This is a genomic window from Novosphingobium sp. NFX11 (assembly GCF_057376415.1).
On the sequence record NZ_CP080384.1, the window covers coordinates 2,775,718 to 3,006,403 of the forward strand.

Sequence of the window (230,686 nt, forward strand, 5' to 3'; positions counted from 1 at the left end):
CGTGGTGCCGAAATACCGGCTGAACCGGCGACTGAACGCCGCTTCCGAGCCGTAGCCCGCCAGTTCGGCGATCTCGGCGATCTTCATCCGCCCCTGCCGCAGCAGCGCGGCGGCGTGTTCCATGCGATGTTCCGCCACGACCTCCATAGGTGCCTTGCCCACCGTCGAGGAGAACTGCGCCGCGAAGTTTGAGCGTCCCATCCCCACCGCCCGCGCCAGCGATCCGACTGTCCAGGGATGTGCCGGGCTCGCGGCGATGCGCTGGATGGCCGCTTCGACCGTATCCCGCTTCTCGCCCGAGAGGATGCGCCGGCAGGCCGGGTCCGCGCGCAGCCCGGCGACAAGCAGCATCTCGGCCAGCCGTGTGAGCAGTGCCGTAGCGCCCGCTCCCAGGCCAACCCGCGCCAGTGCATCGGCACGCAAAAGGTCATCTCCACCATAAAGCAGCGCCGGAAGCCCCGCCCGCTCGACTCCGTCGGGCCAGGCCGCCCGCAACCGTGCGCTCAGCACCCGCGCGGCCGTACGCCCCTTCCCAAAGCTTCGGGCCAGCGGCAAGTCGGCGCCCTCATCACGTCGCAAGGCGCCGTGCGCGACCGTCATGGCTCCCGCATCGGTGCGCAGCGCATGCGCCTCGCCGGAAAGCACCATGATGACTTCGCCCGCGCCCACTCGGGCCATCGCCCCGCCGGCGCAGGCGATCTCGCACCGTGCCATGGATCACCGCATGCACGAATACAGCATCACCACCCGCCACCGCGCAGCCCGCGTGCTCGGCGAAGTCCCCATAGCTCCAAGTGCGCCCGGAAAGGCGCACTTCCCCCAGAAGTTCGGACAAGTTCGCGACGCGGGCACGCCCCTCTCCGGTTGCAGGCATCGCATCCTCCCGCCGATCCCGTGGACGATCGGTCATGCGCCGAAAGGATATGGGATTGCGCCCGCCCGTCAATCGAGGCGAGAACGGGGCTGAACGAGAGGGCGAGAGGCGTGCGGCAGGTCGAAGTCACCATTGATGTCAGCGATGCGGCAGGTCTTGGCATCCCCGCGTCGATCCCGGCCACCGTGGTGCTGCCCGATCCCGCCGAACTGCCCGATCGTCCCGTGATCTGCTTCGCGCTGCCGAGCAGCAGCTACGCGCGCGGCTATTATACCTGCGAACTGCCCGGACCGTCGCACGAGGCCGGATCACAAGCCGCATTCCACGCCGCGCGCGGATGGATCGTGATTGCGCTCGATTGGCTGGGCTGTGATGACGAGAGCCGCATCGACCCGGAGGATCTCGGCTACGCGGCCCTTACCGCCGCCGCCGACGCCGCACAGAGAGAGATCGTGACACGCCTGGCCAATGGCGTGCTTTCACCCGACTATCCGCCGGTAAGCGCCGCCTGCACGATCGGCATCGGCCAGTCTCTGGGTGCCGCGCTGCTGATCTATCAGCAGGCCCGTCATCGCAGCTTCGACGGCATCGCCGTGCTCGGCTTCAGCGCCATCCACGCGCACCCGGCCACCCCGCCCGGCGGTATCCCGGTCGCCGTGGCCTGGTATCCGCGCGACGCCCGGCTCGAGGAATGCCTTGAGCCACTCAACACCGCCCTGCTGGCCCAGGCCGGAGGGGCCGCCGCGCAGGCTGCGTGGGAGGCGCTTGCCTGGGGCTTCCATTACGACGATGTCCCCCTCGGCGTGGTAGAGCAGGACCTCGCCCATTACGAAGGCATCGCGCGCGGCGAGGATGCCGGGGCTCCGTACCCGCCATGGTATGCTCACCGCACACCGCAGCGCGCCGCGCGCTCGACGCTGACCCCGGGCATCGTCGCCTCCGAAGCTGCCGCGATCACCGTTCCCGTTCTCGCCGCGATGGGCGAGCGCGACCTCGTTCCCGATCCCCGCGCCGAACCACGCGCTTATCCCTGCGCCCGCAGCATCGACCTGTTCGTCTGTCCGCGCATGGGCCACGTTCACAACATGGCCGGAACCCGCACCCTGTTTTGGGAACGCATCCATCTGTTCGGGACGTGGTGTGTTTCGACGAACGACATGAGAAGTAACACCTAAGCAATCGACATATAGTCGCTGTCCTGGCTATTGTCTTTGCGTTCACCACAACACATTTCCATCAGCCTCCAGGGCAAGGACAACGATGACTTACGAAACGTTGATCGCCGTCGACGCGCTCAAGAACATGATCGCGTCAGGCGCGGACGTACTGATCTTCGACTGCGAATTCGAACTCGGCGCACCCGACAAGGGGCAGGAGAGTTACGCGAAGGGCCACATCCCCGGCGCCCGCTACGCCCATCTCGACGAAGACCTGGCCTCCCCGTCCGACGGCAGCAACGGGCGTCACCCCTGCCCGCGCCGGTGGCGATGGCCGCCTGGCTGCGTGCGCAGGGGCTGCGCAAGGACCAGCAGGTCGTCGCCTACGACAGCAACGGCGGCGCCTGGGCCGCGCGGCTGTGGTGGCTGCTGCGCTGGCTCGGCCACGCCCCTGTCGCCGTCCTCGACGGTGGTAAGCCCGCATGGGTCGATGCCGGACTGCCGCTGGAGACCGGCACTCCGCCGGCCGCCGCATCGGGGATTTCGAGCCCGGCGCCCAACTCGTGCCCGCCCCGGTGACCGCCGCGCAAGTGCTCACCAATATTCAAACCGGCGCCGCGCAAGTGCTGGATGCGCGCGATCCCTCCGCTTCGCGGGCACGCCCAACCCGCTCGACCCGGTCGCCGGACATATCCCGGGCGCCCGCAACCGCTTCTTTCGCGACAATCTCGGCGCCGATGGCCGTTTCCGCCCGGCCGAAGACCTTGCCGCCGATTTCTCCGCCTTGCTGGGCGAGGCCGCGGCGATCCTCCAGTGCGGCTCGGGCGTCACTGCCTGCCATAACGCCCTGGCCATGGCCGTGGCGGGAATGCCGGCCGGACGGCTCTATCCCGGATCGTGGAGCGAGTGGATCGCCGATCCGGCGCGCCCGGTGGCGACGGGGTCCGATTGAACGTCTCGGGCAGCGACGCGCCACCCTCACTCCGCGCGCTAGTCAAGGGGGTGGAAACACGCGACGCGCCCGGCGGTGCACATCGCGCGACCTGAGCGCCGATCGTCGGGCCGGTGAGAGATGAGGGCGGGCGTTTGGCCCGCCCCGTTCGGCTAATTCGCTTCGCTCGCAAGCCTTCCGGCCCCTCCCGCTTGCGGGAGGGCGAACCTGCCTCTCCTCCCGCTTGCGGGAGGGGCCGGGGTGGGCTTCCTTCCGCTTACTTCGCCAGTTCAGCCTCGATCGCGCCGATCAGCAGCGGGTCCTGCGGCGCGGTGCCCGGTGCGAAGCGACCGGCGACCGAACCGTCGCGCGCGATCAGGAACTTCTCGAAGTTCCACAGCACTTCGGGGTCGTCGTTCGGGGTCATGCCGTAGCCCTTGAACTTCTCCTTCATGCCCTCGACGTCGCCTTGCTTGGTGGGCACCGCCTCGGTCAGCGCGGCGTAAAGCGGCTGCTTGGCTTCGCCGGTAACATCGGCCTTGGCGAAGAGCGGGAACGAGACCCCGTAGTTGATCGAGCAGAACTCGGCGATTTCCTCATGCGTGCCGGGCTCCTGCGCGCCGAAGTCGTTGGCCGGAAAGCCCAGCACCTCGAAGCCCTTGTCCTTGTATTCGCCGTAGATCGCCTCAAGGCCCTCGTATTGCGGGGTGAGGCCGCACTTGGAGGCTACGTTGACCACCAGCAGCACCTTGCCGGCGTGATCGCCGAGGGTGTCGGGCTTGCCGTCGATGCGGGTGAGCGGGATGGAGGCGAGGTCGGCCATTGGATGTTCTCCCATTAGAGTTCGAGCGGGTTATGCGCACGACTGGATGACCGCCGCAAGACTATGCAGGCAAACCGCCGAGGACCGGAGAAATCCACCCCGGATCATGCGCGAAGGGCATCTGCGCGCCGCCGCGCAAGGCAGTGAGGATCGCGGCGAAATCGGTTTCGGCACGCCAGCCGAGCAGGCGAGCGGCCTTGGCGGGATCGTAGACGCGCTCGATCCGCTCGGGCAGAACCCAGCCCGCGCGGGCGTAGAGGTCCGCGGCATCGGGATGGTAACGGGCGATCACGGCGCGCGCATCGCGGGCCAGTTCCGCTGCATCCTCGCGCGCAAAAGACGGCGGGGCGGAGAGCACGAAAGTCTCGCACCCTCGATCCGCTCCAGCGCGGCAAGGTGAGCGAGCGCGGCGTCGCCAACGGTCAGGCGGCGGTTCAGGAATTCGTTCGCCTTGAGGTTGGGGCCGGAGGGGACCACGTGCGTATCGTCGTCCTCCGGGAAGAAGCGCCCGGTGCGCAGGATCGCCGCCGCTATGCCGGTTTCGCGCGCGACAAGGCGGCAAAGGTCCTCGGCCGTGCGCTTGGTCACGCCGTAAACGTTGCGCGGGGCTAGCGGGCCGAACGCCTCGTCCATCCACCACGCGCCGTGCTCTCCCGCCCCGGCGCGGACGTCATCGCGAACCATCAACGAGGTGGTCGAAGTGAACACGAAGCGTGCGTGTCCCGCATCCACCGCCGCTTCCAGCAGGTTGAGCGTGCCCGTCACATTGACGTCGACGAAGGCCTGCCGCCCGAAGCGCGCGATGTCCGGCTTGTGCAGCGCGCCCGAGTGGATCACCGCCTCGATCCCATGCTCGGCGACGGTGCGGAACACCAGCGAGCGGTCCGCCACCGAACCCAGCACCGTCGTCGCCGCGCCCGTCGCCACGTCGAGGCCGATCACCTCGTGCCCGCGCGAGACCAGCAGCGGTGCCAGATGCCGACCCAGCCAGCCGGACGAGCCCGTCAGCAGGAGGCGCATGGCATCAGGCGGGGGCGCGGTAGTCGGCGATGATCGCGCCGGCTTCGGCAAGTTCGGCCTCGTGGCTCTCCTCGCGCCAGGTCTCGGCGAGGGCTTCCTCCTCCCACTGGCGCATGGCGGGGTGGGCGAGCATCGCATCGACCCAGGCCTGCCCGCCGCCGACGTCGAGGCCATACGTGCGGATGCGGAAGGCAACCGGCGCGTAGAAGGCATCAATGGCGGTGAACTCCGCGCCTGCCAGCCAGGGTCCGCCGAAGCGACCCAGCCCTTCCTCGAACATCTCACGCAGGCGGTGGATCTCGCGGACCAGCGCGCCGCTCATCGGCCGCAGCTTCACGCGCACGCCCACGTTCATCGTGCACACATTGCGCAAGGCGGAGAAGCCCGCGTGCATCTCGCATACCGCGCTCTGGGCGAAGGCGCGGGCGTCCGAGGCCTTGGGCCAGACGGCGGGATGGCGGTCGGCGAGATAGAGCGTGATGCCGAGCGAATCCCAGACGGTACGCTCCTCGTCGATCAGCGCAGGCACCTGGCCGGTGGGGGAAAAGCTGCGGAACGCGTCGTAGTTCACCGGCATGGTGAAGGGCTCAAGCTCATCCTCGAACGGGATGGCGAGCGCCTCCATCAGCACCCACGGGCGCAGCGACCAGCTCGAATAGTTCCGGTTCGCGGTGATGAGGGTGTAAGTCATGGATGGTCCCTTGCGAAGAGTGCGCGAGGGATAGCGTGAAGTTGGCAGCGTGGCGAGAGGGGTGAAATTCCTCCCCAAGACAAGCTCGGGGAGGAACTGGCCAGGTCAGCTCACGTAATGCGCGGTCGTCTTCGCGGCGACTTCCTCGGCCGTCACGCCGGGCGCGAGTTCGATCAACTTGAACGGACTGTCGTGGTCCGGGCGCTGGAACACCGCGAGGTCGGTGATCACCATGTCCACCACGCCCACGCCCGTCAGCGGCAGGGTGCAGGCGGGGATGAGCTTGGGATCGCCGTTCTTGGAGGTGTGCTCCATGACGACGATGATCTTCTTCACACCCGCGACGAGGTCCATGGCGCCGCCCATGCCCTTGATCATCTTGCCGGGGATCATCCAGTTGGCGATGTCGCCGTTCTCGGCCACTTCCATCGCGCCCAGCACGGTCAGGTCGATGTGCCCACCACGGATCATGCCGAAGCTGGTGGCGCTGTCGAAATAGGCCGAGTGCGGCAGTTCGCTGATGGTCTGCTTGCCCGCATTGATGAGATCGGGATCGACCTCGTCCGGGTAGGGGAACGGCCCGATGCCGAGCATCCCGTTCTCACTCTGCAGGGTGACGGTGATGTCCTCGGGCACGTAGTTCGCCACTAGCGTCGGAATGCCGATGCCGAGGTTCACGTAGAACCCGTCCTGCAGTTCCTTCGCCGCGCGCGCGGCCATTTCGTTACGATTCCAGGGCATCAGACGGCCTCCTCTCGCGCGTCGTCGTGAACTCGATCTTCTTGTCGTAAGGTGCGCCCACGACGATGCGCTGGACGAAGACGCCCGGCAGGTGAATCGCGTCCGGATCGAGCGAGCCGGTGGGGACGATCTCCTCAACCTCGACCACGCAGACCTTGCCGCACGTGGCGGCAGGCACGTTGAAGTTGCGCGCGGTCTTGCGGAACACGACGTTGCCGGTTGCGTCCGCCTTCCAAGCCTTGACGATCGACAGGTCGGCGAAGATGCCTTCCTCGAGGATATAGTCCTCGCCGCGGAACTGCTTCACTTCCTTGCCCTCGGCGACCTGGGTGCCCACACCGGTCTTGGTGTAGAAGCCCGGAATGCCTGCACCACCGGCGCGCATGCGCTCGGCCAGGGTGCCTTGCGGGCAGAACTCGACCTCGAGTTCACCGGCGAGGAACTGGCGTTCGAACTCCTTGTTCTCGCCCACGTAGGACGAGATCATCTTCTTCACCTGCTTGGTGCGCAGCAGCTTGCCGATGCCTTCGTTGTCAATGCCGGCATTGTTCGAGGCGAACGTCAGGTCCTTCACGCCCGCATCGCGGATCGCATCGAGCAGCCTTTCAGGGATGCCGCAAAGCCCGAAACCGCCACTGGCGATCAGCAGGCCGTCCTTGAGCACGCCTTCCAGCGCGGCCTCCGCACTGGGGTAGATCTTGTTCATTGAGGCAGATCCTCTTCTCCGTTTCAGGCGGGAGGCTAGACACCTTCTCCCATCACGAATAGCGATTGTTTTTTATCAATTCTGATATGTAACTATTATGAAACGCATTGCCCTGTTCCATCTCGAAACACTGATGTGGATCGATCGCCTCGGCACATTCGCGGCGGCCGCGCAGCGGCTGAACACCACGCAGCCCGCGATTTCCGCGCGTGTGCGCGAGATCGAGGAGCAACTCGGAGTGCCGCTATTCCAACGCGAGGGACGGCGCATGGTGCTCTCCGCGCGCGGACGGCGGCTGGTGCAGGCGAGCGAGCCGCTGTACCACGGCCTCGAACAGGTGCTGCTGGAGGCGAGCGACTTCGCGGGCGCCACCGCCGCCGTGCGCATCGGCTCGGGCGAGATCGCCGCAGCCAGTTGCTTGCCCGCCTTTATCCAGGCCATCGAGCGCGACCGTCCCGGCGTCGCCATGGAGATCGAGATCGACCTCACCGCGCCGCTGCTCCAGCAATTGCTGGCGGGAACCCGCGACATCGTGTTCCTCGCCGGGCCGGTCGCAAGCCCGGGGATGCGCACGGCCTCGATTGGCTCGGTGGAACTGGTATGGTGCGCAGGCGCCGAAGTGGCGCAAGTCGGTGGCTTCGCTAAGGCGCTGCCGGTCTGGTCGCTGCCCGATCACTCGCCGCTCCACGCAGTGACGCACGAGACGCTGGAGGCCCGCGGCATCGTCCCGCGCGCGCTGCACACCTGCAACAATGTGCGCACCCTCATCGAGATCGTTGCCAGCGGCCAGGGCGCCGCCGTGCTGCCCGAGACCATGGTGCGCGATCGCCTCACCGCCGGACACTTGCATGAAATTCTCCCGCGCCCCCGCCATCATGTGCACTTCGAGGCCGCGATCCGCACCCGCGAGCGCGACCCGGTGATCCTCGACCTCTTCGCGCGGGCGAGCGAACTGCAGATCGAGCCCGGCGCCTGACACACCTTCGTTTCAAACCATTTCCCTCGCGCCTTTCCCGCAACTCCGCGCCCCGCCATTCGTTTTACCAAAACCCCATGTTTGATCCCGGTCATGGAAATCCCACCGCCACGGGTTAGCCTGAGGATGCCTAAGAGGGAGAACGACCATGCGCTCGATACTCGTCAACGCCGACCGCAAGCCCGGCAGCGATGCCCGCCTCCAGACCGCCGTGGACATTGCCCGACGCGAGAACGGCCACGTCACCGTGCTCGTCGACACCCCCGTTTCGCGCTACATCGCGATGGACCCGATGGGCGGCAGCTACGTGATCTCCGAAGCGCTCGACAAGGCGCTGGAGGCAGACGACGAAGTTGCCGCCGCCGCCGAGGCCCGCCTCGCGGACGCGGGGGTGCCCTTCGAGGTGATCCGCTGCGAGGACGACCCCGTGACCGCCTTCGCCTATGCCGCGCGCCTCGCTGACCTCATCATCGTCTCGCGCTCGGGCGGGCTTGCCGGAGACCTTGCCCTGCGTGCCCGCGCGCCGGTGCTGGCGCTTGCCGAGACGCCGCTCAAGGTGCCGGTCGGAACCGCCTGCATCGGCTGGGACGGCGGGGAACAGGCCGCCGCAGCGCTGCGCGCCGCCGCGCCGCTGCTGGCGCAGTGCTCCAGCGTGAAGCTGATTTGCGTGGTCGAGAAGGAAGGCGGCTTCCCCGCCACAGACGCCCTGCGCTACCTCTCGCGCCATGGCGTCAACGCCGAACTGGAAGAGCATGAGCGCGTCCACTCGACTCAGGAGACGCTGGCGACCGCTGCGCAAGGGGCGGACCTCCTCGTTATGGGCGCCTACGGCAAGAATCGCGTGCGCGAGTTCCTGTTCGGCGGTGTGACCGAATTCTTCCTCAAGGAGGAAACCGCGCCTGCCCTGCTCCTCGCGCACTGATCAGCGCCCGACATAATACCGTACGGCGCCGCCCCGCAAGGGTGCGGCGCCGCAGTTTTATGGCGGTGCCGAGTGATATGCTGACCTTGGCAAGCACTTGACGCATTGCAGCAGGCAAAGGATTGCACCGCATCGCCCCAGCGTTGCACGCTCACCTAAGCGTAAAGGTGAATCTGAAAGTAGGTTCATTATCATACATTGCGAAAACCCTGACATTTCGTTCAGGAAAGAGCCCGTTGTGCAGCAATACGCAACCTTGGTTCACATTTTTGCAACGCAACCTATCCTTTTCGCACTTGCACAAAAGCCGATTCGGCGACATACAGACAGTGCCTTTCAGGCATCCTCTCCCAAAACTTCTACGGCCTGGTCGGAAACGATCAGGCCTTTTTTCTTGTCCAGGTAATGGGCGAATCCCGCCACTCGCAAAGGGAACACGCGCGCATCGTGTTGGTTCGAATTGCATTCCCCGGTGGCGATACCCAGCTATCCTCCACCGACCGGTCGATCAGCAGATGACCGGGATCGGGATCGAGGAAGGAACACCCCGCACATGGCGGATACCGAAACCAAGACCGAAGACCGCACCATAAAGCTGCAGGTCGCCGCCGCTCGTCAGGAAGAGAGCGGCCAGGGCATCGCCCGCCTGTCTCGCGCCGCATTGGGCGAGATCGGCGCCATGGAAGGCGACGTGCTCGAAATCACCGGCAAGACCGTGACCGTGGCCCGCGCCGTGCTCGCCTACGACGAGGACGAGGGGCTCAGCGTCATCCGTCTCGACGGCCTCCAGCGCGGCAATGCCGAAGTCGGCTCCGGCGACCACGTCACCATCCGCAAGGCCGAATCGCGCTCGGCCCAGCGCGTCGTCTTCGCGCCCGCGCAGAAAGACATGCGCCTGCAGGGCCCGTCCGCCGCGCTCAAGCGCAACTTCTTCCAGCGCCCCATGGTGCAGGGAGACCTCGTCGCCACCACCGGCCAGCAGCAAGTCGCGGACATCCCGCCCCAGCTGCGCCGCATGTTCAACGCGCCCGCCTATGCGCTGACGCAGATCCGCCTCAACGTCGTCTCCACGACCCCGCGCGGCATCGTCCACATCGACCAGAACACCGAAGTCGAACTGCGCGAGGTCTTCGAGGAAGCCCACGACGCGCGCGGCGACGTCAACTACGACGACGTCGGCGGCATGAGCGACACCATCCGCCAGCTGCGCGAGATGGTGGAACTGCCCCTGCGCTACCCCGAACTGTTCACCCGCCTGGGCGTCGCACCGCCCAAGGGCGTGCTGCTCCACGGCCCGCCGGGGACCGGCAAGACGCGCCTGGCACAGGCCGTCGCCAACGAGAGCGAGGCCAGCTTCTTCTCGATCAACGGCCCAGAGATCATGGGCTCCGGCTACGGCGAAAGCGAGAAGCACCTTCGCGAGATCTTCGAGGAGGCGACCAAGTCCGCCCCCGCGATCGTCTTCATCGACGAGATCGACTCGATCGCCCCCAAGCGCGACCAAGTTCACGGCGAAGCGGAAAAGCGCCTCGTCGCCCAGCTGCTCACGCTGATGGACGGCCTCAACAGCCGCGCCCACGTGGTCGTCATCGCCGCCACCAACCGCCCCGACGCCATCGATGAGGCCCTGCGCCGCCCAGGCCGCTTCGACCGCGAGATCGTCATCGGCGTGCCCGACGAGAAGGGCCGCCGCGAGATCCTCGGCATCCACACGCGCGGCATGCCGCTGAGCGAGCGCGTGGATCTGAACGAGCTGGCCCGCACCACCCACGGCTTCGTCGGTGCCGACCTTGCCGCCCTCGCCCGCGAAGCCGCGATCGAGGCGGTGCGCCGCATCATGCCCAAGCTCGACCTCGAAGCGCGCACCATCCCCGCCGAAGTGCTCGACAACCTGCAGGTCTACCGCGAGGACTTCCTCGCCGCCCTCAAGCGCGTCCAGCCCTCCGCCATGCGCGAAGTCATGGTGCAGGTGCCGAACATCGGGTGGGCCGACATCGGCGGCCTGGACGAGGCGCAGATCAAGCTGAAGGAAGGCATCGAACTGCCGCTGAAGAACCCGGAGGCGTTCCACAAGCTGGGCATCCGCCCGGCGAAGGGCTTCCTCCTCTACGGCCCGCCCGGCACCGGCAAGACCCTTCTGGCCAAGGCCGTGGCGAGAGAGGCCGAGGCGAACTTCATCTCGATCAAGTCCTCCGACCTGCTCAGCAAGTGGTACGGCGAAAGCGAACAGCAGATCGCCAAGCTGTTCGCCCGCGCCCGTCAGGTGGCCCCCTGCGTGATCTTCATCGACGAGATCGACAGCCTCGTCCCCGCCCGCGGCATGGGCGGCGGCGGCAGCGAACCGCAAGTCACCGCCCGCGTGGTCAACACCATCCTCGCCGAGATGGACGGGATGGAGGAACTGCAATCGGTCGTCCTCGTCGGCGCCACCAACCGCCCGGCACTGGTCGATCCCGCCCTCCTTCGCCCCGGCCGATTCGATGAACTGGTCTACGTCGGCACCCCCGACGCCCCGGGCCGCGAACACATCCTCGGCATCCACACCGGCAAGATGCCGCTGGCCGAAGACGTACGCCTGGGCGAGATCGCCGAGCGCACCGAACGCTTCACCGGCGCGGACCTGGAGGACGTCGTCCGCCGCGCCGGCCTCATCGCCATCCGCAAACGCGGCGCGAGCGTGGAAGAGGTGACGATGCAGGACTTCGAGGAAGCCCTCGAAGACAGCCGCGCCACAGTGACCGAAGCCATGGAAGACGAATACCAGCGCATGAAAAGCGAACTGAAAAAGCGCGCCATGGAAGTGACGCCGATCGGCTTCATCGCCCCGGGTATGCTGGAAAGCACGCGAGAACGGAAGCACTGAGGGTCGGGGGCATCGGTGGCGCGCCACCGCCCGATCGCGGATGCCCCCGACCCCCCACCCTCATCCCCGCGAAGGCGGGGACCCATCTGATGCCCTTCCAACAGGCACTAGGTGGGATCGCGGAGAGCATCGCTTTCCGGCCCGGCCTAAGCGCCGATAGGAAAAGCCCGGTCGATTGCGCCCGGGCTTTTCTGTTTCAGGCAGGGGAGAAGGACGAAGAGAAAATGCGAGGGCCATCGCCTCCGCGCTCCCGGGACTCGGCGACGTTGCGCCCGCAGACAACTTTGGCCGATTTCGGAATGACGGCTAACCGGGCGAGAGGATCAGATAGCTGCCTGTCAACTTGCGCCGCATGCTGAACGTCTCGAAACAACCGTCCGGACCCAAAAGCGATAAATGCCACACTTTGCGCCCCCTCGATGCCACTCAATGAGCTAGCAAAGCGACCATCAACCGTTTAGAGGTAAATTCTTTACGGATCGGCGGTCGATACATCGTGGGCGAACATCAGGACAAGCAATCGCAAGTCGAAGATAAGCTTGATGATCTGATTGATAATCCAAACCTAGCTGATGCGCTGGAAAGCGATCAATTCAAGCAGTTTCTCGATCAGGTGCCGATCGCGATAGCAGTGGCGGAGCTGGAGCCGGAAGAACGGCTGGTCTACGCAAATCTCGAGTTCGAGCGTATAGCTGGCGTGAGCGCTGAGCGTATCACAGGCAATCGCTGGGACGTCTTAAATGACGTCGGATCAGCGGTAGAAGATGGCGTTCCTCTGGGTATCGCAGTGATCGCAGGTCATGACCATCTCGGAACCTTTGTGTTTAGCAATGGCGAGTGCGCGCGCGTAAACATCTGGTCAAATGTGATCGAGGGTGATGCGGGACCGGCATTCCGCCTAGTGGCTCTCGCTCCCGCGTCCACGGGGGACGCCTACGCGGATACCACCCTTCAGGAGCAGCTGGCCGAGAAGGATGTATTGCTTCAAGAGTTGCAGCACCGGATCAAAAATAACCTGCAGATGGTCACAGCGCTAATCCGGCTCGAAGCGCGCAATGTTCCCAAAGATGCAACCACCGAGCGGTTTGAGACGCTGGCGGGCAGGGTTGAAACCCTTGCTTTGCTGTATCGCACCCTGTCGGGACAAGACGTTGGCGACGAGGTCGACCTCGGCATCTTTCTTTCGCAGATTACCAGCTCAGTGGTTGCAGCGCACGCGAACGAAGGGGTTAGGTTAGACCTGAAGGTGGACACCTGGCCCGTGTCTATCGACGTCGCGATGCCCACGGGCCTAGTAGTCAACGAACTGCTCACGAATGCGCTCAAGCACGCGTTCGTAGGTCGAGATTCCGGGACGATCACGGTACACAGCCTGATTGATGATACAGGCTGCCATGTGATTGTTGCGGATGATGGCGTTGGTTTGCAGTCTCCTGAGGACTGGCCTCCACGCGGGAAGCTTAGCTCCCTGATTGTTCAGTCTCTTCGCCAGAATGCGAAGGCGGATCTGAACGTTCAATCGGCGCCGGGCGAGGGCATGCGCGTTACAATCAGCTTCAAGCGCGCGAATGCTCACTGACACCCCAACCAGGGTTGCCGCCCAAACTGGTCGCGGCTGCGAAGCGAGCGTCGATAAAGCTCATTCGCTATTAGCGGGACGTGGGGAGAGTCCACGGAGCGTAGCCATCACGGGTACGCCAAGGTTCGCTGTTCCCGGCGCCCACCAAATCCCCTGGCTCCCCGACCTCGTCAAAGCAGCTCCAGCCTGAACGCCCGGAAATTTGCCCCGGTTACGATCCTACAGCGCAACTGGCTGGCAAACGGGCGAGGATACTGCTCGGTTCCGGTAGCGAGTATCTGGTCGATCTGCGCGGCATCGTCGATGAGAGCGCCTATGCGAGTTGAGAGCAATCCCATTCCGGATTCCTGCACATGAGATCGCCGATGTTAAACTGCCACGCGTATCCGTACCCGGCAATTCGGCATCATTGAGAACAAAGGGGCTTTCTGCTATCGACCTTCACCTCGACGTAAAGCGCTGCACTTCGATTGGCGGCGCCCTATCTAAATTCAACGTCCAAGGATAAACATTGTCTTCCTACAAAGCGCCCTCTTTTCAAGACCGTATTGCCGCAGCCGGATCGGCCAGACAAAAGGCTCTGGATGCACTCAGAGCTAAGCCGCCAGTTGACGCGGCACTGATAGCGGAGCGACGCCGGGCGCAGGAAGTTCGGGATGAGGCAGATGCAAAGAAGCGAGCCGCCAAAGCTGAGGCGCTGGCTTTAGCCAAGGCGGAAAAAGCAGAACGCAAAGCCGCTGAGGAAGCCGCCGCAGCGCTCAAAGCCGCCAGGCTGACACCCGCCGGCGCCGCCGAAATGAAAGCAGCACGGGACGCACGATACGCTGCGCGCAAAGCTCGAAAGAAGTAAGGGATATCGGGAGCTGACCAAGCTGGTCGAGGTCGCGTCCGTCAATGTGGTGTAAAATCGGGTGTGGCCACTGGGCTGCATTTTCAGGCGGCCTTGGGTGTAATCTGTAGCGGCTGTGCCTCCTCGATCATTGGTGTGGCAAGGGCGGCCATGCCCTCGATCTGCATGTAGCGGTGCTGGAGCTGGTATTCGTCATTCTGCTCGAGCAGGACGGCGCCGACGAGGCGGATGATGCTGTCCTCGTTCGGGAAGATGCCGACCACATCGGCGCGGCGCTTCACTTCCTTGTTCAGGCGTTCCAGCGGATTGGTGCTGTGGAGCTTGACCCGGTGCTGCTCGGGGAAGGTCATGTAGGCGAGCACGTCGTGCTCGGCATCGTCCATGCAAGCGCCGAGCTTTGGCCAGCGGGCGCGCAACTGATCAGCGACCTGCCGCCAGACCTGCGTCGCAGCGGCATGGTCGGGCTGAAGGAAGACCTGACGGATTGCAGCGGCAACGACGGTATTCTGGCCCTTGGGCACATAGGCCAGGGCGTTGCGCATGAAGTGGACGCGGCAGCGCTGCCAGGTCGCGCCCATGACGCGGGTAATCGCCGCCTTGAGCCCCTCGTGGGCATCGGAGATGACCAGCTTCACGCCGGTCAGGCCGCGCCGGACGAGGTCCTTGAGGAAGCTCGACCAGAACGGCTCGGCTTCGGAAGGACCGATGTGCAGGCCGACGATCTCGCGCTTGCCCTCGGTGTTGACGGCCACAGCGATTATCGCGGCGACACTGACGATCCGCCCGCCCTCGCGCACCTTGAGATAGGTAGCATCGAGCCAGAGGTAGGGCCAGTCGCCGGCGAGCGGCCGCTTGAGGAAGGCGTGGACCCGCTCGTCGATGTCCTTGCACAGCTTGGATACCGAGGACTTGGAGATGCCAGTCATGCCCATCGCCTGCACCAGTTCATCGACGCGCCGGGTGCTGACGCCGGCGATCCATGCTTCCTGGATCACCGCGACCAGCGCCTTCTCGACGGTCTTCCTTGGCTCCAGAAAGCCGGGAAAGTAGGCGCCGGTCCGCAGTTTGGGGATCTTGAGATTGAGCGTGCCGAGCCGGGTGTCGAGACTGCGGTCGCGGTAGCCATTGCGCCAGGTCGTGCGATCGCCGGAACGCTCGTGCCGGCCGGCGCCGACCAAGCCATCGACGTCGGCCTCCATGATGATCTGTAATACGTTCTCGGCGATCGTGCGCAGGAAATCTCCATCTCCGGTCTTCGCCATCAGCTCGGCAAGCGGTAATCTATCGTCGGTCATCGGGATCAACTCCTCGGTGGGCGTGTGAAGTGTGGTAACTCCACCTTACCGATGAGCCCGGTGGCCACCGAGATCGAATTCGCATGGGTGGGGCATGCCCCACCCATGCGATCGCCTCAATCTACACCGGAAATTACACCACGAGCGCGGACGCTAACGCTGGTCGATGCCTGATCTCGCCAGACGTCTCGCGGACGATCTGGTGTTATCGGATCCAGAGTGTGTTCTCTGAGCGGGTAGGGAAAGCGAAGTCCTCCGAGGAGCCACCTCGAAGTTCGAGCGATTTGAGTAGGCTGGCGCGAGCATCGGTCATCAGTTCAAACTGAATCGGTTTACCGGTCTTTTGCTGTGCGACCGTAGCCCGTGTCCGAATTTTCCGATCGCAAACGATACCACTGACCCTGACCTTTGCCAGATCGCATCCGCGAAGCTTGCTGTCGATAGCGAGGTCAAAGAGGGCCCGGCTGCGGCCCCTCCCATGCTGATCGAGAAAGAAACGGATCGCTCAAATCTGGCGGGGTTTGAGCGCCCGCTTCGCTCCAACCTTGCGTCCGATGTTCCACGATACCCGATCGTATGGCGCGAGCAGCGGGATCAAACTCTGATAATCCCACGACACATCTCCTGTGGCCCACACGGCCATAGATAGAACGCTTCAGACAAGGCGCCGACCCATTACACTCCGTTTGGCTTCCGCGCCGTGCTTGAGGTCGTTCACGATCAGTGTCGGCTGTAAGGCGCCATCGACATGTAACCGGGCGGAAGCGCCCGCTATCACAATCCGCACGTGCATCCACCGACCGGCTTCGAGATCTACATATGTCTCGTACTTACCGGGTGTCTCGGCGCGCAATCTCTCCCATGGATGTTCGGGGGAGAAATGTACTGGACAGCGTGGTTGCGGCGCACCTGATCGTCAGCCCGTCCGTTTGTCGGACGTAGATAAATTGCCTCCAGCTTTTCTTCATCCTGTGCCCGCAATGCCATGCCCACAAAGCCTCGCGCCGTGGCGCTAGCCGTGGAGTTTGGAGAGCCGCTGATCCAGGCTTCGAACACTCCTTCGCCGAAGTCGCGCGTATCCAGCATCACCAGACGATCAAGACCCGAGACAGGCATTAGCTTGCAGCGCGGGGCACCGCCTTGTCACCTTGCGCCTCCACCGGATTACGCTTCTGGTCCCCACCGCGATCAGATATGTTCACACCACCAGTGAGGGGAGTTCGCCGAATGGCCGGGTTTGCTCCGCAGCAGCAGGGTATCTTCTACCTGACCGAAGGCGGACAGGAGACCGAGATCCAGTACCGTCACGGGCACGACCTGCCCGAGTTCGCCATGTACCCGCTGCTCGACGATCCGGCGGCAATGGCGGACCTGAAGGCGATGTACGAAGCCGTGCTCGAGGTCGCGGCGCGCCATGGCTTCGTGGCGATGCTCTCCGGCCTCGACTATCGCGGCAGCCCCGACTGGGGCGAGAAACTGGGATACTCGCGCGATGGCCTCGCCAATGCGCTCGAACGGTCCATCGCCTTCCTGCGCGATGTTGCCGAACCTTACCGGGACCGGCTTCCCGGCCTGCTCATCGGCGGCCAGGTCGGCCCGCGCGGCGATGCCTATGCCCTCAACCGCACGATCACGGCCGAGGAAGCCGAGGACTACCACGCCTTCCAGCTGGAGGTCCTGAAGCGCGCCGGGGTAAATTTCGTCTGGGCCGCGACCTTCAACGGCGTGCCCGAGGCCATCGGCGTCGCCCGCGCCGCCGCCCGCATCGGCTTGCCGCTGGGCATCTCGTTCATGCTGGACGGCGATCACCGACTCAAGTCGGGCGTCAGCCTGAAGGACGCGATCGAGACGGTAGATGCCGAGGCCGGGAGTGCGCGGCCGGACTATTACGGCATCAACTGCTCGCACCCGATCGAGTTCGAGCCTGCCTTCGAGGCCGGCAACTGGGCTTCTCGTGTGCGCAGCCTGCGGCCCAACGCCAGCGCCCGGGACAAGATCGAACTGTGCTCGATCGGCCATCTGGAGGAAGGCGATCCCGTCGATCTCGGCGACCGCATCGCGGCTTTCGCCGGGCGCCATCCTCAGGTGGACATCTTCGGCGGCTGCTGCGGAACCTGGGACAAGCACCTCGACCAGATCGCCGGCCGCGTCCGCGAAGTCCGGCGCGAAGTCCGGGCACAGCCATGAAAAAGGGCGCCCCGGCCGAAACCGGGACGCCCCTCTCCACCGATCCGCGCCAATGAGAGCGGGTATCAGAACTGCATGTTGATCGAGCCCGAGATTGTGCGCGGTGCGCCGATATAGGCGTAGATGGTCGAAGTCGGATTGATGCCCGCATCATCGAAACCGCCGACGTAGAACTTGTCGAACAGGTTGGTGACGTTGAACTGCAGGTAGGTCTTCTCGCCCAGCCCCAGAAACCCGGCGTTGAGGCGCGCATCGAGGTTGACGGTGGTGTAGGCCGGAACCTTGGCGCCGTACACTTCGACCCCGGCGGTGGTGTAGACCGCCGAATTGGAGTCGTTGTAGTACCGCGCGCCGGTGCGCTTGGCCTCGAGCCCGACCGACAGCGGGCCGAACTCGCCCTGCACGCGGCCGCCCAGGGTGTACTGGGGGACGGCGCCCTCCATGTTGCCCTTGGTGGCGTAGTAGTAGGTGTCGCCCGCCGCCGAGCAGCCGTAGGCGCCGATCGGGTTGAGCGTTCCGGTCACCGCATTGGTGGTACTGCCGCAGGTGCCGCCGGCGACGTCCTCCTTGATCTTCGACCACAGGTACGAATAGAACACCGAGGCCGAGAAGTGGCTGTCCGGCCGCACCGCAAGGCTGGCGTCGATGCCGTAGCGCTCGACCTTGCCGAGATTGGTGTAGATCGAGGTCTGCGAGTCCGGGTCATAGGCCGAGGACAGGCGGTTGCTGAAGATCGTGTACCAGCCGCCCAACGATCCCTGCAACATGCCGCTCTGGTAGCGCACGCCGACGTCGAAGTTGTCGGTGGTCTCGGGCTTCGCCGCCGATGCCCCGCCCGAGTAGAACGCGTTATAGAGGTTATCGGTGCCCGGCACCTGGATGCCCTTCGAATAGTTGGCGAAGGCGGTGACGGCCGGGGCGATATCGAAGGTAGCGCCGATGTTCGGCAGGGCGCGGGTATACGAGAAGGTCTTCTGCATGGCGCCAACGTAATTGGTGCCGAGCGAGGTCAGGTAGGCCTCGTAAGTCGCCTGATCCTCGGTATTGGTGCTGAAGCACGAGACGCTGCCGCTGCCGCTGGCGCTGGTGGTCAGGCAGTTCTGCGTGAGGTTGCGGCGCAGGTTCTTGAGCGCAAGGCCCGCGTTGATATGCAGCGCACCGAACTCGCCCGAGTACTCGCCCGAGATCTGGTGCAGGATCGCATAGGACAGGCGATCACGCTTCTGCAGGACGTTGCCGCTGGCATCGACGAGCGGGTTGTCGTCATTGAAGTAGGAAGAGGCGAAGCCGTTGCTGTTCACGTAGCCCAGTTCGCCGGTCTGGTGGTGGCGGCCGCGATCCCAGGCGTAGGAGACGCGGAAGCGCTGCGTGTCGCTGAGGTCGTAGATCAGCGAGGCGAGGACGCCGAGGCGCCAGGTCTCGGTCTGGCTGGGGGCAGAGAGGAGCACGGTGTCGAGCGTGTCGCCGTCGCCGTTGAGGTCGACGCCGCCGAAGTACGGGGTGCCGCCGATGTAGCCGCTGATGGCAGTGCCGCCCGCATTGAACGAACCTTCCTTGGCCGAGGCGGTGCCGCCGCCGTTGGCCGAGGTGTACTGGAGGTAGGGATCGACGGTCAGGGTCAGGCGGTCGCTCAGCGTGAACTTGGAGTTCATACGGATGTTCCAGGTGCGCGACGGGTTGTAGCGCCACTCCCACGAAGCGCCGCAGGTGGTCGCCGCATCGGCCACGCCGGTTACGCCGTCGGCCGCCGAGCAGGAGTCGAGCGAGTAGTCGTCACGCTCGGCCTTGCTGGTCGGGAAGCGGCCCGAGCTGCTGGAATTGACGCCGGTGTTGTTCGGGTAATCGTCGGTGACGAGGCGGACCGAAGGATAGTAGTTGTTGTGGTTGACGTTGTAATGCCCGGCGATCGAGATGAAGTCGCCATTGTCGCCCAGCGGCTGGTAGATCTTGGCGTTGAGCTGGGTCTTGTCGATCTTGCCGATGCCGCCGTAGGCGACGTCATAGGTGTCCTTCGAGGCCGCGAACCAGGCGCGGGTACCGGACGAGTTGAGGTCGCCGGTGTTGATCATCCCGAATATGCGCATCTTGTTGTAATCGCCCAGCGTGCCGACCATGCGCGCGCCGAATTCGTGTTCGGGCACGATCGAGCGATAGTTCACCGTCGATCCCGAGGCCGAAGCGGTGGGCGAGATCGACGTCGGTGGTGCCAAGGTTGACGTTGACCTGCTCGATCAGCTCGGGGTCGAGCATCTGGTTCGAGTAGATCGCGTAGTTGCCGGTGTCGTTGAGCGGGATGCCGTCGAAGGTCTGCGAGATGCGGCTGTCGTCGAAGCCGCGGATCATCAGCGTGCCGCCCGAGGAGCCGTAGCCGTCGTTGTTCTGGAAGCTGACGCCGGGCATCATGTTGATGATGTCGTCCACCGACTGCCCGGGAGTCTGGCGGGCGATCAGCTCCTGCGTCATGACCTGCTTGGCCTTGGGGGTGTCGGGAATCTTGAGGCCCGCGATGGAGTTGTCGACCTTGCCGGTGACGACGATCTCGGAATTCTCGAAGTCGAGCGAGCCGGTCGACTGTGCACGCGCGGGGGCGGAGCCGAGCGCGCAAGCGACGGCGGCGCTCGCCGCGGTGGCGGCGAGCAGGCGATACTTCTGCATGTGAAACACGACCTCAAGCTGGCCCCTCGCGGGGCGTCAATGGCGCGGGATCATCCCGGTTGAGGAAGCACAATCGTCCGCCAACGGCTGTCTTCGATGGCAGCCCGTAATCCGCTGCCGGGACCGGCATAATCAAAGCTATGTGACGGTTTCAAGACACACTGGTGCGCGAAAGCATCGCGCGGGCACCGCTGTGGCGCGCTCGCCACATTTGTTGCAGGCGTGCTGATGTACAGCTGAAATATATCGATAAGGCCTACACAGCGCGACAAACGAAGCAGCACCGTGCCGCCCAGCGCCTCGGTTCGAATCGCTTTGGTGTGGTCAATGGGGCGATCGTGACTCGCTACCGTTGCCGTTCGCCATGCTGCCGGTCAGCGCCTCGACCATGGCGGGCGCCGGGCTGAGTTCCATTGGCGCGACGTGCAATTGGCGGCGGCGGGCGATGGCCTCGGGCTGCTCACGGCGGATCCAGTCCATCATGCCCTCGCGGATCTCGCAGCGCAGGTCAAACAGGGTGGGGCCGTCACGCGCGCTCATCAGCAGGCGTACCTCGAGGGTGGCATCGCGGCAGTCTGTGACCTGCAGGATCTGTGCGCGCTGGTCCCACAGGCGGTGGGCCTTGATCTGGCGGGTGTATTCCTCACGGATCGGGCCGATGTCCACGCCCTGGTCCAGGTACAGGAACACGGTGCCGAGCAACTGCGAGGTGGTCTTGGTCCAGTTCTGGAAGGTATCCTCGAGGAAGCGATTGGAGGGGACGACAAGGCGGCGGTCGTCCCAAAGGCGCACGACGACGTAAGTCGTGCGGATGTCCTCGATACGGCCCCATTCGCCGTCGAGGATGATGACGTCGTCGATCGAGATCGGCTCGGTCATCGCCATCTGGATGCCCGCGATGAGGGCCTTCAGCGCAGGCTGCGCAGCGGCGCCGACGGCCAGCGCGGCAAGACCGGCCGAGGCCATCAGGGTAACGCCGATCTCCTTCACCCCGGGGATCGAGGCGAGCATGCCCGAGATCGTCAGGAACACGATCAGGAACGTGCCGAGGCGGCTCATGATACCAAGACGCGTGCGGCGGCGGCGGGCGTTGCGGTTGTTCTCGACGGTGATGTCGGCCCGCAGGATCATCGCCTCGATGAAGGCGCGGAAGATCGCGATGGCCACCCAGCCGGTGAGGAGCGGCATGACGAAGGGGGCGAAGCGCTCCCACACCGCATCGAGCGCCGGGGCCTCACGCGCGGCGAAGACCACGCCGATGGAGACGAAGGCCCAGCGGGTAGGCCGTTCGAGCCGGTTGACGACGAGGCCGTCCGCATCGCTGGTGCTCCCCGAGCCACCCGGACGAGGACGCGGAACAGCACGGCGTGGATCACCAGTGCAAGCACCACGCCGATCAGCCCGGCGAGGATGGCGACCACGGGTCTTTCGGCCCAGTTCGGAAGGCCCGCGATGTGGCTCTCGATGAAGTCGATCATGGGGAGCAAACGATGCTGCAGTGCAGCAGTTTCGCAGGCGGTCGCATCAGTCGGGCGTTGCGCCGAGAACCCGCCCTTCGAGAAGCTCAGGGTGAGCGGGGTTTAAGGGCTATCCCCGAGTGAGCGAGACACGGGACGTCCCCTGAACCCGCTCAGCCTGAGCCTATCGAAGGTCCCGAGGCGGGGCGCAAGGCTCAGTGCGCCGCGCCCCAGCTCTCGCCGTGACCGATCTCGATCCCCAGCGGCACGTCGAGCGTCACGGCGGGCAGCGCCGCATCCGCCATCACCCGCTCGATCACCGGCGAGGCCGCCGCGACGTCGCCCTCGGGCAGTTCGAAGACGAGTTCGTCGTGCACCTGCAGCAGCATGCGCACGTTCGGCAGGCCCGCCTCGACCAGCGCCGGGGTCATGCGCGCCATCGCCCGCTTGATGATGTCGGCGCTGGTGCCCTGGATCGGCGCGTTGATCGCCGCGCGCTCGGAACCCTGGCGCTCGGCCTGGTTCTTGGAATTGACGCGCGGGAACCACGTCTTGCGACCGAACAGCGTCTCGGAATAGCCCTTGGCGCGCACGCTCTCCAGCGTCTCGTGAATGTAGCGCTGGATGCCCGGGAAGCGCTCAAAATAACGGTCGATCATCGCCTGCGCCTCGTCCGATGACGTGCCCAGACGCCCCGCGAGGCCCCAGCGCGAGATACCGTAGAGGATCGCAAAGTTGATTGTCTTGGCCCGCCCGCGCGTGTCGCGATCGACCGTTCCGAACATCTCCATCGCCGTGCGCGAGTGAATGTCCTCGTTCGCCGCGAACGCTTCCTTGAGGCTGGGCACGTCGGCCATGTGCGCGGCGAGGCGCAGCTCGATCTGCGAATAGTCGGCGGCGAGCAGGACATTGCCCGGCTCGGCGACGAAGCAGTGACGGATCTGGCGGCCGATCTCGGTGCGGATCGGGATGTTCTGCAAGTTCGGGTCGGTCGAGGACAGGCGCCCGGTCTGCGCGCCGACGAGGCTGTAGCTGGTGTGGACGCGGCCCGTCTCCGGGTTGATCGCGGCCTGCAGCGCCTCGGTGTAAGTCGAGCGCAGCTTGGAAAGTTGGCGCCATTCCAGCACCTTGGTGGCGACGATCTCGCCCTCGGCGGCCAGCTTTTCGAGCACCGACTGGTCGGTGGAATACTGGCCGCTCTTGCCCTTCTTGCCGCCCCTGTAGCCGAGCTTGTCGAACAGGATGTCGTCGAGCTGCTTGGGGCTGCCGATGGTGAATTCCTGGCCGACCTTCTCGAAGATCTCCTTTTCCAGCGCGCCGATCGCCTCGGCGAACTGGCTGGAAAGACCGGACAGTTTCTCACGGTCGACCTTGACCCCGTGGCGCTCCATTTGCGCCACGACCGGGATCAGCGGGCGGTCGACGCGCTCGTAGATGCGGGTTCCGCCTTCATAGGACAGGCGCGGTTTCAGCGCAGAGTGCAGCCGCCAGGTGACGTCGGCGTCCTCGGCGGCGTACTGCGTGGCGCGGTCGAGCGGAACTTCGCCGAAGGGGATCGCCTTCTTGCCGGTACCGCAGATTTCCTTGAAAGTCATCGTGGTGTGGCCAAGGTGGCGCTGCGAAAGCTCGTCCATGCCGTGGCCGCCGCCGATACCCTCGATCTGACGGCCGGCATCGAGGCAGAAGCTGACGATCATCGTATCGTCGATCGGCGCCACCGCTATGCCGTGGCGCGCCAAGACGTTGAGGTCGTACTTGATGTTCTGGCCGACCTTGAGCACCGCATCGCTCTCCAGCAGCGGCTTCAGGCGGGACACAGCGGCACCTAGCGATACCTGAACGGGCTTCTCCGCGAACATATCGCTGCCACCGTGGCCAAGCGGGATGTAACACGCCTCGTTCGGCCCGACCGCGAGGCTGATGCCCGCCAGGTCAGCCCGCATCGAGTCCAGCATCGAGGTCTCGGTGTCCACCGCGACAAGCCGCGCGGCGAAGGCCTTGGCGATCCACTCGTCGAGCTGCGCCTCCGTCGTCACGCACGCGTAGGCATCGCGATCGATCGCGGGCCACTGGGGCAGCGATTGGCGCGCAGCGCCTTCGGTCGGGCGGGCGGCGGCTATGATCGTCGCCTTCGCCGGGTTCAGCTGCGTCGCGCGCTCGGGGCTGCCGTGGCCGGTGTCGAGGCGCTTCAGGAGGCTGGTGAAGCCGTGGGTGGAGAGGAATGCCGCCAGCGGCTCGGGCGGGATCGCATCGAGCTTGAAGTCGTCAAGCGCCATCGGGAGGGTGCAGTCTTCCTTCAGCGTCACCAGCACCTTGGACAGGCGCGCCTGCTCGGCCTGCTCGATCAGGCGTTCCTGAAGCTTGGACTTCTTCATCTCCGGCGCGGCGGCGAGCGCGCTTTCGAGATCGCCGTAGTCTTGGATCAGCTTGGTCGCGGTCTTGGGGCCGACGCCGTAGACGCCGGGGACATTGTCAACCGCGTCACCCATCAGCGCGAGGACGTCGCCCACCTTCTCGGGGGAACGCCGAACTTCTCGATCACTTCGGGAATGTCGATGCGCTGGTTCTTCATCGTGTCGAGCATGTCGACGCAGCCGCCGCCGATGCCGCATTTGCCGACCAGCTGCATGAGATCCTTGTCCGAGGACACGATCGTCACGTCCCAGCCCTTCGCCGTGGCGGCGCGTGCGTAGGAGGCGATGAGGTCGTCTGCCTCAAGGCCCGGCTCCTCGATGCAAGGCAGCGAGAAGGCGCGCGTCGCGTCGCGGATCAGCGGAAACTGCGGGACCAGATCTTCGGGTGGCGGCGGGCGGTTGGCCTTGTAATCCACGTAGATGTCGTTGCGGAACGAATGGCTGCCCGCGTCGAGAATCACCGCCAGATGCGTCGGGCCATCGGCCTTGTTAAGATCCTCGGCCAGCTTCCACAGCATCGTCGTGTAGCCGTAGACCGCGCCCACAGGCGTGCCCACCGGGTTAGTGAGCGGCGGCAGGCGGTGATAGGCGCGGAAGATGTACGCCGAGCCATCGACGAGATAGAGGTGCTGCTTGGAATCCATGCCGCAACCCCTAGAGCATTCTGAAGTCGGCTGGAACAGCCGACGGCTCGCAGAATGCGGCAAACAAGAGCATATGGACCATCAGCTGAGTCAACCTGATCGGATGATGATCCGGCAACGCTCATTTCTTCTCCGCACAGGAACCGTTCATGTCCGCAGGTGTTTTCGCCGAGCGCTTGAAACGCCGCAGTGTGCCTCGTAACCACGGGTCTGAGCCCGTCGAAGAGGCTCACGCGGCGTTTTCGCCGACGGGGTAACTCGCAGAAAGAGGGATTGAATATGCGCAAGATCGTTTTCGTTGCTGTAGCAGCAGTGGCCGCCATGTCGCTGGCCGCCTGCTCGGAAAAGACCCAGGACGCCGCCAGCGAAGCCGCTTCGTCGGCCGGTGACGACCTCTCCGACACCGCCTCGGACGTGGGTGATGCGCTGGGTAATGCCGGCGCCACCGCATCGCAGGCCGCCAACGACACCGCCGATGCCGCCAAGGATGCTGCCAAGAGCGCCGAGAAGACCACCGATGACATCGCCGCCGACGCCGAGAAGGCCGCGAACGACGTCGCCAAGGAACTCGACGATCACACCGACGGCAACCCGCACACCAACTGATCTGTCGGATCGAAGAAACGGAAAAGGGCCTTCACGGCCCCTTTTTGTGTCCTTCGCCGTAGCCCGGAGGCTCAGCGCGCCGAGGCGCTGCGCGGGTAGTTCGGCCCTTCGGCCTGATAGCCGTTGTAGATCGTGCGCGCGATGTTGGCGATGCGCGTCTCGCGCCCGGGGCGACCGCCCTGCCCGGTCACGTAGATCGCAACCGCGAAGACCCGGCCATCGGGCGTCTGGATGATGCCGACGTCACTGGAGGTGTTGTTGAGCGAGCCGGTCTTGTGGGACACCTCCACCCCCGCAGGCAGTCCGGCCGGAATGCGGCGCTTGCCGGTCAGGCAGCGGCTCATCGCGCCGAGCAGGACATTGCGGCTCGACGGGCTCAGCCACTTGCCCTGGTAAATGCCCGAGAGCAGGTTCACCATGGCCTTGGGCGTGGCGCTGTCGCGCTTGTCGACGACGCGGGCGGGATCGATGGCGCCATCGTCGCGCACCAGCGTCGCGATGTCGCGGTCGATGTGCCAGTCGTCGATCCCGGCGCGCTGAATCCAGGCGTTGACTGCCTTGGGACCGCCGATGACCTTCAGCAGTGCGTCGGTCGCGTAGTTATTGGAGCGCGTGATCATCAGCTCGATCAGGCGCGTGGCAGACATGTACTCACCCGGCCGCACCGGTGCGATCGCGCTGGAGAACGGCGCCGAGCCGACCGGAACCATAAGCGGAAACTCGCTCGACAGGCTCCACTTGCCCTTGTCCACGCCTTCCAGGAAAGTCGCGGCGATGGCGATCTTGCTGGTGCTGGCCATCGGGAAGCGCTGGTCGCCCAGCACGTCGACCATGCGGCCGCTGGCGAGGTCCATCGCGGCGACGCCGATGCGGCCCTGCGAGGCATTGGCGACGGCTGCAAGCTGCTGGCCGAACGGCGAATTGTAGGTACGCGGCCCGCGCTGGTCCGTGCCGAAAATATCGTCGAAGCTGTTCTGGACCTGCACCACCTGCTCGGTCGGGCGGGAGAGCGGATCGATCTGCTCTGCCTGCGCGCCATGCGGTGATGTGACGGCCGCGAGCATCGTCGCAGCAGCGAAAAAGCGTCCGGCGCCCTTACGGCACCGCGCGAAAAGTCGGTCTGCCCCGGTCATGCAGCCCACACCCTACCTTCGTCCATATTCCCAAACGGTTAACGTTCCAGCGACGAAACGCCAGAGTCCAGCGATGAGTTGCATTGGACGTGCGGCGATTTCCCAAATGCGCACTTTCCTTTCACGCAGATGAACGAAGTTTACGCAGCCCGGGCCTTTGGGGGCTTCGACAAGTCAGCCTGAGCGGGGTGGATGTCTGCACTACCTCCGCTCACCCTCCGCTTGTCAAAGGGTCGGGCGCAGCGAAACCTCGCCAGAGCAAACAAAAGGGCCGGGAGATCGCTCTCCCGGCCCCTTCGATGTGCTGACGCTGGGTCAGGGCTTCATCAGAAGCCCATGTCACCCATGCCGCCCATGCCGCCGGGCATGGCGGGCATTGCGGGCTTGTCGTCGGCGCGCTCGACGATACCGGCTTCGGTCGTGATGAGCAGACCGGCAACCGACGAGGCGTCCTGCAGCGCGGTGCGCACGACCTTGGTCGGGTCGATGACGCCGGCGGCCTTCAGGTTCTCGTAGACGTCGGTGGCGGCGTTGAAGCCGATGCCTTCGTCCGCCTGGTCGAGCAGCTTGCCTGCGACGACGGCGCCATCGCTGCCGGCGTTCTCGGCGATCTGCTTGACCGGTGCGGTGATCGCCTTGCGGACGATGTCGACGCCGCGGGTCTGGTCTTCGTTGGCGCCCTTGAGGCCTTCGAGAGCGCGGGTCGCGTAGAGCAGCGCGGTGCCGCCGCCGGGGACGATGCCTTCTTCAACGGCAGCGCGGGTCGCGTGGAGAGCGTCGTCGACGCGGTCCTTGCGCTCCTTCACCTCGACTTCGGTCGCGCCGCCGACCTTGATGACGGCAACGCCGCCGGCCAGCTTCGCAAGGCGCTCCTGCAACTTCTCGCGGTCGTAGTCCGAAGTGGTGACTTCGATCTGCGCGCGGATCTGCTCGACGCGGCCCTTGATCTCGTCGGCCGAACCGGCGCCGTCGACGATCGTGGTGTTGTCCTTGTCGATGGTGACCTTCTTGGCCTGGCCCAGCATGCCCAGGGTGACGGTCTCGAGCTTGATGCCGAGGTCTTCCGAGATCATCTCGCCGGCGGTCAGCGTGGCAATGTCGCCCAGCATGGCCTTGCGGCGATCGCCGAAGCCCGGAGCCTTGACGGCAGCGATCTTCAGGCCGCCACGCAGCTTGTTGACGACGAGCGTGGCCAGAGCCTCACCCTCGATGTCTTCGGCGATGATGAGAAGCGGACGGCCCGACTGCACCACGGCTTCCAGGATCGGAAGCAGCGCCTGCAGCGACGACAGCTTCTTCTCGTGGATGAGGATGTACGGGTTCTCGAGTTCGACCGTCATCTTCTCGGGGTTGGTGACAAAGTAGGGCGAGAGGTAGCCACGGTCGAACTGCATGCCTTCGACGACGTCGAGTTCGAATTCGAGACCCTTGGCCTCCTCGACGGTGATCACGCCTTCCTTGCCGACGCGCTCCATGGCTTCGGCGATCTTCTCGCCGACTTCCACGTCACCGTTGGCGGAGATGATGCCGACCTGGGCGATTTCCGACGAACCGGCAACCGGGGTCGAACGCGCCTTGAGGTTTTCGACGACCTTGAGGACGGCGAGGTCGATGCCGCGCTTCAGGTCCATCGGGTTGGTGCCGGCGGCAACCGACTTCATGCCTTCGCGCACGATCGCCTGGGCGAGAACGGTCGCGGTGGTGGTGCCGTCACCGGCCTTGTCGTTCGCCTTCGAGGCCACTTCGCGCAGCATCTGCGCGCCCATGTTCTCGTACTTGTCCTTGAGTTCGATCTCCTTGGCGACCGACACACCGTCCTTGGTGATGCGGGGCGCGCCGAAGCTCTTCTCGATGACGACGTTGCGGCCCTTGGGGCCGAGGGTCACCTTGACGGCGTTGGCGAGGGTGTCGACACCGGCGAGAATGCGCTCGCGGGCGTCACGGCCGAACTTTACGTCCTTGGCTGCCATTTTAGAATTCCTTCAAAAAACAGATGGTAGGTCGGATGCTCAGGCGATGACGCCGAGGATGTCCGATTCCTTCATGATGAGCAGGTCTTCACCAGCGACCTTGACCTCGGTGCCCGACCACTTGCCGAACAGGACGCGGTCGCCGACCTTGACGTCGAGCGGGGTGATCGTGCCGTTCTCGGCGCGGGCGCCCGAACCGACCGAGACGATTTCGCCTTCAGCGGGCTTTTCCTTGGCGCTGTCGGGGATGATGATGCCGCCGGCGGTCTTTTCCTCGGCTTCAACGCGGCGCACGAGAACACGGTCGTGCAGCGGGCGGAAAGTCATTGGGGTGTCTCCCTAGATCCAACGAAGTATAAAACTGGACTTGGCACTCAGTGAAGGAGAGTGCCAACGGCGGAGATATGGTCCGGTGCCATGGGGCCGTCAATGGGGACTTCGCAGAAAAAATTTATCTGCCGTTCAACTTCGCGGCGAACTGGTGCGCCCGGTAGATGATCGCTCTATGACACTGCGACAGTCGGCGCAGAGATAGGCATCGACCGTTCGGGCACAAGGCCGAATCGATCGCGCCAGTGCCAGCGACCGAGCAGCAGGATCGCCGCGACCGTCAGGCCGACCGCGAGGCCGATCCACACGCCCACGCCCTTGAGCGGCGTGAAGAGGCCCAGCACAACCGAGGTCGCGAAGCCTGCCAGCCAGTAGCCGACGATGGCGATCAGCGCGGGAATCCGTGTGTCCTGCACACCGCGCAGCACGCCAGCGGCGATCGCCTGCACGCCGTCGGTCAACTGGAATATCGCGGCGATAAAGAGATACTGCACCGCCAGCGCGACCAGTGCCGCATTGGCAGGCGCGGACACGTCGACATAGGCGGAGATGATCGTGCGCGGAATCAGCAGCATCGCCAGCGCGGACAGCCCGACGAAGCCGAGGCCGATCGCGATCGCCACCCATCCCGCGCGCGCAATCGCGTCACGGTCGCCGGCGCCGTAGTGATAGCCGACGCGGATCGTCGCGGCCTGGCCGATGCCGAAGGGCACCTGGAAGGCGAAGGCGGCGATCTGCAGCGCGACGGTGTGCGCGGCCAGTTCGACCTCGCCGACCAGTCCCATCAGGAAGGCGGCGCCGGAAAACAGCCCGCCCTCCGCGATCAGGGTCGCCGAGATCGGCAGGCCCAGCCGCAGCATCTGGCGCAGGCGCTGCCATTCCGGCCGCCAGAAACGCCCGAACACATGGAAGCGGCGCAAATTACGGTCACTCCGGATGGCGACCACGTACGCCAGTACGGTGACGCAGGCCGTGATCGTGCTGGCCAGCGCCGAGCCGGTGAGGCCGAGCGCAGGCATGCCGAGGTTGCCGAACACCAGTGCATAGTTGCCCAGAGCGTTCACCCCTATCGACAGCGCGGTGATCACCGTCGCGAAGACCGGCCTCCCCAAGGCGGATACGAACGTACGCAAGACGTTGGCCACCGCCATCGGGACCAATGCCAGCGAGATCACGCGGATGAAGTGCCCGGAAATCGCCGAGACACGAACATTCTGGCCGGTCAGCATCATAATCTGCTCACCGAAGAAGCAGATGCCCACCGCCACCAGCCCGAGCCCGAGCGCCAGCCACAATGCCATGCGGGCGGAGCGCCGCACCTCGCGCACCGAGTTGCGGCGACGTCCGATCTCGGCGGCGATCAGCGGGGCTACCGCGCCGGTCACGCCGTTAAGACCCATCATCACCACTGCGACAATGGCGACTGCGAGGCTCGATGCCGCCAGCGCCTCCTGCCCCAGCCGCGCCACGAAGATCACGTCGACGGCGAAGACCGCCATTTGCAGCATATTGGCAAGCGCCAGCGGCCCGGCCAGCCGCAAGGTCGCGCGCAATTCCTCGCGCAAGGGGTGGTTGTCGCTTCTCTCCCGCATCGCGGCGGGCGATAGATGCTGGTCGGGATAAGGGGAAGCGATTTCCTCGGTAGCCTTACGGGCTGGCGCCGATGTATGACCCAGGCCCATGAAGCAGATCGTAATCCTCGGCGCCTTCGCGCTGGTCGGCGCACTCGCGGGGTGCGGCGACAAGGCCCCGGACCAGTCCTCCGCCAGCCCCGCCCCGGCCGCTACGGCATCATCGACCATTGCGTCAGCGGCCGTGACCGACCCCGCGCCGATGGCTTTCGCCACCTGCCGTTCGTGCCATTCGACTGAGCCGGGCCAAAACGGGATCGGACCGACGCTGCATGGCATCGTCGGATCGAAGGCAGGCGCGGTGGAGGGCTATGCCTTCAGCCCGGCGCTGAAGAACGCGGGGATCACCTGGGATCGCCAGAGCCTTGATACCTGGCTGCAGGGGCCGATGAAGATGGTCCCCGGCACGAAGATGGTGCTGCCCGTCGCCGATGCGCAGAAGCGCAAGGCAATCATCGACTATCTCGAAACGCTGAAGTGACGCCCGACGAAGCTCTTGCCCTTGCAAAAATCCAGCACCATCTGGCTCGCTGCACGCAGGCCGGAGATGCGGGCAAAGCGGACGCTTACGCGGATTGCTTCACGACGGACGGCGTTCTGGAACTGGCGCATGAGACGATCTGCGGGCGCGAGGCGATTCGCGCGTGGATGAGCGGACCATTAGTGATCCCCGCTCCGGCAGACGGCACGCCGGGTTTCGTCAGCCACCATCTGACGACCTGCCACGTGGAGTTCACCACCTCCAAAGAAGCGGCTGCGCGGACCTACTGGCTGGTGACGAGCGCCGCCGGGCTCGATCACAACGGCTTCTACCGCGATGACCTGCGCCGCGAGGACGGATGCTGGCGCATCGCCCGTCGCCGCCCGCGCACGCTGTGGATCAGCCCGGCGAGCGTACTCCACCGGCGCTGACCGACCGATTGCCAACGAAAGAGCCCTTGCGCGTATAGTTGCGCAAGGGCCTGTCGATCGACGTCCAGGGACCGGAACGTCGCGGGGGTACGAGATCAGGTCAGACCTTGCGTCCGGGCGGCGGGGCCTGCTCGGCCGGAGCCTCCGCCTTGGCCGTAATGGCCTGTGAGGGTGCCTTCGCCGCATCGCAGCCATCGGACGCGGCCTGCGTCATCTTCGGCTGTGCGCCCGATCCGTCCGAGCTGTAGGAAACCGAGCGCGTGCAGCCGCTGGCATCGGTGCTCGACGAATAATACGTCACATGCGCGCCCTTGGGCATGTCACCGACCATCGTGAGACCCGGCATCCCAGCACCGTCAGCGCTCGCCGCCGTCACTTGCTGCTGCAACCGGGCCGCCTTCTGCTGCATGAGTGCCGCGCGCTGCATTATGGCGTTCATTTGCGCGTCCATCATCACGGAGATCCGGTCCATATGCGCGAAGGGGTCGGCCATGACCGGCATGTCCGCCTGCTGCATGACATCGGCGGGCACGAACTGCACCTTGGGCGCAACGTCGCCGGTGTACTGGACGTGGACGACGGTGCCGTCGGGCGCATCGACCTTCATCGTATGCAACTGCGCGCTGGCGGCCTCCGCCACTCCGGCGCCAAGCAGGGCGAGCACGGCAGCGCCGACGAGATATTTCCTGGGGGCATTCGCATTGGGGATGTTCTCCTTCGTGACTCGACCCTTTGCGGATGCGAAGCTGCCTTCCCGAAGCTGAACGCAGGATTACGGAACCGGAACGCAAAAGGGCGGCGCCTTGCGGCACCGCCCTTTCCGTTATCTGCCCGGAAGAACCGGGAAGAAGATTACTTGAGCTCGACGGTGCCGCCGGCTTCTTCGATCTTCTTCTTGATTTCTTCGGCTTCAGCCTTGGTCGCGCCTTCCTTGACGGCCTTGGGAGCGCCTTCGACGAGAGCCTTGGCTTCAGCCAGGCCCAGACCGGTGATCGCGCGGACTTCCTTGATGACGTTGATCTTCTTGCCACCGTCGCCGGTGAGGATCACGTCGAATTCGGTCTTCTCTTCAACGGCTTCGGCAGCGGCGCCACCAGCAGCCGGGGCAACTGCGACAGCAGCAGCGGCGCTGACGCCCCATGCTTCTTCGAGAGCCTTGGCGAGGTCGGCGGCTTCCAGAACGGTGAGCTGCGACAGTTCTTCAACAAGCTTGGCGATATCGGCCATGATTATAACTCCTGATCTGTGGTCCACCGTGGGCCTCATGCCCGGCGGCGGAATAAATCGTAAGAAACGTTCTGCTTAAGCTTGGCCTTACGCGATTTCCGAGTCGCCGGGCGGGCCCGGCTGGAAATCGCTTGGGGCGAGCGCTCAGGCAGCCTTGTCGGCGTAGGCAGCGAAAACGCGAGCCAGCTTGGCCGCCGGAGCGGTCTGCAGCTGGGCGATCTTCGTCGCCGGAGCCTGAACGAGGCCGATGAGCTTGGCGCGCAGTTCGTCGAGCGAGGGCATCGAGGCGAGAGCCTTGACACCTTCGGGGGTCAGAACCTGCGAACCCATCGCGCCGCCGACGATCTCGATCTTGTCGGTCGTCTTGGCGAATTCAACGACGGCCTTGGCGGCTGCAACGGGGTCCACCGAAGAGGAGATACCCGTGGGGCCGGTCAGGAAGTCGCCGATACCGACGTAGTCGGTGTCCGCGATGGCAAGCTTGGCAAGACGGTTCTTCGCAACCTTGTAGGTCGCGCCCGCATCACGCATCTTTCCGCGCAGGGCAGTGGACTGGGCCACCGACATGCCGAGGTTGCGGGTGACTACCACCGCGCCGGCCTCTGCGAAAACCGCGTTGAGCGAGGCGACCGATTCGGCTTTCTGCGAACGATCCATGCCATACTCCTTCACAATGGCCACGAAAGGCGAACCCCTCGTAGCCGGCTACGTATTGTCCGGGGCGCTTGCAGCACCTCGGGCGAGTCCGTCGAAGGGGAAGGAGTTCTCGTGCATGACCTTTGGTCGAAACACGATATTGACACCACGCTTGAAGGAGTGGGGCCGGGTGATTTCCTTGTCCCCGTCTAGGCTGCGAATTAAGAGGGGAACCCTCAGCAGCGGTCTCGGACGGATGACAGACGGGAATCACCCCATCAGTCGGAGCGGGCCAATGGCGGATTGGCGGTTCTGAGTCAAGGCCGGACGGTCAGGATTGGCGGCATTGTACCTGGCTGCGGGCGACGACGGCGAGGATGGTGATGAGCGCCATCGCGGGCAGCGCCCCGTGCCCGAGGTGCCCCGCCGCGATCGCCGCAGCCGCGAAGGCGAGCAAGCCGTGACGCCAAGGTCCCGTCAACACCAGCCGGTCGCGCACGAACCACAGCGCCACCATGTAGACCGCCAACGGTACTGCGACGGCAAGGTTGCTCGCCAGCATGGGGGCGTGGTGGCCCTGCCCTGCGGCATTGTCGATGGCGACCGCAAAGCCCGCCCCAGTTGCGGCGCCGCCTGCGTATATCAGCGCATGAGCGTAGCTCCAGTTGAACGAACTGGAAAAGCGCTCCTGATCGAGCGGGCCTTCCTGCGAGAAATAGAGCCACCACATCGCGAACGTGATCGCCAAGGCCGACAGGGCGAGGACGATGAGTTCGGCGGGATGCCCTCCCGGAGCATCCGCGTATGTGAAGGCCGCCGCGCTGGAAAGGAGCACCTCGCCCAGCACGATGATGACGAACAGCCCATGCCGCTCGGCAACGTGGTGGTGGTGCCAGGGCGTCTTGCCGCGCGCTTCGGCGATGACGGGAACGGCCATCTCCATCAGCGCCCCTAGCGCGAACAGCCCCGCCACCGCGCCGAACTCGCCCGGGCGCAGCACCAGCAGCGCGAGCGTCCAGTACAGCTGCGTCACCGCGATCCCGAACGCATAGCTCACCGCCGTTGCCCGGTGACGCGGGTCGGAGCGCGCGGCGATCAGCCAGAATGCCACCATCGCCGCGCGCATGACGATGTAGCCGACGATCACCAGCGTCAGGCTGCCGCCCGCGAAGACGCGTGGAACCCCGGCCGCCACGGCCAGTGCCCCCGCCATGATGACGCAAGTAATGAGGCGATAGACCGGCCCGTCGCTGTCGTAGGCCGAGGCGAACCAAGTGAAATTCATCCAGGCCCACCACGTCGCGAAGAAGGTCATCGCAAACGTCGTCAAGCCCATCGCCGCGTGGCCTGCAGCCACCGCATGGTGCAGCCCCTCGGCGGCGCTGGCCACGGCGATGACAATGACGAGGTCGAACAGCAGTTCGAGCGGCGTGGAGACGCGGTGCGCCTCGTGCGGGTCGCGGGCGCCGAAAGGGCGCCAGCTACGGGTCTTGGTCATCTGTGCGGCGGGGCCCCTGCTGTTTGGTCGATGACCTTAGAGGCGAGACCACCGGGGCGGCAAGGCCCGCCGTGGCCCCGGGTTCAGGGCGCATCGTAGCCCAGCAGATCGCCCGGCTGGCAGCCGAGTTCGCGGCAGATCGCCTCCAGCGTGGAGAAGCGGATCGCCTTGGCTTTGCCGGTCTTGAGGATCGAGAGGTTGGCGAGGGTGATGCCGATCCGCTCGGCCAGTTCGGTCAGCGTCATCCGGCGGGCGTGGAGCAGGTCGTCGAGCTTGACCACGATGTTCGTGCCTTCCGTTTCGTCGCCCATCACACCATCCCTTCGAGGTCGGCACGCATCTGGGCGCCCTTGCGGAAGACGCGGGCGAGAATGAACAGGATCAGCATGAGCAGCAGGCCGTTGCCGTCGACGCCGCCGATCACTTCCAGGTCGGTATGGCCCTGGCCCTTGGTGAGCGCGTTGATCCACGCGCCGATGCCGGACATCGGCAGGCCGACCAACTGCACCGCGAGCGTCAGCCAGGCCATCTGCGTGAGGCGCGAGGCGTTGTCGGGCACGAAGGGATCGCCTTCGCCAACCGTATCGACGATGCGCTTGAGGAGCTGGAACAGGCGCAGCAGCAAGGCGCAGAGCAGTGCCGCCAGCAGCAGGATGCCCGCGATTGCCCAGAGGAACGGTCCAGTCGGCACGCCCTCCAGATGCTCTGCCAGCGCGGTGCTTGCGGGTCCGTGGAAGATCGCCAGCAGAGGCGCCGCCAGCAGGCTCGCGCCCATGCCGAGCGCCAAGACCGCCATGAGGAACCATAGAACGCCCTTGGCGATGGCGAGGAGCGGGTCACGGGTGATCGTGTTCATCGTCTGGTTTCCTTCCCGTCCGGATCACATGAGCGCGGGGACGACCCGCGCTCCGATGACGATCACTTGCCCGTGGGCCGATGCTTCCGCGGGGGCCGTGACGGTGGGGAGCCAGAAGCCTGCCAGGAAGAGCGTGGCAAGGAGCAGCGAGAGCAGAGGCGGTGCCATCCGGGGCGTGTCAGGACGGATCATTGTTCGTTCTCCGATATGCTTGATATCGAAATTCAATAAATCCAATTCTGCATATCGTCAATCAATAATATCGAAAAACGATATGTTGCCGTTGGCGCGCAAAAAGGGGCGGCTCCGGTCTGGAGCCGCCCCCGTTGGGGCTCGACCATGTCGCCGGGCGTGACAACCGGCGGGCCGGGCCGGTCAGGCGTCGGTAAGCTCCCGGTTGGTTGCAGGGGTGGAGGCCCCGGGAGTCTTGATCGACGGCCTGTAGGTGCGGAAGTCGAAGCGGTTTCCAGCCTTGCCCTCGGCTTCCAGGCTCTCGCGATGCTGCAACTGAAGACGCGCGCGGCGCAGGCGGCCCTTGCGCGAGGTGAACGGGTTCCCCTCGTCAGGCTCGGCGGCGGCCATGGCGTCGAGCAGTTCGTAGCGCTCCTCTGCCGTCTGCGGCAGCGGCGAGGCTGCAAGGATCGCCGTGGCCGAATTGCCCGCGATCACGCGATCACGCTGCACCGGAGCGGGTTCGGCAACGATGGGCTCGGCGACTGCAGGCTTCACCGCTTCGACCGCCGGCGCGGGGGCGGGAACCGGTTCGAGCGCGCCCACCGGCTCAAGCGGCTCGGGCACATTCTCAACCTCCTCGTAGATAGGATCGGAGCGACGGCGGCGCATCGCGGCGATGCCCACGCCCGCCACGCCAAGCGCGGCAAGAATGCCGGCGACTTCGGCCACCGGGAAGCCATCGCCGTCGGTAGTCGGCGACGCTGGCTGGGCGGCAGGCGGCGGAACTTCAGCGCGCGCGGGAGCCGGAGATGCAGGCGGAACGGAACCTTGAGCCAGCGTGCCATCGCCTGCAGTGCCGTTATCCTGAGCGGTCGGGACAGTTGGCTGCACCGGCGCGGCACGTTCGGCGCGCGGGGCGGCGGAAGCGCGGTTCGTGCTGCGCGTCTGCGCCGCCGCGCTCGACGGTTCGGCTGCCGCCTCATCGGGAGCGGCGGGCGGCGGCACGTCCGGCAAGACGACAGTCTGCTGCTGGGGCGGCGTCACCGAGGTCGGTGCCGTACCCGCCGTGGTCGCCGTGTCGGTGGGCACATTGAGCGGCGCGGACGCTTCGGGCGGCAGCGCGACGGTGGGCGCCGTCGCCGGTGCGCTGGCTGGCGGCGTGGCAGTAGCCTCCTGCGGCAGCGACAGAGAAGGCGTCGTCACGGGGGCCTGCACTTCCTGCGCAGCGGCGGGGATTGCGGAAAGCGCGAGGACAGCGGCGATCGCGGTCAGTGCGCTGGGCGAGCGGGGGACGGCAAAGTGTATCATACCAGAAACAATGCGCGCCCTGTGCAAAAGTCCTTTCGCAAGTGCGGAATACGGGACGGGCCGACCCGTACCCTGCGATGAGTTGAAGCTATCGGCGAGAACACGGTTTTTTGCGGATTTACGCCAGATTAATGGCATTCGTCCTCTCACGCCGTTTGACACCCCGCACCCCGGCTCCTATAGGACGGCCTCGCTCGATCGCTTCGAGCAAGGCATGTCCATGCGCGGGGACATGCCCGGGAAGGAGGCGATCGGGATTTCATCCGACGTGGAAGGCTGCAGGCCGCATGGAGACCCGAACCCCGGGAATCCGCGTGCCAAGCGGCCTTTCTTGCGTTCCGGATGGTCTGCTTGCGGGCAGGCGACGTCACTCGCGACGACGATTTTTTACGAAGGCCGTGTCCCTTGCGACTCGGTCCTCACACGAAGAGGCAAAGACCAGCTCATGGCCACCAAGCCCATCGACACCACGCCGCTGGTGCGCACTGCGAAGAAGCGCATCCGCAAGATCTTCGGCGACATCCACGAAGTCGTCCAGATGCCCAACCTGATCGAAGTCCAGCGCGAGAGCTACGAGCAGTTCCTGCGCTCCGACCCGTCGGTCGGGTATGTCTCGGGCCTCGAGAAGACCCTGCGCTCGGTGTTCCCGATCCGCGACTTCGCGGGCACCAGCGAGCTGGACTTCGTCCACTACGAGCTGGAAGATCCCAAGTACGACGTGACCGAGTGCCGCCAGCGCGGCATCACCTACGCCGCGCCGATGAAGGTCACGCTGCGCCTCATCGTGTTCGAGGTCGACGCCGAGACCGAGACCCGCTCGGTCCTCGATATCAAGGAGCAGGACGTCTACATGGGCGACATGCCCCTGATGACGGAGAACGGCACCTTCTTCATCAACGGCACCGAGCGCGTCATCGTCTCGCAGATGCACCGTTCGCCGGGCGTCCTGTTCGACCATGACCGCGGCAAGACCCACGCTTCGGGCAAGTTCCTCTTCGCCGCCCGCGTGATCCCGTACCGCGGTTCGTGGCTCGACTTCGAGTTCGACGCCAAGGACATCGTCAACGTCCGCATCGACCGCAAGCGCAAGCTGCCCGTCACCTCGCTGCTCTACGCACTGGGTCTCGACGGCGAGCAAGTGCTGAACCACTTCTACGCCACCATGTCGTGGAAGCGCGGCTCGGGCGGGTGGCAGCTGCCCTACACTCCCGAGGCATGGCGCGGCGCGAAGCCGACCTTCGACATCGTCGATGCGAAGTCGGGCGAAGTCGTGTTCGCCGCCGGCACCAAGATCTCCCCGCGCGCCGCCAACAAGGCGCAGAAGGACGGTCTGGAAGAGCTGCTGCTGCCGACCGAGGAAATCTTTGGCCGCTATTCCGCCAAGGACCTGATCGACGAGTCGACCGGCCGCATCTACATCGAAGCCGGTGACGAAGTGACGCCGGAAAACCTCGACGCGCTCGACGCGGCGGGCTTCGACCAGATCGACCTGCTCGACATCGACGAAGTCAATACCGGTCCCTGGATCCGCAACACGATGAAGGCCGACAAGGCCGAGAATCGCGATATGGGTCTGGAAGCGATCTACAAGGTCATGCGTCCGGGCGAGCCGCCGACGAAGGAAACCGCCGAAGCCCTCTTCGACGGCCTGTTCTTCGACGCCGACCGCTACGACCTCTCGGCCGTTGGCCGCGTGAAGATGAACATGCGCCTCGGCCTCGATGCCGAGGACACCGTCACCACCCTGCGCGTCGAGGACATCCTCGCCGTGGTGAAGGAGCTTGTCGGCCTGAAGGACGGCAAGGGCGAGATCGACGACATCGACAACCTCGGCAACCGCCGCGTGCGTTCGGTGGGCGAGCTGCTGGAAAACCAGTACCGCGTCGGCCTGCTGCGCATGGAGCGCGCCGTCAAGGAGCGCATGTCGTCGGTGGACGTGTCGACGGTCATGCCGAACGACCTCATCAACGCCAAGCCCGCCGTGGCCGCCGTACGCGAGTTCTTCGGTTCCTCGCAGCTCTCGCAGTTCATGGACCAGACCAACCCGCTTTCGGAAGTCACCCACAAGCGCCGTGTTTCGGCCTTGGGCCCGGGCGGTCTGACCCGTGAGCGCGCCGGCTTCGAAGTCCGCGACGTTCACCCGACCCACTACGGCCGCATCTGCCCGATCGAAACGCCGGAAGGCCCGAACATCGGTCTGATCAACTCGCTGTCGACCTTCGCGCGCGTCAACAAGTACGGCTTCATCGAGACGCCGTACCGCAAGGTGCTCGACGGCAAGGTGACCAAGGACGTCGTCTACCTCTCGGCGATGGAAGAGCAGAAGCACACCGTCGCGCAGGCTTCGGCCGAACTGACCGGTGACGGCTCGTTCGTCGAGGAACTCGTCTCGGCTCGCCAGAACGGCGAATTCGTGATGAGCCCGCGCGACCAGATCACGCTGATGGACGTTTCGCCCAAGCAGCTTGTTTCGGTCGCCGCCTCGCTCATTCCGTTCCTGGAAAACGACGACGCCAACCGCGCTCTCATGGGCTCGAACATGCAGCGTCAGGCCGTGCCGCTCGTGAAGGCCGATGCGCCTTACGTCGGCACCGGCATGGAAGAGACCGTCGCCCGTGACTCGGGCGCCGCGATCTCGGCCCTACGTGCGGGCATCGTTGACCAGGTCGATGCGACCCGTATCGTCATCCGCGTCTCGGGCGACATCGAAGCCGGCAAGTCGGGCGTCGACATCTACCGCCTGCAGAAGTTCGAGCGTTCCAACCAGTCGACCTGCATCAACCAGCGCCCGCTGGTGAAGGTGGGCGAGCTGGTCGAGACCGGCACGATCATCGCCGACGGCCCGTCGACCGAGTTCGGCGAGCTGGCGCTGGGCCGCAACGTGCTCGTTGCGTTCATGCCCTGGAACGGCTACAACTACGAGGACTCCATCCTCATCTCCGAGCGTATCGTGAAGGACGACGTGTTCACGTCGATCCACATCGACGAGTTCGAAGTGATGGCCCGCGACACCAAGCTGGGTCCGGAAGACATCACCCGCGATATCCCGAACGTCGGCGAGGAAGCCCTGCGCAACCTCGACGAAGCGGGCATCGTCTACGTGGGCGCCGAAGTGCATCCCGGTGACATCCTCGTCGGCAAGATCACCCCGAAGGGCGAAAGCCCGATGACGCCGGAAGAAAAGCTCCTGCGCGCCATCTTCGGTGAAAAGGCTTCGGACGTGCGTGACACCTCGCTGCGTCTGCCGCCCGGCATTTCGGGCACCATCGTCGACGTGCGCGTCTTTAACCGCCACGGCATCGAGGTCGACGACCGTACCCGCGCGATCCAAAACGAGGAAATCGAACGCCTCGCGAAGGACCGCGAGGACGAGCGTGCGATCCTCAACCGCGCCACCTACAACCGTCTGAAGGACATGCTCCTCGGCCAGGTCGCCACTTCGGCGCCCAAGGGCCTCAAGAAGGGCGTGGACATCACCGACGAGGTGCTGGCCGAAGTCGAGCGTCACGAGTGGTGGAAGTTCGGCGTTGCCGACGACCACGTCCAGTCGCAGCTCGAAGCGGTCAAGACCCAGTACGACCTCACCGTCAAGGCGATCCAGGAGAAGTTCGAGGACCGCAAGGAAAAGCTGGAGCGCGGCGACGAGCTGGCTCCGGGCGTCCTGAAGATGGTCAAGGTCTTCGTCGCGGTGAAGCGCAAGCTGCAGCCGGGCGACAAGATGGCCGGCCGTCACGGCAACAAGGGTATCATCAGCCGCATCCTGCCGCTGGAAGACATGCCCTTCCTCGAAGACGGCACCCCCGTCGACTTCGTCATGAACCCGCTGGGTGTGCCTTCGCGCATGAACGTGGGCCAGATCTTCGAGACGCACCTTGGCTGGGCCGCACGCGGTCTGGGCAAGCGCATCGGCGATGCTCTGGACGCATGGCGCGTGGCTAACCCCAACCCGGTCGCAGGGCAGCCGCCCGAGGCCGTCCGTGAACTGCTGACCGAAATCTACGGCGACAACTACGCAGAAGACATCGCGACGCGCACGGACGACCAGATCGTCGAGTTCGCCGACTCCGTCCGCAAGGGCGTGCCGATGGGCTCGCCGGTGTTCGACGGTGCGGTCGAGAAGGACGTCACCGACATGCTCCGTCTCGCCGGGCTGGACGAGTCCGGCCAGGTGGACCTGTTCGACGGCCGCACCGGCGACCGCTTCGACCGCAAGGTCACCGTGGGCATGAAGTACGTGCTCAAGCTGCACCACCTTGTCGACGACAAGATCCACGCCCGTTCGATCGGTCCCTACTCGCTCGTCACCCAGCAGCCGCTGGGCGGTAAGGCGCAGTTCGGCGGCCAGCGCTTCGGTGAGATGGAGGTCTGGGCTCTCCAGGCCTACGGCGCCGCATATACCCTGCAGGAAATGCTGACGGTGAAGTCCGACGACGTTGTCGGCCGCACCAAGGTTTACGAAGCGATCGTCAAGGGCGACGACACCTTCGAGGCCGGCATTCCCGAGAGCTTCAACGTTCTCGTCAAGGAAATGCGCTCGCTGGGTCTCAACGTCGAGCTGACCAGCCACGACGATGCCGAAGACGACGACGGCGTCGCCCTGGCGGCGGAGTAAGGATTTCGGGCGGGGCTTCGGCCTCGCCCCTACCCTCTCCCGCCCAGACAAGATTTCACCCTCTAGAGGGATAAAACTATGAACGACCTGACCAAGTTCACGAACCAGATGGCGAAGCCCGAGACGTTCGACCAGATCCAGATCGGACTGGCGAGCCCCGAGCGCATCCGCTCCTGGTCTTTCGGCGAGATCAAGAAGCCGGAAACCATCAACTACCGCACGTTCAAGCCCGAGCGTGACGGCCTGTTCTGCGCCCGCATCTTCGGTCCCGTGAAGGACTACGAGTGCCTGTGCGGCAAGTACAAGCGCATGAAGTACAAGGGCGTCGTCTGCGAAAAGTGCGGCGTCGAAGTCACCGTAACCAAGGTGCGCCGCGAGCGCATGGGCCACATCGAGCTGGCCGCCCCGGTCGCGCACATCTGGTTCCTCAAGTCGCTGCCTTCGCGCATCGGCCTGCTGCTCGACATGCAGCTCAAGCTGCTTGAGCGCGTCCTGTACTTCGAAAGCTACATCGTCATCGAGCCGGGCCTGACCCCGCTCGAGAAGTACCAGCTCCTGACCGAAGACGAGATGCTCGATGCCCAGGACGAGTATGGCGAAGACGCCTTCTCGGCCGGCATCGGCGCCGAGGCCGTTAAGCACATGCTGATGAACCTCGACCTCGAGCAGGAGCGCGCGGATCTGCTGCAGGAGCTTGAGACGACCAAGTCGGAACTCAAGCCCAAGAAGATCATCAAGCGCCTCAAGGTCGTGGAATCGTTCATCGATTCGGGCAACCGTCCAGAGTGGATGATCCTCGACGTCGTGCCGGTCATCCCGCCCGAACTGCGCCCGCTGGTGCCGCTGGACGGTGGCCGCTTCGCGACCTCGGACCTCAACGATCTGTATCGCCGCGTCATCAACCGCAACAACCGTCTGAAGCGCCTGATCGAACTGCGCGCACCGGACATCATCGTGCGCAACGAAAAGCGCATGCTGCAGGAAGCGGTCGACGCCCTGTTCGACAACGGCCGCCGCGGCCGCGTGATCACCGGCGCCAACAAGCGTCCGCTGAAGTCGCTGTCCGACATGCTCAAGGGCAAGCAGGGCCGCTTCCGTCAGAACCTGCTCGGCAAGCGCGTCGACTACTCGGGCCGTTCGGTCATCGTGACCGGGCCGGAACTCAAGCTGCACCAGTGCGGCCTGCCCAAGAAGATGGCGCTCGAGCTGTTCAAGCCGTTCATCTACGCCCGTCTGGACGCCAAGGGTCTGTCGATGACCCTGAAGCAGGCCAAGAAGTGGGTCGAGAAGGAGCGCAAGGAAGTCTGGGACATCCTCGACGAAGTCATTCGCGAGCACCCGGTCATGCTGAACCGCGCGCCGACGCTCCACCGTCTGGGCATCCAGGCGTTCGAGCCGGTCCTCATCGAAGGCAAGGCGATCCAGCTGCACCCGCTCGTCTGCTCGGCCTTCAACGCCGACTTCGACGGTGACCAGATGGCCGTCCACGTGCCGCTCTCGCTGGAAGCCCAGCTCGAAGCGCGCGTGCTGATGATGTCGACCAACAACATCCTCTCGCCCGCCAACGGCAAGCCGATCATCGTGCCTTCGCAGGACATGATTCTCGGCCTGTACTACCTGTCGCTCGACCGCGACGGCGAGCCGGGCGAAGGCATGAAGTTTGCCGATATGGCTGAAGTGCACCAAGCGCTGCACATCGGTGCCGTGACCCTGCACTCGAAGATCGAGGCCCGCGTGCCGCAGACCGACGAGAACGGTCAGCAGTACATGAAGCGCTTCCAGACCACGCCGGGCCGCATGCTCCTGGGTGAATGCCTGCCGAAGTCGCACACGGTGCCCTTCGACGTCGTCAACCGCCTTCTCACCAAGAAGGAAATCGGGGACGTCATCGATCAGGTCTACCGTCACACCGGCCAGAAGGACACGGTTCTGTTCGCCGACGCGATCATGTCGCTCGGCTTCCGCAACGCGTTCAAGGCGGGCATCTCCTTCGGCAAGGATGACATGATCATCCCGGACTCGAAGGTGGCGCTGGTGGCCGAGACCAAGGAACTGGTTGCCGACTACGAGCAGCAGTACCAGGACGGTCTCATCACCCAGCAGGAGAAGTACAACAAGGTGATCGACGCCTGGAGCCGCTGCGGCGACCAGGTGGCGAACGCCATGATGGACGAGATCAAGGCCCAGCCGATCGACCCGGAAACCGGCCGCATGGCACAGATCAACTCGATCTACATGATGAGCCACTCGGGTGCGCGTGGTAGCCCGGCGCAGATGAAGCAGCTTGCCGGTATGCGCGGCCTCATGGCCAAGCCGTCGGGCGAGATCATCGAAACGCCGATCATCTCGAACTTCAAGGAAGGTCTGACCGTTCTTGAATACTTCAACTCGACCCACGGTGCTCGTAAGGGCCTCGCGGACACGGCGCTCAAGACGGCGAACTCGGGTTACCTGACCCGCCGTCTGGTCGACGTTTCGCAGGACTGCGTTGTCGTCGTCGATGACTGCGGCACCGAGCGCGCGCTGGAAATGCGTTCGATCGTGCAGGGCGGTTCGGTGATCGCCTCGCTTGCCGAGCGTATCCTGGGCCGTACCCTGGCCGAGGACATCGTCGACAAGGAAGGCAACGTCATCGCGACCAAGGGCCAGCTCCTCGACGAAGCCGCCGTGGCTGCCATCGAAGTGACCGGCCTGCAGTCGGCGCGCATCCGCTCGCCGCTGATCTGCGAAGCGACGCAGGGTGTCTGCGGCACCTGCTACGGGCGCGACCTCGCTCGCGGTACGCCGGTGAACATCGGTGAAGCCGTCGGCGTCATCGCGGCGCAGTCGATCGGTGAGCCGGGCACGCAGCTGACCATGCGTACCTTCCACATCGGCGGTGCGGCGCAGCTGAACGAAACCTCGCACCTCGAAGCGATCAGCGCGGGCCATGTCGAATATCGCGACATCCCGACGATCGTGGACAAGCGCGGCCGCATGCTGTCGCTGGCCCGTAACGGCGAGATCGTGCTGTTCGACACCGAAGGCCGTGAACGCGCACTGCACCGCGTGCCTTACGGTACGGTGCTGCTGCACAAGAACGGCGCCAAGGTCGAGCAGGGCGAACGCCTGGCCGAGTGGGATCCGTTCACCCTGCCGATCATCACCGAGACGTCGGGTATCATCAAGTATCAGGACCTGATCGACACCCGCACGCTGACCGAGCACGTCGATGACGCCACCGGCATGACCAGCCGCGTCGTCACCGAGGACCGTTCGACCGCCCGCGCCAAGAAGAAGGAAGATCTGCGTCCGCGCATCACCCTTCTCGACGATGCGAGCGGCGAGATCGGCCCGCTACATGATGGCGCCGGGCACCACGCTCTCGGTCGAGGACGGCCAGACGGTCGAAGCGGGCGACATCATCGCCCGTGCCAGCCGCGAAGCCGCCAAGACCCGCGACATCACCGGTGGTCTGCCGCGCGTCGCCGAACTGTTCGAGGCCCGCAAGCCGAAGGACAACGCGGTCATCGCCAAGGTCTCCGGCCGCATCGAGTTCGTCCGCGACTACAAGGCCAAGCGCAAGATCGCGATCATCCCGGAAGAGGGTGAACCGGTGGAGTACCTGATCCCGAAGTCGAAGGTCGTCGACGTTCAGGAAGGTGACTGGGTCAAGAAGGGCGACAACCTGGTTTCGGGCTCGCCCGATCCGCACGACATCCTGGAAGTCCTCGGCGTGGAAGCGCTGGCGGAATACCTGGTTGCGGAAATCCAGGAAGTCTACCGACTGCAGGGCGTGAAGATCAACGACAAGCACATCGAGGTGATCGTTCGCCAGATGCTGCAGAAGGTCGAGATCACCGACGGGGGCGACACCACGCTGCTGGCGGCCGAGCAGGTCGACTACGAAGAAATGGCCGAGATCAACAGCAAGCTTCCCGAGGGCAAGCGCCCTGCAGTGGGCAAGCCGGTGCTGCTGGGCATCACCAAGGCCTCGTTGCAGACCCGCTCGTTCATCTCGGCGGCGTCGTTCCAGGAAACTACCCGCGTGCTGACGCAGGCGGCGGTCGAGGGTAAGAAGGACTCGCTGATCGGTCTCAAGGAGAACGTCATCGTCGGCCGTCTGATCCCGGCCGGTACGGGTGCGGGCATGAACCGCGTTCGCGTGGCGGCCTCCAGCCGTGACGCAGCGCTCCGCGCGGCCACCCGCCGCGTGCAGGAAGCCATGATCCTCGCCAACACCGCCGAGGAAGAGCACAAGGCCGAACTGCTGCGCAACGCGGCGGACGACCTGGGCGACAGCCCGCTCGCGGCAGTCGAGGGCGAAACCCACGGCACCGACGCCGATGCCGGCGATTACCTGATCAAGGGCGACGAGGCCGAATAAGCCTCTCCCCTAAGGGCAAATTGAAGAGCCCCGCTGGAGCGATCCGGCGGGGCTTTTTGCATTCGGGATAGGACGGGACGGGAGAATTTCGCCTCCGCCCCTAGTCATCCCCGCGAAGGCGGGGACCCATCCGATGACCGTGCAACGGGCGCCGTCAGGAAATGGGTTCCCGCCGTCGACGGTATGACGACGATACAATTGAAGTCGATCACGCTCCAGTCGATCGCCCAAATACTCGTTGCATGAATGTCACACATCTGTCGCCATCGACGAGTTGAGCGGAACCCCCGTGCACCCTCGAGTTTCCCCTCCTGAGATGATCGAAGGTAGCTAAGACACACGAACTGTTGTTGATCAGGTACATGGACCTTACCCGCCACGGCGGTGGCGCAGCGCAATAGCTGCCGGTCCATCCCGTCACCCTCACGCGAACAGACCTCGTTACCCCCGCACGGCGGTGTCGTTTGCCGTGTTCCTGCACGGACATGGCAGCGATGCCGCGCCCCTCGATCCCTCGCAAAACTGGCGGCGCCTACCCCCGGCTGCCATGATGGAGTTTGAGTTATGAAGAAGATTGCACTCTGCGCGGCCGCCCTGATCGCCGTCGCCCCCGCCGCCGCCTTCGCGCAGGATGCCGACACGGCGCCGACCACCGAGGCCACCGCGCCTGATGGCACGCCCGCCTTCGGCATCGAGCCCTATTTCGGCATCATGGGCGGCTACGACAGCTACGATAAGCGCAGCGAGTTCGGCTCTCCGCGCGGGGGCAAGATGAACGGCGCGCTGATCCAGGGCGTCGCAGGTGTGAACGTGCCGCTCGGCCCGGTCTTCGTCGGTGCTGAGGGCAACGTCGCCAAGGGCTTCGGCGACATCGACTGGGAATACGGCGTGAAGGGCCGCGTCGGTGCCCGCGCCGGTGACAGCGGCATGATCTACGCCTCGGCCGGACACGAGTGGGTCAACGGAAAGCGCGCCTATTCGGACCAGAAGGACTGGATCTACGGCGTCGGCGTCGAAGTCGGCCCCAAGGACATCGGCCTGGGCGGCGTGACCGGCAACAGCGGTTTGCGCCTGCGCTTCGAAGTCGACACGTATGACTTCGACAGCATCCGCCCGATGGCCGGTGTCGTCGCGCACTTCTGATCCATCGGGACAGGACATCGTCCTTACCGTGAAGAAGGCCCCGCCGGAGCGATCCGGCGGGGCCTTTGCCATCTGTCAGAAGTTGGCGAATACGCCCGTTCCCGCGACGAGCACGTTCTTCGCGCCCTGACGACCGTCCGGATTAATGTACCACTGCAGGTTCGGGCGCAGGCTGAGCCCCGGCATCAGGGCGATCGAATAGTTCGCCTCGATCGCGTATTCGTCGCTCTGTGGCTCGATGTCCTCGCCCAGCGCGGCGTTGCGGGCGGCCTGCAGGTCTCGCAAGTTGCGGTTCACGCGCGAGCGGCCGACGGCGAGGCCGATCTGGTCCTTCGGGCGTCCCGGGATCAGGCCCGAATACGTGACGCCCGCCGTGATGACATTGACCAGCTTGTTGGTCCGGTGGTCGGCGCTCACGAAGTTGAAGAAGGCTTCCAGAGCGCCCGCGCCGTCGGCATCGGCGGGAGTAACTTGCTGGCGCGCAACGGCGTAGATGCTGGCGCGTCCCCTTTCCCGGGCGAGCGGATCACCGGTCAGCTGCGCGAAGCCGCCGTTGTCGTCATAGACCAGGTTGTCACTCTTGGAGGTGTCGAAGAACGCGCCGACCTTGTAGGCGCCCGCCAGCTTCGGGTTGCCGCCCAGCTTCACGTCGAACCCGCGCTCCACGGCAACGAAGGCGCCCTGGCCCTTGAAACCCATGTAGAAGCCCTTGTTCTGCGGGAAGTTATTGTCGTTACGCTGGTAGACGCCGACCATCGTGTAGCCCAGCTTGTCCTTCACCTTCACCCGGCCGCCCCATGTGGTGACGGGGAAGTTGTACCAGTAGTTGAAGCTGGTGTGCCCCGGCACGACGCCGCAGAAATACAGGCTCTGGAAGTGGCAGGTGGTGGAGCCGAAGTCCTCGCCCATCGACATCTTGCCCAGCTTGATTTCGGCCGGGCCGATCTTCTGCTGATACCACAGCCCCGCCAGACGCCAGATCTGCCCGGCGCCGAACACGCCCTGCGGGTACTGCAGCAGGTCGAGGTGGTTGGTGTCGTTGATATTGTTGCCGTGGCGGTTGGTGACGGCGGCGCGGAAGGTGCCGCCCTCGATCCCGGCGATCTTGCCCATGTCGAAATCGAGGCTGGCGCCCAGCTGCCCGGCGTACTGCGCCTGCTTGCTGGTGCCCGAATTGAGATTGCCCGCGACGAAGCCGATGTAGCTGACGGTCGGCTTGATGCCGATGTCCTCCAGCGAAGTGCGGATGCCCGCCCAGTCGCCCAGCAGGTGCGACTGTTCTGCCGGGGCGGAAGCGGCGGTGGTCTTCGGGCCAGAGCGCTCCAGCGGCTCCGACTGCTTGGGCGTGGTCTCCGTGGACCAGGTCTGGTCCTTGGTATCGCGTGCGGCGACCTGCACGACCTCGATCGAGGGCGGCGGCGGGGAAGCGTGGCTGCGGGCATTTCGGTGTCCTCTCGGATGGACGCAGCGGGCCGCTCGCCGGGACGCATGCGCGCGCCCGGCGGCGTGCCGGTGGGTCCGGCAGCCCGTCTCAGCGTGGGTTGGTCGTCAGCGAGTGCTTGTGTTCACTCGCCTCGCCATCGCGAGGACCGAAGGTCCGCGGCGATCCAGGGCAGCACCACGCCGCCCTGGATTGCTTCGCTTCGCTCGCAATGACGAATGGGCATATGCGTCAGGCCCCGTTGAGCAGGTCGTAGGCGCGGATCACCTGGCTGTCGTCGACGGTGCCGTCGCCGCGTCCCGAGGTGCTCAGGAAGAACTGGTGCGCCAGCGCCGCCAGCGGGGTCGCCGCCCTGGCGCCGCGCCCGGCCTCCAGCACGAGGCCGAGGTCCTTGACGAAGATGTCGATCGCGCTCGTCACCTCGGGTTCGGCCTCCAGCATGCGCGGGCCGCGATCGTTGAGCATCCAGCTCGCCGCCGCCGATCCGCCGAGGATCTCCAGCGCCATCGCGGGTTCGACGCCCACCTGCTTCGCCAGTGCCAGCGCTTCGGCGGCGGCGGCGATGTGGACGCCGCACAGCAACTGGTTGACGACCTTCACCGCCGAACCCTGCCCGGCGTTCTGGCCGACATGGAACAGCTTGCCGCCGACGCCCGACAGCACCGGATTGAGTTCGGCGAACAGCGCATCCGAACAGGCCACCATCATCGACAGCGAGCCTGCCTTGGCGCCTGCCGTGCCGCCCGAAACCGGCGCATCGACGAAGCGGCGGCCTGCGGCCTCGACCTCGGATGCGATCGCGGCGACTTCCATCGGCGGGCAGGTCGCGGTCAGCAGCACCACGGCGCCCTCGGGCAACGCCGCCAGCGCGCCGCCGTCGAACAGGACCGAGCGGGCCTGCACGGCGTTGACCACCATCAGCATCAGCACGTCGGCTTCCTCGGCCGCGCCGGCGGCGCTGGTGGCGGAGGAGCCGCCTGCCTTGACCAGAGCCTCTATCGGCTCGGTGCGAAGGTCGAAACCGGTGACGGCGTGGCCCGCCTTCAGGAGATTGAGGGCCATCGGCATGCCCATGGCACCCAGGCCGACGAATGCTACCTTGCTCATTTCAGAAATTCCCATGGATCAGCGATTGACCTGGCGGGCGGGGATCAGCAGCACGAGGGCCACGCCGATCAGTTCGACCGCGGTGATGGTGTAGAGCCCGGCCGACAGCGACTTGGTGGCGTCCACCACCCAGCCGATGACGAAGGGCGAGACGAAGCCCGCGACATTGCCGATCGCGTTGATCGCGCCGATGCCTGCCGCCGCCCACACGCCGCCGAGGAAGGCGGGCGGGATCGACCAGAACTGCGCGGTCTGGGTCAGCAGGCCCGCCGTCGCGAACGAGAGGATCAGCACCGAGAGTGGCAGGTTGCCGATCGCCAGCGGCGAGAGCGCAAGGGCGATCGCACCCATCGCCATCGGCAGCATCAGGTGGAAGCGGCGCTCGCGGCGAAGGTCGGCGCTGCGGGCAAGGACGAGGATGACGACGACCGCGAACAGGAAGGGGATCGCGCTGATCAGGCCGTTCTCCAGCGGATCGGTGACGCCCGCCGCCTTCACCATCGTCGGCAGCCAGAACGAGATCGCGTACTGACCCATGACGATGCAGAAATAGAGCAGGCTGAGCAGCCACAGGCGCTTGTCGGCCAGGAACTGGCGGAGCGACATGTGCGCGGTCTTCTCGCGGTTGTCCTCGGCGAGATCGGCCTCGATCATCTTTTTGTCGTCAGCCGACAGCCAGTCGACGTCGGCCGGGCGGTTGGGCAGCATCCAGAAGGTGGCGATGCCGGCGATCAGCGCGGGGATCGCTTCGAGCAGGAACAGCCAGCGCCAGCCGCCCCAGCCCGACGAGCCGTGGAAGGTGTCCATGATCCAGCCCGACAGCGGCGAGCCGAGCACGCCCGAGATCGGAATGGCGATGAAGAAGATCGACATCGCGCGCGACCGGCGGGCCGAGGGGAACCAGTAGGTGATGTAGAGCAGCACGCCCGGCGCGAACCCGGCTTCGGCAAGGCCCAGCAGGAAGCGCAGGATGTAGAAGTGCATCGGCGTCTGCGCGAAGGCGAAAAGCCCTGAGATGATGCCCCAGGTAATCATGATCCGCGCGATCCACAGCCGCGCGCCGACCTTGTGCATGATGAGGTTGCTGGGCACCTCGAACAGCGCGTAGCCGATGAAGAAGATGCCCGCGCCAAGGCCGTAGACATATTCGCTGAGGCCCAGCTCGCTCGCCATCTGCAGCTTGGCGAAGCCGACGTTCACGCGGTCGAGGTAGGCCGCGAAGAAGCAGAAGAACAGGAACGGCATCAGCCGCCAGGTCACCTTGGCGTACAGGCGTTCGCGGTGTTCGTCCTTGGGCGCGGCGACGTCGCGCGGCATCTCGGTTGCGAGACTCAACGCCTCTCTCCTTTTATGTTCTTTGATACGGTTTTCGAAGGAGCGCTTCACGGGCCCGTTGAGAACGGCCGGGAAGCGCTCCCGTTGCGACCCGGAAGGGTTAACCCAGCCAGGAAAGCGTGCGGGCAACGACCTGGTCGGTTGAGATGCCGTAGCGGTCGTGCAGCGTGGGCAGAGCGCCCGCGTCGAGGAACTTGTCGGGCAGGCCGATCTGGCGGAAGCCCGAAGGCACCGTGCCGCTGCCCAGCAAGCAGGCCGCGACCGCTTCGCCCAGGCCGCCGATCACCGAATGGTTCTCGGCCACCACGACGAGGCGCCCGGGCTTTGCGGCGACGGCCTCGATGATGGTCTTCTCGTCGAGCGGCTTGATCGTCGGGCAGTGGAGCACGGCGGCCTCGACCTTGTCGGCGCGCAGGCGGTCGGCGGCTTCGAGGGTGCGCATGGTCATCAGGCCCGAGGAGATGAACAGCACGTCGGCGCCGTCACGCAGCATCTTCGCCTTGCCGAGTTCGAATTTGTAGTCGTATTCGTCGAGGACGGCGGGCACCTTGCCGCGCAGCAGGCGCATGTAGACCGCGCCCTTGTGGTCGGAAATCTGCGGCACGGCCTGCTCGATGTCGATCGCGTCGCACGGATCGACGATGGTGAGGTCGGGCATGCCGCGGAAGATCGCGAGATCCTCGGTCGCCTGATGCGAGGGGCCGTAGCCGGTGGTGAGGCCGGGCAGCGCGCAGCACACCTTCACGTCCAGCCCTTCCTCGGCGATGGCGAGGCACAGGAAGTCGTAGGCGCGGCGGGCGGCGAAGACGGCATAAGTCGTCAGCCAGGGCTGGAAGCCTTCGCGCGCCATGCCTGCGCCCGACATCATGAGGAGCTGTTCGGCCATGCCCATCTGGTAGAACCGATCGGGGTGATTCTGCTGGAAGATGTGCAGGTCGGTGTACTTGGCAAGGTCGGCGGACATGCCGACGATGTTCTGTTTCGTCTCGGCCAGCTTCGAGAGCGCGTGGCCGAACGGGGCAGCGACGGTGCGCTGGCCCTCGGCGGCGATCGAGGCGATCATCGCGGACGTCTTCAGGCGCGGTTTAGCGGGTGCTTCAACGGACATGGAAATCTCTTTCGAATATCGGGAAGGTCAGGCGGCTGCGGCGGCGTAGCCGGCGTCGAGCACTTCGATGGCCTTGTCCCACTCGTCCTCGTCGACGCGGATGAAGTGCGTCTTCTCGCGCTCTTCCAGGAACGGCACGCCCCTGCCCATCAGGGTGTCGGCGACGATCACGCGGGGGCGCGGATCGTCGAGTTCGCGGGCCTTGTCGAAGGCTTCGACGAGCGCTTCCATGTCGTTGCCGTCCACGAACTGCGCATGCCAGCCGAAGGCGGCGAACTTGGCGGCGATGTCGCCCATGCCCAGTACCTGCGTGGAGGGACCGTCGGCCTGCTGGTTGTTGAAATCGACGATCGTGATGAGGTTGTCGAGCTTCCAGTGCGCGGCCGAAGCGGCGGCTTCCCAGGTCGAACCTTCGCCCAGTTCTCCGTCCGACATAAGGTTGTAGACGAACTGCCCGGTGCCCTTGCGCTTGAGGCCAAGCCCCATGCCCACGGCGATGCCGAGGCCCTGCCCCAGCGAACCGCCCGAAATCTCCATGCCCGGCGTGTACGACGCCATGCCCGACATCGGCAGTCGGCTGTCGTCCGAACCGTACGTTTCCAGTTCCTCGAGCGGGATCACGCCCGCCTCAATCAGCGCGGCGTAAAGCCCGATGGCGTAGTGGCCGATGGAAAGCAGGAACCGGTCGCGGCCTTCCCATTCTGGCTCACCGGGACGGTAGGTCAGTGCGCGGAAGTACGAGACGGCGAGCACATCGGCCACGCCGAGAGCCTGTCCGACATAGCCCTGACCCTGAACCTGACCCATCTTCAGCGCATGGCGACGGATATTGTAGGCGCGGCGCGAAAGCTCGGCGACCGGCATGTTGGTTGCGGAAACGGTCATCAATTCTCCTCACGACGCGAGGAGATGGCCTTCTGCCCGGTCTGCGGGCGTTTGGTGCGATCCTCTCGGCGTCAGTTTTTCTGATCTGTTGCCGCTTTATCAATTGCACATGCATCTATGACAAATGGACGTTTCTCACTATATGGTGACTGATATTCACCCATGCCGATCGCGTTACAGCCTCTCAGCGTCTTCGAAGCCGCCGCCCGTCAGGGCTCGTTCCGTCAGGCCGCCGACGAACTCGGCCTGACGCCGAGCGCGGTGAGCCACGCGGTCACCAAGCTGGAGAACAGCCTCGGCACCCGCCTGTTCGACCGATCCCTCCGGCAGATAAAACTGAGCGCGGACGGCGAGGCCCTGTACCGCCACGTCGCCGCCGGGTTCGTGGAGATCCGGCGCGGGCTGGAGGAAGTCTCGGCCCGCCGCGCCCGGTTCCTGCGCCTGCACGCCGCGCCCAGCTTCGCGGCCCTGTGGCTGACCCCGCGCCTGCCCGCGTTCCTCGAAAGCCACCCCGGCATGGACATCCGCATCACCGCCAGCACCGACTATTCGCGCTTCGCCGCCGACGAGGTCGATGCCGACATCGTCAACGGCCCGCCGCTGCCCGGCCCGGTCAAGGCAATCCCGCTGGGGGAGGAGGAGGTGACGGTGCTCTGCACACCGCAGATGGCCGCCTCGATCACCTGCGCGGCGGACGTCATGGCGCTGCCGCTGATCAACGGCGACCGCAACCGCGTGACCTGGGCGCGCTGGGCGGAACTTGCCGGCGTCCCGGCGCCGAAGGCTTACGCGATGCGCTTCGACCGCAGTTTCATGGTGATCGCCACTGCTGCCAACGGGCTGGGCGTAGCGCTCGAATCGACCCGCCTCGCCCAGCGCGAACTGGCGGAAGGGCGGCTGGTCACGCCGCTACCGGGATGCACGATTCGCGAGACGCTGCATTCGCTGGTCTATCCGCTAATCCACGCGGACCGTCCGATCATCCGGGCGTTCGAGACGTGGCTGTTGGCGGAACTGGCGTCCACCTGATCGTCATTGCGAGCGCAGCGAAGCAATCCAGCGCCGCGTAAACCGCTCTGGCTTGCTTCGCTGCGCTCGCAATGACGAAATGGAGGATCACTCCGCCGCGACGGCTTCCTGTGCGGCGTTGGCGGCCTCGATCTCCGCTGCCTTGGCTTCCACCAGGCTGACGATGTGGTCGAGCATGGATCTCGCTCTGCACGGTGTGGTCGGTCACGCCCGAAAGGTAGACCATGTGCTTGCCGTTGCCGCCGCCGGTCAGGCCGATGTCGGTCTCTCGCGCTTCGCCGGGGCCGTTGACGACGCAGCCCAGCACCGAGAGCGAGAGCGGCGTCTTGATGTGCTGCAGGCGTTCTTCCAGCGCCTCGACGGTGCGGATCACGTCGAAGCCCTGCCGGGCGCAGCTGGGGCACGAAACCACGCGAACGCCGCGCGTGCGCAGGCCGAGCGCCTTCAGCATTTCGAAACCGACGCGCACTTCCTCTTCCGGCTCGGCCGAGAGCGAGACGCGCAGAGTGTCGCCGATGCCCGACCACAGCAGCATGCCCATGCCGATCGAGGACTTGACGGTGCCGCCGATCAGCCCGCCCGCCTCGGTGATGCCGAGGTGCAGCGGGCAGTCCACCGCGTCCGCCAGCCCCTGATAGGCGGCGACGGCGAGGAACACGTCGCTGGCCTTCACCGCCACCTTGTACTCGTGGAAGTCGTGGTCCTGCAGCAGCTTGATGTGGTCCATCGCCGATTCTGACGAGGGCATCGGGGCAAGGCTCGCCGTACTTTTCGAGGAGGTGCTTCTCGAGGCTGCCCGCGTTCACGCCGATGCGGATCGCGCAGCCGTTGGCCTTGGCGGCGCGCACCACTTCCGCGACGCGGTCGGACGAGCCGATGTTGCCGGGGTTGATGCGCAGGCACGCCGCGCCCGCGTCGGCGGCTTCCAGAGCGCGCTTGTAGTGGAAATGGATGTCCGCGATCAGCGGCACGCGCGCGCCGCGCACGATCTCCCGGAACGCCGCCGTCGATCTCGACATCGGGGCAGGAGACGCGGATGAGGTCGGCCCCGGCATCCTCGCAGCGGCGGATCTGCTCGATCGTCGCCTTCGCGTCGGATGTCAGGGTGTTGGTCATGGTCTGGACCGTGATCGGCGCATCGCCGCCTACGGGGACGCTGCCGACCATGATCTGGCGGCTCTTGCGGCGCTCGATATCGCGCCAGGGTCGGATGGAGGACATGAAGCCTCTATAGGCGCTCTGCCTTGCGGATTGAAGACGCATTCCGGTGTGCTGGCGACTTCGCGCGATTTCGGGCATTCACGCGTCCATGACTGTGCATGCTTCCGACAAACCCCTCACCGACGACGAGGCCTCCGAACTCCCGCTGCTGTTCGGGCGCGTGCTCGACGGCCGGGGCGGTGCGCGCGTGGTCGGATGGAAAGAGGCACAGCGCTGGAAGCCCGGCGTCGAGGGCGAAGTGCTGTGGATCCATCTCCTGCGCACCCATCCCGGCATGCAGGAGTGGCTGGAGGCGCACTGCGCGATCCCCGAGCCGACCGCCGAACTGCTCACCAGCGACGCCAACCGCCCCCGCGCCTTCCGCGAAGGACAGACGCTGGTGGCCACGCTGCGCGGGATCAACTTCAACCCCGGCGCCGCGCCCGAGGACATGCTCTCGCTGCAGTTGTGGAGCGACGGCAGCCGCGTCGTCACCCTGCGCCGCGCGCCGCTGCAGACACCCCGCCTCGTCGCCGACGATCTCGACGCGGGCAGCGGGCCGCATGACGCGGGCGCGCTCGTCACCGCGCTCACCGAGCACCTGATCGACCGCATGAGCCACGCCATCGTCGACATGAACGCCATGATCGACGACCTCGAGGACGAGACGGCCGATACTTATACCGACCAGACCCTCGACAAGATCGCCATGATCCGCCGCCAGAGCCTTGCCCTCAAGCGCCACATGTCGCCGCAGCACGAGGCGCTGACCGCCATCGCCAACGGCGCGCCCGGCTGGTTCGAGGACCACGACCGGCGCGAGATCGCCGAATCGATCGCCCGCCTGCGCCGCTATCTCGACGACCTCGACATCAGCAAGGAATCGGCGGTCGTGCTGCAGGACGACATCCGCGCCCGAGCCGCCGCGAACAGCCAGCGCACGCAGTATGTGCTGGCGGTGGTGGCTGGGGTGTTCCTGCCGCTGACCTTCATCACCGGCTTGCTGGGGATCAACGTCGGCGACATTCCGCTGGCGGAGCAGGGATCGCACGGCTTCTGGATCATCGTCGGCATCTGCGCGGCGATCCTGGGCGTGGAGATCGCGCTGCTCAGGCGGTTGAAGTGGTTTTGATCCTCCCTGTTCCGCAGGAATGGGGAGGTGGCAGCGCGAAGCGCTGACGGAGGGGTTCGCCCCTCCACCACCCGCTACGCGGGCGGTCCCCCTCCCCATCGCTTCGCGACAGGGAGGAGCCTTAAAGAACCTTCGCGAACAGGAACTCCTCGTCCCGCTGCTCGCCGACCATGAAATGAATGTCGGCGACTTTCTCGAACCCGTAGCGCGCGTAGAATTTCTGCGCCCCGGGGTTGTCGGAATAGACCGAGAGCTGGACCTCGCCCGCCCCGAAGGCCGCCGCTTCCGTCAGCGCCCAGTCCATCAGCGCCGCGCCGATGCCCTGCCCGGTCGCCTCGGGCGCGGTGTAGAGTTGCTTGAGTTCGATCACGTTCCCTGACCGCGCATGTTCGGGCCAGCCGCAGGCCATCACCAGCTTGCAGTAGCCGAGCAGGTGCGCGTCCCGCTCCGCCAGCATCACCCGCATCGCGGGGTCGGCGATCTCCTTCGCCACCTTGGCCTCGCTGTGCGAGCCGGCAAGGAAGTTCGCCAGGTCGTCCGGCACGTAGAGGTGGCCGAACTTGGCGACGAAGCTGTCGGTGCCCAGACGCGCCAGCGCGGCGGCATCGGCGGGGGTGGCGGTACGAAGCTCCATTACAGTTCCTTGGTCATGCAGATCGAAAAATCATCGGAGACGTAGTCCCCGAAAGGCGCGCACTCGACGAAGCCGTGCGCGCGGTAGAGGCCGTGGGCCGGATGGAACGGCTCGGGCCGCCCGGTCTCGAGGCTGACACGGGCGTAGCCGCGCGCTCTCGCCTCTTCCAGCAGCCTCAGCAGCAGCGCCTTGCCCACGCCCCGGCCGCGATACTCGGGCGCGGCGCGCATCGACTTGAGTTCGCCGTGGCTTTCGGAAAGGTGCTTGATCGCGCCGCAGCCCGCCAGCACATCGCCGTCCCATGCGGAGAAGAACGTGACGTCCGGCTGGCGCAGGCGCGCTGCGGGCATGGCGTGGACGCTCTCGGGCGGGGACCAGCGGTGCATCTCGTCGAGGTGGAACTGGAGCAGCGCCAGCACCGCCTCTGAGCTGAGGTCGTCGGGGACGATGCGCAGGTCGATTGTCACGGGTTCCATCTTCTCATTCGTCATTGCGAGCGTAGCGAAGCAATCCAGGGCAGTTCAAGTCCGCCTTGGATTTCTTCGCTACGCTCGCAATGACGGCGTATGGGGGCGAAGGAAGAGAGACAAGAACCCTATCCGCCAGAATGCTTGTCGGCTTTGCGGCGTCCCATGCGCATGCCTGCTTCCAGCCGCGCCCGCAACTGGGTGTAGTAGTCCGAGAGGAAGCGCCGCTCCGCGCCCCAGCCGTCGTTGCGGCCGATCTTCTCGGCGATGGTCTGGTAGACCGTCTCGACCGCGTCGGTCCGGTCCTCGCGCAGCACGCGCTCCAGCGCCTGCAGCTCGAATTCGCCGTAGACCGCCAGTTCGTGATCCTCGAAGCGGAACTGAAAGCGCTCGGCCACCGGCGCTTCGGAGGTCGTCATCGCCGCCTCCAGCTTCTGCTTCGGGCGTTCGAGCACCCAGCTTCCCGCAATCACGTCGCCCGCGCGCAGGGCGTCGCGGTTGAACAGCGGGAACAGCAGGAAGATCGCCAGCCACCCCGCCGCCGCCAGCCAGGCCATGCCGTTGTCTGGCCCCGCCATGGCGATGAGCGGGATCGGCAGGAACATCTCGATGTCGCGCAGGAGGTTGCGGGCGATCACCATCTCGGCGGTGAGGCGGCCGCCGTCGCGCGCGGCGATGCGGATGCCGGTCATGCGCTTGCCCGGCGTCGCGCCCCTTGGCCCTAGTTCGAAGTAGAGGAAGTAGGCGTTGCGGAACAGGAACATCGCCACGATCCACACGACGATAAGGAACTGCAGCGCCTGCGCGCCCGCGCCCTTGCCGTCGACCGCCTGCGCGATCTGCGCCGCCCCGCCCGCGATCTGCATCAGCGCGATCGAGGTGCCGATTATCAGCATGACGATGATGAGCAGGTCGAGGATCAGCGCCCCCACGCGCGCGCCGCGCCCCGCCACGGTGACCGGCAACGCGATGCCCTCCGGCGTCACGAGCACGCGCTGCTTGCTGGTGCGCGCACGGTTGACCCGGCGCTTCATCGCCCGGCCCTCCCGCGATAGGCGAAGAAGTAGGCGCTCCACGCCAGCAGCATGAACCCGCCGACCGCAAGGCGCGCGGGCGTCTGGTCGACCAGCTGGCGCGCGAAGCCTTCCAGCAGCGCGGCGACGACGAGCATCAGCACCACCCCGACCATCACCACCGCCGCGCGGCGCCCAGCCTCGGCGGTCGCGGTCAGCACCGGGCGGTTCCCGGGAAAGGCGATCGCGCGCCCGACATGCAGCCCCGCCGCGCCCGAGAGCAGGATCGCGAACAGCTCGGTCGTGCCGTGGATGCTGATCCACCCCGCGAAGTCGAGCAGCAGCCCCGCCTTCCAGTAGACCCACCCCATCGCCCCCAGCCCGGCCAGATTGTGAACCAGCAGCAACAGCGACGGAATTCCGAGCGCGAAACCGAGCGCAAAGGCGAGGATCGAGACTTGCGCATTATTGCTGAACAGTTGGGCAGCGAAAATGCTCATGCCCGTCTTCTCGGTATTGCCGAAGATCGTGCCGCGCAGCGCTTCGGCGCTGGCGCCGGGGACGCGCTCGCCCGCCATCTCGCGGCCCATCAGGGCGAAGTACCATTCGGGATCGTGCGAAACGAGCAGCCAGCCGACCACCGCGCCCGCCACCATGACGAGCAGGGCGATCCCGATCTCGAAGCCGATGCCGCGCACCGCCCGGCTCCAGCCGCCGCCGAGGAACCCGCGCAACCACTCCCACAACGACGAGCGCGGGCCGTAGACCACGAACCACGCCCGCTGCACCAGCGATTCCAGATAGCCCAGCGTCGCCGCGTCGAGCGAAGTCTCGCGCGCGATGGAGAGGCTGGAGGCGACGGTGCGATAGAGGCCGGGCAGCGCCAGCAGGTCCTCGTCCGAGATGCCGCGCAGGCGCCCCTTCTCCATGCGCACGACGATGTTTTCAAGGCGCTGCCAGTCCGCCTCGCGCTCCAGCCGGAAGCGGTCGGAGCGCAGCGCGGCGCTTTCGATGGCGGCATTCGATATCGCGTTCATCCGATCGCTCCCGAACGCTTGATGGCCAGGTAGGCATCGATCAGCCGGGTGCCGACCTGCCGCCACGGCGCCTCGATCACATCGACGCCGATCTGCCGCAGCCGCCGGGTGACGAGCGCGCGCTGGCGCAGCAGGCCATCGGCGGCGACCGCCATCGACAGCACTTCCATGTCGTCGGGCTCGGCGGTGGACAGCGTCTCCAGTTCCTCGTCCGCCATCGTCACGAACAGGACGACATGGCGCGACACCAGCCGCCCGATGCTTTCGATCATCAGTTCGGCGCTGGTGGGGTCGGAGAAGTCGGAGAAGATCACGATCAGCGAGCGGCGCTGCAGCCTTCCCGCGAGCGTCGCCAGCGCAAGGGTGAAGTTGGGCTCTTCCATGCGGTACTCCAGCCCCGCCGCCGCGCGCTGTAGGCGGTGGAACTCGCTGCTGGCGGTGACGAAGGGCGTCGCCACCTCGGGCCGCGAAGCGAAGCCGAACAGCGAGACCCGGTCGCCGCCCTTGAGCGCCACGAAAGCGGTCGCCAGGGCCGCCGAGACCGCGCGATCGAGGCGGGGCATCCCGGCGATCGGCTCGCACATCGCCTGCCCGCAGTCGAAGGCGAAGACGATCTGGTTGTTGCGCTCGACCTCGTATTCCTTGGCATAGAGGTGCACGTGGCGGGCCGACGATTTCCAGTCGATCCGGCGGCGATCCATGCCGGGCTGGTACTCGGCGAGCGATTCGAACTGCGTACCCTCACCCCGGATGCGGCGGGCGAGCAGGCCGTACTGAGCATCTTTGAGGAACGTCTGCAGCGTGGGGGAGCGCACGGCGGCGACGTTGGGCCAGACCCGCACCGTCTCATCCAGAGTCCCCGCCAACTGCCGCGCGCCGAGGCCCAGCGGCCCGGTCCAGCGCAGCCATGCGCGGGTGACCTTGCCGGTGCCGCGACGCGAGGGCGTGAAAGTGCCGGAGCCGCGACAGCCGCCATCACCGGCGATCAGCGGAAACACCAGCCGCCCGCCCGGTGCGAGGCGCGGGTCGCACTCCAGCGCCAGTTCCGCGCGCGAGGGGCTGCCGGAGCGCAGCGCGACATCGGCCTCCATCCGGCCCTCGGCGCCGACTTCGACGTCGCCGGGCACCGTAACCCGAAGGTCCGCGACCCGGCCGCCAAGCAGTGCATCGATCACCACCAGCACCAGCACGGCGAGCCCCGCGACCGGCGCGATCACCCACAAGTCCGGGCTCGCCGCCGCGATCACCAGCGCGACCGGGGCGATCGCCGCCAGCGTCACCGCCGCGCGGGCCGTCGGGACTATCGGGGCGAAGGCAAACTTCACCGGATCAGCGCGGCGCGTCGGTCTGCTCGACCAGGTGGGCGACCAGCGCCTCGACCTGCTTGCCCTCGATCTCGGCCGCCGGGCTGAGCAGCAGGCGATGGCGCAGCACCGAAGTCGCCAGTGCCTTCACATCATCGGGCACCACGTAGTCGCGCCCATCGAGCGCGGCGCGGGCGCGGGCGGCACCGGCCAGCAGCACGGCGGCGCGGGGGAGGCACCGCTCGACAGGTCCGCAGACTCGCGCGTCGCGCGAACGAGGCGCACGATGTAGTCGGTGACACTGTCCGCCAGCTTCACCGAGGCCACCGCCCGCGTCACCGCTTCCAGCTGCGCAGGGGTCGTGACCGTGACGATGCCCACCTCCGCCGGTGTCGGCGCACCGCGATTCTCGCCATAGCGCGCGACGATGCGGCGCTCCTCCTCGGCGCTGGGATAATCGACCAGAACCTTGAACAGGAAGCGATCGAGCTGCGCCTCGGGCAGCGGGTAGACGCCCTGGCTCTCGATCGGGTTCTGCGTCGCGACCACGGTGAAGTGCGGCGGCAGCGGATGCGCGGTGCCGTCCAGCGTCACGCGGCGCTCCTGCATCGCTTCGAGCAGCGCCGCCTGCGTCTTGGGCGGGGTGCGGTTGATCTCGTCCGCCAGCAACAGGTCGCAGAAGATCGGGCCGTGCGTCAGTGTGAACTGGCTGGTCTGGAAGTTGAACAGGTTGGAGCCGAGAATGTCGCCCGGCATCAGGTCCGGCGTGAACTGGATGCGCCCGAAATCAAGGCCGAGGGTGGCGGCGAAGCACTGCGCGAGGAATGTCTTGGCGGTCCCCGGAGGTCCCTCCAGCAGCACATGGCCGCGCGCCATCAGCGCGATCAGCAAGTGCTCGATCGTCTCGGCCTGCCCGATCACGCCCTTGCCCACTTCGGCGCGGATCGCCTGCGCGAGCGCGCCTACTTGTGCGATATCGGGTGCAGTCTCGGTCATCGGGTCAGCGTCCTTTCGAGCGCGTGGAGATCGCGCGCGGCCTTGAGGAGATCGTGCGAACGCCCGGCCGCATGGAGGCGGGCGGCGATCACGGAGAAGGGCTCACCATCAGCCCCGCGCGTGGCAAGCGCCCGGTCGATGGCGGCGTCGGTGTGCTCGGCATCCACGCCGCGCGGCAGGGCCAGCGCCGCGACCAGCCGTTCCCGCGCGCGGTCGGCGTAAGGCGGGCCGAGCAGGTGGAAACGGCGCGTACGGCGCACCAGCCCGGCGGCATTGCTCACCAGCGCGCGCTTGCCGAAGGCGATGGCCCGCTCGGGCACCAGCGGCGGCCCGAAGCGCAGGAACGCGCGCCAGCCCACCGCCACCGCCGCCAGCAACAGGCACAGCGTCGCGGCAAGGAACGGCGGCGTGAAGGCGAGCGTCAGCAGGTTCTGCGCATGGCCGTAGCCGGGCAGGGTCATGTCGAACACGACAGCGCCGCCCGGCCTGACCCCGGTGGCGCGCACCAGAGCCTCGGCCAGCTGCGCGCTCTCGATCCGGGCCATCCCGTAGTTGTCGAGGAGGTCCGGCTCGAACACCATGACCACCGGATAGCGGCCCTCGTCGTAGTCCTCGCCCTCGATATAGTGCTGGCCGTCCTGCGCCATCGCGTCGAGGCCGTCGTAGCGGCCACCGTCGTCCATGAAGCCCGCCAGCACCAGCTTGCCGTCGCGGCTGACGGCAAGCGGCACCAGCCCTCGCCCTTGCCCGTCTGCACGGTGCCGGTCGGCAGCGTCCCGGAAATCCCGTTGGCCCGCCAGCCCGCCTGCGCTTTCGGCAAGGTCTCGTCGCTCAGCGTCAGTTCGTCGAGGAAGCCCGGCCAGTCCAGCGTGCTTTCGCCGCCGAGGCGCACCCAGCCTTTCTTCGCCTTGTCGCGCTGCTCGCGGATCGGCGGCATCGGCTGCCACTTGGGCGCGATCACCAGCGTCGGCCCGATCGAGCGCCGGGCGCTGACGATCTTATCGATCTCCTTGCCCTTGATGATCGCGGGCGGGGTGAGCACCAGAAGTCCCGGCCTTTTGAGTGCCGCAGGATTGCGCGTCGCCTCGACCGCGAAGCCGCGCCGTTCGAGGTAGTCGGCCATCGCCGCATAGCCGTTGAGGCCCTTGCCCTCCGCATGCGCCTTGCCGTCGTTGGCGGTGCCCATGCCGATGCCGGTGCCGATCATCCACAGCAGCGCCACGAACAGCAGCGCGCCGAGCACCACGATCGCCAGCACCGCCCAGAGCGAGAACGGATTGGCGCCCACGGCAACGCCTTTCGTCTTCACGTTCATGCCCGAAGCTCGACTTGCGCGAACTGCGCATAAGCGGTGCGGGCGGCGGTCCAGTCCTGCGCGTCGAGGTCGCGGAGCGCGAAGAGGGCACGCTCGACCCGCCCGGCGATCACGGCGAAGGCGCTGCGGCCGCTCTCGGGCAGCATCGGCAGCACGGCGATCTCGCGCGCGGTGCTGGCGGGATGGAGCCAGTCGGGCCGCGCGTCGGAAATCTGGCGCACGCTGCGCCGGAGCAGCAGATGCGCGGCCTCTCCATAGCGGCCCTGCGCGGCGAGGGTGTCGGCGTCTTCCAAAAGCGCCACCGCCTCGGCCTGCGTCGGAGTCCAGTGGACCTCCTCCAGCTTCGGACGGCGGCTACGCCAGGCATCGAGGCTCGGTTCGATCAGCAGGCGCCAGAGGATGAACAGCGCCAGCGCTGCCGCTCCGGCGATGAGAATCCACTGGAACACCGGCCACGACATGCCGAGCAGCTTGCCGACCGGCGTGAAGATCGCCTCCAGCAACCGGCCGAGCGCTTTCAGCCATTCGGGAATGTCGGTGGGGGGAACGGGCTTGGGGTCCGGGAGCGGCGTGAACTGGATGTCCGCCGCGTCGCGCGCGGCCTTCCAGTCCCGCGCCGCGTCTGCGGCCGAACCCGCTTCAGTGCCCCCGCCAATCGTCACGCCTGGCACGATTGCATGGCGGGAAGTGCGGCGCAAGCGGTTGAAAGCGTTCGTCGTGTCGGGGAAAGGCCCCCTCCGTCAGTCGCTGCGCGACTGCCACCTCCCCATCGCTGCGCGACAGGGAGGATCAGGCAAATCCTCCCCGTTCCGCAGGAATGGGGAGGGGGACCGCACGCGTAGCGGGTGGTGGAGGGGTCAGCCCCGCTTGCGCGCCTGCTCGTACGTCCCCAGCGGTCGCACGTACTTGCAGTGGAACGCCAGCTCCTGCAGCGCCGAGATCGATGCGCGCCTCGCCGGGGGCGCCTTCGATATCGGCGTAGAAGGTCGTCGCCGCGAAGCTGGCGCCGATCTGGTAGCTCTCCAGCTTGGTCATGTTGACGCCGTTGGTCGCGAAACCGCCCAGCGCCTTGTAGAGCGCCGCCGCGATGTTCTTCACCTCGAAGATGAAGGTCGTCATCGCCTGCGTGCCCTTGAGGTCGAACGGGTCGAGCGGCTCGCGCGCCAGCACCACGAAGCGGGTGGTGTTGTCCGAGGCGTCCTCCACCCGGTCCTCGACGATGTCGAGCCCGTAGAGTTCGGCCGCCAGCCGGGGTGCGATGGCGCAGGCGTCGGGGTCGCCCTGCTCGCGCACCAGTGCCGCAGCGCCCGCGGTGTCGGCATAGGCCATCGGCACGATGCCCCGCTCACGCAGGTAATGGCGCGACTGGCCGAGCGCCTGCGGGTGGCTGTAGGCCGCCGAAAACGGGCCTTTCGCGCCGGGCAGCGCCATCAGTGCGTGGCTGATCGGGGTGAAATGCTCGCCCACGATCGACAAGCCGCTTTCGGGCAGCAGGAAGTGGATGTCGGCGACGCGGCCGTGCTGCGAATTCTCGATCGGGATGATCGCGCGGTCGGCCCGCCCCTCCTTCACCGCGTCCAGCGCATCCTCGAACGAAAAGCACGGCAGCGGCAGGCAACCGGCATCGTATTCGAGCGCGGCGCGGTGGCCGTTGCAGCCCGGCGCGCCCTGAAACGCGACGGCGCGCGCCGGCTGTGCCTGGGCGGCGGCTTCCATCTCGGCGACGAGGGCGATGGCGGGCTGGGGATAAGCATGCATGACGTGCGCGCGATTAGGCGGCGCGGCGAACAAGCGCAATGGCCGAATTCCGTATCGGCACTTGCGCTGGATCAAGGCGGACATTAATGCCCGAAGCCAACAGGATGAGTGAATAATCACCGCGGGGCATGCTGAATGGACGATCGTTTCAATACTATCGCCGGTTGGACTCTTTTTCGGGCATCGTCGGCCTGGGACTGACGATCGCCAGTTCGATGTATTTTCAGGCTGACAAGCATCACGCGCCGGAGACTGCGGGCTATGCCGTCGAAGGCGTGGCCGAGGAAGGCGCGGGCGGCGGCGATCCGCCGATCGCGACGCTCCTCGCCGCCGCCGACGTGGCCAAGGGCGAGGCGACTTTCGCCAAGTGCACCTCGTGCCACACGATCAATGCAGGCGGCGCCAACGGCATCGGCCCGAACCTCCACGGCGTGGTGGGCGAGGCGATCGGCCAGGGCGTCGGCGGCTTCGCGTTCTCCGATGCGCTCAAGAGCAAGGGCGGCAATTGGAGCTTCGACAGCCTGAACGACTGGCTCAAGAGCCCCAAGGCCTTCGCGCCCGGCACGAAGATGACCTTCGCCGGTCTGTCCAAGCCGGAAGACCGCGCCAACGTCATCGCCTATCTGAATTCGCAGGGCTCGAACCTGCCGCTGCCTGCCGCAGACGTGGCTCCGGCAGCCGACGCCGCGGCAGCGCCTGCGGCGGGTGAAGCCGCACCGGAAGCCTCCGAAGCGGCGGCGCAATAAGCCGATCCGGCCCCTTCGAGGGATCGCCGGTTGAAAACGGTCCGCTAGCGCCGCCGAGTCGCTAGCGGGCCGTTTTCGTCTTCGGCCCATTCTTCCCCGTTCCGGGGAGGAACTGGCATCCACCGTTCGTCATTGCGAGCGTAGCGAAGCAATCCAGGGCGGCATCAACCGCCCTGGATTGCTTCGCTAGGCTCGCAATGACGAGGATGTGCGGAAGTACCCGCTGGCAAGTGCGGGCCATTACGCCGGGGAAGTCAACGCGAAGACCGGTAACATCTGGTCGGCGTCGGGAGCGTCCAAGCTGGGACGCAGGGTTTTGTTTTCCGTGAAGCTCTGGCGAGCGGCCGGGTAACTCACGGTGCAGCCCGGCTCGACCTGTATTCCATCGGACTTGTCCCATGTGGCCATCGTTAGGATCTCGCATCGTTATCGGCCGAAGGCTATCCGGGATCGCCCTCCCATGCCCTGCCGTGTGTCGCAGGATCGTATGGACGGCGTTTCCGGTAGCGCAGAGACAGTCCGGGTCTTCGATGGGCGCGTGGTTTGCACAGCTGCGGCTTGAAACCGCATCCCGGCCCACGACGCCGACCCGATACACCTCTCCGGCGTGATCATCGCCGGATCGGATGTCGGGCCATATAACCTATTTGGCGAAAAATATCAATCCTCAACCGCCTCGCCGCGCCCCTTGAAGCCCTTGGCAATGACATACCACTCGGACGAATCCTTGCGGCTGGCGGGCGGCTTGGCGTGCTTGACACTGGTAAAGTGCTTCTTGAGCAGCGCGAGAAGCTGCGTGTCCGTCCCCCCGGCCAGCACCTTGGCCAGGAACGTCCCGCCGGGTGCCAGGTACTGGATGGCGAAGTCCGCCGCCGTTTCAACCAGGCCCATGGTGCGCAGATGGTCGGTCTGCTTGTGCCCCACGGTGTTCGCCGCCATGTCCGACAACACGAGGTCCGGCGCTCCCTCCAGCGCCGCGTCGAGCGCCGCCGGGGCCGCGTCCGCCATGAAATCCATCTCGAAGATGGTGACCCCCTCGATGGGGTCGGTGGGCAGGAGATCGATGCCGACGATCTTCGCCTTGGGCCGCTTCAGGCGCAGCACCTGGCTCCACCCGCCCGGTGCGATACCGAGATCGACGGCGCGCTCCACGCCCTTGAACAGCTCGAATTTCTCATCGAGTTCCAGCAGCTTGTAGGCAGCGCGGCTGCGATAGCCGTCGGCCTTGGCCTTCTTCACGTAAGGATCGTTCAGCTGGCGCGTCAGCCAGCGCGCCGAACTGGTCGAGCGCTTCTTGGCGGTCTTGAGCCGCTCGCCGGGATCGCGGCCGGAGCGGCTCATCGGGCGTGGACTGCGTTACGGATGGTGTCGGTCATGTTTCTAATTCCAGATGCCGGACCCGGCGAGTGCGAGGCGATGAGGCTGCGCAGGATGCCTTCGCGGATGCCGCGGTCGGCAACCCCGAGCCGCGCGGCGGGCCAGAGGTCGAGGATGGCTTCGAGGATGGCGCAGCCGGCGACCACGAGGTCCGCCCGCTCACGCCCGATGCAGTTGAGCTCGCGCCGCTCCTCGATCGCCATGGAGGACAGGCGCGTGCTGATCCCGCGCATCGATTCGGCGGGCACGATCAGCCCATCGACCATGCGCCGGTCGTATTGCGGCAGTTCCAGATGCAGGCTGGCGAGGGTGGTGACGGTGCCGCTGGTGCCGAGCAGGCGCAGCGGTCCGTCATGGCTGGCGCTCTCGCGCGCCGGACCGACGCGCTTGGAGAAGGCGGAGAAGCTCTCCGCCACCAGGCTGTGCATGTGGCGATACCGTTCGAGGCGTTCGGCCTGCGTCGTGCCTTCCGGCCCGCAGCTTTCGGTGAGCGAGACGACGCCCCACGGCACGCTCTGCCAGTCGAGGATGCGCGGGACGGTGCCGGTGCTCTCGATCAGCACCAGTTCGGTCGAGCCGCCGCCGATGTCGAAGATCATCGCCGGGCCGAAGCCGTCCTCCAGCAGGACGTGGCAGCCCAGCACGGCCAGACGTGCCTCTTCCCGGGCGGAAATGATGTCGAGCTGGATGCCGGTTTCCTGCCGCACGCGCTCAATGAATTCCGGCCCGTTGGTGGCGCGGCGGCAGGCCTCGGTCGCGACCGAGCGGGCAAGGTAGACGTTACGGCGCACCAGCTTGTCCGCGCAGACCCGCAGCGCCGCAAGCGTGCGCTCCATCGCCGCGTCGGACAGGCGCCCGGACTGCGCGATGCCCTCCCCAGCCGGACGACGCGACTGAAGGCGTCGATCACCGTGAAGTTCTCGCCCGAGGGCCGCGCGATGAGCAGGCGGCAGTTGTTGGTGCCGAGGTCGATCGCGGCATAAGCCTGTCGCCCGCCCGCCGACAGCAGCGACGGGACAGTCCCCACCCGCGCCGCGCCAATCTGCCGATCGGGACTGCCCGGTTGCGCAGGCGCCCTGGCGGGCGATGCAGCTGTGTCTTCTACGCGCGGCGCCTTGCCTGCCTCGGACTTGGCGGCGCTGCCCGACGGGCGCGCCTTCCCCTTGGCTTTCGTGCCGGAGGGCTGAGGGCTGGCAGAGGCTTTTGGAGGCGCCTTCGCTCCCGCCTTCGCCTTGCCCCGTCTGCCCTTGCGCCGCCGCGACGGACGACCCGTCGCCTCGGCTGTTCCCGACACTTCGACTTTGGCAACCGGCGGATCGTGGTCCGCCATAAATTCGATACTCGTTCTAATGTCTTCCCGCCGATCGGGCGGGCACCTGACGCCGATGCTAACGCCCCGCGCGCCAACCGGCAAGGGCAGCGCTTTTTTGCTGCATCTAGGCGCTTGACCCGAATCACGACCGCCGCTAGTGGGGCGCCTCCGATGCCCCGTCGTCTAATGGTAAGACTACGGATTCTGATTCCGTCTATCGAGGTTCGAATCCTCGCGGGGCATCCAAATACACACCCCTAAAGCGTTGATATTGCTTGACTTTCCTTGCTCACGCAGGGGTGCGTTCCCTCACCAGATACCACACTTGAAACCGGATCGCCGTCGACAAGGTGGGCCGGTAGTGGACGTTCGTCCGCTATTCGGACGAAGCCCCTGTACTTGGCTCCCCCTCAGATTGAGGATGGACCGCAGGGGATTCGTGTCACACGGACACCTCGCCCAGCCCCGGGGGTATATGGTCAACATAGACCGTCGCTCGATCGCTGCGTGAGGCTACTCCATTGGAGGAAACCTACCAGGTGTCCAAGGGGTGCGTGCTCAATACACACCCCTTGGAGGCGGCTGGGGTGTCATCAGTGGTGATACCCCTCGGTCGGTCGTAGCGGTATCGCTCCAACTGGAGGGCAGCGCGAAACGCACTCCCGTCTCACTTCCCCCAACGGTGGGCGTCAGGCCCTCGCGCACAATGCGTCCGGCGGATCATGAGCGGAAAAGTCGGCCGATGATCCCAGGTGCTTTTCCTCAACCTGAGGGAAGGTCAGTCGTCACGATATGGTGACAGCCGGGGGGTGTCCTGAAACTCAGGAGGCATAGCCATGCCAGCGACACCTTTCCGCCAGATCGGGCGACAACCCTCGTCGGTTGGTGTGTAGCGGTATCGCTATGCAGGCCGGGGTCCGCGCCACGGTGGCGCACGTCCCTGAGCCGTTGTCATATGAACACGGTTGGCCGGGATGGATCACACTTGAGCCATCGCCCTCGGGTGCTTTGTCGCGGGCCGGGACATAGCAGCGACTGCCTACGCAATTCCCCGGCACTGCCCATGACGCAAATCTGCGTGATCCGGGGATGATCCAAATCTGGACCATCCTCCATCCGCCCTTCGGGTGGGCGTTTCACCCACCCTATCGAACGAAAAACGTACGAAGGGGTATTCCCCAGATCTGGGGGATAGGACTTTCCCTGAAAAGGAAGGGAAAGGGTGTCGTGATTACCGACGCCCCCATGGCCAAGGAAGGGTGTCCAGCACCATCGGACGCCCTCGGCCTCATGGCAGGTGGATATAGCGGAGAGAGATAGAGGGTCGGGGACAAAAGGGACAATAAGGACAGAACCCCCTCCAGAGGGCAAAATCAGGGGCGCGAGAGAGAAAGGCCCCTCGGGACAAAAGGGACGAAAGGGACAAAACTCGATCTGGGAGGCAGCGCGGCGCCGCACCGCATTGCCTGAAAGAACCGATCGGCGGCTGGTGGTGTCCGTCCACCATTGGGGGTTGGACCGCCTTTCCGATCCGTCATGCGTCGGTCAAGCAAGAGGCACGGCGGCGGCAGGGGCCAGGCGCCTGACAGCCAGCCGATTGAGCACGGCGAATTTCGTCGGCAGTGGCCTTTTTACGGCTACCGAAAATTCCCCGCCGCACCTCAACATTCCTCAACAGGCTGGGGCTGCGCGCGTATGTGTGACACGGCCCAGCGCCCTCGCGTGCTGACCAGAATTAAATCGGCTGGCCTCGCGCGTGTACGGCTGCCAAAAACTCGACCGGGCGCAATATCCGCCCTTTGTTTATTCCCGCGCCCCCCTCAAAATTCGTCATCCGTCCAGCCGCCACGAATGCAAATGAAAGCGCCGGACCAACCATTTCGAGCAAGCGGGCAGCCTCGCGCGCGCGCGCGATGTATCCGGCTGGCGCTGGCATCGCCGCACAACACGGCGCCGTTACTTCGTGTTTCTTTAACGGAAACACCCAGCGGGCCAACGAACCAGACCTGGTCCGTTAGCTCGTCTGGGTTCTGCTTCAGTCCTGCTTGCCGTTCTCCAGTTCCTCGATCCGCGCGAGCAACTGGGGCGCAAGCTTATAGATGTCTGTGAGATCGGAGATCAGGGTCTTGGTTTCCGCCTTCTCCACGAAAGTCCCGAGGTATTTGCTCGTCAGGCCGTTGAAGTGCATCCGAGCGATCGACTTGCGGTTGTTGTCGTCCAGCAGAATGGCGCAGTACGACTTTGCATCGCGCATGATGACGCGCTTGGGGTCGACCGCCTGCGCGACGATGGCCTGGACGATGCGGAAGCCTGACACCTCTTCCTCGGTGGTAATGACCTCTTCCGGCTCGCCCGCTGGCGTCGGCTCGTTATCCTCCGGCAATGCAGATGCATTTAGGGCATTGGTGAGCCTGTCATTCACATGGTCACGCACGATAGCCCCAAAAGATGCCCCGATCAGCCGCTGGAACTGATCCTTGACCTGCGCAGTCACCTTGCCGGGCTGAACGCGGCCGGCGATGATGCGGGCGAAGTCTTCGGAGGGCTCCGACATTTCGCGCTCGAGTTCCTTGCGGACCAGCGATTCCAGTTTCAGGTTGCCGGCTTCGCGGACGATCGTCTCAATGTCGAAAGCGCCCTTGGTGAAGTGCTCAAGCGTCCGCACATCCGCCTTGCGAACAGCGTCAAGGTTCAGCGTGAAGAAGGGGTTCGCATCCATCTTGTTCGGCTGGTCGATGTCGGAATAGAAATTGTAGACCACGCCGTTCGTCAGGACAGCCAGCCGCGCATCGGTGACGCTGAAATAACGGAAAAGCTGGGATGCGTGGTTGATTGTCAGATCCGAGGTGGAGGGCTTACACTCCATGAGGATGGACAGCGTCCCGTCGATCGAGATGGCGTAGTCGACCTTCTCGCCCTTCTTGGTGCCCACATCGGCGGTATATTCCGGGATGACCTCCAGCGGGTTGAAGACGTCATAGCCGAGCATCTGGATGAAGGGCATGACAAGCGCGGTCTTTGCCGCCTGCTCAGTCAATAATACTTCCCGGTGCTTCTGAGTACGAGAAACCAGTTCCGTCAGGCGTGTCGCAAGTTCCATTATGCCCCCTTGTCAGTATTGAATAAGCGCGAATCCGCGCGTCATTTGGCTGACACGTTGACTTCAAACACTTTTCAAAAGGATGAATCCAGCAGATTATCGCTAAGTCGGCACAGGGCATTTACTTCGTGGCTGAGATCGGCTGGGTGCGCACCGACGTCCGGCACCGCCCTCCCTCGCGTTCTGACCTCCAGAAAATCGGTGGCCGCCCAGATCGTCCCCGCGCGTAGTGACCCCGATTAAATCGGTGAACGCCGAATAAGGGGTGTTCGGCTTGGGGGACAGATCCGACGAAATTCGTCGCAGCCATGGCGGTGGCCCCGCTCATCTGCCCGCCTGCCTTTTACTGTCCGGAAATTCGCGTCATCGGTGGCGCTGCAGGTTGCGCCGCCAGTAGGGACACAACCTCGGCCCCCTTTATAGTGTGCGGAAACTCGCGAATTGCCCAGGCTCGCCCCTCTCGCGCGCGTACTGGTCGCGAAAGTCGCCCTTTTGCCTCGCGTAGTGACCACAGAAAAATCGGTGAATGCGCTCCCCCTGCGCGTGCGCGTGCGCGCGGGTACTGCTCTCGAAACTCCCCTGAGCGGCTGGAACAGGCCCCTGCGGGGGCTTGAGAGCAATGGGTGTCGTCAACCGCCGTATCCGTGCGGCATGTCAACTTTTGCCAACCTCTCATGGGGTTCGCTCTAGATGCCCCCCGCGTGGTTGACAGAGGGGATACCGATCGAGGCCAGCTGTACGGCTATCCGAACGATTGGCTCAATGTTCACAGCAATGGGTGGCAGTCGTGCGCGTGAGTGCCCAGCCGGACGAAATTCGGACGCTTGGTTGTTTGATAGCACCGCGCGACACATCAAAGCCCGTCTCCCAATGCGACAAGCTTTGGACCGATCGGACGCCCCCTAATTTGGGGAGGTTGGCTAGCCGCCGACCCTGGCGATATGACCAGGGTTCACATCATCGGGAGGCCAAGAGCCTGTGCCTTTGCCTTCGCATAGCCGATAGCCAATTCCCCAAGAAGGCTCAGAGAGAATGTGCCGACCTTCGCAGCACCAGCCTTGGTGCTTTCCCAAATTTCAGGATCACGAACGTTCTTCAGGAACTCATGGCCGCCCCAGGTCATACTGAGCATGATGTAATTGCGACCGCTCATGGTGCTCGCATCGACCGCAGTGAGGTGTCCAGCTTCGATCCCCAAGCGAACATGCTCGATCACTGTCTGCTCGTCATATCCGTCAAAGGTGGGCACCTTGCGAAGAGCGGGCGTAACGGACTCTTCGATAGCCAAGAGCAGTCTGCGGTAAAGATCCATGTCACGCTTCATCACACTTCCTCCATCACCGCGGCATCCGGCGATCATAGTCAGCGAAGCCCCTAGGGAAAGCCCAGTCATCAGCCGAAAATTCGGCCAGAGTCGGTGGGCTTACGGCTACTTTCGCCTACTTTAGCCGTCAGTGCTCGGTCCGATCGCGTTCAACGCGGAGATGGCCTTGCCCTCAGGGGTACGCGGCCCGGTGCTCATGCCCCCATGGAACTTGCACCGCCCGCTCCGGTAAATGTCCGTGCGTTTGCAAGGCGTCCCTGCCCGGGTCTTGGCACCGCACCGCATGCCTTCGCACTCGGCTGGCAGAGGGATGCTTGGAGGCGGCGGGTACTGGTATCCGCGCTCTTTCCATTCCACATGCTGCCGTTCGTTGTCGTCACCCCATTTCCGCCAGAGCTTCCGGCGCTGCTTGTCATCCATACTGCCCTCTCCATCCTGTCGGACAGCGCCGTGCGGTGCCGCGCCATTGGCTTGATGGTTTGCTTGACGCCCATCGATCCCGTGCGCCCCCCAGCACCATCTCTAAACGCCCGTTTCCTGCGGGCCTGCGCAGCGTTTCCAGCCGATCCGGCACCGGCGATCCGTCAATGCCCCGTCAAGCATGGTCAAGCCCCATCAAGCCGCCATCAAGCTGGGAACGGCGTAAGGGCGGCCGAAAAACGGACGCGCTCAGCACTGCGGCAACTGCACGGCTATCGGTACGGTTGGGCCGGGAGCGTGCGCCGACCGCGTACGAATTTCGTTCGCGCTCAACAGCTGGCACGTCTCGGAAAGCCATACCGCACTTCCAGGAAGCCTCCCGCCTTCACCCAGGCATGCGCAGCTGCCATATGACGGGGGCCAAAGTCCAAGAACATGCGTCGAAGCTGACGCTCCCGATAAGTCTGGTGCTCGACGGGGAGCCAGATCGCGAAGGGAGCGCGAATGCCGTCCCAATCGACCAGGCCGCCCATACCGTGCCAGCGGCGCACCCACGTCTCAGGATCGAACAGGGGAACGACTTCACCCATGTTGCGCACCCCGGGCCCAGATCGGCGCGCGCTGTGGCAGCGAGGCCCGCCACAGCCAGCCTTCGCAATCGTCGTTCTTCCAACGGGCCACGGTATCGCTCAGGATGATCCTGCGCGCGCCTTCCAGCCGATCAACAACGCCGCCCCACCCGTCGCGACCGTCGAAGCCAAATAGGTCGCTGGCAGTCCACCCCAGGGCACTGGCGGCCATGCCGTGTTTGCCAGCGAACCACCGGGCGTCCTCCAGCACCTGCTTCCACCGCTCCGGGTCATATCCCTCGATCGGCTGGCATGCGTCCATGTCGGCCAGCACATGGGGCCAGTCGCGCGGGGTGATGACAGACTGGAGACGCGGAGCCGGTGCCGGTTCTGAAGCTTGAAAGCGAGCGTGCGTCGCAGCCAGCTGCGCGATTGGCCCGTCGAGCATCGGCGCGCCCTCCTGCGCTTTCAACTGCCGGGCTACATCACGCCAGCTCACTTCGCAGCACCATGCACCGCCGGGTTCACCATGAAGTCCCCGCTGGGCCTTCCGGGGCCGTTCTGGTCGCCCGCCGTCTGGATCCACCCGGCATCAGCAAGCACCTCCAGAGCCGCATCCATGGCCTTGGCATCTCGCATCGTCGGAAGCGCCGACTTGTGGGGGCTGCGCTTCAATTCGCGCTTGTTGAACCGCTGCAGGCCATTCTTGAGGATGTACCGGGCCAGCACCGCCGCGTTGCGATCTGGTTTCGGAAGTGCCGTGTCACCATAGACCCGCTCGGCCATCGGCTTGGCATACTCGTCGATCCATTCCGCCGCTGCCTCGATGGTCGATAGAGACACCTCCTTGGGCTCCGGGCCGCCTTTGAAAGCCCATGCCGCCAATTCGGAGGTGAGGGCTAGCCGCAACAGAGCGCCGTCCATCTTGCCGGTGAACGATTTAAATAGCCCGCTCGCCTCATCGTCGATCGCTGCATTATCGGTTTGCCATGCCTCGAAAAGATCAGACGCAGCGCGCGACAGGGGGAGCGTGATATGCACCGGATGGCCTTCGGAATCCCGACCCCACTGCAGGCTTTCCAGCCGCCGATATGCGTTCTCCAGCAAGATCATGTCAGCACAGCGCGACGGACGGGTGAAAGGCAGCTTGTCTGGCCATACCCAGAGGAAGCGCGCCACTAGACCGTCATCCGGCGAGCCCAGGAGGCAGTCCGCCAGCTTCGCGGGCTGGATGCCGCCCAAGACCGAAACGCCATTGAACGGGACGGTGAGGGGAGCCTTCGCGCCCTTGCGATCGATCACGAATGAGCGGCCGCCATATGCCTCCAGCCAGAACTCCCTTCCGCCCGGGCTGTAGCGTTCGAAAGACTCGAGCCATCCCGCTAGCTCGTCGCGGTAGTGAAGCGTCCCTTGGTGGTTGCCGGCGAGAATAGCGCCCACGGCCTCAGGGGTGGCGTCCATGACCAGCGTACGCCGCCGGTGCGGTTCATCTGGTTCCATCGCACCGTCCGGCATTCTGGGCAGGTCTGCCCGCCCTTCCTTGGCCGCCTTCGCCATGCCACGCTGCCATTCGTCGCGTACTGCCTTGGCCTTGGCGTCAGCCTCGCGCCATTCGCGTAGATCAGCCTTGTGCGCTTCGGCCCCATCACGCTCAAGCGCGCGCAAAGGATCCACCACGGCCTCCAGCGAGGGCGACTTGCGGCTGGATGGATCTCCGACAATGCCAATCCAGAGGATCGGCGGCTCGGCCCAATTCGAGGTATCATAGGGGCGGATCCGCCGCTTTCCGCCTATCAAGCTCGCACAGGTCGCGAGGTAGCCGGCAGCGGGGTAGTCCAGCGGGGTCGCAGTACCGGCGGCGATTGCCTGCAGCAGAGGCAGCGCGGGACCGAACAACTCCGTAGGCATGACCGCAGCCTGTCGGCGGCTGGCATTCGCAATGGTCATGTCCGGTGCGCCCCAACCCGACGACGCTGAGCGAGGATCAGCGAAGGCGCGGATGATGTCCCCGTCCTGCAAGTCGGCGAAGTCGCGGCCCGAATAGGCGTGTTCAGCGGTCATTCTGTAGGTGCTCCGGGGAGGACGAACTGCGCGCCGGTCTGGAATGCAGCCTGGCGTGCGGCGTCGATGCCTGCCGGATCGTCATCGGCGGCAATTATGAGGGACAGATCGGGACGGCGCTGGTGAACCGCGCAAGCGATCGTGGTGAGGTTGCTGGCGGTCATGGCCGCGATGACAGGCAAGCCGGTGGCGCGGCGAATCGCAGCGACGGTGGCCACTCCCTCGCCGATCACCAGCCGATCCGTTGCTTTGCCCGCATGCCAGAACAGGCCTTTAGTGCGACCGCCTCGACAATAGAGCTTCTCTTTCGCCCTTCCGGGCAGAATGCTCTGAACGTTCCAGACGGTGCCCTCGAAGTCCTTCATGGGCACCAACAGAGCGCCGTCACCACCAAAGTCGTCACGCCCCTGCCAGAGCCTTTCAGGCGCGATCCGCTTGCGTTGAAGATACGGGTGCCCAGGATCGGCTGGCTGCGCCGTACCTAGGCAACGGCGGGCCTTTTCGGCGCCATGGGCATGCTGCTGCGCCTTTTCCCGCTCCCTCTCGATCTCGGCGCGACGAATTTCGCGGCGCTCAGCGTCGGTCAGCTCGCGCCGAGTGCCGTCGAAAGCGGGGAGCACTCCAGCAGAGCGCAGGACGTCCTTGACCATCAAGGGATCCGTGTCGGTGCCGTTGAAGCAGACCACCAGAATGCCATCCGGTGCTCCGGGTTCCAGCCGCACGGCAGTGCCTCGATCATGCCGGGAGTGCCCGGGTGTCGGTGCCAGAACCTCACGACCCGAAACCTGCCCGCCCAGCGCCTTGGCGATGGCTTGTAGGCTCAGCATGGCGCAATCTCTGATACGCGCACCCTGTGTCCCGGCCTCTTGTGCTTGGCGCATCTACGGTTGGGCTGGAACTTCGACGACGACGCAGGCGTGGTGAACTGGAACGCCTCTCTGCACTGCGCGCAAGATGACTGCCACACCAGGATGGTCGCCACTGTGCCGTCACGGCGCGGGCGCCCGAACGTGTCGACCACCTCGTAGCGCTGGCCCTTTTCGGTGCGGATGGCGCCGATCATTCCGACGCCTCCCCGCTCCTGCGACGGCCACCGGGGCGAACTGAGCGCGCCGAAACCACCGCGTCCGCGACGATCTGCAATTGTTCATGCTCCCCGCCGTCGCGATCGGTCCAGCGGTTGAGCTTGAGCCGCCCCGATGCTGAGATGAGGTCGCCTTTCTTGTGGCGGGCCAGCGTCTCGGCCACCTTGCCGAATGCCACCAGCGAGAACCACTGAGCCGGCGCGCCTTCCTCGTCAGACAGCGACAGTGCGATAGAGGCGGTTGCCCAAGTCTTGCCAGCCTGAGACTGGCGTTCGACCGGATCGGCACCAAGCCGCCCATATGCGGCGATTTGCGCGCTCATCGGGCACCGCCTTGCCGTTCGGCATCGGCACCGGCAGGCGGCACGATCCAGACAATGGCCTCCCGCCCGCTGGGGTTCGTTCGGGTCCGGCCAGAATCGACCACGGCCTTGTCACCCACCAGTTCGCTGATGCGCGGCTGGATACTCCAGCGATCTTCTTGTGAAGCGTCCACCACCTCCAGCGCGGTCATGCCCCGAGGGCCAGCCGCATGGATCAACTGATAGGCGATAACGCGAAGGCGCCCGGTCATGGGCGAGATGGCCGAATAGGCCGCTCGACTGGTGCGCTGACGGCCCTTAGCCATGTGCGCCTCCTTCACCACGCAGGAACGCCCCGGCCTCGGCAGATGCCTCACGCTCTCGCGCCGCCATCTCGATCATCATCCCGCCGATACCAGCCAGCATCGCCGCATCGGTAAGGCCGATCTTGCCGCGCTGGTCCGCCATGAACTGCGCAAGCTGCTGAGCGTGTTCGAGCCAGAAGCCGGACACGTCCCAATCGTCGGGGAGGCGAATTTCGGTCGCCATGATCGACAGCATCTCGGCCGCCTCGGGGGTCACCATGTCAGACATGCTGCTCTCCCATCAACGCGGTGGCAGGGACGGGCATTCTGCGATGTTCCGCCTCGGCCTTGGTGGCCTCAGCAGCCTCGGCATACGGCGGCCTGGCCGACAAGCGGTGTGGACCGGTAGCAAGAGGGGTGATATTGAGGTGCCGATCAACCTTCCCGGGAACGATCGGAGCCTCGCCTAGTGCGGGGCTTTTTCGTGCTCTCATGCCACCAACCCCTCGATCAGGCCACGCAGCGATGCCGCGGGAATGATGGTGCGCCCACCGACACGGCGCTTCTGCAGGCGGCCAGCGGCGATGTGATTGTAGATGGTGGATCGGCTAAGGCTCGACGCCTCACATGCTTCGCGGATGCTGTAGCCAATCTTGCCAGTGGCCTGCCTCGGTTCGTCGGCAGCGGGTGAATTAGGCGTCATGTGTGTTCCCACTATCCGGGGGCACGATGCCACTCCGGTTTGTGGGGACACCAAGTAAGCCGTATTTGGACGGCGGTGGACGGGGGGAATATGGACGTCCGGGAGGTGAAGGGGGACTCCTCACTCTCCCCCACACCGGCCTAATGATCTTTTCGATACCTCGGGCGTCGAACGGTTTCCCGGTTCGTGGGCTGTTGGGCAGATCTGCCACAAGCGACGCAGCCGCTGACCCCACGGAAAGGCTCGGTTGGTTGGCCCGCATCTCAGCCGCGCGGCGCCGCAGGTCGTCATGGTCAAGGTGCCGGTTGGCGGGTATCGATCTCTCGTCCGCAGCGGCCCCGGAAGACTGAGTGGCCGGCAACTTCCACCCCGCCAGCTCAATACGCTTTACTATGTCCGCGCTGTCCAAGCGAAGACCCGAGTAGGTTACCCGGCAGTTTGGATTGTGGGATCCCAGAATTAGGTGAACAAGCTCGCTTCGGGAGAAAATCGCTTCCCAATCCACCTGCTGAACCCTGCTGGCGGCCAACGCTGCAATCCAATCCTCAGGAGTGAGGTCGTGGTCTTCTGTCGTCTCCAAGACCATCGGCAGTTCCCAGGACTGCCGAAGGCCTCGATAGCGTTCGCGCCAATTGGGGAACACATCAGGGCCCAGCTGATCGAGTTCCTTTTCGTGTTCGGTCAGTTCGGGTTCGGGTGGCAGCGGCTCGTCAACCCAACGCTCCACCTCAAGTGCCCGCACTCGCACCTTTGTCTGTTCGACCCATTTGAAAAGGGCGTGTCGGGCATCCATCTCGTTTCCGGCTTCCGGATAGCGAGCTACGAAACGCACTGCATCAGCAGGCGTCATCCATCTATCTTCTGACATTCCGCCCTCCGTGGCGGCCCCGAAAATTGGCGGCGGGAAACGCGTCGGAGTGTCGCGCTTGTCGGATGCCTCCTATCCCGCCACATCGATCATGCCCCGAAAGCTACGCGGCTGTCACGATTTGTTCTCGCCCGTTCGATCAGGGCGTGAAGGAGGCGCTGGTTCCGTGAGAGGGCGCCAGTGCCCCACTGATAGCGGGCGCGAAATGCCTGCCTGCGATGGCTCGGCTGTACGCGGAGCGACACCTTACAGCCCTCCACGGATCACCTGCAGGTTAAGCCGCGACACCGGCACAAGGTCGCCCACGTTGGCGGCTGGTGCCGTGGCATATGTAGGTGGATCGCCACGCCAGTGAGCCGGGATGGCATGGTACGACTTGGTGCGAATGTAGTCTCGGTGGTCCCGCATGATGCGCCGATCAGCTGTAGGATCGAACGGGAGCGGCTCGCTCTGGTCCATGCCCCATGACAGGACCGCCAGCGTCTGGCCGTCGCAGTATTTCCCCTCTTGGTCGGGATCGCTGATCGGGCACCCAGCCGCGCGCGAGTAAGGGGCCCCATGCGACGTGTTCATGCCGTCCTCGTCGCACTGCCCGCTCGGGTCGTCCTCCTCCTCGTCCTCATCTGCAGCGCGCCCGGACGGATGGCATCCGATCGGCTCATGGAGGTACGCCTTAGCACTCCGCTTAGGCCGCCCGCTCCATTCGCTCCATGAGACGTCGGTTTCGTCGCCAGCGTATTCCCCGCTGTCGGACACGGCGCACCCCGGTCCATCTGCGAAGCGCACCGCGTAGGCAGGTGGTGCGAAGCTATCCTCTGCAGCGGTTTCCTCCATGTCGGCGTCGCCCGCCAGCATATCGATCTGGGCAATCAGGGCCTCAACCATGTCACCAAGCTCGGTAAGGGCGCGCTCGGCCCCGAGGACGTGAACTAGGTCGGCTGGAGCCACATAGCGACGGCGGCCGGTCTGGATCTTGATCTCAAGCATCGGCCCGCCCTCCATGGGTGAGAGCTGCATAGCGCGCGCGACGCTCCGCCGATTCCTCAGGAGATACGCGCGGCGGGGTGCGGCCAAGCTCGACCGCGAAGTGGACGCCCAGCCATTGGACCTCCAGACGGCGAACCTCGCCCACGCTCTCGTCGGTGAAGTGGCGGCAATGGGCGTCCAGCCGCGATATTTCGCGGGGGCGCGGATCATACCAAGGCTCGATCGCCTTGAGGGCGCGGCGCAGGCGGGAGAGATCAAGCATGGACCACCTCCCCGCTGATGCTGGCGCCGATGGTGCGGAAAGCGAGGTCAACCCGCTCCACCTCCTCGCTGGCCATCTCGGCCGCCTCCTGGGCAATTTCCGCGCAGACCCGAAAGCGCGTTGGCTCGCTGTCAGGGGAAAGGTGCTCAGCCTCAACTTGGATGAGGCGGGACATTTCCACTACGCGCGTGAGGCGTGCCTGTAGCTCAAGGATCAGCTGGCGGGCCTCGACGATGTCCTTTGCGACCTCAGTCATGACGCGCCCCCATCGTCGAGAGGAGGCTAGTGCGGCCACCATGAGCTTGGGCGTCCAGTCCAGCCCCTTGTCGGCGCGCAGTGCGGCAACGTCACGACCGGCGATCTTCGCGTCATGGAAGCCGTCGTTCATCTCATGGTGCAGCGCGGTCCATATCTGGATCGCTACGCCGTCAACGGTGCGGGCGGTCGCGTGGTGGATAACCTTCTCCGCTTCATCAACAATATCCCATGCTGCCGCCTCGCGAGGGTCCATAGGCTCAGGATAGACATTCGTGCCTGCCACGACCTCCAGCACTCGATACGCGCCGCAGCGACGTTCCCAAGCAGCGAACAGCGCCGCGTCAGGGTTAGACGCGCCCAAGGCAGGCAGGGCTGGCAGGGCAAGGATGGGGGTGGCCGCGAGGATAGCGCGGCGGCTCATGCGGGTGCGGTCCATATCAGGCCTCCCGATCTGCAAGACGGCGGGCGTCCGCGGCAATCAGGGCCAGCCGCTCACTGTCCCATGACGATCCCTCGTACTCGACGAGGTAGGTTTCCAGCTTCGTGGCGATGTCGCCTATGGTGGCAGACGGTGCCTCAAGCACCCGATGGAAAGCATCGTCGGACGCATGAAGCGCGGCAATGCCTGCCTTTTCCGGCAGATCGTCTCGCATGAAGTGCGCATGGGCAACGCGGTACGCCGTGAAAGCCGTCGTGAACGCGGAGTTCAAACCGCTCGCGAGGCCAGCCGGGGCGTTAGTGTTTTCGTAAGACGCAGGTGTGCTATTGGCGTGGATAGCCATTCCAGATCTCCTTCAAAGATCGGGTTTCGGTGAGAGCCGACGCGAGGGGCCTAATCCTTGCGTCGGCTCGCCTACTGTGTAATCACGGTTGCGATGACCGGTCAAGAAACTTTGTCGACACGGAAAAAACGCGGCCCTGCCCCCACTGGAAAAGGCCAGCCTATAGGCGTGCGTCTGCAACCTGATGACTTGGAATTGCTTGATCTATGGATCGAGGCAAATTGCCCTGGCACCAGTCGCCCGGAAGCGATGCGTCGTATCTTGCGTCTGGTGGCGGAAAGAACGCCGGCCTAAAGCGGGCCATCTCTCTCTATCAAATTGCCCATCACAAGCCTCCCTCGCCAAAGGGGGCTAAGCGCATCTCGAGTATTCACGGCACTTGCCAGCGCATCATCCCGTCCAGAGGATTGACCGCGCTGTGATCTTTGCGACCTGCCTTGAGAAAACGACGCTCAATGAACCGCTGATGGTTCCGGTCGGATGCGATCACGACATGCTGCGCCTGCCTGATCACGGCGTCGTTCACCGCTCTAGCTAGGGCGGTCGGCTTCTGAGTGGAAAATGCGGATGCGACGTCCTTGTTTTTTGTCAGGACCATCAACTCCCGCGGACCGATAGGGAGCATCAGGAATCCGTCCGGAGCTCCAATCCCATTCGACAGCATCACAGGGCGATCCGAAAGAAGCAGGTCGAAGCGCGACTTCGCAAGGCTGACCCGGTGCAATCCGAAGTTGGCGACGGCGCTCAAGCCTTGGCCCGAACTAACGACAGTGGTCATCACCTGCAACGCAGTCGATCGGATCAGGTCAGCGCTTGCGTCCTCCATCCCATCGTCGCGAAGTCGCTCTTGCAGCTTCTCAAACATCCAGTCTATGCGGCTGGGGCTACGGTGTATCAGTGAAACAACGAATTGGGCCCACGCGGCTCGATCTCTGATCGGCAATAAGACCGACCTATCGATTAACCCTAGCGCTCGAGCCCCCGCGTCATCGATCCTCGAAAAGAACTCGGCTTCAATTTCTTGCCGCATCGCCGCGTCCAGAACAGTCGGGTCCGCGTACAAATCTTTCTCGTTAGCCGCTGCGGAAACGGCTACCTGACGGGCGTGTACCGGTTGACCCGGAGCAGTAAGCAGCCGCTCGAATCGCCAGACCTTCCCCGAAACGGCCCAACGGCGGAGAAAGAACTCGGGCAAATAGTGATGTCGCCGAGGAATGCTCATGATTGGAGAAGAGTCTGAATGCGCTGGTCTATCCACGCGATCTCACGCTGATCCGCCTCATACAGCCGGATCTCTGCCGTTCCAGGGATACGGCAGCGAACCATCACCGAATGGCGGCGGTTGCCGAGTTCGACCATCTCATGTGCCTCGGGACTGTCGCCGTCCGCCCCCATTATGTTCTGTCTGAGGTGGAAGGGATCGTAAACAGCGCCATCATCAGGCAGGAAAAGCAAGCGGCGGCGCCCCCAAGCTGAGGGCTGACGTCAATCAGCCCGCCCGCTTTGTTCCTCCAGACCCCATGATGCTCCGCCTCAAAATAAAGTCCGGGGACGTGCCAAATCGCCCAACCCTATGCGATCGCCCCGCCGCTCTTGCAGAATCTTTAGTTCCACGTTCTCGAAGCAGGAAGACTGAACCGCTCCCTGCACGGGCACAGAGGTGATAAACACCGGATCGGCGTTGGAGATCGGCTGGCAAAATGCGAGCAAGTCTTGGGTGATGGCCTTCGGAACGGTGTTTGGTGGAGGTGCCATATTCGTCAGACACCGTACCGTTTGTTGCCGCTTCGGGTGATGCAATACCGCCCGCCTCGCGGCCCGACACATACCTTCCCTCCGTTGCAAGGACACTCACCATCATCGGCTGTTCCGCGCGCTCCGGCAGGAACAGAGTACCCAGCCGCTCGCCGCCGAGTGCCTGATTTGCGGCTACGATAACTGGATCTGCGCCGCCTGGCCTCGGCTGGCTCGTCCATGCCAACAGCAGCCACCGCCAACAGCGAAAGTATGAAGCCTCGCCTGTTCATAAGCCCCCTTGATTCGGGGAGCACATTAACAATCGGCAATCGGTTGGTCTTCAAACAGTTGAACGTCACTGTTCTGATCGAGATCACTGGTGTAACAGCAAGAGCGTGGAGGTGCTGAATGCGATTTGCGGGTGTCGGACTGCTAATTCTCGGGGCGCTGATAGCGATCGCCGCACTTGGGGCTGAGAGCGCGGGACAAGCTTTGCTGGCTGTTACAGCCGGCGGTTTCATTTTCCTTGCTGGCGCCGTGTTCGCCGCGAGTGCAGGTATTCAGGACGCGATCAAACGCCATCGCTAACCGTCAGGGTGTCTGATGAAATTTCCACCTTTCAGCGATCTAGGAGCGCTCGCCGAAACGCTCGGGGGTGGTGCGAAAAACAGTACTCTGCGCAAAGCGCTGGTTCAAGCTTGGCGTGCTCAATCATGCCTGTCGGATATACAACAGGCTCACGACTGCTGCGCGATCATCCGGGATCGTCTGCCGTCTTCCATCGTTGCCGAGAGTCGGACCGAGAAGACGATCGCTAAGGCTCTGCTCACATCGGCTGTCAGTCTGTATGCTCGCGCAACATCCACCAGTGGAAAAGGCCAGGAGCGAGGCAGCATCCAGCTAAATCGCAAGCACTTCTCTGACGAACTGTGGGACGATCACTCCAGCCTGCTGGCGCTTCGCAACAATGCGCTCGCGCACGTGAACCCAAGTCACTTGAGCAAGGGCGGTTTCTGGCATCGGTCTAAGATCTTCGCCGTTCGAGCTGGACCAGACAGCTGGAATCCGGCATCCGCTTCAAGCGAAATGGGCCTTGATTACGCGATCTTGTCCTCTCTCGAGCGTGTCATCCCATTGGCAGCCGACGTGACCTCCAAGCAGTATTTCAAGCGAATGGAAACGGTGCTCCAAGAGCTGCGAACGGCAGGCGTATCCGACGAGCAATTGCTTGCACACTCATTTGATCCAGTTGAGTTTTTCGGAGACGCTGCATTGGTGAGCCGGATACTGGCTCAAGGAAAATTTGTGGGATCTCGCTAAGTGCATCCCCATCGCAGCATCCTAATCGCACGACCGAAAACCTATGCGCAGATTAGGTCAACAGAGATGACCTCGGTCGGGATGGATATCCGTGCCGAATGGTTGGCTCGGTCGGTTGCCTCGACGCGAGCCACCTGCAGCGCCTCATTCGCCTCGGCAAGCGCCTGGTGGGCGTCCATGATGGCTTGCAGCCTTTCGATCGGTGCCCCGCCTTCCGGTTCGATCTTTTGGCCCACCGCATCCGGATATTCGCGCAGCACACGGTGATGAGGTGGACGGCATCGGTCTACTGGATAGCGATAACGGAACTCATACACGTGCTCCCCGAGCGGCTGGGGCTTGTCGAAATGTCGGCGCCGGGATTCAGGACGCAATCAAGCGGCGTAGCTAACCTCCTCCGTCTGCTTGGCGACCGGAGAAGCCGATGGCGCATATGCCGCAAGTTCTTCCGGCGTGGGCGCACCGTCAGGTACGATCAGCGAGCCGATCTCGTCGCCCCATTCGCAAAGGATCGTGCTTTCGATCGCCTCTCGGGTAATGGTCGTGAGCTCCGCGAAACCGCCGACCAGATACCTGATTTGGCCGTTGTAGGCACCGGGGACACGGCGTTGCGCCTCGATGAGCAGCCGCCCCTCCGCGACGGGATCAATCGTTTCCAGAGCCTCCGCGCTGTCAATTTCACGCCCGATGGTAGGCACCATGTTCACCGGCGGCACGAGGTATCCGACCGGGGCCATGAACGGCATGAACTGCTCATAGCCCGGCCAATAGGACACCCCCTCAGGGTCATTCGGGTCGCGCGCTTCGAAGGTGGTGGCGATTACGGCGGCCATGCGCCGGAACCGATCTGACCATCCTCCAACGGCGATCTCGAAATGCCTGTCGATCTGCATCAATGGGGTTTGCGCCGTGGCGTCGCGAACCTTCAAAAGCAGCCGCATGATAGTGGGCAGCAATTCAACGACCTGATCGAACGACACGCACATGCTCAGGAAAGCGGCCGCCTGCGGGCCCGCATACCCGGCGCCGCGAATGACAAATGCCGACCCGGAGTTCGGCAGATGGAAAGTCTTGCCGTCGATTGCCCGTACAACGCCGTCTTTGTCATAGTTGGCGCCATCGGTGATGAGGTGGATCGCATCGGCTTTCTGCAGGATGATGTATGAGCTCATTGCGCTTCGCTCCAGCGCTGGAAGCCGCCAACGATCGCGCCGGCCTCTGATTGAACGGAGTTGTCTAGGGAGCGGCAATCGCGCCGCCGATCTCACCGAAAAGGCCGCCGCCAACCCCGCCCCCAAAAGCGAGTTTGCGATCGGCTTGATGATGGCTTGCTGGATGGCGATCCGCAGCAAGTCGGAGATGATCTGATCGGCCACGTTGCCGAAAGCCTCGCCCAGAGATTTGGCGCCGGTGATTGCGTCGGTGAGGCCATCGTTCAGGCTTTCCAGCCCGCGCGCGGTTATTGCCTCTAGATCCTCATCGATCTGCCCGCCGGTCTTGTTGATCTCGCGAAGGTAGCGCTGGCCTGGGCTTTCGGTCGATCTCAGGACGCCCTGCTCTTCCACGCCGCGGCGATCCTGAATATCGGCCATCCGCTTGCGGGCGGCAGCAATGCGCTTCGTGTCGTTGGCAATCTCAGCCTGCGCCAGTTCCTCAGCGACGGCAGCCTCTTCCATGCGATATGCAAGGTCGAGCCTGCGCAGTTCGATCGCGCGCCTTTCCTTCGCGGTGTCGGCGATGCTGGATTGCGCCTGCAGCAACGCATCTTCGTCACGCAACGCCTGAGTGGTAAGCTGGAGCTGTTCCTGGCGGAGGCGCTCAGCCTCTTGATCCTTGACCTGCTGGGTGCGCAGGCTCGCGATCTGATTGTTGATCTCGATGAGCTTGTCGCGCTGCGCACCGTTCAACGCTTCGTTGTTGGTGATGTCCTGCTCGTTGGCAAGGCGGGTGGCTGCGATGACCTTCTCCTCCAGCGCAGCGCGATCGGCCGCGTTCTGGGTGGTCTGGGCAAGTTCCTGCAGATAGCCGATTTGCGCGTTGGCGATCTCCTGCTCGATCCGCTGCTGCTCCTCCCGGCGCTGATCTGCGGTCGGGCCGTTTGCGCCGCGCGATCCGCGCCCGCCGCCGGAAGTGCCCGCGGCGCCAGAGGATGCAGTGGGAGTGCTGACAAAATCGGTTAGCGGGGCGGCCTTCGCCCGGCGAAGCTGTTCGATGAGGTCGAGACTAACCTCGGTTTGCTTTCGGTAGGCGTCTACTGCTTCGCGATCGGTTCGGCCGCCGGACAGGATGCTCTTCCCGCCGCCGACAATGCCGCGAATGAGCACACCCGCATTGTTGAGGAAGTCGCCTCGACGAAATTCGTTCTGGCTGTTGTTCCGGCCTGCAGGTGTGCGCTTGGCCAGTTCCGACTCAGCCGACTGCGATTCTGAGAGCTTTAGCTCAAGCCCCTCAATCCGGGCTTTCTTGGCCGCATCGGCCTGCCGGTAAAGCTGGTCAGCTAGGGCGCCGACGGCTCCGGCGAAGCTACGCACCTTTGGTTCGGCACCAGCGGCACCGTCGCCAACGCCCTTGGCGCCATCCCCAGCCGCAGAGGCGACCGCCGCCGCCGTCTCCAGCCGCTTGCGCATCTCGTCATACTGCGTGTTCGCCTGGCGGATCAGGCCGTCGGTCGTCAGCACTTCGGAGCCCATGGCACCGATAGCAGCTGTGAGGGCGAGCACCGCCGCATTGATCGACAGCGACCGCACCAACCGGCCCATGGCGAAACTCGCCACTTCGGCGCGCGTGGACAAGCCGAGGAGCGCCGCGTCGGTACGGATCGTAGCAAGGGTGGCAGCCCCGGCGCTGGCGACGTACTTCACGCCAAGGCTGGCACCGAGCAAGGCCAGCGCAGGAATAAGCACGTCCAGATTGTCGGCGAGTTTGCTGATGCCCTCAGCAAGCGCCGCCTGTGCGCCACTGGTCTGGGCCGCCTCGCCCACGTAAACGGTGAGCGCGTTCGTGAGCTGCGTGTACGCGCCGGAGAGTGTGAGGACCGATGCCTGCGCCCGGTTCTCGATCAGTTCGGAGCCCGCCAAGATTGCGTTGAAGAACTCGACTGAGCTGACTTTTCCGTCCTTCACCAACTTCGTGAGCTTGCCGACCGATCCGCCGAAGCGATCTGAACCGGCCGCAGCCGCCTCAAGGAGCGGGTAAAGGCCATCGAGCAGGCTGTTGTACTCTTCGGCCTGGATCGTGCCGCCACGGAGCGCCTGCCCGAGCTGCTGGAGCGCGCCAGCAGCTTCCCCAGCCGACAGGCCGGACACCTTGAGCGATGCCGCTACAGTGTCCGACAGTTCGAATATCTGCTGCTGGCTGGCGCCAAGCTCCTTGGACGCGTTCGAAAGCGAGCTGTAGAGGCCACCAAGCGCCCCGAGTTCCACGCCATACTTCTGGGCCGACGCGAATAGCCGGTCCTGCACGATGCCGAGATCCGAGGCGGCAACGCCAGCTACCCGGAGCTTGTTCTGGAACTGCGTGAACCGATCGATGATTCCGACGAGCTCACGGCCCGAGAAGTAGGTCGCGAACGCTCCCGCCATCCCTTTGAATGTGCCGGATATGGAAGCCGCCGACTGCTTGATTTGCCGCTCGGTCCTAACTTGGGCATCCGCAATCTTCCCGAACGCCTGATCGGTCAGGCGCGTGGATTGGTCGATCTTCCGGTTGTATTCGTCCATTTCGGCAATCAGCCGGACGCGGACTTCCTCGGCAGTTGCCATTATCTCTTCCTGAACTCGTCTTTGAGGGCTTCGGTCACCAGCCGCTCAGCTGTGGGTCGGTGCTTGTTGGCGGCTGGCCGCATAAAGGGACGCTCGGCTGTTTTGCTGCTGCCGAACTCGAGGAGCGCCGCGTAGTCGGCCGTAGCAACGACGTCGCATTCGGCTGCGTCGACCTTTTCGACCTTGATGCTGTCGGACAGCGTGCCCGTGTCGTAGTTGGGAGGTTCGCCCGGCGCACTTGGCTGATGACCTTTCCCGCTTACGGCACCAGTGCTGATGGAAATGGCAGCTTCCACACGAATGATGTCGGCTGCAGCATAGAGCGCCGCGCTCACGCGCCTCTTTGCGGACGAGCTATTCAGCCCCTTCAGACGTGCCCGCACACGCTCTGCCCCCACCAGCTTAGCCATGAGTATCGAGTTCCGTGGGGCGAAACCGGACGAGCCAGGCGTGACGCTGCAGTGGGGAAAGATGCTGCTCCCGCTCTTCGACCGTGGTTGTCGCCGCCTCCGGGGGTAGCTGGCGGCAATCCGCTGGACCTCAGCCGGGTCAAAGTGGGGGAATGACCCACGACCTGGCTGCCTATTCTGCCGCTTCAGGCAGATCGACGCTTTCCAGTTCGCCGTCATCCGTCCCAGGCGCCTGCGTGGGCACCTTCTCTTCAACTATGACGCCCTCGAACGCTGCATGCACAATCGCCGCTGCTAGGTTCCATGCTTCCTTGATCGTTCCCCCGTTCAGTGGGGACAAGTACCGCTCGATCAGACTATTCGCCCGAGCCGGAGATACCTGCGCCTCGATGCCATCGACCGTGCACTTGTTTCCGCCGATCAGGCTCTGACGGATGACTTCGAGCAGTACGGCCGGGGTGAATGTACCCTCAGTCGGTAAGGAAACTGCGTCCTCGCCAGTGTGATAGATTCCCCGCACGATCTGCCCGTAGACTGCGCCGAATCCAACGCCTGCCTTCGTCTCAACCTCCAAGATGCCCGCGTAGAGCAACTGAAACTCATAGCTCCCATCAAAGCAGGTCAAGCTGATGCGCGTCGTTCGCTTGCGCTTGTCAGCCTGTCGCTCCTGATGCTGGCGAACCAACGCTTTCATGAAGTCGTTCGATAGATCCACGGCTCGCTCCTGAGATTAGGCGCTGGCGCATCGCGCCGCTTTCGTGGGGTCAGGTTTACCCTCTGTCGTACGTTCCACTACGGACGGGTACTGAGTGATCTCCCCTGCGATAGCCCAGATTGCGCGCCATGCAGCGGATCTGGTTCTCAGATCGATCAGGTAACGCAGCCCTGATCGTTTCCATGGGCGCATGCGAAAAATCTTCCAGGGCCTGACGCTCGGGCTGCGACCATGAAGACCAACGCCCCCTGCGCCCTTCAGCCCGCGCTATTATCTGCTCGGCTGGTAGGCGGGTCCCACCAAAGAAGAAGTCTCCTCGGCCCGTAGGCGTGATGAGCCATGTTCCGCCCTCACGCGACTTGAGAAATGCGATGGCCCGTTCCAACTCGGGCGGTAGCGGGACGTTCTTCGCTTTCGCAATGCGTTGGCGCTTCGCCTCTTGCACCGCCTGGGCTTGTGCGCGCCGAAGTGCGCTTCGCTCCCGCAGGAACTCCCGCCGTTTGAGCTTGAGGGCATCTCCCCCATTGTCCTCGACCCAGCGCTTGTTGCAGCGGGTATGGGCACCGAACTCCGCTTCGACGCCACGCCAGCCCTCGCGAATGAACACATCGGCAAAATCCGGAGGGGATGGCTTCCGGCGCGACCCGCCCTTTGCTTTGGCTCCGTCCATGGGGCCGGGGTGCCGACATTACGCAAACGTCTATACGGACGGTTTTGTCCCTATTGTCCCCATCGCCTCGCCCCGTTCCCTTGCGAGCGGCGCAGGACTGGGGAGCCGATCCACTCGAGTCGAGCCCGGAGCGATGGGGTTTTCAGTATTGCCCGTCGTTCAAGTCGTCTCTGCCTGCTCTCCGGTTCACGACAAGTCGCGCCGCTCGCCGCGATGATGCGCTTAGCCGTCACAAAATCCGAGAATTGCGCTGCGTGGACGGGCACCACGCCCAGGCCGACATCCAGCCGGCATGGAGATGACTATGATCGAACAACTTCAAGAACGGCGCCAACTGTACGACCAGGGGCTCAGCGATGGTGAGATCAGCCGAAGGCAAGGCGTCCATCAGACCGCGGTGCTCCGCTGGCGGAAAAGGCGGGCACTACCAGCGAACCACAGCCACTGTCGCCCGGATCACGATCTCAAGCCGATGCGGAAGCTGCTACACGAGATGGGTTGGGGCACGAAAAGCATCGCCCGACATCAAGGGGTACAAGTCAGCACTGTGCAGCGTTGGCGGCAACGCCATGACGCTGGGCCACAGGAGCAGCAACCGCATCGGACCCGGCGCCGGACGGCTGACCAGATGTCCGACCTCCAGAAGCGCGTCGTCAGGGCAATAGGAACCAGCCTTCCCTTCGACGTTGCATCCGACGCCGCTGCATCACTGATGCTGGATGTGATCGAGGGTACAGTACCTCTCGATGCGATCGAGAAGGTAGGACGTCGCTACGGCACGAAAGCCCTACAAGATTCAGCGCATGGCTACGGCGCGCGGTCGCTGGACGAAAGCATTCCCGGGCATGACGGGCTTAGGCGTGTCGACATGCTGGTCGACGAGGCATCAAGCGCTTGGTTGGAACGTATGGGGGCGACCGTCCACTGAGGCTGCGAATTGTAGGGCCGCCTTGACCACGGCGGCCCCTTCGTCCCTCAGGCCCTTAACCGCTGGTGACCCGAATGTTGTCGCATTCTTCAGGCACGAAAAACCCGGCAGGAAACGCTCCCGCCGGGCCATCTACCATCTAGCGATACGTCAGACGGAAAGGTTCGAACCCGTCAAAATGCCCAAACCATGGTCCGCTTTGGCGGTCTTCGCGCCTGCGCTACCACTTCCGCCTTTATCACGCTGGAAATGATACGGCGGCATCGGCAGGTCACGGGGCAGCGGAGGCAGACGATCGCGAAGCTGCAGACTATCAGACATGATCGGTCTCCATGTTTAGGTCGCGTGGGTAGAAGTGCTTCCTCCTAATCCACTTGAAACCTTCATAACGGGTTACGGTTGCTATATCGGTTTCACCGCCAACAGTGTCCGCACCATAGCGAAAGTGCACATACTGTTTCGTCACGTCGACCAGAAAATCCGCCAAAGCGATGGCGTCTCCGGTCGGCATGGCAGGCTCCACCAGCGGTGTAACGGTGTGGCCCTTTATCAATTCCAGCAGCGCGGGCAACTTCGAATCTTCAACGCCAGCCGCTAAAAGTGCATCTATGAGGCTTGGGCTAAACCCCATCAACAGGCGGTTAAGGGCCTCCGGTTGCCCAGACCATACAACGAAATGGTCTGCGCCTGGCATTTCCTGTTTAGGTGCGTCGCAAGCGCCGTTGGAAACGACAATCTTCCAAAGCTCTGCTGATGATGCGTCGCTACTATATCCGCCAACGAAAAACTCTAGTGTGTGATCGCCTATGGGCGGGGCCGCCATCTGCTTGTAGTGCCTGTCAAAGAGTAACGCCTTTGCTCGATTAGCGATCTCTTCGATGGTATAATTCGTCTTATCCAATCCACCGTTAGCCGGATCAGCACAAAGCTCCCTGCGTAGCTCTTTAGCGAGGCTAGAGATTGACGCACTTCCAATGTTACCCATGCCGCATGTCATAGCGACCACGGGCAGTCCTTTGACGAGATTGAAAACCTTGTTGCCGTGACCGTACACATTGACAATAGCCGGGTTTCCATTGGCGTCTGCCCCGACCAGAGAAGTTGCACTATCGGCGGCTAAAACCAAGCAGTCGTGAACCTTAACCGCAACGCAGATCGTCATAAATTCCCCCGCTTGAAACAGCTTGAATCATGGCGCGACCGGTTGAGTCAATTGGCTTTTCATCTTCGCATTGGTTTTAAAATGTGAACGAATTACTTCGCGATCCGCAAATCCTTGAAATGATTCAGGGTTCACATTTAGCACTGATTAACACTGCTGAAGCGGCGCTCGCTCTTGGACAAACGGGGGTTTCGTCCCTTTCGTCCCTATTGTCCCCCGCTCCCTCTTCCGCATCCCATCTCGTTGGATCGCATCTGGCACACTGAAAACAGGGTTTCGTCCCTAATGTCCCTTTTGTCCTTGGGGGCCTTTCTCTCTCACGAAGCTTTCGCGCTGCGGATCGGCGTCACGTTGGCGACCTGTGTGCCAGCCGCATAGCCGCCCCATGCCGCCATCAGTGAGATGCGCATGGCCAGCATGTCGCTTCGCAGGTACGCCCGTTCCGTTTCCGTGCCGACGCTATGGGCCAGAGCCATCTCTGCCACCATGGCGGGAACGCTTGGCATCATCTCCGCTGCCCAATCGCGGAAGCTGGACCGGAAGCCATGCACTGTCACGTCTGCACCGCCAGCCGTCCGCAGCGCCTTGGTGAGCGTCATATCGGATAGCGGCGCGCCCTTCTTCGCCCCGGGGAAGATCAAGCCGGTGCTACCCAGCGCCTTCGCTCGCTCAAGAATGCTCATCGCCTCGTCACTGAGAGGGATGACGTGCTGCACACGCATCTTCATTATCTCGGCTGGCCGGGTCCACGTCCGAGCCTCAAGGTCAATCTGGTCCCATGTCGCCAGCCGCACCTCACCCGATCGGGCAGCGGTAATGATGGTGAAAGCCAGCGCCAGCCGCCCGGCCGTGCCCTCCTGCACACTCAATTCCGCCAGGAAGGCAGGCACAGCCTTGAACGGCATCGCGGCGAAGTGCTTGTCGCGGGAGTGCTTGGCGAGGCCTTTGCGCACCTCCTTCGCCTCCGGGAGATCCTTGGTCCGCCAGTTGTTCGACTTGCAGAACCCCAGCACCTGGTTGATCCGGACCCTCAGCTTGCGGGCGATCACCGGCTTAACGGTCCAGATCGGCGCTAGAGCATTACGCACCATAGCGTGATCTATGACGTCGACGCGGTGCGCACCCAGCGCGGGAACTATGTGAGCCTCCAGCGACGACTTGAAGGCTTTCGCGTGCTTGTCGGTCCATCCCTTGGCGAACTCCTCATGCGCTAGCCCGATGGCTTCCGCAAAAGTCGGAATCTGCCGGCGCTCCCGATCACGCTCAATAACGGGATCGAGGCCTGCCTGCGCGAGTTTGCGAAGCATGGCCGACTTCTCGCGTGCCTCTGACAAGGTGAGCGTCTTGCGCTGCATGATCGACACCTCAAGAATGGGATCATCAGCGCGGCGGGTGGTGGTATCGACAGACCCAAGGCCAATGTCCCGGCGCCTTCCGTCCTGCTGAACACGCAGGAGCCAGAACCGCGACCCTGTGGGCTTCACCAGCAGGTAGAGGCCGTCACCATCGGCATGGCGCCCCGCCTTAGCCGCCTTCACTCCCACTACCGTCAGCTTGCCCATATCGTTCCCTCACTCGTTCCCTCATTTAGTGATGGATAGCATGGTTCGTCAATGGACGGGATTGGACATCTAGAAACGTAAACCTCTGGTTTTACATGGTTCTATTGGTCAGCATAAATCGTGGCTGGACATTGGTTATAGTGCTCGCGGGGCATCCAATCTTCCTCACATCGCTGGAAAACCAAGCTTTTCGGAGCAGGGTCGGGCTGCGTGTAGCACACTACTGTTGCACAAACGTTCAAATCGATGATTGCCGGGGCTATGGCGGCGGGGCACGGTCTTTCAGTATCGCTTGAGGGTTCCTGCCGATGTCGCAGCAGTGCTGGGCCGACGTCACATCAGTCGGTCTTTAAAGACTTCATCCATGCGTGAAGCGCGACGCGCGCTCATTTCAGCGGCCTATGATCTACAACGCCTCTTCGATGATGCTCGGCTCGGCATCGTCGCGGAACCAACGTCTGAAAGGCAAGGTAACGCCCCGTCAGCCACCGACGACCAGCATGGAGGCCCACACCATGACCGACCGCTTCGACACATTGACCGACGTAGCGCAACAGCCTTACGACACCTTCGATGGTGCCCAGCCCGCCAGTACCGCCATTGACGATCTGATCGCGCACATCCGCGCCGCCCACGATGCGGGTACGACCATTGGCGAACTCCATGCCCGGCTAGCCCCCTTGCTCAGCGGAACACCAACCGGAGCAACGCCGTCGAAGCCATCCTCAATGCCGAATGCGGTGCCGTTCCCGCTACCCGCTCCATTCGCCCTTCAAAAATCACCCTTAAAATGATATAAAACCCGCAGAAAACCTAGGCTTTTGTGCCTTGGTTCGTCCGGGTTTGCGTACCCCCGTCCACCGGCATCCACGCTTTTGTGGGGGTCTTTCGGGGTCTCGCGTTCTCGGGTCGATTGGAGATGCCCCCACGCTGGGGAGTCATCTCGCGAAAGGCGCGGAATATGGCCCTTACAGACGTTGCTATTCGCAATGCCAAGCCCCGAGCAAAGCCGTACAAGCTTGGTGATCTCGCTGGGACTATTTCTTTTGATCGCCACCGGAGGCGGCAAGCTCTGGCGGCTCAAGTATCGCATCCACGGCAAAGAGAAGACCCTCGCGATCGGTGTCTATCCCCAAGTCGGGCTGGCGGATGCCCGGCGTCGGCGCGACGAGGCCCGTCAGTTACTGCTGGACGGCAAAGACCCGGGCGTCGAGAAGAGGCGCGCCAAAGTCCGAGCCCAGATGCAGGCGTCCAACACGTTCTCGGCCATAGCTGCCGAATTTTGCGAAAAGCGCAAGCGTGACGGGCAAAAGGGTTGGGCACCCGCAACGGCGACCCGAAGCGAGTATCTGCTTTCACTATTAAGGGGCTCGATCGGCAACATGCCAATAGCGGAGATCGAGCCGATCGACGTGCTGGCGGCCGTTCGCCGTATCGAAAGTAAGGGCAAGCTGGAGAGCGCGCGCAGAACGCTTCAACTCGCCGGCGCGGTGTTTAGGTATGCTGTGGCGACAGCCCGCCTGAGATCAGATCCCACCCGAGACCTTAAAGGCGCGCTCACTTCGCCTAGTGTGACGCACTATGGCGCCATCCTCGAACCGTCGCGAGTTGGGGATTTGCTCCGGGCAATAGACGGATACGATGGCCAGCCCATTTCGAAGCTGGGCCGTGCAAATCGCACCTCACGTGTTTGTGCGCCCTGGCGAGCTAAGACATGCGACCTGGGAAGAAGTCGATTTCGAAAATGCGTTGTGGACGATCCCGGCAGCCAAGACGAAGATGCGAAAAGACCATCTGGTTCCATTGTCGCGACAGGTTCTGGCGATGCTGAAGCAGGTCCATGCGTTGACAGGACCAAAAGGCTATCTCTTCCCATCGATACGCTCTCGCGCCCGGCCCATGAGCGACAACACGATCAATGCCGGTCTCAGGCGCCTAGGTTACTCGACCGATGAAATGACGGCCCACGGTTTTCGATCAACCGCATCGACGCTGCTGAACGAAAGCGGAAAATGGCATCCTGATGCGATCGAGCGCGCGCTCGCCCACGGCGATAGCGATAGAGTTCGAGCTGCATACCATCGCGGCGCGCACTGGAATGAACGGGTGGCGATGTCGCAGTGGTGGAGCGATTATCTCGATAACCTCAGGAGCGCATCCAAGAGCGCGCGGTGAGGCAAACCGCGCGCTGCCTGTAATCCGCATCGTCTGGACCGGACCAGGGCGGGCCACCGAAAAGGTTATCTACGGCCGGCGCCTCCCGCTGCTAGGGCGTGCCGGGGGAAACGCTCAAGCACGTGGCCGACGCGATCCGATCGCTGCGGCGGAACAAATCTCGCAGCAGGAGCGGTTCGGCTGTGGCTCATGCTCGGATGAGACTGCGGGAAGAGAGGTTGTTATTCCAGCACTTGCGCGTTCCCGACTGGATGCCGGGGACCTTTGGGTCTACACTGCCCGTCAGGGAGCCCGGCCATGATGCGTTATGCCGAAAAGCCATTTCTCCAGTATCTCGACTCCTTCGTGCTGCGCGCGATCGGTGAACTGACCGAGCAGCAGGAGCAGGCAATCCTTCTCCTCTCCCAGACCTTCTCGCAAGCTGATGGAACCCGGGCATGGTTTGAGGTCGTCGCTGAACGGATGAGCTTCAGCGAGGGCTACGTTTCCGAGATCGCTTTTGTCTGGGAGGCCAGCAGGCAATCCGCCAGTGAACAGGGGTTGGAGATCAGTCCGTTCGAGTTCACGAGGTTGTTCGTGGATGCGAACTTCCCCAGCTAATCTGGCGAGTGTCGGCTCAGTTCTCAGCCTGACTCGATCGAGGTCATCAGTTTGAAGATATCCTTGTCCGGGTTCGCGCCAACGATCCGCCCAGCTTTCGAATGCGTGCAGACCAGAACGAACAGATCGACCTCGTCGTCGATGGCCGATTTGAAGCGGTCCTTGATGTCGTCTATCGCAATCCGGGAATCGAAGATCATGAAATCGGGCGTTTCAGTCCAGACCGCGCTGCACGCAATTTTCGACACGACCTCGATGAGCGCGCGCCTGCGGTCGATCTGCGAACGCCCCTGCCTTGGTTTGTCGGCGATACCGAACGCCGTCCAGTATGTGGTGCTCATGAATGTCTCAATGTCTTGGCGTGGCCGCGCCATCAATCGGCGGCGGGGCTGTTGCGCCTGGCAAGGGTCTCGAGCGCGGAAACGATCGATGTCGTTGTGACAGCTATCGGGGTACGGGCGCCGAGATGCATGAGCGATAGCCATGCGCTCACCATCTTGCTCCCTTTTTTCGTGATGACGAGAGGAGGTTGCGACCGGTCATCCTCTGCCTGAAAACAGACGAGTTCGTCCTTGAGCAAGGAGGGAACGTGCGTGATGGCCTTGCTCGATGAACAGGCCGCCGCAGCACAAACCTGCGCGACGGTCATTGCCCCCTTTCGAGGACTGCCCGCCCGGTAAAGGCTAAGGAGCATCAGCCAGGCGCATTCATCGATGTCGGGGGCAACCTTGCGGCGTACGGCAATCCCGTCGAGATAGGACTGAACGTTGTCGATTTCGCACTCGATCTCGGCGTGATCTCCGAGGATATGCGCCAGTTCGTCAGTCAGCGTATGGAGGTTCAGCGTAACCGCTGCCCCGACCCCACGTATTCTGGTTGGTTTTTGAGGGGTAGATCTGCGCGAGACGTTGAGGAGCTCGAGCAGTGGTTGACGAAATTGATGCGGTGCCAAACGTTGGTTTGACGTGTGCGTCGCACAGTGCAAGTTCGCGTTTGACTGTTAGTTTGGAGCCAGTCCGGCGTCGGCACGAGCGATGGCCGGATGATGAGCGCGATCGTATTCTTGCGGAAAGCTTCACTTCCGGAAAAACGGTAGCGCAGGTTTCGCGGGATAACGGCGTCGGCCTTGGCCTGCTGCATTATTGGCGCCGGCAGGCGCGAGCGGCGGGGACCGTTGAAGAACTACGGCTTGTGCCAGTGACGGTGGTTGGCGAGGAGCACGCGCAAATGCCGGCCGTCCCGGCATCCCCGCCCAGCATGGAATTGGTGGTGCGCGATGTGACAGTTCGTATTTGCGGCGCCGTCGAGGCGGAGCACTTGCGCACCGTTCTGGCGGCGATCCGGGAATGATCCCGATCGATGGAAGCGTGCGGATCTATGTGGCGACGCAGCCCATCGACTTCAGGGCCGGGATCAACCGGCTGATGGGACTGGTGACACATGTTCTGGGCCATGATGCCTGTGCCGGTGATGTGTTTGTCTTCCGCAACAAGGCGGCTGACAAGGTCAAGTTGGTCCGTCATGATGGATCCGGCGCGGTTATGGCGACAAAATGGCTCGACCGTGGGAGGTTCCACTGGCCCCCATTGCAAGGAGGGACGCTTGCCCTGACGGGGGCGCAATGTGTGGCACTTCTATCGGGCCTGGACTGGCGCAGGCTGCCGTTCCAGGAGGAAAGGCGCCCTAAGGTTTTTGGCTGAAATCTGCGGTTTTGAGTGGCGGCACAAGGGTGGTGTGGTATAATCCCGCCATGCCCTCGCGAGCCGATGACCTTCCCGAAGATCTCGAACAGATGGCCGCCCTTGTGCGGGAACTCCGGGCTGAAAACGCTCAACTGCGCTCGCTCCTCAAAGGCATGGCCCAACAAGCATTCGGCAATCGATCGGAACGCGCCAGCGTCATTCTGGGAGATCAGGGGCAACTGGATCTGGGCGATCTTGTGAGCACGCCGACGGTCGCGGCCAATGATGATGAAGCGTCAGAAGACAAGCCTGTGATCAAGCGCCCGCGCGCGAAGCGCGGCATAATGGCGCTGCCCGCCCATCTTGAGCGGGTAGAGCAGGTGATCGATCCGCAGACATTGGATTGCCCTTGCTGCGCAGGCAGGCTCCACAAAATCGGAGAGGATGCCAGTGAGGCCCTCGACTGGGTTCCGGCCATCGTACGCGTCATTCGTACCGTTCGCCCTCGCTATGCCTGCCGCAATTGCCGTGAGGGGGTTATTCAGGCACCAGCGCCCCGGCGTGCGATCCCGGGCTCGATGGTCACCACCTCGACGCTGGCCTGGATGGCCACAGCGCGATTTGCATGGTCAATCCCTCTCAACCGACAGCTTCAGATGCTGGCCGGACAAGGCGCCATCCTCGATCGCGCCCTACCAAGCCGCTGGATGCGCAAGATCGCATGGTGGCTGAGATCTCTGTATGAATTGCAACTCGCGTACATCCACGCGCAATCGCGGATTTTTTGTGACGAGACGCGGATGCCGGTCCTTGAGAAAGGAAGAAAACGAACCCGGATCACGCAGTTCTGGGCACATGCCTGCGATGATGGTCCCTGGTCAGGCCCGGCGCGACCGGCGGTGGCATACATTCACGCGCGCGGCCGCGGGCATGCCGAAGCGCGCCAGCAGCTAGCCGGCTATCGGGGGATCCTCCAAGTCGACGGCTATGGCGCCTACAAGGCGCTGGTCCGCAAGGGGGCGGAAGGGGTCGTGCTGGTCTTTTGCCTTGCCCATGTCCGTCGCAAGTTCGTGGACGCCTACCGTAAATCCCCGTCGCCGGTGGCCGCCGCGATCATCGGCCTGATCGGCGAGGTCTACGCGATCGAGGCCCGGGTGCGCGCCGGCAATGCCGCACATCGGTTAGCGGCCCGCCAGGCGGAAACCTGTAAGGTGATGGCTACGATCAAAACGCAGATCGACGACATGCTGCCCAGGCTGTCACCCAAATCCGATCTGGCAAAGGCGATGCGCTACACCCTCAACCACTGGAAGGGCCTGACGCTATTCTTGGAAGACGGGCGTGTCGAGGTCGATACCAACACCGTCGAGCGTGGGATGAGAAATGTTGCCCAGGGCAGAAAGTCGAGCCTTTTTGCGGGGAGCGAGGAAGGAGCCCGGACCTGGGCGGTGCTTGCCTCGCTTCTCCAGACTGCTCGCCTCAATGGCCTCGATCCCTACACCTGGCTCAACGATGTGCTTGAACGGATCGTGAATGAAGAGGTAATGATCAACGATCTGCACAGCCTGTTGGCATGGAACTGGCGCCCTGCGACTGATCGGCTAGAAGCGCTGGCAGCATGAGCTTCAAACGTCAAACCGCATCCGGCAGAACGCTCTCATTAGAGCAGCTCGAAATCTGGCTCGATACGCTTGATCCGCTGGTCGCCGGTGTCTCCTCGATCGATGGCTTCCTCGCGGCGTTGGCTGCCGGCCCGTCCATCATCAATCCGGACATATGGCTCAAGAGCATCCTGCGCGAACACGTCCAAAGCGCCCGATCGGCGCCCGCACGCCGAACGATCCTCAAGCGCTACAACCAGATCTGCATCGAGCTTGCCGAGTGCCCTGAGGTCTATGCGCCGATCTATATGCGGACCGAGGACGGCGAGGTCCTGCTGGAAGACTTCGCCAATGGCTTCTTCACTGCAATGCATCTGGACATGGACGCATGGAAGCCCTTCGTGTCTGACCGAGAGTTCGGCTTGTCGCTTGCAGCTATCCTTGGCCAAAGCACGATCATCGACGGCACATCATGGATCGACCAACTCCAGGATCCCCTCGCAAATCAGGCTCTTGCAGATACCTGGCGGATGATCCCCCAGATCATCTCCTTCATCCATGACCAGTGTGCCTTTGCAAGAACCCTGACCGTACACTGAAGCCTCTCCACATCCCACGTGGGCTCGAAGCAGCGGTTACGGTTCAGCACGGCGCGCTCCCCGCGAGGACTGCCGAAGGTCGAGAATTGGACCGACGCACAGAACTATCAGTTGAGGGATACTCCACACCGCCGAGGCAGCCTTGAACAGCCGGGGCGTATTGGGAACGATTTCCCAGGCCAGGAAGGAGATGACGCTGAGTGCTTGAAACGCGCATATCCACAAGGGCCAGTACCGGTCGGTTTTCGCCGCGAGATGGGCGAGGCCGATGAGCAGCACGAAGTCCACCATGACCGTGGAGTGCGCGAGGCTGATCTGGGTCTTGAACGTCGTTGCGCCGATATAGGTCGCCAGCGCAGCGACCACGAACATAAGGCATATCCTGCGCCCTTCCCATCCGCCCCACAGCAGCGCTGGCATGCAGGATGCGAACATGAGTATTCCGAAGACGAGGTTCAGGAGCATGGCCTTGACTTCAACCTGCGACGCTCAACGTCAAGGCCATCCCCTTTTCGGATTTACGCTCGGGTTGTCGCCATCTCGGGGGTCTTGAGCAGCCCACTCGGGCTATCGTCGCCGAAGCAGCCCCAATCCGTTTCCCGGTGCTGCGATCTGCCCTTGATGAAGGCGAGCTTGCGATGCATCTGCACCATGTCCTTGCGGCCCTCCACCAGCTTGGCGAAACCGGCGGCTGCCGAATCCAGCGCACTTTGCAGATGGGCCGGCGGGACGCTGGATGCGGCATTGGTCTCCATGATGGTCGCAGCAAGGCGCGCGGCGTCAAAAAGGGCTGTGTCGACGCTCTTGAACATGCCAGAAATTTCCGTGGCGACCGCTCGTCCGCCTGCTTCCGAAAGACGCATAAGTTTCTCCGATGCGTGAATCACGCTGAGGTTTGCCGTAAAATGAAGCTTACCTGCCGAGCAGGCTGAGAATTCCGACCATCACCGTGACGATCGCGGCCAGACCGACGACGGAGACAAGCGCAACCTGTCCCATCATCGCCATGCGCTGCGCTATCGTCAGGTCATGACGGGAGCCCCCGACCGGAGGAAGACTGAAGAGCCGTGAGAATTCCCATCGAGAGTGTTCTGCCCTCGCTTGGTCTTCTCCTCCGCGTCTCGTTTCTTCCGGACGAATGCTCTGTGCCTCGGCATCCGCGTCGCTGTCGAGCGGTTGCGGCGCACTAGGTAGTCGCTCCCTACCCTTTGATGCGTCTAGGAAAATACGGGCCGCATCAGCCCGGCTGGAAACCCCCAGCTTGACCATCAGGTCGGCGACATGATTGTCGATGGTCTTATAGGAGAGGCCAAGGCTTGCGCCGATCTCCTTGGAAGACAGGTGCCGGGCAACCAGCGAGAGAACCTCGTACTGCCGGGCGGACAGCTTTTGTCGAAGCTCCCCTTCAGACCATTCCCGCATCTTGCCGTCCCTCGTGCCTCGCCCTTTGTTTCCACACAGAATTGGAGGCTGAAAAGCATCCTAGCACTGTTTGCAACCGGTAACCTCGCTCGTTTGGCGCAGTATCCAATTGTTAGTCGCCAATTTGACGCCCGGGGTTGGGCACAAGTCGCGCAATCTCGGGCAAGCGGAGATAAAGCGAACGTCGCACAGCGACTGCGGCTTCGACCAAGTGGACCTGCGGCATCTCGATCCGTACGAACGACGATCCCGGCAGAATCGTTGCGAGTTTGACACTTGAAACGCCAGTTGGTTCAGAGCGCTTCGCCAAGGGGGCGGTCTCACGCAAAGTTCTTCACAGACAGCGCGAACAGGATTCCAGCTTGTTAGCACCGGCTCGCTCCGATGGGACGGTTAGCCCACAAGCCTTGCTGCGGCGCTCATAGCTGGGGGCAACACGCCTCACTAGGCGGCTAGCCGGCAACTCGTCGCAAAGCCGCAAAGGCGGCCTTGCCGAAGGTGCTGGGACCGGCATCGCTTCCGACCAGCCAGGCCTGCGTCGATAACTTCAGTATTCCGATCGCGGCCGTGGCGGTGACGCGGCATTCGATGTCGGTCTCGGGGCGGCCCTTCTTCTGGGCGAGCGCGCTCGCGAGGACGCGTTCGACCTTCTCGTACTTGGCCTGATCGCCCGCGCTGAGCGCCGGCGTGTCCTGGATGAGCCTAGCAAGGTTGCGTGCGCGTTCTGAAAGGTGAGTTTCCGCGAGTTCCAGGAAGGCATTCTCAACCATGTCCAGCAGGGCCTCGTCGACTGGTCTCCGCCTGATCGCGTCAGCCACGAGCGTCGGAAAATCGGCCTTGGTGGAAAAGACGATCTCCTCCTTCGACCCGAAATAATGGAACAGACTGCGCCGCGAAACGTCTGCAGCTCGAGCGATGTCGTCGAGCGTCGTCGCCTCGAACCCGCGTTCCAGGAACAGACGCATGGCTTCGTCCTGGATGCGGGCGCGGGTTTGCGATCGCTTGCGCTCACGCAGGCCGACCGAAGCGGGTGAGATTGTTTCTTGCACTTCTTGTATATTTGCACTGAGTGCACAATATCGCGCTCAGCGCCCTCCTGTGGCTGATCGATGCGAAGGATAGCAAATATGGCGAGCTGGACCACCAAGGATATTCCCGACCAGTCCGGCAGGCTGGCGATCGTCACCGGCGCGACGGGCGGCCTGGGTCTGGAGACGGCGCTTGCCCTGGCGGGAGCCGGGGCCGAGGTGACCCTCGCAGGCCGCAACCCGGACAAGGGGCGCGCTGCCGAAACGCTGATCCGCAACCGTCACCCCGGTTCCCAGGTGCGCTTCGATCTCGTTGATCTCGCCAGCCTTGGCTCGGTTCGCGATTTTGCCGAACGGCAACTGGCGAGTGGACGCCCGATCGATATCCTCGTCAACAATGCCGGCATCATGGCGCTGCCGCGGCGCGAAGCCACGATCGACGGCCATGAGATGCAGTTCGCCACCAATTATCTCTCGCATTTCGCGTTGACCGGGCGGCTGCTGCCCTTCTGATCGCGGGCAGGGCCCGCGTGGTCGAGGTCTCCAGCATCGCCCATCGCAGCGGCAGCTTCCGGCTCGATGACCTCGAATATGTGCAAGGCTACAAGCCTTGGCCAGTCTATGCGCAGTCCAAGCTTGCGATGCTGATGTTCGCGCTCGAGCTTGACCGGCGCAGCAGGGCGAAGGACTGGGGGATTACCAGCGTTGCAGCCCACCCCGGCGCTGCTGCCACTGACCTGATCGCCAACGGTCCCGGGCCGGGCAGTCGGCTGATGGCCTGGGGCGGCTCGATCGCGCTCAAGCTGATCGGCCATTCCGCCGCTGACGGCGCATTGCCGCAAGTGATGGCAGCGACCATGCCAAGCATCCGCGGCGGCCAGTATTTCGGGCCTCAGGGTCTGCGAGAGCTGAAGGGGCCGCCGGGCCCCGGCAAGATCGAACCGCAGGCGCTGGATGCCGAAATGGCCGCGCAGCTCTGGTCCCGGTCCGAGGCGATGACCGGCGTGACCTTCGGTTGAACCCCAAGCAATGTTCCACCTGATCTTCGCACTACCATGGGCCTACGTCGTGGCGCGCACGCTGTTGCCGCTGCCCTGGGCGGACGGCATCAAACTGACAGTCGCCTTGGTCCTGCTCATCGGCTCACAGTTCCATCTGTGGAGCCGTCTCTCGTCGGGATCGGTCTTCAGCCCGGAGTTCCCGCGCCTGCTTATCATCCTGCTCAATTGGCTGTTCGGAGGCATCGCCTTGCTGGCTGTCTTCCAGATCGCGCTCGACGCGTTGAGGCTGGCTGCGACGATAGCCGGGATCGGCGGCGCGGCGCCTTGGGTCGAAGCGCGCTATGCCATTGCCGGGGTGGCCTTCGTGCTGGCGGCGATCGGCGTGTGGCAGGCCATCGGCGTGCCGCGTCTGCGCAAGGTGACGATCACGATACGGGACCTTCCTGAAGCCTTCGAGGGCTATACCCTCGTTCACCTCACCGACCTGCATATCAGCCGGCTCTTTCCCGCAAACTGGAGCCGCGCCGTGGTCGAGGCGACCAATCGTCTCGAGCCTGACCTGATCGTGATAACGGGTGACGTGATCGACGGCAGTGTCGAGAACCGGCGCGAGGGCGTTGAACCCTTGCGCGACTTGCGCGCGCGCGATGGCGTCTGGCTCAGCCCTGGTAATCACGAATATCTCTCCGGTTACGATGCGTGGATGGCACACCTTGCTTCGCTAGGCATGCGGGTTCTGGCGAACACGCATGCGGTGATCGAGCGCGGCAAGGGAGCCTTGGTCGTTGCAGGTCTCACCGATCCGTCGGCGCGCGGTGTCGGCAAACCGCTCCCGGACCTCGGGAAGGCCCTGGATGGGGCACCGTCTGGCGCACCGGTTGTCCTGCTCGATCACGAGCCGGGGCGGGCGCGCGAATCTGGCGATCATGGCGTGGCGCTACAGTTGTCGGGGCACACCCATGGCGGCATGATCGTCGGGCTCGACCGTCTGGTCGGGCGGGGGAATGGCGGCTTCGTCTCGGGCCACTACGCCGTTGGTGACATGGCCCTCTACGTCAACAATGGCACCGGCATCTGGCCTGGGTTCGCTTTGAGATTGGGCCAGCCTTGCGAACTGACGCGGATCACGTTGCGGCGGAGGACCCGTTGACTGATCAATCGCGCTCACCCGTGCGAGCAAAGGCGAAGTGTGCCCGGGGGCGGCCTCGCTTGAACCGTTCGGCAGGCCCTATCCGCTTTCTTTGACTAAAAGGGAGTGTTATTGACCTATAGGTGAACCACGCTATTCCTCACCAGTTTCCGATCGGCATCGATCCGAACGACATCGACTTCATGGGCCATGTCAACAATGCCAGCTACCTGAAATGGGTTCAGGCTGCAGTGGTTGATCACTGGCGCGCGTTGGCCCCTGCTGACGCAATCAGTCAGCATCTTTGGGTGGCGATTAAGCACGAGATCACATACCGGAAACCGGCTTTTCTGGATGACGATGTCATCGCCACGGTGCTTCTGGAGAAGGTTCAGGGGGCTCGAGCCTTCTACGAAACGGTGATCAGGCGAGGGGAAGAGGTGCTTGCTGAGGTAAAGTCCAGCTGGTGTTGTCTCGATGCATCGACGATGCGGCCAGCCCGCCTGGCAAGGGACGTTATCGAGCGGTTTTTTCCGGCGGGAGAAGCGGGGCAACGGTGATCGGGGAACGTCCACATTCGTTGCCGCCAGTCCGATGGCCCGGCTTTGGACGCGGACGTTACCAGTGGCGGACGCTTTTACGGGGCTTGCCTCAGGGCACCCGCTTGCCGCGACCAAAAACGAACCCGGCCACCAAAATCACGGCTGCTACGAGCAGGAAAATCTTGGCAAGGCTGGCGGAAAGACCTGCTACGCCGCCAAAGCCCAAAAGCGCCGCGATAAGTGCGATAACGGCAAAAATGATGGCCCAGCGAAACATGGGTCTCTCCTTAAATGAATCCCACTGGCCGAACTGTTCGACGAGTTGTCGTCTAGAACCTGCGGTGCTGACCTAAGTTCCAAACGACAGTTCCAGGTGTAGCGCGACAAACTGGATGATGATTGCGCGTCAATCAGGATGAGAATGTGATTGTCGCGGCGCGTCGATCAGTGCCTGTTTAGATTGTCGCTGGCAAGTTCGTCGTTCTCATCCTGATTGACGCGGATGGTCTCGAGAACCTTTGGCGTAGTGTATGCGGCGGGCCGCCCGGCACCGGCGCGTCTGGCCTGAGCGGTGCGCCGCCGGTAACTTTCGACGTTCATCTCGAAGATGGTGGCGTGGTGGACGAGCCTGTCGACAGCGGCGAGCGTCATCGCGGGATCGGGGAAGACCCTGTTCCACTCGCCGAAGGGCTGGTTGGCGGTGATCAGCAACGACCGTCGCTCGTAGCGTGCGCTGATCAACTCGAAGAGCACCGATGTCTCGGCTTGGTCGCGCGAGATGTAGGCGAAGTCGTCGAGAACCAGCAGGTGGTATTTGTCGAGCTTGGCCATCGCGGATCTCGAGCGCGAGTTCGCGCCGCGCGACCTGCAGGCGTTGCACGAGGTCGGAGGTCCGGGTGAACAAAACCCTCCAGCCCCGCTCTACCAGCGCTAGGCCGATAGCTGCGGCGAGGTGGGTTTTGCCGCCGCCGGGCGGACCGAACAGGATGAGGTTGGCACCTTGCTCGAGCCAACCATCGCCAGCGCACAGGGCCATGACCTGGGCCTTGGAGATCATCGGCACGGCATCGAAGGCGAAGCAGTCGAGGGTCTTGCCTGCGGGTAGATGTGCCTCTGCCAGGTGGCGTTCGATCCGACGCCGATCGCGTTCGGCAAGTTCGTGCTCGGCCAGCGCGGCGAGGAATCTGCTGGCGGGCCATCCTTCCTTGTCTGCCTGGGCGGCGAAGTCCCCCCAGATGTGCTTGATGGTGGGCAAGCGCAGTTCGTTGAGCATGAGGCTGAGACGCTGTGCATCAATCATGGGAGTTGCGTTCATGCGGCTTCTCCCTGTTCGATAAGTCCGTCGTAGATCGAGAGCGGCACCAGTTCGACCACGACTTCGGGCAGATCGGCAGGGTCCGGACAGAACCGGGCCCGCAAGGTTGTCAGGCAGGGCGTTCGGCGCGCCGCCAGGTCCTCGGTCAGGAGCCCCGCGAGTTCAGCTTCGCATGCACGCTCGTGAGCCATGGCCAGAAGTTCGACGGTGGTGCGGCAGGCTTCCCGCTCGCCCTGAACTTCCAGCAGGTGGTCGAACATCAGGCGATAGGCCTCTCGCGGGAACAGGCTATCGCGATAGACCAGCCCTAGCAGTGCCATGGGCTTACGGCGCAGAGAATGGATCACGTGACGGTAATCGACAACGTGGCCGTGCTTCCCGTTCATGCCTGCGCGTCCGCGCGGCAGGGTCATGAGTCTCGTGCCGCCGATGAAGAGGTCGAGGCGGTCATCATACAGGCGAGCCCGCAAACGGTGCCCGATCAGGCGGGATGGGACCGTGTAGAACACCTTGCGCAACGTGAAGCCGCCCGAGGATGTGACCGTCACGAGGATCTCCTCGTAATCGGTGGTGCGCACGTCCGGCAGCGGCCGCAGGAACTTGCGTTCGGCATCGATCCCGGGGCCGTGCCGCCGGTTGCGCGCATTTACGACCTCGTCGATGAAGCGGCGATAGTCGGCAAGGTCGGCGAAGTCGCCACTGCCGCGCAGCAGCAGCGCATCCCTTATGGCAGCCTTGATATGGCCATGGGCACTCTCGATCGCGCCGTTCTCATGGGCAACGCCCCGGTTGTTCCTCGTGGGCTCCATTCCATAATGGTCACAGAGCGCGTCATAACGCTTGGTCAGGTCGATCCTGGCATCAGCGTCCAGATTGCGGAAGGCGGCCGAGAGGCTGTCGGTACGATGAAGCTTCGGCGCACCACCTGCGGACCAGAGCGCGTTCTGCAGCCCTTCGGCCAAGGCGACGAAGCTCTCGCCGCCCAGGATGATGTGCCCGTGTTCGAAGCCGCCACAAGGAAGCCGGAAGTGATAGAGCAGATGGTCCAGGGGCTGTCCGGCGATGGAAACTCCCAGATCGTCCATGCACGTGAAATCGGACAGGCCGAGCCGCCCGGCCTCATGCACTTGCCGGAAAATGACTTCGCGATCTTGCCCGTTCATGGCGCGCCAGTCGCGAATGCGCCTCTCCAGGGTTCGCCGGGAGCCGAACTCCGTCTCGGGATATCGGCGCCGCAGCTCCTCGAAGATCGCTATGGGCCGAAGGCCCGGGGCAGCCTCTAACATCGGCACGACAACTTCATCGAAAATACCGGCAAGCGGATCGGGTCGGCGCCGGCTGCGCGGTGTTTGCCGCTGTGATGGCAGCCGGGTGTCCTGCAGAACCCGATAGCCCGTCGCCGGACTGAACCCGGCCTTCGCCGCCGCCAGCGCGACGGGGTCATAACGTCTGTTGGTCATGAAAAGCCTCACTTGATGATCGTTGATGTGTCGGCCGGCCACACGCCCAGTCCTCCTCCCCGGAAAACCGATGCATAGCGGCCACCACGACCATCACAGGCACCCGGCAAAGAGTGCCTCCGGTGTGTCGGGACCGGCTACGGGCTACGCCCTACGCCGATCCCGACACACCGGATTCTCATCTTGATTGTCGCGCTTTCTCATCCAGATCGCCGCGCGACATCCAGGCCAATTCTGGCAAGAACAGGTGCGCCGTCTCTATGTGGGTGTTGCCTCGTTCCCGGCCGAGAAGTGCTCAACGATTTCTATGAGGCATAAATCAAGCGGCTGATTATTCGCGTAAGGATCGCGAATCCTGCGTTAGCGCTAGACAACGCGGATCTGAGCTGCCTTGGGCATGGGAATCGCGAGTAGGGGCCTGGCCGGGGCGTTCAACCCTCGATCGAAGCAGATTTCTCTCCCTCCTCGATCCTGGTTTCAGGCACATTCAATTATTTCTTGCTCTGAAAGCTGACCAGCAACCTTTTTTCAATTGAACCAATGTCTCATTGCCACAGAAAATTTCCCAACTCTGGGTTTGAGTCGTGTCCATGCCGTTTGGTTCGAGCACAACAGACTTCCCGCTTGTGGGGACGCCTCTCGAGCGCGTCCTTGACTGGTCCGTCGAGTTGCCTCGGCGCCAAGCATTGCCTCTGGTCGCGGCTTTATGGGGGTAGTTTTGGTCGCAGATGCAGGCACCGGGCGGATGGTTTCCCTGACCGGTCTCTATCTGCTGATGCTATGTTTCACCACATGGTGTGTTGGCCGTGGTCCTGCCCTGTTGGCCGCATGCCTCGCAACAACAGCCACTGTGTTGATCAATGGATTCGGAGATAGCTTTTCAGCACAAGCTTCGACAATTCCCACTGCCATTGCATTCTGGAATGTGGGGATGCGCATATGCACATCCATCTTAATGATCTTCCTGGCAGGAGCATTCCGCCGCGTTTTCAATCGGGAGCGGCAGCATGCCCGCGTTGATCCATTGACTGGTCTGGGAAATCGCCGATCATTCCTGATCGAAAGCCGCAAGCTGTCGCTTATGGGCGGGCGAGGCGACCGGGTGATGCTGTGTGGTCTGATCGAGCTGGATAATTTCAAAATGATCAATGTTCGGCACGGGCATTCGGCCGGGGACGAAACCCTGCTTGTTGTCGCCGAGACGCTCAGCGGAGTGCTCCGCCCTTGTGATGCAACCGCAAGACTGGGCCGCAGTGAATTCGCCTTCTGTTTGATGGTTCGGAACAATGCGGCCGCGGAAAAGAAGTCGCGCGAAATACATGAAGTTGTGACGGCGGCACTGACGCGATTGCCCTGGACACCAACCTGCAGTCTTGGCGCATCAGCTCAACATAATCTGCACGCCGCGTTCTGCGTGGCGGACAGCGCACTGTATTCCGCCAAAGATCTCGCGGCCGGAAGCTGGCGCTATAACCGCTAGGTAATATCTGCCAGCTGAGAGGCTTCGATCGGCGGCGCCGCTTCATTCATCACCAAACCAGAATTCAACGCATCAGAAGTGCGGCGCCATCAAGTCTGGCGGCGAGTGAGTAAAGTTGGAACCATTCTTAACCAATCCAGCGTATGCCAGCAGCCGGACATGCTATCTTCAATCGATCTTCCAACTTTGCGCCTGTGCAGCGTACTGGCCTCGGTGACGTTCACGGTCATTTTTCTGTCGTCGTGGCGCGGGCGAGAGGGACAGTTCCACAACGTGCTTTGGCGATAGCCTCGACCAGTGCCGTGGCCTGCTCTTCGCTATTGGCATATGTGAAGCCGACGACATAGCCGTCCTGCGCCAACCGCTTGACGGCAGCGGCTCCGATGCCTCGTGATCCGCCGAAGACAAGAGCCGTCTTGGTATTGGGTTCGATATTCATGGCAGTTCCTTTCTGGAAAATGATGCTTGGGAAAATCAGGGGATCAGCAGCAGCTTGCCGGTGGTTGCCCGGCTCTCCATCTCGCGGTGCGCGCGGGAGGCATCCGCCAGTGGATAGATGCCGCCTATCCGGACCTTAAGATCCCCGCGCACGACCCAATCGAACAGGCGCGCGGCGTGCTTCCAAAGCAATTCGGGGCTATGGATATGGTCGAAGAAAGTCGCGTAGCCGAGCTTGATGCTTCGCGGCAGGCTCATGATGTCGAGTGGGCCGGGGCCGCCCAGAACGGGGCCGTACCAGCAGAGCGTACCGCTGCGGCGCAGGGAATCGATCGATCCCTGAAACGTCGTCGGCCCTGATCCGTCGTAGACCACATGCACGCCTTCGCCGCCGGTCAGTGCCAGAACCTGCGAAGCGAAATCGCCGTCGGCGTCAACGATGACATGGTCCGCGCCCGCTTCCATGGCGATTGCCACCTTGTCGGCGCTCGAGACGCGGCCGATGACTTTCCCTCCGCGCATCTTGATGATCTGGGTCAGCAGCAGCCCGAGCCCCCGGCAGCCGCATGGACGAGGGTGATTTCACCCGCTTGCACAGGGTGGAAATCGGTGGCGAAATGGCTCGCCGTGAGCCCCTGCATCATTATCGCAGCTGCAGTTCTGTCGTCCACTCCGTCAGGGATTGTCACGAGCGCCGCTTCGGGCAGCATGATATGCTCTGCATAGCTACCAGGCGCGTAGACCCAAGCGACACGCTGGCCCACCGCCATGGAAACGTCGGGCCCTGCCGCGATGATGCGTCCCGCGCCTTCCACACCCAGAATCTTGGGGTTGGGCATCTCCGTCCAGGCCATGCCCTGGCGGACGCCGATATCCATGAAATTGACGCCCGCAGCGGCAATCCGAACCAGAACCTCGCCCGGACCGGGCGCCGGATGCGGTTCTGGTAAATTCACCATTTCGAGCACATCCGCGCTTCCCGTTCCGGTCATCACAATCGCCTGCATGTCAGCTTCCTTTATTGAACAATCATTCCAAAATAGAGCAAATAAAAAGGCGCGCCCGCGTCTATCGCAAGGCGCGCAAGGCCAGATCGCCAAGCGTACGCAAGTCTTCGTCACTTGCGCCGGCGCGCGCGGCGATCCGCAAACCCGAGAAGCTCATGACGATGAATGAGGCTATGATATCGGCCGCCAAATCCAGCGCCACGTCACCCTCGGCCTGCGCCCGCGCTATGGTAGCGGTCAGGACCGTCCGCATGGCACGGTCAGCCGTGTCGCGGATTGCGACCAGTTCCGGGCGGCTGCGGCCGAACTCGCAAATCGAGCCGACCCCCAAGCAGGCATCCCGGGCATTGGCGACGACGCGATCTACCATCGACACTATGCCATCGAGAGCACCTGGCTTGCTTTGCAGCATGGCGATATGCTCGCCCGTTTCGTCGGCAGCATAACGGCGCAGGGCCATCTGGTAGAGCTGCCATTTGTCGCCAAACGTGTTGTAAAGGCTTTGCCGCCCGATGCCCATCGCTTCGACCAGCATCCCGGCCGACGTCCCTTCAAAGCCATATTCACGGAATACCGCCATGGCCGCGCTCAGCGCTTTGTCCTGATCGAATTCCCTTGGTCTTGCCATACTGTGCGAGATAGGGGTTATGGAACGATCAGTCAAGTATCACCGAAAGGATGCAACGAGGCCGCTGTCAGGCACGTCTCAGTTCCTTGGCATGGCTGCGGACAAGATCGATGAAAAAGCGCAGTTTGGCGGGGACTTGGCGGCGCCCCGAATAGTAGAGACACAAGGGCGGTTCCGCTGGCATCCAGTCTGCCAGAAGCCGGGTCAGCCGTCCTTCCTCGACGTGCGGCGCTACGGTTTGCTCCGCTAGGTAGGCCAGTCCCATGCCGTTCAGGGCTGCGTCGAGCATCAGGCCGCTGTCATCGACGATGAGGCGACCGGGCACATCCAGTTCGATCCGCTCGCCGTCTCGTACGAATTCCCAATGGTAGATGCGCCCGCTGCCCAGACGGTAGCGGATGCAGTCATGCGACAGCAGGTCGCGCGGGACGAGGGGCGGTGCACGGCTCTGCAAATAGGCCGGCGCGCCGACCACGACCAAGCGAAGGTCCGGTATGATGGGAACCGCGATCATGTCCGGCGGAATGGCATCCAGCAGCCTGACACCTGCATCGAAGCCCTTGCCGATGACATCGACCAGAGCGGCTTCGGTGACGATCTCCACCTGCACCCGGGCGAAACGGCTCAGGTACTCCCGGATCAGCGGCTCCATTATGAAATGTCCAGCGCCAGCGGCCATGTTCAGCCGCAGCACGCCGGACGGCTCGCCGACGTGCTCTCCGGCATTTTCGATCGCGCCGTCAATCGCAGCAAGGGCTGGGAGGATTTCCTCCAGGAACTGCGCACCTGCTGCGGTCAGCACGACGCTGCGGGTGGTGCGGTTGAACAGCCGCACGTTCATGCGCTCTTCCAGCGCGGCGATCGCGTGGCTCAGGCCGGAGGAGGAAACCTCCAACTCGCGTGCGGCGGCGCGAAAGCCGCCCCTGCGTGCGACCGTGGCGAAGGCTTCCAATTCGGCAAGACTGGCCTTCGGCATTGCGCAATATCTCTCATCAGCCTGTCTACGATTGCGCTTCTAATCGGATCATGAGGCGTGCGCCATATCGTCGATGACGAATGGAGACGACAATGCGCAATATCGCCAGGATCTACATCGACGGCGCCTTCGTGACGCCGCACGGCACCCGATGCCTCGACCTTTTCAATCCGGCGACCGAAGCCAGGATAGGCATGGTACGACTGGGAGACGTGGAGGATCTGCGTATCGCGGTAGCGGCTGCGAAGCGGGCTTTTCCGGCCATGGCCCGCACCTCGAAGGCGGAGCGGATCGCCATGCTTCACCGCCTGCGCGAGGCGGTGAAAGCTCGCAGCGCCGATCTTCTCGCCGCGATGACCGAGGAATACGGAGCGCCGGCCTATTTTTCCGGCTTCTCGGTGCAGAACACCGCCTCGATCTTCGAAGTGATGGCCGCTTCAGTCCAGAACTATGCCTTCGAACGGACGGCGGGTTCAAGCGCGGTGACGATGCTGCCGCTGGGCGTCGTCGGCGCGATCACGCCGTGGAACAGTAATTTCGGCTTCATCGCCACCAAGCTGGCGCATGCGATCGGTTCGGGATCGACCATCGTCATCAAGCCCGCCGAGCAGAGCGCGATCCAGACTCAGGTGCTGCTGGAATGCCTGCATGAAGCGGGGTTGCCGAGGGGCGTGCTCAATGTCGTGAACGGCACCGGGCCGGAGGTCGGCGCAGCGCTGACCGCGCACCCGGACGTGGCGCTGATAACCTTCACCGGATCGACCCCAGCGGCCAGGATCATCCAGCGCAGCGCCTTGGAGACGATGAAGCGGCTGGTGCTGGAACTGGGCGGCAAGAGCCCGACGATCATCCTCGACGACGCCGATCTGGACGCCGCGGTCCCCGTCGCGCTGATAAGCGGCTTCGCCAATAGTGGCCAGGCCTGCGTCGCGGGCTCGCGCATTCTGGTGCCCCGTTCGCGCTTTGCGGAGATCATCGCAAGGCTGAAGCGGGAGGCGGAACGGCTCAGGGTCGGTGCCCCGGGCGACCCTGAAGTGCGTATCGGCCCGCTCGCCAACGCCGCGCACTGGGAGCGCGTGCAGTCCTACATCCGGCTTGGGCAGGAAGAGGGCGCAAGCCTCCTGACCGGCGGCGAGGGACGGCCCGAGGGACTGGACAGGGGCTGGTTCGCCAGGCCGACGATCTTCACCGGCGTGACGAACACCATGCGCATCGCCCGAGAGGAGATCTTCGGCCCGGTCCTGAGCGTCATCGCCTATGACGACGAGGCCGATGCCGTGGCGATTGCAAACGATTCCGACTTCGGGCTCCAGGCCTACATCCTGTCCTCGGACGAGGATCGCGCGATACGGGTCGCGCGGCAGCTGGTGGCCGGGCGCGTCGTCATCAATGGCGCGCCGCACGATCCCCACGCACCGTTCGGCGGCTTCAGGCAATCCGGCCTCGGGCGCGAGATCGGGGCCTATGGCCTCGACGCGTTCCTTGAGCCGCGCGCCATCCTGAAGCCTGCCCTTTGAATACTCCCGCGCTACTATCGAAAGGAAGTGACGTGACCAAAACCTGGATCATCACCGGAAGCGCGCGCGGCCTTGGCCGCGCCGTCCTGACGGCTGTGCTGGAAAGCGGCGACAATGTGCTCGCCACCGCGCGCGATGTGGCCAGCTTTGCTGACCTCAAGATCACTTACGGCGAGCGCCTCGAGCCCTTCGCGCTCGATGTAACCGACGAGACGGGCACTGCCGAGGCCGCTGCCGCTGCCGTCGCGGTCTTCGGCGGTATCGACGTACTGGTGAACAACGCGGGCTATGGCCACTTCGAGGCATTCGAGCAGAAGTCCTCTGCCGATTTTCGCGCCGAAGTGGAGACCAACTTGTTCGGCGTGGTCAACATGACTCGCGCGGTGCTGCCGTTCATGCGACGCAGCCGCGCAGGACACATCTTCAACGTCTCGTCCGTTGGCGGACGGGTGGGCACGCCCGGCGTGTCGGCCTATCAGGCGGCGAAATGGGCAGTCGGCGGCTTCACCGAAGTGCTGCGGGCCGAAGTCGCCCATCTCGGCATCAGGATCACGGCGCTCGAACCGGGCGGGATGCGGACGGACTGGGCGCAGACCGCTGGCCACGGCGCTGCCGAGGCAGTGCTGCCCGACTACGCCGACAGCGTGGGCCCGACGCTCTCGCGGATCAGGGCCTACGCGGGCAACGAGGTGGGAGACCCGGCCCGCATCGCGCAGGTGATCCTCGAACTGGCCAGGCGCGAGGATGTGCCAGCCCACCTGGTGCTGGGCACGGATGCGCTGGCTTCGTTCGACGAGGCGGAAGGAGTGCGCGGCGCTGCGCATGCGCGGTGGCTGGACGTCAGCAGCGCGACCGTTTTCGGCGGTCCCGAAGGCGAGGCGCTCAGCGCGCTGCTGCCGGACCGCCCGGACTGATCGCGCCGGCCGGCATCCCGGCCCGGTCGGCGGCCACGCGCATCTCCCAGGCGCGAGCGCCCTGCGACCGGGCGATGGCCGCGGCCTCGTCCAGCAGCGCAAGCGCCTCATCCACGGCGCCCGCTGCGCTGGCGACGGCGGCCTTGATCCTGAGCAGTTCGGCCAGGGCGACACGTTCGCCGTTATCGATGCATCGTGCGATCGATGTGTCCACCACCCGGCGCGCGTCGGTGAGCCTGCCCACAGCGGCCAGGCCCCGCGCCAGCGCCAGCGAGAAGCGCGTGGTGAGCAGTTCATATCGGGCTTCGTGCAATTGCCGGAGGCTGTCCTCCAGCAGTTGCACCGCCTCGGCGTGACCTCCGAATTCCAGTGCCAGTTCGCCGTCGAAGCCTTGTGACACCGCGATATACGGGGCCAGGGCATGGGCCCTTGCGCAATCGCGCAGGACCGGCAAGGTCTCGCGGGCGCGGGTGAACGCGCCCATCCACACGTCGATCGACATCGAACAGATGAGTGCGATGCAATGCGTGACCGGATGGTCGAGAGCGGCCGCCTCCGCCACGGTCCGTTCCGCCAGGCGCCGCGCCGCCTCCGGCTCGCCCGACAGGCACAATACGCGGGCCAGCGCTATGCTCGCGCGGTTGCGATGGTCGAAACCGTGGACGACCGAGCGGCCGCCCTGCGAGGCGGAACTATTCTCCAGCGCCAGTTCCAGATCGCGGCGGGCGCTGATCTGGTCGCCTGTCTGGTAATGCGAGATGCCCGAAAGCGAGTAGGCGATCGCGAGCGCCTCCGGGTCGGCCAGCGCCTGGGCAACGGCGATGGCTTGCTCGGCACAGGCCATCGTCCGGGCATAGTCGCCGACGTGCTCATGGAAGATGTGCAGCCGCGCCAGAATGCCCAGCCTGCTGCGATGGTCTTCGATCAGGGCTGCGACGTCGAGCGCACGGGTCAGCGCCTTGCCCACTTCGGGGCTGTTGCTGTGCGCGAACATCAAGGCGATGCCCAGCGAGGCCTGCAATTCCAGTTCGACCACCGTGCCGCGCTGGGCCGGTTCCAGCGCGGCGATCGCGCGGGTCGCCCAGGTGCGACATTCGGCAAGGTGCGAGAGATTGAGGAACACCGGCATGCTCGCCGCAGCAAGCCGCACCGCGAGGCCGATGTCGCCAGCCGGCCCGAAACTCCAGTCCAGCGCGCTGCGGATGTTGCCGAGTTGCGGGCGCAGGGCGCGGGCGTCCTGGAATGCGGCGCTGTCCTGCGCGGCCAGGGCTTCCAGTTCCGAGAGGAAGAACAGGGCATGGCGGCGAGTGGCCGTGCGATGATCGTCGGCGCCGCGTGCAGCCAGCTTCTCTCGCGCGTAGGCACGGGTCATTTCCAGTAGCCGGTACGTGCCCGCGCCGCGAACGCGATTGGCGGAGATGAGCGATTTGGCGGCAAGTTCGTCCAGCGCGATGGCAGCCTCGTCCGAACCGATCGCGGCGTCGGACACCACGTCCAGCGCGGCATCGACCGAAAACGGGCCGACGAAGACCGCCAGCCTGTCGAGCACGACCCGCTCCTGCGAGGAGAGCAGATCGTAGCTCCAGTCCAGCGCCGCGCGCAGGGTCTGCTGGCGCGGCTGCGCGGTGCGGCGGCCCGACCATGCAAGGCTGAACCGCTCACCGATTTGCCGGGCGGTGGCGGCGATGCCGTGTGTGGCGGCGCGCACGGCGGCCAGTTCGATCGGCAAGGCCATGCCGTCCAGTCGCTGGCAGATGTCCGCGATCAGACGGGCCTCGCTTCCGTCGATCTCCCAGGCACTGTCGGCAGCGCGCGCGCGTTCGTGGAACAGCTGGAGCGCGGGGTAGGCCAGCAGCTGTTCGCGCGTAAGTGCGTCCGTGTCCGGCGGATAATCGAGTGCATCGAGCCGATGGACGTGCTCGCCGCGAACCCGCAGCGGCTCGCGCGAAGTCGCGACGATGCGGACGTGCGGCGCCTGTTCGACGATGCGCTCGGCGATCCGGGCGGCTTCGTCGATCACATGTTCGCAGTTGTCGAGCAGGAGCAGGAACGGGTCGCTGCCGCAATGGCCGATGATCGCCGCGGCCGGATCGCCGCTCTGCACCGATATGCCCATGGCTCCCGCGATCATCGTCGGGACGAGCGCCGGGTTCTCCAACATACTGAAATCAACGAAGGTGGCCCGGCCGTTGAACTGCGCGGTCAGCCGGTGCCCGATCTCGATCATGAGCGAGGTCTTGCCGACGCCGGCCGGGCCGACGACGGTGAACAGCGCAATGTCGGCCACGCGGGCGATCAGCAGATCGAGGTCTCGTTCGCGGCCGATAAGGTGCGGCAGCGGCGGAGGGATATTGGTTGTCCCGCCGATCTGCGCCTCGGGCGGCGCTGGTATGGCGGCGGCACGATCCGGCAGCGGCGGTTCCAGTCCAAGCCGCTCAACGGGAGCCACGAAGGCATAGCCCACCCCTACCTGCGTGGCGATGAAGCGGGCGTCGCCGCCGTCCGAACCTTCGCCCAGCAGCTTGCGCAGGCCCGCCATATGGAACCGCAGGCTGCCGTCCTCCACGACGACGTCAGGCCATACGCGCTTGAGCAGTTCGCGCTTGGACAGGACGCGCCCCGGTTGCTCGATCAGGGCCATGAGAAGATCGAAAGCGCGCCCGCCGATCTCCAGCGGCTGTGAGTCCCGCGTGAGAAGGCGTTTGCCGGGATGGACGCAGAAACGCCCGAAGGCGATCCGTTCGCCAAGGCCCTGACTTTCGAATTCCGTCACTATGCCGATCTGCCCCGATGCCATGCCCTATCCTGCCGCAAGGAGGCGGGATGCGGCTACCTATACGATGGTCGCCAGGCAGGGGAGGGGCAATCGCGGATCGAGAACCGGCCCGGATCACCCGAAGGTGAGCGAATAGGCCCGCATGCCCGGACGGGCGAACTCCACGCGCACCGTGCGATCGACGATCGGGCCGTGCTGGCGCACCAACTGGTAGAGGCGGTCCTGGCGTATCACGCCCCACCCCTCGGCGTCGGTGTCGGTGCCGTGATCGGCGCCGGGCGCTTTGCCGTCGATCGTCACCCGGAAGCGGACCGGCTGTCCATCGGCAGGTACGCCCAGGACCGCATGGGCATCGCGAGCGTGAAAGCGGAAACGGAGGGCGCCGTCCCCTTTGTCCAGCAGGGCGAATTCACGCTTCACGGTCCAGCTTCCGGTAAGGTCCCAATGGTTGAGGGAAAGCGAGGACGCGGGCTCATAGACGCGCGGGGAATCGTGCGCGGGGCTGTTGGAAGCCGCGAACCCTTCCGCCTTGGCATAGCCGATGTAGACCTCGGGAGAGCGTAGCTGTGACCAGTCCGCCTGTGCTTCCACCCCCGTCGAAGCGATCGGAGCAAGGGGAACGGCCGACAGGTCATGACCGGCTTCGGCAAGCAGTTTGCGTATCAGGCCTTCCGCCTCGGCATAATTGCCTTCACCGACACGATAGCCCCGCACCCGTCCCTGGGCGTCGATGAAGTAGAAACCGGGCCAGCCTTCGTTTCCGAAAGCCTGCCAGACGGCATAGTCGTTGTCTTGAAGATTAGGGTAATCCACGCCCAGGTCCTGTGTGGCCGTGCGCACTTTGGCCGGGTCGTGTTCAAAGGCGAACTCGGGCGCATGGACGCCGACGATCTGGAGCCCCTTGTCCCCGTACCGTTCGTTCCATGCGCGTAGATAGGGCAGCGCCCGCAAGGAGTTGATGCAGGAATAAGTCCAGAAGTTGACGAGAACCACCTTGCCTCGCAGCGATGGCGCGGTTCCTTCCAGCCAGGGTCTGGCGCCTTGAAAAACCTGCAGCGGGCGGGGCGTGGCATCGGCGGGGGCGGAAGCGATGGCGTCCTTATCGGCCAGTGTCGTGGCAATGGCTTCGCGGCAGCACGCTGCGGTCGTGCCAGCGGCCGTCAGCAGGGCGGCAGCGATGAAGCCTATGGAGCGGTTCGTAGTCATGGCGGGAGCCCTTTCGGTTCTGCATCTTTCGATTGCAGGAGATCTACGGCGCCATGGGCGAAGCTTCACGCCAGATGCTGACGGGTGGCGTTAGCACCTGACAGCTGCGGGCATCATCAGGCGCTAACACCGCATTACGCAAGCTAACGGGCGTCTTGCCGGCATCGCTCATATCCTGCCGCCATCGGATCGGATGATCGGTGGAGGATAGATTTATGTTTGCAGGAAATGCCACATCCCGGCGCAGCTTCGTTGCTGCAACCGCCCTGGCCGGAGCGATGGCCGCTGTGCCCGGCATTAGCCGCGCGGCGACGGCAGGAGGCAGCGTGCGCCCGTTCCGCATCGCCATTCCCGGCTCTGACATAGCCGCGATGAAGCGCCGCATCGCAGAGATGCGTTGGGCCGATCCCCAGCCAGTGAGCGACGACGGGCAGGGCGTGCGCCGCCAGACCCTGCAGCCGCTCATGAGCTACTGGGCCGGTGCCTACGACTGGCGAAAGGTTGAGGCTCGGCTCAACGCCCTGCCGATGTTCATGACCGAGATCGACGGTCAGGACATTCACTTCATTCACGTGCGCTCGCGCCACGAGAATGCCTTGCCGATGATCCTCACCCATGGCTGGCCGGGGTCGATCCTGGAGTTCCTGAACGCCATCGCTCCGCTCACCGACCCCACCGCACATGGCGGCAGCGCGGACGATGCATTCCACCTCGTCATTCCCTCCATCCCGGGCTTCGGCTTTTCCGCGAAGCCGACGGTGCCCGGCTGGGGATCGGACCGCATCGGGCGGGCGTGGTCGTCGCTGATGCTGCGGCTGGGCTACGAAAGGTATGTCAGCCAGGGCGGCGATTGCGGCTCGGTGATCTCGCAGCGCATGGCCTTGCAGAAAGTGCCGGGGCTGTTGGGCATACATCTCAACATGCCTGCCGTGGTGCCCGCCGACATCGCTCGTACCCTTGCCGCAGGTGATCCGGCCCCCGTCGGCCTTTCCGCGAAGGAGCGCGGGGCCTTCGACCAGCTGGAAGCGTTCTATCGCGATAATGCCGCCTATGCGGCGATGATGACCACGCGCCCGCAGACCATCGGCTATTCGCTGGTGGATTCGCCTGTCGGCATGGCCGCGTGGATGTACGAGAAAATCGCGCAATGGACGTACAGCGACGGACAGCCTGAACGCGTGCTGGGCCGTGACGCGATCCTCGACGACATGTCGCTCTACTGGCTGACGGCGACGGGCGCATCGGCGGCGCGGATCTACTGGGAGGACCACTCCAACAACTTCAACGCGCGCGGGGTGATCGACCTGCCGGTCGCGGTGAGCGTGTTTCCCGGCGAGATTTTCCGCGCGCCCAGAAGCTGGGCGGAGCGCTGCTACACCAACCTGTTCTATTTCAACGAAGCGAGCGACGGCGGCCATTTCGCCGCCTGGGAACAGCCAGAGCTGTTCTCCCGCGAAGTGCGCGCCGCCTTCCGTTCCCTGCGCTGACCCCTCTGTTCCAAGGAGAAGACCCATGACCGACACCAAGACCCTCTACACCGCCCATGTCCATGTCACCGGAGGGCGCGAAGGGGCCGCGCGCAGTTCCGATGGACGCCTCGACCTCACGCTGTCCACCCCCGGCACTTCGGGCGCGGGCACCAATCCCGAACAGCTGTTCGCCGCGGGCTGGTCGGCCTGTTTCGAGGGGGCGATGGCGATCGCTGCCCAGGCGAAGGGCGTTGATCTTCCCGAAGCGCTGGCGATCGACGCACGTGTGGAACTACGTCACGGCGCGGACGGCTATGCGCTGGCGGCGCGCCTCGACATTCATGTGCCGGGCCTCGCTCCCGAACTCGCGCGCCAGATCATCGAGGCGGCGCATCGCACCTGCCCCTATTCCAAGGCGGTGAAGGGCAACATCGAAACCGTCGTGGCCCTGGCCTGAAGAGAAAGGAAACGTCCATGAGAACCATCGTAGCAAGCGCGCTGGCGCTGGCCGCGGGGCTGCTTGCGCCGGGTGGGCAGGCTCAGGCCCAGACTTCACCGGAGCCGGAGAAACCCACCGTGGTGCTTGTCCATGGTGCCTTTGCAGACTCCTCCAGCTGGAACGGGGTGATCACCGCGCTCCGGCATGACGGCTACACGGTCGTCGCCGCGCCGGACAATCTGCGCGGCGTCCGGGTCGATGCCGAGGTGGTGGCAAGTGTGATCAGGAGCATCGCCGGGCCTGTCGTGCTGGTCGGCCATTCCTACGGCGGATCGGTTATCAGCGAAGCCGCCGAGGGCGCCCCCAACGTCAAGGCGCTGGTCTATGTCGCTGCCTTCGCGCCCGATGCAGGCGAGACCGCGCTGGGGCTGACCGGCAAGTTTCCAGGCAGCACCCTCGGCCCAACGCTGGCGCCGCCGGTGCCGCTGGCTGCTGGCGGGAACGACCTGTACATCCAGCAGGCACGCTTCCACGACCAGTTCGCCGCCGACGTGCCGGAGGCCGACGCCCTGCTGATGGGCGCCGGGCAGCGCCCGATCGCCGAGGCGGCACTGTCGGAAGCGTCTACCGCTCCGGCGTGGAAGCACGTCCCTTCATGGTTCGTCTATGGCGACGCGGACCGCAATATTCCCCGGCAGCCCTGGGCTTCATGGCGCAGCGTGCGGGAGCGCGTGAAACCGTGGTGATCAAGGGCGCCTCGCACGTCGTCATGGTTTCGCATCCGGCGCGAGTCGCCGAACTGATCGAGCGCGCCGCCGCGGTGAAGTGACTGGTCGCGCGCCGGGCCTCGCCCCGCCCTACCTCAGGCTCGGCGCGCAACTGCCCGCAACCGGCATCACCTTGGGCGATGCCGGTTGCGGGTTTTTCCTGGGCGACACCTCATCTCAGTGCGAATAGGCCGTGAAAACCTGGTCGTCGTCCTTCTCCAGCTTGGAATGGCAGGCAAAGCAAGCTCGGGTCAGGGCTTCGTCGGTGTTCGGTTTGCCCGCGTCGAATTGGCGATAACCCCACCCACCGCTGGCGGCATAACGCCGCGAGATCCTTGACGCTGACCTGCAAATTGGTGGGATCGCCCGCCACGAAGGACTGCGGTGCGGGAAACACGGCATCGTTGCGGGGCGAGGATTGATAACGCCACGCCAGCCTGACGATCACCGCGCCATCGGGAAACGGCCGCCTGCCGTCGCGAAAGGCCCGCACGGCGATATCGTTGCCGAGGATGGCGCGGATGTCGTTGTTCTTGCCCGCCTCATGGGCGACGCTGACGAGTTTCCAGTCGCGGTATCCGGCAGGCAGCGCCAGGTCCCGATCCGGGGCGGGAACCAAAGCCCCGCCCCGGGCCGCTACCATGGTGGAAGCCGCGAGCAATGCAGTGGCCAGTGCCAGGCAGCAGGTGGAAAGGCGGATCATGCGCTCATCCTTCCTGCGTCCAGCACGGCCTTGGCGAAGGCGACCGGCGCTTCCTGCGGAAGGTTATGACCGATGCCGCCGCTGAGCAGCCGGTGCTCGTAAGGCCCGGTGAACTTTGCCCGATAGACTGCGGGATCGGGGTGCGGAGCGCCGTTGGCATCGCCTTCCATGGTGATAGCAGGCACGGACACCAAGGGCGCGGATGCCAGCTTCGCCTCGGCGGCGTCGTACTTATGCTCGCCTTCGACAAGACCTAGGCGCCAGCGGTAGTTATGGATCACAATGGCGACATGGTCCGGGTTGACGAAGGACGCGGCAGACCGCTCGTATGTCGCATCATCGAACGACCAGCGGGGCGATGCCTGTTCCCAGATCAGGCGGTTGAACGCCTTGGTATTGGCCGCATAGCCTTCGCGCCCGCGTTCGGTGGCGAAGTAGAACTGATACCACCACTGCAGTTCGACCTTGGGCGGCAGCGGCTTGGCGTTGCCGGCCTGGCTGCCGATCAGGTATCCGCTGACCGAAACCAGCGCCTTGCACCGCTCGGGCCAGAGCACCGCCATGATGTCCGCCGTGCGTGCGCCCCAGTCGAACCCGGCGACGATCGCCTGCCGGATGCCGAGCGCGTCCATCAGTGCGATCCCGTCCGCCGCCAGCGCGGCCTGCTGTCCGTTGCGCGGCGCCGACGCCGACAGGAATGTCGTGGTGCCATAGCCGCGCAAGTGCGGGACGATGACGCGATAGCCTTGCCCCGCAAGCAGGGGAGCGACTTGGGCGAAACTGTGGATGTCGTAGGGCCATCCGTGAAACAGCAGCACAGCGGGACCGGTCGACGGTCCAACTTCGACATAGCCGATATCGAGAGGTCCTGCGGCGATCTGCTGCACCGTCCCGAACGGCAAAGCCGCCGGAGTGCGCGTTGCGGCCGCAGCGCGGGTCGGCGCGAGGCCCGCCATCATGGCGGAGGCGAGCGTGGCGGCTCCGGCGATGAATTCGCGGCGGCGTGGCGTGGGGCATGGCAGGGGCGATTGATCGAACATGGCGGGTCTCCTTGTTGTGAACCCCACGATAGCCCCGTCTTGCCGCGTCCGCCCGTTATCGCGCGTTAGCTCTTGTCAGAGCCGGTCCGAAGCCGGAGGCATAGCGCATCAGGATGCCAGCACGATGCGCCGCTCTATGCCGATCTCGTGCAGGAATGCCTCGTCGTGGCTGACGATCAGCAGCGCGCCGTCGAAGGCCGCCAGCGCCGCCTCGACGGCATGGACGGAATCGAGGTCGAGATGGTTGGTCGGCTCGTCCAGGATCAGGATTTCGGGCGGAGTGTCGCCACCGAGACGGCAGGCCAGCGCCGCGCGCAGCACCTGCCCTCCGCTTAGCGTCCCGACCATCTGCAACGCGCTGTCGGCCCGAAACAGGAATCCTGCCAGCATGGCACGGCAGGCATTCTCGTCCTTGCCCGGGTTGAGGCGCCGAAAGTTGTCGAGGATGGTCGCCCCCTGGTCGAGCAGCGAGGCGCTCTGATCCAGATAGGCCACGCGCGCGTTGATGGCGACGATACCGCCAAGAGGGCGAAGCTCGCCCGCCACGGTCCTGAGCAGGGTGCTTTTGCCGCAGCCGTTCGGTCCGATTACCGCGATGCGTTCGGGGCCAGTGATCGTCAAGTCGATGCCTCGCCGGACCGGACTGGCAGGATCGTGGCCGATCGCCACCCCGTGCATCGCCACCAACGCGCGCCCCGAATGCACCCCCGTTGCAGGCAGCACGATCGACAGCGATTGCAACACCTCGATCCTCGCCTGCGCCGCCGCGACATGCCGGGCGGCGTCATCAGCCAATCGCATCTTCAGCCGCTGGTCGCCGCCACCGCTGGCCTCGGCTGCGTTGCGCCGCGCGCCTGCAAGGATCTTCGGCATGTCCCCGCGCGCGCCCTTGCGCGCACCCGCCGCGTCGCGGCGCTGCCGGCGCTCGTCGGCAACGCGGCTGCGACGCGCTATTTCGGCCTGCTGCTTCCGGGCGTGAAGCAGATCCTGTTCCGCAGCCTCCAGTTCCACCGCCTTGCTTGCACGATAGTGGCTCCAGTTGCCGCCGTACTGCGTGGCGCCCAGGTTGGTTAGGTCCACGATGGCGTCCATGCGCTCGAGCAGTTCGCGATCATGGCTGACCACCACCAGGCCTGCCTGCCACCCGTCGACGAGCCGCAACACCGCGTCGCGGCCGGCCCAATCGAGATTGTTGGTCGGCTCGTCCAGCAACAGGAAATCCGGTTCGGCGAAGATCGCCGCCGCCAGCGCCGCGCGCGTGCGTTGGCCGCCTGACAGGCTTGCCAGCGGCGTTGCGGCGCAGGCCTCCAGATTAAGGCGAGCCAGGGCGAGGGCAATCCGCTCCTCCAGCATCCAGTCCGCATCGGCGAGATCCTCCAGCGTCGCTTCCCCGCTCGCTGCACGCGCCAAAAGGTCCAGCGCTTCACGAATGCCGAACAGGTCCGCAATCGTATCCGTAGGGGCAGGCTGGACGATCTGGCGCATCAGGTGGAGTGCCCCGACTTTAGATATAGTCCCCGAGGAAGGCGTCAGATCGCCAGCCATGAGCTGCAGCAGGGTGCTCTTGCCCACGCCGTTGCGTCCGACCAGCCCGGTGCGCCGCCGTCCGAGGGTAAGGTCTATGCCTTGCAGAACGGAATGGCCCGACGGCGTGCTCCAGCCGATGCCGGTCAAGGAAATGGAAGACAAGTGCGACTCGCTTTGCAATAAACAGCACTATATCGTGTCGTTTTATCCCCGTCCGGTCAACGGCGGGAAACTGTGGAGTGCTGGCAAGCGATGGGAAGACCCACCAAGGCGCAGGCGCAAGGCTGGACGCAAAGCCTGCTGGACGAAGCGCGCGCCCTGTTCTGCGAGCGGGGTTACGCGAGCGCGACGCTCGATGAACTGGCGGTACGACTGCGCTGCTCGAAGCACTCGATCTATCGCCGCTTCGCAGACAAGCAGACCCTGTTCGTCGCCGTCGTCGATCGCGACGTCATCCGCTTCGTGGCCGGCCTCGACAGCTCCTGCGCCGCAATTTCAGATCCGCTCGGAAGGCTGCGCGCCGTGGCCCGGGCCTACTTCGGGTTTGGCGCATCTCGGGACCATGCTGCGCTCTATGCCGCCATGTCCCTCGAAGCGACCACATCTGCGGAAATACGCCTCCGCGCTTCGCAATGGGCAAGCGAAGCGCTGGTTCCGCTTCGAAGCGCTATCGCCGCAGCCATGCCGTGGGGCGATGCGAACGAACAGTGCGAGATCCTGATCGATCTTCTCGACGGTGCAGCCAACCGGCTCAGATTGAGAGACGATTTCGAGAACGACGTCGAGATCGTATTCTCGATTCGGTGGAATAAATTTCTACGGATGTGCGCTTCGGAGAGCATGGACCTTCGTTGAACATGCAGTAAAAGTCAGAGCGGCAATTCCCGTTGATCCACTTGGCTAGTCTTTGATGTCTGATTGGAAATCCGGAAACAGCTGGATTCCCAATCAGACACTCAGGTCCATGTCACACATGATCTAAAACTTCGATCTTTCGCGAGATCAGGATCAGGTCAGACGATCAGTGCTGGCGAGCTTACAATAGGATTATAGCCTACCAGCCCAGCGCCTGCTTGTCGGTTGGGGCGAACCGCAATTATAAGCCGGAAACAGCTCGGCCGAAGCGAGATCGCAGCCATCCTAATCCATGGCAATCCAATTGCAGCCAAAAGATTCCCGGGACCGCGTGGGGGGCTTTTTTCATGCATTATCGGTAAGATGCTGGTTTATAATCGAAAAGTTGGCCAATTTATATTCCCGCTACCGGAACCGGACCCGGCCACAGAAGAAATCGCGCTAAATCAGCCACTTAGCCCGAGTCCCGGTTCAGAGGTGCGGCAGTCTCCCGCTAAACGCTCCAGCCGTCCTACCGAAGACCCCTGCGATCAGGCTGGTCTCCCTCCTCGCGGGGCATCCAATCTCTCTTACATTGATGGTTCCTCTTCGCTTTCATGCGGGTGAGCTGCGCCTTTGTCGCACAGACGTCATGATCCGTCGCTAGCGGCCGGCCATGCTCCATCAAGGCCGCACTCTGGCCATATTCGCGCGCGAGGCCCGGCTGTTCGCCTATTCCTCGGGGAATTTCGGCAAGGCGCTGGTCTTTGCCGGGGCGGACATGACGATCCTGTTCCTGCTGACCGACCTGCTCGGCCTGACCGCGACGGCGGCCGGGTCGCTGATGCTGGTCGCGCTGGCGGGCGACCTCGTGTTCGATCTGGTCGCGGCCGCGCTGGTGATCCGGCTGCGGCGCAAGGGGCGCGGCTATCGCTGGCTGGTCGCGACCGGCACGGTGCCCTGCGGCATGGCCTTCGCAATGCTCTACGCCATGCCTGCTTCCGGTCTCCATCAGGGCTGGCTGCTGGCAGCGGCGATGCTGGTGTTTCGCGGCGCCTACGCTGTGATCGACGTGCCGCACAACGCGCTTATGGCGCAGATGACCAGCGATAGCCGGGCGCGCGGGCGCGTATCCGGCTATCGGCTGTTGTTCAGCACCGCCAGTTCGCTTTGCGTGGCGATGGTACTGACCCCGCTCGTCCAGCATGCCGCGCGCAGCCGCGCCTTCGATGCGCTGGCGGTGACCGGAGCATTCGCTGCAGGGCTTTTCGCGCTGACCATGATCCTGTGCGTCGCGACCTCGGGACGTCAGGCCGGGACGCCAGCGGATGCCGCCGGACAGGACGCCATCCGCGTGCCGCTGCGCGATCCGCTGGTGCTGGGCATGGGCCTTCTGGCGCTCGTCACCGGCTTCGCGATGCCGACTTTCGGGCGGATGATCCTGTTCATCGGCACATACGTGGTCGAGCGGCCCGATCTGGTCGCCACGCTGCTGCTGGCGATGACCTGCGGGCAATTCGCCGGGGTGCTGTTCTGGACCGCCTTGACGGCGCGGATGGATCAGGCGCGGGTGCTGGCCATGGGCCACGGCGTCAGCGCGGTGGGCTTCGTGCTGTTCGCCCTGTGCCTGTATCGTCCCGACGCCCTGCTGGCCTGTGTGGCGGTGATCGGCTTCGGCCTCGCCTCTGTGTTCATGCTGCCCTGGGGGCTGCTGGCCAACGCGGTGGACTTCGTGGCGCTGCGCCATGGCCGGCGACTGGAGACGGGTCTCTTCGCCTTCTACCTCGTCGCGGTGAAGGCCAGCGGCGCGGCGGCGACGGCGTTGATCGGGTGGTCGCTGGGTTGGCTGGGCTACGTGCCCGGACAGCACCAAGGCACTTCGGTCGAAACCGGCATGCTGGCGCTGGGACTGGGCCTGCCGCTGGTGGGAGCCTTGTCCGCCATCGTCTTGCTACGCCGCTTCGACATCGGCCACGCGCGGCACGCCCGGGTACGCGCCGCGCTCGACCGGAAAGCTCAATCGGGCGCCGAACCGGTCTCCGGGTTGAACTTTGGGTTGGCGAAGTCGATCGGCGAGGGCTCGACTTTGGCCGGAGGCGCGGCGCTCTCGGCCCAGGCGCGGCAGAGCATGTCGCGCAGCATCGTCGCCCCCGCCGCCGTGCGTTCATAGACCATCTCGCGCACGCGCTGGTCGGTGAAGTCGGCGAACTGAGCGCGCTTTTCCAGCGCGAAGACCTCGCCCACCTTGTCGCCCGAGTGGTCGAGATAGGCCAGCACCGCGTCGAACATGTCGCCCGAGGTCCGGCCGGGCTTGCCGATACGCGGGGCGATGTCGGCCACCGTCAGCTTCATGCCGTCGACGAACTGGCTCTCGAAGCGGCCGTGGACGGTGCGGTCGGTGGTGTAGCCATGCGGGTTCGGCCCACGCCAGCCATCGCTGCTGACCGAATCGTGCATCGGGTTGGCCCCGTCGCCGATGTAATGGCCGAGGCGGATGACGTCGAAAGCGCAGTTCTGCTCGGCCACGGAGGCGTCCTTGCCTTCCGCATTCGCCGCGCGGATGCGGCGCATGCACACGACGATGCGGTCATAGGCCTCGATCGCGGCATAAGGCAGCGTGCCGGTCCAGCGCACATTGGTGCGCGCGGCGGTTTCGGGATCGCTGTCCTTGATCTTCTCGTACTGCTTGTAGAGCGCGATCACGAACTCGTAGCGCGAGCGGGGATGGGCTTGAGGAACGTGAACTGCTCCCGAAACCAGCCGTGGTTGGGGTCTTCCTCGATCTTGGAGAAGTTCTCGGAGTTGCCGCGCCAGCTGTCGGGGAGCAGCGAGGAGGCGCCGATATAGTCCTCGTACTTGCGCAGGAACACCGGGCCGTCCTCGGGGATGGCCTCGATCGCGGCGCGGTCGATGACGGTGTGGGCAGTGCCGCCCCAGGCCAGCGCGGCAGTGGGACTGAGGCCGAGTGCGGCGATGGTGGCAAGGAGGATGTTACGCATGGGGAACGGCTCCGATCAGGGATCCAGCGGATCGCGCGGGTCCACGCGCGCAGAAAGGGCGGATGGGCGAAATTCCAGCTCGGTCGGTGAGACGCGCGCACCGATGGTGCCGGGCTGATAGCCCAGTTCGCGGTTATTGCGCGCCGCGAATTCGGGGTTCTCGATCATCGCGCTCTGGTCCGGGTTGCAGACGATCAGCGTGTCTTTGTCCAGCGGGGTGCCCATGGCCATCAGCAGGCGCGAGGCATTGCGCAAGTTGGTGGTGGTGTGGCGCGCATGCGGCTCGATGACGATGGCCTCGGCGGGGACGCCGTAGCGCTCGATCAGGGCGCGGCGCATTTCCTCGGCTTCGGCGAAGGCGGTGGCGCGCGGGTGGGCATGGCCACCGGTGAGGATCAGGAACGGCGCGTCGCCTGCCGCGAAGCGCTGCGCGGCAAGGCGCACGTGGTACTTGCCGTAAGGGCTGAGCGGCATGCCCGCGACCTCAGGCCCGACGCCGGTGACGATCAGTGCGCTGTAGCGGTAGCGCTTCCAGTCGAGGCCCTTGGCACGCCTGAAGGCCGGGGTGTTGAGGCCGCCGGTGAGCGGCTCGTAACTGATGGCATCGCGGCGGTCGGCGGCATCGAGCAGCGCCAGCGCATAGTCCAGGCTGGGATCGAGCGCCTGCACCGAATTCGCACGCACCGTCTGCGACAGCCATGTCGCCGCCTGCAGGCGCGAGCGGGCCTCCTGCGGGTCGACCATGCCGGCACCGTCGATGCCGGGATAGGACGGAACCTGCCCCAGCCCATACGTGCGCACGATCGTGTTGATGCCCGCGATCTCGCGCCCGGCCTGCGCGGCAGGGCCGTCGTCTGCGGCCTTCCCCGAGGCAGCAGCGGCGAGCACTTGCGCCTCTCCGTCAGTCCAGACCATCGCCTGCGCCACGCAGCCGAGGTCGGTGCCGCAGGCCGCCCGCCGGTCGAACCGGGCGCGCAGCATCGCGGCTACTTCGGGGCGAGCCTGCAGCGCATTGAGCGCCGCAGGATCGCGGCCCAGCGCGTCGAACAACGGGAACAACCGCTGCGACAGGCTCTCCGTCACCGTGTCCCTGACGGCCTGCGCCCTAGCACCTTGTGCAGATGCGCAGACCGTCGTGAGCGAGAGTGCCGCAGCAACGGCAACCGCTGCCATGCGCGCCGGACCTTTCCGCATTACCCCGCCCTTACCAGGACTTGCCGATGACGAGGCGGAAGTTGCGGCCGAAGATCGGACGCCCGTAGATCGCCTCGGCGCTGCCTTGCCCTGCCAGCGAGTCGGTGCGGGTGTTGCCTTCGGTCAGGCCGTGGGCGTTGAACAGGTTGTCGCCGACGACCTGCAGCTGCCACGTGCCGTGCTTCACCGTCACGCCCGCGCCCACGGTGCCGTAAGCGGGCAGCGCGGTGTTGTTGTAGAGGTCGACGAAGCGCTTGCCCATGTAGGTGTAGCGGCCATAGATCGACACGTCGGTATCGCCGGTGGTGAAGTCGAAGCTGGGGCGGATGTTGCCGTAGACCTTCGGCTGGCGGACGATCTGGTTGCCCTCGGCCTGCTCCGGGTCGGCGCCGGTGCTGCTCTGGAAGTTCTTGTACTTGGGATCGCTGACCGTCAGCGCGCCGTTGAGGGTGAACCACGGGGTCACGCTCCAGGCGCCGTCGAACTCGACGCCCTTGACCTGCGCCTCGCCGATGAAGGGCACGTTCACGTCGTTGCGGCCGGTGGTCGGATCGTAGGCCAGGAACGAGGCGTTGAGCGGGTCGAAGTTGGTGTAGAAGCCCGTCACATAGAGGTACGAGCGGCCCATCGACAGCTTGAGGCCCGCCTCGAACTGGTCGGCGACGGTGGTGATGATCGTCGGGTTGATGCTCATCACGGTCTGGACGTTAGGCGGCGTCTCGAGGTGCGAGGCGCGGCCGTAGACGCCGATGTGGCTGGAGAAGTCGTAGTTCGCCCCGATCGTCCAGTTGGTGACGTTGGGCTTGAGCTTCTGGTTCAGGATCACGCCGGTGAAGGCGCGGGTGCTGTCGTCGGCCAGCGTGGTCATGTCGCCAAGGTTAGCGGCTTCGGTCAGCGCGGCCCAGCCCTTGTAGCTGTAGCGTTCGTGGCGGATGCCGCCGTCGATGCGCAGGCCAGGCACGATTTCCCAGGTGTCGTTGGCGTAGAGCGCGAACATCTTGGCGTCGCTGTCGCCCTGGTTGAGCGTGGCGGCGTAGTTCAGCACGCCGTTGTCGGTGACGCGGCCCAGTTCGGTGCCGGCGGCGTTGTACGCGACGAGGTCGAGGGTGCGCGGCTTGCCGGACACTTCGATCAGGTAGTTCTGGTAGAGCGTGCGGCTGTCCTCGCCATAGAGGCTGCCGTAGACGCCCAGCTTGATGTCGTGGGTGCCGAAGCCGGTGTCGAACTTGCGTGCGACCGAGAGGTTGGCCTGACCCGAATAGAACTTCGAGTGGATGTCGCGGTACTGGCCCTGCATGACGAGGCCCGACGCGGCATAGGGATCATAGACGGTGTTGGTCCCCGCCAGCGTGTAGCCGAAGTGGTCGATCGCACCGAAAGCCGTGGTGGCGCGGGCGAGGTAGCCTGCCGCGAAGGCGTTGCCGTCGGCCGGGTTGGTGGTCGAGTAAAATGCGGTGAAGTCGTTCTTGCCCTGCGTGTAACCGGCAGCGGCGGTCACAAGCCACCCGTCGAAGTCGCCTTCGTAATGCGCGCCGAAGTTCACCATCTGCATGTGGCGACCGTCCGAAAGATCGGAATTGCGGCTCTGCACCACGCCGTTGCCGTCACGGTACTTGAGGTTGACGTTGCGGAAGGCGGGCGAGTTCATCGTGCCGTCGAAGTAGTCGATGTACTGGTTCAGCGACGCGCCGGTCAGCGGATTGTTGGTCGGGATCGGCAGATAGAACGTGTTGTGATCGTTGACGTAGTTGAAGTTCAGCTTGATGAACCCGTTGTCGGTCACATGCTTGATGTTGGCGCGGATCTGGCCGCCCTTGTCATTGGGGAAGCCGTTGTCGCGGTAGCCGTCGTGGTAGCGCATGAAGCCACCGACCGCGTAGTAGGTGTCCTTTGCCAGCTTGCCCGCCTGATAGGCATCAAGGCGGTAGAGGCCGGTATCGCCCAGCGTCACTTGCGCCTTGCCGCGCGCTTCCTCGCCGCCGGTCACGGTAATCGCATTGATGATCGCGCCCGAGTAGCTGGCGTAGACCGGGGCCGGACCGCCGCGCACGACTTCGACGTGGTCGGTCATCAGGTCCTGCTTGAGGATGGCGTCGCCGCGGAAGAACACGCCGTCGTTCTCATGGAACAGCGGCAGGCCGTCCTGCTGGAAGCTCACGAAGCCGCCGTCGTTGGGGAGGCCGCGGATGCGGTAGATGTTCTGCACTTCGCCGCCGGTGATCTCGGTCTGGAAGCCGGGAAGCTGGCCGATCAGGTCCGCGAAGTTGACCGGGGCGATCTTCTCGAAATCTTCCTGCGAGATCGTGTTGACCGCATAGGACACGTCGAAGCGGCGCTCGGCGCGGGTCGAGCCGGTGACGATGATGTCATCGCCGGTCGATTCGTTCGAAGCGGTGGGCGCGCCAGCGGGCGCCTCGTCGGCGTAGGCGGGCGTGAAGGCGGTGGCGAGCGCGGCAAACGCCGCGCCAGTGGCGAGAACGGACTTGAGCATGACGGCCCCTCATGAATCTGGGTCGCCGGGGAGGCGGCGACGGGGGCGCTCTGGACGCGGTGTGTGACGTTTTTAATTATTGTTGTGAAAATAAATAAAACACCATACGGCGCCCGGCCATGGCCACTCCCGCATTCGACAAGGACCAGCGGCGCATCATTCATGAACTGCGCAAGGCGGGCGCGCTGTCGCGCTCGGCGCTGGCGGAGCGGCTGGAGATCAGCCACACCGCCCTCACCCGCATCTCGCGCGAACTGCTGACGCTCGGCCTCGTCGAGGAAGTGACGGAGGGCGGCGCACAGGGGCGCGGACGCCCGGCGATCCCGCTGCGGCTGGCGTCGACGGGCGGCTATGCGGTGGGTGCGACGGCGCACAAGGGCCTGCTCGACATCGCCATCGTCGACTTCGCGGGCCAGACCATCGCCACCCACCGCGAAGACAGCGATCCCATCGACCCTCGCCAGTTCGCGCAGCGCGTCCGCCGCGTGACGCACGACCTTGTCGACCGGCACGGCCTGCTCGGCCAGCGCATGCTCGGCATCGGCGTGGCGGTGCCCGGCCCGGCGCTCTCGCTGGAGGGCGAGCGGTGGAGCGTGGTCGAGGACATGCCCGGCTGGCGCGGCACGCCCTTGCGCGAGATCCTGAGCGCCGAACTGGGCTGGCCGCTCTGGCTGGAGAACGACGCCAACGTCGCCGCCATCGCCGAGTTCTACATGGGCGGCCTGCTGCGCGAATTCTCGACCGTGGTGGTGTTGCTGCTCGGCTACGGGATCGGCGCCGGGGTCATCGTCGATGGGCGGCTGGTGCGCGGCCAGTTCGGCGTGGCCGGGGAAGTCGGCTGCCTGTTTCCCGGCGACCGCCCGCGCCCGAGCCCGCTCGACCTGCTCTCCACCTTGCGCGCCAGCGGCTGCGACCTCACCTCGGTGAGCGAGATCGACCTTGCCTCCGAAGCCCAGCGCCCCGCGATAGAACAATGGATGGACCGCGCCGCGCGGCAGTTGGAGGTCGTCGCCGACACCGCCTTCGCCTGGCTCGATCCCGGCGCCATCGTGCTGGCGGGTGCGGTGCCCGGCGACGTGCTGGAGGGTCTTGCCTCGCGCCTGCGCGCGGCCTCGCTGGTAACGACGGTGGACGGGCGCGGCCCGCCCGTGCGCGTGTCCGGGCTGCGCGGGTCTCCGGTCACGCTGGGCGCGGCGCTGCTGCCGATCCACGCGATCTCCGCGCAGAGCTGAGCGGCAACGTTTTGTAAGAATAGGATCGTGGCGCAATTGCGGGGTTTTCGCTAATGCGAAGCCCTCGCATATGATCCCATCCCTGTCACCCAACCTCCTGCTCGTCCTGGCGATGCTGCTCAAGACCAAGAGCGTCAGCGGCACGGCGTTGATGCTCGGCATCAGCCAGCCGAGCGTGAGCCGTTCGCTGTCCAAGTTGCGCGGGGCGCTCAACGATCCGCTGCTGGTCCGCTCCGGCGCCGGGATGATCAGGACCCGGCGCGGCGACGAACTCGTCGGAAGGCTGGCAGACTGGGTAGCCGAAACGTCCAGCCTGCTGGTAGAGAAGCGCTTCGACCCGGCGCAAGTGAAGCGCCGCTTCCGTATCGCATCTACCGATTTCGGCGTACTCGCGGTCGTTCTGCCAGCCCTACCCCGGCTTCGCGAAATCGCGCCCGGCATCGCCATCGACGTGCTGCCGCTGGGTCATGCCACGCACCGTTCTCTGGCCCAGGGCGACATCGACCTTGCCATTTCCGGGCTGGAGCACGATCCCTCCCAGCTCCACCGCCTGCACCTGTTCAGCGACCATTTCCTTTGCGTGACCCGTCCCGACCATCCGCTGGCAGGCGAAGGCGAGGTGCCGATCAACGATTTCCTCGATCACGACCACCTCGGCCTGACCGTCAGCGATGCGGAGCTGGATCGGGTAACGACACTGCTGGGCACCGGATCGCGCAAGGTCGTCGCAAGCGTCCCCTACTTCAGCCTCGCGCCCGATCTTCTCGCAGCCGGAGACTTGGTCATGGCCGTGCCTTCGCGGCTGATGCGCAGTTGCCCGCGCGATCTCGCCACTAGACCGGCTCCCGCTGTAATCGGGGACCTGAACTACTGGCTGCTCTGGCACGAGCGCAGCCACCGCGACCCTGCCGCCGCATGGCTGCGCGACCGGCTGCTCGAGGCATGCCGCGAGGGCGAGGCAGCCCCGGCGGAATAATCGCTATCCGATATTGAGTGTTGGCCCGAGGAGTGCTCCCCGCCAATGGCACTAATGCAATAAATTCGCATTAGCATACATCTAGGGGGTATCGTGATCTACAAATCCAGGCTGCGCGGCAGCGCGGCGGCGCTGACGCTCGCCACCGCACTTTACACCGTTCCGGCGCTCGCTGCCGACGATGCGGAAGGCGCCACTGCCGCCTCCACCATCGTCGTTACCGCGACCAGCCGCGAGCAGGAAGTGAAGGACGCGCCCGCATCGATCAGCGTCATCACCCGCGAAGACCTGGAGCGCCTGCCCTACCGCGAAGTCACCGACGCGCTGATGGAAATCCCCGGCGTCACCGTGACCCCCGGCGAGGGCAACAGCCGCGACATCTCGATCCGCGGCATGTCGCCGCAATACACGCTGATCCTCGTCGACGGCAAACGCCTGAGCAGCCGCGAGACGCGCACCAACGGCGGCAACACCTCCGAAGGCGGCATGCTGCCTCCGCTGGAATCGATCGAGCGGATCGAGGTGGTGCGCGGCCCGATGTCCTCGCTCTACGGCTCTGACGCGATGGGCGGCGTCGTCAACGTCATCACCCGCCGCATCGCCACCAGCTGGCGCGGCAGCGTGCGTATGAACGGCACGATGCAGCTGGGCGACGACTACGGCAATTTCTACGACGCCAACTTCTACCTCTCCGGCCCGATCACCAAGGGCATCGGCCTGCAGGTTCAGGGATCGCTGAACCGCCGCAACGAGGACCATGTCGTCGGCGGCACCCCCGAGCGCAAGGACGAGAGCCTGGCCGGCAAGATCGGCTTCTCCGCCGGACCGGACCACGACTTCATCGTCGAGGGCGGCTTCTACAGCCAGAAGGTCACCGCAACCGCAGGCAAGACCGTGGAAGTGACCGCCACCGTCCCCGAAGGCACCCTCGATACGCAGACCCAGGAGCGCTATGTCGTCGCCCTGACGCACTCCGGCCGCTGGGGCTTCGCGAACTCGGAAAGCTACGTGCAGTACGAGGACGCCAAGAACCTCGAGACGACCAAGCGGATCAAGAACACCGTCGCGCAGTCGATCTGGTCGGTGCCGCTTCCCTCGAACATGCTCAGCATCGGCGGCTTCTTCCGCAACGAGGATCTCATCGACACGGTCGGCAACCTGTTGAACGGATCGACCCGCACCGGCGCCAGCCGCACCAACTGGGCGCTGTTCGCCGAGAACGAACTGTCGATCCTGGACACCCTGCGCCTGACCGGCGGCATCCGCATGGACAACGACGAGCAGTACGGTGTCCACTGGACGCCCCGCGCCTACCTGGTGTGGAACTCGACCGATCGCCTGACCCTCAAGGGCGGCTATTCCAAGGGCTTCCGCGCTCCGAACCTGCGCCAGACCCTGCCTGACTGGGGCCAGTCCAGCCGTGGCGGCACGATCTACGGCAACCCGGACCTCGAAGCCGAAACCTCACGCACGATCGAGGCGGTGGCGATGTACGAAGGCAAGGGCTTCCAGGCCAGCCTGACCGCCTACGACACGCGCTTCAACGACAAGATCACCCGCGTCACCTGCGAGATCCGCAGGCGCATGGTGCATCGACGAGCCGCTCAGCTCGATCGGCCGCCCGCCGACGACATACGTGAACATCGACAAGGCGAAAGTGCGCGGCGTCGAGGCGACCATCGACCTTAACCTCACCCGCACGCTGCGTTTCAATGCGACCGGCACGCTCACGGATTCCGAGCAGCTGACCGGCACCAGCGCGGGCATGGCCCTGAACGACACACCCAAGCAGCAGGCGAGCGCGTCGCTCAACTGGAAGCCCGACAATCGCCTCTCGCTCTATGCCCGCGCCGTCTATCGCGGCGAGGAAGCGGTGACCGAGGCGCAGATCAGCGGCAACAACCTCGTGGTCGAGATCCTACACCACGGTCGATCTGGGCGGGTCGTACAAGCTCTCGTACGGGTTTATCTTCAATGCCGGCGTGCAGAACCTGTTCGACAAGCGCCTGAACTACGACGAGGCCGGCTACATGATCGACCCGGCACGCATCTGGATGGGCGTGACTGCCCGGTTCTGAGCTTGTTCGCGTGGGTTGCGCCCGCCAGCGCATCCCACGCGGGCATCGGTTCAAGCCTCTCGTCATCGGCGCTCACTCCCGCTAGAGGAGACCGCCGAGCGAGGGAGCACCACGAAGCATGAACGTCTACCGCCAGAACGCCCGCGTCCTGACCGCGAGCCTCGTGGGCACCGCCGTCGAGTTCTACGACTTCTACATCTATGCGACCGCCGCCGCGCTCGTCTTCGGGCCGCTGTTCTTCCCGGCCGAGTCCGCGACCGTCCAGCACCTTGCCGCTTATGCCAGCTTCGCCATCGCCTTCATCGCGCGGCCGGTGGGGGCGACGCTGTTCGGCCATTTCGGCGACCGCGTGGGACGCAAGTCCACGCTCGTCGCCTCGTTGCTGCTGATGGGCGGGGCGACGGTACTGATCGGCGTGCTGCCGACGTATGAAAGCGCGGGCTGGATCGCCCCTGCCCTGCTGTGCCTGATGCGCTTCTGCCAGGGCCTGGGCCTTGGCGGCGAGTGGGGCGGCGCGGCGCTGCTGGCGGTGGAGAGCGCGCCCAAGGGCTACGAAGCGCGCTTCGGCATGTTCCCGCAGCTGGGCGCGCCGGTCGGCTTCTTCGCGGCCAACGGGCTGTTCCTCGTGATCAGTTCGGTGCTGAGCGATGCGGAGTTCGCCGCCTGGGGCTGGCGCATCCCCTTTCTGCTGAGCGCGGTCCTCGTCGGCCTCGGCCTGTGGATCCGCTTCCGCCTTTCCGAAAGCCCGGTCTTCGCAAAGGAAGACGACCACCACCGCGCCATCCCCGTGGTCGAGCTGTTCCGCACCCACATGCGCGAGACAGTGGCGGGCACTTTCGCGGTGATCGCCTGCTTCGCGCTCTACTATCTCGCGACCACCTTCGCACTGGGCTACGGCACTGCGACGCTGGGCTTCGGCCGTCAGCAATTCCTTGGCGTACAGTTGTTCGCGATCCTGTTCATGGCGGTCGGTATCGTCGTTGCGGGCTATGCGGCCGACAGGCGCTCCTCGCGGTCGGTGCTGATGTTCGGGTGCTTCTGCGCGGTGCTGCTGGGCACGGTGATGGGCCTGATGTTCTCGACCGGATCGCTGTTCGTGATCGGTCTGTTCCTGTGCGTCGCGCTGTTCACCATGGGCCTCGTCTACGGCCCGATCGCCGAGCTGCTACCCCGGCTGTTCAAGGCGCGGGTGCGCTACACCGGAGCCTCGATCGCGTTCAACGTGGGCGGCATCGTCGGCGGCGGCTTCGCGCCCGCCGTGGCGCAGGGGCTGGCCGACAGCGGCGGCGTGCTGTTCGTGGGCCTCTACATTTCCGGCGCAGCGTTGCTGAGCCTGTTTGGGCTGATGGCGGTCCGGGCCGAGCGGGTTTGAGCCCACCTCGTCATTGCGAGCGAAGCGAAGCAATCCAGGGCGGTTTATGCTGCCCTGGATTGCTTCGCTTCGCTCGCAATGACGACCGTTCGGATTACAGCCGCGCCAGCATCTGCAGCGATGCGCTGAAGTAATCGCTGTCCAGCGCCACCGGTGGAGTGGATCCGATCAGCCGCGCCGCGATTGCCGCGCCGCCGCTGGAGAGCGCATAGTTCGCCTCCTCGCCGGTCACCACATCGACCCACGCCGGGATCGAGCGGTGCTGCGCGATCCGCGAGCGCCACCAGTCCGCCACCGGCTGCACCAGAGTGGAACGCCCCCCGACCGCAGCGTAAAGCGGAATACGGATCGCGTCGTAGCCGAAGCGCGGCGGCTTGCCGACCGCAGGGGCGACGGCATTATAACCGCTCACCGCCACCCAGTCGCTCGGCAGGGAATGCATGCCGAAGCGCGCCAGCGTCGTGATCGCCTCGGAGTCGCGGACCACACCGCCCCAGGTCGCAGCGCCGTCCACCTTGGCGAACTGGTCGAGCGCGGGCCACACGAAGTAGGAGGGGTTGAGCATGACTTGCGCCCCTTCCGCGAACCCGACGACGCCGGGCAGCAGCAGTTCGCGCCCGAAACGCGAGATCACGCAGTGCTCGCGGATCGCCTTGCGGACCTCGCGCGCGCGGTCGCTCCACTCGGAGCGCTTCCACCGCTGACCGGCAAGCGCCAGAGCCCAGGCGATGACGAGATCACCATCCGTCGCATTGTTGGGATCGGAGACGGGCACCGCCGCCGTGGGATCGTACTTCCACGAATGGAGCGCCATGTCCTCGCGCCCCAGGGTGTCCTGCGTCCACTTGGCGATGCGTTCGAAAGCCTCGCGGTCCCCGGCGCGCAGGGCCAGGATCATGCCGTAGCTCTGGCCCTCGGAGTGGCTGATGCGGCCGTTTCCGGTGTCCACCACGCGGCCCTCGGGCGCGACGAAGCGGTCGCGCCACTGGGTCCATAGCGGGTCGTTGACCTGCTGGGCCCGGCCCTGGCTGGGCGCGGTATTGCAGGCGGCAGTGAAGGCCATCAGCGCCCCCAGCGAAAACGTGCGACGATCGACCTTCGGCCGGAAAATGGAGTCAGCGGCCATGACGAAGCTCGAGCGTCTCCCCTTCCATTCCGCAGTGGTGCGCAGCGCCGGTCCGCTGCCGAGGACGCGGAACCAGCTGTCGTAGGCCCCTTCCAGAACGCCGAGCAGCATGCGTGCCCAGTGGCCCGCACGGTCGGGCGAGATCTCGGTCGGCAGGTCGCGGTGGCGCACGATGATGGCCTCGCGGCCGACCGCCAGTTCGATCTCGCCCCAGTCCAGCGCCTGCCAGAACGCGTTGATCCGCGCGCAGAGCACCGATGCGTCGTTCACGCCGTCAAGCGGTTCCAGCGCGGCCATGCGGCGGCCGATGGCGAGGAAGAAGCCGTGCGCCTGTTCCTCGGGGATACCCTCGGACACTTCCGAGGCGGTGGCGATCGCCAGCAGCGCGAGGCCGCCGACGGCATTGTCCGAAGGCCCGCTGCGGGGCTGGGGAAAGGCCTGCATCTTCATTTACCAGTGCTCCCGAAGCTCTGCCGCACCCCGAGGATGGAGCGGAACTCGTCATAACTGCCGAACGTGTTGTACCCCAGTTCGCCGCCGATGCGGGTATTGGGCGTGATCTTGTAATAGAGCGACCCTTGCGCCGAAAGCGCGAAGCCGGTCTTGCTCAGGCTGTCGAAGTAGGAACGCACGTCCGAATTCTCGGCCTTGAGCGCGTTGAGTTCGGCCTGCGCGGTATCGTCAGTCGGGTAGATCGCCGTCTGGTCTTCCTTGTAGCTCTGGAAGCCCGGGGTAAACGAGGCGGCCACATCCCAGCGCGCGTCCTGCATGGTGTAGTTCACCGGGAAGCCGACCGAGATGAAGTTCTGCGGGCTGAAGTAGCCGCCGTTGCCGAACGTGAAATAGTTCTGGCTCTTGTCGTAGGCCTGATAGTTCACGTTGAGGCCCACGGTGACGCGTGAATTGCGGCCCTTGTAGGCTTCCAGATAGCCGCCGACGTTGGCCTCGATACCATCGTTGTTCGCCACGTTCTCGCCGCGCAGGCGGTAGTAGCGTGCCTCGGCATAGACGCCCGAGCCGTTCTCGTCGTAGCTCAAACCTAGGCCGCCCGCCGTGCGCATCACCTGCCCCCAGCGCTCGCCGGTGACGGGATCACGAGTGCCCGCGTAGGAGACGATGGAGTCGGTGACCGGCTTCTGCTCGACAAAGGCGGTGGCGCGCACGTTCTGGCCCAGCTTGGGAGTGACGGCGGCGCGGCCCGCGAACTTGGTCTTGCCCATGCCGATGGGCGTGGTGCCGCCCTCCAGCTGGACCCAGTCGTTCTCATAGCCCGCCGACAGCGCGACGCCCGAACCGTTCTGGGTATCCGCGTTGACGAGTGCGGACGGCTCCGCCGCAACGATGCCCTGCGCCTCCGGCGTGGCGTTGCGACCGAAACGCGCGAGGCCCGAGCCGGTCGGGCGGCCCGCGTCGATCACCACGGCCTCGGCCTTGGCGAAGACGCGGCCACCGGCGGCGCCGGTCGAGAACTTGGCCGAGCCCTTGATCTCGTCGAGCTTGGAGAGGCCCGTCTCGCCCGAGCGGCCGCGATAGCCGGTCTGGACGTCGACGCGCGGGCCGGTGTCCTGCGCCAGCTGGTCGATCTGCGACTGGATCTGCGTCATCACCGGATCGCCGGCGTAGGCGACCGGGACTTGCGGGCCGTCATAGCCCGGTGCGCTGGCCGGGGCGGCCCATGCCGCTGCCGGAGCGGTGCTGCCGCTGGGCGAGGCGTAGCGATCCGGGGCGGAGTAGCTTGCCTGCGGCGCCGCGTAGGCCTGCGGCGCTTGTGCTCCGGCGAACCCGCCGAAGCCGCTCTGCCCCGTTCCAAGCCCGACCGGCGCGGCGCCGAAAGCGCTTGCCTGCTGGGGTGCCGCGTAGCCGAACCCGCTCTGCGGGGCCTGCTGCGGATAAGCGGCCGGAAGGCGCGTGCCACTGCCGAGCGCGAACGGGTTCACCTGCTGCGGTGCGGCCTGCATCTGGTTCCGGAACGGGTTCGCGCCGCCTGCGGTGCTTATGCCCGCGAAGGGATTGCCGCCCATCGCCACGCCGCCGCTCTGGCGCGCGTAGAGGGCACGCGCGTCCTTGAGCAGCGCCACGGCAGCACGATCATTGCCGCGTGCGCGCTCGACGTTGGCAAGGCCCATGCGCACCTGATAGTCCTGCCCGTAGAGCCGCAGCACCTGCTTCTGGGCCTGTTCCGACAAGTCGCGGTCACCCGCGCCCTGTGCGGTGTCGGCAAGGCCGAGCAGCGCGTCCTTGTCGTTGGGCTTGCGCGCCAGCACCAGCTGGTAGGTCTGCGCCGCCTTCGCGGGCATCCCGCCGGTCTGGTAGAGCCGGGCGAGGCCGGACATGATCTCGGTATTGTCCGGCGCGGCGGCATAGGCCTGCTGGAGAATGTCGAAGCTCTCGGCATAGCGACCGCCCATGCGGGCCTCGTCGGCCTGCCCGACCATCATGCCTGCACTGATGCGAGCGTACGCCTTCTGCCCCTCGGCACTGGAGCCCGCCAGCTGCGAGGCGCGCTGGAGCGCCTGCTGGGCAAGGTCGCTGCGGCCGGTGCGGGTGAGGACGCCGATCAGGCCCTCGTAATCGGCGATGTTGTCGATGCGTCCCGTCGCGGCATTGGCGGCGACTTCGGCCGCACCCTGCGTATCACCGAGGTCGAACAGCGCGTTGGCGACGGCGGCCTGCTTGCCCGCGGGGATCGAGGCCATCGCGCCGAGCTGGCGCAGCCCGCCCACCGCCTGCGCGCCCTGCCCGCTGGCCGCCATGGCCTTGGCGCGGGCGATGGCGGCGTCGGTCTTCACGCTCAGCGCAAGGTTGCGCATCGGCGCGGTGCGCTGCGTTTCGGGGATCATGGTGATGAGGCGGTCGGCCTCGCTCGCCCGGCCGAGGTCGTTGTTGAGCAGCGCGGCGGCATAGAGCGAGTCGGCATTGCCGCTGGTCGCCAGTGAACGGATCAGCGATTCCGCTTCGGGCACGCGGCCGCGCTCGATCTGGAACTGGGCGAATTCGTAGCAGATCCACGGATCGCTGGGGTCGATGACGAGGCCCTGCTGGAATTCGCGCACGGCGCCGAAGTCGTCACCGCGCTCGGCAGCGGCGAGCGCACGGCCACGCGCGGCGCGCAATTGCAGGCGCTTGTCGTCGGCAGCGGTGCCGCCCTGCGCGGCCTGACGGTAGAGGTCGGCAGCGTCGGCATAGCGGCCCTGACGCTCGTAGATGTCGGCCAGCAGTTCGAGCGCCGGGCCGGGTTCCTTGTAGCCCGAGCGCGCCAGCTGTTCGGCGCGGCTCTGCGCTTCGGCGAGGCGGTTCTGGGCGATGAGGCCCTTGGTCTCGTCCACCCCGGCGAAGAAGCGCGCAGCGGACAGGCCCTCAGCCCACTGGCTGGCCTTGCCGTTGGCGGAGGCCTGTTCGAGCAGGCTGGCCGCTTCGGCGAACTGCCCTTCACGCAGCCGCACGAGGCCGAGACCGCCGAGCGCATCGGGATCGCGGCGGTTGACGCCAAGCGCGCGCTGGAACTGCGAGGCCGCCGAGCCGAGGTTGCCGTCGTTCAGCGCATCGAAGCCCGAGACACGTGCACGACCGGCGCGGTCGGCGGCCGAGACGGGAGCGGGCGTCGGGGTCGGCGCAGGCGTCGGCTTGGGCGCAGCGGCGCGCGCAGGAGCCGGGGCGGCCTTGGGCGCGGGTGCAGGCTTCGCCGCAGCGGGTTTGGCCACAGGTTTCGGCGCGGGCTTGGGAGCGGCCGGCTTGGGCGCCTGTGCTGGAGCCTTGAGCGCCGGGTTGTTCGGATCAAGCGCGCGGGCGCGCTTCAGCGCCTGCTGGGCGAGATCCTCGCGCCCCTTCGAGCGCCAGTACTGGGCCTGCTTCACCAGCGCCTCGACGCCCGCGCTCTGCGCCTCGGCCACTGCGGGCAGCGCCCCAAGAGTCAAAGGCGCGGTCGAGAGCAGCAGGGCGACACCGAACTTGGAGGTACGCGAAATCGTCATGCGTGATCGTCCTGGCGCGCGAGGCGCTTCTGGGCCTGTCGGCGGAAGAAGATGTAGGCAGGTCCGGCAAGGGCCAGCGCCAGCAGCAGCGTGAACACACCCAGCATCATCGGGCGTTGGCTGACGTAGTAGGCAAGCTTCATCCAGATCGGCAGCGAGCCGACCCAGTAGCGGTTCGAGAGCGCAAAGCTGGTCATGCCGTCACCGCGCGTGACGGCAAGGTCACCCTGGATCGCGGCGTTGATCTTCACGTCGGCCATGCCGTCCACCAGTGCGGGCAGCGCGGCGCCATCGTCCGACAGCAGCGCGACGACGGTGCGGTCCGAGGCGTAGGGCGACTGGAAGCTGACGATGCCGGAGAACCCTTGCGCGTTGTAGACCACCGGGGCGGCGGCCATCGGGTCGTTCTCCTGCGAACCGCCGAACAGCGCCGTCACGTACTGCAGCGGGGAGCGTTCGGACACGCGCAGGCGGCCGTTCTCGTAGCGCACCGGCGCATCGCCGAACATGTCCGCCTCGGCCAGAGCGGTGCCGCCGATGACCAGCACGTCCTGGCTGGCCAGCGCGTCACCGTCGATCGAGGAGGTCACCGTCACCGCCGTCACCGGAACGCCCGTCAGATCGCCGAAGCGGCCCATCAAGGTAAGGAACGCCTGCACCGAGGCCATCGACGGGTTCGGCGCGACGACCACGGTGGTCTGCGCCAGGTCGGGGCTGGCGGTGAAGGGAAGCCGGCGCCCGCGAACGTCGCGAGGTCAGGCATCATGATCGCGTGATAGGCGCTGGTGAGGTCGATGGTGCTCTTCGGGTCGACCGAGACGCGCACGTTGTCCGGCAGGGTGCCGGTGCACTTCTTCTTGTCGGCGATGAGCAGGTTGTAGTCGTAAGTCAGCTCGTTCTGGCCGAACAGGTTGTAGCGCGGCAGCGTGACGGTGGCGTTGGAATCCGCGCTCTTGGCGCCGGCCGGGCCGAACAGCTGGCTCCACCAGGCGGCGCCGAGCGGCAGCGTCTTGAGGTACTGGCCGTTGATCGAGACGTCGAGGCGCGAGGCACGCTTGTCCAGCCACTGCGCAACCGGATAGCGGTAGCCGAGGTTCAGCTTGCCGCCTTCGCGCGGCCAGAAGAACAGGTCGGGCGCGACGCGGAAGCGGGTGGTCAGCGGGCCGGGCGGGATGCCCATACCCTGCAGCGCGTAAGGCTCCATGATCGAGCCGAGTTCGACCGGCTTGTCGGTGGTCAGCCAGCGCACCGCGCCGTAACGCGGCCATGCCGGGATGCGCACGCCGTCGAAGCTCATGCGCTGGCCGCCGAACACGCCGCGACCGAGCGCGACGGCAGCGGCGGCGAGGCGCAGGTCCTCGTCGTTGCGGCCCATGATGACCAGCAGCGTGCCGTTGGGATCGTTGGGGTTGCGTAACGCGGCGGCGACGGGGCCACCTGCGGGCGCGATGTCGAGGCCGGGGATGCCCTGCGTGCCCTTGAGGAACACGATGGCATTGCCGCGCGGGATCGAGCCGACGACCGGCTGGAAGCTGAAGCCGCGATAGCTGGCGAGCGAGCCGAGCCAGCTGGCGGTCGCAGCGGCGGCCTGCAGTTCACCGGCGCGCGGCTGCGTGGCGAAGACGAAGGGCATGCGCAGCGGCACGTTCTGGCCCTTGTCGAAGAACGGCAGCGGCAGGCGCGACAGGTCCGGGCCGAAGGTCAGCGGCTGGTAGCTGAAATCGAACCACGAACGGGTGTTCGAGATGTTCGCCCACAGCGAGGAATGGAACGGGTCCTCGCAGTCGCGCGCATAGTGGCCGATCAGGCGCAGGTTGAGCTGGTTGTCACCCGGCAGCAGCAGCGCAGGGTTTACCGGGACCTCCAGCACCTGCCCGGCGGCATTGGCGCGGGTCAGCGGCACCGTCTGCGCGACTTCGCCGTTGACGATGACCACCAGCTGGCTGAGGTCGTCGAGCATCGAGGGCGACCAGGCCATCTGCAGGCGCAGCACGGCGCCGGTGGCGATGCGGTCCTGGCGCATGCCGAAGGGGATGCCCATTTCGCCCTGCGTCCCGCGCAGGCGGATCGGCTGGGAGACGCGCAGGTCCTTGAGGGTCAGGCGCTCGCTCATGCCGCCGGTGTTGGTGGCGGCAGCCGGAGTGGCGGCGGAAGCCGCCGTCTCGGGCGCCTTGGCCGTCGGCTGGGCGTGGACTTCGGAAGTGCCGAACAGCAGCCCGGCAGCCCCCAGGGCGACGGCACCGGCCAGCATCGCCGCCTTGGCGAGCGGCAGGCCCTTATTCTTGGGGTCGTTCTTCTCGGCTTCCTTCGCCGCCTTGGCCATCGCTGCGCGCTTGGCGCCGTTGGCGGCCTTCATCTGGCGGCGTTCGGCGAAATTCAGACGCAGCATGCGCTTCAACGTTACCATATCCACCCTGAGAATGTCGCCGAACGAACGGGCCGTGCCGACCATGGCCGGCGGTCCCCACGGCTGCCACGCATCGGCGCGGCCCATCACCGCGCGCACCAGATGGCGGCCGGCGAGAATGTCGAGCTTTTCGAAGCGCACGTAGGAATTGCGCTGGTTCGTACGCATCGTCGTGACCGGGATCGAGAGCACCTCGTCGCCCATGGCCATGGTGATGTGGCTGACGGTGCGATCCTTGGTCGGCAGCTCTTCCGGCAGACACAGCGCCGCGCCGCCCATCGAGATGTCGATGGTTTCGGCCGGAACCGTGTGACCCGAGGCGAGGTAGGCGGTGACCGGCAACTGCACCGGGATGCGGATGTCCACGCGCTCCTGCCGGGTCTCGCGCGCCACCGAGACGGCAGCGAGCAAGATCGCGAGGGAGAACAGCGCCCAGGCCACGTTCAGCACCAGCGTATCGGTCTGGATGTTGAACATGTACGGGAAGAACGCCCATTTCACGACAGCCATGGTGATCCCCAGGATCACGAAGCCGATGCAGATGAGGTGCGGCTTGACGATCGCCCAGTCGAAGTACGTCTGGTCGAGCAGCGAGCCCTTGTCGGTCACGTTGAACTTGCCCTTGCGCGGCTGGAACCAGGTCATGACCGTGGGCTTGACGAGATGGAAGGCCAGGATCGTCTCGTAGACTTCGCCCCAGTACGGACGGCGCCAGCCGCCCTGCGTCTTCTCGTTGGCAACCGACGAGCAGAACAGGTGCGGCAGCGCATAGGCGAAGATCAGCCCGGCGGACGCCTGGATGATGTTCTGGCCGAAGATCAGGTAGGCAAGCGGGCTGGTCAGGAACACGATGCGCGGTACCGGATACTGGAAGTGCATCATCGCGTTGAGGTAGCAGAGGCGCTGCTGCCAGGTGAGGCCGCGGCCGAGCAGCGGATTGTCGATGCGCAGGATCTGCGTCATGCCGCGCGCCCAGCGGATGCGCTGGCCGACGTGGAGGACGAGGCGCTCGGTGGCGAGACCGGCCGAGAGACGCGCCGAGATGTACGCGGTGTTCCAGCCGGTGCGCTGCAGCTTGAGCGCGGTGTGCGCGTCCTCGGTCACGGTCTCGCCCGCGAAACCGTTGGTCTCCATCAGCGCCTCGCGGCGGATGATCGCGCACGAACCGCAGAAGAAGGTGGCGTTCCACAAGTCGTTGCCGCCCTGCACCGGGCCGTAGAAGAGGTCGCCCTCGCCCGGCATGTCGCCCATCGTCTGCGCGAGGTTGCGCTGGACCGGATCGGGCGAATACATGTGGTGCGGGGTCTGGATCAGCGCCAGGCGCGGGTCCTGCTGGAACCAGCCCACGGTCAGCTGCAGGAAGGCGCGAGTGGGGACGTGGTCGCAGTCGAAGATCGCGATCAGTTCGCCGTCGGTCTTCTTCATCGCCGCGTTCAGGTTGCCCGCCTTGGCGTGCAGGTTGTTGTCGCGGGTGATGTAGCCGCAGCCCGCTTCCTTGGCGAAGGCGCGGAATTCGGGACGCTTGCCGTCGTCGAGGATGAAGACGCGGTAGCGGTCGACCGGATAGTCGAGGTCCATTGCCGCGAAGACCGTATTGCGCACGATCTCCAGGCTCTCGTTATAGGTCGGGATGTAGATGTCGACGGTCGGCCAGGTGTCGGGCTCGCCCTCGGGTTCGATAACCGGGCGGTCGAGCGGCCAGGTAGTCTGCAGGAAGCCCAGCAGCAGGATGACCCAGGCATACAGCTCGGCGAGGTAGAGCACGCCGCCAAACAGGAATTCGAGCGGGGTGTTGAACGCGATCGTCTGCGTCGTGCGCCAGAACAGGTAGCGGGTCGAGACCAGCACCGCCAGGATGCCGAGCGCGACCGCGCCCATGCGGCCCTTGATCCGGCGCATCACCAGAGCGCCCGCCATCGTGACACCGGCGCAGACCCACTGGGCAGTGCCGTCCAGCGGCACGCCGATAACGACTGCGGCGATCCCGATGATCACGGCGACGGAGGCATAGCGGGCGAGCCGGTTGTCCAGCACGCGGGCGGCCAGTTTCTCGATCATGCGGCGCGGCTCGGAGATGACGAGGAATGGGACGAAGCGGCGGGATTGGAACCACGCGCCACCCACGGGCGCCCGGGAGTCTCGAGCGCCGGAACCAGCGCAGTGCCGATCATCTTCACGTCGGCCAGCGCCGCGCTGGAGGGCGCATACTTGCCGAGCGGCTGGAGCATCGCGATCGCCTCGGGCACCGATTCGTCGAGGCGGACGCGGCCGAGCAGGCGCGCGCCCACCAGTTCGCGGATGAACGCCGAAGAGTGGCGCGAAAGGCGGCGCGTCTCGTCCAGAGCGTTGATCACGAAGCTGGTCGAAGCGATGTTCTCGGGGCTCGCCTCGTCCAGCACCTGCGGCATCAGCGCGAGGGTATCGGGCGCGGCGTTGATCACGCAAACGTTGGCGCTGGCGTGCGGCACGACGCGGCGCGCGAAAGCGAACTCGCTGGCGGGCACGTCGATGACCATCACCTTGTCCTGCCCGGTTTCGAGGAAGCCGAGGTCGCGCAGGGCGGGGACAAAGTCGTTGTCCTCGGGCGCGGTGGTCAGGCTGCGCAGGTCGATACCTGCGGCGAGCACGGCATCCTCTGCCGGCGCGAACAGCGAGGGCAACGACATCGCGGGCTGGAGGCCGAAGTGCAGCGGCATGGTGTCACGCTGGGTGGTCGTCAGCACGGTGACGTCGGCGCCCGCCTCGGACAGCGCCATCGCGATATGCGCGGCGATGAAGGTGGTTCCAGCACCGCCCTTGAGGCCGTGGGTTACGATGACGGGCATCAGATCTTCCCCTGCGAGCCGAGATCGGACAAGTGGCGGAGCATGGCGCGTACGTCCTGCTGCTGCGCACCCCGCGCCGATCGGCGGGGATGCTCGCGGCGGGGCCGTTGCCATAGCGGCTGAACAGGGAACTCAGACTTTCGCCGGAATAAGTCTCGACCACTTCGGCGGGAGCGGGTTCGGGCTTTGCCGCCACCGTCGCCTCGGACTGATCGATCGCCTGCAGGCGCGGATCGCGCAGCAGTGCTTCGAGGATCGGCCACAGTTCCAGTTCGCTGAAACGATCTTCGAATTCCTTGTAGGCGAAGTCGTTCTTGCCAAGCCGGTCGAGCAGATTTCTGGCATCGATGCGCATAAGAACCCCTGTATGAACACGTAAATTCTGCACAAAGAATGGTTAAGAAACCGTATGTCGCAGCTAACGGATCATCGATTCCCCCGGCTCTAAGGCGGGGAAAGGTGCCATTCCGGCAACAGTGTTGCGCAAAACAGGCGAGAGAGGGGTTCAGGTGGTGCAATCCTTTGCAGATTAACCATGTCTTATAACCGCTGAATTGCCCGCGCCAACACATGATTCGGGGAAAATACGCATTGCTCTGGAGGGCACTGCCGCAAGGATTTCAGGGTTATAGCAGCAGCGTCACGGCCGGACGATTGCTCCGGTTAACTATCCCGGAAGGACCACTCGACGATGCCGGAGCCAAGTCCCGCGACCGAAGCCCCGGCGCCCGCGATCATGGGCGTCGATGCCCTGCCCGTTCCCGATTCGCCTGATGGCGACCGGCGCTTCGCCCGCGAACGGGTCGAAATGCTTGCCCGTTTCCGCCGCGACCTTGCCAGCCATACCATCGTCCTCAAGGACCTGACCCCGCTCGGCGCGCAGATCGAGAGCGTCGGGCCACTGGAGATGGACGAGGTGATCACCCTCACCCTGCCCGAATGCCGGCCGATGATCGCCTTCGTCGCCTGGGCCAACGGCAATGGCGCAGGGCTGGAATTCGTCCACCCACTGCCGGACGATCTTTTCGCTGAACTAGTCTCGCAATACGGTCTCACCAGCGAAGACCCCGCGCGGGCCTGATCAGCTGACCGCCGGCTCCAGCAGCCGCAGGGTTCCCGCATCGGCGTCGATCTCGGCCATGGCGCCTTCGGGCACGCTGATCTGGCCGCCGACGTGACCGATCATCAGCCCCTGGAACGCGGGCACGCCGAGCGACGCGAGATCGCTGGTCGAGCACCTCATATACGGTGAAGTTGGAGAACCCGCCGTCAGGGTTCTCGCAATGGGTGCATTGTCCGAAGACCACGCCCGCCAGCCGCTCCAGCAGCCCGGCCAGCGCGAGTTGGGTGAGCATCCGGTCGATGCGATATTCTGCCTCGTTGGTCTCTTCCAGAAACAGGATCGCGCCGTCGAAGTCGGGCAGGTAGGGCGTCCCCACCAGAGCGCTGAGTACCGCGAGATTGCCGCCGATCAGCCTCCCCGCGCCTTGCCGCCCCGGAAGGTCCTCACTGCCGGTCCCCGTCCGCCGAGGTTCGGCCCGGCGTAGCTTGGCACCGCATAAGTCGGCATCGCCCCCTCGAAAGCCAACTGGCGGAACGACTCCCACGACGCGGGCGACCACGAAGTCGCGGCGGTGGGGCCATGGATCGAGACCACTCCGGCCCGCGCCAGAGCGAGGCACAGCGCGGTATTGTCGCTGAAACCGGTGAACAGCTTGGGGCTCTTGCGGATCGCCGCGAAGTCCAGCAGCGGCAGCAGCCGCGCCGAGCCCCAACCGCCCCGCACCGCCATGATCGCGCGCACACCCTCGTCCGCGAACATCACCTTGAGATCGCCCGCGCGCGCCGCGTCGGAGCCCGCCAGATAGCCCTCGCGCGCGGTCAGGTGCGGGGCGAAGCGCGGCTCCAGCCCCATGGCCCGGACAGTCGCGCCGATCTCGTCGAGGCCGAAGCGGTCGGCCACGAACCCTGCCGGAGCGACCAGCCCGAGCACGTCGCCGTTGCGCAGGCACGGCGGGCGCACCATATCCCTGGCCTGAGCAGGGGGAGCCGCCAGCGCCCGTAATGCAGGAAGAGCGAGAGCCCCGCCTCCGATTCCCATGAGGGCTGCGCGCCGCGTGAAGGCCGATCCGTTCATCATGCCCGCAGCCTAGTTCCTGTACGAATGCGTGCAACAGTGCGCACACATATCCGTTCTCGACGCGCGCCCCGCGTCATGCCTAAGATGAGCCAATGACTGAAAAAGAAGACAAAGACCTCACCGAACGCCGTTTCTACAAGGCCGAGCAGGAAGCCGGTTTCGCTGAGCAGCAGGCCGACACCATCCAGACCGGCCACCCCGCATATCGGCTGGCCTTCCGCGACACCGACTTCCTTTTGCGCGACGAACTGCGCCCGGTGCGCTTCCAGCTCGAACTGCTCAAGCCCGAGATGCTGCTTGAGGAAGCCAACATCGGCTCGACGCTGGTGATGTACGGCTCCGCCCGCATCCCCTCGCCTGACAAGGCCGATGCGGTGCGCGCCGCTGCCGTCACCGACGAGCAGAAGAAGGTCGCCGACCGCCTTGCCGACAAGGCCAAGTATTACGAGGAAGCCCGCAAGCTCGCCCGCCTCGCCAGCCAGTGCGCCATCGTCGAGAAGGGCATGCGCCAGTTCGTGGTCTGCTCGGGCGGCGGTCCGTCGATCATGGAAGCGGCCAACCGCGGCGCCGCGGAAGTCGGCGCGGAATCGCTGGGCCTCAACATCGTCCTGCCGCACGAGCAGGCGCCCAACCGCTACGTGACGCCGCGCCTCTCGTTCCAGTTCCACTACTTCGCGCTGCGCAAGATGCACTTCCTGCTGCGCGCCCGCGCGGTGGCCGTGTTCCCCGGCGGTTTCGGCACTTTCGACGAATTCTTCGAACTGCTGACGCTGATCCAGACCGGCAAGATGAAGCCGATCCCGATCCTGCTCTACGGCCGCGAGTTCTGGGAACGGGTCGTCAACTTCGAGGCGCTGGCCGAGGAGGGCGTCATCAACGCCAAGGATCTCTCGCTGTTCCGCTGGTGCGAGACCGCCGAGGAAGGCTGGGGCCACGTCCAGCAGTTCTACGATCTCGACTGCGGATGATGGTCGTTCGAAAAATCCGAACACAATAAGCGAACTTATCCGAGTGCCTTGAACGGGCGATTCGGTGCATCTGCGTGTTCACACCGAGCCCCCGCAGGACACCCGCCATGAGCCAGATCATCGAACCCCTGAACGACCGCGCCCGTGCTTTCGCGGACTATGCCCAGCCCGTGATCGTGGCGCTCAGCACCGCCGGTCTTACCGGCGGTGCGATGGCGGCGGTTGGCCTGCTGGCGGATACCGCGCTGCGCCGTCGTTCGCGGCTGAATTGAAGAAGAAGAGCCCACCCCGCCCCCTCCGCGCAAGCGGGAGGGAGAAGGAGATGCCATCGCCCTCCCGCTTGCGGGAGGGCCGGAAGGCTTGAGAGCGCAGCGAACTAGCCGGACGGGGTGGGCCTTGCCCCCCAAGCCAAGATCACCGAACCGCGTGGTGCCCCATCGGCCCATGCCCTTCGCCGAAGCCCGGCGCCGCCAGCAGCGCCGCGCGCACGAAGTCCCGTGCATCCTCGATCGCCTCGACCAGCGGAGCGCCCTGCCCCAGGAACGTCGCGATGGCGCTCGACAGGGTGCAGCCGGTGCCGTGGGTATGGCGGGTATCGACACGCGATGCCGTCCAGACCACCGGCTTTTGGCCCGGCAGGACCAGCCGATCCTCCACCACCTCGCCCGGCGCGTCGCCGCCCTTGGCAATATAGGCGATGCCCTTGGCCGCCAGAGCCGCGTCCCCGCCCAGCGCGGCGAGTTCGTCGAAGTTGGGCGTGGTGAGGCAGGCTAGGCCCATGAGCCGCTCGAACGCCGCGATCGTCGCCGCATCCGCCAGCACCGAACCGGCGGTCGAGACCATGACCGGATCGAAGATCACCGGCACGCCCAGCCCGTCCAGCCGATCGGCGACGACACCGGCGATCTCGGCGCTGCCAAGCATGCCGATCTTCACCGCATCGACGCCGATATCACTGACGCAGGCATCGATCTGCGCGGCGACCATCTGCGCCGACAGAGTCGTAACATCGGTGACGCCCTTGGTGTTCTGCGCGGTGATCGCGGTGATCGCGGTCATGGCATAACCGCCGAGCAGGGTGATCGTCTTGATGTCGGCCTGGATGCCGGCACCGCCGGAACTGTCCGACCCGGCGATGGAAAGAATGCGAGGAGCCTGGTTCATGACCGCGCTCCTTACCCGCTCAACGCACCCCGAGTCGAGTATCAGCCCTGATAGTGCCGCACTTTCGACGGCGGGGCGGAATCGTGGTGTCGCTTCGCCCGCGTCGGACGGTCCACGAGTTCCCCGCCGCAGTTGGGGCACATGTCGTCCAGCGCATCGGCACATTCGGCGCAATAGGTGCACTCGAACGAGCAGATGAACGCGCCGGGCGCCTCGGCCGGGAGGTCGGTGCCGCAGCGTTCGCAGTCGGGGCGCATTTCCAGGGGCATCAGGCGGCAGCCTTCTCTACGGCGTGGCAGATCGAAGCGACTGCGGCCTCCACTTCGCCCGCATCATCGCCCTCGGCCATGACGCGGATCACCGGCTCGGTGCCGGACGGACGGATCACGAGGCGGCCGCGCCCATCGAGCGAGGCCTCGGCATCGGCGATCGCCGCCTTGACGCTGGCGGCCTCCAGAGGCTTGCCGCCTCCGAAGCGCACGTTGCGCAACAGTTGGGGCACAGGGTCGAAGAGGTGCAGCAGTTCGCTCGCCCGCTTGCCCGACTGGACGAGCGCGGAAAGGACCTGCAGCGCCGCGACGGTGCCATCGCCGGTAGTGGCATGGTCGAGCAGGATCATGTGGCCGGATTGTTCACCGCCCACGTTGAAACCACCCGAGCGCATACGCTCCAGCACATGGCGATCGCCGACGGCGGTACGCTCCAGCGAAAGGCCCTGACCGCTCAGGTAACGCTCGAGGCCGAGGTTGGACATGACCGTCGCCACCACGCCGCCGCCGCGCAGTTCCCCGCGCGCGGCCAGCTGACTGCCGATCAGCGCCATTATCTGGTCGCCGTCGACCGTCTGGCCCTTCTCGTCCACGACGATCAACCGATCCGCATCCCCGTCCAGCGCAATGCCGATGTCGGCGCCGGAAGACACCACGGTTTCCTGCAGCAGCTCCACATGCGTGGAGCCGCAGCGCTCGTTGATGTTCTTGCCGTTGGGCGTGACGCCAACCGCGACGATCTCGGCGCCCAGTTCCCAGAAGGCGGATGGAGCGACCTGATAGGCCGCGCCATTGGCGCAATCGACCGCGATCTTGAGCCCGTCGAGCCGAACAGTGCTCGGCAGCGAGGCCTTCACCGCGTGGATATAACGCCCACGCGCGTCCTCCACGCGGCGGGCACGGCCGATCTCGGGCGAGGCGGCAAGGGCAAGGTCCTCGCCCACCAGCATCGCCTCGATCGCCAGCTCGTCCTCGTCGGAGAGCTTGAAGCCGTCGGGACCGAACAGCTTGATACCGTTGTCCTCGTAGGGATTATGGCTGGCCGAGATCATCACGCCCACGTCCGCGCGCAGTTCACGAGTCAGCAGGGCGACGGCAGGGGTCGGCATCGGGCCGAGCAGCACGACGTCCATGCCGACGCTGGTGAAGCCCGCGACCATCGCGTTCTCCAGCATGTAGCCCGACAGACGGGTATCCTTGCCGATCACCACCCGGTGGCGGTGCGTGCCGCGCAGGAAGCGCGCGCCGGCGGCCTGCCCGACCTTCATGGCCATGGCAGCGGTCATCGCCCCCTGATTAGTGCGGCCGCGGATGCCGTCGGTGCCGAAGAACTGCTTACCCATTACCTGTCCTCTTGCGCGCAAGATTCAGATCTCTCGCCTGCGCTGTGCAACCGGAGGCGTTACCGCCCTCTGAACGCTGCCTTACAGCCAGTTTAGAATTCCGTCGAATGGCGATTCTTGCCCTCACTGCGGAGTTGAGCAACGCCAAATTGCCAACCGCATCGCCCCCGCCTATTTGTCGAGCCGCATGACGTCCCCCGATCCCGCTCCCTCCGGCGCCTCGCGCATCCCCGAAATCCGCGTGCCCGGCGCGCTGACCCTGATCGGCCTCGTGGCCGGACTGGTCATCGGGCTGTTGATCGCAGGAAAGCCGATTGCGGATACCGCGCTGAAAGTGACAGGTCCGATCGGCTCACTGTGGCTGCAGGGCCTGCAGATGACGATCCTGCCGCTGGTCGCCGGGCTGTTGTTCTCCGGCATCGTCGAGACCGTCGCCGCCGCCCGCGCAGGCGCCATGGCGCGCCGCACGCTGGGTATCATCGTCGGCTTCCTGGCGTTCAGCGCGATCCTGGGCGCGGTGGCGATGCCGCTGCTGCTCGAACTGTTTCCGGTGCCCGCCGGGGTCAGCTTCCCGCACGGCGCAGATCCGGGCAAAGTGCCGGGAATCTCGGAATTCCTCGCATCCCTGCTGCCCGACAACGTGATCTCGGCGGCAGCGGCAAGCGCCATGCTGCCGGTAATCGTCTTCGTCGGCCTCTTCGCACTGGCCTCCACGCGCCTCGCCGACGAGCCCCGACGCGCGCTTGCCGTGCTGTTCGAGGCGCTGGCGGGTGCGATGATGGTCGTGATCGGGTGGGTGCTGATGCTTGCCCCGATCGGCGTCTTCGCGCTTGGCCTGACACTGGGCGTACGCAGCGGCGGCGCGGCCTTGGGCGCACTGGCGCACTACATCCTGCTTGTCGTCGCGGTGGGAACGGTCGTGATGATCGCGGGCTACGTGATCGCGGTGATCGGCGGCAAGCGCAGCCTGCCCGCCTTCGCGGCCGCGATGCTGCCTGCACAGGTCGTCGCCATTTCCACCCAGTCCTCGATCGCGACCGTGCCAGCCATGCTGGCGTCGAGCCGTAAGCTGGGTGTCTCGTCGACGACTGCGGAGTTCGTGCTGCCGCTCGCCGTCACGCTTTTTCGCGCCACCGGCCCGGCGATGAATATGGCCGTGGCGGTCTATGCGGCAAAGCTAGCAGGACTGGAACTCACGACCGGAGCACTCGCTGCCGGCGCCTTCGTGGCCTTCGCGACCACCTTCGGCGCCGTCTCGCTGCCTGGCACGATCAGCTTCGTGTCATCGATCGGACCGATCGCGGCAGCCATGGGCGTGCCGCTCTGGCCGCTGGGCGTCCTGGTCGCAGTGGAAGTCCTGCCCGACCTGATGCGGACGATCGGCAATGTCACCATGGACGTGGCGGTCGCCGCGGCCGTCGATGCCGGGATCGACGAGCAGCCTGCAACAGCTGAAACCATCCACTGAACGGTTCATCGCAGTAAAAAGAAACCGAAATGGATGTAATTCGCTGAGCAAGGGCCACTCCAGCGACAGGAGCCCCCGATCTTGGCCACATCGCCCTTGCTTGCAGCAGAGCGCTTCGAAAGCATCCCCGCCTCTCGTGCCCGCCAGTTCCTCGAACCCGGGCCGGTGGTCCTGCTGACCACCCGCCACGCGGGGAACGACAATGTCATGACGGTGGGTTGGCACCAGGTCCTCGAACGCACGCCGTCGATGATCAGCTGCATCGTTTCACGCGGATGCCGAAGCTTCGACATGCTTTGCGCCTCAGGCCAGTGCGTTCTCAACGTTCCCACCGGCGACATGCTCGATGCCGTAGTGCGCGTCGGCAATTCCTCCGGCGAGGAAATCGACAAATTCGCCGCATTCGGCCTCGAAAAGGCTGAAGCGCAGGACGTCAATGCCCCGGTACTGCCGCAATGCCACGCGCAGCTGGAATGTCGGTTGCGGGACGACCGCGCGATAGAGCGCTACAACCTGTTCATTCTGGAAGTAACGCACATCAGCGCGCGTCCTGCGCCAAAACAGCCGGAATACCTGCACTACGTCGGCGACGGAGTGTTCATGCTTTCAGGCAAACGCGTATCGCGGCGGCGGCTGTTCCGACCGGAAATGCTCGGCTTCTGAAGCCTTATTCTTCCAGTTCGATATCCCAGTAGAGCCAGTCGCGCCAGGTTTCGTGCAGATAGTTGGGAGGGAACCCGCGCCCGCGCTCCTGCAACTGCCAGCTGGTCGGGCGGATCGGTGGCACCAGCGGCGGCATGTTCGCCTGCTTGGGCGTGCGCCCACCCTTCTTGAGATTGCAGGGGGCACAAGCGGTCAGGATGTTCTCCCAGCTCGTCCGCCCGCCCAGACGACGCGGAACGACATGGTCGAAAGTGAGATTATGCGGGCTGCCGCAGTACTGACAGGAGAACCGGTCACGCAGGAACAGGTTGAAGCGGGTGAAAGCGGGAAATTCGCTCGGTTTCACATACTGGCGCAGCGCGATGACCGAGGGAATCTGCATCGTCCAGTTGGGCGAATGCACCGCGCGTTCGTAGCTGGAGACGATATCGACCCGCTCCAGCACCACCGCCTTGATCGCGGTCTGCCAGGGCCAGAGGCTGAGCGGATAGTAGGAAAGCGGCGTGTAATCCGCATTCAGCACGAGAGCAGGACAGTCGGAAAGACTTCGGGAGGGATCACCCTCCGCGCTGCGGAACCGGGCCGCGCGCTCGATCAGCTCCGACTTGAGCATGGCCTCCTGTCGCAGGCCGGGATTGCGGTTTGATGGCAGTCCATGCGTTAGTTCCAGCACTTGACGGAGTCCGCGTCAAGATGGCGGATTCGCGAGGGCCTTCCGCAATCACAGGGATGTTTGCGGATGGCACGGCGAACGCTAGGACAAAGCCGATGCGCACCCGCTTCGCCCCCAGCCCCAACGGCCCGCTGCACCTCGGCCATGCCTATGCCGCGATCGTCGCGCACGACACGGCAAAGGCGCGCGGCGGCGAATTCATCCTGCGCATCGAGGACATCGATGGCGAACGCAGTCGCCCGGAGTTCGTGGAGGAATTCTTCCGCGATCTCGCATGGCTGGGCCTCGAATGGGACGGCGAGGCGGTGTTCCAGTCCCACCGGCTGGCCAGTCATGCCTCCGCCGGAGAGCAGTTGAAGGCGATGGACCTGCTCTACCGCTGCACCTGCACCCGCGCCGAAATCGCCGCCGCCGCCACGCAGGTCGGACCAGACGGCCCGGTGTATCCGGGAACCTGCCGACGCCGGGAAGTCGATCCCGAGAATGCCGCATGGCGCCTCGACGTAACCAAGGCGATGACACTCACCGGCCCGCTCGAATGGCGGGACGAAGGCGCCGGATCGCAGGCCGCCACCCCGCAGATTTTCGGCGATGTCGTACTGCTGCGCAAGGACCTTCCCGCCAGCTACCATCTCGCCGCCACGCTGGATGATGCGACGGATGGCGTAACCCTCGTTACCCGCGGCATGGACCTGTTCCCGGCCAGCCACGTCCACCGGCTGCTGCAGGCCCTGCTTGGCCTTCCCGTGCCGACCTGGCTCCACCATCCGCTGCTGATCGAGCCCGATGGCCGCAAGCTCGCCAAACGGCGCGGCTCCCCCTCGCTCGGCGACCGCCGCCGCGCCGGAGAGGACGGCCGCGCCATCGCCATGGCACTGCGCGAAGGGCGCTTCCCCGCTGGCCTTTCGCTGTCACAGGGCGTACATCAGGCGCCATGAGCTACATTCTCGTCCCCGTCATCATCGTGCTGGTGATCATGGTCGTCGTCAGCCTCGTGCGCGGCATCGTGGCCTTCATGAACAGCACCCGCGATGATCTGAACAGCGACCCTAACGGCACCGGACCGACGGCTAACCAGTTGCTGCAGAACAAGATGATGTTCAACCGCATCAAGTATCAGGCCGCCGCCGTGGTGGTCTGTGCGCTGCTCTTGGCGATCGCGCGCTGATCCATGGTCCGGCTCAACAAGATCTACACCCGCACCGGCGACGACGGCACCACCGGCCTCGTCGATGGCTCGCGCCTGCCCAAGCACGCCGCGCGCATGGAGGCGATCGGTGCCGTGGATGAGACGAACTGCGCGATAGGGGTGGCCATAGCGGCACTCAGCGGCACTCAACATGCCCACACGCTCACGCACATCCAGAACGACATGTTCGATCTGGGCGCCGACCTCGCCACACCGGGGAGGACTTCACCCCCGGCGAGATGACCCTGCGCATCGTCCCCGCACAAGTCGTCTGGCTCGAAAATGCCATCGACGCGATCAACGAAAACCTTTCCCCCTTGCGCAGCTTCATCCTGCCCGGCGGGAGCGAGGCCGCCGCGCGCGTGCACGTCGCCCGCGCCTCCGCCCGCGCCGCCGAACGCCGCGCCACCGCGCTCGCCGCGACCGATGCCGTCAACCCCGCCGCGCTCGGCTATCTCAACCGGCTGAGCGACTACCTCTTCGTCCTCGCCCGTGCGGTCAATCGCGACGGCGCCGATGACGTGCTTTGGGTGCCGGGACAAAACCGCTAGGTTCCCTCCGCGATCCCGAGGTGTTAAGCGCCCGGTTAAACGACAGAGGAGTTTGGCAGTGCAGTCAGTCGGCATCATCGGCGCAGGCATCATGGGGTCGGGCATCGCCCAGACCGTGGCGAGCAAGGGCATGGACGTGATCCTCACGGACGTCAGCCTCGAGAACGCCGAAAAGGGCAAGGCCGGCATCGCCAAGGGCCTGGCCAAGCTGGTCGCCAAGGAAAAGATCAGCCAGGCTGACGCCGACGCGCTGCTCGCCCGCATCACCCCCGCTGCCGACTACTCCGCAATGTCGGGCTGCGACCTCATCATCGAAGCCGCCACCGAGCGCGAGGACATCAAGCACAAGATCTTCGAAGCCGCCGGCAAGGTGCTCGGCGCGGGCGCCATCATGGCGTCCAACACCAGCTCGATCCCGATCACCCGCATGGCCGCCAGCTCGCCCGACGCCGCGCGCTTCTGCGGCCTGCACTTCTTCAACCCGGTCCCGCTGATGGGCCTGGTCGAAGTGATCCCCGGCCTCGCCACCTCGCAGGACACCATCGACCGCATGAAGGCGTTCGGCGAAAAACTCGGCAAGACCGTGGTGCTCGCGGGCGACGAACCCGGCTTCGTTGTCAACCGCATCCTGTGCCCAATGCTGAACGAAGCGATCTTCGTGCTCGGCGCCGGCATCGGCTCGGTCGAGGATATCGACGCAGGCTGCAAGATCGGCCTCAATCACCCGATGGGACCGCTGACGCTGGCGGACTTCGTCGGCCTCGACACCCTGCTCGAGATCATGAAGGTCTTCCACTCGACCACCGGCGACCCGAAATACCGCCCCGCGCCGCTGCTGCAGAAGTACGTCGAAGCAGGCTGGTACGGCCGCAAGTCGGGTAAGGGGTTCTACGATTATTCCGGTGAGACGCCGGTTCCTTCGCGGTAATCTGCAAAAGGGATAACGCAGGGGTTTACCACCCCTGCACCCCGTAAACTGTCGAGATCACGCGCGTAGCTGCGTCACTCACTGACGCGGCCGCGCGCGCAACGACGACAGTTCGGGGGTCTGGGGCGATGACCCCAGATTCCTCTTTGGAACCTCCCCGTTCTCCTACCCGTTTCACCAGACGAAGGAGAATCCCAAAATGACCGACCGCCCCGACGACCTCGCCCCGGAAACGGTGAACGACGAGCAGGAAGACGAAGCCGCGCAGGCACAGACCATCGCCGAACAGGCGCAGGCGCGCGGTGCCAAGGGCCTCGGCTACAGCGACAAGGCCAAGGGCGGTATTCAGGGTGAGGACGACGTTCAAGACATCGTCGATCACATGAACCAGATGGACACCAGCGGCACCATCGACATGTCCGCCTATGACGGCGAGGAAACGATGGACGATCTCGAAAGCCGCTACGGCAAGGACAATGCGGCCGATCCGGAATTCAGCGACGACGATTCGTGAGCGCGGCTATTTCCCGCCCGTAGCGTTCGACCACGCCGCGACAATCTGGTGTGCCTGAGCCGCCTGCTCGGCATCGGCTTTCGCCTGCTGGGCCTGGTCGGTGTTCGTATTGCCATTGTCAGGCGTCGGGATCGAGCAATAGGCCGTCGCCAGCACCCCGGCCGACCACATCAACGCGTGCCAGCGACTCCGGAAAACATGCGTGATCTTGGTGCCGAACATGAGCCTGCATTAGCGTCTACAGGTTAAGATACCCTACCTCCGTCATTGCGAGCGCAGCGAAGCAATCCAGGGCAGTCTTGAACCGCCCTGGATTGCTTCGCTGCGCTCGCAATGACGAATGAGAGCCTCAGCCCTCGGTGCCTGCCTCGCGCTTGAGGTCGTAGAGGATTTCTAGCGCATCGCGCGGAGACAGCGCATCCACGTCCATGTCACGCAGCTTGTCGCGCAAGGTGTCGCACTCTTCCTCGCGGGTCGCCTCGGCGGCAGCGAACAGCGGCAGGTCGCCGAGGCCCGCGGCAAGGCCGCCGGTTTCGGCTCGGCCCTTTTCCAGCTTCTCCAGCACCGACTTCGCCCGGCTGATCACCTTGGGCGGAACGCCCGCCAGCCGTGCTACGGCAAGACCGTAGCTGCGGTCCGCCGGACCCTCGGCCAGTTCGTGGAGGAGGACGAGATCGCCCTTCCACTGCGCGCGCGGACGTGGTGGAGTGAGAGCGCCTCGCAGGTCTCCGCCAGCCGCGCCATCTCGTGATAGTGCGTGGCGAATAGGCAGCGACAGCGGTTGGTTTCGTGCACCGCCTCGGCGACCGCCCACGCCAGCGCGAGGCCGTCATAGGTTGACGTGCCGCGCCCGACTTCGTCGAGGATCACGAAGCTGCGCTCGCTTGCCTGCGCGAGGATGGCGGCGGTCTCCACCATCTCGACCATGAAGGTCGAACGCCCCCGCGCGAGGTTGTCCGAAGCGCCGACGCGGCTGAACAGGCGGTCGACCATGCCGATCCGCGCCGCCTTGGCGGGCACGAAGCCGCCTGCCTGCGCGAGCAGCACGATCAGCGCGTTCTGGCGCAGGAAGGTGGATTTACCGCCCATGTTCGGGCCGCCGATCAGCCACAGCCGGTCATGGCTGGCGAGGCGGCAGTCGTTCGCCACGAAGCGCTCGCCCTGCGCCTTAAGAGCTGCCTCGACCACCGGATGCCGCCCGCCCTCGATCTCCAGCGCAAGGCCATCGACCACTTGCGGGCGCGTCCAGTTGCCCTCGGCGGCGCGTTCGGCCTGACCGGCGGCAACATCGATGCGGGCCAGCGCGGCGGCGGTGCGGGCGATCTCCCGCCGCGCGGCGACGGCCTCGGCCACCAGCGTCTCGAAATGTGCGTCCTCCGCCACGAGGGCATGGCCGCCTGCCTCGGTGATGCGCGCGGCTTCCTCATGCAGCGCCAGCGCGTTGAAGCGCATCGCGCCCGCCATCGTCTGGCGGTGCGAGAAGCCGCTGTCCGGCTCCATCAGCTTGTCGGCGTGGCGCTGTGCAACCTCGATGAAGTAGCCGAGCACGTTATTGTGCTTGATCTTGAGCGAGGCGACGCCGGTTTCCTCGCGGTACTTCGCCTCCAGCGCAGCGATGGCACGGCGGGCATTGCCCGACATCAAGCGCAGTTCATCGAGCGAGGCGTCGTAGCCGCTGGCGATGTAGCCGCCCTGCCCGCGTTCGGTCGGAGGCGTCTCCACCAGCGCGCGCGAGAAGTGATCGACCAGTGCGCCATGCCCGCCAAGATCGGGCAGCACCCGGTCCAGCAGCACCGGCACGTCATCCATCTGCCCCAGCCGGTCGGCGATCCGACGCGCGCCGCTCAGGCCATCCCGCAGCTGGCCGAGATCGCGCGGAGAACCGCGCCCCGCCACCACGCGGCCCAGCGCGCGGCCCACGTCGGGCAGTGCCCGCAGCGCGGCGCGCATGTCCTCGCGCAGCAGCGCATCGCCGTGGAGCCATTCGACCAGTTCCAGCCGCTCGGCGATCGCCATGCGGTCGGTCAGCGGGGCCGAGAGGTCGTCGGCCAGCTGGCGCGCGCCCGCGCCGGTGACGCAGCGGTCGATCGCGTCGATCAGGCTGCCCTTGCGTCCGCCGCTTGAGGCTTCGAGGATTTCGAGGCTGGCGCGCGTGGCTTCGTCCATCGCCAGCGCGGCGTCACTCGCGCGCGCCTCGGGCGGGAGCAGCAGCGGCAGCTTGCCCCGCCCGACATGGTCGAGATAGGCGATGAGCCCCCGCAGCCGCGAGCATCGCCCGCGTGAAGGCCCCGAAGCCGTCGAGCGTGGCTACGCCGTGAACCAGCTTCAGCCGCTCCTCGCCGCCGTCGGAGGAGAATTCGTGGCCGCCGCGCCCGATGGCACCATCGGGAGCCTGATCCCAGCCCTCAGGCACCACCAGCTCGCTCGCGCCCAGCCGGGCCATCGCCGCCGCCAGCCGCTCGGGCGCGCACTCTTCCAGTTCCATGCGGCCGGTGGAGATGTCGCAGGCCGCGATGCCGACGATCCCGCGAACCTCGCACGCGGCCGCCAGCACATTGGCGCGGCGCGGCTCGAGCAGCGATTCCTCGGTCAGCGTGCCCGCCGTGACGAAGCGCACGATGCCGCGCGCGACCAGCGACTTGGAGGCGCGACCTTCCCTGCGGGCGCGTTCCTTGGCTTCGGCGGGGGTCTCGGTCTGCTCGGCGATGGCGACGCGGCAGCCTGCCTTGATGAGCCGCGCGAGGTAGCCCTCGGCCGCGTGCACCGGCACCCCGCACATCGGAATCGGCTGGCCCAGATGCTCGCCGCGCGTGGTCAGTGCGATGTCGAGCACCTGGCTCGCCGTCTTCGCGTCCTCGAAGAACAGTTCGAAGAAGTCGCCCATGCGATAGAACAGCAGGCAGTCACCTGCCTCTTCGCGCAGCGCAAGGTACTGCGCCATCATCGGAGTCGCGCCGGAAGTCATGCCAGCAGCGTTAGCGGCGCACCTGTCATTTTGGGAAGCGGGGTGGGACATCCTTTCCCCTATCGCGTCGCGATTTCATCCGTTAGGGCCTCTGGCAAATCTGGGGAGATCAAGCTTTGTCCGATAAGTCCAAGGTCCAGTTCACCGATCGCGAGGCGCTGTTCTACCACCAGACCCAGCGCCCGGGTAAGATCGAGATCATCGCCTCCAAGCCGATGGCCACCCAGCGCGACCTCAGCCTCGCGTATTCGCCGGGCGTCGCCGTGCCGGTGCAGGCCATAGCCGACGATCCCGCCACCGCCTACGACTACACCGCCAAGGGCAACCTCGTGGCCGTGATCTCGAACGGCACCGCGATCCTGGGCATGGGCAACCTCGGCGCGCTGGCATCGAAGCCGGTGATGGAAGGCAAGGCGGTGCTGTTCAAGCGCTTCGCCGACGTCGATTCGATCGACATCGAGCTCGCCAGCGAGGACACCGACGCGCTGATCGAGGCCATCGCGATGATGGAACCCAGCTTCGGCGGCATCAACCTTGAAGACATCAAGGCGCCGGAATGCTTCATCATTGAGCAGACCTTGCGCGAACGCATGAACATCCCGGTCATGCACGACGACCAGCACGGCACCGCGATCATCGCGGCGGCCGGCCTCATCAACGCCTGCCTCATCACCGGCCGCAAGCTGGACGAGATCAAGGTCGTGGTGAACGGCGCGGGCGCCTCGGCGCTGGCCTGCACCTCGCTCATCAAGTCGATGGGCGTGAAGCATGAGAACGTGCTGGTGTGCGACACGCGCGGCGTCATCTATCCGGGCCGCGAGCGCGTGGACCAGTTCAAGTCCACCCACGCGGTGATGACCGACAAGCGCACCCTGACCGAAGCGCTCGAAGGCGCCGACGTCGTCCTCGGCCTCTCGGCCAAGGGCGCGATCACGCCCGAGATGGTCAAGTCGATGGCGCCCGAGCCGATCATCTTCGCGATGGCCAACCCGGACCCGGAGATCACCCCGCCCGACGCCAAGGCAGTGCGCCCCGACGCGATCGTCGCCACCGGCCGTTCGGACTATCCGAACCAGGTCAACAACGTGCTCGGCTTCCCCTTCATCTTCCGCGGCGCGCTCGACGTGCGGGCGACCGCGATCAACGAGGAGATGAAGATCGCCGCCGCCACTGCCATCGCCGAACTGGCGCGCGAGCAGGTCCACGAGGACGTCGCGGCGGCCTACGGCGGCGAGACGCAGCAGTTCGGCCGCGACTACATCATCCCTGCGCCTTTCGACCCGCGCCTGATGGAAGTGGTGCCGATGGCCGTGGCCAAGGCGGCGATGGATTCGGGCGTCGCCCAGAAGCCGATCGAGGACTTCGAGGCCTACCGCGACCAGCTGAAAGCCCGCCTCAACCCGACCACCTCGGTGCTCACCCGCGTCTACGAGCAGCTGAAGGCCAACCCCAAGCGCGTGATCTTCGCCGAGGCCGACAACGAAGTCGTCCTGCGCGCCGCGATCCAGTACCGCGACTTCGGCTATGGCGAACCGATCCTCGTCGGCCGCACCCAGACCATCCTCGACCGGATGGCGGACCTCGGCGTGCCCAACCCCGAGAGCTTCCACATCGAGAACTCGATGGTGTCCGAGCACGTCCAGCCGATGGTGGAGATGCTCTACGACCGCCTGCAGCGCCGCGGCTTCCTGAAGCGCGACGTGCAGCGCATGTGCAACACCGACCGCAACATCTTCGCCTCCGGCCTGCTTAAGCTGGGCGTCGGCGATGCGATGGTGACGGGCATGACCCGGCCCTTCGCGCAGTCGATGAAGGAAGTGCGCCGCGTGCTCGACCCGGCCGAGGGCGAACTGCCCTGCGGCATCCACATGATGGTCGGCAAGAACCACACCGTGTTCATGGCCGACACCACCATCAACGAGCGCCCCACCGCCGAGGAACTGGTGGTCATCGCCAAGGAAACCGCCGCCGTCGCCCGCAAACTGGGCCACGAACCGCGCGTCGCCTTCCTCAGCTACTCGACCTTCGGCAATCCGGCGGGCAAGTGGCTCGACGCCACCCGCGAGGCGATCCGCATGCTCGACGAGCAGCAGGTCGACTTCGAGTACGAGGGCGAGATGGCCCCCGACGCGGCGCTTAACCCCAAGATCATGGAACTCTACCCGTTCTGCCGCCTGTCCGCTCCGGCGAACGTGCTGGTCATGCCGGGCCTGCAGTCGGCCAACATCTCAGCCAAGCTGCTCAAGGAGATCGGCGGAACGACCTCGATCGGGCCGATGCTGCTGGGCATGGAAAAACCGGTGCAGATCGTGCCGATGACCGCGATCGCGCCGGATGTGCTGACGTTGGCGGCATTGGCGGCTGCGGGGATTACGGGCTGAGTTTGAAGGGGGAAATGCAGGGGTTTACCACCCCTGCACCCCGTATACCGTCGAGGCCGTGCGCGAAGCGATGTCGTTCCACCAAGGCTTCGTCGGGAGACTTATAAAGCCTGCGGCGCAATTCCGCTGGCATATCCTCACCCTCGTCATTGCGAGCGCAGCGAAGCAATCCAGCGCGGAGTAACACTGCCCTGGGTTGCTTCGCTGCGCTCGCAATGACGAATGGAGGGGGTTGCGTAGTCCCCCAAGGCCGCTGCACACGCAGCGACGACAGTTCCCGGGTCTGGGGCGATGGCCCCAGGACTTCTACTTCCGCCTGTACCGGAAGTACCAGACCTCATGCCCGTAAACCGTACGCGCCTTGTGCTCGTAGCGCGTCTGCGGCCAGCCGCCGGGGCGAACCTGAAAGTCGCCGGGCTTCTCGCATAGCCACTCGAACTGCTCGGTATGCCGCTGCATCACCATCAGCGCATGGCGCAAGTAGATCGCGTGGTCGGTGCCGAAGCGGAACTCGCCGCCGGGCCTGAGCTTGGCGGCGAACATGTCGACCGGACCGTCGTTCATCATCCGGCGCTTGGCGTGGCGCGCCTTGGGCCAGGGGTCGGGGTGCAGCAGGTAGAGGAACGAGAGCGAGCCGTCCGGAATGCGTGCCAGCGCTTCCAGCGCATCGCCGTGATGGATGCGCACGTTGCCGATCGGCGGGTGCGCGCCGTTGTCGCCGCTGACGTGGGTAAGCGCCTGCGCCACGCCGTTGAGGAAGGGCTCAGCGCCGATGAAACCGTGGTCGGGTAGCATGTCGGCACGCTGCGCCATGTGCTCGCCGCCGCCGAAACCGATCTCGAAGTGGAGCGGGCGATCGTCGCCGAACAGCACCTGCGCGGTGATCGGGCCGTCTTCGGGCATGGAGATGCGCGGGAGCAGGTCGTCGACGAGGCTCTGCTGCGCAGCGCGCAGGGGTTTGCCCTTGGCGCGGCCGTAGAGGCGGTTGAGCGTGGTCGGATCGCCGGATTTGTAAGCCGTCATGGCGCGCGCCGATACACAAGGGGGCGGGACTCGCAATCGGGCATAGTTGCGCGGCGCAACTTGGCGGACCGAAATGCGGATTGCCGAGCATGTGTCGCCCTGCTTTATCCCGGTCATGCTGCGCGCCATCTTCCTCCTTCTCGCCTGCCAGCTTGCGGGCGAAGCGATCCATCGCATCACGAGCCTGCCCCTGCCCGGCGCGGTCATCGGCATGGTCCTGCTGGTCGGATGGCTGGCGCTGGTCCCGCGCGAGCGGCCGACGCTGACCGTGGTGACCGGCTGGCTCACCGCGCACCTGTCCATCATGTTCGTCCCCGCCGCCGTCGGGCTGATCGAGGAAGGCCCGGTTCTTTCGCGGTACGGCGTGGGGCTGGTGACGGCCACGGTGGCTTCCACGCTGCTGACGCTGATCGTGACGGCGCTGGTATTCCGCTGGGCCTTCGCCCGGTTCGCGCCGGAGGGCGAGGCGTGAGCGATCCCGCACTGCTGGCGACGCCACTGCTCTGGCTGACGGTCACGCTGGGCGTGTTCGAGATCTTCGACACCCTATCGAAGCGCTGCGACCGCCATCCGCTGCTACATCCGGTGCTCTGGAGTACGCCGGTGCTGATCGCCTTGCTGCTGGCGAGCCGCACATCCTACGAGACATACAAGGCCGCGACCTTCCCGGTCAGCTTCCTGCTCGGCCCGGCGGTCGTCGGGCTGGCGGTGCCGGTCTGGCGCGAGCGGGCACGCATTCGCCGACTGGCCATACCGATCGTGCTGGCGCTGGGTGCGGGCGCGGTGACCTCGATCGTCAGCGCGGTCGGCGTGCTGGCGCTGTTCGGCGCGCCGCGCGAGATCCTCGCGTCGATCGCGCCGAGGGCGACCACCACGCCCGTCGCGATGGCCGTGGCGGGACAGCTTGGCGGCGTCCCGGCGCTGGCGGCGGTGATCGTGCTGTTCGCGGGCGTCTTCGGCGCGATGGTCGCGACGCCGCTGCTCAATGTGCTGGGTCTGGGTGACTACCGCGCGCGCGGCTTTGCCCTCGGCGTTGCCGCACACGGGATCGGCACTGCGCGGGCGTTTCAGGTGGACGCGACGGCTGGTGCGATGGCGAGCCTCGCGATGGCGCTCAATGCCGTGGTGACGGCGGCGCTGCTGTCGGTGGTGGCGCTGCTGGTATGATCGTCGTCCCGGACTTGATCCGGGACGACGAATGGGCAAAAACAACGGCCCGCCCCTCGAGAGGGCAGGCCGCCTTGGTTCCTGCAAGGGGTGCAGGGTAATCTGGCTTATGCCGCTTCGGCAGCCTCGTCCGGATCGCGCAGGACGTAGCCGCGGCCCCACACCGTCTCGATGTAGTTGGCGCCGCCGCAGGCATGCGCGAGCTTCTTGCGCAGCTTGCAGATGAAGACGTCGATGATCTTCAGTTCAGGCTCGTCCATGCCGCCATAGAGGTGGTTGAGGAACATTTCCTTGGTCAGCGTGGTGCCCTTGCGCAGCGAGAGCAGTTCCAGCATCGCGTATTCCTTGCCGGTCAGGTGCACGCGGGCGCCATCGACCTCGACCGTCTTGGCGTCGAGGTTGGTGACCAGCTTGCCGGTGCGGATGACCGACTGCGAGTGGCCCTTGGAGCGGCGCACGACGGCGTGGATGCGGGCGATCAGTTCCTCGCGGTGGAACGGCTTGGTCACGTAGTCGTCCGCGCCGAAGCCGAACGAGCGGACCTTGCTGTCCATCTCCGAGATACCCGACAGGATCAGCACCGGCGTCTGCACCTTGGCGACGCGCAGCTTCTTCAGCACGTCGTAGCCGTGCATGTCGGGCAGGTTGAGGTCGAGAAGGATGATGTCGTAGTCGTACAGCTTGCCCAGATCGAGGCCTTCCTCGCCCAGATCGGTGGAGTAGACGTTGAATCCTTCCGCCGTCAGCATGAGCTCGATAGCCCGGGCCGTGGTCGGTTCATCCTCGATCAGCAGCACTCGCATGGGTCGGTTCCTTCTTGCCCCCGATGCCCGCGGCTGACGCAGCCGTTTGCGGACATTGCGTTGTATTAACCATATGACCAATGAAGGTTAAAGGTTAATTCGTCGTAAACGCCGGATTTTCCCTTAAGTATTTCAAACTTGGTTTCCGGCGTGACGGCGCGCGAACCGCGCCATTGCTCACCAGAACGGCGGACACTGGTTAATGTTAAGGAAGCCGGGGAAGAAAGTGCAAACGATTTGAGGCGAGCCGATTCTTAACCCGCCGCGGCATTCGCCACCCGCATCGGCTGCCGGCCACGGCGCACGCGCTCAGCCGGGCGGTCGATGCGCTTGAGGTAGCTCCACAGCCCGCACTGCAGCCCGACCAGCATCAGGATGAAGGGCTGGAAGGCGATGCCGACGAACAGCGAGCCGATCATGTAGACCACCTGCGCCAGTTGCAGCGCCACCGCGAGCGGTGCGGCCCAAGCCTCGTCGGGCTCCTTGCGGCCCTTCCAGCGTCGGCGAATCAGCTCCATCTGCACGACGCCCGAAATCTGCAACAACAGCCACAACGCGAAGCCCGGATAGCCCTGTTCGCCCAGCATCTCGAAGTAGCTGGAGTGGAACGCGCGCCCGGTTTCGATGACGGGGGTGCGGGTGATCGTCACGTTGCTGCCGGTAGTCTGGCTGGAGACGGTGTCGTAGGCAACCTTGCTGGACAGGTAGACTTCGAAGCCACCGCCCATCGGGTGGTCCTTCACGTAGCCCAGCGTCCACTTCCACACGCCGATTCGGGTGCTGGCGGACTGGTCGGACTTGTGATCCTCGATCGTGTTCATCCGCTGCAGATAGGATTGCGGCAGGAACGGCACGGCCACTACCAGCGCCAGTGCCATGCCTGCGGAGATCAGCACGCGGTTCTTCGCCGTGCGCAGATAGAGGCCGCACAGGATAGCGAGGCAGACAAGGCCGGTGCGCGCCTGGGTGCCGATCGGGATCAGCGAGCAGGCGAAGATCAGCGCGCCGGTGAACAGCCAGACCCGCCAGTCCGGCAGAAAAATCGTGCCGTATCGCGCCAGCCACACCGCCACCGGAATCAGCGCGATGGCGACGCAGGAGATGATCGAGCCCTCATAGAGCCCGGTGTTGTTCTCCACGAAGATGATGAGGCTGCCGTAACCGCCACCGCCCATCGCCGTCTTGAGCCCGCCATCGATGATCAGCGCACTGGCCGAGAGCACCATGGCCAGCGCCACCGCCTCGATCTGCAGCCGCGTGCGCAAGGTCATCGGCAGGAACAGCGCGAAGACCAGCGCCTTCCACACCCACGACCACTTTGTCAGCGCTTCCTCGGGATAGTCGGCGGTGAACGTCGTTATCGCGCAGTAGAGCAGTAGCAGCCCGATCAGGCCCTGCCGCCAGGTGAATCGCGAATCGCGCTTGTCGTCGAACACCAGCCAGCCGAGGAACGCCGCCGAAAAGGCGATCAGCGAGATCGGCAGGCGCGTCAGGAAACCCCACGAGATGATCTGCGGCGCGACAATGTCGACGTAGAGGTAGCACAGCACCCAGAGGAACGGCCGCTTGAAGCCGAGCAACATCATCGCCGCGAAAAAGCCGGTCAGCGCGAGGTTAAGCATCGCCGTGCTCCTCCTCTTCACCCGCCACTCGATTGACGCGCATCGGCGTTCCGGGCTTGCGGCCTGGGCGGGCCTGCGAATCGGTCCCTTCCGAATCGAGGTCTGGCCGCCACAGCAAGCGCCATGCGGCGAGCAGCAGCAGTCCGTGCGATATGGCAAGGGCAAGGATGTCGACCATCGACAGCCGCGTTAGCAGCGCCAAGTTGACGGCGCGTTAAGCGTTCCCCGCTAGGAAATGCAGCTTATGACCCGCATCCTTCACGTGCTCGACCATTCGCTGCCGATCCACAGCGGCTATACCTTCCGCACGCGCGCGATCCTGAAAGCGCAGCAGGCGCTGGGCCTCGACGTGCGCGGCGTGACCGGCCCGCGCTACAATGAAGGCGGCAGCGTGGTCGAGGAGCACGACGGCCTCCTGTTCCACCGCGTCGGCAGTAAGGTTTCAGGCCCTCCGGTCGTGCGCGAGTGGCGTGAGATCGCCCTGTTCGCGGCGGGAATCGAGAAGGTGGTGCAGCAGTGGCGTCCCGACGTTATCCACGCCCATTCGCCGGTCCTGTGCGGACAGGCCGCGCTCAAGGTCGCCCGCAAGTACGGCATTCCCCTCGTCTACGAGATCTGCGCTTTCTGGGAGGACGCCGCCGTCGGCAACGGCACCGGCAGCGAGGGTTCGCTCAAATACCGCCTCACCCATGCGCTCGAAACGCATGTGGTGCGCAAGGCCGACGCGGTGGTGACGATCTGCGAGGGGCTGCGCGCCGACCTCGCCACGCGCGGGATTTCCGAGGACAAGATCACCGTCATGCCCAATGGCGTCGACCTTGCCCTGTTCGGCACGCCGCTGCCGCGTGACGAGGCGTTTGCCGCGCAGCTCGGCTTCGACGGCCCGGTCATCGGTTTCATTGGCAGCTTCTATGACTACGAAGGACTCGACGTCCTGATCGACGCGATGCCCGCTCTCGTTGCCCGCCAGCCGCGCGCCAAGCTGCTGATGGTCGGCGGCGGCCCGCGCGAGGAGGCCCTGCGCGCGCAGGCGGCAGCCTCGCCCGCAGCCGGGGCCATCCACTTCGTCGGCCGCGTTCCGCACCACGAGGTCGATCGCTACTACGCGCTGTGCGACGTCATGGCCTACCCGCGCAAGAAGAGCCGCCTGACCGACCTCGTCACGCCGCTCAAACCTCTCGAGGCGATGGCACAGGGCAAGCTCGTCGCTGCCAGCGACGTGGGCGGCCACCGCGAGCTTGTCACCGACGGCTTGACCGGAGTGCTGTTCACCCCCGACGATGCATCCGCCTGCGCCGAGTCGCTGGCACGGCTGCTCAATGCCCGTGACGAGTGGGAATCCTACCGGATTGCGGGCCGCAAGCACGTGGAAACCCGCCACGATTGGGCCGAGAATGCCCGTCGTTATCCTCTCGTTTACCAAATGCTGGCAGCAAAGACCGATCAAGCAGGGCTGGGAGCCGCCGCGTGAGCACAGGTCCCGGTTCAAGACATAAGGGTAATGCAGTGGCCGACACCAAGCTCACCATCGAGAGCGGCACCGAGGGCGCGGGCGCCAACGCGGGAACCGGCGGACAGCCGATCACGCGCCACCCGCTGTTCCCGGCGATCGTCGCACTGTGGTTCGGCGCGCTCGCCGGGCTCGGCAGCGTGATCGTCAGCTCCTCGACGATGGAGGGACTGGTGCTGGCGCTTGGCATCGACAAGGTGATCCCGATGGCCGCGCCGCCGCTCGGCACGACGATGCGCATCCTGCTGGCGCTCGGCATGACCGGCCTCGGCGCTGCGATCGGCGGCCTGATCGCCCGGCGCATCGCCCGCCCCGCCGCCCTGCCCGCAACCGACGCCGCCGAAGGCGATGAGATCGAGCAGGCCGCCGCCGCACCCGCGCCGACCGCGCGTCGCCGCCGTGCCCTCGCCATCGAGCCCGAAGCGGCCCCCGTCGCCGAAGAGCACGCACCGCTGCCCGGCGCACCGACCGACCCTCGCATCCTCAACGTCGCCGATTTCGACATCGACAGCTTCGACGAAGGCCACGACCAGCCCGTGTTCCGTCGCCCGGTGGAAGCCGCCGCCATCGACAGCACCGCCGACGATGCCGACGAGGACGACAACCTGCCTGCATGGCTCGATGCCGAAACCGCCTGGCGCGAGCCCGAATCGACGTTCGGCGCCGATCGCGGCGTGTTCACGACGCCTCCCGGCGCACAGATCTTCAAGGCCGAACTCGACGCCGCCGAGGAGGCTGCTCGCGAACACGTCGAAGCGCCCGTCGGCAGCCGTCTGTTCGAAGCCTATTCACGTGAATTCTCGCCCCGCAGCGACGTAAAGGCCGATGCGGTGCCGGAAACGGTCGAAGAGCCTTTGGCCGGCGCCACTTCCAGCCTCGAAAGGGCCGCGCCCGGCTTCAAGCTGCTGCCGCGCCTGCCGCAAGGCGACTGGGGCGCGCCCGAGGCCGAATTCGAAGCGGAAGAGGCAGCTGCGTGGTCCGTACCGGCCTTCGCGGCATCTGCTGCGGAAGAATCGCCTTCCGACGAAGCGCCCTCCGGCATCGAGATCGTTGCTTTCCACGAAGAGCCCGCGCCGTTCGCGGCTCCCTTCGAAGCGGAACCGGAAGCTCCGGCCGAAACTTTCGTTGATACCGTGGAGGAACCGCGTTCGAGCGCCCGCATCGCCGATGCCGACCTCGGCTCGCTGTCGCAGGTCGAACTGCTCGAACGCCTCGCGCTCGCCATGGAGCGCCGCCGCGAGGATGCGCGCCGCGCCGCCGAGGTAGCCGTCGTGATCCCGCAGGCCATCGTCGCGCCATTCGCCGCGCCGATCGTCGAGGCTGAGCCCGAAGCGCAGGACGGTTACGTCGAAGCTCATCTGCCGGAACCCGCCCCGTCGTGGCCCGCCGCCGTACCCAGCGCGCTGCGCCCGATCGCGCTCGATCCGATCGACGATGCCGTCGAGCCGCTGGAAGGCTTTGTTCCGCCCCGCCACATCGGCCTCACCTCGAGCGAAGAGCGCCCGGGCTTTGACGAGCGCTTCGACCCGCACGCGGCCATCCCCTTCCCCAGCAGCCCGTTCCCGCACACCGCCTTCGAGGCGGAACCGGAAGCCGCTGAAGACGAGGAGGAGGACTCGGTCCTGCAGCAGGGCTATGCCTCGCTGTTCAACCTTTCGCGCCACGCAGCCGTCCGCAAGCCGTTCCTCCAGTTCGGCGACCCCGACGAGGCAGGCGACGAGCTCGCCCATGCCACCCCGGTGGACTCCGCCGAGGAAATCCAGGAGGAAAGCCAGGAATCCGTGCCGTTCGGCCGCCCGGTCCTTCTCCCCGACCCTACCGGCGAAGCTCCGGCGGACTATGAGGAGCGGCCCTTCGACGCCCCGCGCAACGATCCGGAGGCCACCGAACGCGCCCTGCGCGCGGCGCTCGCCACGCTGCAGCGCATGAGCGGAGCGGCCTGAAACCGCCCTTCGACCACCTCAAGCGGATTCGAAAACCCCCGTCCGGCGCAATCCGGGCGGGGTTTTTGATAATAAAATGCCGGGAAATCCGTCATCCACGCCATCTTGCTGCGCAGCTAGCCGTGTTCGCCATTGCAAAACGGTCCCTGAATCGTCATGGGGACCGTGGGGTCACTATGCCGCGTGGGGTCGTTCGCACGATTCGGTGCGAGATCCGCAGGCATGCCCAAGTGACGCCCGCCAAAAAACACAGGATGGGTTTATATCGATGGGATTTCCTAAGCCCCAGGGCCTCTATGACGCGCGCAATGAACACGACGCCTGCGGTGTGGGCTTCGTCGCCCATATCAAGGGCCAGAAAAACCACGCGATCATTACCCAGGCTCTGGAGATTCTGAAAAACATCGACCACCGCGGTGCGGTGGGCGCCGACCCCTTGCTGGGCGACGGCGCGGGCATCCTGACCCAGATTCCCGACCAGCTGCTGCGCACCTGGGCCACTTCCGAGGGCCTCGAACTGCCGCAGGCGGGCGACTACGCGGTCGCCATGTGCTTCCTGCCGCAGGACGACGCCTCGCGCGAGATGATCGTCTCGGTGTTCGAGAAGTTCATCAAGAAGGAAGGCCAGCACCTGATCGGCTGGCGCGACGTGCCCGTCACCACTGACGGCCTCGGCAAGACCGTGCTCGAATCGATGCCGGTGATCCGCCAGTGCATCGTCGGGCGCGGTGAAAGCTGCGCCGACCAGAACGCCTTCGAGCGCAAGATCCTGGCGATCCGCAAGCAGACCCAGAACCCGCTGGCGGCGCTGGCCGAGAAGCATGACATGCCGGGGCTCACCGAGCTGTACATGCCCAGCTTCTCGACCCGCACGATCGTCTACAAGGGCCTGCTGCTGGCGACCCAGGTGGGCTCGTTCTACGACGACCTGCGCAACCCGGAATTCGTCTCGGCCCTCGGCCTCGTGCACCAGCGCTTCTCGACCAACACCTTCCCGAGCTGGAAGCTGGCGCACCCGTTCCGCTTCATGGCGCACAACGGCGAGATCAACACCGTTCGCGGCAACGTGAACTGGATGAATGCGCGCCGCCGCACCATGGAATCCGAGCTGCTCGGCGCCGATCTCGACAAGATGTGGCCGCTGATCCCGCACGGCCAGTCGGACACCGCGTGCCTCGACAACGCGCTCGAACTGCTGATCGCGGGCGGATACTCCATGGTTCACGCCATGATGATCCTGGTGCCCGAGGCGTGGGCGGGCAACCCGCTGATGACCCCGGAACGCCGCGCGTTCTACGAATATCACGCCGCGCTGATGGAGCCGTGGGACGGCCCCGCCGCCGTCGCCTTCACCGATGGCCGCCAGATCGGCGCCACGCTGGACCGCAACGGGTTGCGCCCCGCGCGCTTCCTCGTCACCGACGACGACCTGTGCGTCATGGCGTCCGAGAGCGGCGTCCTTCCGATCAAGGAAGACAACATCGTGCGCAAGTGGCGTCTCCAGCCCGGCCGCATGCTGCTGATCGACTTCGAGGAAGGCCGCATCATCGAGGACGAGGAGATCAAGACCAAGCTGGCCGAGGCCGAGCCCTACGAAGAGTGGCTCGACCGCACGCAGTACAAGCTGGCCGATCTCGACGTGATCGAACCCGAACTGGCCGAGCTGCCCAAGCCAACCGGCACGCTGCTCGATCGCCAGCAGGCGTTCGGCTACACGCAGGAAGACACCACCCGCTTCCTCGAACCGATGGCCGTCAACGCCGACGATCCGCTCGGCTCGATGGGCACCGACACGCCGATCCCGGTGCTGTCGCACAAGTCGCGACTGCTCTACGACTACTTCAAGCAGAACTTCGCGCAGGTCACCAACCCGCCGATCGACCCGATCCGCGAGGAACTGGTGATGAGCCTGGTCACCATGATCGGCCCGCGCCCGAACCTGCTGGGTCATGACGCCGGGACGCACAAGCGCCTCGAAGTCAGCCAGCCGATCCTGACCGACCTTGGCCTCGCCAAGATCCGCTCGGTGGAGGCCGCGCTCGACGGCGCGTTCCGCACCGGCACCATCGACATGACCTGGGACGCCAAGACCGGCGCCGCAGGGCTTGAGCTGGCAATCAAGGAAATGTGCTGGGCCGCGACCGAAGCGGTGCTGGCGGACAAGAACATCCTGATCCTGTCCGACCGCAGCGTCGGCCCGGACCGGATCGCCATGCCCGCTCTGCTGGCGACGGCAGCCGTCCACCACCACCTCGTCCGCCAGGGCCTGCGCATGCAGACCGGCCTTGTCGTGGAAACCGGCGAAGCGCGCGAAGTGCATCACTTCTGCGCTCTGGCAGGCTACGGCGCCGAAGCGATCAATCCCTACCTCGCGCTCGAGACCATCGAGGAAATGCGGGTGCGCAAGAACCTGCCGGTCTCGGCCGAGCAGGCGGCGAAGAACTACGTCTACGCCATCGGCAAGGGCATCCGTAAGGTCATGTCCAAGATGGGCATCTCGACCTACCAGTCGTACTGCGGCGCGCAGATCTTCGACGCGGTCGGCCTGTCCACCGCGTTCGTCGACAAATACTTCTCCGGAACCGCCACCACCATCGAGGGTGCGGGCCTTGCCGAGATCGCGGAAGAAACCGTGCGCCGCCACGATGCGGCCTACGGCGACAACCCGGTCTTCAAGAACATGCTCGACGTGGGCGGCATCTACGGATCGCGCGTGCGCGGCGAGGAACATGCCTGGACCAGCGAGAACATCGGCCTGCTCCAGCACGCCGTCCGCGGCAACGTGCCTGAAAAGTACCGCGCCTTCGCGCAGACCATCAACGACCAGTCGGAGCGCATGCTCACGATCCGTGGCCTGATGGACTTCGTGCCCGGCCAGTCGATCCACATCGACGACGTCGAGCCCGCGAGCGAGATCGTGAAGCGCTTCGCCACCGGCGCGATGAGCTACGGCTCGATCAGCTGGGAAGCGCACACCACGCTGGCCGTGGCGATGAACCGCATCGGCGGCAAGTCGAACACCGGCGAAGGCGGCGAAGACCCCAAGCGCTTCAAGCCGCTGGACAACGGCGACACCATGCGCTCGTCGATCAAGCAGGTTGCTTCGGGCCGCTTCGGCGTCACCACCGAGTACCTGGTCAACGCCGACGACATCCAGATCAAGATGGCGCAGGGCGCGAAGCCCGGCGAAGGTGGCCAGCTGCCGGGCGACAAGGTGGACAAGACCATCGGCGCGACCCGTCACTCGACCCCGGGCGTCGGCCTGATCTCGCCGCCGCCGCACCACGACATCTACTCGATCGAAGACATCGCGCAGCTCATTCACGATCTCAAGAACGTGAACCCGACCAGCCGCGTCTCGGTCAAGCTGGTGTCCGAAGTGGGCGTGGGCACGGTTGCGGCTGGCGTCTCCAAGGCGCGCGCGGACCACATCACGATCTCGGGCTACGAAGGCGGCACCGGCGCTTCGCCGCTGACCTCGCTGACGCACGCGGGTTCGCCCTGGGAGATCGGCCTGGCCGAGACCCAGCAGACCCTGCTGCTCAACAACCTGCGCAGCCGCGTGGTGGTCCAGGCCGACGGCGGCCTGCGCACCGGCCGTGACGTCGCGGTTGCCGCGCTGCTCGGCGCCGAGGAATTCGGCTTCGCCACCGCGCCGCTGATCGCGGCGGGCTGCATCATGATGCGCAAGTGCCACCTCAACACCTGCCCGGTGGGTGTCGCCACGCAGAACCCGGTGCTGCGCGCGCGCTTCACCGGCCAGCCCGAGCACGTCATCAACTACTTCTTCTTCGTGGCGGAAGAACTGCGCGCGATCATGGCCGAACTCGGCTTCCGCACCATCCCCGAGATGGTCGGCCGCGTCGATCGCCTCGACATGAAGAAGGCCATCAGCCACTGGAAGGCCAAGGGCGTCGATCTCTCCAAGGTGCTCTACCAGGCACCGCTGGGCGACGGCCCCTCGCTGGGCTGGAGCGAAGTGCAGGACCACGGCCTCGAACACGCGCTGGATAACGCGCTGATCGAGGGCGCTGCCGATGCTCTGGAAAAGCGCGAAGCCGTCCGCATCGAAAAGCCCGTCATCAACGTCAACCGCACGGTCGGCGCGATGCTTTCGGGTGAAGTCGCCCGTCGCTACGGCCATGACGGCCTGCCCGACAACACGATCAACGTGAAGCTCACCGGCGTCGCCGGCCAGAGCTTCGCCGCCTGGCTTGCCCACGGCGTCACGCTCGACCTGACCGGCGATGCCAACGACTATGTCGGCAAGGGCCTCTCGGGCGGCCGCGTGATCGTGCGCCAGCCGAGCCATGTGAACCGTGACCCGCTCAAGAACATCATCGTCGGCAACACCGTGCTCTACGGCGCGATTTCCGGTGAGGCGTTCTTCAACGGCGTCGGCGGCGAGCGTTTCGCGGTCCGCAACTCGGGCGCGATCGCGGTCGTCGAAGGCTGCGGCGACCATGGCTGCGAGTACATGACCGGCGGCGTCGTGATGGTGCTGGGCAAGACCGGCCGCAACTTCGCGGCGGGCATGTCGGGCGGCATCGCCTACGTCTACGACGAGGACGGCGAGTTCGCGAAGCTGGTCAACCCCTCGATGGTGGATCTGCAGCCGATCTCCGCCGAAGCCGACGAGGACGAAGGCACGGGTCGTCCCCAGCAGCGCACCGTCTCGGTCCGCGACCTGGGCATGGGCGACATGCTGCGCCACGATGCGGAGCGCCTGCGCATCCTGCTCGAACGCCACCACCTGCACACCGGCTCGAAGCGAGCCCGCGCATTGCTCGACGATTGGGCAACCACGCTGGGCAAGTTCGTCAAGGTGATGCCGCGCGACTTCGCGAAGGCCCTGCGCCAGCAGGAGGCCGAACGCCTCGAAGCCGCCTCGGTCGCAGCAGAATAAGATTTAGGAACGTATCAAGATGGGCAAGGAAACCGGCTTCCTCGAACTCGACCGCAAGGACCGCACGTACGGTCCGGTCGAGGATCGCCTCAAGAACTACAACGAGTTCGTCGTCCCCCTCTCGCCCGAGGCGCTGAAGGCACAGGCGTCGCGCTGCATGAACTGCGGCGTGCCGCACTGCCACACCGGCTGCCCGGTCAACAACATCATCCCCGACTGGAATCACCTGGTCTACGAGGACGACTTCAAGAACGCGCTGGAAGTCCTCCACTCGACCAACAACTTCCCCGAGTTCACCGGCCGCATCTGCCCCGCCCCGTGCGAGGCGGCCTGCACGCTCAACATCATCGACGAGCCCGTGACCATCAAGTCGGTGGAATGCGCGATCGTCGACAAGGGATGGCAGGAAGGGTGGATCACGCCGCAGGTACCCGAAAAGCGCACCGGCAAGTCGGTCGCCGTCGTCGGCTCTGGCCCGGCGGGCATGGCCTGCGCCCAGCAGCTCGCCCGCGCCGGTCACTCGGTCACCCTGTTCGAGAAGAACGACCGCGTCGGCGGGCTGATGCGTTACGGCATCCCCGACTTCAAGATGGAGAAGCACCTCATCAACCGCCGCCTCGTGCAGATGATGGCGGAAGGTGTGGAGATCAAGACGTCGGTTGAAGTGGGCGTTACCGTCTCGGTCGCCTCGCTCAAGGAGAACTTCGACGCGGTGGTCTTCGCCGGCGGCGCGGAAGACCCGCGCCCGCTCGCGATCCCCGGCTTCGAGCTTCCCGGCGTGCGCTACGCGATGGAGTTCCTGACCCAGCAGAACAAGCGCAACGCCGGCGACGACGAACTGCGCGCCGCCCCGCGCGGCACCCTGTCGGCCACCGGCAAGCACGTCATCGTCATCGGCGGCGGCGATACCGGTTCGGACTGCGTCGGCACCTCCAACCGCCAGGGCGCCGCTTCGGTGACCCAGCTGGAGATCATGCCCAAGCCGCCGACGATGGAAGACAAGGCGCTGTCGTGGCCGTTCTGGCCGCTCAAGCTGCGCACCTCTTCCAGCCACGAGGAAGGTGCGACCCGCGACTGGGCCGTGCTGACCAAGCGCGTCATCGGCGACAACGACGTCAAGGGCCTCGAATGCGTCCGCGTCGAGTGGAAGGGCGGCAAGATGCAGGAGATCGAAGGCAGCGAGTTCACGCTCGAAGCCGACCTGATCTTCCTCGCCATGGGCTTCCTCGGCCCGCGCAAGGCCGGCATGCTCGACCAGTCGGGCGTCGAACTGGACGCGCGCGGCAACGTGAAGGCGAACGTCTTCGAATACCGCACCAGCGACGAGAAGATCTGGTCCTGCGGCGACATGCGCCGCGGTCAATCGCTGGTCGTTTGGGCGATTCGCGAAGGCCGCCAGTGCGCGCGTTCGGTGGACGAGGCGCTGATGGGCGTGAGCCAGCTGCCGCGCTGATTTGCGGCGTTGTCGGATTGAGAGGGGGCGTGCTGCAAGGCGCGCCCCTTTTTCGTTGCGCCTTGCCTATGGGGCTTCGACATGCTCAGCCTGAGCGGAATTTAAAGAACTGCTCTCCAACCCGCTCAGGCTGAGCTTGCCGAAGCCTTCGCCGCACGCATCACGCCCGCGCGATCACTTCTCCCGCCGCCTTGACCCCGAACCCGTCGCCCGGCTCTCTCCGCACCTAAAGGGAGACCCGTCATGCTGCTCGAAATCGCGGAAATCGAAGTACGTCCCGGAGCCGAAGACCAGTTCGCCAGCGCCATGCGTGATGCCGGGATAGCCCACCTCGCCACCTGCGAGGGCGTGGTCTCCGCCCGCTTCGGACGCGGGGTGGAGAACCCCTCGAAGTTCACCTTCAACGTCGTGTGGACATCGATGGAAGCGCACCAGAACGCCCGCACGCTTGAAGCATTCGGCAGGTTCCGGGCCTGCTTCGGTGATCTCTCGGTCGGCGGCGCGATGAGCCACTACGTGATGGACGAGGCGGTAGAGGGCCGTTCGGCCTGACTCGTCGTCCGGGACGACGAATTCGGAATCACCAGTCGATCGTGCCGCGCCCATGCTCCGCGAGAAACGCATTGGCCCGGCTGAAATGCCCGCAGCCGAAGAATCCCTGATAAGCCGACAGCGGGCTCGGATGCGGCGCCGTCAGCACCAGATGATGGCTCTCCATCAGCCCCGGCACGCTCAGTGCCTTCTTCTTCGCATGGCTGCCCCACAGCATGAATACGCAGGGCTCCGCTTTCGCCGCCACTGCCGCAACGGCCGCGTCGGTGATCGCTTCCCAGCCGCGCTTCTGGTGCGAACCGGCCTGCCCGGCCTCCACCGTCAGCGCGTTGTTGAGCAGCAGCACGCCCTGCCGCGCCCAGTGCTCCAGATTGCCGTGTCCCGGCGCCGCAACACCGCAGTCGGTCGCCAATTCCTTGTAGATGTTGACCAGCGAGGGCGGCACTTTCACCCCTCCTGCACCGAGAACGACAGGCCATGTGCCTGCCCCGGCCCGTGGTAGGGGTCCTGCCCCAGGATCACCACGCGCACCTGATCGAGCGGGGTAAGTTCCAGAGCCCGCAGCCGGGTGCCGCGCGGGGGATAGATCACCTTGCCCGCCGCTTCCTCGGCCTTGAGCCAGCCGCCCAGCCTGCGCGCCTCGGGCGTCGCCAGCACCGGCCCCAGCGCGGAAGCCCAGCTCTCCGGAACGGCCTGGACGTCCTGTGTTGCCGACATGCCCTCAACCTTTCCGAAAAACCCGCGCGGCAGTGCGCGCGCCATTGCGAAACCGCCAGCCAGTCCCTAAGCATTTTCGGATCATGGCTGTCCATCTCCACGAAGAAGATCTCCCCGAAGGCGTGCTCGCGCCGGGTCCCGTCGCTATCGACACCGAGACCATGGGCCTCATCACCGCCCGTGACCGGCTCTGCGTCGTGCAGATTTCGGATGGCAAGGGCGACGAGCATCTCGTCCGCTTCAAGCCCGGCAGCGATTACGCCGCCCCGAACCTGAAGGCCGTTCTGGCTGATCCGGCGCGCCTGAAGCTGTACCACTTCGCCCGCTTCGACCTTGCCGCGATCGAGCATTACCTCGGCGTCACCGCCGCGCCGGTGTTCTGCACCAAGATCGCCAGCAAGATGGTGCGCACCTATACCGACCGCCACGGCCTGAAGGACCTCGTGCGCGAACTGCTTGGCAAGGAAGTGTCCAAGCAGCAGCAGTCGAGCGACTGGGGCGCCCCCGAACTCACCGAGGCGCAGAAGGACTACGCCGCGTCGGACGTGCGCTACCTGCATGCGATGCACGAAATCCTCGTGGTTCGTCTGGCGCGGGAGAACCGCACCGATCTCGCCCAGGCCTGTTTCGATTTCCTTCCGGCGCGCGCCCGACTGGACCTTGCAGGCTGGCCGGACCACGACATCTTCAGCCACGAAGCAGCCTGACCCGTCCACGGGAGTTACCTGAAAAGCCATGTCCGTCGAAGCCATCAAGATCCAGAACCGCCGTAGGCACTTCGCCGCGCCCGGCGGCTCGCATGATCGGCTCGTCGGAATGCTGGCGAAGGTGCTCCCGGCGGGTATCGGCCTTGTCGCTGCAGTGATGATCCTGGTGCCGCTGTCTCCGCGCGGCGAGATCAGCTTCCTGCTCGACCGCAACAAGGTTGCGATCACCAGCGAACGCCTGCGCGCCGACAATGCCGCCTATCGCGGCAAGGACAACAAGAACCGCGACTTCACCGTCAACGCCGGAACCGCCGTGCAGAAGAGCGCGACCACGCCGATCGTCGAGATGCTGGGCCTCAAGGCCCTGATGAACCTCAACGACGGCCCGGCTGAAATCGTCGCCCCGCGCGGCGCCTACAACTACGACAGCGAGCAGATCGCCGTCGATGGGCCGGTCAACTTCGCCGCGCCCGACGGGTACAAGATGACCACGCGCAACGTGGCCATCGACGTGAAGCAGAAGACGGCCGTGGGTACAGGGGGTGTCGATGGCACCGTGCCGACGGGCACCTTCCGTGCAGACTCGATGAAAGCCGACCTCGAGAACCGCACTGTGACCCTCGAAGGCAACGCCCGCCTGCGCATGACGCCGGGCAAACTCAGGATACCGCAATGATCGCCGCCCCCGCATGCTCTACCGTACCGCACTGGTCCTGCCGGTGCTGGGCCTCGCCGCCCTTGCCGGGTCGCAGCAACTGGGCGCGCAGGTCTTCAACGGTCACAACTCCAACGCCCCGGTGGACTATGCCGCCGACCGCATCGAACTGCAGGACAAGCAGGATCGGGTGATCCTCTCCGGCAACGTTGACGTTAAGCAGGCGGAACTGCGCCTGCGCGCGGCACGCACGGTGGTGAACTTCACCAACCAGGGCTCAATGCAGATCCAGCGCATCACCGCGAGCGGAGGCGTTGTCGTATCCCGTCCCGACGAGACTGCGACGGGTGATGTCGGCGTCTACGACTTCAACCAGCGCATCATCACGATGACCGGCAATGCCACCATCAAGCGCAGCAACGGCGACGTCCTGCGCGGCGGACGGCTGGTAGTGGACCTCAAGAGCGGCGTGTCATCGGCGTCTGCCGGACCGAACGGACGTGTTTCGGGTACGTTTTCGGTGCCGAAGCAGAACGGGAAGTAAGTTCCGGACCTGGTTCGGATTAATGAATTAACCAAAAGACATTTTCCTACAGCCTATAATGTGCGTAATTGGTTTCGGGTATCCTTCACTTCGAGGAGTCCCGATGCCAAGCAGTCCCATTTCCGTGCCCGCCGGGTATGCGCCCGCATTTGCCATAGGCTTTGCCGCGTCGTCCGGCGGTGACCTGTCTATCGTTGAACCTAGCCGACCGCTGCCGGTCACGTCCGTCCAGCCTCCCGCATCTTCGCCGCTTACCGGAACTGTCCAGGCGCAGACAACTGCCGGTCCCTTTATTCCTGCTGCAGCCCGGCCGGTTTTCCTGACGCTCGCGGGCCTCTGGCAGGGAAATGTCATCATAGCGCGATCCACCGATGGCGGCGCGACGCTCCAGCCACTTACCCTGGCAGGCGAGCCTTGGGCCAGTTTCACTTCCAACGCCTGCGAGGCCGTCTGGGAGGAGTACGAAGCAGGAGCCGCGCTCTACCTCATCGCCGATGTGACATCCGGTTCCCTGCAATATCGCCTGTCTCAATAGACTAGCGACCCAAAGATTCATCGCACAGCTCTCGTTTGGAGAACATCCATGCCAATCGATGTAATCGCGCGCGGAATGGCCGTAGCGCAAGCGCGCTCCTTCGCCTCGAACGAACCGGGCAAAGGTGCTGCACTCATCTTCACGGAAAGCGGCGACAGCTTGCAGACCGTTTCCGAACTTTCGCTTGGTATCGCACCTGTTCTCCCGAGCGGGGAGACGATACGGTGGCCCTGCAGGCCGCTCTATCGACCGGGTGCTTGATACTGGCCAAGGGAGCAAGTTACCAAATTACCGGAAGCCTTACGTGTCCGGCGTACCGCTGCGTCGTGATCGGTAATGGCGCGCGGCTCAACGTCAACTTCGGATCAGATTACGCCCGCCCGGTTTTCCAGAACGACAAGCAAAAGGACGTCAGTCACACTCTCATCGTTCGCGATCTTGTGATCCGCGGAAACTGCATGATCTTTGATTTTCGATACTCTTCCAACAACCCGGGTGCCGGGATGAAGATCAAAGCAAATTGCATTGACTTCAATACTCTCGACGGAAACCAGCGGCAAGGAACAGGATTAATTATATCCGACCAGATCGACTTTCTTGAAATGTCCAATATTGATATAATAAATGTCGATCAAGTATTCCAGATCGGCGGCGGAGCAGAACGTCGCGATAGCACTCAGCTATCGATGCGCCAGTTCTATATACAACAGGTAAATGGGATCGGATCCATTTCGGGTGTCGATAAATTTACCCTGGAGCAGGTAGATGCAATGACCGTGGACTCAGGCATAGCATACCTCCGATCCTGCAAGAACATTCAATGCCGATAGGTACATGTCGAAGGAATAGGTGCCCCCGGGTATTCGGCCGCCGGCGGCGCAATGCCAGCAGCAGCGCAGGGCTATGGTCATTACATCGCAAATCTCATCGAAATTGGCGTGCATTTCGATCAGTGTAAGACCATAGACCACGGCGGGACCGGCGGAACGGGAAAAGGCAGCATATACATCGGTCAAGCGTCGCTACCGAGGCTTCAGAATGTGAAGCTTACCAACTGTACACTTGCGTTGGCAATGATGGGCTCAGCCAATTGGAAGCCAATAGTCAACAGGGGGCGTTTCAAATGGAGCGGGGCCTGGCCATTCACAGCTGAAGTATCACTTCATGCAATCTCCATGCAGTACCAGGATGCCCAGATCGAAGATCCGGTCATTGATCGAACGAGCGCTGGAAATCTGCTGCCAGGCTCCACGCCGCTGAGCCTGACGGACACTGCGATATCAGGAGGCGGATCGCCTCCAACCCTGTCCGAGGTAGCGGACAGCTATAGCACGTTCACCGGCCATTCGGTGACATTCAATGCCGCAGGATACCAGATGGTCAAGGCCGTCAACGTACCACAGGGCTGGAATACCCTGATCTTCGAAGGACGCCGAACCGCTGGGCTGCCGAGGCTGTTCGCTCAGCAGACCGGCGGCAGCTTCTCCACGTTCGTCGATGCCGTACTGGTTGATGCCGCCGGCGAAGACGTGACCTGGCGCCTCCCTTCTGGAACGCAACGCCGAACCAGTCCATTAAGATCGGTTTCCTGTCTTCCGCGACAGGCGATGCACTCAATTGCACGTACATCGGCTTGGCGCGGGGCTTGCATGTTCGCAAACCGGTAACCTCGACCCTTGAAACCTTGGCGTCGCTCCCTCCCCCAGCAACCTTTGGCTGGGCAGACAAGCCATAGTAAGAGCCAACGGAATAGCCGACAGTATATACACTTGCCTGCGTAATGCTGCCGGTAGTGCCACTTGGGTACCGCTCGGCTAGCTCGGCAAGCAGCGGCATCAGAACGCCCTGTCGTGCACCAAGACCCGCATGGTCAGGAAGATGATCTGCAGATCGCGCATGATCGTCCATCCCTCCAGGTATTCCAGGTCAGCCTGGAGGCGGTTGACGAGGTCGGATTCGTGGTCGGTCGCACCTCGGAAACCGCGCACTTGCGCCAAACCTGACAAGCCGGGCTTCAGCGAATGGCGCTGCCAATACCGCAGATCCACTTCCCAGAACAGCTTGTCGCCGGCCAGCGATCCCGTCGCATGCGGGCGCGGGCCGACAAGGCTCATGTCGCCGAGCAGCACGTTGAACAACTGCGGCAGTTCGTCGATACTGGTGCGCCGGATGAAGCGCCCCACGCGCGTGATCCGCTGGTCGTCCTTCGAAGCCGAAACTGAACCGGTGGCATCACCCAGCGACTGCGTCATCGAACGGAACTTGTACATGTTGAAGAAGCGGTTGCCGCGCCCCATGCGGCGCTGCGTAAAGAATACCGAGCCGCCATCCTGCAGCTTCACTGCCAGAGCAACAACGATCAGAAGCGGTGAGAGTGCAAGGATCGCGCCACCCGCGAACGCGACATCGAACAGGCGCTTGACGGCGCGATCGCGCAAGCCGAGCGGCCCGGCTGACACCATCAGCAGGCCGTGCTTGCCGACAACGCGTGCGCCCTGAGCACCAAGCCGCGCAACCTCGTCGTCAAGCACTTCGCCATCGACGTTAGCGCCCTTGAGCATCATGGCCCATTCCGCACGACGTCCAGCAGGACAGCTCACTATCACGCGATCAATGTTGCGCAGTACGAGACCGATACGATCCAAAGCATTCGGGTCGTTGAGATTGGGCCTCAACCCCATACCGGCAGCTGAAATGCGGATCGCTCCACGCAATTGCACCTGAGGCCCACCATCATCGATGATGAGTTCGTTGATGATGTTGTCGCCGCAACGCCAGCGCACGAAACTGCGCAATTGCAGTCGCATCCACGCGACGACGGCCATCGCCGCCAATGCCCCCCGTTGAAGCCGGAACGCGAAACATCCGCATCGGGCCGGATCAGGAATTGCACGAAGACCACGACGAACACGGCGATGACGATCGCCACAAGCCCACGAAACACCCCTTTCCATCCGTCCTGCAGCGAGGCGGTGGAATAGGCTCCGTTGTAAAGCGCCAGTGTCAGGAAGATCGGCAGGATCAGTTGAGCATGGACAAGGCTTTCACCAAGCCCCTGCGTACCGGCAAGTATATAGCCGGTCGCCGCAAAAGCGATGAAAATCGATACGATGTCTCCCACGACCAGCGAAAGATAGCACTGCAGGCGCCTCCGCTCGAGCGACGGAGCGACGAGCAGATCATCGATATCGATCCGCTCTTTGGCGAGCGCACCTGTTGCAAACGGAGCATTCATGCTGGCAGCACTCGGGCTTGCGAATTCACGCTGAATGCCTCCCTCATCAGAACCTCAGCGCGCGCAGCATGCACGTCATGCTGCGACGCAATAGGTATATGCCCGTATGTACTGAAGAGGCAACCCGAAAAGCGGAATCGGTCAGGACGTGGTAATTGTCGGTCGTTTCGAATTAGGACGCGCGGATCTTGCGATTGTAAGAAGACCGTCAGCTAATAACAGTTCCGCGTTCTGACTGTTAGCCAGCAAAGTCTGGTGAAGCGCTACCAAGCGCGCGACCAGGCGCTCGAGACGATACCCGCGCCAGACCTGCAACTGGGCCGTCAGTGCGGGCTGATCCTTCCAGAATATCCGCCGCGCGCCGGCTTCGGCCTTGAGGAATCCCGCAACGTCGCGGCCGTCACCCAACCGGGCATTCAGGCCCGCGAGTTGCGCCGTTCTGCGTTCGAAGGCAAGCAGAAGACCGACCGGGTTCATACCCTGCTCTCGCATCCGCCTCAGTTCAGGACCAATAGCGTCACGCTTTCCCCGAGCACCGCATCAACGAGCGGGCCGAAATCGTCATCCTCCGTCGATGCGCCGATCGCGTCGAGGTCTCCTGCCGCGACCGGCCGAGGAGTTTCGGGCGATGCGTCGAGATAAAGCGCCAGCTTAGTCACTTCCGAACGGGCGAGTCGCGTATCGAGACCTGCACCGCGCGCGATGCGTTCGGCGATCTCGCTGCCCAGCTTGAGGCCTGCAGCGTTTGCCATCGTCCGTACCGATGCGGTCGCCGAAGCCAGGTCCGGCGGATAGAACATCGCAACAAGGCCATCAGGCCGTCCCGCAAGCAGCTTGGCGGTCCGCGATTTGTCCGTGGCGCCGGTCGCGACGATCAGGACCGGGCATCCCTCGACAGCGTTTTCCAGCAGGGTCTGGACGGCATCGTGCGCCTCGTCACCCTGCGCGCGAACCCATATGTGGCGCGCGCCGCCGAACAGGGAAGTGGAACGGGCCTCATCACCGAGACGGACGGGGTCGCGGCGCAGTTCCGAACCCGACATTTCGATCCGTTCGCCGGGTTCGGGAAGCAGGGAGAGAATCTTCGCCGCTGCATCTGAAGCTCCCGACTCGTCAGGCCCGCAGAAGAAGAAAACGCGGGCATCGCGGGCAGCACGCTGGGCAAGGCCCGCGAACTCCTTCTGGGTAGCCTTCACGGCCCTTTACTGGGCAGTTTCACCGCGCAGACGCAGCGCGATGTTGGTGACGATGCGCGTGGCGATATCCTTGGACATGTTCTCCAAGGCCGTCTGCTCGGCGGCGATCGTCGCGTAGTCCGAAGAAACGACATCGATTCCCGCATCGGAGCCTGCAGTCTGGTCGAGCACGACTTCGCCGCTGCCCACCTCCACAAGCTGATAGCGTGCGCGCAACGTACGGCGCTCGCGGCCGACGGTATCGTCGGAGAGCAGCGCGAAGCTTTCCAGCTTGTCGTCGAGACGCACATCCAGCCGATACTTCGGCGCCACGCCCTTGCACCCGAGACGCCAAGCTCGTCGACCAGCGCGTTACGCACCAGCCAGCCTGCCCTGCCCTGGATCGCCGAGACCTCGACGGCGGCAAGCCCCTGCGCGACGGCGGCATTGCCGCCGCCGGCGTACATCGGCTGCAACCCGCACCCGGCGAGCAGCATGGCGGCGGTGAGGGCGACTAAAGCCTTCACGCGACGAGATTTACCAGTCGGTCGGGCACCACGATCACCTTGCGAATTTCCGCACCATCCAGCGCACGCTGCACCTTCTCGCTGGCAAGGGCAAGCGCCTCGAGGTCTTCCTTCGAAGTGCCCTTGGCGACGGTGAGGGTATCGCGCAGCTTGCCCTTGACCTGAACGGCCACGGTGACCTCGTCATCCACCAGCAGCGCCGGATCGACCTCGGGCCAGGCGGCATCGGCGATCAGGCCCTCTCCGATCGAGGCCCAGGCCTCTTCGGCAAGGTGCGGCATCATCGGCGAAACCAGCAGCAGCAGCGTGCGAATCGCGGCGGAACGGCTGGCGGAGGGCTGGGCCTTCTCGACCGCGCCGGTCAGTTCGTAGATGCGCGCCACGGTCTTGTTGAAGCCGAGCGATTCGATGTCGCGCGCCGCAGCATCCACGGTCTGGTGAACCTTGCGGTCCAGCGCCTTGTCTTCACCCGTGGCCGCCGCATCGTACTGCGCGAACAGACGCCACAAGCGCTGGACGAAGCGGCCGCAGCCTTCGATGCCCGCTTCGGACCACGGCAGGTCGCGCTCGGGCGGGCTGTCGGACAGCATGAACCAGCGGATCGCGTCAGCGCCGTACGTCGCGACGATCTCGTCGGGATCGACGACGTTCTTCTTCGACTTCGACATCTTGATGACGCGGCCGACGATAACAGGGCGGCCAGTCGCTATCTCATATACCTTGCCGTCCCGCCGTTCGATCTCGGCTGGCGATACAAAATACTCTCGGCCAACGGGCTTATCCCAATGCTCATGGGAGCCGCCAATCTGAGTCGTGTTCTCAGGGGCAATGTCGAAGACGCTATACGTCTCATGCGTGACCATGCCCTGCGTGAACAGGCTGCCGAACGGTTCCTTGACCTCGATCTTGCCGATGCGGGCCAGCGCGCGGGTCCAGAAGCGGGCGTAGAGCAAGTGCAGGATCGCATGCTCGATGCCGCCGATGTACTGCTCCACCGGAAGCCACTCGGCAATTTTTGCCGGGTCGAACGGGCGGTCGTCAGGCTGGCTGGCAAAGCGCAGGAAGTACCACGAGCTATCGACGAAAGTGTCGAGCGTGTCGGTCTCGCGGCGGGCCGGGTGGCCGCACTGCGGGCAGTCGACATGCTTCCAGGTCGGGTGGCGCACCAGCGGGTTGCCCGGCGTCTGGAAATCGACGTCCTCGGGCAGCACGACGGGCAAGTGCTTCTTGGGCACCGGCACCACGCCGCAGACCTCGCAGTGGATGAACGGGATCGGCGTGCCCCAGTAGCGCTGGCGCGAAACGCCCCAGTCGCGCAGGCGCCACACCGTCTTGCCCTCGCCCCAGCCTTCGCCTTCAGCGCGGGCGATGACGGCGGCCTTGGCCTCCGCGACGCTCAGGCCGTTCAGGAAGTCGGAGTTCACCAGAACGCCGTCGCCCGCCTCGGACTCGCCGTCGAAGGGCTTGTCAGCCTCCTCGGCGCTCGCCGCGACGACGCGCGCGATCGGAAGCTGGTACTTGGTCGCGAATTCGAAGTCGCGCTGGTCGTGGCCCGGCACGGCCATGACCGCGCCGGTGCCGTAGTCCATCAGCACGAAGTTGGCGATGTAGACCGGCAGCTGTGCGCCCGAGAACGGGTGCTTCGCGGTGATGCCGGTATCGAAGCCCAGCTTCTCGGCCGTTTCAAGCTCTGCGGCGGTGGTGCCGCCCTGCTTGCACAGCGCGATGAAGTCCTGAACTTCGGGTCGCCCTTCGGCCGCGCCTTGCGCGATCGGGTGATCGGCGGCAACGGCAACGAAGCTTGCGCCGAAGATCGTGTCCGGGCGGGTCGAGTAGACCTCCACCTTTCCACCGGTCGAAAGGTCGAAGCTGAACTGCAGGCCCTGTGACTTCCCGATCCAGTTCTCCTGCATCGTACGGACCTTCTCGGGCCACTTGTCGAGGGTGGAGAGGCCGTCGAGCAGTTCGTCGGCGAAGTCGGTGATCTTGAGGAACCACTGGGAGAGCTTGCGCTTCTCGACCAGTGCGCCCGAGCGCCAGCCGCGCCCGTCGATCACCTGCTCGTTCGCCAGCACGGTCTGGTCGACCGGATCCCAGTTCACCGCGGATTCCTTGCGGTAGACCAGGCCGTGTTCGTACAGGTCGAGGAACAGCGCCTGTTCCTGGCCGTAATATTCCGGCTCGCAGGTCGCGATCTCGCGGCTCCAGTCGAGCGCGAAGCCCAGGCGCTTGAGCTGGGCCTTCATGTTGGCGATGTTCTCGCGCGTCCAGCCGCCGGGGTGGACGCCCTTTTCCATCGCCGCGTTCTCGGCCGGCATGCCGAAGGCGTCCCAGCCCATCGGGTGCAGGACTTCGAAGCCCTTCATCCGCTTGTAGCGCGCCAGCACGTCGCCCATCGTGTAGTTGCGGACGTGGCCGATGTGGATGCGGCCCGAGGGATACGGGAACATCTCCAGCACGTAGCTGCGCGGCTTCGTGGAAGTGTCGTCGGCGCGGAAGCTCTGCGCTTCGTCCCACGCAGCCTGCCAGCGCGTGTCCGCCTGTGCGGGATCGAACCGCTCGGTCATCTTTGTCTAAACTCCTGCGGGACCGGCCCGCCAAATGAACGGGCGGCCGCAAGGGCCGCCCGATAATTCTTAACCGCCGATCGAATCGCGGCGCAGGTCGCGGGCACGGGTGAGGATGATGTCCTCGAGCTTCTGCACCGTCGCGGCCTGTACCGGCGCGGCGACCCAGCCACCGCCCTGCGCCACTTCGCGCACGGCGGTGACGCGCAGCGCATCGGCGCGCAGGTCCTGGTCGAGGATCGCGATCGACACCTTCACGCGCTCGGTCGGAGTCTTGGGATTCACGTACCAGTCGGTGATGATGACGCCGCCGGCGCTGTCCGACTGGAGCAGCGGCATGAACGAAACCGAATCGAGGCTGGCGCGCCACAAGTAGCTGTTCACGCCGATCGTGGTAACCTGCGAAGGCGCGAGCTTGGCCTGCTCCTTCTTCCTGCCACCGCCGCAACCGGCCAGTGCCAGCGCCGCCGCGGCGCAGATGCCCACGGTCGTCAGCGTGCGCACGGTGAAGAGGCCGTTGTCGGTGCTGGCTTTCATGTTCGTTCCCAAATCCGGTGTCAGAGGCTGCAGACGCGGCGCGCGCCGAGCCTGTCGTCAAAACGCCTCTATAACCGCCAGTGGGCCAGCGGCAAGAGCGCCTTTCCGATGCGCCGTCCCAAGCAGGGCTTGGATGAGCGCGTCCTGAACGAGCGCGCTCCTCCTTTGCCCCGCCACTCAGGCCGTGTTAATCTGCGCCGACGATCATGGCACTTCCTTTGCGGCGTTTCCGTGATGGTCGATCGGCAAGTAGCGGACAGGGGCATTCGATGAGTACCGAGCGTGAGGGCGCAACCCGGGGAGGCATGAAGGGAAGCCTGCTTCTGGCAGGCTGCGTTACCCTGCTTGCGCTGCCGAGCGCAGTTCTCGCATTCTCGACGGACTTCAAGAGCAACGCCTCGGCAACTTCCGGGCAGATCGATCTGCTTACTCCGGAAACCACTCAGGAGAACCTGTCGCAGGCGATCGCGATGCGCTCGCTCGCCAAAGGCGACCTGTTCCCTTTACACCCGCAGGCACGCCCAATCGCTCGGATCGCGCCGTGACTGTCGCGGTGCGCGTCGATCCGGAAGCGGCACAGGCGATTATAGTTCACGGCCGCGCTCCGCTCGCACAGGCCAACCAGGATCCCGCACGCCTGCGTATCGCCCCCACCGCCTTCAACCTTGGCGTCTCGCGCGGGTACCAGAACTTCGCCCAGAATCTGGTGCCGCAGGCCACCAACAGACCGATGGCGGAACTGCCTGACCTCAAGAAATTCAGCCTGTCGCCCGGCCCGACCAAGCACGACGAATCACGCTTCAGCCCCCGCATCTCTCTCGACGAAAAGAAAGCCTCGGGCCGTGCCCCACGTACTTTCGCTGTCGATGGCAGCGAGGTCGATCTCGGCGGCGCCTATCGCGTGACGGAGAATCTCGATGTGACTGCGGGCGTGCGCTACTCGCAGGAACGCGAACGACTGGTCCCGCTGACCGATGGCAAGCAGGACAGCCAGGCCGTTTACGTGGGCACCCAGTTCAAGTTCTGATCCGAGCAATATTGCTTGCAAAATCTGCAATCAATATTGGTGCGTTTAGGTCAATAGTCGGCCTTGCGGCCGTCATAATCCTTCCATAGCCTTGTCGTCGGTGGATGCTCACAACGAAAGGCTAAGCATATGGCGCGCGTTGCAATTGTAACCGGCGGAACCCGGGGTATTGGCGAAGCTGTTTCGCTCGCACTGAAGGAACGCGGTCACACCGTCGTCGCGAATTACGCAGGCAACGAAGAAAAGGCAGCCGCCTTCACGGAGCGCACCGGCATCCCCTCCTACAAGTGGGACGTGGGTGACTTCGAGGCGACGCAGGACAGCTGCGCGCGCATCGCGTCTGAAATCGGTCCGATCGACATCGTGATCAACAACGCAGGGATCACCCGCGACGGCGTGCTCCACAAGATGAGCTTCGACGACTGGAACGACGTCATGCGCGTCAACCTCGGCGGCTGCTTCAACACCGCCAAGGCGACCTTCTCGGGCATGCGCGAGCGTGGCTGGGGCCGCATCGTCAACATCGGTTCGATCAACGGACAGGCCGGCCAGTACGGCCAGGTGAACTATGCCGCTGCAAAGAGCGGTATCCACGGGTTCACCAAGGCGCTGGCGCAGGAAGGTGCCAAGTACGGAGTGACCGTCAATGCGATCGCGCCGGGCTATATCGATACCGACATGGTCGCCGCCGTGCCGCCGCCGGTGCTGGAGAAGATCGTCGCCAAGATTCCGGTGGGTCGCCTCGGCAGCGCCTACGAGATCGCACGTGGCTGTGCCTTCCTGTGCTCGGAGAACGCGGCGTTCGTTACCGGTTCGACGCTGAGCATCAACGGCGGCCAGCATATGTACTGAGGATGGCAGGCGAATAGCCTGGCGGACTCGCATTTGGCGCAACAACAGGCGCAACTTGAACTCATCGCCCGAAAAGCGTAGAGTTAACGCCGCAAACGACACTGGCCTGTGGCCATGTGGATCAAGCCCTCGCCGCTGCAACGGCGGGGGCTTAGTCGTTTCAGGGCGTAGAGCTCAACGTCTGGGGGACACGCTGCAACGCATCCCCCACCCGTCGCCTACTTCCGGCCCTTAACCTCCACCACCTTCAGGATGAGGGTGGCAAAGGCGAACAAGGCCCCAAGGAAGAGGCACAAGTCAGCAAACGACACTGGCTTTTCCTCCAAGGGATCGACGGCAGAAGCGCCGCCGCCGAGCACCCTATAGGAAAAATCCTATGTGTTCCACATTTGTTCTCTTCGGACGTCAGACGAGTTCGGCAAGCGCCGCTGCCTCGAAGCCCTTCAATTCGCCCGCATTTCCATCACGCACCTTGGAGACCCAGTCGGGATCGGTGATGAGCGCGCGGCCAACGGCGATCAGGTCGAACTCATCGCGTTCCATGCGTTCCACGAGTCGATCGAGGCCGACGCTCGACGAGCCCTCGCCACCGAACGCAGCCATGAAATCGCCGGAAAGTCCCACTGACCCGACGCTGATGGTGGTGGCACCGGTGAGCTTCTTGGCCCAGCCGGCGAAGTTCAACCCGTTCTCGCCGTCGATCTCCGGGAACTCGGGCTCCCAGAAACGGCGCTGCGAACAGTGCAGGACGTCCACGCCCGCCTCGACCAGAGGCTGTAGCCAGTCCGCCATGAGGTCCGGAGTCTCGGCAAGGCGCGCGGCATAGTCCTGCTGCTTCCACTGGCTCAAGCGCAGGATCAGGGGATAGCCCGGCCCTACCGCCTCGCGCACCGCCGCCACGACTTCGGCCGCGAAGCGCGAACGCTCGCGAATGGTCGCGCCGCCGTAGCGGTCGGTGCGCAGGTTGCTGCCCGACCAGAAGAACTGGTCGATGAGGTAGCCATGCGCACCGTGCAGTTCGACCACGTCGAAGCCAAGCCGCTTTGCATCGGCCGCAGCACGAGCGAACGCGGCCACGCTGTCGGCGATGGCTTCCTCGCTCATCGCCTTGCCGCGCGGGACATCGGGCGCATCGTAGCCCGACGGGCTCTCGACGGGCGCATCGGGCACCCACTCGGTCATGAAGCTCTTGGTCGCGCCGGTGTGCCACAATTGCGGCCCCATGCGGCCGCCTGCTCCGTGCACCGCATCGATTACCTGCTTCCAGCCGCCCAGGGCAGGCTCACCATGGAAGAAGGGGATCCCCGGATCGTTGCGAGAGGCAGGGCGGTCGATCACCGTGCCTTCGGACAGGATCAGGCCGACACCACCTTCGGCCCGGCGGCGGTAATAAGCGGCCTGCGCCTCGCCGGGGATGCCCTCGGCGGCGAAGGCCCGGGTCATCGGCGCCATGACGATGCGGTTGGGAAGGTCCAGCGAGCCGATGCGGAACGGCTTGAACAGAACGTCGGTGGCACTTGCGGTCATTGCGGAGGAACTCCGGTTTGCTGGGGAGCCGTTTAGGTATATATTGGATACCTGACGTCAATGAGGCACCTTATGGTGCGCAAGTATATCCAGGGATACCTTGATGCCGGAATGCGAGCATTTCTCCGTCGATTGCCCGAGCCGCCTGCTGTTCGACCAGATCGCCGACAAGTGGTCGATGATGGTGCTGACGGTCCTCGATGCCGGACCGATGCGCTTCAACGGCATCAAGCGCCATCTGGAGGGCGTGACTCAAAAGGCGCTTACCCAGTGCCTGCGGCGGCTGGAGCGCAACGGATTGCTCGAGCGACGGGTCATCGCCGCATCCCCCATCGGGGTGGAGTATGAGATCACTCCGCTGGGCCGCTCGTTGCAGACTCCGTTCAAGGCGCTGTACGGCTGGACGATCGTCAACATGCAAGACGTGGAGAAAGCTCGGGTGGAGTACGACCGGCGCCTTGTCGCCTGACCCAGTCAATTCAGGCTGAACGAAGGGTCGAGCAGCCGTAAATGCGCCTGCGTCATCAGGCTGACCGAGATCTCCGATGACCGCAAGCGCATCATCGATGGCAATGCCGCACCCCACGCTCAGGGGGCCGAGGCCGGTCAGCGCCCGTGCCAGATCCCTGTCGTACGCCTGCAAGCGCTCGACCTCCACTCGGCTCACATCGAACTGCGAGCCCAGGATAGTGTCTCGCCCGATTCCGCCCGCAACCGTGTCAGGTAGAGCAGGTTCACGAAGGCCGAACCGTCTCGCCGGAAATTGATGATCGGCGCCCTGGCCGACATGGTGTCGTCGTTGTGCAGGAAGGCGCGGAACTTCGCATGGGCTTGCCCATCCCGCGTATCGCCCTGCAGGAAGCGGCAGTTGCGACCGATCACGTCGTCACCGGAATAGCCGGTCAGTTCGCTGAAACGCTCATTGACGAACAGAAGCGGATGATCCCCCTCGATAGATGCCAGAGCCAGCGCCATCGGCAGCGATGCCAGAAAGTCGCGTAGTTCCGAGGGAACCGTTGTTTCCATCTCAGGTCAACTCCAGCCGAGCAGGCTGAAATGCGTACCAGACCGATGCCGTAAAACGCAACGCCGAGTCGGGAAATTCAAAGTCTTGGCGCCTTGTCTGCGCTCGGCATCCCACATTGGGCATAACGAAAAAGGGCCGCGGTTTCCCGCGACCCCTTTTGTAGCCGAAACTCTGAAAGCGATTAACGCTTCGAGAACTGGAAGCTGCGGCGTGCCTTGGCGCGGCCGTACTTCTTACGCTCGACCACGCGGCTGTCGCGGGTGAGGAAGCCGGCTGCCTTGACGGCCGAGCGCAGGGCCGGCTCGTACTTGGCGAGAGCCTGGGCGATGCCGTGCTTCACAGCGCCGGCCTGGCCCGACAGACCGCCACCCTTGACGGTGGCGATGACGTCGTACTGCTCTTCGCGGCCAGCGACCTGGAAGGTCTGGTTGATCACGAGGCGCAGGGTCGGACGTGCGAAGTAGACTTCCTGGTCACGGCCGTTGACGATGATCTTGCCCGAGCCGGGCTTGATCCACACGCGGGCAACGGCGTCCTTGCGGCGGCCGGTGGCGTAAGCGCGGCCCTGCGCGTCGATCTGCTGCTCGCGCAGCGGAGCGTTCGAGACGGGAGCGGCTGCCACGGTCTCGTCACCGACGGTGACGTTGCCGGCGATGTCCGCGAGGTCGGACAGGCTCTGCACGGTTTCGTTGTCGGACATTATGCGCCCACCTTGTTCTTGCGGTTCATCGAAGCGACGTCGAGCGCTTCGGGCTGGGTGCCACCGTGCGGGTGCTCGGTGCCGGCGTAGACGTGCAGGGCGCGCATCTGGTCACGGCCGAGCGGACCACGGGGAATCATGCGCTCGACAGCCTTTTCAAGCACGCGCTCGGGGAAGCGACCGGCGAGGACCTTGTCCGCGGTGACTTCCTTGATGCCGCCGGCATAACCGGTGTGCTTGTAGTAGGTCTGCTGCTTGAGCTTGTTGCCCGTGAAGCGCACCTTCTCCGCGTTGATGATGACGACGTGGTCGCCGCAATCAACGTGAGGGGTGAAGCTGGGCTTGTGCTTGCCGCGCAGCAGGTCGGCGATGATCACGGCCAGACGGCCTACAACCAGATTCTCGGCATCGATCAGATGCCACTTCTTCTCCACCTCGGCCGGCTTGATCGACCGGGTGACCTTCGTGAGCGCCTTCATGGCTGGTCATTCCCTATAATTCGAGCGCCAGCCACGGGAGCGAATCCCCTGATAGCGCGGAAGGCGGCCAAATCGTCGAAATGGCTGCGTAAGTCAAGCAATGCGCGGGATTGCAGAGAGGTAAAATAATACCTTCAAGCAGGCAGCGGCAATCCGCCCAGCCCTGCCAGCGTTCCCGGCGCTCCGGCATCGCAGCGCCAGCCGAGCACGGCGGGCGCTTCGTAAGGGTGCCGTTGCGCCACCCGGGCGACGGCAGCATCCAGCAGTTCCGCCCGGGTCTTGAACAGCACCCCGACCTCGCGCGACGTCCCGCGTTCGCCGTTCCAGACGAAGACGCTGACAATACCGGGCACGATGTTCGCGCAGGCCGCCAGCGATTCGTGGAGCATGGCGTCGATCACCTCCAGCGCCGCGTCCTCGTCGGGGAACGGGCACCAGACGAGCGCACCGCCTGTCATCCCCGGCGACCGAGGGCATGCGCGCCCCACACCGTCGCGGCGACCAGCAGTGCACCGCAAAGCTGGTGCGCCACGGCGATCCACAAGGTCACGCCGGACCACACCGTGAAGATGCCCAGCAGCACCTGCGTCCCGAACGCACAGTGCACCGCGACCGAGACTAGCCGCTCGTGCTTCGCCTTGAGCCTGCGGCCCATGACGACGAGCACCACGACGATGGCCCAGGCCCACCAGCGGTGAATGAAGTGCGTGAGGTAGGGATCGTTGACCAGCGAGGAGAAGAACCCGCGCGCCCAATCGACGCCTTCGGGGAAGAAGCTGCCCTGCATCAGCGGCCAGGCGTCCCAACTCCACCAGCCGGCGCCGGCGATGTAACCGGCACGCAGGCCCGCCACCATCGCGCCCATGAACAGTTGCAGCGCCAGCATGCCCAGCGCCAGGGCGCCGAAGCGGGTCAGCCGCGCGCGCTGCTCTCCCCGCTCCATCGCCTTGAGGTCCAGCGCGGTCCAGACGAGCCCGCCCAGCGTGAAAAGCGCCACCAGCAAGTGCGCGGCGAGGCGAAAGTGACTCACCCGGTCGAGCGCCTCGGCGCTGAGGCCGGAGGAGACCATCCACCAGCCGACGACGCCCTGCAGGCCGCCCAGCGCCAACAGCGCCAGCAGGCGCGGCTTGTAGCCGCCGGGAATCGTGCGCTTGTACCAGAACCACGCCAGCGGAACCGCGAAGACGAGGCCGATCGTGCGCGCCAGAAGACGGTGGAACCATTCCCAGAAGTAGATGAACTTGTACTGCGCCAGCGTCATGCCTGCCGGGCCATTGACGTCGAGATACTGCGGGATCTGCTTGTAGCGAGCGAACTCGGCCTGCCACTGAGCGTCGGTGAGCGGCGGGATGGCGCCGGTCAGCGGCTTCCATTGCGTGATGGAAAGGCCCGACTCGGTGAGCCGGGTGATCCCGCCGACCGCGACGATCAGCACCACCAGCACCGCAACACTCAGGAGCCAGCGCACCATCGGGGCGATATCATCACTTGTCCCGATGATCGGGCGACCGTCGTTCACTCTCATGCGTCTGCTTCTTCCGTCATGCGGGCGATTCCTGCGATTTTGCGGGCATTTGCGCAAGAGGGCGTTCGACGGCACGTGTTTTCGACGAGTCCTGCGTGAAAATTTTGCGTCCGGCCCTTGCGAAATGATACAACGTTACATAGATGGCTGCCCATGCGTACTGCCCTTCTTGCGATCTCGTAACCGCCTCGACCGTGCCGGAATCATCCTGAGCGGGCTGTGTGCGGTGCATTGCATCCTGGGCGTCGTGCTTGTCGGCGTGCTGGGACTGGGCGGCGAAGCGCTTCTTTCGCCCAGTATCCACCGCATCGGACTGGCGATGGCTCTGGTCGTGGGCATCATTTCGCTCGGCTTCGGCGTGCTGCGCCACGGGCGGGTCGCGCCGCTGGCGATCGGTGCTTCGGGCCTGACGTTGATGGGCATCGCCCTCCTCGTCGATCACGGGATCGAGGAGACCGTGCTGACGATCGCAGGCGTCAGCCTCGTCGCCTTCGCGCACATTCGGAACTTGCACGGCGCCTGTTGAGCGCTATTCGGCAAGCCATGGCTGCCGAAATCCTGCTTACCGTGAATGGCGAACCGCGCCGCATTGCCGCCGGTTCCAGCATTGCCGACCTCGTCGCGCAGATCGGCCTCGACCCGAAGAAGGTCGCGGTCGAGCACAATGCCGAGATCGCGCCGCGCTCGACGCTTGCCGACGTGACCTTGTCCGAAGGCGATGTGCTGGAGATCGTCCACTTCGTCGGCGGCGGCTGATCGGGCCGCCCTGCCCCCGCTTTTCCTGATTCACGCTTCCCCGAAAGGACGCGCTTCGTGACCGATTTCCCCGCCGATACCTGGACTGTTGCCGGTCGTACTTTCACCTCGCGCCTGATCGTGGGCACGGGCAAGTACAAGGACTTCGCGCAGAACGCCGCCGCCGTGGAAGCCTCGGGCGCGGAAATCGTCACCGTCGCGGTGCGCCGTGTCAACGTGTCGGACCCCAAGGCGCCGATGCTGACCGACTTCATCGACCCGAAGAAGATTACCTACCTTCCCAACACCGCCGGCTGCTTTACGGCCGAAGACGCCATCCGCACTCTGCGCCTGGCGCGCGAGGCCGGCGGCTGGGATCTGGTGAAACTCGAAGTGCTGGGCGAGGCCCGCACGCTTTACCCCGACATGCGCGAAACGCTGAAGGCCACCGAAATCCTCGCGAACGAAGGCTTCCTGCCGATGGTCTACTGCGTCGACGATCCGATCGCCGCCAAGCAGTTGGAAGAAGCGGGCGCCGTCGCGGTGATGCCGCTAGGCGCGCCGATCGGCTCGGGCCTCGGAATCCAGAACAAGGTGACCGTGCGCCTCATCGTCGAGGGCGCCAAGGTGCCGGTGCTGGTCGACGCGGGCGTCGGCACCGCTTCGGAAGCCGCCGTGGCGATGGAACTGGGCTGCGATGGCGTGCTGATGAACACCGCGATCGCCGAGGCGAAAGAGCCTGTCCGCATGGCCCGCGCCATGAAGCTGGCAGTCGAGGCCGGTCGCCACGCCTACCTCGCCGGTCGCATGGGCCAGCGCCGCTACGCCGATCCGTCGAGCCCCTCGCCGGCCTCATCTGAGTGCCTCCGTACCGAAACGGGACGGGCTTCCCACCTTTCCCGTTTCCGACGGCAAACTGCGCATACAAACCTTTGCATCGTAAACCGTCCAGAAAGGATGATCGTGGTTAAATCCGACTCGTGACGGGGATCTTCCCGACACATCAGGGACAATCACGATGGCCCACACAGGTACGGCTAGTCTGACGATCAACGAGCTGCGCGAATTCGCCAGCTTCTCCCCCAGCGAGCAGCGCTATATCCGGCGCAGCCTCGATATCGGCCTCGGCCGCCAGGATGCCTTCAAGCTCTGGGCGCGCGACGAGGACGAACTGGCCTCGATCCGAAAGCAGTACGTCGCCTATCAGGACCTCAAGGCCCTGCGCGCGATGCGGCCGGACGACTACAGCTTCGACGACGTCGACGCCTTCATGGGCAAGCTGGTGCGGATGGCCGCATTCGACCTCGCGCAGGAACGCCTGACGAGCTTCTCCGCCTTCCGCTTCCTCTACGAGCGCCTGCTAGGCGGCTGGGCACGGCCGTGGCTCCCGGGGGCCTTCTGCGGAGCCGCAGCACTGCCGCAGATCCGCCCTGACCGCCGCCGCACCCTGCTCCACTCGATCAGCGAAGCCGCCGCCACCGCGCCCGGCTGGTCCGACCGCGAGCCGAGCTTCTATCCCGAGTTCATCGAGAAGGAAGCCGCTTAAGCCGGTACCGGCTCGACGACAGAGCCCCCTGCCCGTGCCTTCGCCGCCAGGTTGTGGACGTAGTCCAGCTTGGCGACGATCGCGTCGGACAGATGGAAGGGGTAAAGATCCGGCTGCCCCATCGAGCGGTTGATCGCGTTCATCGCAAAGGAGAGCGGCCCCATCGCTTCGGTCAGCGCACGGGTGTCAGCCGTGTAGGGATTGAAATCCAGCTCCACTTCCAGCCCGACCTCGTCGCCCGGCAGCGGAGCCAGCGACAGGTCGAAACCGCCCGCCGTCGCCAGAACATCGACGATGTGCAGGTAATGCGCGAAGGTCTCTGCAAAATCCTCCCACGGATGGGAGGTCGCGTAGAAGCTGACGAAAGCGTCGGTCCACACTTTCGACCCATCATCATTGTAGTGCGCCTGCAGCGCCTGTTGATAGTCGATCCGCTCATCACCGAATATCGTGCGGAAAGCCTCCAGTTCGGCCGGATCGGTCTCGACCAGCCGCGACCAGTAGTGGTGGCCCACTTCATGCCGAAAATGGCCGAGCAGGGTGCGATAGGGCTCGCCCATCGCATGGCGCATCCGCTCACGCTCGGCATCGTCGGCCTCGATCAGGTTGAGCGTGATGACGCCGCCGTCGTGACCGGTGAAGATTCGCGGACTGCCCGCCTGCTCCGCCGCCGCATCGTAGAGGAAATCGAAGGCGAGGCCCTGTGTTCCTGGACCTTCCTCGGCCTTGGTTTCCAGCGGGAGGCCCAGCCTCATCAGCGTGTGGAACAGCCGCCGCTTGGCCGCCTCGATCCTGCCCCAGCGCGGCGGCACCGAGGGTTCGGACAAGTCCGGGATCGTGCGGTTGTGGCGGCAGGCGCGGCACATCGGCGTGGTGTCGTCGCTCGCCACCAGCCAGTTGCAGATCTGGTAGTCGTTGTTGTTGGCGCAGACGACGACATCCGCCACCTCGCCTTGCGCATCGCGCCAGACAGTCGCGCCGTCGGCCAGGAAGCGGAAGCCGTCGATTTCGGGATCGTAGCCAAGGGTGGCCTGGCAGCCGGGGCAAACCCGGACTTCGAAATGATTCAGGCGGCGGCAGTTCGGGCAGGGGAAGGCACGCATGGCGCACTCGCTGTAATTGACGTTTGCCCCGTCAACGCAGGAAGCGCGCCACCGTTTCCTTACGCGCGATAAAGCGCGTCCAACCGAGTGCCGTACCGTTCCTTGAGCTTGTGCCGGCGGATCTTGAGACTCGGGGTCATCTCCTCGTTCTCGATCGAGAACGGCTCGTCGGCGAAGGCGTATTGACGCACCTTCTCGATCACCGAGAGGTCGGCGTTGACCCGGTCGATCGCATTGCGCAGCGCGGTGCGGAATGCCGGAAGCCCCTGCAGCTTGCGGAAATCGAAAGTCTCGCCGTTATCCCGTGCCCACTGCAGCGCCCAGTCGGCGTCGGGGACGATCAGGCCGACGATGTAGGGCTTGCGGTCACCGTAGACCATCGCCTGCGCGATCTCCGGCTGGAGCGTCAGCATCGATCTCGACCTTCTGCGGAGAGACGTTGTCGCCCTTGTCGTTGACGATCATGTCCTTCTTGCGGTCGGTGATGGCAATGCGCCCGCGATCGTCGATATGGCCGATGTCGCCGGTATGGAGCCAGCCGTCCTTGAGCACGTTCGCCGTCGCCGCCTCGTTCTGCCAGTAACCCGACATCACGAGTTCCCCGCGCACGAGAATCTCGCCGTCCGCGGCGATCCTGACCTCGACCCCGCGCATCGGCGGGCCGACGGTGTCGAACTTCACGCCTGCCGACGGGCGGTTGCAACTGATGATCGGCCCCGACTCGGTCTGGCCGTAGCCCTGCAACAGCGTCAGCCCCATCGCGTCGAAGAAGACGCCGATCTCCGGGTTGAGCGGCGCCCCGCCCGAGACCAGCGCCTTCATTCGCCCGCCGAAGCGGGCGCGGATCTTGGGCCGGAGGGTCCGCTCGATCACCAGATCGAGCGGATAGTCGAGCAGCCCGCGCTTGCCGTTCAGACGGCGCATGCCCCCGCCGATCGCCCAGTCCATGAGGCGGTTGGCGACGGCGCCCTGCTTCTCGATCTGCTTCATGATGCGGGTGCGCAGCACCTCGAACAGGCGCGGCACCACGACCATCACGGTCGGGCGCACTTCCTCGATATTGGCGGCGAGCTTGTCGAGGCCTTCCGAATAATAGATCTGCCCGCCCAGCCCGATCGGCAGCCACTGGCCGCCGGTGTGCTCGTAAGCGTGGCTGAGCGGCAGGAACGAAAGGAAAATCTCGCGCTTGTCCGGCCCCCGATCCCAGCCGAAGTCCTGCTCGATGATTTGCGCGGCGCCCGCCACGTTGGACAGCAGCATGCCGTGATGCTGGCGCACCCCGCGCGGCGCGCCGCCGGTGCCGCTGGTGTAGATGATGCAGGCAAGGTCGGTACGGCCGATGTCCGCGATCCGCCGATCGACCTCGGCGCGCGCCGAGGTGGCATCACCTTCGAGCAGTTCGTCCCAGATATGCGTTTCATAGGCCCCGCCCTGCATCGGCACGAGCGGCTCCATGCCGATGACCTGCCGGCACATGTCGGTCTGCACCACGGCCGGCAGCAGCGCCTTGCCCAGCTTCGCGGTCGAGACGATCGCCGCTCGGGCGCCGGAATTCTCCAGAATGTGGATGTGATCGCGCGTCGTGTTGGTGGTGTAAGTCGGCACCGTCACGCAGCCCGCCACCATGATCGCAAGGTCGGCAAGGCACCACTCGGGCCGGTTTTCCGAGACGATCAGCACGCGCTCGCCATCCTGCAGGCCCATGCGGCGCAGCGATGCGGCGATCAGGCATACCCGGCGCGCCGCATCGGCCCAACTGATCGAGCGCCACTGGCCATCACGCTTGGCCCAAAGCATCGGCGCCTCGCCCAGCGCGTCGGCGCGGGCGAGGAAAAGCGACACGACGTTGGCGCTGCTATCGAAATCGGCAATGTCCATGGCGGCCCCCGGTGTATCCTCAAATCTTCTATCGTAGGCGAACGTCTAGGTGGGCTGGCGGGTTGCCACAAGCTTACTGCGAAACGGCGACACCTTCGGTGCGCGGATCGCCCGATCCCATCAGCTTGCCGTCCACCACCAGCACCCCGTTGGTCTTGAGCGGCATCTCCATCGCCCGGACCGATGTATGGCCGAGCGCCTGCAGCGCCGGTATCATCGCCTCCAGCGGCGAGCCCTTCTCGACGTTGATCGTATCGGTCGGCGCGAAAAGCACGGGCAACGCCAGTGCCTTGTCCACCGGCAGCTTCCAGTCGAGCACGCCGACCAGCGCGCGGATGACCTGTACCGGGATCGTCGCCCCGCCTGCGGCGCCGACGACGAAAAGCAGCTTGCCGTCTGGGCCATAGACGATGGTGGGCGCCATCGAACTGCGCGGACGCTTGCCGCCCTCGACCCGGTTGGCGACGACCGCGCCGTCCTTTTCGGGCGCGAAGCTGAAATCGGTCAGTTCGTTGTTCAGGTAGAACCCGCCAACCATGATGCCCGAACCGAAAGCGCTTTCGATCGTCGAAGTCCACGAGACGACGTCGCCCTGCCTGTCGACGACGACGAAGTGCGAGGTGCCGTGTTCGGCATAATGCTTGCCGAGAGCCAGCTTCGGCGCCGGCAACCCGGCGCTCACGGTCGGCATCGTCCGATCGGCGGAGATCAGCGCCCCGCGCCGCTTGAGGTAAGCCGGATCGATCAGCGCCGCGACCGGCACCTTCACGAAATCGGGATCGGCAAGGAACAGGTCGCGATCGGCATAAGCCAGCCGCTCGGATTCGGCGATGAGGTGCCAGGCGACCGGCGAGTCCGGCCCGAGCTTGCCGAGGTCGAAGCCCTCCAACTGGATCAGTGTCGCCAGCACCGTGGTCGCGCCCGAAGACGGCGGCCCCATGCTGCAGATCTTGTAGACCCGGTACTTCGCGCAGGTGCTCGGCCGCTCCTTCGCCGCGAAAGCGGCGATGTCCGCCTCGGTCATCCTGCCGTCCGCAGGGGTTTCGGCCGCGACCTTGGCGGCGATCTCCCGCGCGAGGTCCCCTTTGTAGAACCCTTCCGGCCCCTTGGCTGCGAGCATTTCCAGCGTGCTCGCCAGCGCCGGGTTGCGGATCGTCGTGCCGACGGGAAGCGGCTTGCCATCCGCGCCGTAGTAGATGCCTCGCGCCTGCGCATCATGGGCGCCGGTGTCGGGCTGCCGCGAGAGCGACTGGAACCCACGCGGCGAGAGCATGAAGCCCTCGCGCGCAAGGTCGATCGCGGGCTGGAACAGCTCCGCCCACGGCAAGCGCCCGTGCTCGGCGTGAATCTTGGCGGCAAGCGCGAGGTTACCCGGCACGCCGACGCTGCGTCCGCCAATGACAGCGGTGCGGAACGGCAGCGGCTGGCCCGAGGCATCGAGGAAGCGCGCGGGCGTCGCAGTCTTCGGCGCAGTCTCGCGCCCGTCCCACGATTCGACCTCGCCTTTCTCGTTGCCGAGCATCAGGAAGCCGCCGCCGCCGATGCCCGAGCTTTGCGGCTCGACCACGGTTAGCGCCAGCATCGTCGCGATCGCCGCGTCGGTGGCGCTGCCGCCGCGGCGGAGAATCGAGGCCCCCGCCTCCGCCGCACGAGGATCGGCAGCGCTGACCATACCGGCGTCGAAAACGGCAGGTCCGGTTACGGCAGGGCTGCTCGCAGTGGGTTGCGAAGGGATGGTCGCCGTCGTCGCGGCACAACCAGAGAGGGCGAGCGAGGCAGTCAGCCCCAGGATCAGCTTTCCGGACATTGCAGAAAGGCTTATTCGGTTCCAACCGCCTCTGCAATCGATGCGAAGCCATCGCGGCGCATCAGTTCGAGCAAGCCCTTGTTGATGGCCTTGGCGATGCCCGGCCCTTCGTAGACCATGGCGCTGTAAAGCTGGACGAGGCTCGCCCCCGCCCGGATGCGCGCCCAGGCGTCCGCCGCATTGGCGATTCCGCCCACGCCGACCAGCGGCACCGCGCCGCCGGTCGCCTTGCGGAAATCGCGCAGGCGCTGCTGCGCCAGATCACGCAGCGGCGCGCCGGAGAGGCCGCCGGTTTCTCCCTTGTGCTGCGAGGCCAGCGGTGGCCGCGAGATCGTGGTGTTGGACACGATCAGCGCGCCCAACTGCTTGTCGATGGCGATTCGCGCGATGGCGTCGACGTCGGCAGGCAAGAGATCGGGTGCAACCTTGAGGAAGACCGGAGGCCGGTGGCCTGCGCCGCAAGCCTCGTCGCGCGAGTCGATCACCGCCTCGAGCAGCCCGGTCAACGCCGATCTCGTCCTGCAGAGCGCGCAGACCCGGCGTGTTCGGACTGGAGATATTGACCGCAAGATAGCCCGCCAGCGGCGCCATCAGCCGCGCCATGATCGCATAATCGTTGACGCGGTCGGTCGAGATCCTTGTTCGCGCCGATGTTGATGCCGACGACGCCCGGACGCTGCACACGCGCCTCCAGCCGGTAGACCGCGTCCTGCGCGCCGCCATTGTTGAAGCCCATCCGGTTGATGACCGCGCGGTCCTCGACCAGCCGGAACAGGCGCGGCTGCGGGTTGCCGGCCTGCGGTAGCGGGGTGATCGAACCGACTTCCGCAAACCCGAAGCCCAGGCCGAGCAGCGCGTCCGGCACTTCACCATCCTTGTCGAACCCGGCAGCCATGCCGACCGGACCGGGGAAGGCGATCCCCGCCACGGTGCTGGCCAAAGCCGAATCGGTGCGCGGCGCGCTGCCGGGGCCGGATAGCTTCAGGGCCTTGAGCGCAAGACCATGGGCCTTCTCGGCCTCGATTCGGAAAAGGGCGGGTCGGATGAGAGAATAGAGCACGAGCGCCGCATAACGCCCCCGGCAGTGTTGCTCAAACGCTTCTTCTGCTGCGGTGCGAGATGAAAAAGCCCGTTAGAGGCCATCCCGAGCCATCCGGACCTGCGAACGTGTCGCGTTTATACAATAAATCGCCCCATCCGGAGCATACACGAGTCCTGCGACCCGAAGGGCTCGTAGCGGGATGCGCTCGAGTTCTTTATAACTTAAGGCGGTTTCCGATTTCGATCGGGAACCGCCTTTTTCGCGCTTCTTGACGGCAAGCTCCCACAGATCGACCGTTAAGCAAGCCTTTTTCCATGGCTTGCGTATCTTTTGCGACGAGCTATGGCGCGGCAGCGATCAACCGTGCGAACCGCTCGCAGGTGCGAAACGGCCATTGAAACCCGCCGCGCGCTGCACTAGGTGCAAATCGGAAAGAATTGATCCGATTTAAACACAGGAACCGGAAAGCCCGTTCATGCGCCTGTCGAGTATGACAGACTATGCCGTCGTCATAATGTCCGCTGCGGCGCGGCATTGCGGCACCTGCTCGCTCATCGAGCAGGCGGGCGGCAAGCGTGCGCGCATTTCGGCCGCCCAGCTGGCGGAAGAAACCGGCCTGCCTGCTCCTACCGTCCAGAAGCTGGTGAGTAAGCTCTCCGCAGCCGGACTGATGCGTTCGTCGCGCGGTGTCGGTGGGGGTCTGCGACTCGCACGGCCTCCCGCCACGATCTCGCTGGCGGACATCGTCGAGGCGGTGGAAGGGCCGATCGCCCTCACCGCCTGCATCGATCGCGCGAAAAGCGATTGCACGCTGGAATCCTGTTGCAACGTAAAAGGCCACTGGCCGCAGGTTAATGCGGCCGTGCGCGGGGCGCTCGCCCAGGTGGCGCTGACCCAGCTCGTCGAGGAAGTTTGAGATGACCGAAGAAACCCTCCCCATCGCGCCAGAACGCGATCAGGCCGCGCGCGAGGCTGCTGCCCGCGTCGCCGAGTACGAGCACGGCTGGTCCTCGGACATCGAGCAGGAATACGGCCCCAAGGGCCTGTCCGAAGACACCATCCGCTTCATCTCGGCCAAGAAGGACGAGCCGGAGTGGATGCTCGACTGGCGCCTGAAGGCTTACGCAAAGTGGCTGGAGATGACCCCGCCGGACTGGGCGAAGCTCGATATTCCGCCGATCGACTATCAGGAATCCTACTATTGGGCTGCGCCCAAGAAGAAGGATGCGCTCGCCAGCCTCGACGAAGTCGATCCCGAGATCCTGCGCGTCTACGAGAAGCTGGGCATTCCGCTGGAGGAGCAGAAAGTGCTCGCCGGCGTCGAGGGTGCGCGCAAGGTCGCGGTGGACGCGGTGTTCGATTCGGTCTCGGTCGCCACCACTTTCCGCAAGGAGCTGGAACAGGCGGGCGTAATCTTCCGCTCGATCTCCGAGGCGATCCGCGAATTCCCCGAACTGGTGAAGAAGTGGCTGGGCCGCGTGGTGCCCGTCCATGACAACTACTTCGCTACGCTGAACTGCGCGGTCTTCTCGGACGGCACCTTCGTCTACATCCCCGAGGGCGTGCGCTGCCCGATGGAGCTGAGCACCTATTTCCGCATCAACGCGGAGAACACCGGCCAGTTCGAGCGCACCCTGATCGTCGCCGAAAAGGGCAGCTACGTCTCGTACCTCGAAGGCTGCACCGCCCCGATGCGCGACGAGAACCAGCTTCACGCCGCCGTCGTTGAACTGGTCGCGATGGAAGATGCGGAGATCAAGTACTCCACCGTCCAGAACTGGTATCCGGGCGATGCCAACGGCAAGGGCGGCATCTACAACTTCGTCACCAAGCGCGGGCTTTGCCAGGGCGCGCGTTCGAAGATCAGCTGGACCCAGGTGGAAACCGGCTCTGCGGTGACGTGGAAGTATCCCAGCTGTGTCCTCAACGGCGAGGATTCGGTGGGCGAGTTCTACTCGGTCGCCGTCACAAACAACTACCAGCAGGCCGATACCGGCACCAAGATGATCCACAACGGCAAGGGCAGCCGCTCGACGATCATCTCCAAGGGCATCTCGGCAGGCAAGAGCAACAACACTTATCGCGGCCTCGTGCGCGTGGGCGCCAATGCCGATGGCGTGCGCAACTTCACCCAGTGCGATTCGCTGCTGCTCGGCAAGGAGTGCGGCGCGCATACGGTGCCCTACATCGAAGTGCGCAACCCCAGCGCCCAGATCGAGCACGAGGCGACCACCAGCAAGATCAGCGACGACCAGCTGTTCTACGCCATGCAGCGCGGCCTCGACACCGAGCAGGCGGTGGCGCTGATCGTCAACGGCTTCGCCAAGGAAGTGCTGCAGCAGCTACCGATGGAATTCGCGGTGGAAGCGCAGAAGCTGCTGGGCATCAGCCTTGAGGGGAGCGTGGGCTGACCCCTCCCCCGACATGAATAACGAAGGACCAGAAACCATGACCGCCGCCCGCAAGACTTTGGGCATCAGCCTCGCCTCCAACGGGCCGAAGGCAGACGCCAAGGCCAGCTTTGCCGTCACCGGCACGCGCCTCGAAACGCTGAAGGAGCGCGCCAAGGACCAGCGCCGCAACCCCAGCGAGGCGCAGAAGGCGCTGTGGGCGAAGCTGTCCGGCTCGCAGCTGGGCGGGGTGAAGTTCACGCGGCAGTCGATCGTCGGCTCGGCGATCGTCGATTTCGCCTGCCCTTCGCGCTGGATCGTGATCCAGCTGAGCGCCGAGGATTCCAACCCCGACGTCAACGAACTGCAGGACCGCAAGCTCACCGAAGTCGGCATCCGCGTGCTGCGCTTCTCGGAAGAGGAAGTGCTCGGCCAGGTCGATACCGTGGTCCGCGAAATCAACACCGAACTCAACGTGCCCTTCGACAAGCGCTCCGCGCGCAAGAAGGCTGGCTCGCGTCCGGCAGGGACGTTCGTGAGCGACGAAGGATAAGCCATGCTCAAGATCGATAACCTGACAGCAAACGTCGCCGACAAGCCGATCCTCAAGGGTCTGTCGCTCACCATCAATCCGGGCGAGATCCACGCGATCATGGGCCCCAACGGCGCGGGCAAGTCGACGCTGGGCTACACGCTGGGCGGCCGTCCGGGCTATGAAGTGACCGGTGGTTCGGTGGACTTCGCCGGGCAGGACCTGCTCGAACTCGAACCGCACGAGCGCGCTGCTGCGGGCCTGTTCCTGGGCTTCCAGTACCCGGTCGAGATCCCCGGCGTCTCCTTCGTCCAGTTCCTGCGCGAGGCGGCCAATGCCCAGCGCAAGGGCCGCGGCGAGGAACCGCTGTCGGGCGGCGAATTCCTCAAGCTGGCCAAGGAGAAGGCCGGCCTGCTGCGCATGGACATGGACATGCTCAAGCGCCCTGTGAACGTCGGCTTCTCAGGCGGTGAGAAGAAGCGCGCCGAGATGGTGCAGATGGGCATCCTGAACCCGAAGCTGGCGATCCTCGACGAGACCGACTCCGGCCTCGACATCGATGCGCTGCGCATCTGCGGCGAAGGCATCAACGCGATCATGCGCGCACCCGACAAGGCGGTGCTGCTGATCACCCACTACCAGCGCCTGCTGGACTACGTGAAACCGGACTTCGTCCACGTCCTCGCCGCAGGCCGCATCGTCAAGTCGGGTGGCCCCGACCTTGCCCTGCGTCTTGAGGAAGAGGGCTACGAGGCGGTGGTGCAGGAGGCGGCATGAACGTCGAACTCGCCCTCCCCACCCGCAAGGACGAGAATTTCCGCTACTCCGACATCGCGGCGCTGGGCACTGTCTGGCCGATCGTGACCGAGGAGATCGTGGTCGCCGAAGGCGCGGAGCGAGACGCTTCAGATCGTCGAGACCGGTGCCGGAGCCGTCGCCCGCCACATCGCCATCACGCTCGGCAAGGGCGCGAAGTTCGATCTTCGCGTGCTGACCGCCGGGCCGGCCTATGGCCGCATCGCGGTGGACGTACGGCTGGCTGAAGGCGCCGACTTCACACTGGGCGCGGCGCAGCTGGCTACGGCTGAGGAGACGCTGGAAATCGTCACCGAAGTGACCCACGCGGGCCTCAACGCCACCTCCGAGCAGATCGTGCGCACGGTGCTGGCGGGCAAGTCGGTCGGCACTTACCTCGGCCGCATCGCGGTGGAGCGCGGCGCCGACGGCACCGATGCCGAGCAGTCGGTCCGCGCCATGCTGCTGGAGCGTACGGCGACCGCCAACGCGCGCCCCGAACTCGAAATCTACGCCGACGACGTCAAGGCCGCGCATGGCTGCGCGGTGGGCGAACTCGACGCACAGGGCCTGTTCTACCTGATGAGCCGCGGCCTTACCCCGCCGCAGGCAAAGCGCCTGATGCTGCAGGCCTTCATCGCCGAAGCCTTCACCGGCGCGGCAGGCGAAGAGGAACTGAGCGCGGCGGCGATCGCCCGTCTGGAGGCGATCCTGTGAGTCTCGACACCGCAGAACTCGCGCTCAAGAGCCAGTTCCCGGGTCTGGCGGGTGACTGGCACTACCTCGACACCGCCGCCACCGCGCAAAAGCCGCAGGCGGTGATCGACGCCACCGTCGCTGCCATGGGCCGCGACTATGCGACCGTCCATCGCGGCGTCTATGCCCGCTCGGCCGACATGACGCTGGCGTTCGAGGCGGCCCGCCGCCGCACCGCCGCGTTCCTGAACGCAGAGGAAGACGAGATCGTCTTCACGCGCGGGGCGACCGAGATCGATCAACCTCGTCGCGCAGAGCTGGGCTGCCGCGAACCTTCAGCCCGGCGACCGCATCCTGCTCTCGACGCTGGAGCACCACTCCAACATCGTGCCATGGCAGTTGCTGCGAAACGGCGTGGAGATCGACGTCTGCCCGCTCGACGCCGAAGGCCGGATCGACCTCGAAGCCGCCGCGCGCATCCTGACCCCGGCGCACAAGCTGGTCGCCTTCGCCCATGTATCCAACGTGCTCGGCTCGGTGCTCCACGTGGAACACGCCGCGAAGCTGGCGCATGCGGTCGGCGCGAAGCTGCTGATCGACGGTTGCCAGGCCGCCCCGCGCCTCGCGCTCGACGTGAAGGCGTTCGACTGCGACTTCTATGCCTTCTCCGCGCACAAGCTCTACGGCCCGACCGGGATCGGCGTGCTCTGGGCGCGCAAGGACATCCTCGACGGGATGCAGCCCTGGCACGGCGGCGGCTCGATGATCGACAAGGTCACCTTCGAGAAGACTACTTACGCCCCCGCGCCGCAGCGCTTCGAGGCCGGCACGCCCAACATCGTCGAGGCCATCGGCATGGCCGCCGCGATGGACTGGCTTGCCGCCATCGGCCTGAACCGCGCCGAAAAGCACGAGCGTGATCTTGCTGTCCTCCTGCGCAGCGAACTACGCAAGCGCAACGACGTGACGCTGTTCGGACCCGACGATTCGCTCGGCATCGTCAGTTTTGCGCTCGACGGGGTGCATCCGCACGACCTCGGCACCATATTGGACGAAGAAGGCGTGGCGATCCGCGCCGGGCACCACTGTGCCCAGCCGCTGATGGAACACCTTGGCGTCCCCGCGACGGCGCGGGCCAGCTTCGGTCTCTACAACGATGAAAGCGATATCGAGGCGCTCCTGAAAGGGATCGAGCGCACCAGGAGAATTTTCGGATGAGTGACCAGAAGCCTGCATTCAGCGTAGAGGAAGTCGATGCGGCTCCCCGCTCCGCGTGCGCGCGTGGACGATGCCGTGCCCCTCCGGAGGAACGCAAGCGCGACTATCTCGACGGGTTCCTCGCCGAGAAGCCGCAGGGGATCGACCCTTCCGACCCCGGCGGCGCGATCTACGACGGCGTGATCGACGCGCTGAAGGAGATCTTCGACCCCGAGATCCCGGTGAACATCTATGACCTCGGCCTGATCTACGGCGTCGAGGTTTCGCCCGAGGCGTCGGTGTCGGTCATCATGACGCTCACCACCCCGCATTGCCCGGTCGCCGAATCGATGCCGGGCGAAGTGGAACTGCGCGTCTCGGCGGTGCCCGGCGTGCGCGACTGCGAAGTGAACCTCGTCTGGGATCCGCCGTGGGACATGGCCAAGATGACCGACGAGGCCAAGCTGGAACTGGGAATGCTGTGAGCGATACTCTCGCCCCTGACCTTGCGATCGCGCGCGCCGACTTCGCCGATCCTGCCGACGCGGCGGCGATCGTGGCGATGCTCGACGTCTATGCGCGCGATCCGATGGGCGGTGGCGAGCCGCTCTCCGACGACGTGCGCGAACGGCTGGTGCCGGCTCTGGCACAGGTGCCCGGCGCCTTTGTCCTGCTCGCGCGAATCGACGGCGAGGCGGTGGGCATCGCCAACTGCTTCACCGGCTTCTCGACCTTCGCGGCGCGCCCTTTGGTCAACATCCACGACATCGCCGTCGCCCCCGGCCATCGCGGCAAGGGCATCGCCCGCGCCCTGTTCGCCGCGATCGAGGTCGAGGCCCGTACGCGCGGCGCCTGCAAGATCACGCTCGAAGTGCTGAGCGGGAACCAGCGCGCCAAGGAACTCTACGCATCGCTGGGCTACGGCGACTACCAGCTCGACCCCGAAACCGGACACGCGCTGTTCTGGCAGAAGAGGCTCTCATGACCGAAACCACCACCACCAAGACCCGCCCTGCCCGCCCCGCCGCCGTCATCCTGACGCCGAACGCGGAAACCCGCATCGCGAAGCTGATGGGCGAGGCGCCCGAAGGCGCGATCGGCGTGAAGCTGTCCACCCCGCGTCGGGGCTGCTCGGGGCTCGCCTATTCGGTCGACTACGTGACCGAGGAAGCCAAGTTCGACGAGAAGATCGAGACCCCCGGCGGCCTGTTCTATATCGACGGGGCCTCGGTGCTGTACCTCGTGGGCAGCACGATGGACTGGGTGGAGGACGATTTCACCGCCGGTTTCGTGTTCGCCAACCCCAATGCCAAGGGCGCCTGTGGGTGTGGGGAAAGCTTCACGGTCTGAGGTCACGCCTTGCCTCGGGGGCTTCGACAAGCTCAGCCTGAGCGGATTTTCAGACTATGGGTGTTTCCGCTCAGGCTGAGCTTGTCGAAGCCCCCTGAGCGATACGCGCCCCTCAATTCTTCGGAAACAGTGCCAGCAACGCGCCCAGCCGGTCATGTACCTCGCGCGCCTGCGCCGGGTCGCTGTGGCCGATGCGCACGACCGTCAGCAGTTGCCCGGGCGAACCGATCACGAACTGCCCATAGTCCCCCAGGCACGCAAAGACGTCCTTCTCCGCCGCACCGGGCCAAAGGCGGGCGCCGTCGCTCGCCTCCCCGCGATTGAGCCACACGCCGGCACCATAGCCCGGCTCGCGCGGGCTTGGTTCCAGCATGAACTGCATCCAGCGGCGCGGCAGGATCTGCGCGCCGCCGACCGAGCCGGTGTGGCGGATGAACTCGCCCAGATTGCCCCAGTCGCGCGCGGTCATGGCGATCATGCCCGAGCCGATCATCGTCCCCGCCCGGTCGTAACCAACGATCGCCGAGCCCAGTCCGATCGGCTGCAGCACGCGGTTGCGCAAGTAGTCGCTCACCGCCGCCCGGCGCCGCAGCGCATCGTGGTCCGGCGAGAGCACCCGCGCGGCAAGGTCCGAAAGGATCACCGCGCTGGCCGAGGAATGCACGAAAATCTTGCCCGCCGGGGCCTCGAGCGGCTGCGCCTCGGCGTAGGAGGCCATGTCGTCGCGGCCATCGAGGAACAGCATGCGCATGCGGTCCGATCTGTCCTCGATCCGGCCGGTTCCGGCGCTGGTCGTCTCGACGTGGCGCAGGCCCGAGCGCATCTGCAGGAGCTGGCGCAAGGTGATGACGCCGCGCGGGTCGCCGGGTCGCTGCCATTCGGGCACAGGGGCCGATCCGTTGAGGCGCAGGCGGCCGTCGCTGACCAGTTGGCCGATCATCAGCGCGGTCACGCACTGACCCGCCGACCAGCCGGGAAGGCGCAGATCGGGCTTCACGCCCTCGCCGTAGCGCTCGACCACGACCGAGCCGCGCTTGAGGATGACGAGGGCGTCGGTCTTGCCCACCGCCTCGTCGTCGAACAGGCGGTCGATGGTCCGACCCAGCGATTCGCGCGGGGCGCCGCCAGCATCCTTGATCGCGGCGAGCGATCTCGGTGCTCGGCGGCGGCGGTCCTTCGGGCGCGCCGGAGCCGCAGCCCCACAGGGCTGGCAGCATCAGCATCGCGGCGATAAGGGGGGACGGCGCACCGACATGGCGCGCCGGTCATGTGCGAGGCGTTTGAGAATGGCAACATCCGGGCAACCCGGACCGGGGGACAAGGCCGCAGGCGGGGCCTACCCGACGCGGCAGCCCTCGCGGTGGAAACGCAACGTGATTCTGCTCGTGCTGCTGGCCGCCGTACTGGGGCTCGGCTGGATGTGGCGCGGCCTGCGCGAGGAAGCGCTGGTGGGCGCTGCCTATGGCGCACGGATCGGCTGCGTCTGCCGGTTCGTATCGCAGCGCCCGATGGACTTGTGCGAGGGCGATCTCAAGGTGGCGGGACTCGCGGGCGCCGGGCGCTGGGTGTCGCTGTCGGAGGATGCCGATACGCGCACGGTCAGGGCCTCGGTGCCGCTGCTGGCGAAGCAGAGCGCGGATTTCGATCCTGCCCGCGGGTGCCGGCTGGAGCCGTGGCAGGATTAAGCACACTTCGTCATTGCGAGCGCAGCGAAGCAATCCAGGGCAGCATTGAGCCGCTCTGGATTGCTTCGCTGCGCTCGCAATGACGAAAGTTAAGCCGCGCTTTCGGTCGAATCGATCCAGCCGCCGCCGATCACCCGCTCCCCGGCGTAGATCACCGCCGCCTGCCCCGGCGCGACGCCGTATTCGGGCGCGGCGAAGCGGATCGTCGTGTCCGCGCCCTCGCCCAGCGGGCCGTCGAGCACGATCGGCACCGGCTTGGCCAGCGAGCGGACCTTGGCGGTCAGCGGTGCATCGGGAATCGGCCCGATGCGGTTGGTCTCCACCAGCCGCGCCGAGGCGGTCGCCAGCAGGCGGCGCGGGCCGACACGGACCTGCCGGGTTTCCGCCTCGATGCCGGTGACGTAGAGCGGCTCGGGCTGGCCGCCGATCTCGAGGCCCCGGCGCTGGCCCACGGTGTAGTGGATGACGCCGCGATGGCTGCCCAGCACCGCGCCGGTCTCGGCATGGACGATCTCGCCCGGTGCCTCGCCCTCGGGACGGACGGCGCGCACGATCTTGGCGTAGTCGCCATCGGGTACGAAGCAGATGTCCTGGCTGTCGGGCTTGGCGGCGACGCGCAGGCCCGCCGCTTCGGCCAGACGGCGCGTCTCGGTCTTGGGCAGGCCGCCGAGAGGAAAGCGCAGGAAATCCAGCTGCTTCTCGGTGGTGCCGTAAAGGAAGTAGCTCTGATCGCGCGCCGGATCGAGGGCGCGGTGCAGTTCCGAACCCGCTGCGCCCATCACCCGGCGCACGTAGTGCCCGGTGGCAAGGCAATCCGCGCCCAGTTCACGCGCCATCGTCAGGAGGTCGGTGAACTTCGGCCCCATGTTGCAGCGAATGCAGGGGATCGGCGTGCGCCCGGCGAGGTAGTCGTCGGCGAAGCGCTCGACCACTTCCTCGCGGAAGGCGCTCTCGTGATCGAAGACGTAGTGGGCGATGCCTAGGCGGTCGGCGACGGCGCGCGCATCGCGAATATCGTCGCCGGCGCAGCACGCGCCCTTGCGGCCGGTCGCGGCGCCGTAGTCGTAGAGCTGCAGCGTCACGCCGATGACTTCCGCGCCGCTGGCTGCGGCAAGCGCGGCGACGACCGAACTGTCCACGCCCCCGGACATAGCCACGACAATGCGGCGGGCGGACAGAGGCTCGGCAAGCTGGAACAGTTCGGCGGGGTCGAGCCCGGAAAGAAGATCGGAAAACGCGGTCATGGTGGGGGCGCACATACAGCCAAGCGCGCCGGATTCCTATCCTCCGCCTTTTTCGCTCCCTTTCCCATCGTGAAGAAAGGGTAAAAAGGGCTTTTACGATCCCTTGACCACCTGCGGGTTATAGGGCCTGCATCATGAACGTCGCACCACATCACATGACCCCCGATACAGGGCCCAGTACAGGGGACGCTCCGGGTCGCACCGCAGGTATACCTGCGGTTCCGGGCTGCGACGGGCTTTCCGAAGGGCACCTCCCCGCCGATCCCGCAATGATCGACTGGCAGGCGCTGCGCTCCCGCCTCTTCGCCACGCACGACCGGCTCGGTGTGCTGGGAGAGGACGCGGCAGCCACGCGGCTTCGGCTGCGCGGCAGCTTCGACGGGTGCGCCGCCTCGGCTCTTAATGCTTACGAAGAATGCTCAAGAAACGTTAACCTTGATGCTTCAAGCAATGGCAAGCCCGTTGGAGGCAAGGATTCTCCAGTCGCCGATGTGAACGATAGCGGCGAACGAGGGTAAAGATGATCGAGAACCAGAAAATCCGTCCGGCACAGGTGATCGGCCCGCTCGGCGAGCCGCTGACGGTTGCCGACCTCCCCCCAAACACCACGCGCTGGGTCGTGCGCCGCAAGGCCGAAGTCGTCGCCGCCGTCAACGGCGGCCTGCTGACGATCGACGAAGTCTGCGAGCGCTATTGCCTCACGCTCGAGGAATTCGCCTCGTGGCAGCGCGCCGTCGATCGTTCGGGCATGCAGGGCCTGCGTGTGACACGAATCCAACACTACCGCGATCTCTACGAGCGCCAGCAGAAGTTCTGAGCACTCTCTAACTTCGTCAACCAAGTCCAAAGGCGGCCGTGGAGCATCTTCACGGTCGCCTTTTCACGTTCCGACGCAATAAAACGCATTTACCTGGCCAGACTGGCGCAATGAAGTCGTTCGTCGATGCCTGTCGACGTGAAACCCGGTTCGCGTTGCCACCCTGTTCCCGCGAGTATATGAATCCAGCGGTTTAAGCCATATCGGCAGCCCCGCCTGAATACAGGCACAAGGGCGGACGATGCGGCGGGAGAGCACGCCGCCCGGGGGCGCGTGCATGCGTGCGGTGAACAGATGAACTACGATGGCAAGATTGAAGCCGGCCCCTCTCAGGTCGGCGGGCAGGCAGACGAACCTCACGTCTTCGACGCGACGGGAACGTCGCTCGACAGGGACGATGCCCTGGACCGTCGCTCGCGCCGGGTGATCGTGCTCGTCATCGTCACCGTCGTGCTGCTGGCGGCCGCGCTGTGGTTCGTGCTCCACAAGGGCGACGCGGCCGATGCCGCCGGTGCCGATACCACGCAGGTTCCCGTCGTCTCGGTCGTCGTGCCGGGCCGCTCCAGCGTTGCCGGCGAAATCACCGGCACCGGATCGCTCGCTGCACGCCGCGCGATGCCGGTGGGTTCGGTCGGCGAAGGCGGCGAAGTACGCGAAGTGCGCGTCGATGCGGGCGACTGGGTCGAAAAGGGCCAGGTCCTCGCGGTGATCGACCGTTCGGTGCAGGTACAGTCCGCCGCCAGCCAGTCCGCGCAGGTCCGCGTGGCAGAGGCCGATGCCCGGCTCGCACAGGCCAACCTCGATCGCGGCCTCAAGCTCGTCGATCGCGGCTTCATCTCCAAGGCCGACATCGACCAGCTGACCGCGACCCGCGATGCCGCGGCTGCCCGCGTCGGCGTGGCCCGCGCCACGCTCGGCCAGTTGCAGGCGCAGAATGCGCGGCTCAACATCGTCGCCCCCGCCTCGGGCCTAGTCCTCGCACGCAACGTCGAAGTCGGCCAGGTGGTGAGCGGCGGCAGCGGCGTGCTGTTCAACCTCGCCCGCGACGGCGAGATGGAATTGCTCGCGCTCCTCTCCGAGGACGACCTCGCCAAGCTGCACGTCGGCGTCGCCGCCAACGTCACGCCGGTCGGCTCGGGCAGGAGCTTCACCGGGCAGGTCTGGCAGCTCGCGCCCACCATCGACAACACCACCCGCCAGGGCACCGCGCGCATCGCGCTCAAGTACGACCCGGCGCTGCGTCCGGGCGGCTTCGCCACCGCCGTGATCGAAAGCGGCACGGTCGTCGCACCGATGCTGCCCGAATCCGCGATCCAGAACGATGCCAAGGGCGCGTTCGTCTATGTCGTCGGCAAGGACGACCGCGTCCACCGGCAGGCGGTGAAGACCGGCCTAGTCACCGCGACAGGCATCACCGTCACCTCGGGCCTCAATGGCGACGAGAAGATCGTGATGCGCGCGGGCGGCTTCCTCAACGACGGGGACAAGGTCAAGCCGCGCCCCTCGACTGCAGCCAAGTAACGGGCGACCCGAACCCATGCGCAACATCTCGGCCTGGTCGATCCGCAATCCGATCATCCCGATCGTCTTCTTCATCGGCCTGATGATCGCCGGCATCGTCTCGTTCAACCGAATGGACGTGAACAACATGCCGGACGTCGAGTTTCCGGGCGTCCACATCGGCGTCTCGCAGCCCGGCGCCGCCCCGACCGAGATCGAGACGCAGATCACCCAGATCGTCGAGGGTTCGGTCCGCTCCATCCCCGGCGTCGAGGAAATCCAGTCCACCGCCTCGGAAGGCCGCTCCACCACGCTGGTGTTCTTCTCCGTCGGCACCAATGTCGACGTCGCGACCCAGCAGGTGAAGAACGCGGTCGACCAGGTGCGCGGCCAGTTGCCCGACGGCATCCTCGAACCGCAGGTCCAGAAGATCGAGGCAGGCGGCGGCGGCTCGCTCGCCTACTTCGCGGTGCGCGCCGACGACATGACCATCGAGCAGCTCAGTTGGTTCGTGGACGACACCATCGCCAAGACCCTGCTCGGCGTCGAGGGCATGGCCACCGTCAGCCGCGACGGCGGCGTCAACCGCGAGATCTCGCGTCGTCGTCGATCCGCAGCGGATGCAGGCGCTGGGCGTCAGCGCCGAGGCGCTGAACAACGTGCTGCGCCAGGTCAACGTCGATGCGGCAGGCGGTCAGGCGGAAATCGCCGGTTCGCGCCAGTCGGTGCGGGTGCTGGGCAATGCCGAGACCGCCTACGACCTCTCGCAGAAGCGCATCAACCTCGGCAACGGTCGTTCGGTGAAGCTCACCGACGTCGCCAGCGTCCATGACGGCTTCTCCGAGCAGACCGACATCGCCCGCGTCAACGGCCGCGAAGTCGTCACTTTCGGGTTCGAGCGCGCACGCGGCGCCTCCGACGTCGCCGTCTACGACGCGGCAATGGAGAAGCTGAAGGAAATCCAGAAGTCCCACCCCGACATCCACGTCACCCGCCTGTTCTCGCAGGTGGACTACACGCGCGGCCAGTACACCTCCTCGATGGAGGCCCTGGTCGAAGGCGCGGTGCTGGCCATCGTCATCGTCTTCCTGTTCCTCCGCGACTGGCGCGCGACGATGATCTCGGCGCTGGCGATCCCGCTCTCGGCGATCCCGACCTTCTGGTTCATGGACCTGCTGGGCTTCACGCTGAACTTCCTCTCGCTCCTCGCGCTCAGCCTCGTCGCGGGCGTGCTGGTCGATGACGCCATCGTCGAGATCGAGAACATCGTGCGCCACATGCGCATGGGCAAGAGCGCCTACCAGGCCTCGATCGACGCCGCCGACGAGATCGGCCTCGCGGTCGTCGCGACGACCTTCTCGATCGTCGCGGTGTTCCTGCCAGTGGGCCTGATGCCCGGCATTCCGGGGCAGTTCTTCAAGGCGTTCGGCCTGACCGTCGTGGTCGCGGTGCTGATGAGCCTTGCGGTCGCGCGCGTGATCACGCCGATGGTCGCGGCCTACTTCCTCAAGGCGCACGGCCATGCCGAGCACGGCGGCGGCAAGGCCATGGACCTCTACATGAAGATCCTCGCCTGGACGCTCGACAGCCGCGAAGCGCACCGCCGCAAGGCCGCGCTGGTGCGCCAGCCGTTCCACCCCGCCTATGCCCTGGTCGCCACGATCGCGTTCATCCTGCTGATCGCCGCCGGGCTTGCCGCATCCGGATTGCTGTTTACCGCCCTGCAGACCGGAATTACCAAGATCGGCCTCAAGGGCGCCGCCTTCGTGATCGCCGCGATCCTCTCCCCGCTCGCCATTCCCGTGGCGATCTGGCTGCTGGGCAAACTGTTCCGGCTGCTGGCGAGCGCGATGGGGGCGCTTGGCCGCTGGTATCGCTATTACACCGACCGCGTGATCGCGCGCATGCACGACCACCGCTTCTACGCCTTCTGCGCCTCGGTCTACGCGCTCGTCGTCACTTTCGCGCTGCTCGCGGGCCTGCCGCAGCAGTTCCAGCCCAGCACCAACAATGACACCAGCGAGGTCAAGATCGAACTGGTGCCCGGCACCACGCTCGAACAGTCCGAGTTGATCGGCGGCCGCGTCTCGCGCCTGCTCGAAAAGCAGCCCGAGGTCGAGCGCGTGCTGCAGTTCGCGGGCGAAGGTTCCGGCACGCTCTACATCGCCCTCAAGCCCGCCAAGGAACGCGAGGCGACCAGCATCGAGTTCGAGCGCCGCATGGCCCCGCAACTGCAGGACGTCGCCGATGCGCGCGTCAGCTTCGCCTCGCAGTCGGGCGGGTTCGGTTCGGGCCGCGACTTGTCGATCATGCTGTCGGGCAGCGATTCCGAATTGCTCAACAAGACCGCGCAGACCCTCGTGGAGCAGATGCGCGCGATCCCCGGCGTCGTTGCCCCGCGCATCGCCGCCGACCTGCAGCGCCCCGAACTGCTGATCGTGCCGCGCCCCGACCTTGCCGCGCAGCTTGGCGTGACGACGTCCGCGCTCAGCCAGACGATCCGCATCGCGACCTTGGGCGAGATCGACCAGAACGCCGCCAAGTTCTCGCTGAGCGACCGTCAGGTACCGATCCGCGTGATCCTCGACCGCACCTCGCGCCGCGATTTCTCGACGATCGAGAACCTGCCGGTCTCCACCGTCAGCGGCGGCACCGTGCCCCTGAAGCGCGTGGCGGAAATCCGCTTCGGCGCCGGCCCCACGCAGATCCAGCGCTACAACCAGTCGCGCCGTATCTTCGTCGGCGCCGACCTTGGCGAAGGGCAGGTCAAGGGGCCGATCATGACGCAGATCCAGAACCTGCCGATCATGAAGAACCTGCCGATGGGCGTCTCAAACGCCCCCGTCGGCGAGGACAAGTGGCAGGCGGAGATGATCACCAACTTCGTCACCGCCGTCATCTCGGGCATCTTCCTGGTCTTCGCGGTGCTGGTGCTGCTCTACAAGCGCTTCGTCTCGCCGCTGGTCAACATGGCCTCGCTGCTGCTGGCGCCGCTGGGCGGCATGCTGGCGCTGACCGTCGCCGGACAGCCGATCTCGATGCCGGTCTACATCGGCATTCTGATGCTGCTGGGCATCGTGGCCAAGAACTCCATCCTGCTGATCGACTTCGCGATCGAGGAGATGAGCAAGGGCGTCGACAAGCTCACCGCCATCATGGACGCCGGGCACAAGCGCGCCCAGCCGATCGTCATGACCACCGTGGCGATGACCGCGGGCATGGTGCCGACCGCGCTGTCGATCTCGGGCGACGGCGCGTTCCGTGCGCCGATGGGCGTGACGGTGATCGGCGGACTTCTGCTCTCCACCCTGCTCACGCTGGTGATCGTGCCTGCAGCCTTCAGCCTCGCCGATGGTTTCGAGAAGCGGGTCGGGCCGAAGCTGCGCAAGTCGCTGCTGACCTACGACCCCGATCAGCACCACGCCGGGACGCCCACTCACGCGCACCCGGCCGAGTAAGGAAGGGGCCAGCTTGCTGCCATTGGGCCGCCGGAATGCAGGTATACCGCTGACGGGCATCGCCATCGATCGAGGCCGCCGGATGCGCCTGTTCGCGACCGGGCTGCTGCTGGCGATGGGTGTCGCCTTCGTCGTGCTCCACAAGGTTGCAGGCACGCACCCGGCATGGGGGTACGCCATCGCCTTCACCGAGGCCGCGATGGTCGGCGGCCTCGCGGACTGGTTCGCGGTAACCGCGCTGTTCCGCCGTCCACTCGGCCTGCCGATCCCGCACACGGCGATCATTCCGGAGAACAAGGACCGCATCGCCGATCTGATGGCGACGTTCCTGCGCGACAACTTCCTCACCCCGCAAGTCGTCGCGCGGCGCGTGAACGCCTTCAACTTCGCGGCCGCCGCCGGCACTTTCCTTGCTGACCCGGGACGCGGCGGCCAATCGCGCATCCGCGCGGGCGCGGCGAACCTGATCGCCGACGTGCTCGAATCACTCGATCCCGAACGGCTCGGCAACCAGGTCCGGTCGGGGCTCGCACGCCAGCTGGAGCGGGTGGAAGTCGCCCCCTGCTCGGCCAGATGCTGAGCGCGATGATCGCCGACCGCCGCCACCTGCCGCTCGTCGAAGGCTCGGTGCGCTGGGTCGGAGAGGCTCTGGAGGCGAACGAGGAGATGGTACGCGCCATGATCCGCGAGCGCGCCCACAGCCTGCTGCGCCTGACCGGCCTCGACACCCGCATCGCCAATTCGGTGCTCGACGGCCTTTACAAGCTGCTCGCCGAGATGATCGTACAGCCCGACCATCCGCTGAAGCTCAAGGTCGAGCAGATGCTGGAAAGCCTCGCCGACCGCCTCGTCAACGATCCGGAAACGCGAGAGCGGGTGGAAAACGCCAAGCGTGAACTGATCGCCAATCCTGCCGTCGGCCAGTGGTGGCAGTCGGTCTGGGAACGCCTGCGCCGCAAGCTGATCGACGCCGCCCGCAACCCCGACGCGGCGCTGGCGGGGCAACTGACGACGATGCTCGGCGAACTGGGCACCGCGCTGCAGGGCGATCGGCGCCTGCAGGCCCAGATCAACCGTTTCGCCCGTCGCACGCTGGTCGGCGTCACCGCGCGCTATGGCGAGGAGATCGTCGGCCTCGTCTCGGGCACCGTGAAGCGCTGGGACGCCCGCACGATAAGCAACCGCTTGGAAGGCGCAGTCGGCCGCGACCTGCAGTTCATCCGCATCAACGGCACGCTGGTGGGCGGCTTGTTCGGGGTCTGCATCCATGCCATCGATCGGCTGCTATGACCGATGGACCACTGCTGACAACCGACCGTTTCGACTTGTGGCGCCCGGTGGCGAGCGATCTGCCCCAGCTGTGCGCGCTCATCGATGACGAGGAGACCCGCCGCTATCTCGGCCCTGCCTCGGCCGAGAAGCAGCCGCAGTTCGACCGCCTGATGCGCAACGCGGGCTCCTGGGCGCTCTACGGCTACGGCACCTTCATGGTGCGACCGCATGGCGCAGACAGCATCATCGCTGCATGCGGTGTCTTCCATTCGTGGCGTGGCTTCGGCCACGATGTCGGCATGGACGACGTTCCCGAGGCGGGCTGGATCGTCCGCCGCGACTGGTGGGGCAAGCGCGTGGCGGGTGAAGTGATGGAGGCCGTTCTCGGCTGGTTCGATCCAGCACATGGTCCAAAACGCATCGCCTGCATGATCGAGGAGGGCAATGCGGCATCGGAACGCGTAGCGGCGGCCCTCGGCTTCGCGCGCTACGGCGCGCATGTCAGCGACGATGCGAAACTCATGCTGTTCGAGCGCTTGCCTGGGGGCCGCTGAGTGCGGCGTCAGTTATCGTATACGATGCTGCCTGAAAAGAACGAGGCGACAGGCTGACCGTTGCTATCAAGCGCGGGCTCGAATCTGGCCATGCCGATTACCATGTCGCAAACTTTCGTATTGAAGTTGGCATTCCTGAAGGCGTTTACCGTTTCGCACTGCGTCGGTTGTCCGGCCTTGTCCACCATGACGCGCAAGTTCAGGCGTCCATCCTTGCCCTGATATTCGAGTTCAGACGGGAAATCCTTGAGTATCTCGGATATCCATTTTTTGTCCGCCACTTTAGGGAGGCGCGTAAGCTCGGCCTGCTCGGCTGGGTCAAGGCCCCAATTCCGCACCAGCGCGTCGGTGCAAGTCCGCAGCGCGGAAAGCACCGGAAGAACACTGCCGGTGTCGAGAACGAATGTCTGATGCGATGTCGCCAGACTGATCCGATCGACCGTGGCCTCGAAATCAGAATCCGGCATCGGCTCGGCTGCGAGGCCCCCACCTGCCGGTGCTTCCTGGTAGCCAATGCACTGGAAAACAGAACCGCTGGACCGTATGCGCCCGCGCGTGCGTTGTGATGCAGACTGGGAAACGAAAGCTCGTGGAGGCCATAGGCGATTCCGAATTGCGGCGCCTGCTGCAGCCGTGCAGCGATCTCGCCTGCAACGGTAACTTCGAAATCGCGACCGGGGCCGTATGTCCTCATGCTCAGCAAAACCGGTCTTTTACTGGTACCGAAGCGTCGAACCATGACGCAACTCGTCTTCTGGTAATCTACCAACCATTGCGAAATCGCGGGCAACGTCGTGATTTTGGGTTTGGCGTGGCAGCAGGTTCCGACGGTCAACCCGCAGAGCATCGCAAGAAGAGCCCAAAAATTCCAATGCCTCATGATTGCAACGTCCCCCGACCATGCACATCGTGTAGGCACTGACATCCACACGATACCCAGCAAATAACCCCCGGATTTGCATCCGGGGGTTAAGCATTTGTGACAGACGGGAATTTTCAGATTTCAAAGCTTGCCGGTAAGCTCCGGCACGGCAGTGAAGAGATCCGCCACGAGGCCCACGTCGGCCACCTGGAAGATCGGGGCATCCTCGTCCTTGTTGATGGCGATGATGGTCTTGGAGTCCTTCATGCCCGCAAGGTGCTGGATCGCGCCCGAGATGCCGACCGCGATGTAGACTTCCGGAGCCACGATCTTGCCAGTCTGGCCGACCTGGTAGTCGTTGGGCACGTAGCCCGCATCGACCGCAGCGCGCGAGGCGCCGACGGCGGCGCCCAGCTTGTCCGCCAGCGGCATGATGGTAGCCTCGAAGGTTTCCGAGTCCTTGAGCGCACGGCCGCCCGAGACAATGATCTTGGCGCTGGTCAGCTCCGGACGCTCCGACTTGGCGATTTCCGCGCCCACGAAGCTGGAGAGGCCCGCGTCACCGGCGCCCGTCACGTCCTCGACCACGCCCGAACCGCCAGTGGCCTCAGCCTTGGCGAAGGCCGTGCCGCGCACGGTGATGACGAGCTTCGCATCGCTCGATCTCGACGGTGGCGATGGCGTTGCCAGCGTAGATCGGACGGGTGAAGGTCTTCTCGCCCTCGACCGAGAGGATGTCCGAGATCTGCGCGACGTCGAGCAGCGCGGCAACGCGCGGGGCGACGTTCTTGCCGGTGGTGGTGGCCGGCGCAATGAAGGCGTCGTGGTGACCCATCAGGTCCACGATCAGCGGCGCGATGTTCTCGGCCAGCGCGTGCTCGTAAGCCGCGTCGTCGGCGAAGTGGACCTTGCCCACGCCGGCGATCTGCGCGGCGGCGTCAGCCACGGCGCGCGCGCCGGAACCGGCGACGAGGAGGTGGACTTCACCCAGCTTGGCAGCAGCGGTGACGGCGGAGAGGGTAGCGTCCTTGACGGAGGCGTTGTCGTGTTCGACCCAAACGAGCGTCTTCATTATGCGACTCCCAGTTCCTTGAGCTTGGCGACGAGGCCGTCGACGTCGGCAACCTTGATACCGGCCGAACGGACGGGCGGCTCGGAGACCTTGAGGGTCTTGAGACGCGGCGCGATGTCCACGCCGTAGTCGGCGGGCGACTTCACATCGAGCTGCTTCTTCTTCGCCTTCATGATGTTGGGCAGCGAAGCGTAGCGCGGCTCGTTGAGGCGCAGGTCGGTGGTGACGATGGCGGGGAGCGACAGCTTCACCGTCTCGAGGCCGCCATCGACTTCGCGGGTCACGGAGACCGAGTCGCCGGCAACATCGACCTTCGAGGCGAAGGTGCCCTGCGGACGGCCGGTCAGCGCGGCGAGCATCTGGCCGGTCTGGTTCGAATCGTCGTCGATCGCCTGCTTGCCGAGGATCACGAGGCCAGGGTTCTCTTCGGCTACGATGGCCTTGAGGATCTTGGCCACGGCCAGCGGTTCGACTTCGGCGTCGGTCTCGATCAGGATCGCGCGGTCGGCGCCCATGGCGAGCGCGGTACGCAGGGTTTCCTGGGCCTTCGCCGGCCCGACCGAGACGGCGATGATCTCTTCGGCCTTGCCCGCTTCCTTGAGGCGGATGGCTTCCTCGACGGCGATCTCGTCGAAGGGGTTCATGCTCATCTTGACGTTGGCAAGGTCAACGCCCGTGCCGTCGGCCTTGACCCGCGGCTTCACGTTGTAATCGATGACCCGCTTAACGGGCACGATGATCTTCATTGCGATCTGTCCTCTCACTGCTGGGACGGCAAATTTAACCGCACGATTAAATTCTGGTGCGAGCTATCGCGTTCCTCTGCCTCGACGTCAAGCCTCGCTAAAGCGCTAAGAGCTTGCGACGGGAAAAGAGAAACTTCGCGCAACGCATACATGCAGAAACGGCGGGGGTCGCGAAACCCCCGCCGTCTCAATATTCGCTATATGATCGTGCGCATGATGCGCATCACCGAAAGGATCAGGCGACGGCCTGGACTTCGGCGACGATCTTCTTGGCGGCATCGCCCAGGTCATTGGCGGGGACGATCGCGAGGCCCGAGTTGGCCAGGATGTCCTTGCCCTGCTGGACGTTGGTGCCTTCGAGGCGGACGACGAGCGGAACCTGCAGGTTCACTTCCTTCGCCGCGGCAACGATGCCCTCGGCGATGATGTCGCACTTCATGATGCCGCCGAAGATGTTCACGAGGATGCCCTTCACTGCGGGGTCCGCGAGAATGATCTTGAACGCCGCGGTCACCTTCTCCTTGTTGGCGCCGCCGCCGACGTCGAGGAAGTTGGCCGGGAACATGCCGTTCAGCTTGATGATGTCCATCGTCGCCATGGCAAGGCCGGCGCCGTTGACCATGCAGCCGATGTCACCGTCGAGCTTGATGTAGGCGAGGTCGTACTTCGAGGCTTCGATCTCGGCCGGGTCTTCCTCGGTCTCGTCGCGCAGGGCGAAGATGTCGGGGTGACGGGCGAGAGCGTTCGAGATCGAAGCTCATCTTGGTGTCGAGGACGAGCAGCTCGCCGCCCTTCGATCTCGACCAGCGGGTTGATCTCGACCATGTCGCAGTCCATCGCGATGAACGCGGTGTAGAGCTGCTTGGCGAGCTTCTGGGCCTGCTTGTTGAGGTCACCCGACAGGTTCAGCGCGAAAGCGACGGCGCGGCCATGGTGCGCCTGGAAGCCTTCGGCCGGATCGATGGTGATCGTGGTGATCTTCTCGGGCGTGTTGTGCGCGACTTCCTCGATGTCCATGCCGCCTTCGGTCGACACGATCATGGCGACACGGCCGGTCTTGCGGTCCACCAGCATCGACAGGTAGTATTCCTTGTCGATGTCGACGCCGTCGGTCACGTAGAGACGGTTGACCTGCTTGCCCGCTTCACCGGTCTGGATGGTGACGAGGGTGTTGCCGAGCATTTCCTTGGCGAAAGCCTCGACTTCCTCGATCGACTTGGCAAGACGCACGCCGCCCTTGGCGTCGGCGGGGAGTTCCTTGAACTTGCCCTTGCCGCGGCCGCCGGCGTGGATCTGCGCCTTGACGACGTAGAGCGGTCCGGGGAGCTGCTTGGCAGCAGCGACTGCCTCTTCGACGGTGAGGGCGGCGATGCCGGCGGGAATGCCCACGCCATACTTCGCGAGGAGTTCCTTGCCCTGATATTCGTGAATGTTCATCGCTCAAATCGCTTTCTGCTGGAGGTTCCCGGGGAAGGCGCCGTAGCCATATGTTCGGCGTCCGCCTAAGCACATCCCGGCGCCCTTGAAAAGGCCCGGCGCCTGCGCAAATGCATAGCCACGTCGAATTTCATCGACCTTATTTGATATCAGTTCTCAATAGCAATTGATGCGGGAGCGCGCCCGATGATCGACAGAAAGCGACTCGAAGCCATCGTCCGGGAGGCCGGACGCATCGCCCTTGCCGGATGGCCGGGCGATGGGCACGCGCTCGAATCGTGGGAAAAGACGCCGGGAAGCCCGGTCTGCACCGCCGATCTCGCGGTCGATGCCTACCTCAAGCGCGAACTGCGCGCATTGCTGCCTGCGGCAGGATGGCTTTCGGAAGAGACGGCCGACACGCAGGATCGGCAGGACCATGAACTGGTCTGGCTGGTCGATCCGATCGACGGCACCCGAGACTACATTCATGGTCGCAAGGGCTGGGCGATTTCGGTAGCGCTGGTGAACACGCGGCGGCCATTGCTGGGCTACCTCTTCGCCCCCGTGCGTAACCGCGACAACGGCGGCGAGTTCTGGTCGGCCGAAGCGGGCAAGGGCGCATGGCTGAACGGCGCCCGGCTCACCGCAAGCGAACGCGAGGTGCTGGGCGGATCGCGCGTACCCGCCCTCAAGCTGGCTCCCGAGGACGCCGACCTCACCCTTGTCGAGCAGCCCAATTCGATCGCCCTGCGCATGGCCATGATCGCAGCCGGAGACGCCGATCTTCTGGCGACCCTGCGCTGGGGCTACGAGTGGGACATCGCCGCTGCCGCACTGATCGCACGCGAGGCGGGCGCCTCGGTGACCGACGCCTTCGGCCAGCCGCTCAACTACAACAAGCGCGATCCCCGCGCATTCGGCGTTCTGGTTTCCTCGAATGGCATCCATGCTGCCGCGGTCGAGCGACTCGCAGATCGCGCGCGGCGCTATTCGGTCTGACCGAACGGCTGCGGCACCCTCTCAGGACCCTTCGGCGCCCTCACCCTCGGAGTCCTTGGGCATTTCCTCGCCCATATCCTCACCCTTCCAGGCGGGATCGTTCGCCATCCGCTCGATCAGGTTGTGCGCGAAGGTGCTCATGCCGCCGCCGTGCGGGTTGTTCGCCACCGGCCCCAGCACGATGCGGGCTTCCGGGGAACGCCCCAGCCGCAGCAGCGTCGTCCCGAGCGTCATGCGAAGGCCCAGATCGAAGGGGGCCAGTTCCACTGCCCGGATCAGCCCGTCGACCGCAAGTTTCGGAGGTTGCTCTCCCTGCTCGACGAAGCTGCGGTAGAAGTAGATCAGCGGCAGCGGGTGGTCGTTCTCCAGCCGGTTGAGCGCGATGAAGGGAGCCCGCGCCGTCTTGTACGCGGCAGCGCGCTCCTTGTCGTCGCCCTTGTTGTCCTCAGCCTCGCGGAACAGCGCATAGCCCTTCTGGACGTAGGCGTTGACTTGCGAGGGATCACGCCTGATCGCGGTATCGGCGGCGGCGACGGCCTCCTTGTCGTGCCCGGCGTCATATTCACACTCAGCCAGCGCGGCGAGCACCGCTGCATCATCGGGATACTTCGCCGCGATCGCCCGCGCCTCGACCAGCAGCGTCGCGGCTTCCTCGCTCGACACGCCGCGCCGCGAACGGATGCGCACCGGCATGATCTCCGCCTCCCCGCCGAGAGCGTGCGCAGCGACACCGGGCCGATCGTCAGCAGTTCCGGCTTGAGCGTCAGCGCCGTCATCCGCCGCTGCCGCAAGTAATGGTCGAGATCCTTTTCCAGCTTGTCGAAATCGCCGAAAGCT

197 protein-coding genes, 1 tRNA gene and 26 pseudogenes (2 of these 224 running past the window's edge) are annotated in these 230,686 nt (G+C 65.0%); 95 read left to right on the top strand and 129 right to left on the bottom strand.

The genetic code is table 11. The features are described 5' to 3' along the window. A protein-coding gene (locus KZO24_RS14290; protein ID WP_486486482.1) for a helix-turn-helix transcriptional regulator crosses the window boundary here: on the bottom strand, positions 1–714 show its 5' portion. 327 nt of this gene lie to the left of the window's left edge; only the first 714 of its 1,041 coding nucleotides appear in the window; it begins with the start codon at positions 712–714; its stop codon lies off the left edge, out of view. Positions 715–984: 270 nt separating this feature from the next. On the opposite strand from KZO24_RS14290, the gene KZO24_RS14295 reads away from it, so the two are divergent. Both KZO24_RS14295 and KZO24_RS14300 read left to right on the top strand, forming a co-directional pair. Beyond that, a complete protein-coding gene (locus KZO24_RS14295; protein WP_486486483.1) occupies positions 985–2,049 on the top strand; it encodes a hypothetical protein in 1,065 nt (354 codons plus the stop codon). A 312-nt stretch (positions 2,050–2,361) separates the two neighbouring features. After that, complete coding sequence (locus KZO24_RS14300) at positions 2,362–2,610, top strand: sulfurtransferase (RefSeq protein WP_486486484.1); 249 nt, start codon at positions 2,362–2,364, stop codon at positions 2,608–2,610. A gap of 25 nt (positions 2,611–2,635) precedes the next feature. Here KZO24_RS14300 and KZO24_RS14305 read toward each other — a convergent pair whose 3' ends face one another. From KZO24_RS14305 to KZO24_RS14330, 6 genes and pseudogenes are all read right to left on the bottom strand, one after another. Then, entirely contained in the window at positions 2,636–2,872 is a 237-nt protein-coding gene (locus tag KZO24_RS14305; protein WP_486486485.1) for a hypothetical protein, read from the bottom strand. A gap of 367 nt (positions 2,873–3,239) precedes the next feature. Next, positions 3,240–3,785 (bottom strand): glutathione peroxidase, encoded by a 546-nt coding sequence (locus KZO24_RS14310; protein ID WP_271182439.1) that lies wholly within the window; start codon positions 3,783–3,785, stop codon positions 3,240–3,242. A 61-nt stretch (positions 3,786–3,846) separates the two neighbouring features. Continuing rightward, positions 3,847–4,805 (bottom strand): annotated as a pseudogene (locus KZO24_RS14315) (NAD-dependent epimerase/dehydratase family protein). A gap of 4 nt (positions 4,806–4,809) precedes the next feature. Then, on the bottom strand, positions 4,810–5,496 hold the full coding sequence (locus KZO24_RS14320; protein WP_486486486.1) for a glutathione S-transferase family protein: 687 nt from the start codon (positions 5,494–5,496) through the stop codon (positions 4,810–4,812). 105 nt (positions 5,497–5,601) lie between these two features. After that, on the bottom strand, positions 5,602–6,237 hold the full coding sequence (locus KZO24_RS14325; RefSeq protein WP_271182442.1) for a CoA transferase subunit B: 636 nt from the start codon (positions 6,235–6,237) through the stop codon (positions 5,602–5,604). After that, entirely contained in the window at positions 6,221–6,943 is a 723-nt protein-coding gene (locus KZO24_RS14330) for a CoA transferase subunit A (protein ID WP_486486487.1), read from the bottom strand. The genes KZO24_RS14325 and KZO24_RS14330 overlap by 17 nt, the downstream gene beginning before the upstream one ends. Before the next feature lie 97 nt (positions 6,944–7,040). On the opposite strand from KZO24_RS14330, the gene KZO24_RS14335 reads away from it, so the two are divergent. From KZO24_RS14335 to KZO24_RS14355, 5 genes are all read left to right on the top strand, one after another. Beyond that, positions 7,041–7,919, top strand: coding sequence for a LysR family transcriptional regulator (locus tag KZO24_RS14335; RefSeq protein WP_271182444.1), 879 nt, complete (start codon positions 7,041–7,043; stop codon positions 7,917–7,919). Positions 7,920–8,067: 148 nt separating this feature from the next. Further along, positions 8,068–8,841, top strand: a complete 774-nt coding sequence (locus KZO24_RS14340) for a universal stress protein (protein ID WP_271182445.1) — start codon at positions 8,068–8,070, stop codon at positions 8,839–8,841. A 553-nt stretch (positions 8,842–9,394) separates the two neighbouring features. After that, positions 9,395–11,704, top strand: coding sequence for a CDC48 family AAA ATPase (locus KZO24_RS14345; RefSeq protein ID WP_486486488.1), 2,310 nt, complete (start codon positions 9,395–9,397; stop codon positions 11,702–11,704). 496 nt (positions 11,705–12,200) lie between these two features. Further along, a complete protein-coding gene (locus tag KZO24_RS14350) occupies positions 12,201–13,283 on the top strand; it encodes a sensor histidine kinase (protein ID WP_271182447.1) in 1,083 nt (360 codons plus the stop codon). A 511-nt stretch (positions 13,284–13,794) separates the two neighbouring features. Further along, positions 13,795–14,133, top strand: coding sequence for a DUF6481 family protein (locus KZO24_RS14355; protein ID WP_271182449.1), 339 nt, complete (start codon positions 13,795–13,797; stop codon positions 14,131–14,133). Positions 14,134–14,216: 83 nt separating this feature from the next. Here KZO24_RS14355 and KZO24_RS14360 read toward each other — a convergent pair whose 3' ends face one another. Continuing rightward, positions 14,217–15,428, bottom strand: a complete 1,212-nt coding sequence (locus KZO24_RS14360; protein ID WP_059150834.1) for an IS256 family transposase — start codon at positions 15,426–15,428, stop codon at positions 14,217–14,219. Positions 15,429–16,655: 1,227 nt separating this feature from the next. Here KZO24_RS14360 and KZO24_RS14365 point away from each other — a divergent pair. Then, a complete protein-coding gene (locus KZO24_RS14365; protein ID WP_271182451.1) occupies positions 16,656–17,615 on the top strand; it encodes a homocysteine S-methyltransferase family protein in 960 nt (319 codons plus the stop codon). Between the two features lie 65 nt (positions 17,616–17,680). On the opposite strand, the gene KZO24_RS14370 is transcribed toward KZO24_RS14365, so the two are convergent. The 4 genes and pseudogenes from KZO24_RS14370 to polA form a co-directional block, all read right to left on the bottom strand. Further along, positions 17,681–19,729 (bottom strand): TonB-dependent receptor domain-containing protein, encoded by a 2,049-nt coding sequence (locus tag KZO24_RS14370; protein ID WP_486487183.1) that lies wholly within the window; start codon positions 19,727–19,729, stop codon positions 17,681–17,683. Then, on the bottom strand, positions 19,614–20,270 hold the full coding sequence (locus tag KZO24_RS14375; RefSeq protein WP_486486489.1) for a Plug domain-containing protein: 657 nt from the start codon (positions 20,268–20,270) through the stop codon (positions 19,614–19,616). Before KZO24_RS14375 ends, KZO24_RS14370 begins: the two co-directional genes overlap by 116 nt. 324 nt (positions 20,271–20,594) lie before the next feature. Then, positions 20,595–21,524, bottom strand: coding sequence for a mechanosensitive ion channel family protein (locus tag KZO24_RS14380; RefSeq protein WP_486486490.1), 930 nt, complete (start codon positions 21,522–21,524; stop codon positions 20,595–20,597). 418 nt (positions 21,525–21,942) lie between these two features. Next, a pseudogene (gene polA / locus KZO24_RS14385) lies at positions 21,943–24,785 on the bottom strand (DNA polymerase I). 279 nt (positions 24,786–25,064) lie between these two features. Between polA and KZO24_RS14390 the strand changes: the two are divergent. Next, positions 25,065–25,391: a hypothetical protein gene (locus tag KZO24_RS14390; RefSeq protein WP_271182455.1), complete on the top strand. Its 327-nt coding sequence runs from the start codon at positions 25,065–25,067 to the stop codon at positions 25,389–25,391. A 71-nt stretch (positions 25,392–25,462) separates the two neighbouring features. On the opposite strand, the gene KZO24_RS14395 is transcribed toward KZO24_RS14390, so the two are convergent. The 4 genes from KZO24_RS14395 to KZO24_RS14410 form a co-directional block, all read right to left on the bottom strand. Next, positions 25,463–26,524, bottom strand: coding sequence for a serine hydrolase (locus tag KZO24_RS14395; protein WP_271182456.1), 1,062 nt, complete (start codon positions 26,522–26,524; stop codon positions 25,463–25,465). Between the two features lie 326 nt (positions 26,525–26,850). Next, entirely contained in the window at positions 26,851–28,494 is a 1,644-nt protein-coding gene (gene groL, locus KZO24_RS14400; protein WP_271182457.1) for a chaperonin GroEL, read from the bottom strand. A 39-nt stretch (positions 28,495–28,533) separates the two neighbouring features. Next, positions 28,534–28,821, bottom strand: a complete 288-nt coding sequence (gene groES / locus KZO24_RS14405) for a co-chaperone GroES (RefSeq protein ID WP_271182458.1) — start codon at positions 28,819–28,821, stop codon at positions 28,534–28,536. Positions 28,822–28,997: 176 nt separating this feature from the next. Continuing rightward, the gene (locus KZO24_RS14410) at positions 28,998–30,416 is read right to left on the bottom strand and encodes an MATE family efflux transporter (protein ID WP_486487184.1); all 1,419 of its coding nucleotides are present in this window, start codon (positions 30,414–30,416) and stop codon (positions 28,998–29,000) included. An 88-nt stretch (positions 30,417–30,504) separates the two neighbouring features. Here KZO24_RS14410 and KZO24_RS14415 point away from each other — a divergent pair, with 88 nt between their 5' ends. Both KZO24_RS14415 and KZO24_RS14420 read left to right on the top strand, forming a co-directional pair. Then, complete coding sequence (locus KZO24_RS14415; RefSeq protein ID WP_486486491.1) at positions 30,505–30,936, top strand: c-type cytochrome; 432 nt, start codon at positions 30,505–30,507, stop codon at positions 30,934–30,936. After that, a complete protein-coding gene (locus tag KZO24_RS14420) occupies positions 30,933–31,367 on the top strand; it encodes a nuclear transport factor 2 family protein (protein WP_486486492.1) in 435 nt (144 codons plus the stop codon). Before KZO24_RS14415 ends, KZO24_RS14420 begins: the two co-directional genes overlap by 4 nt. Positions 31,368–31,467: 100 nt before the next feature. On the opposite strand, the gene KZO24_RS14425 is transcribed toward KZO24_RS14420, so the two are convergent. From KZO24_RS14425 to KZO24_RS14460, 8 genes are all read right to left on the bottom strand, one after another. Further along, positions 31,468–32,031 (bottom strand): hypothetical protein, encoded by a 564-nt coding sequence (locus tag KZO24_RS14425; protein ID WP_486486493.1) that lies wholly within the window; start codon positions 32,029–32,031, stop codon positions 31,468–31,470. A 188-nt stretch (positions 32,032–32,219) separates the two neighbouring features. Continuing rightward, positions 32,220–32,594: a 50S ribosomal protein L7/L12 gene (gene rplL / locus KZO24_RS14430; RefSeq protein ID WP_008829397.1), complete on the bottom strand. Its 375-nt coding sequence runs from the start codon at positions 32,592–32,594 to the stop codon at positions 32,220–32,222. A 144-nt stretch (positions 32,595–32,738) separates the two neighbouring features. Continuing rightward, positions 32,739–33,251, bottom strand: a complete 513-nt coding sequence (gene rplJ, locus KZO24_RS14435) for a 50S ribosomal protein L10 (RefSeq protein ID WP_008829398.1) — start codon at positions 33,249–33,251, stop codon at positions 32,739–32,741. Positions 33,252–33,561: 310 nt separating this feature from the next. Continuing rightward, positions 33,562–34,728, bottom strand: a complete 1,167-nt coding sequence (locus KZO24_RS14440; protein ID WP_285020507.1) for a low temperature requirement protein A — start codon at positions 34,726–34,728, stop codon at positions 33,562–33,564. A gap of 83 nt (positions 34,729–34,811) precedes the next feature. Next, positions 34,812–35,039 carry a helix-turn-helix domain-containing protein gene (locus tag KZO24_RS14445; protein ID WP_285020508.1) on the bottom strand — a complete coding sequence of 76 codons (228 nt, stop codon included), beginning with the start codon at positions 35,037–35,039 and terminating at the stop codon, positions 34,812–34,814. Next, entirely contained in the window at positions 35,039–35,584 is a 546-nt protein-coding gene (locus tag KZO24_RS14450; protein ID WP_285020509.1) for a DUF2975 domain-containing protein, read from the bottom strand. The genes KZO24_RS14445 and KZO24_RS14450 overlap by 1 nt, the downstream gene beginning before the upstream one ends. A 24-nt stretch (positions 35,585–35,608) precedes the next feature. Next, a complete protein-coding gene (locus KZO24_RS14455; RefSeq protein WP_285020510.1) occupies positions 35,609–35,776 on the bottom strand; it encodes a hypothetical protein in 168 nt (55 codons plus the stop codon). A 183-nt stretch (positions 35,777–35,959) separates the two neighbouring features. Continuing rightward, a complete protein-coding gene (locus tag KZO24_RS14460; protein ID WP_285020511.1) occupies positions 35,960–37,066 on the bottom strand; it encodes a hypothetical protein in 1,107 nt (368 codons plus the stop codon). A 445-nt stretch (positions 37,067–37,511) separates the two neighbouring features. On the opposite strand from KZO24_RS14460, the gene rpoB reads away from it, so the two are divergent. The 3 genes and pseudogenes from rpoB (at position 37,512) to KZO24_RS14475 (ending at position 47,187) form a co-directional block, all read left to right on the top strand. Beyond that, a complete protein-coding gene (gene rpoB / locus KZO24_RS14465) occupies positions 37,512–41,678 on the top strand; it encodes a DNA-directed RNA polymerase subunit beta (protein WP_486486494.1) in 4,167 nt (1,388 codons plus the stop codon). Between the two features lie 78 nt (positions 41,679–41,756). Then, positions 41,757–46,044 (top strand): annotated as a pseudogene (gene rpoC / locus KZO24_RS14470) (DNA-directed RNA polymerase subunit beta'). A gap of 564 nt (positions 46,045–46,608) precedes the next feature. Further along, entirely contained in the window at positions 46,609–47,187 is a 579-nt protein-coding gene (locus KZO24_RS14475; RefSeq protein ID WP_271182468.1) for an opacity protein, read from the top strand. Positions 47,188–47,262: 75 nt separating this feature from the next. Here the strand turns inward: KZO24_RS14475 and KZO24_RS14480 are convergent, their stop codons facing one another. The 5 genes from KZO24_RS14480 to KZO24_RS14500 all read right to left on the bottom strand — a co-directional run bounded on the left by KZO24_RS14480 (position 47,263) and on the right by KZO24_RS14500 (position 53,063). Further along, positions 47,263–48,585 (bottom strand): carbohydrate porin, encoded by a 1,323-nt coding sequence (locus KZO24_RS14480; RefSeq protein WP_486486495.1) that lies wholly within the window; start codon positions 48,583–48,585, stop codon positions 47,263–47,265. Between the two features lie 274 nt (positions 48,586–48,859). Further along, entirely contained in the window at positions 48,860–49,735 is an 876-nt protein-coding gene (locus tag KZO24_RS14485) for an NAD(P)-dependent oxidoreductase (RefSeq protein ID WP_285020515.1), read from the bottom strand. 18 nt (positions 49,736–49,753) lie between these two features. Further along, a complete protein-coding gene (locus tag KZO24_RS14490) occupies positions 49,754–51,070 on the bottom strand; it encodes an MFS transporter (protein WP_285020516.1) in 1,317 nt (438 codons plus the stop codon). Between the two features lie 100 nt (positions 51,071–51,170). Beyond that, the gene (locus KZO24_RS14495) at positions 51,171–52,178 is read right to left on the bottom strand and encodes a transketolase family protein (RefSeq protein ID WP_036528476.1); all 1,008 of its coding nucleotides are present in this window, start codon (positions 52,176–52,178) and stop codon (positions 51,171–51,173) included. 27 nt (positions 52,179–52,205) lie between these two features. Continuing rightward, complete coding sequence (locus KZO24_RS14500) at positions 52,206–53,063, bottom strand: transketolase (protein WP_285020517.1); 858 nt, start codon at positions 53,061–53,063, stop codon at positions 52,206–52,208. Positions 53,064–53,225: 162 nt separating this feature from the next. Between KZO24_RS14500 and KZO24_RS14505 the strand changes: the two genes are divergently transcribed. After that, complete coding sequence (locus KZO24_RS14505; RefSeq protein ID WP_285020518.1) at positions 53,226–54,092, top strand: LysR substrate-binding domain-containing protein; 867 nt, start codon at positions 53,226–53,228, stop codon at positions 54,090–54,092. Between the two features lie 87 nt (positions 54,093–54,179). Here KZO24_RS14505 and ispG read toward each other — a convergent pair. Further along, a pseudogene (gene ispG, locus KZO24_RS14510) lies at positions 54,180–55,313 on the bottom strand (flavodoxin-dependent (E)-4-hydroxy-3-methylbut-2-enyl-diphosphate synthase). A gap of 88 nt (positions 55,314–55,401) precedes the next feature. Between ispG and KZO24_RS14515 the strand changes: the two are divergent. Next, positions 55,402–56,424 carry a zinc transporter ZntB gene (locus tag KZO24_RS14515; RefSeq protein ID WP_285020520.1) on the top strand — a complete coding sequence of 341 codons (1,023 nt, stop codon included), beginning with the start codon at positions 55,402–55,404 and terminating at the stop codon, positions 56,422–56,424. Positions 56,425–56,545: 121 nt separating this feature from the next. Here KZO24_RS14515 and KZO24_RS14520 read toward each other — a convergent pair whose 3' ends face one another. The 10 genes and pseudogenes from KZO24_RS14520 to KZO24_RS14565 form a co-directional block, all read right to left on the bottom strand. Next, positions 56,546–57,058 (bottom strand): GNAT family N-acetyltransferase, encoded by a 513-nt coding sequence (locus tag KZO24_RS14520; RefSeq protein ID WP_285020521.1) that lies wholly within the window; start codon positions 57,056–57,058, stop codon positions 56,546–56,548. After that, complete coding sequence (locus tag KZO24_RS14525) at positions 57,058–57,534, bottom strand: GNAT family N-acetyltransferase (protein ID WP_285020522.1); 477 nt, start codon at positions 57,532–57,534, stop codon at positions 57,058–57,060. The genes KZO24_RS14520 and KZO24_RS14525 overlap by 1 nt, the downstream gene beginning before the upstream one ends. Positions 57,535–57,653: 119 nt before the next feature. Next, entirely contained in the window at positions 57,654–58,559 is a 906-nt protein-coding gene (locus KZO24_RS14530) for an RDD family protein (RefSeq protein ID WP_285020523.1), read from the bottom strand. Then, on the bottom strand, positions 58,556–59,575 hold the full coding sequence (locus KZO24_RS14535; RefSeq protein ID WP_285020524.1) for a stage II sporulation protein M: 1,020 nt from the start codon (positions 59,573–59,575) through the stop codon (positions 58,556–58,558). Before KZO24_RS14535 ends, KZO24_RS14530 begins: the two co-directional genes overlap by 4 nt. Then, entirely contained in the window at positions 59,572–60,900 is a 1,329-nt protein-coding gene (locus KZO24_RS14540) for a DUF58 domain-containing protein (RefSeq protein ID WP_285020525.1), read from the bottom strand. Before KZO24_RS14540 ends, KZO24_RS14535 begins: the two co-directional genes overlap by 4 nt. 4 nt (positions 60,901–60,904) lie before the next feature. Next, positions 60,905–61,875 (bottom strand): annotated as a pseudogene (locus KZO24_RS14545) (AAA family ATPase). After that, the gene (locus KZO24_RS14550; RefSeq protein WP_486486496.1) at positions 61,872–62,345 is read right to left on the bottom strand and encodes a hypothetical protein; all 474 of its coding nucleotides are present in this window, start codon (positions 62,343–62,345) and stop codon (positions 61,872–61,874) included. Before KZO24_RS14550 ends, KZO24_RS14545 begins: the two are co-directional and overlap by 4 nt. Then, positions 62,333–63,190, bottom strand: a complete 858-nt coding sequence (locus tag KZO24_RS14555) for a hypothetical protein (RefSeq protein WP_486486497.1) — start codon at positions 63,188–63,190, stop codon at positions 62,333–62,335. The genes KZO24_RS14550 and KZO24_RS14555 overlap by 13 nt, the downstream gene beginning before the upstream one ends. Then, a complete protein-coding gene (locus KZO24_RS14560; protein ID WP_486486498.1) occupies positions 63,187–63,852 on the bottom strand; it encodes a hypothetical protein in 666 nt (221 codons plus the stop codon). The genes KZO24_RS14555 and KZO24_RS14560 overlap by 4 nt, the downstream gene beginning before the upstream one ends. 195 nt (positions 63,853–64,047) lie before the next feature. After that, positions 64,048–64,948, bottom strand: a pseudogene (locus KZO24_RS14565) (prephenate dehydratase). A 135-nt stretch (positions 64,949–65,083) separates the two neighbouring features. On the opposite strand from KZO24_RS14565, the pseudogene KZO24_RS14570 reads away from it, so the two are divergent. Beyond that, positions 65,084–65,694, top strand: a pseudogene (locus KZO24_RS14570) (c-type cytochrome). Between the two features lie 660 nt (positions 65,695–66,354). Here KZO24_RS14570 and KZO24_RS14575 read toward each other — a convergent pair. Next, positions 66,355–67,035, bottom strand: a complete 681-nt coding sequence (locus KZO24_RS14575; protein ID WP_008833541.1) for an RlmE family RNA methyltransferase — start codon at positions 67,033–67,035, stop codon at positions 66,355–66,357. Beyond that, positions 67,032–68,401 (bottom strand): annotated as a pseudogene (locus tag KZO24_RS14580) (Ppx/GppA phosphatase family protein). Before KZO24_RS14580 ends, KZO24_RS14575 begins: the two are co-directional and overlap by 4 nt. 154 nt (positions 68,402–68,555) lie before the next feature. Between KZO24_RS14580 and KZO24_RS14585 the strand changes: the two are divergent. After that, a tRNA-Gln gene (locus KZO24_RS14585) sits at positions 68,556–68,629 on the top strand. A gap of 1,789 nt (positions 68,630–70,418) precedes the next feature. Here the strand turns inward: KZO24_RS14585 and KZO24_RS14590 are convergent. The 12 genes from KZO24_RS14590 to KZO24_RS14645 all read right to left on the bottom strand — a co-directional run bounded on the left by KZO24_RS14590 (position 70,419) and on the right by KZO24_RS14645 (position 78,251). Beyond that, positions 70,419–71,483, bottom strand: a complete 1,065-nt coding sequence (locus KZO24_RS14590; protein WP_486486499.1) for a type I restriction endonuclease — start codon at positions 71,481–71,483, stop codon at positions 70,419–70,421. A 952-nt stretch (positions 71,484–72,435) separates the two neighbouring features. Then, complete coding sequence (locus KZO24_RS14595) at positions 72,436–72,807, bottom strand: DUF2513 domain-containing protein (protein WP_486486500.1); 372 nt, start codon at positions 72,805–72,807, stop codon at positions 72,436–72,438. A gap of 120 nt (positions 72,808–72,927) precedes the next feature. Next, entirely contained in the window at positions 72,928–73,227 is a 300-nt protein-coding gene (locus KZO24_RS14600) for an HGGxSTG domain-containing protein (protein ID WP_486486501.1), read from the bottom strand. 329 nt (positions 73,228–73,556) lie between these two features. Next, a complete protein-coding gene (locus KZO24_RS14605) occupies positions 73,557–73,817 on the bottom strand; it encodes a hypothetical protein (protein WP_486486502.1) in 261 nt (86 codons plus the stop codon). Beyond that, complete coding sequence (locus KZO24_RS14610) at positions 73,810–74,295, bottom strand: hypothetical protein (RefSeq protein WP_486486503.1); 486 nt, start codon at positions 74,293–74,295, stop codon at positions 73,810–73,812. Before KZO24_RS14610 ends, KZO24_RS14605 begins: the two co-directional genes overlap by 8 nt. Continuing rightward, positions 74,292–75,743, bottom strand: a complete 1,452-nt coding sequence (locus KZO24_RS14615; protein WP_486486504.1) for a DUF3987 domain-containing protein — start codon at positions 75,741–75,743, stop codon at positions 74,292–74,294. The genes KZO24_RS14610 and KZO24_RS14615 overlap by 4 nt, the downstream gene beginning before the upstream one ends. A gap of 110 nt (positions 75,744–75,853) precedes the next feature. Next, entirely contained in the window at positions 75,854–76,579 is a 726-nt protein-coding gene (locus tag KZO24_RS14620) for a toprim domain-containing protein (RefSeq protein ID WP_486486505.1), read from the bottom strand. 98 nt (positions 76,580–76,677) lie between these two features. Then, positions 76,678–76,920, bottom strand: a complete 243-nt coding sequence (locus KZO24_RS14625) for a hypothetical protein (protein ID WP_486486506.1) — start codon at positions 76,918–76,920, stop codon at positions 76,678–76,680. Next, positions 76,917–77,264: a single-stranded DNA-binding protein gene (locus KZO24_RS14630; protein ID WP_486486507.1), complete on the bottom strand. Its 348-nt coding sequence runs from the start codon at positions 77,262–77,264 to the stop codon at positions 76,917–76,919. Before KZO24_RS14630 ends, KZO24_RS14625 begins: the two co-directional genes overlap by 4 nt. Next, positions 77,261–77,569 (bottom strand): hypothetical protein, encoded by a 309-nt coding sequence (locus KZO24_RS14635; protein WP_486486508.1) that lies wholly within the window; start codon positions 77,567–77,569, stop codon positions 77,261–77,263. Before KZO24_RS14635 ends, KZO24_RS14630 begins: the two co-directional genes overlap by 4 nt. After that, positions 77,562–77,837, bottom strand: a complete 276-nt coding sequence (locus KZO24_RS14640; protein ID WP_486486509.1) for a hypothetical protein — start codon at positions 77,835–77,837, stop codon at positions 77,562–77,564. The genes KZO24_RS14635 and KZO24_RS14640 overlap by 8 nt, the downstream gene beginning before the upstream one ends. A gap of 201 nt (positions 77,838–78,038) precedes the next feature. Beyond that, positions 78,039–78,251, bottom strand: a complete 213-nt coding sequence (locus tag KZO24_RS14645) for a helix-turn-helix domain-containing protein (protein ID WP_486486510.1) — start codon at positions 78,249–78,251, stop codon at positions 78,039–78,041. 463 nt (positions 78,252–78,714) lie between these two features. Here KZO24_RS14645 and KZO24_RS14650 point away from each other — a divergent pair, with 463 nt between their 5' ends. After that, positions 78,715–79,116, top strand: coding sequence for a hypothetical protein (locus tag KZO24_RS14650; protein ID WP_486486511.1), 402 nt, complete (start codon positions 78,715–78,717; stop codon positions 79,114–79,116). Positions 79,117–79,365: 249 nt separating this feature from the next. On the opposite strand, the gene KZO24_RS14655 is transcribed toward KZO24_RS14650, so the two are convergent. The 5 genes from KZO24_RS14655 to KZO24_RS14675 form a co-directional block, all read right to left on the bottom strand. Next, positions 79,366–80,106, bottom strand: coding sequence for a hypothetical protein (locus tag KZO24_RS14655; protein WP_486486512.1), 741 nt, complete (start codon positions 80,104–80,106; stop codon positions 79,366–79,368). Continuing rightward, on the bottom strand, positions 80,099–80,368 hold the full coding sequence (locus KZO24_RS14660) for a hypothetical protein (protein WP_486486513.1): 270 nt from the start codon (positions 80,366–80,368) through the stop codon (positions 80,099–80,101). The genes KZO24_RS14655 and KZO24_RS14660 overlap by 8 nt, the downstream gene beginning before the upstream one ends. Beyond that, positions 80,361–81,062, bottom strand: a complete 702-nt coding sequence (locus tag KZO24_RS14665) for a hypothetical protein (RefSeq protein WP_486486514.1) — start codon at positions 81,060–81,062, stop codon at positions 80,361–80,363. The genes KZO24_RS14660 and KZO24_RS14665 overlap by 8 nt, the downstream gene beginning before the upstream one ends. Position 81,063: 1 nt before the next feature. After that, positions 81,064–81,408: a hypothetical protein gene (locus tag KZO24_RS14670; RefSeq protein ID WP_486486515.1), complete on the bottom strand. Its 345-nt coding sequence runs from the start codon at positions 81,406–81,408 to the stop codon at positions 81,064–81,066. Between the two features lie 370 nt (positions 81,409–81,778). Continuing rightward, positions 81,779–82,630: a DUF4238 domain-containing protein gene (locus KZO24_RS14675; RefSeq protein WP_486486516.1), complete on the bottom strand. Its 852-nt coding sequence runs from the start codon at positions 82,628–82,630 to the stop codon at positions 81,779–81,781. A gap of 2 nt (positions 82,631–82,632) precedes the next feature. Between KZO24_RS14675 and KZO24_RS14680 the strand changes: the two genes are divergently transcribed. Both KZO24_RS14680 and KZO24_RS14685 read left to right on the top strand, forming a co-directional pair. Next, positions 82,633–82,884, top strand: a complete 252-nt coding sequence (locus tag KZO24_RS14680; protein ID WP_486486517.1) for a hypothetical protein — start codon at positions 82,633–82,635, stop codon at positions 82,882–82,884. A gap of 864 nt (positions 82,885–83,748) precedes the next feature. After that, on the top strand, positions 83,749–84,465 hold the full coding sequence (locus KZO24_RS14685) for a hypothetical protein (RefSeq protein ID WP_486486518.1): 717 nt from the start codon (positions 83,749–83,751) through the stop codon (positions 84,463–84,465). 41 nt (positions 84,466–84,506) lie between these two features. Here the strand turns inward: KZO24_RS14685 and KZO24_RS14690 are convergent, their stop codons facing one another. From KZO24_RS14690 to KZO24_RS14710, 5 genes are all read right to left on the bottom strand, one after another. Further along, positions 84,507–84,782 carry a hypothetical protein gene (locus KZO24_RS14690; protein ID WP_486486519.1) on the bottom strand — a complete coding sequence of 92 codons (276 nt, stop codon included), beginning with the start codon at positions 84,780–84,782 and terminating at the stop codon, positions 84,507–84,509. A 57-nt stretch (positions 84,783–84,839) separates the two neighbouring features. Next, positions 84,840–88,226 (bottom strand): tape measure protein, encoded by a 3,387-nt coding sequence (locus tag KZO24_RS14695; protein ID WP_486486520.1) that lies wholly within the window; start codon positions 88,224–88,226, stop codon positions 84,840–84,842. Next, positions 88,226–88,561 carry an HK97-gp10 family putative phage morphogenesis protein gene (locus KZO24_RS14700; RefSeq protein WP_486486521.1) on the bottom strand — a complete coding sequence of 112 codons (336 nt, stop codon included), beginning with the start codon at positions 88,559–88,561 and terminating at the stop codon, positions 88,226–88,228. The genes KZO24_RS14695 and KZO24_RS14700 overlap by 1 nt, the downstream gene beginning before the upstream one ends. 247 nt (positions 88,562–88,808) lie before the next feature. Beyond that, on the bottom strand, positions 88,809–89,351 hold the full coding sequence (locus tag KZO24_RS14705) for a hypothetical protein (protein WP_486486522.1): 543 nt from the start codon (positions 89,349–89,351) through the stop codon (positions 88,809–88,811). Between the two features lie 55 nt (positions 89,352–89,406). Next, positions 89,407–90,021, bottom strand: coding sequence for a hypothetical protein (locus KZO24_RS14710; protein ID WP_486486523.1), 615 nt, complete (start codon positions 90,019–90,021; stop codon positions 89,407–89,409). A 304-nt stretch (positions 90,022–90,325) separates the two neighbouring features. On the opposite strand from KZO24_RS14710, the gene KZO24_RS14715 reads away from it, so the two are divergent. Continuing rightward, entirely contained in the window at positions 90,326–90,949 is a 624-nt protein-coding gene (locus KZO24_RS14715; protein WP_486486524.1) for a helix-turn-helix domain-containing protein, read from the top strand. Positions 90,950–91,099: 150 nt separating this feature from the next. On the opposite strand, the gene KZO24_RS14720 is transcribed toward KZO24_RS14715, so the two are convergent. From KZO24_RS14720 to KZO24_RS14730, 3 genes are all read right to left on the bottom strand, one after another. Beyond that, positions 91,100–91,270, bottom strand: coding sequence for a hypothetical protein (locus tag KZO24_RS14720; protein ID WP_486486525.1), 171 nt, complete (start codon positions 91,268–91,270; stop codon positions 91,100–91,102). Beyond that, positions 91,263–92,111 carry a hypothetical protein gene (locus KZO24_RS14725; RefSeq protein ID WP_486486526.1) on the bottom strand — a complete coding sequence of 283 codons (849 nt, stop codon included), beginning with the start codon at positions 92,109–92,111 and terminating at the stop codon, positions 91,263–91,265. Before KZO24_RS14725 ends, KZO24_RS14720 begins: the two co-directional genes overlap by 8 nt. A gap of 317 nt (positions 92,112–92,428) precedes the next feature. Beyond that, positions 92,429–93,673, bottom strand: a complete 1,245-nt coding sequence (locus tag KZO24_RS14730; RefSeq protein ID WP_486486527.1) for a tyrosine-type recombinase/integrase — start codon at positions 93,671–93,673, stop codon at positions 92,429–92,431. Positions 93,674–93,992: 319 nt separating this feature from the next. Here KZO24_RS14730 and KZO24_RS14735 point away from each other — a divergent pair, with 319 nt between their 5' ends. The 3 genes and pseudogenes from KZO24_RS14735 to KZO24_RS14745 all read left to right on the top strand — a co-directional run bounded on the left by KZO24_RS14735 (position 93,993) and on the right by KZO24_RS14745 (position 96,448). Beyond that, positions 93,993–94,277: a DUF6538 domain-containing protein gene (locus KZO24_RS14735; RefSeq protein ID WP_486486528.1), complete on the top strand. Its 285-nt coding sequence runs from the start codon at positions 93,993–93,995 to the stop codon at positions 94,275–94,277. A gap of 357 nt (positions 94,278–94,634) precedes the next feature. Beyond that, a pseudogene (locus KZO24_RS14740) lies at positions 94,635–95,848 on the top strand (tyrosine-type recombinase/integrase). A 297-nt stretch (positions 95,849–96,145) separates the two neighbouring features. After that, positions 96,146–96,448 carry a hypothetical protein gene (locus KZO24_RS14745; protein ID WP_285021963.1) on the top strand — a complete coding sequence of 101 codons (303 nt, stop codon included), beginning with the start codon at positions 96,146–96,148 and terminating at the stop codon, positions 96,446–96,448. A gap of 23 nt (positions 96,449–96,471) precedes the next feature. Here the strand turns inward: KZO24_RS14745 and KZO24_RS14750 are convergent, their stop codons facing one another. Together KZO24_RS14750 and KZO24_RS14755 are read right to left on the bottom strand one after the other, a co-directional pair. Next, positions 96,472–96,822: a hypothetical protein gene (locus KZO24_RS14750; protein WP_285021964.1), complete on the bottom strand. Its 351-nt coding sequence runs from the start codon at positions 96,820–96,822 to the stop codon at positions 96,472–96,474. Then, positions 96,822–97,400, bottom strand: a complete 579-nt coding sequence (locus KZO24_RS14755; protein ID WP_486486529.1) for a hypothetical protein — start codon at positions 97,398–97,400, stop codon at positions 96,822–96,824. Before KZO24_RS14755 ends, KZO24_RS14750 begins: the two co-directional genes overlap by 1 nt. Between KZO24_RS14755 and KZO24_RS14760 the strand changes: the two genes are divergently transcribed. Genes KZO24_RS14760 through KZO24_RS14775 form a run of 4 tightly spaced genes read left to right on the top strand, consistent with a single transcriptional unit; the run spans position 97,373 to position 100,330 of the window. Beyond that, positions 97,373–97,798, top strand: coding sequence for a transposase (locus tag KZO24_RS14760; protein WP_081799271.1), 426 nt, complete (start codon positions 97,373–97,375; stop codon positions 97,796–97,798). The two genes, KZO24_RS14755 and KZO24_RS14760, sit on opposite strands and share 28 nt — an antisense overlap. Next, the gene (gene tnpB / locus KZO24_RS14765; protein ID WP_036531136.1) at positions 97,795–98,148 is read left to right on the top strand and encodes an IS66 family insertion sequence element accessory protein TnpB; all 354 of its coding nucleotides are present in this window, start codon (positions 97,795–97,797) and stop codon (positions 98,146–98,148) included. The genes KZO24_RS14760 and tnpB overlap by 4 nt, the downstream gene beginning before the upstream one ends. Positions 98,149–98,198: 50 nt before the next feature. Beyond that, on the top strand, positions 98,199–99,752 hold the full coding sequence (gene tnpC / locus KZO24_RS14770) for an IS66 family transposase (protein WP_486486530.1): 1,554 nt from the start codon (positions 98,199–98,201) through the stop codon (positions 99,750–99,752). Beyond that, positions 99,749–100,330 carry a UPF0149 family protein gene (locus tag KZO24_RS14775; RefSeq protein WP_486486531.1) on the top strand — a complete coding sequence of 194 codons (582 nt, stop codon included), beginning with the start codon at positions 99,749–99,751 and terminating at the stop codon, positions 100,328–100,330. Before tnpC ends, KZO24_RS14775 begins: the two co-directional genes overlap by 4 nt. Positions 100,331–100,366: 36 nt before the next feature. Here KZO24_RS14775 and KZO24_RS14780 read toward each other — a convergent pair whose 3' ends face one another. From KZO24_RS14780 to KZO24_RS14795, 4 genes are all read right to left on the bottom strand, one after another. After that, a complete protein-coding gene (locus tag KZO24_RS14780) occupies positions 100,367–100,702 on the bottom strand; it encodes a hypothetical protein (RefSeq protein WP_486486532.1) in 336 nt (111 codons plus the stop codon). Positions 100,703–100,848: 146 nt separating this feature from the next. Next, positions 100,849–101,142 (bottom strand): hypothetical protein, encoded by a 294-nt coding sequence (locus tag KZO24_RS14785; RefSeq protein WP_486486533.1) that lies wholly within the window; start codon positions 101,140–101,142, stop codon positions 100,849–100,851. Between the two features lie 100 nt (positions 101,143–101,242). Next, positions 101,243–101,752: a helix-turn-helix domain-containing protein gene (locus tag KZO24_RS14790; RefSeq protein WP_285021971.1), complete on the bottom strand. Its 510-nt coding sequence runs from the start codon at positions 101,750–101,752 to the stop codon at positions 101,243–101,245. Between the two features lie 452 nt (positions 101,753–102,204). Then, positions 102,205–102,801, bottom strand: a complete 597-nt coding sequence (locus KZO24_RS14795) for a TetR/AcrR family transcriptional regulator (protein WP_486486534.1) — start codon at positions 102,799–102,801, stop codon at positions 102,205–102,207. 78 nt (positions 102,802–102,879) lie between these two features. Here KZO24_RS14795 and KZO24_RS14800 point away from each other — a divergent pair, with 78 nt between their 5' ends. From KZO24_RS14800 to KZO24_RS14815, 4 genes are all read left to right on the top strand, one after another. Continuing rightward, positions 102,880–103,293, top strand: a complete 414-nt coding sequence (locus KZO24_RS14800) for an SDR family NAD(P)-dependent oxidoreductase (RefSeq protein ID WP_486486535.1) — start codon at positions 102,880–102,882, stop codon at positions 103,291–103,293. Between the two features lie 17 nt (positions 103,294–103,310). Next, positions 103,311–103,799 (top strand): Rossmann-fold NAD(P)-binding domain-containing protein, encoded by a 489-nt coding sequence (locus KZO24_RS14805; RefSeq protein ID WP_486486536.1) that lies wholly within the window; start codon positions 103,311–103,313, stop codon positions 103,797–103,799. 49 nt (positions 103,800–103,848) lie between these two features. After that, positions 103,849–104,931, top strand: coding sequence for a metallophosphoesterase (locus KZO24_RS14810; RefSeq protein ID WP_486486537.1), 1,083 nt, complete (start codon positions 103,849–103,851; stop codon positions 104,929–104,931). 122 nt (positions 104,932–105,053) lie between these two features. Then, complete coding sequence (locus tag KZO24_RS14815) at positions 105,054–105,470, top strand: acyl-CoA thioesterase (protein ID WP_285021979.1); 417 nt, start codon at positions 105,054–105,056, stop codon at positions 105,468–105,470. Positions 105,471–105,561: 91 nt separating this feature from the next. On the opposite strand, the gene KZO24_RS14820 is transcribed toward KZO24_RS14815, so the two are convergent. The 3 genes and pseudogenes from KZO24_RS14820 to istA form a co-directional block, all read right to left on the bottom strand. Further along, positions 105,562–105,729: a DUF1328 domain-containing protein gene (locus KZO24_RS14820; RefSeq protein ID WP_285021981.1), complete on the bottom strand. Its 168-nt coding sequence runs from the start codon at positions 105,727–105,729 to the stop codon at positions 105,562–105,564. A gap of 167 nt (positions 105,730–105,896) precedes the next feature. After that, positions 105,897–106,767 (bottom strand): annotated as a pseudogene (gene istB, locus KZO24_RS14825) (IS21-like element helper ATPase IstB). Then, positions 106,764–108,269, bottom strand: a complete 1,506-nt coding sequence (istA, locus tag KZO24_RS14830; RefSeq protein ID WP_486486538.1) for an IS21 family transposase — start codon at positions 108,267–108,269, stop codon at positions 106,764–106,766. The pseudogene istB and the gene istA overlap by 4 nt, the downstream one beginning before the upstream one ends. Before the next feature lie 703 nt (positions 108,270–108,972). Here istA and KZO24_RS14835 point away from each other — a divergent pair. After that, the gene (locus KZO24_RS14835; protein ID WP_285019761.1) at positions 108,973–109,707 is read left to right on the top strand and encodes a GGDEF domain-containing protein; all 735 of its coding nucleotides are present in this window, start codon (positions 108,973–108,975) and stop codon (positions 109,705–109,707) included. Positions 109,708–109,933: 226 nt separating this feature from the next. On the opposite strand, the gene KZO24_RS14840 is transcribed toward KZO24_RS14835, so the two are convergent. From KZO24_RS14840 to KZO24_RS14860, 5 genes are all read right to left on the bottom strand, one after another. Continuing rightward, complete coding sequence (locus KZO24_RS14840) at positions 109,934–110,146, bottom strand: SDR family NAD(P)-dependent oxidoreductase (RefSeq protein ID WP_285019762.1); 213 nt, start codon at positions 110,144–110,146, stop codon at positions 109,934–109,936. A gap of 35 nt (positions 110,147–110,181) precedes the next feature. Further along, a complete protein-coding gene (locus KZO24_RS14845) occupies positions 110,182–110,667 on the bottom strand; it encodes a zinc-binding dehydrogenase (RefSeq protein ID WP_486486539.1) in 486 nt (161 codons plus the stop codon). A 14-nt stretch (positions 110,668–110,681) separates the two neighbouring features. After that, on the bottom strand, positions 110,682–111,152 hold the full coding sequence (locus KZO24_RS14850) for an alcohol dehydrogenase catalytic domain-containing protein (protein ID WP_486486540.1): 471 nt from the start codon (positions 111,150–111,152) through the stop codon (positions 110,682–110,684). A 61-nt stretch (positions 111,153–111,213) separates the two neighbouring features. Next, positions 111,214–111,732 carry a TetR/AcrR family transcriptional regulator gene (locus KZO24_RS14855; RefSeq protein WP_285019763.1) on the bottom strand — a complete coding sequence of 173 codons (519 nt, stop codon included), beginning with the start codon at positions 111,730–111,732 and terminating at the stop codon, positions 111,214–111,216. 115 nt (positions 111,733–111,847) lie between these two features. Continuing rightward, the gene (locus tag KZO24_RS14860) at positions 111,848–112,732 is read right to left on the bottom strand and encodes a LysR family transcriptional regulator (RefSeq protein ID WP_486486541.1); all 885 of its coding nucleotides are present in this window, start codon (positions 112,730–112,732) and stop codon (positions 111,848–111,850) included. A 116-nt stretch (positions 112,733–112,848) separates the two neighbouring features. On the opposite strand from KZO24_RS14860, the gene KZO24_RS14865 reads away from it, so the two are divergent. Together KZO24_RS14865 and KZO24_RS14870 are read left to right on the top strand one after the other, a co-directional pair. Continuing rightward, the gene (locus tag KZO24_RS14865) at positions 112,849–114,273 is read left to right on the top strand and encodes an aldehyde dehydrogenase family protein (protein ID WP_285019765.1); all 1,425 of its coding nucleotides are present in this window, start codon (positions 112,849–112,851) and stop codon (positions 114,271–114,273) included. 32 nt (positions 114,274–114,305) lie between these two features. Beyond that, positions 114,306–115,187 (top strand): SDR family NAD(P)-dependent oxidoreductase, encoded by an 882-nt coding sequence (locus KZO24_RS14870; protein WP_285019766.1) that lies wholly within the window; start codon positions 114,306–114,308, stop codon positions 115,185–115,187. On the opposite strand, the gene KZO24_RS14875 is transcribed toward KZO24_RS14870, so the two are convergent. Both KZO24_RS14875 and KZO24_RS14880 read right to left on the bottom strand, forming a co-directional pair. Next, a complete protein-coding gene (locus tag KZO24_RS14875; RefSeq protein ID WP_285019767.1) occupies positions 115,156–117,984 on the bottom strand; it encodes an ATP-binding protein in 2,829 nt (942 codons plus the stop codon). The genes KZO24_RS14870 and KZO24_RS14875 overlap by 32 nt on opposite strands. A 93-nt stretch (positions 117,985–118,077) precedes the next feature. Beyond that, on the bottom strand, positions 118,078–119,169 hold the full coding sequence (locus KZO24_RS14880; RefSeq protein ID WP_285019768.1) for a redoxin family protein: 1,092 nt from the start codon (positions 119,167–119,169) through the stop codon (positions 118,078–118,080). Between the two features lie 215 nt (positions 119,170–119,384). Between KZO24_RS14880 and KZO24_RS14885 the strand changes: the two genes are divergently transcribed. From KZO24_RS14885 to KZO24_RS14895, 3 genes are read left to right on the top strand one after another with little or no spacing between them, the layout of a single operon-like run. Then, positions 119,385–120,656: an epoxide hydrolase family protein gene (locus tag KZO24_RS14885; protein WP_285019769.1), complete on the top strand. Its 1,272-nt coding sequence runs from the start codon at positions 119,385–119,387 to the stop codon at positions 120,654–120,656. A gap of 25 nt (positions 120,657–120,681) precedes the next feature. Beyond that, entirely contained in the window at positions 120,682–121,095 is a 414-nt protein-coding gene (locus KZO24_RS14890; protein WP_285019770.1) for an organic hydroperoxide resistance protein, read from the top strand. Between the two features lie 17 nt (positions 121,096–121,112). Beyond that, a complete protein-coding gene (locus tag KZO24_RS14895) occupies positions 121,113–121,823 on the top strand; it encodes an alpha/beta fold hydrolase (protein WP_486486542.1) in 711 nt (236 codons plus the stop codon). 193 nt (positions 121,824–122,016) lie between these two features. On the opposite strand, the gene KZO24_RS14900 is transcribed toward KZO24_RS14895, so the two are convergent. The 3 genes from KZO24_RS14900 to KZO24_RS14910 all read right to left on the bottom strand — a co-directional run bounded on the left by KZO24_RS14900 (position 122,017) and on the right by KZO24_RS14910 (position 125,261). After that, the gene (locus KZO24_RS14900; RefSeq protein WP_486486543.1) at positions 122,017–122,547 is read right to left on the bottom strand and encodes a cytochrome P460 family protein; all 531 of its coding nucleotides are present in this window, start codon (positions 122,545–122,547) and stop codon (positions 122,017–122,019) included. Continuing rightward, positions 122,544–123,587, bottom strand: coding sequence for an alpha/beta fold hydrolase (locus tag KZO24_RS14905; RefSeq protein WP_285019773.1), 1,044 nt, complete (start codon positions 123,585–123,587; stop codon positions 122,544–122,546). Before KZO24_RS14905 ends, KZO24_RS14900 begins: the two co-directional genes overlap by 4 nt. A 108-nt stretch (positions 123,588–123,695) precedes the next feature. Then, entirely contained in the window at positions 123,696–125,261 is a 1,566-nt protein-coding gene (locus KZO24_RS14910; protein ID WP_285019774.1) for an ABC-F family ATP-binding cassette domain-containing protein, read from the bottom strand. 105 nt (positions 125,262–125,366) lie between these two features. Here KZO24_RS14910 and KZO24_RS14915 point away from each other — a divergent pair, with 105 nt between their 5' ends. Continuing rightward, on the top strand, positions 125,367–125,969 hold the full coding sequence (locus tag KZO24_RS14915) for a TetR/AcrR family transcriptional regulator (RefSeq protein ID WP_285019775.1): 603 nt from the start codon (positions 125,367–125,369) through the stop codon (positions 125,967–125,969). Positions 125,970–126,624: 655 nt separating this feature from the next. Further along, on the top strand, positions 126,625–128,118 hold the full coding sequence (locus tag KZO24_RS14920; protein ID WP_486486544.1) for an MFS transporter: 1,494 nt from the start codon (positions 126,625–126,627) through the stop codon (positions 128,116–128,118). A 529-nt stretch (positions 128,119–128,647) separates the two neighbouring features. On the opposite strand, the gene KZO24_RS14925 is transcribed toward KZO24_RS14920, so the two are convergent. The 3 genes from KZO24_RS14925 to KZO24_RS14935 are packed head-to-tail and all read right to left on the bottom strand — an operon-like array spanning position 128,648 to position 132,632. Continuing rightward, positions 128,648–128,947, bottom strand: coding sequence for a hypothetical protein (locus KZO24_RS14925; protein WP_486486545.1), 300 nt, complete (start codon positions 128,945–128,947; stop codon positions 128,648–128,650). 15 nt (positions 128,948–128,962) lie between these two features. Next, positions 128,963–130,120 carry a YdcF family protein gene (locus KZO24_RS14930; protein WP_285019777.1) on the bottom strand — a complete coding sequence of 386 codons (1,158 nt, stop codon included), beginning with the start codon at positions 130,118–130,120 and terminating at the stop codon, positions 128,963–128,965. A 31-nt stretch (positions 130,121–130,151) separates the two neighbouring features. After that, positions 130,152–132,632, bottom strand: a complete 2,481-nt coding sequence (locus tag KZO24_RS14935) for a TonB-dependent receptor (protein ID WP_271182500.1) — start codon at positions 132,630–132,632, stop codon at positions 130,152–130,154. Positions 132,633–132,751: 119 nt separating this feature from the next. Between KZO24_RS14935 and KZO24_RS14940 the strand changes: the two genes are divergently transcribed. From KZO24_RS14940 to KZO24_RS14960, 5 genes are all read left to right on the top strand, one after another. Then, positions 132,752–133,864: an ROK family transcriptional regulator gene (locus KZO24_RS14940; RefSeq protein WP_271182501.1), complete on the top strand. Its 1,113-nt coding sequence runs from the start codon at positions 132,752–132,754 to the stop codon at positions 133,862–133,864. 70 nt (positions 133,865–133,934) lie between these two features. Continuing rightward, on the top strand, positions 133,935–134,840 hold the full coding sequence (locus KZO24_RS14945; RefSeq protein ID WP_271182502.1) for a LysR family transcriptional regulator: 906 nt from the start codon (positions 133,935–133,937) through the stop codon (positions 134,838–134,840). A gap of 93 nt (positions 134,841–134,933) precedes the next feature. Next, on the top strand, positions 134,934–136,529 hold the full coding sequence (locus KZO24_RS14950; RefSeq protein WP_486486546.1) for a TonB-dependent receptor domain-containing protein: 1,596 nt from the start codon (positions 134,934–134,936) through the stop codon (positions 136,527–136,529). Continuing rightward, the gene (locus KZO24_RS14955) at positions 136,477–137,040 is read left to right on the top strand and encodes a TonB-dependent receptor domain-containing protein (protein ID WP_486486547.1); all 564 of its coding nucleotides are present in this window, start codon (positions 136,477–136,479) and stop codon (positions 137,038–137,040) included. The genes KZO24_RS14950 and KZO24_RS14955 overlap by 53 nt, the downstream gene beginning before the upstream one ends. Then, a complete protein-coding gene (locus KZO24_RS14960; RefSeq protein WP_271182504.1) occupies positions 137,037–138,290 on the top strand; it encodes an MFS transporter in 1,254 nt (417 codons plus the stop codon). Before KZO24_RS14955 ends, KZO24_RS14960 begins: the two co-directional genes overlap by 4 nt. 94 nt (positions 138,291–138,384) lie before the next feature. Here KZO24_RS14960 and KZO24_RS14965 read toward each other — a convergent pair whose 3' ends face one another. From KZO24_RS14965 to KZO24_RS14985, 5 genes and pseudogenes are all read right to left on the bottom strand, one after another. Then, entirely contained in the window at positions 138,385–139,866 is a 1,482-nt protein-coding gene (locus KZO24_RS14965; protein ID WP_486486548.1) for a family 8 glycosyl hydrolase, read from the bottom strand. Next, positions 139,863–143,387 (bottom strand): cellulose biosynthesis protein BcsC, encoded by a 3,525-nt coding sequence (locus tag KZO24_RS14970; RefSeq protein WP_486486549.1) that lies wholly within the window; start codon positions 143,385–143,387, stop codon positions 139,863–139,865. Before KZO24_RS14970 ends, KZO24_RS14965 begins: the two co-directional genes overlap by 4 nt. Continuing rightward, a pseudogene (bcsA, locus tag KZO24_RS14975) lies at positions 143,384–147,852 on the bottom strand (UDP-forming cellulose synthase catalytic subunit). Before bcsA ends, KZO24_RS14970 begins: the two are co-directional and overlap by 4 nt. Beyond that, positions 147,849–148,610, bottom strand: a complete 762-nt coding sequence (locus KZO24_RS14980; protein ID WP_486487185.1) for a cellulose synthase operon protein YhjQ/BcsQ — start codon at positions 148,608–148,610, stop codon at positions 147,849–147,851. Before KZO24_RS14980 ends, bcsA begins: the two are co-directional and overlap by 4 nt. Further along, a complete protein-coding gene (locus KZO24_RS14985) occupies positions 148,495–148,974 on the bottom strand; it encodes a hypothetical protein (protein ID WP_486486550.1) in 480 nt (159 codons plus the stop codon). Before KZO24_RS14985 ends, KZO24_RS14980 begins: the two co-directional genes overlap by 116 nt. Positions 148,975–149,310: 336 nt before the next feature. Here KZO24_RS14985 and KZO24_RS14990 point away from each other — a divergent pair, with 336 nt between their 5' ends. Continuing rightward, the gene (locus KZO24_RS14990; RefSeq protein ID WP_486486551.1) at positions 149,311–149,700 is read left to right on the top strand and encodes a hypothetical protein; all 390 of its coding nucleotides are present in this window, start codon (positions 149,311–149,313) and stop codon (positions 149,698–149,700) included. On the opposite strand, the pseudogene KZO24_RS14995 reads toward KZO24_RS14990, so the two are convergent. Next, positions 149,701–150,720 (bottom strand): annotated as a pseudogene (locus tag KZO24_RS14995) (S66 peptidase family protein). It abuts the gene before it with no gap. Positions 150,721–150,851: 131 nt separating this feature from the next. On the opposite strand from KZO24_RS14995, the gene KZO24_RS15000 reads away from it, so the two are divergent. Together KZO24_RS15000 and KZO24_RS15005 are read left to right on the top strand one after the other, a co-directional pair. Next, on the top strand, positions 150,852–151,727 hold the full coding sequence (locus KZO24_RS15000; RefSeq protein WP_271182512.1) for an LOG family protein: 876 nt from the start codon (positions 150,852–150,854) through the stop codon (positions 151,725–151,727). 107 nt (positions 151,728–151,834) lie between these two features. Continuing rightward, positions 151,835–151,999: a hypothetical protein gene (locus KZO24_RS15005; RefSeq protein ID WP_155986253.1), complete on the top strand. Its 165-nt coding sequence runs from the start codon at positions 151,835–151,837 to the stop codon at positions 151,997–151,999. 142 nt (positions 152,000–152,141) lie between these two features. On the opposite strand, the gene thiD is transcribed toward KZO24_RS15005, so the two are convergent. From thiD to glmM, 3 genes are read right to left on the bottom strand one after another with little or no spacing between them, the layout of a single operon-like run. Next, positions 152,142–152,891, bottom strand: coding sequence for a bifunctional hydroxymethylpyrimidine kinase/phosphomethylpyrimidine kinase (gene thiD / locus KZO24_RS15010; protein ID WP_271182513.1), 750 nt, complete (start codon positions 152,889–152,891; stop codon positions 152,142–152,144). A 41-nt stretch (positions 152,892–152,932) separates the two neighbouring features. Then, entirely contained in the window at positions 152,933–153,160 is a 228-nt protein-coding gene (locus tag KZO24_RS15015) for a DUF1272 domain-containing protein (protein WP_271182514.1), read from the bottom strand. Then, entirely contained in the window at positions 153,160–154,503 is a 1,344-nt protein-coding gene (gene glmM, locus KZO24_RS15020; RefSeq protein WP_271182515.1) for a phosphoglucosamine mutase, read from the bottom strand. Before glmM ends, KZO24_RS15015 begins: the two co-directional genes overlap by 1 nt. Before the next feature lie 187 nt (positions 154,504–154,690). On the opposite strand from glmM, the gene KZO24_RS15025 reads away from it, so the two are divergent. Both KZO24_RS15025 and KZO24_RS15030 read left to right on the top strand, forming a co-directional pair. Further along, the gene (locus KZO24_RS15025; protein ID WP_271182516.1) at positions 154,691–155,971 is read left to right on the top strand and encodes a dicarboxylate/amino acid:cation symporter; all 1,281 of its coding nucleotides are present in this window, start codon (positions 154,691–154,693) and stop codon (positions 155,969–155,971) included. Between the two features lie 81 nt (positions 155,972–156,052). After that, complete coding sequence (locus KZO24_RS15030; protein ID WP_486486552.1) at positions 156,053–156,634, top strand: flavin reductase family protein; 582 nt, start codon at positions 156,053–156,055, stop codon at positions 156,632–156,634. A 4-nt stretch (positions 156,635–156,638) separates the two neighbouring features. Here the strand turns inward: KZO24_RS15030 and KZO24_RS15035 are convergent, their stop codons facing one another. Then, positions 156,639–157,247, bottom strand: coding sequence for an HNH endonuclease (locus tag KZO24_RS15035; RefSeq protein ID WP_008832460.1), 609 nt, complete (start codon positions 157,245–157,247; stop codon positions 156,639–156,641). Between the two features lie 155 nt (positions 157,248–157,402). Here KZO24_RS15035 and gluQRS point away from each other — a divergent pair, with 155 nt between their 5' ends. The 5 genes and pseudogenes from gluQRS to KZO24_RS15060 all read left to right on the top strand — a co-directional run bounded on the left by gluQRS (position 157,403) and on the right by KZO24_RS15060 (position 160,489). Next, positions 157,403–158,245 (top strand): tRNA glutamyl-Q(34) synthetase GluQRS, encoded by an 843-nt coding sequence (gene gluQRS, locus KZO24_RS15040; protein ID WP_271182518.1) that lies wholly within the window; start codon positions 157,403–157,405, stop codon positions 158,243–158,245. Continuing rightward, on the top strand, positions 158,242–158,475 hold the full coding sequence (locus tag KZO24_RS15045; protein WP_486486553.1) for a hypothetical protein: 234 nt from the start codon (positions 158,242–158,244) through the stop codon (positions 158,473–158,475). The genes gluQRS and KZO24_RS15045 overlap by 4 nt, the downstream gene beginning before the upstream one ends. Before the next feature lie 3 nt (positions 158,476–158,478). After that, a pseudogene (locus KZO24_RS15050) lies at positions 158,479–159,047 on the top strand (cob(I)yrinic acid a,c-diamide adenosyltransferase). Positions 159,048–159,105: 58 nt separating this feature from the next. Then, complete coding sequence (locus KZO24_RS15055; protein WP_271182521.1) at positions 159,106–159,975, top strand: 3-hydroxyacyl-CoA dehydrogenase family protein; 870 nt, start codon at positions 159,106–159,108, stop codon at positions 159,973–159,975. A gap of 199 nt (positions 159,976–160,174) precedes the next feature. Then, complete coding sequence (locus tag KZO24_RS15060) at positions 160,175–160,489, top strand: hypothetical protein (protein ID WP_008832465.1); 315 nt, start codon at positions 160,175–160,177, stop codon at positions 160,487–160,489. A gap of 6 nt (positions 160,490–160,495) precedes the next feature. Here KZO24_RS15060 and KZO24_RS15065 read toward each other — a convergent pair whose 3' ends face one another. Both KZO24_RS15065 and mutS read right to left on the bottom strand, forming a co-directional pair. Then, positions 160,496–160,711 (bottom strand): hypothetical protein, encoded by a 216-nt coding sequence (locus KZO24_RS15065; protein ID WP_271182522.1) that lies wholly within the window; start codon positions 160,709–160,711, stop codon positions 160,496–160,498. 127 nt (positions 160,712–160,838) lie between these two features. Continuing rightward, positions 160,839–163,454, bottom strand: a pseudogene (gene mutS, locus KZO24_RS15070) (DNA mismatch repair protein MutS). Positions 163,455–163,570: 116 nt separating this feature from the next. Between mutS and KZO24_RS15075 the strand changes: the two are divergent. Continuing rightward, positions 163,571–165,835: an NADP-dependent malic enzyme gene (locus KZO24_RS15075; protein ID WP_271182524.1), complete on the top strand. Its 2,265-nt coding sequence runs from the start codon at positions 163,571–163,573 to the stop codon at positions 165,833–165,835. A 306-nt stretch (positions 165,836–166,141) separates the two neighbouring features. Here the strand turns inward: KZO24_RS15075 and trmB are convergent, their stop codons facing one another. After that, positions 166,142–166,858, bottom strand: coding sequence for a tRNA (guanine(46)-N(7))-methyltransferase TrmB (gene trmB / locus KZO24_RS15080; protein ID WP_271182525.1), 717 nt, complete (start codon positions 166,856–166,858; stop codon positions 166,142–166,144). A 73-nt stretch (positions 166,859–166,931) separates the two neighbouring features. Here trmB and KZO24_RS15085 point away from each other — a divergent pair, with 73 nt between their 5' ends. Together KZO24_RS15085 and KZO24_RS15090 are read left to right on the top strand one after the other, a co-directional pair. Further along, on the top strand, positions 166,932–167,330 hold the full coding sequence (locus tag KZO24_RS15085) for a CidA/LrgA family protein (protein ID WP_430097618.1): 399 nt from the start codon (positions 166,932–166,934) through the stop codon (positions 167,328–167,330). Then, positions 167,327–168,025, top strand: coding sequence for an LrgB family protein (locus KZO24_RS15090; RefSeq protein WP_271182527.1), 699 nt, complete (start codon positions 167,327–167,329; stop codon positions 168,023–168,025). Before KZO24_RS15085 ends, KZO24_RS15090 begins: the two co-directional genes overlap by 4 nt. Before the next feature lie 107 nt (positions 168,026–168,132). Here the strand turns inward: KZO24_RS15090 and ctrA are convergent, their stop codons facing one another. From ctrA to KZO24_RS15105, 3 genes are all read right to left on the bottom strand, one after another. Further along, the gene (ctrA, locus tag KZO24_RS15095; protein ID WP_008832472.1) at positions 168,133–168,828 is read right to left on the bottom strand and encodes a response regulator transcription factor CtrA; all 696 of its coding nucleotides are present in this window, start codon (positions 168,826–168,828) and stop codon (positions 168,133–168,135) included. Positions 168,829–169,082: 254 nt separating this feature from the next. Then, positions 169,083–170,450, bottom strand: a complete 1,368-nt coding sequence (locus KZO24_RS15100; protein ID WP_486486554.1) for a putative O-glycosylation ligase, exosortase A system-associated — start codon at positions 170,448–170,450, stop codon at positions 169,083–169,085. Further along, positions 170,443–170,628 (bottom strand): hypothetical protein, encoded by a 186-nt coding sequence (locus tag KZO24_RS15105; protein WP_271182529.1) that lies wholly within the window; start codon positions 170,626–170,628, stop codon positions 170,443–170,445. The genes KZO24_RS15100 and KZO24_RS15105 overlap by 8 nt, the downstream gene beginning before the upstream one ends. A gap of 66 nt (positions 170,629–170,694) precedes the next feature. Here KZO24_RS15105 and KZO24_RS15110 point away from each other — a divergent pair, with 66 nt between their 5' ends. From KZO24_RS15110 to KZO24_RS15130, 5 genes are all read left to right on the top strand, one after another. After that, complete coding sequence (locus KZO24_RS15110; RefSeq protein WP_486486555.1) at positions 170,695–171,921, top strand: TIGR04063 family PEP-CTERM/XrtA system glycosyltransferase; 1,227 nt, start codon at positions 170,695–170,697, stop codon at positions 171,919–171,921. A gap of 35 nt (positions 171,922–171,956) precedes the next feature. Next, positions 171,957–173,903, top strand: a complete 1,947-nt coding sequence (locus KZO24_RS15115; RefSeq protein ID WP_271182531.1) for a hypothetical protein — start codon at positions 171,957–171,959, stop codon at positions 173,901–173,903. A gap of 268 nt (positions 173,904–174,171) precedes the next feature. Further along, entirely contained in the window at positions 174,172–178,809 is a 4,638-nt protein-coding gene (gene gltB, locus KZO24_RS15120) for a glutamate synthase large subunit (protein WP_271182532.1), read from the top strand. 19 nt (positions 178,810–178,828) lie between these two features. Then, a complete protein-coding gene (locus KZO24_RS15125) occupies positions 178,829–180,262 on the top strand; it encodes a glutamate synthase subunit beta (RefSeq protein ID WP_069708567.1) in 1,434 nt (477 codons plus the stop codon). A gap of 243 nt (positions 180,263–180,505) precedes the next feature. Further along, positions 180,506–180,814, top strand: a complete 309-nt coding sequence (locus KZO24_RS15130; RefSeq protein WP_271182533.1) for a putative quinol monooxygenase — start codon at positions 180,506–180,508, stop codon at positions 180,812–180,814. 28 nt (positions 180,815–180,842) lie between these two features. On the opposite strand, the pseudogene ung reads toward KZO24_RS15130, so the two are convergent. Further along, positions 180,843–181,531 (bottom strand): annotated as a pseudogene (gene ung, locus KZO24_RS15135) (uracil-DNA glycosylase). Positions 181,532–181,614: 83 nt separating this feature from the next. On the opposite strand from ung, the gene KZO24_RS15140 reads away from it, so the two are divergent. The 6 genes from KZO24_RS15140 to KZO24_RS15165 all read left to right on the top strand — a co-directional run bounded on the left by KZO24_RS15140 (position 181,615) and on the right by KZO24_RS15165 (position 185,639). After that, complete coding sequence (locus tag KZO24_RS15140) at positions 181,615–182,238, top strand: ribonuclease D (RefSeq protein ID WP_271182534.1); 624 nt, start codon at positions 181,615–181,617, stop codon at positions 182,236–182,238. Between the two features lie 28 nt (positions 182,239–182,266). Then, a complete protein-coding gene (lptC, locus tag KZO24_RS15145; RefSeq protein ID WP_271182535.1) occupies positions 182,267–182,914 on the top strand; it encodes an LPS export ABC transporter periplasmic protein LptC in 648 nt (215 codons plus the stop codon). A 13-nt stretch (positions 182,915–182,927) separates the two neighbouring features. Continuing rightward, a complete protein-coding gene (locus KZO24_RS15150; RefSeq protein WP_486486556.1) occupies positions 182,928–183,437 on the top strand; it encodes an LptA/OstA family protein in 510 nt (169 codons plus the stop codon). A 103-nt stretch (positions 183,438–183,540) separates the two neighbouring features. Continuing rightward, positions 183,541–183,972, top strand: coding sequence for a hypothetical protein (locus KZO24_RS15155; RefSeq protein ID WP_271182537.1), 432 nt, complete (start codon positions 183,541–183,543; stop codon positions 183,970–183,972). A gap of 224 nt (positions 183,973–184,196) precedes the next feature. Next, complete coding sequence (locus tag KZO24_RS15160; RefSeq protein WP_486486557.1) at positions 184,197–184,802, top strand: hypothetical protein; 606 nt, start codon at positions 184,197–184,199, stop codon at positions 184,800–184,802. Positions 184,803–184,853: 51 nt separating this feature from the next. Further along, the gene (locus tag KZO24_RS15165; protein ID WP_486486558.1) at positions 184,854–185,639 is read left to right on the top strand and encodes a hypothetical protein; all 786 of its coding nucleotides are present in this window, start codon (positions 184,854–184,856) and stop codon (positions 185,637–185,639) included. 168 nt (positions 185,640–185,807) lie between these two features. On the opposite strand, the pseudogene KZO24_RS15170 reads toward KZO24_RS15165, so the two are convergent. The 5 genes and pseudogenes from KZO24_RS15170 to KZO24_RS15190 form a co-directional block, all read right to left on the bottom strand. Continuing rightward, positions 185,808–187,207: pseudogene (locus KZO24_RS15170) on the bottom strand (sugar transferase). Positions 187,208–187,348: 141 nt separating this feature from the next. Continuing rightward, positions 187,349–188,403 (bottom strand): annotated as a pseudogene (holA, locus tag KZO24_RS15175) (DNA polymerase III subunit delta). Between the two features lie 6 nt (positions 188,404–188,409). Continuing rightward, positions 188,410–188,909, bottom strand: a pseudogene (gene lptE, locus KZO24_RS15180) (LPS assembly lipoprotein LptE). Further along, entirely contained in the window at positions 188,906–191,476 is a 2,571-nt protein-coding gene (gene leuS, locus KZO24_RS15185; RefSeq protein ID WP_271182543.1) for a leucine--tRNA ligase, read from the bottom strand. Before leuS ends, lptE begins: the two are co-directional and overlap by 4 nt. A gap of 69 nt (positions 191,477–191,545) precedes the next feature. Beyond that, positions 191,546–192,013 (bottom strand): DUF3576 domain-containing protein, encoded by a 468-nt coding sequence (locus KZO24_RS15190; protein WP_008831529.1) that lies wholly within the window; start codon positions 192,011–192,013, stop codon positions 191,546–191,548. 269 nt (positions 192,014–192,282) lie between these two features. On the opposite strand from KZO24_RS15190, the gene KZO24_RS15195 reads away from it, so the two are divergent. From KZO24_RS15195 to phbB, 3 genes are all read left to right on the top strand, one after another. Next, positions 192,283–192,558 (top strand): hypothetical protein, encoded by a 276-nt coding sequence (locus KZO24_RS15195; RefSeq protein WP_486486559.1) that lies wholly within the window; start codon positions 192,283–192,285, stop codon positions 192,556–192,558. Beyond that, positions 192,555–193,040, top strand: a complete 486-nt coding sequence (locus tag KZO24_RS15200) for a hypothetical protein (RefSeq protein ID WP_486486560.1) — start codon at positions 192,555–192,557, stop codon at positions 193,038–193,040. The genes KZO24_RS15195 and KZO24_RS15200 overlap by 4 nt, the downstream gene beginning before the upstream one ends. Before the next feature lie 129 nt (positions 193,041–193,169). After that, complete coding sequence (gene phbB, locus KZO24_RS15205) at positions 193,170–193,892, top strand: acetoacetyl-CoA reductase (protein ID WP_008831527.1); 723 nt, start codon at positions 193,170–193,172, stop codon at positions 193,890–193,892. Between the two features lie 405 nt (positions 193,893–194,297). Here phbB and KZO24_RS15210 read toward each other — a convergent pair whose 3' ends face one another. Beyond that, positions 194,298–195,419, bottom strand: a complete 1,122-nt coding sequence (locus KZO24_RS15210) for an NADH:flavin oxidoreductase (protein WP_271182545.1) — start codon at positions 195,417–195,419, stop codon at positions 194,298–194,300. 103 nt (positions 195,420–195,522) lie between these two features. On the opposite strand from KZO24_RS15210, the gene KZO24_RS15215 reads away from it, so the two are divergent. Next, positions 195,523–195,888: a winged helix-turn-helix transcriptional regulator gene (locus KZO24_RS15215; RefSeq protein WP_271182546.1), complete on the top strand. Its 366-nt coding sequence runs from the start codon at positions 195,523–195,525 to the stop codon at positions 195,886–195,888. 194 nt (positions 195,889–196,082) lie between these two features. On the opposite strand, the gene KZO24_RS15220 is transcribed toward KZO24_RS15215, so the two are convergent. The 5 genes from KZO24_RS15220 to KZO24_RS15240 all read right to left on the bottom strand — a co-directional run bounded on the left by KZO24_RS15220 (position 196,083) and on the right by KZO24_RS15240 (position 199,150). Continuing rightward, a complete protein-coding gene (locus KZO24_RS15220) occupies positions 196,083–196,445 on the bottom strand; it encodes a PAS domain-containing protein (protein ID WP_271182548.1) in 363 nt (120 codons plus the stop codon). Positions 196,446–196,627: 182 nt separating this feature from the next. Beyond that, positions 196,628–197,146: a 30S ribosomal protein S9 gene (gene rpsI, locus KZO24_RS15225; RefSeq protein WP_008831261.1), complete on the bottom strand. Its 519-nt coding sequence runs from the start codon at positions 197,144–197,146 to the stop codon at positions 196,628–196,630. Beyond that, positions 197,146–197,625, bottom strand: a complete 480-nt coding sequence (gene rplM / locus KZO24_RS15230; protein ID WP_008831262.1) for a 50S ribosomal protein L13 — start codon at positions 197,623–197,625, stop codon at positions 197,146–197,148. The genes rpsI and rplM overlap by 1 nt, the downstream gene beginning before the upstream one ends. 134 nt (positions 197,626–197,759) lie before the next feature. Continuing rightward, a complete protein-coding gene (gene cutA, locus KZO24_RS15235; protein WP_271182549.1) occupies positions 197,760–198,083 on the bottom strand; it encodes a divalent-cation tolerance protein CutA in 324 nt (107 codons plus the stop codon). Then, positions 198,080–199,150: a COX15/CtaA family protein gene (locus KZO24_RS15240; RefSeq protein WP_271182550.1), complete on the bottom strand. Its 1,071-nt coding sequence runs from the start codon at positions 199,148–199,150 to the stop codon at positions 198,080–198,082. The genes cutA and KZO24_RS15240 overlap by 4 nt, the downstream gene beginning before the upstream one ends. Positions 199,151–199,376: 226 nt before the next feature. Between KZO24_RS15240 and KZO24_RS15245 the strand changes: the two genes are divergently transcribed. From KZO24_RS15245 to KZO24_RS15260, 4 genes are read left to right on the top strand one after another with little or no spacing between them, the layout of a single operon-like run. Continuing rightward, entirely contained in the window at positions 199,377–199,676 is a 300-nt protein-coding gene (locus tag KZO24_RS15245) for a MerC domain-containing protein (RefSeq protein ID WP_486486561.1), read from the top strand. 17 nt (positions 199,677–199,693) lie between these two features. Further along, a complete protein-coding gene (thiS, locus tag KZO24_RS15250) occupies positions 199,694–199,906 on the top strand; it encodes a sulfur carrier protein ThiS (RefSeq protein ID WP_008831265.1) in 213 nt (70 codons plus the stop codon). 57 nt (positions 199,907–199,963) lie between these two features. Then, the gene (locus tag KZO24_RS15255) at positions 199,964–200,869 is read left to right on the top strand and encodes a thiazole synthase (protein WP_486486562.1); all 906 of its coding nucleotides are present in this window, start codon (positions 199,964–199,966) and stop codon (positions 200,867–200,869) included. 34 nt (positions 200,870–200,903) lie between these two features. Continuing rightward, positions 200,904–201,431 (top strand): hypothetical protein, encoded by a 528-nt coding sequence (locus KZO24_RS15260; RefSeq protein WP_008829389.1) that lies wholly within the window; start codon positions 200,904–200,906, stop codon positions 201,429–201,431. Here KZO24_RS15260 and KZO24_RS15265 read toward each other — a convergent pair. The 4 genes and pseudogenes from KZO24_RS15265 to KZO24_RS15280 form a co-directional block, all read right to left on the bottom strand. Next, positions 201,428–202,534: a zinc-binding metallopeptidase family protein gene (locus KZO24_RS15265; protein WP_271182551.1), complete on the bottom strand. Its 1,107-nt coding sequence runs from the start codon at positions 202,532–202,534 to the stop codon at positions 201,428–201,430. The genes KZO24_RS15260 and KZO24_RS15265 overlap by 4 nt on opposite strands. Positions 202,535–202,593: 59 nt before the next feature. After that, a pseudogene (locus KZO24_RS15270) lies at positions 202,594–204,412 on the bottom strand (AMP-dependent synthetase/ligase). A 73-nt stretch (positions 204,413–204,485) separates the two neighbouring features. Further along, positions 204,486–206,219: a gamma-glutamyltransferase gene (gene ggt, locus KZO24_RS15275; RefSeq protein ID WP_271182553.1), complete on the bottom strand. Its 1,734-nt coding sequence runs from the start codon at positions 206,217–206,219 to the stop codon at positions 204,486–204,488. An 11-nt stretch (positions 206,220–206,230) separates the two neighbouring features. Beyond that, a pseudogene (locus KZO24_RS15280) lies at positions 206,231–207,279 on the bottom strand (quinone-dependent dihydroorotate dehydrogenase). 457 nt (positions 207,280–207,736) lie between these two features. Between KZO24_RS15280 and KZO24_RS15285 the strand changes: the two are divergent. The 9 genes and pseudogenes from KZO24_RS15285 (at position 207,737) to KZO24_RS15325 (ending at position 214,221) form a co-directional block, all read left to right on the top strand. Further along, positions 207,737–208,177 (top strand): SUF system Fe-S cluster assembly regulator, encoded by a 441-nt coding sequence (locus KZO24_RS15285; RefSeq protein WP_008829384.1) that lies wholly within the window; start codon positions 207,737–207,739, stop codon positions 208,175–208,177. 1 nt (position 208,178) lies between these two features. Beyond that, a complete protein-coding gene (gene sufB / locus KZO24_RS15290; protein ID WP_211150716.1) occupies positions 208,179–209,672 on the top strand; it encodes a Fe-S cluster assembly protein SufB in 1,494 nt (497 codons plus the stop codon). Positions 209,673–209,709: 37 nt separating this feature from the next. Continuing rightward, positions 209,710–210,204 (top strand): endonuclease domain-containing protein, encoded by a 495-nt coding sequence (locus KZO24_RS15295; protein ID WP_069709257.1) that lies wholly within the window; start codon positions 209,710–209,712, stop codon positions 210,202–210,204. Positions 210,205–210,207: 3 nt separating this feature from the next. Continuing rightward, the gene (gene sufC, locus KZO24_RS15300; protein ID WP_036525708.1) at positions 210,208–210,960 is read left to right on the top strand and encodes a Fe-S cluster assembly ATPase SufC; all 753 of its coding nucleotides are present in this window, start codon (positions 210,208–210,210) and stop codon (positions 210,958–210,960) included. Further along, a pseudogene (locus KZO24_RS15305) lies at positions 210,957–211,695 on the top strand (SufD family Fe-S cluster assembly protein). Before sufC ends, KZO24_RS15305 begins: the two are co-directional and overlap by 4 nt. Then, positions 211,692–212,892, top strand: a pseudogene (locus tag KZO24_RS15310) (aminotransferase class V-fold PLP-dependent enzyme). The pseudogenes KZO24_RS15305 and KZO24_RS15310 overlap by 4 nt, the downstream one beginning before the upstream one ends. Next, positions 212,889–213,356 (top strand): SUF system Fe-S cluster assembly protein, encoded by a 468-nt coding sequence (locus tag KZO24_RS15315; protein ID WP_486486563.1) that lies wholly within the window; start codon positions 212,889–212,891, stop codon positions 213,354–213,356. Before KZO24_RS15310 ends, KZO24_RS15315 begins: the two are co-directional and overlap by 4 nt. Then, on the top strand, positions 213,353–213,856 hold the full coding sequence (locus KZO24_RS15320; RefSeq protein ID WP_271182558.1) for a GNAT family N-acetyltransferase: 504 nt from the start codon (positions 213,353–213,355) through the stop codon (positions 213,854–213,856). Before KZO24_RS15315 ends, KZO24_RS15320 begins: the two co-directional genes overlap by 4 nt. After that, a complete protein-coding gene (locus KZO24_RS15325; protein WP_271182559.1) occupies positions 213,853–214,221 on the top strand; it encodes a HesB/IscA family protein in 369 nt (122 codons plus the stop codon). Before KZO24_RS15320 ends, KZO24_RS15325 begins: the two co-directional genes overlap by 4 nt. 112 nt (positions 214,222–214,333) lie before the next feature. Here the strand turns inward: KZO24_RS15325 and KZO24_RS15330 are convergent, their stop codons facing one another. Further along, positions 214,334–215,287, bottom strand: a complete 954-nt coding sequence (locus tag KZO24_RS15330) for a serine hydrolase domain-containing protein (protein WP_486486564.1) — start codon at positions 215,285–215,287, stop codon at positions 214,334–214,336. A 307-nt stretch (positions 215,288–215,594) separates the two neighbouring features. Here KZO24_RS15330 and KZO24_RS15335 point away from each other — a divergent pair, with 307 nt between their 5' ends. Further along, the gene (locus KZO24_RS15335) at positions 215,595–215,906 is read left to right on the top strand and encodes a hypothetical protein (RefSeq protein WP_271182561.1); all 312 of its coding nucleotides are present in this window, start codon (positions 215,595–215,597) and stop codon (positions 215,904–215,906) included. Between the two features lie 89 nt (positions 215,907–215,995). On the opposite strand, the gene mnmA is transcribed toward KZO24_RS15335, so the two are convergent. Next, positions 215,996–217,150, bottom strand: coding sequence for a tRNA 2-thiouridine(34) synthase MnmA (gene mnmA, locus KZO24_RS15340; protein WP_285019657.1), 1,155 nt, complete (start codon positions 217,148–217,150; stop codon positions 215,996–215,998). 269 nt (positions 217,151–217,419) lie between these two features. On the opposite strand from mnmA, the gene KZO24_RS15345 reads away from it, so the two are divergent. The 6 genes and pseudogenes from KZO24_RS15345 to KZO24_RS15370 all read left to right on the top strand — a co-directional run bounded on the left by KZO24_RS15345 (position 217,420) and on the right by KZO24_RS15370 (position 224,751). Beyond that, positions 217,420–217,668: a hypothetical protein gene (locus tag KZO24_RS15345; protein ID WP_008829372.1), complete on the top strand. Its 249-nt coding sequence runs from the start codon at positions 217,420–217,422 to the stop codon at positions 217,666–217,668. 2 nt (positions 217,669–217,670) lie between these two features. Further along, complete coding sequence (gene sciP / locus KZO24_RS15350; protein WP_289357488.1) at positions 217,671–217,967, top strand: CtrA inhibitor SciP; 297 nt, start codon at positions 217,671–217,673, stop codon at positions 217,965–217,967. A gap of 294 nt (positions 217,968–218,261) precedes the next feature. Continuing rightward, positions 218,262–219,488, top strand: coding sequence for an efflux RND transporter periplasmic adaptor subunit (locus KZO24_RS15355; RefSeq protein ID WP_285019656.1), 1,227 nt, complete (start codon positions 218,262–218,264; stop codon positions 219,486–219,488). A 16-nt stretch (positions 219,489–219,504) separates the two neighbouring features. Then, positions 219,505–222,925, top strand: a pseudogene (locus tag KZO24_RS15360) (efflux RND transporter permease subunit). Between the two features lie 82 nt (positions 222,926–223,007). Continuing rightward, positions 223,008–224,215 (top strand): annotated as a pseudogene (locus KZO24_RS15365) (DUF445 domain-containing protein). Further along, positions 224,212–224,751, top strand: coding sequence for a GNAT family N-acetyltransferase (locus KZO24_RS15370; protein WP_271182565.1), 540 nt, complete (start codon positions 224,212–224,214; stop codon positions 224,749–224,751). Before KZO24_RS15365 ends, KZO24_RS15370 begins: the two are co-directional and overlap by 4 nt. Before the next feature lie 8 nt (positions 224,752–224,759). Here the strand turns inward: KZO24_RS15370 and KZO24_RS15375 are convergent, their stop codons facing one another. The 4 genes and pseudogenes from KZO24_RS15375 to sucC all read right to left on the bottom strand — a co-directional run bounded on the left by KZO24_RS15375 (position 224,760) and on the right by sucC (position 228,868). Then, positions 224,760–225,218 carry an energy transducer TonB gene (locus tag KZO24_RS15375; protein WP_486486565.1) on the bottom strand — a complete coding sequence of 153 codons (459 nt, stop codon included), beginning with the start codon at positions 225,216–225,218 and terminating at the stop codon, positions 224,760–224,762. A 536-nt stretch (positions 225,219–225,754) separates the two neighbouring features. Continuing rightward, a pseudogene (locus tag KZO24_RS15380) lies at positions 225,755–226,685 on the bottom strand (electron transfer flavoprotein subunit alpha/FixB family protein). Next, positions 226,685–227,431 (bottom strand): electron transfer flavoprotein subunit beta/FixA family protein, encoded by a 747-nt coding sequence (locus tag KZO24_RS15385; protein WP_069708595.1) that lies wholly within the window; start codon positions 227,429–227,431, stop codon positions 226,685–226,687. Before KZO24_RS15385 ends, KZO24_RS15380 begins: the two are co-directional and overlap by 1 nt. Positions 227,432–227,666: 235 nt before the next feature. Continuing rightward, a pseudogene (gene sucC / locus KZO24_RS15390) lies at positions 227,667–228,868 on the bottom strand (ADP-forming succinate--CoA ligase subunit beta). A 186-nt stretch (positions 228,869–229,054) separates the two neighbouring features. Between sucC and KZO24_RS15395 the strand changes: the two are divergent. Further along, positions 229,055–229,849 carry a 3'(2'),5'-bisphosphate nucleotidase CysQ gene (locus KZO24_RS15395; protein WP_008829362.1) on the top strand — a complete coding sequence of 265 codons (795 nt, stop codon included), beginning with the start codon at positions 229,055–229,057 and terminating at the stop codon, positions 229,847–229,849. A gap of 21 nt (positions 229,850–229,870) precedes the next feature. Here KZO24_RS15395 and KZO24_RS15400 read toward each other — a convergent pair whose 3' ends face one another. After that, positions 229,871–230,116 (bottom strand): hypothetical protein, encoded by a 246-nt coding sequence (locus KZO24_RS15400; RefSeq protein WP_486486566.1) that lies wholly within the window; start codon positions 230,114–230,116, stop codon positions 229,871–229,873. A gap of 74 nt (positions 230,117–230,190) precedes the next feature. Continuing rightward, on the bottom strand, positions 230,191–230,686 hold the 3' portion of the coding sequence (locus KZO24_RS15405; protein WP_486486567.1) for a DUF1570 domain-containing protein. 743 nt of this gene lie beyond the right edge of the window; only the last 496 of its 1,239 coding nucleotides appear in the window; the start codon falls outside the window, past its right edge — the gene reads right to left on this strand; its stop codon occupies positions 230,191–230,193.

Bases quoted from the DNA above. Each gene is read 5' to 3' on its own strand.
- KZO24_RS14300 (WP_486486484.1), top strand. From the start codon at position 2,362: ATGGCCGCCTGGCTGCGTGCGCAGGGGCTGCGCAAGGACCAGCAGGTC.
- KZO24_RS14305 (WP_486486485.1), bottom strand. From the start codon at position 2,872: ATGGCAGGCAGTGACGCCCGAGCCGCACTGGAGGATCGCCGCGGCCTC.
- KZO24_RS14310 (WP_271182439.1), bottom strand. From the start codon at position 3,785: ATGGCCGACCTCGCCTCCATCCCGCTCACCCGCATCGACGGCAAGCCC.
- KZO24_RS14320 (WP_486486486.1), bottom strand. From the start codon at position 5,496: ATGACTTACACCCTCATCACCGCGAACCGGAACTATTCGAGCTGGTCG.
- KZO24_RS14325 (WP_271182442.1), bottom strand. From the start codon at position 6,237: ATGCCCTGGAATCGTAACGAAATGGCCGCGCGCGCGGCGAAGGAACTG.
- KZO24_RS14330 (WP_486486487.1), bottom strand. From the start codon at position 6,943: ATGAACAAGATCTACCCCAGTGCGGAGGCCGCGCTGGAAGGCGTGCTC.
- KZO24_RS14335 (WP_271182444.1), top strand. From the start codon at position 7,041: ATGAAACGCATTGCCCTGTTCCATCTCGAAACACTGATGTGGATCGAT.
- KZO24_RS14340 (WP_271182445.1), top strand. From the start codon at position 8,068: ATGCGCTCGATACTCGTCAACGCCGACCGCAAGCCCGGCAGCGATGCC.
- KZO24_RS14345 (WP_486486488.1), top strand. From the start codon at position 9,395: ATGGCGGATACCGAAACCAAGACCGAAGACCGCACCATAAAGCTGCAG.
- KZO24_RS14360 (WP_059150834.1), bottom strand. From the start codon at position 15,428: ATGACCGACGATAGATTACCGCTTGCCGAGCTGATGGCGAAGACCGGA.
- KZO24_RS14365 (WP_271182451.1), top strand. From the start codon at position 16,656: ATGGCCGGGTTTGCTCCGCAGCAGCAGGGTATCTTCTACCTGACCGAA.
- KZO24_RS14370 (WP_486487183.1), bottom strand. From the start codon at position 19,729: ATGGTCGGCACGCTGGGCGATTACAACAAGATGCGCATATTCGGGATG.
- KZO24_RS14375 (WP_486486489.1), bottom strand. From the start codon at position 20,270: ATGCAGAAGTATCGCCTGCTCGCCGCCACCGCGGCGAGCGCCGCCGTC.
- KZO24_RS14390 (WP_271182455.1), top strand. From the start codon at position 25,065: ATGCGCAAGATCGTTTTCGTTGCTGTAGCAGCAGTGGCCGCCATGTCG.
- KZO24_RS14395 (WP_271182456.1), bottom strand. From the start codon at position 26,524: ATGACCGGGGCAGACCGACTTTTCGCGCGGTGCCGTAAGGGCGCCGGA.
- groL (WP_271182457.1), bottom strand. From the start codon at position 28,494: ATGGCAGCCAAGGACGTAAAGTTCGGCCGTGACGCCCGCGAGCGCATT.
- groES (WP_271182458.1), bottom strand. From the start codon at position 28,821: ATGACTTTCCGCCCGCTGCACGACCGTGTTCTCGTGCGCCGCGTTGAA.
- KZO24_RS14410 (WP_486487184.1), bottom strand. From the start codon at position 30,416: ATGCGGGAGAGAAGCGACAACCACCCCTTGCGCGAGGAATTGCGCGCG.
- KZO24_RS14415 (WP_486486491.1), top strand. From the start codon at position 30,505: ATGAAGCAGATCGTAATCCTCGGCGCCTTCGCGCTGGTCGGCGCACTC.
- rplL (WP_008829397.1), bottom strand. From the start codon at position 32,594: ATGGCCGATATCGCCAAGCTTGTTGAAGAACTGTCGCAGCTCACCGTT.
- rplJ (WP_008829398.1), bottom strand. From the start codon at position 33,251: ATGGATCGTTCGCAGAAAGCCGAATCGGTCGCCTCGCTCAACGCGGTT.
- KZO24_RS14440 (WP_285020507.1), bottom strand. From the start codon at position 34,728: ATGACCAAGACCCGTAGCTGGCGCCCTTTCGGCGCCCGCGACCCGCAC.
- KZO24_RS14445 (WP_285020508.1), bottom strand. From the start codon at position 35,039: ATGGGCGACGAAACGGAAGGCACGAACATCGTGGTCAAGCTCGACGAC.
- KZO24_RS14450 (WP_285020509.1), bottom strand. From the start codon at position 35,584: ATGAACACGATCACCCGTGACCCGCTCCTCGCCATCGCCAAGGGCGTT.
- KZO24_RS14455 (WP_285020510.1), bottom strand. From the start codon at position 35,776: ATGATCCGTCCTGACACGCCCCGGATGGCACCGCCTCTGCTCTCGCTG.
- KZO24_RS14460 (WP_285020511.1), bottom strand. From the start codon at position 37,066: ATGATACACTTTGCCGTCCCCCGCTCGCCCAGCGCACTGACCGCGATC.
- rpoB (WP_486486494.1), top strand. From the start codon at position 37,512: ATGGCCACCAAGCCCATCGACACCACGCCGCTGGTGCGCACTGCGAAG.
- KZO24_RS14475 (WP_271182468.1), top strand. From the start codon at position 46,609: ATGAAGAAGATTGCACTCTGCGCGGCCGCCCTGATCGCCGTCGCCCCC.
- KZO24_RS14485 (WP_285020515.1), bottom strand. From the start codon at position 49,735: ATGAGCAAGGTAGCATTCGTCGGCCTGGGTGCCATGGGCATGCCGATG.
- KZO24_RS14495 (WP_036528476.1), bottom strand. From the start codon at position 52,178: ATGTCCGTTGAAGCACCCGCTAAACCGCGCCTGAAGACGTCCGCGATG.
- KZO24_RS14500 (WP_285020517.1), bottom strand. From the start codon at position 53,063: ATGACCGTTTCCGCAACCAACATGCCGGTCGCCGAGCTTTCGCGCCGC.
- KZO24_RS14505 (WP_285020518.1), top strand. From the start codon at position 53,226: ATGCCGATCGCGTTACAGCCTCTCAGCGTCTTCGAAGCCGCCGCCCGT.
- KZO24_RS14515 (WP_285020520.1), top strand. From the start codon at position 55,402: ATGACTGTGCATGCTTCCGACAAACCCCTCACCGACGACGAGGCCTCC.
- KZO24_RS14520 (WP_285020521.1), bottom strand. From the start codon at position 57,058: ATGGAGCTTCGTACCGCCACCCCCGCCGATGCCGCCGCGCTGGCGCGT.
- KZO24_RS14525 (WP_285020522.1), bottom strand. From the start codon at position 57,534: ATGGAACCCGTGACAATCGACCTGCGCATCGTCCCCGACGACCTCAGC.
- KZO24_RS14530 (WP_285020523.1), bottom strand. From the start codon at position 58,559: ATGAAGCGCCGGGTCAACCGTGCGCGCACCAGCAAGCAGCGCGTGCTC.
- KZO24_RS14535 (WP_285020524.1), bottom strand. From the start codon at position 59,575: ATGAACGCGATATCGAATGCCGCCATCGAAAGCGCCGCGCTGCGCTCC.
- KZO24_RS14555 (WP_486486497.1), bottom strand. From the start codon at position 63,190: ATGAACGTGAAGACGAAAGGCGTTGCCGTGGGCGCCAATCCGTTCTCG.
- KZO24_RS14575 (WP_008833541.1), bottom strand. From the start codon at position 67,035: ATGAGCCGCTCCGGCCGCGATCCCGGCGAGCGGCTCAAGACCGCCAAG.
- KZO24_RS14590 (WP_486486499.1), bottom strand. From the start codon at position 71,483: ATGGAACTTGCGACACGCCTGACGGAACTGGTTTCTCGTACTCAGAAG.
- KZO24_RS14595 (WP_486486500.1), bottom strand. From the start codon at position 72,807: ATGAAGCGTGACATGGATCTTTACCGCAGACTGCTCTTGGCTATCGAA.
- KZO24_RS14600 (WP_486486501.1), bottom strand. From the start codon at position 73,227: ATGGATGACAAGCAGCGCCGGAAGCTCTGGCGGAAATGGGGTGACGAC.
- KZO24_RS14605 (WP_486486502.1), bottom strand. From the start codon at position 73,817: ATGGGTGAAGTCGTTCCCCTGTTCGATCCTGAGACGTGGGTGCGCCGC.
- KZO24_RS14615 (WP_486486504.1), bottom strand. From the start codon at position 75,743: ATGACCATTGCGAATGCCAGCCGCCGACAGGCTGCGGTCATGCCTACG.
- KZO24_RS14625 (WP_486486506.1), bottom strand. From the start codon at position 76,920: ATGATCGGCGCCATCCGCACCGAAAAGGGCCAGCGCTACGAGGTGGTC.
- KZO24_RS14630 (WP_486486507.1), bottom strand. From the start codon at position 77,264: ATGAGCGCGCAAATCGCCGCATATGGGCGGCTTGGTGCCGATCCGGTC.
- KZO24_RS14635 (WP_486486508.1), bottom strand. From the start codon at position 77,569: ATGGCTAAGGGCCGTCAGCGCACCAGTCGAGCGGCCTATTCGGCCATC.
- KZO24_RS14640 (WP_486486509.1), bottom strand. From the start codon at position 77,837: ATGTCTGACATGGTGACCCCCGAGGCGGCCGAGATGCTGTCGATCATG.
- KZO24_RS14645 (WP_486486510.1), bottom strand. From the start codon at position 78,251: ATGACGCCTAATTCACCCGCTGCCGACGAACCGAGGCAGGCCACTGGC.
- KZO24_RS14655 (WP_486486512.1), bottom strand. From the start codon at position 80,106: ATGCTTGAGATCAAGATCCAGACCGGCCGCCGTCGCTATGTGGCTCCA.
- KZO24_RS14660 (WP_486486513.1), bottom strand. From the start codon at position 80,368: ATGCTTGATCTCTCCCGCCTGCGCCGCGCCCTCAAGGCGATCGAGCCT.
- KZO24_RS14665 (WP_486486514.1), bottom strand. From the start codon at position 81,062: ATGGACCGCACCCGCATGAGCCGCCGCGCTATCCTCGCGGCCACCCCC.
- KZO24_RS14670 (WP_486486515.1), bottom strand. From the start codon at position 81,408: ATGGCTATCCACGCCAATAGCACACCTGCGTCTTACGAAAACACTAAC.
- KZO24_RS14675 (WP_486486516.1), bottom strand. From the start codon at position 82,630: ATGAGCATTCCTCGGCGACATCACTATTTGCCCGAGTTCTTTCTCCGC.
- KZO24_RS14685 (WP_486486518.1), top strand. From the start codon at position 83,749: ATGAAATTTCCACCTTTCAGCGATCTAGGAGCGCTCGCCGAAACGCTC.
- KZO24_RS14695 (WP_486486520.1), bottom strand. From the start codon at position 88,226: ATGGCAACTGCCGAGGAAGTCCGCGTCCGGCTGATTGCCGAAATGGAC.
- KZO24_RS14710 (WP_486486523.1), bottom strand. From the start codon at position 90,021: ATGGACGGAGCCAAAGCAAAGGGCGGGTCGCGCCGGAAGCCATCCCCT.
- KZO24_RS14715 (WP_486486524.1), top strand. From the start codon at position 90,326: ATGATCGAACAACTTCAAGAACGGCGCCAACTGTACGACCAGGGGCTC.
- KZO24_RS14720 (WP_486486525.1), bottom strand. From the start codon at position 91,270: ATGTCTGATAGTCTGCAGCTTCGCGATCGTCTGCCTCCGCTGCCCCGT.
- KZO24_RS14725 (WP_486486526.1), bottom strand. From the start codon at position 92,111: ATGACGATCTGCGTTGCGGTTAAGGTTCACGACTGCTTGGTTTTAGCC.
- KZO24_RS14730 (WP_486486527.1), bottom strand. From the start codon at position 93,673: ATGGGCAAGCTGACGGTAGTGGGAGTGAAGGCGGCTAAGGCGGGGCGC.
- KZO24_RS14745 (WP_285021963.1), top strand. From the start codon at position 96,146: ATGATGCGTTATGCCGAAAAGCCATTTCTCCAGTATCTCGACTCCTTC.
- KZO24_RS14750 (WP_285021964.1), bottom strand. From the start codon at position 96,822: ATGGCGCGGCCACGCCAAGACATTGAGACATTCATGAGCACCACATAC.
- tnpB (WP_036531136.1), top strand. From the start codon at position 97,795: ATGATCCCGATCGATGGAAGCGTGCGGATCTATGTGGCGACGCAGCCC.
- tnpC (WP_486486530.1), top strand. From the start codon at position 98,199: ATGCCCTCGCGAGCCGATGACCTTCCCGAAGATCTCGAACAGATGGCC.
- KZO24_RS14775 (WP_486486531.1), top strand. From the start codon at position 99,749: ATGAGCTTCAAACGTCAAACCGCATCCGGCAGAACGCTCTCATTAGAG.
- KZO24_RS14780 (WP_486486532.1), bottom strand. From the start codon at position 100,702: ATGTTCGTGGTCGCTGCGCTGGCGACCTATATCGGCGCAACGACGTTC.
- KZO24_RS14785 (WP_486486533.1), bottom strand. From the start codon at position 101,142: ATGTTCAAGAGCGTCGACACAGCCCTTTTTGACGCCGCGCGCCTTGCT.
- KZO24_RS14790 (WP_285021971.1), bottom strand. From the start codon at position 101,752: ATGCGGGAATGGTCTGAAGGGGAGCTTCGACAAAAGCTGTCCGCCCGG.
- KZO24_RS14800 (WP_486486535.1), top strand. From the start codon at position 102,880: ATGGCGAGCTGGACCACCAAGGATATTCCCGACCAGTCCGGCAGGCTG.
- KZO24_RS14820 (WP_285021981.1), bottom strand. From the start codon at position 105,729: ATGTTTCGCTGGGCCATCATTTTTGCCGTTATCGCACTTATCGCGGCG.
- KZO24_RS14835 (WP_285019761.1), top strand. From the start codon at position 108,973: ATGGTTTCCCTGACCGGTCTCTATCTGCTGATGCTATGTTTCACCACA.
- KZO24_RS14840 (WP_285019762.1), bottom strand. From the start codon at position 110,146: ATGAATATCGAACCCAATACCAAGACGGCTCTTGTCTTCGGCGGATCA.
- KZO24_RS14845 (WP_486486539.1), bottom strand. From the start codon at position 110,667: ATGCGCGGAGGGAAAGTCATCGGCCGCGTCTCGAGCGCCGACAAGGTG.
- KZO24_RS14850 (WP_486486540.1), bottom strand. From the start codon at position 111,152: ATGCAGGCGATTGTGATGACCGGAACGGGAAGCGCGGATGTGCTCGAA.
- KZO24_RS14855 (WP_285019763.1), bottom strand. From the start codon at position 111,732: ATGGCGGTATTCCGTGAATATGGCTTTGAAGGGACGTCGGCCGGGATG.
- KZO24_RS14865 (WP_285019765.1), top strand. From the start codon at position 112,849: ATGCGCAATATCGCCAGGATCTACATCGACGGCGCCTTCGTGACGCCG.
- KZO24_RS14875 (WP_285019767.1), bottom strand. From the start codon at position 117,984: ATGGCATCGGGGCAGATCGGCATAGTGACGGAATTCGAAAGTCAGGGC.
- KZO24_RS14880 (WP_285019768.1), bottom strand. From the start codon at position 119,169: ATGACTACGAACCGCTCCATAGGCTTCATCGCTGCCGCCCTGCTGACG.
- KZO24_RS14885 (WP_285019769.1), top strand. From the start codon at position 119,385: ATGTTTGCAGGAAATGCCACATCCCGGCGCAGCTTCGTTGCTGCAACC.
- KZO24_RS14890 (WP_285019770.1), top strand. From the start codon at position 120,682: ATGACCGACACCAAGACCCTCTACACCGCCCATGTCCATGTCACCGGA.
- KZO24_RS14895 (WP_486486542.1), top strand. From the start codon at position 121,113: ATGAGAACCATCGTAGCAAGCGCGCTGGCGCTGGCCGCGGGGCTGCTT.
- KZO24_RS14900 (WP_486486543.1), bottom strand. From the start codon at position 122,547: ATGATCCGCCTTTCCACCTGCTGCCTGGCACTGGCCACTGCATTGCTC.
- KZO24_RS14905 (WP_285019773.1), bottom strand. From the start codon at position 123,587: ATGTTCGATCAATCGCCCCTGCCATGCCCCACGCCACGCCGCCGCGAA.
- KZO24_RS14915 (WP_285019775.1), top strand. From the start codon at position 125,367: ATGGGAAGACCCACCAAGGCGCAGGCGCAAGGCTGGACGCAAAGCCTG.
- KZO24_RS14920 (WP_486486544.1), top strand. From the start codon at position 126,625: ATGCTCCATCAAGGCCGCACTCTGGCCATATTCGCGCGCGAGGCCCGG.
- KZO24_RS14925 (WP_486486545.1), bottom strand. From the start codon at position 128,947: ATGCGTAACATCCTCCTTGCCACCATCGCCGCACTCGGCCTCAGTCCC.
- KZO24_RS14930 (WP_285019777.1), bottom strand. From the start codon at position 130,120: ATGGCAGCGGTTGCCGTTGCTGCGGCACTCTCGCTCACGACGGTCTGC.
- KZO24_RS14935 (WP_271182500.1), bottom strand. From the start codon at position 132,632: ATGCTCAAGTCCGTTCTCGCCACTGGCGCGGCGTTTGCCGCGCTCGCC.
- KZO24_RS14940 (WP_271182501.1), top strand. From the start codon at position 132,752: ATGGCCACTCCCGCATTCGACAAGGACCAGCGGCGCATCATTCATGAA.
- KZO24_RS14945 (WP_271182502.1), top strand. From the start codon at position 133,935: ATGATCCCATCCCTGTCACCCAACCTCCTGCTCGTCCTGGCGATGCTG.
- KZO24_RS14960 (WP_271182504.1), top strand. From the start codon at position 137,037: ATGAACGTCTACCGCCAGAACGCCCGCGTCCTGACCGCGAGCCTCGTG.
- KZO24_RS14965 (WP_486486548.1), bottom strand. From the start codon at position 139,866: ATGAAGATGCAGGCCTTTCCCCAGCCCCGCAGCGGGCCTTCGGACAAT.
- KZO24_RS14970 (WP_486486549.1), bottom strand. From the start codon at position 143,387: ATGACGATTTCGCGTACCTCCAAGTTCGGTGTCGCCCTGCTGCTCTCG.
- KZO24_RS14985 (WP_486486550.1), bottom strand. From the start codon at position 148,974: ATGCGCATCGATGCCAGAAATCTGCTCGACCGGCTTGGCAAGAACGAC.
- KZO24_RS14990 (WP_486486551.1), top strand. From the start codon at position 149,311: ATGCCGGAGCCAAGTCCCGCGACCGAAGCCCCGGCGCCCGCGATCATG.
- KZO24_RS15000 (WP_271182512.1), top strand. From the start codon at position 150,852: ATGACTGAAAAAGAAGACAAAGACCTCACCGAACGCCGTTTCTACAAG.
- KZO24_RS15005 (WP_155986253.1), top strand. From the start codon at position 151,835: ATGAGCCAGATCATCGAACCCCTGAACGACCGCGCCCGTGCTTTCGCG.
- thiD (WP_271182513.1), bottom strand. From the start codon at position 152,891: ATGAACCAGGCTCCTCGCATTCTTTCCATCGCCGGGTCGGACAGTTCC.
- KZO24_RS15015 (WP_271182514.1), bottom strand. From the start codon at position 153,160: ATGCCCCTGGAAATGCGCCCCGACTGCGAACGCTGCGGCACCGACCTC.
- glmM (WP_271182515.1), bottom strand. From the start codon at position 154,503: ATGGGTAAGCAGTTCTTCGGCACCGACGGCATCCGCGGCCGCACTAAT.
- KZO24_RS15025 (WP_271182516.1), top strand. From the start codon at position 154,691: ATGACGTCCCCCGATCCCGCTCCCTCCGGCGCCTCGCGCATCCCCGAA.
- KZO24_RS15035 (WP_008832460.1), bottom strand. From the start codon at position 157,247: ATGCTCAAGTCGGAGCTGATCGAGCGCGCGGCCCGGTTCCGCAGCGCG.
- gluQRS (WP_271182518.1), top strand. From the start codon at position 157,403: ATGCGCACCCGCTTCGCCCCCAGCCCCAACGGCCCGCTGCACCTCGGC.
- KZO24_RS15045 (WP_486486553.1), top strand. From the start codon at position 158,242: ATGAGCTACATTCTCGTCCCCGTCATCATCGTGCTGGTGATCATGGTC.
- KZO24_RS15060 (WP_008832465.1), top strand. From the start codon at position 160,175: ATGACCGACCGCCCCGACGACCTCGCCCCGGAAACGGTGAACGACGAG.
- KZO24_RS15065 (WP_271182522.1), bottom strand. From the start codon at position 160,711: ATGTTCGGCACCAAGATCACGCATGTTTTCCGGAGTCGCTGGCACGCG.
- trmB (WP_271182525.1), bottom strand. From the start codon at position 166,858: ATGACGGCTTACAAATCCGGCGATCCGACCACGCTCAACCGCCTCTAC.
- KZO24_RS15085 (WP_430097618.1), top strand. From the start codon at position 166,932: ATGCGGATTGCCGAGCATGTGTCGCCCTGCTTTATCCCGGTCATGCTG.
- ctrA (WP_008832472.1), bottom strand. From the start codon at position 168,828: ATGCGAGTGCTGCTGATCGAGGATGAACCGACCACGGCCCGGGCTATC.
- KZO24_RS15100 (WP_486486554.1), bottom strand. From the start codon at position 170,450: ATGCTTAACCTCGCGCTGACCGGCTTTTTCGCGGCGATGATGTTGCTC.
- KZO24_RS15105 (WP_271182529.1), bottom strand. From the start codon at position 170,628: ATGGTCGACATCCTTGCCCTTGCCATATCGCACGGACTGCTGCTGCTC.
- KZO24_RS15110 (WP_486486555.1), top strand. From the start codon at position 170,695: ATGACCCGCATCCTTCACGTGCTCGACCATTCGCTGCCGATCCACAGC.
- gltB (WP_271182532.1), top strand. From the start codon at position 174,172: ATGGGATTTCCTAAGCCCCAGGGCCTCTATGACGCGCGCAATGAACAC.
- KZO24_RS15125 (WP_069708567.1), top strand. From the start codon at position 178,829: ATGGGCAAGGAAACCGGCTTCCTCGAACTCGACCGCAAGGACCGCACG.
- KZO24_RS15130 (WP_271182533.1), top strand. From the start codon at position 180,506: ATGCTGCTCGAAATCGCGGAAATCGAAGTACGTCCCGGAGCCGAAGAC.
- KZO24_RS15140 (WP_271182534.1), top strand. From the start codon at position 181,615: ATGGCTGTCCATCTCCACGAAGAAGATCTCCCCGAAGGCGTGCTCGCG.
- lptC (WP_271182535.1), top strand. From the start codon at position 182,267: ATGTCCGTCGAAGCCATCAAGATCCAGAACCGCCGTAGGCACTTCGCC.
- KZO24_RS15150 (WP_486486556.1), top strand. From the start codon at position 182,928: ATGCTCTACCGTACCGCACTGGTCCTGCCGGTGCTGGGCCTCGCCGCC.
- KZO24_RS15155 (WP_271182537.1), top strand. From the start codon at position 183,541: ATGCCAAGCAGTCCCATTTCCGTGCCCGCCGGGTATGCGCCCGCATTT.
- KZO24_RS15165 (WP_486486558.1), top strand. From the start codon at position 184,854: ATGCCAGCAGCAGCGCAGGGCTATGGTCATTACATCGCAAATCTCATC.
- leuS (WP_271182543.1), bottom strand. From the start codon at position 191,476: ATGACCGAGCGGTTCGATCCCGCACAGGCGGACACGCGCTGGCAGGCT.
- KZO24_RS15190 (WP_008831529.1), bottom strand. From the start codon at position 192,013: ATGAAAGCCAGCACCGACAACGGCCTCTTCACCGTGCGCACGCTGACG.
- KZO24_RS15195 (WP_486486559.1), top strand. From the start codon at position 192,283: ATGAGTACCGAGCGTGAGGGCGCAACCCGGGGAGGCATGAAGGGAAGC.
- phbB (WP_008831527.1), top strand. From the start codon at position 193,170: ATGGCGCGCGTTGCAATTGTAACCGGCGGAACCCGGGGTATTGGCGAA.
- KZO24_RS15210 (WP_271182545.1), bottom strand. From the start codon at position 195,419: ATGACCGCAAGTGCCACCGACGTTCTGTTCAAGCCGTTCCGCATCGGC.
- KZO24_RS15215 (WP_271182546.1), top strand. From the start codon at position 195,523: ATGCCGGAATGCGAGCATTTCTCCGTCGATTGCCCGAGCCGCCTGCTG.
- KZO24_RS15220 (WP_271182548.1), bottom strand. From the start codon at position 196,445: ATGGAAACAACGGTTCCCTCGGAACTACGCGACTTTCTGGCATCGCTG.
- rpsI (WP_008831261.1), bottom strand. From the start codon at position 197,146: ATGTCCGACAACGAAACCGTGCAGAGCCTGTCCGACCTCGCGGACATC.
- rplM (WP_008831262.1), bottom strand. From the start codon at position 197,625: ATGAAGGCGCTCACGAAGGTCACCCGGTCGATCAAGCCGGCCGAGGTG.
- cutA (WP_271182549.1), bottom strand. From the start codon at position 198,083: ATGACAGGCGGTGCGCTCGTCTGGTGCCCGTTCCCCGACGAGGACGCG.
- KZO24_RS15240 (WP_271182550.1), bottom strand. From the start codon at position 199,150: ATGAGAGTGAACGACGGTCGCCCGATCATCGGGACAAGTGATGATATC.
- thiS (WP_008831265.1), top strand. From the start codon at position 199,694: ATGGCTGCCGAAATCCTGCTTACCGTGAATGGCGAACCGCGCCGCATT.
- KZO24_RS15260 (WP_008829389.1), top strand. From the start codon at position 200,904: ATGGCCCACACAGGTACGGCTAGTCTGACGATCAACGAGCTGCGCGAA.
- KZO24_RS15265 (WP_271182551.1), bottom strand. From the start codon at position 202,534: ATGCGTGCCTTCCCCTGCCCGAACTGCCGCCGCCTGAATCATTTCGAA.
- ggt (WP_271182553.1), bottom strand. From the start codon at position 206,219: ATGTCCGGAAAGCTGATCCTGGGGCTGACTGCCTCGCTCGCCCTCTCT.
- KZO24_RS15285 (WP_008829384.1), top strand. From the start codon at position 207,737: ATGCGCCTGTCGAGTATGACAGACTATGCCGTCGTCATAATGTCCGCT.
- sufB (WP_211150716.1), top strand. From the start codon at position 208,179: ATGACCGAAGAAACCCTCCCCATCGCGCCAGAACGCGATCAGGCCGCG.
- KZO24_RS15295 (WP_069709257.1), top strand. From the start codon at position 209,710: ATGACCGCCGCCCGCAAGACTTTGGGCATCAGCCTCGCCTCCAACGGG.
- sufC (WP_036525708.1), top strand. From the start codon at position 210,208: ATGCTCAAGATCGATAACCTGACAGCAAACGTCGCCGACAAGCCGATC.
- KZO24_RS15315 (WP_486486563.1), top strand. From the start codon at position 212,889: ATGAGTGACCAGAAGCCTGCATTCAGCGTAGAGGAAGTCGATGCGGCT.
- KZO24_RS15325 (WP_271182559.1), top strand. From the start codon at position 213,853: ATGACCGAAACCACCACCACCAAGACCCGCCCTGCCCGCCCCGCCGCC.
- mnmA (WP_285019657.1), bottom strand. From the start codon at position 217,150: ATGACCGCGTTTTCCGATCTTCTTTCCGGGCTCGACCCCGCCGAACTG.
- KZO24_RS15345 (WP_008829372.1), top strand. From the start codon at position 217,420: ATGATCGACTGGCAGGCGCTGCGCTCCCGCCTCTTCGCCACGCACGAC.
- sciP (WP_289357488.1), top strand. From the start codon at position 217,671: ATGATCGAGAACCAGAAAATCCGTCCGGCACAGGTGATCGGCCCGCTC.
- KZO24_RS15355 (WP_285019656.1), top strand. From the start codon at position 218,262: ATGAACTACGATGGCAAGATTGAAGCCGGCCCCTCTCAGGTCGGCGGG.
- KZO24_RS15370 (WP_271182565.1), top strand. From the start codon at position 224,212: ATGACCGATGGACCACTGCTGACAACCGACCGTTTCGACTTGTGGCGC.
- KZO24_RS15375 (WP_486486565.1), bottom strand. From the start codon at position 225,218: ATGCCGGATTCTGATTTCGAGGCCACGGTCGATCGGATCAGTCTGGCG.
- KZO24_RS15385 (WP_069708595.1), bottom strand. From the start codon at position 227,431: ATGAAGATCATCGTGCCCGTTAAGCGGGTCATCGATTACAACGTGAAG.
- KZO24_RS15395 (WP_008829362.1), top strand. From the start codon at position 229,055: ATGATCGACAGAAAGCGACTCGAAGCCATCGTCCGGGAGGCCGGACGC.